Here is a 222,069-nt window from a genome sequence, read left to right as displayed (position 1 = left end):
CAGATCCTCGGCGCGGTCGGCGCGGCGGGCAGCAGCTACGGCCTGAGCTTCCGTGACTTCCGCCTCGTGCAGAACCCCTGATACGGACTCCGATTGAATGGGCTGTAAAGACCGTTCAATCCGAGCGAAGCGAGTAGGAGCAAAACGGGATCCTGACGTGGAGCCGGCAATCCGGTGAAGTTCCGGATTGTTGGCGAAACAAACGGAATCCGTATGACCTGACCGTCGTCTCCCCCACCCCGACTGCGCGCCGGGGTGGGGGACGTTCGTTGCGGGGTCAGCCCGTGACGCGCTCGCGGCCCAGCGCGGCGTGCGCCTCGAGCAGCAGCGATTCGGTCTCGTCCCAGCCGACGCAGGCGTCCGTGACGCTCAGGCCGGGGATCAGGGTGCTCAGGTCGCTGGGAATGCCCTGCTTGCCGGGGCGGAGGTTGCTCTCGATCATCAGGCCGCGCACGGCGTCCTGCCCGGCGGCGCGCTGGTGCAGCACGTCGCGCCACACGAGGCTCTGGCGGGTGTGATCCGAGCCGCTGTTGGCGTGCGAGCAGTCCACCATGACGGCCGGGGTCAGGCCCGCGGCGGTCATGAGCCCCGCGGCTTCCTTCACGAACTGCGGGGCGTAGTTGGGACCGCCGCGGCCGCCGCGCAGGATGACGTGCCCGTCGGGGTTCCCCAGGGTGTGCACGATGCAGGCCTGGCCGTCGTCGTCGATGGTGAAGAACGCGTGCGAGGCGCGCGCGGCGACGATGGCGTCCACGGCGAGTTTGATGCCGCCGCCCGTGCCGTTCTTGAAGCCCATCGGGGCGGACACGGCGCTGCTCATGACGCGGTGCGTCTGGCTTTCGGTGGTGCGCGCACCCAGGCAGGCCCAGGCGACCGCGTCGAACACGTACTGCGGCGCGAACGGGTCGAGGAGTTCCGTGGCGACCGGCAGGCCCAGTTCGCTGACCTGCACCATGAGCTTGCGGGTCAGTTCCAGGCCCTTGTTGATGTCGTTCGTGCCGTTCATGTCCGGGTCGAGCAGGTAGCCGCGCCAGCCGACGGTGGTGCGGGGCTTGTCCACGTACACCCGCATGTGCACTTCCAGGCGGTCGTTCACGCGTTCGCGCAGCCCCGCGAGGCGGCGGGCGTAGTCGAGCGCCTGCTCGTGGTCGTGGATGGAGCAGGGGCCCACCACGACCAGCAGCCGGTCGTCGCGGCCGTGCAGGATGTCCTGCGCGGCGCGGCGGCCCGCGAGCACGGTCGCCTCGGCCTGTGGGGTCAGGGGGTGCCGGGCCTTCAGGGCGCGGGGGGTGATCAGGGGCGTGAAGCCGCTGACGTTCAGGTTCTCGGTGCGGCCAGCGTGGATGGTGGGTTCGGGGTGCGTCATGGCGGGGCTCCTGGGGTGTACGGCAGCGCCCGGTGGCTTGTGGGCTCACCGGGCGTCGGGGGGTGGAATGCAAGCGCGACTAGGCCCGGTGGGAACCGAACCAATAAAAGGAGCCGCGCGTCGTCATGGGCCGCAGTGTAGGCCCCGGCAGCGTGCGCGCGCCGGCAGGCGGTCTAGGGCACATGCAGACAGGTCGTATGGATCGCCGGGGCGCGCCTCACGACAGGTAGGGACGCAGCGCCTCGTGAATGGCGGCCGCGTCGGGCAGCAGGTTGGGGTTGAGGTGCAGCACCGTCACGATGGCGCGCTGCGCCCCGGCGTCCTCGGTCGTGGGGGTGGGCGGGCGGCGGCGGTCCCGGCCGTACGCGCGGGAGGACAGGATCAGACCCGCGAACGGCACCCGGGTGCGCGGATTGATGAGCGCGAAGTCCACCTTCACCTGCGACAGCTGTTCCAACGCGCCCTTGGGCCGGTCGGGGGTGATCGTGAAGGCCAGCACGTCGCGCAGCACGACCGGACCCAGCACCTCGACCTTCTGGCCGCGCAGCGCCTCGCGCAGGTCCTGCTCGAAGCGGTCCTCGCGGCGGGAGCGCTCGGTGCGGGGTGCTTTCACGTCTTGGACGTCGGGCTCTCCTCGTTTCAGGAATCGCAGCGGCATGCGTCATGGTACGCGCTGCCTGCCGGGTTTCGCCGGACCCGCCCGTCAGGGGCAGTGCCCCCCACGCGCTCACCTCACCGCTGGGTCACTGCTGGGTCACCGCTGGGTCACTGCGGCGTTCAGGCCTCGGCGATCTGGCGGAGTTTCTCCACGCGGGCGGCCAGGTCGGGCAGGTCCAGGGCGCGCAGGGCCTTGGTGGTGCGGGTCAGTCCGGCGTCGTCCACGCGGCCCTGGTTCCACCCGGCGATCAGCATGGCGCAGCCCTGCAGGGCGTCACTGACGGTCTCCCGGTGGAACATGGCGGCCAGGGTGCCGCCCTGGGCGGGCGCGGTCTGCTGCGCCTGGGCCTGGACGTCCAGGACGACCTGCATGAACACCTGGTCCAGGCGGGCGCGGTCGTCGGGGGAAACGGGGGTTCCGGTCATGGGGGGCAGTGTAGCCCGGGTGCGGCTTTCTTCATGTCGCCTCTCATGACTCGCGGGCGCGGCGCGCGGCTGCGTATCTTGGTGCATCTCTAGGAACGCGGGGGGCTGGATAAGCAATGAGGTACGAGCCGGGCAGCAGGTTCTACGATGAGATGTTCACGGCACTCGGCGCGGCGCGCGCCCACTACCAGGGGGTCGAGACGTACCTGGACGCGCTGGGCGTGGATGAATTCCGGCGGCGGCATCAGCTGCTGGATCTGGCCTTCCGCAATCAGGGCATCACGTTCACGGTGTACGGGGACGCGCAGGGCACCGAGCGGACGTTCCCGTTCGATCCGGTGCCGCGCATCATCCCGGCGAGCGAGTGGTCGCACATCGAGTCGGGCCTGACGCAGCGGGTGCGGGCGCTGAACGCGTTTCTGACCGACATCTACAGCGGCGCGCAGATCCTGGGGGACGGCGTGATCCCGGCGGAACTGGTGTACACCTCGGCGCACTTCCGGCGCGAGGTGCACGGCGTGCTGCCGCCCGGCGGGATCTTCACGCACGTGGTGGGCACGGACCTGATCCGCAACGAGCAGGGCGAGTACCTCGTGCTGGAGGACAACCTGCGCTCGCCGAGCGGCGTGTCGTACCTGCTGGCCAACCGGCAGGCGATGACCCGCGTGTACCCCGGCATGTTCGAGGGCCAGGGCGTGCGGCCCGTGCAGCACTACGCGTCGGCGCTGCTGAAACTGCTGCTGGCCAGCAGCCCGCGCGAGAACGGCACCGTGGTCGTGCTGACGCCCGGCATGTACAACAGCGCGTACTTCGAGCACGCGTACCTCGCGCAGCAGATGGGCGTGGAACTCGTCGAGGGCCGTGACCTGTTCGTGGACGGCGGGCGGGTGTGGATGCGCACGACCGGTGGGCGGCGGCAGGTGGACGTGATCTACCGCCGCATCGACGACGATTTCCTCGATCCGCTGGCGTTCCGCCGGGACAGCGCGCTGGGCGTGGCGGGACTGGTGGACGTGTACCGGCAGGGGCGCGTGGCGATCGCCAACGCCATCGGGACGGGCGTCGCGGACGACAAGGCGGTGTACGCGTACGTGCCGGACATGATCCGCTACTACCTGAACGAGACGCCGATCCTGAACAACGTGCCCACGTACCTGGGCTGGAACGCCGAGCAGCTGGAGTTCATGCTGGCGAACGCGCAGGATCTGGTGTTCAAGTCGGTGGGCGAGGCCGGTGGGTACGGCATGCTGATCGGTCCGGCCGCCACGCGCGACGAGATCCAGACGTACCTGGAGAAGGTGCGGCGTGATCCGCGCGACTTCATCGCGCAGCCGGTGGTGGGCCTGTCGCGGCACCCGACCTTCTACCCGGACAGCGGCGGCTTCGAGGCGGCGCACGTGGACCTGCGGCCGTACGTGCTGTTCGGTGAGGACGTGACGATCGTGCCGGGCGGCCTCACGCGGGTGGCGCTGCGCCGGGGCAGTCTGGTCGTGAACAGCTCGCAGGGTGGGGGCAGCAAGGACACCTGGGTGCTCGATCATGACGGTCCGGCGGCGCCGCTGGGCATGACGCAGCTGCTGCACGGCGATACGTCGCCCGGGCAGGCGCAGGGTCAGAGCCAGTCGCAGAGCCAGTCCCAGTCGGGGGGCGGTCAGTCCCAGACGCAATCCCAGTCCCAGTCTCAGTCTCAGTCGCAGTGGCAGGGGGGCTTCGGCGCGGTCCCGCTGGGCGGCGAGGTCTCGGCGCAGTCGCTGGCGCAGCTGGCGGACCACGCGGCGATGCACCGCGCGCAGGCGGCGGACGAGGCGCAGGTGGCCGCGTACGGCGAGAGTCAGCGCGCGCCGGTCCCGCCGCCCCCGGCGCTGGCCCCGTCGGACAGTCCGGGCCTGCACTCGTTCCAGCAGCAGCTGGAGAAGGATCAGCTGGCCGCTGACGGGGAGGAGCGCTGATGCTGCTGCTGTCGCGACTGGCCGAGAACCTGTTCTGGATGGGCCGCTACATGGAACGCGCGGAGAACACCGCGCGGCTCCTGAGCGTGAACTACTACGCCACGCTGGAATCCGCGGGCAGCGCCCGGGAGCACTGGCGGCCCCTGCTGGACCTCACGGGCGGCGAGGAGGCCCTGCGCGCCCGCTACGGGCGGGTGGACACCCGCAGCGTGGGCTCGTGGCTGGCCTTCGACCGGGAGAACCCGTCGAGTATCGCCAGCAGCCTCGCGTACGCCCGGTCGAACGCGCGGGGGCTGCGGGACCGGATTCCCAGCGAGATGTGGGAGGCCGTGAACCGCGCGTACCTGAACCTGTGCTTCGAGACCGGGGATGTCCTCGACCGGGACGGACTGTTCGAGTTCTGCGTGGCGGCGCGCGAGGCGTCGCAGTTCTTCTTCGGGATCGCGTTCGCCACCCTGCCGCGCGACGAGGGCTGGTCGTTCATGCGGGCCGGGCAGATGCTCGAACGGGCCGACAACACCCTGCGGGTCCTGCAGGGGCGCCTCACGCCCGGGGTGCTGGGCGGCGCGCTGGACCCGGCGGCGGCCATGCAGCTCGAGCAGCGCTGGGTGCAGGTCCTCAAGGGAGCCAGCGCCTACGAGGCGTACCGCAAGCGGGTGCACGCCGGGATCGACCCGCGCCTGATCGCGGGCTTCCTGCTGCTCGACGAGTACTTCCCGCGCAGCGTGCGCTACAGCGCGCAGAACCTGCACGACGCGCTGGAGCAGATCGACCGCTGCCACCCGGGCGAGCATCCCGGGGTGATGCGCCTGTCGCGCTGGCTGGTGGCGCGGCTGGAATTCGCGCAGGTGGACGACATCCTGCTGGGTGGGCAGCCGGGCCTGCCGGACCTGCTGGTGGACGTGAACGGCGTGGGCGCGGCGATCACCGCGGCGTACTTCGAGCAGGAATGAGCGGCGCGCCTGCATGGAGGGGTCGCGGTGCGGTGTGAGATCCGGCACGTGACCGAGTACCGGTACCCGCAGCCCGCCTGGGATTCGTTCAATCAGGTGCGGCTGCACCCCACGCACGAGGCGCGGCAGTCGGTGCGGTCCTTTCACCTGCACGTGGTGCCCCAGGCGGAGGTGACCTCACACAAGGATTACTTCGGGGCGATCGTGCATCACGTGCACGTGCACGATCAGCACACGCAGCTGCGGATCGAGGCGCAGGCGATGGTGGACACGCACGCGCTGCCCGACCCCGGGCCGACGCCGGTCGCGGCGCTGCGGGGCGCCCGGGGGCCTCTGACGGAGTTCCTGGTGCCGTGCCCGCGCGTCCCGGCCGGGGCGTGGCCGGAGGTGTTCGGCGTGACGCGTCCCGACGACCGCGACGACCTGGGCGAGTACCTGCTGAACCTGAATGCGTTCCTGTACTCGCAGTTCACGTACGACACGGCCGCCACGACGGTCAGCACGCCCCTGGCGGAGTTCGCGCAGCACGGGCGGGGCGTGTGTCAGGACTTCACGCACGCCATGCTGGGCATCACGCGGCAGCTGGGCATCCCGTCACGGTACGTGAGCGGCTACCTGTACAGCGGCGGCGAGATGCGCGGCGCCGAGGCCACGCACGCCTGGGTGGAATGCTTCGTGCCGGACTACGGGTGGCTGGGCCTGGACCCCACGAACAACTGCGTGGCGCGCGAGAAACACATCAAGATCGGGCACGGCCGCGAGTACAGCGACGTCTCCCCGGTGCGGGGCACGTACTACGGGGGCGGCAGGGGCAGCATGTCGGTCGCGGTGTACGTGTACGGCGAGGCCTAGCGGGACAGGGGCAGGGGCGGGCCGACCGGCGACCGGTGGCCCGCCCCTGTTCGGTGAAGAGAAGATCAGTTCCCGGTGACGGCGCGGCCCGCGACGAAGATCCCGGCAATTACGCTGCCGATCACGCCCGCCACGACCATCTGCGCGATCCAGGCGAGGACCAGCGTGACGACCGCCTGGGTCTGGTCGCGCAGGTTCATGCTGCTCTGCACGGCCAGGAAGCCGAAGTAGATCATGGCCAGCCCGATTACGAACATGGCCAGCCAGCCCAGGATGGGAATGATGCCGATCAGGGTGCTGACGATGCTCAGGGGCACGTAGAACAGCGCGAAGGAGTACGCGACCTCCGGGTAGGTGCCGGTGCCCCGGAAGAGGGTGCGGCCGATCAGGTACACGCCGCCGGTGAAGGCCAGGAAGCCCAGGGGAATGGTGATCAGGCGGCCGAACAGCTGCCCGAAGAAGGTCACGTCGCTGTGCAGGAACGAGAACAGCGCGGCGATCACGCCCGAGACGACGGCGGCGATCATGACGTAGATCAGGGCGCCGGTCAGCCTGCCGCGCCGCTCGAAGCGTTCGAAGGTGGCGGGGCTGGGGCGGCTCAGGACGGCGACGCTCTGGGCGAACATGTCCTGCACGCTGCTTTCGGGACCGCTGGTCACGGGGCTTCTCATGGCACGGAGTACGCCCGTCACGCCAGCGGAGTTGCCCGCGCCTCCGTTCATGCTTCCTTCATGGTCGGGCGGGGGCGCGGCACCTTTGTCTGCGCCCCGGCGTGTCACAATGCTCCGCGATGACGGAATCTTCCATGACCTCCGGCGAGCAGACCCACTCCGGCTTCGTGGCCATCGTGGGCAAGCCCAACGTCGGCAAAAGCACCCTCCTGAACGCCTTCCTGGGCACCAAGGTCGCCCCGACCAGCCCCCGGCCGCAGACCACCCGCCGCGGCGTGCGCGGCATCCACACCAGCGGCGACCGCCAGATCGTGTTCGTGGACACCCCGGGCCTGCACAAGCCCAAGGACGCACTGGGCAAGTACATGAACCACGAGGTGCACAGCGCCCTGGCCGACGTGGACGCCGTCGTGTGGGTCGTGGACCTGCGCCACCCGCCCACCGACGAAGACCAGCTGGTCGCGCGGCAGGTGCGCGAGCTGCCCAAGCCGCTGTTCCTGGTGGGCAACAAGACCGACGCCGCCAAGTACCCCGACGAGGCCATGAAGCTGTACCGCGCGCTGCTGGAAGGCCGCGACGCCGACCTGAGCGACACGATGCTCAGCGCGCAGAACAACCCGAATGCCGTGGCGACCCTGCGCGAGCAGCTGCTGGAGATCCTGCCCGAGAGCCCCTTCTTCTTTCCGGTCGGTCCTGCCAGTGACCAGAGCCGCGAGCAGTGGGCCGCCGAGATCATCCGCGAGGAAGCCATGAAGAAGCTGCGCGACGAGCTGCCCTACGCGGTGGCGACGCGCGTGAACCGCTGGACGGAACGCGAGGACGGCCTGCAGCGCATCGAGGGCGAGATCGTCGTAGAGAAGAACGCGCACAAGGGCATGGTGATCGGCTCGGGCGGCAAGCAGCTGCGCGAGATCGGTCAGGCAGCCCGCAAGCAGCTGGAGGTCTTCCTGGACCGCAAGGTGTACCTGGGGCTGGAGGTCATCGTGATTCCCGGCTGGCGCGAGGACGTCGAGGCCCTGCGCGAACTCGGCTACGAGTAAACCCGAGCAGAAGAGCCGCCGCCCGGATCAACCTGGGCGGCGGCTTTTGCGACCGGGCTGGTTCAGCTGGCCTGCGCGCACTGCGGGCACTGCCCGTACAGCGTGACCTCGTGTGCCTCGACGATGAAGCCGCCGGGGTAGACGGTGCCGCTGGGCAGCGCGACCGGGCAGGTGTGCAGCGTGAACACGCGCTGGCAACGGGTGCAGGCGAAGTGGTGGTGATGGCCCTTACCGCTGGATTCGTAGAGGGTCTCGCCATCCAGCGTGACGGGGTGGATGCGGCCCTGGTCGGTCAGGAGCTTCAGGGTGCGGTACACCGTGGCGACGCCCAGCGCCGGCAGGTCCGTACGGGCCCGTTCGAGCACGTCACCGACGCCCAGGGGTCCCTCGGCGTCGTGCAGGACGCGGGTGATCACGTCACGCTGTCGGGTGCTGCGGGAGGCGGTCATACCCAGCAGTCTACCACTTCTTGAGAGAACGCGATCAATAACGGAGGTGGGCCGGGAGCCGCCCGGCCGACTGCCGAGTCACCTGACACACTGACGCGCCGCGCGCACCGGTACACTGACCGCAGCTCCCCCACACGCCCTGAACGTCGACCACGTTCCTCCCGCCGCCCTGCCGAGGCTGTCATGTTGCGTGAACTGTTCTTCAACCTCTGCCTGCTGATCAGCCTGCACTACCTGCTGCGCTTCACGTTCCGGTCGTGGCCGGTCCCGCGCCGGGGCTGGCGGCACGCGCTGCGCCTGTCGGCCCTGGCCGCCGCCGGGCTGATCCTGATGCTGTTTCCCGCGCCCATCGCGCCGGGCGTGCAGGTGGACCTGCGGGCGGTACCCGTGGCGTTCGCGACCCTCCAGTTCGGACCGCTGGCGGGCGTGCTGGTCGCTCTGCCCATCATGCTCTACCGGGCGCTGCTGGGCGGCGTGGGGCTGTACGCGGCGCTGCCCAGCCTGCTGAGCGTGATCGTGGCGACGGCCCTGATGCGGCGCGTCGTGCCGGCGGTCGGGCCGCTGTTCTGGCGGCACTGGCCCGGCGTGATCGTCATGTTCGCGTTCAACGGCGTGCCGCTGCTGTTCCTGCCGGACGGCCCGCAGCTGTTCACGCAGGTGTACCCGCTGCTGCTGGTCATGAACGTCCTGGGCGCCCTGGCCGCGTGGGGCGTCCTCAGCGAACGCTTTCACGTGCTGCGCCTGACCCGCCAGTGGCAGTCGGCGGCCCTGACGGACGCCCTGACCGGCCTGGGCAACCGCCGTCAGTTCGACCTGGACCTGGAGGCGATGGGGCCGGGCGACGCGCTGCTGCTGCTGGACGTCGATCACTTCAAACGCGTGAACGACACGCACGGGCATCACGCGGGAGACGAGGTGCTGCAGGAGATCGCGCGGCTGCTGGAACGCGAGGCGCGCGGCCGGGACCGCGCCTACCGCTACGGCGGGGAGGAATTCGCCGTGATCCTGCGGGACGTCAAGGGCGACGGCCTGAACCGCGTCGCCGAGCGGCTGCGCGCCGCGGTCGAACGGCACCCCATGCGCGCCACCGGCGGCACCGTGACCGTCTCGGTCGGCGGGGCCAGCTGGGCGTCCGTACCGCTGCGGCAGCTCGTGCAGCGCGCCGACGAGGCGCTGTACGCCGCGAAGCACGGTGGCCGCAACCAGGCGCGCGTGTGGGGCATCTGGTCCCCCGCCCAGGGAAGCGACCCGGCGCCCCGGACCGTGCTCCGTCGGCCCCAACCCTGACCAGAACGGCCTCCCCTGCCATGAGCAACAGGGCCACCCGCGTCGAACGGGTGGCCCCTCTGCCCATCACCTGTGGTCCCCGCAGCATTCGGCGGGACTGATACGGATTCCGTTTGTTTCGTTGACAGATCGGAAAATCACCGATCTGCCAACTCCACGCCCGGAACCCGTTTTTCTCCTACTCGCTCTGCTGCGCAGCTCTCCGAGTCCGCTCGGGTTGAAAGTTTTTGCAAACCTTTCAACCGGAGTCCTTATCAGTCCTTGTCGCCCATGTTGGTGCTGGGCGGGTCGCTGGCGTCCATGGTCTGGGTCATGGCGACGTCCTGCTTGTCCAGGCCTTCCTTGCGGTAGTCGCTGGGGGCCTTGTTCTCGGCGTCCACGGCGGCGTCGATTTCCGCTTCGGGGTTGCTGCGGCCCATGAACTGCAGGTCCACGTTGCTGATCTCGTCCTCGGTCTTGATCTCGCGCTTGTCGTCGGTCATGGGGTCACGCTACCGCCCGGGCGTGGGGCGCGCCTGAACGCGCCCTTCATGTCGGCTGGAGGTTCACCCCATGGGGTTCAGATGCTCAGGGTCTTGGCGCAGCGGTACAGGTCGCGGCTGACGTCCTTGCGTTTCTCCCAGGTGTCGGCCAGGGGCGTGAAGCTGGTCTCGTGGTTCTGGCGGCCCACCATGACGTCGCTCTTGCCTTCCATCAGGGCGTACACGGCGGCCTCGCCGAGGCGGCTGGCCAGGATGCGGTCCGAGGACACCGGGCTGCCGCCGCGCTGGATATGGCCCAGGATGCTCACGCGGGTTTCCATGCCGGTGCCGTCCTGGATGGCCTGCGCGACGCCCGTGGCGCCGCCGGGGTAGCCCTCGGCGACGATGATGATGCTGCCCATCTTGCCCTTCTTCACCGAGGCCCTGACGATGTCCAGCACGCCCGCGACCTCCTTGGCGTCCTCGGGGATGAAGACCTCCTCGGCGCCGCCGGCGACCGCGACGTCCAGGGCGATGTGCCCGGCGTGGCGGCCCATGACCTCGATCACGAAGATGCGTTCGTGGCTCGCGCCGGTGTCGCGCAGTTTGTCCACGGCGTCCAGCGCGGTCTCCACGGCCGTGAAGTAGCCGATGGTGTGGTCGGTGCCGTACAGGTCGTTGTCGATGGTGCCGGGCAGGCCGATGACGGGAATGCCGTGTTCCTCCTGCAGGAAGTGCGCGCCGTGGAAGCTGCCGTCGCCGCCGATGACGATCAGGGCGTCCACGTCGTGGGCGCGCAGGTGCCGGGCGCCGCGGGCGCGGCCTTCGGGGGTGCGCCAGGTGTGGCTGCGGGCCGAGAGCAGGATGGTGCCGCCGCGCTGGAGGGTGTTGGCGACGTCGCGCGGCCCGAGGGTGATGAAGTCGCCGCGGTGCAGGCCGGAGAAGCCGCGCCGGACGCCGATGACCTCGATGCCCTGGGAGGTGGCGGTGCGCACGACGGCGCGGATGGCGGCGTTCATGCCGGGGGCGTCGCCGCCGCTGGTGAGGACGGCCACGCGTTTGATGCCGGTGGGGTTGGGGTGGGGGTCGCAGTGGGGTTCGGTCATGCTGGGCCTCGCTGTCAGTGGGGGTGGGGATGGCACCGTGGAAGCATTTCCAGGCGGCCGCGCCGCCCCGCCGGGGGGGGCGTAGGCCGCGCGCCGGGGTCAGGCGTCCGAGGTCGCCTGGAGTGCCAGTGCATAAGCGTCATTCTTACGCAAACCCTCCCGGATGAGAAGGTCACGTATATCCCGAGTGCTCAGGCCCTGCCCCGCCAGCTCCCGCGCGCGCGCCGCGTGATCCACCTCCGCGCCCACCGACTCGCCCTCGGGTCGGCCCGCGACGACCACCACGATCTCCCCGCGCACGCCCGACTCGAAGTGCGCGGCCAGTTCGGCCAGCGTGCCGCGCACCGTCTCCTCGAAGCGCTTGGTCAGCTCGCGGGTCACGCTCGCGGCCCGCTCCGGCCCGCAGGCGCCACCCAGGTCGGTCAGGGTCGCGTGCAGGCGGTGCGGACTCTCGTACAGCACGCTCGTCTCGGCACGGGCTGCCACCGCCGAGAGCCTCTCTTTGCGGTCGCGGCCCGAGCGGGGCAGGAAGCCCTCGAAGGTGAAACGCCCGGTCGGCAGGGCCGACAGCACCAGCGCCGGCACGAACGCCGTCGCGCCCGGCAGCGCCTCGACCGGCACGTCGGCCGCCAGCGCCGCCGCGACCAGTTCCGCACCCGGGTCGCTGATGCCGGGCGTGCCCGCGTCGCTCACGTACGCCAGCCGCGCGTACCGTTCGAGCACCTGCGGCGCGCGGCCCATCGTGTGCGCGTCCAGCCGCACGAGCGGCTTCCTGATGCCCAGGTGCGTCAGGAGCGCCCCGGTCCGGCGGGTGTCCTCGCAGGCGACCGCGTCGGCAGCCCGCAGGACCTCCAGCGCCCGCAGCGTGATGTCCCCCAGGTTCCCGACCGGGGTGGGCACCAGCCACACCCGCGCGCCGTCCGGGATGCTCACAGGCGTCACGTCCGGCAGGTCCGCCATCAGGTCAGGCAGGTCGAGTTCAGTGGTATCGGGAAACTCCGGCTCAGTCATCGCTGCCGAGTATGCCGCCCGGACCGGACTGCACCAGTCCCTCCATCGCCAGGCCCTGCATCGCCAGGCCCGGCGTGGGCTTGAGCCGCACCCGGACCTTGCGGGGACGCTTGAGGACGTTCGTGATGCGCGCGCGCAGCAGTTCACCCTCACCGACCGTCACGGTCACCACCGTGCCCTCCGGCAGGCGACCACCCACGATCACCACGACGCCATTTTCGACCACGCCCTTGTAGGCCTTCATGCTTCCCTCCCCTGCGCGCGGTGACGCCGCCGCTCCGCCGCCGACAGCGCCTCGCGCAGCGCCACGATCTCGGACTCCCGCGCCCCGCCCAGCCGCGCGTACCGGTCGATGACCTCCGCCGCCTCGCGCCGCCGGTCCAGGCGCAGCAGCAGCGTGCCCAGGTGCTCGCCGCCCACGAAGTACGCCCGGGGGTTCTGCGGATCGGCCGCCACCTGCGCCCGCGCCGCTTCCAGCAGCGACAGCCGCGCCCGGTGCCGGTTCACCTGCCACCGGACCGTGAACGTCGCCAGCCCGAAGGTCCCCAGCGCGCCCAGCAGCGACAGCGCGACCGCCTCCGGCACGCCGACCTGCGCGGCCAGCTGCACCGTCAGCGGGAAGCAGAACGCCAGCACGACCAGCACCGCCAGGGTCGCCGCGTAGTTCACGCCGCCCCCCTGGCCCGCCGGACCTTCACGCCACTCATGCGCCACAGTCTAGCGGCACGGGCGCCCGCCGGACCGTTCATCCGGTCATGAAGTCCGCTGCGGGCCGTCCTGGCGCGCGCGGTGGTAGGGTGCGGGGCGTGCGACTGCACCTGATCACCGTGGGGGAACCGAAACTGGCGTACGCGCGCGCCGGGTGGGACGAGTACGAGAAAAGACTGCGCCGGTACCACAAGGTGCAGGTGACGCGCGTGAGCGGCAAGACCCAGGCGCTGGAGAGCGAGGCGGTCCGCCGCGCCGCCGGGCGGGCGCCGCTGGTGCTGCTCGATCCGCGTGGGCGGCAGTTCACGTCCGAGGGCCTCAGCGCGTACCTGGACGCGCAGGGCGTGGCGGGTGTGGGCGAACTGGCCTTTGCGATCGGCGGGCCGGACGGGCACACCGACGAGCTGCGGGCCGGGGCGCACCTGCTGTGGGGGCTGGGGCAGCTGACCCTGCCGCACGACCTGGCGATGGTGGTGCTCGCGGAGGCGCTGTACCGGGCGAGCACGATCAGCGCGGGCGAACCGTACCACCGGGGCTGAGGGGTAGGGTGAGGGCATGAGCGAGACGACGCCCGCCCCGGCCGAGCAGTGGTTCGAGACGCCCCGGTTGAGTGGGCGACTGGTGACGCTGGAGGCCCTGCTCACCGAACACGGCGCGGACCTGAGTGCCGGGGCGACGGAAGACACCATCCGGTTCCTGGCGCGCGGTGGCCCCGCCGAGAACACCCCGCAGGCGTGGGCGGCGTACGTGGAGCGCCTGAACGCCCTGCCGCGCCGCGTGAACTTCGCGGTGCGGTCGCGGGCGTCGGGGCGGGTGGTGGGGCGGATCAGTTACAGCGAGGTGAACGTCGCCGACCGCTGGGTGGAGGTCGGGACGATGCTGCTGCCCGGGGCGCAGGGGACCGGTGTGAACGCGGACGCGAAGGTGCTCGTCATGGACCGGGCGTTCGGGGTGCTGGGCGCCAACCGCGTGCATTTCAAGGTGGACGCCCTGAACGAGCGCAGCCTGCGGGCCATGCGCCGCCTGGGCGCTGCCGAGGAGGGCGTGCTGCGGGCGTATCAGGTGCGCCCGGACGGGTCGTCGCGGGACTCGGTGATGTTCAGCGTGCTGCGCCGCGAGTGGCCGCGGGTGCGCGCGGGGCTGCTGGCGCGGCTGCCGGGGGACTCCACCCGTTCGGGGGAGGCACGCACTTCATGAGAAATTCGGCAAGCTTGCCATAAAGCCCCGGGTAGACTGCCGGGCGTGACCCGCCGACCAGTTGCCCATCTCGTTGCCGCGCTGGCCGCGCTGCTGAGCCCGGCGCAGGCCCTGATCGTCCCCCTGACCGGCTGGACGCCCGTGAACGGCGACGCGAACTTCTGGACGGACGCCAGCGGCGCCTGCCTGATGCGCGAGGAACGCTCGGGGCAGGCCTTCCCGACCTTCACGAGTGCCGAGGACGCGCGCGCGTTCGCGCTGAAACTGCAGGGCAGCCTGGGCCGCAGCGTCCGGTCGGTCGTGACGCAGCCCGTGGACCGCGCCGGCGCGTGGGGCGTCCTGGCGGCGTACGACTACCACGAGGCCGGGACGACGTACCGCATCAGCCAGCTGTACCTCAGTGACCGGGGTGTGCTGCGGACCGTGACGGGCAGCGCCGCCGCGAAGCACGCGGGCGCCTGCGTGAACGAGATGCGCGACTTCATCCGCTTCCTGGCGAACTGATACGGATTCCGTTTATTTCGCCAACAATCCGGAACTTCACCGGATTGCCGACTCCACGTCCGGAACCCGTGCTGCTCCTTCTCGCGTCCGCTCGGATTGAATGGTCTTTGCAGTCCATTCAATCGGAGTCCGTATGACCGTCCCCGCGGGCGCCCGCCGCGCCTGCGGTACAACGGGGCATGACCGCACCCGGATCCGCGCCGCACCTGCTGGCCCGCCTGGACCTCGTCGCCGCTGGCCTGGAGGCCTCGGGGCGGGCGCTGGCGCTGCTGGGCCTGGGGTCTGTGGGAGCGGAACTGGACCGCGCGGACCGCTTCTCGGACCTGGATTTCTTCGTGGTGGCCCGCCCCGGTCAGGTGGAGGCGCTGCTGGACGACCTGTCGTGGCTGGGGAGCGGGCTGGTCCACGCGTTCCGGAACACGCCGGACGGCTTCAAGGTTCTGTTCGCAGGCGGCGTGTTCGGCGAGTTCGCGGTGTTCGACGAGACGGCCCTGCGCGGCGCGGCGTTCGTGAACGCGCGGGTGGTGTGGCGCGCACCGGACGCCCCGACGGACCTGCCGCTGCACCCCCGCCCGCAGGAAGCCCGCGCGGAGCCCCTGAGCGCGGCGCAGCGGGCGCATCACCTGGGTGAGGCCCTGACGAACCTGCTGATCGGCGTGCGCCGCTTCCGGCGGGGCGAGCGGCTCTCGGCGTGGCAGTTCACGCAGGTGTACGCGCTGGGGCACGCGCTGGCGCTGGCCGCCGACGCCACGACCCCGCAGCCGGGCTGGGCGGACGCGTTCGGTCTTGAACGCCGCTTCGAGGTGCGCTTCCCGGCGCTGGCGGCGGGGCTGGCCGCGCAGGTGCGGCAGGAGGCCTGGGAGGCGCTGGCGGACCGGACGCCCTGAGCCGTGCGTGGTAGGCTCCGCGGTTGAGATGAGACTGAGTGCGTTCCGGGCGGTGCGGCCATGATGGTCGTCACGGCGCTGCTGTCATGGTTCCTGGTGGGCCTGTTCGTCCGTATGAGCAGGGCGCGTGGCTGGGGCCAGCGGGTGCGGCAGGACGGCCCGCAGACGCATCTGGTCAAGGAGGGCACGCCCACGGCGGGCGGCGTGCCGTTCGTGCTGGCCCTCAGCGTGGTGTTCCTGCCGCTGTACCTGACCGGGAATGCCGGGGGGCCGCGCGAGCTGGTCGTCTGGCTGACGGCGCTGGCGATGGGCGTGATCGGCGGCGTGGACGACCTGCTGAAGATCCGCTCGCGCATGACCGGAAAGGGCCGGTCAGAGCTGCTGGCCCGCGAGAAGTTCCCGCTGCAGTTCCTGGTGGGGCTGGTCTTCGCGTACTTCGCGGCGCCGCTGGCCTCGCATGAACTCGTGCCGGGGTTCGGGCCGGTCGGGGACGTGATCCTGCTGACGCTGGTCATGGTGGGCAGCGTGAACGCCTTCAACTTCACCGACGGCCTGGACGGCCTGCTGGGCGGCGTGGCGATCATCGTGCTGCTGCCGCTGCTGGCGCTGTCCCCGGTCAGTGCGCTGCTGGTCGCGGCGCTGCTGGGGTTCCTGTGGTTCAACGCGCACCCGGCGCGGGTGTTCATGGGCGACATGGGCAGTCACGCCATCGGGGCGATCGCAGCCGGCGCGTACGTGCTGTACGCGGACGTGTGGCTGCTGCCCATCGCGGCGATCATTCCGGTCGCGGCGGTGCTCAGTGTGGTCATTCAGGTGGCGTCGTTCAAACTGCGGGGCAAGCGGGTGTTCAAGATGTCCCCGATCCAGCATCACTTCGAGCACAAGGACATCGGCTGGCCCGAGACGCACGTCACCATGCGGTTCTGGATGGTGTCGGCGGTGGCGACGGCGCTGGTGTGGTGGCTGCTCGGCGGCAGACCCTAAGGCGGAACAGGCGGGCGGGGTGAGGGGGCGACCTCTCCCCCGCCTGCGCCGTTTGTGGACATGGGCAGCGATGGCGACCGGCACAGGTCTGCACGAATCAGGCGGGTATCAGAGGGTCCAAGCGTCCAAGCGTCTGAGAGACTAAGGGAAAAAGATGTGTGACACGCTGTTCTGAGCCCTTTTGACCTTGTGCCCCTTGGACCTTCAGCCCCTCACTCCCCGGACCGCTCTCGTGCCAACCCAGACCAAAGTCACTACACTCGGGTGTGACCGAGTTCCACCCCCTGCACCTGCCTGATCTGCCTCGCCTGTTTGCGGCGCGCGCCGCGCTGCCCGCGTCGGGCACGACTGTGTACCGCGCCGCGCACCTGACCGAGACGGGCGGGCAGTTCACGCTGGACGTCGCCGGGGACGCCGGGGTGCTCAGCCTGTACGTGCCGCTGGCCCCGCCGGACGAGTCGGCGCTGGCGGCGGCCTGCGGTAAGGCGGCGGGGCTGGCGGGGGTGTACCTGAAGCGGCGGCCCGTGGAGGCCCGGCACGCGGCGAACGTGGCCCGTGAGGACCTGGCCCCGCCGGACCCGGTGTGGGGCGAGGCGCGGCCTGAACTGACGGCGCTGGAGGCCGGGGTGCCGCTGCTGATCCGCCCCGGCGCGGACCTGAGCGTGGGGGTGTTCACGGACGCCCGCCCGGCACGCGCGTGGGTGCGGGAGCACGCGGCGGGGCGGCGGGTGCTGAACACCTTCGCGTACACCTGCGGCTTCGGTCTGAGTGCGGCGCTGGGTGGGGCGGCGGTCGTGAAGAACGTGGACCTGTCGCGCAAGGTGCTGGCGTGGGGGCAGGAGAACTACGCCCTGAGCGGGCTGGCCGCGCCGGACACGGATTTCCTGTTCGGGGACGTGTTCGAGTGGCTCTCGCGCCTGGAGCGGCGCGGGGACGTGTTCGATCTGGTGGTGCTCGACCCGCCCAGTTTCGCGCGGGGCAAGGCGGGCGTGTGGCGCTCCGAGCGGGACTACGCGCGGCTGATGACGCTGGCGGCGCGGGTGACGGCGCCGGGCGGGCGGGTCCTGGCGCTGCTGAACCACGCGGGTGTGAACGCGGCGGCCTTCGAGCGGATGGCGGCGGCCGGACTGGACGCGGCCGGTCGGCGCGGCGCGGTGCAGGAGCGCCTCGGTGCGGGCGAGGACTACCCGGGGGCGCGGCACCTGAAGGTGCACGCCTGGCAGCTGGACTGACGTGGGGGGCGCCGGGCTGGAGGGAGGGGGGCCTTGTGCCCTGCCTCACTTCGTTTTCTAAAGCGGGCGCTATGCTGGAGCCATGACGCAAGCCGCTCAGAACGAAGCGCAGGTGCTCGTGCCCCTGACCACCCCCGAGGAAGTGGACCAGTTCCTCACCGAGTACCCGCTGGCCGCCGTGTTCAAGGCCGGGACCTGCCACAAGACCATGCAGGGCTTCGGCGTGCTGGAGACCTTCCTGCAGCGCCACGACCTGCCCGTGGGCTTCATCCGCGTGGTGGACTGGCGCCCCGCGAGCAACCACGTCGCGCAGCTCACCGGCATTCAGCACCACAGCCCGCAGCTGATCCTCTTCCAGGATGGGCAGCCGCAGTTCGAGGTGAACAACTGGGACATCACCCCGCAGGCGCTGGGCCCGGTGTTCGAGGCGCACGTGCCCGTCCGTGAGGGCGTGGCGAGCGTCGCCACCGACGACAACGTGGAACCCTACCGCCGCCTGATGCGCGCCTTCCTGGACGGGCAGCTGAGCGACTGGGCCTTCCAGGACCAGTACGTGAACATGTTCCGCGACGACGCCAGCCTGCGCAGCCAGCGCGAGTTCGAGCTGCTCTCGCGCCTGTTCGGCGATCCCGACGCGTACCACGGCGGGCTGCACCAGCTGGGCGCGCCGCAGGGCCGCGGGGACCTGAAGGCCCGCGTGCAGGAACTCCTGACCGAACTGGGCTGATCTCCTGCCGGCCCGGCCGGGTCCGTGGCGCCGCACCCTTCATGCTCGGGGGTGCGGCGTGAGGTTTTTTACAGGTGTAAGCGGCACGTAAGAGCCGCCGGGGTGCCATGATGCGGTATCCCTTAAGGAGTCCTGCCGGAGCCCAGATCGCCACCTCATCCTGACCTCACCCGGAAGTCGAATGTCTGACCCAACCCTGCCTGCCTCGCTCCCGAAACTGACGCATCCTGTCGCCGTGCCGCTCGACGCGGCGGTGTACAGCGCCATCAGCACCGACCACTACCCCTGGACCGACGTCACCGCCGATCTCGCCGCGCGCCAGAGCCAGGGCTTCACCGGCGTCTTCGACGCGTGGCAGGGCAACCGCTGGGCGCGGTTCCTGCTCAGTCAGGGCGCGCTGCTGGGCGGCTACACGCACGCCGGTCAGCCCGTCGGCTGGACGACCGTCATGCAGGGCCTCCCGCGCGCCCGCGTGAGCCTCACGGAACTCTCGGCGCGGCTGGTGGACCTGCTGTGGACCACCCGTGACGTCGAGGGCCGCGCCGCGCCCGCCGCGTGGCCGCACGCGCAGGCCGAACTGGAACGCAGCCAGTACCACGGCCTGGTCGTCAGCGGCGCGGCGTGCAGCTACTGGCTGTCCGGCCGCGTCCTGACCGGCAGCCTGCCCGAGACCGGCGCCGGCGCGTGGCTGTTCACGCCGAACTCCGAGGCGAACCGCGCGGGCCTGCTGAGCTTCTGGCAGGACCTGCTGGCCGCCACGCACCGCGCGCAGCCGCTCGACGCGGCCTGGCAGGAGGTCACGATGCGCCTCGCGGACGACCACCCTTGCCTGGATCCCTTCGCGCAGGACGTCCGGCTGCACCAGGGCCAGCTGAGTATCGAGGACGAGGTCCCGGTCGACGAGTTCCTGCCCGCCCTGAGTGCCGCGCTGCGCGGCGTGCTGGCGCGGCTGGGCCTGCGCCTCGTGGACCTGCCCATCACGAACCTGCGTGACCGGCCCGAGTGGGCCGCGTCGGGCCTGGAGCAGCGGTGAGCGCCCCGGTCTGGCCCGACGGGCTGCAGGACGGCACGCCGCTGCCGTTCAGCGTGTGGCGCGTCATGCATCACGTGGACGGCACCCGCGACGTCACCGAGGTCGCCCGACTGGCGGGCGTGACCGTCCCGGACGTGCAGGAACGCCTGAACGCCGCCGCGGCGTGGGTGGCGCGCGCCGCGCAGCGCGACCTGCCGGTCAGTGACGACCTGGCCGAGCGGATCATCCAGTGCCTGACCGGCGTGGTCGGCCCGGTGGCCGCCGTGATGGTCGACGAGGTGCTCGACGACCTGGGCGAGCAGGCCACCCTGAACGCCACGCTGTCCACACTCGCCAAACAGCTCACGCCGGAACGGGTGCAGCTGTTCGCCCGACTGCTGCGCGAACGGGGCGTGACATGAACGTCCCGACGCCCCCCTGCCCGTCCCTCACCGACCCCACCGGCGCGCCGATCCCTGGAGCACACCCATGAAGTACACGGTCCTCATCCGACAGCCCGTCCACAGCGAACGCAAACCGGAACTGGAGCAGCAGCTCCGCGAACGGTTCGGCCTGAACGGCGAGCAGGCGCAGCGCCTCAGCGACCGCCGCACCGGCCGCCTGATGAAACCCACCGGGCGCGCCCGCGCGGAACTGCTGCTCGCGATGTTCCAGTCGGTCGGCGCCGACGTGACCCTCGAGGAGGTCCGCGAGGAGACCAGCGTCATCAGCGAACCCTTCCAGACGCTCGCGTCGCCCGCCCGGCCCGCCGCGCCCGCCCGCCCGGACGACGCGCCGCTCGCCCCGGACCGCGCCGAGGCGCCCCTGTCCGTGTCGGGCATCTGGCCGGACGTGGACCTCACGCCGCCCGGCGACGCCCTGCCCGACCCGTTCGCCCCGCCGGGCCAGTCCGCCGGGCCCTTCGGCCCCGAGAGCGGCCCGGGCAGCGCCCTGCCGAACGAGTTCATGCCGGCCGTCGCGTGGAACGCCCCCGCACCCGGCCTGACGCCGCCCGCGCCGGGTGCCGGCAGCGCCAACCCCTTCGCGGGAGACGCCGCCACCGCCCTGATGCCGCCCCCTGCGCCCACCGGGCTGCCCGAACCGGACCCCGATCCGTTCGCGACGGCGTTCGGCGCGCCCCTCGTCCCGAGCGCACCCGCCCGGGCGGCCGATCCGGCGGCGGACGTCTGGTCGGACTTCACGGGCGCCCTGACCCTGACCGACGCGACGCCCGCCCCCGGCGCGCCCGAGGTGGCGGCCGTGCCCAGCGCCGCCGGGATGGACCCCATCGTGACGGGCCTGCCGGACAGCGACGCCGCCCCGAAACTGCGCCGCAGCAGCCTGCGCAACCGCATGACCGTCGGCGCGCTGGTGCCGCTGGGCGTGTCCAGCCTGCTGACGCTGGGCGTGCTGGCCGTGACCCTGCCTGGCCTGCAGCAGAACCTCGTGCAGCGCAACGCGCAGGCGGTGGCGGTGGCCGTGGCGAGCAACATCGACCCGACACGCGGCGCGCAGAGCATCACCCCGCAGCTCGAGGCGCTCGTGAAGAACTCCAGCGTGGGCTTCGTGCAGGTCGAACTGCGCGACGGGTCACGCTACTTCTCCAGTCAGGTGCCCAAGGTCAGCGACCTGCTGAACGCGCAGGTCAGCAACTGGCTGATCGAGAATCCCAACAGCGCCGTGTTCCGCGACCGGATCTCGCCCGCGAAACTGTACCGCGATCAGGCGAACGAGATGCGCGCCATGGGCGGCACCGCCAACGACGTCGAGAAGCTGGAAAAACAGGCTGCCGACCCGGCCAACCAGTCGGTCACGAACGTGAACTACATCGTGCAGCAGATCACGGTCAAGCAGGAGAACGGCCAGCGCACCGTGAGCAGCGAGCGCGCCAGCGAGGCCGGCGCCGAGAACGTGCTGTACACCGTCGCGGTGGGCGTGGAGAACGGGCAGCCGCAGGCCGCGCTGCGCCGCACGCTGTTCCTGGTGATGTTCGTGTCCCTGCTGGCCCTGGCCATCGCCGCGTACCTCGCGCTGCGCGCCGCGCGCGCCGTCGTGCAGCCCATCGAGGACCTCGTGCGGGTGGCCGACGCGATCAGCATGGGTGACCTGAGCCGCCCGGTGCGTGCCGAACGCAACGACGAGATCGGTGACCTCGCGCAGGCGCTGGAACGCATGCGCCTGAGCCTGGACTCCGCGATGGACCGCCTGCGCCGCCGCCGCCGCAGCTGAATCGTCCATGGACCCGGTCGGGTCACGAGTACGCCCCCCGCAGACGATCTGCGGGGGGCGTACTCGTGGGGGTTCAGGGCCGCTGGATCAGCGGGCTTCCATGCTGTGCTTCAGGTCACGGATCTGGTCGTGGCTGGCCTTGACCTTCGCGTACTGCCCTTCGACGAAGCTGCGCACGTCGGCGGGCAGTTCGGTTTCCTTCAGCACGTCCTGGTAGTTCTCGACGGCGACGTCCTCGCCACGCTCGGCCTCGGCGACCACGGCGGTGTCGTCGCGGCCGGTCAGGGCGTCACGGACGTTCAGCCAGGTGCGGTGCAGGGCCGCGCCGACGCTGCCGCCCTCGCGGGGCTTGTCGCCCAGGCGGCCGATGTGGGCCTCAACCTCGCTGGCCATCTGGGCGCGCTGGGCGCTCCGCTCGGAGAACAGGCTCTTGAGGCTGGGGTCGGTGGCGTGCTCGGCAGCGTCGGCGAAGCCCTTCTGGCCGTCGCGCAGGGTCCCGAGGAGGTACTGGAGCTTGTCGAGAACGTTCTCGTTGGTCATGGTCATGGTGGTGCCTCCTGTGGATGGGGTCTGCCCGCGCCGCCACCCCGGACGGGGCCTGCTGGGCGGGCTGAAAGTCAGACGCCGTCAGGTTAGAAGCTCAGCGGGGCCTGAACCTGATAACTGCACCAAGGGGGCGTTCACGCAGGGTTGGGCGGCCCTTGGCCGAGTTCACATGCGGGCCTCGCGCCCCTGGCGAGTGCGGGCGCGGGTGTGCTGCACTGGACGGGATGACGCCCCGGGTGCTGCGGATGCAATGGCTGGACCTCTGTTTCATGCACTGGCCGGTGCCGCCCGCCGCCGTGCAGGCGACGCTGCCCAGGGGAGTGGAGGTCGATACCCGGGACGGTCAGGCGTATGTCGGGGTTGTGCCGTTCCGCATGGCGGACGTGGCCCCGCGCTTCGTGCCTGCCGTGCCGGGCCTGAGTGCCTTCCCGGAGCTGAACCTGCGCACCTACGTGACTGTGAACGGCGAACGCGGGGTGTGGTTCTACTCGCTGGACGTGACGCAGCCTCTGGCGGCGGCGCTGGCCCGCACGTTCTTCCACCTGCCCTACCGGCAGGCACACATGTGGGTGGACCGGCAGGGGGACGTCACGCGGTACGCCAGTGTCCGCACCGACCTGCGTGCCGGGCCCGGCGCGTTCGCGGGTGCCTACCGCCCGAGCGGGCCGCTCCTGTCCCCCGCACCGGACAGTCTGGAGGCATGGCTGACCGACCGGCTGCGGCTGTTCAGCGCGTCGCCGGACGGGCGGATCTTCCGGGGCCGCATCCACCACGCCGCGTGGCCGCTGCGGCGCGCGCAGGCCGAGGTGCGGGTCAACACCCTGGGCGAGCGGTACGGCTTTGACCTGAGCAGAGGGCCGCACCTGCTGCACGCCGGGCGGCTGGACGTGACCGCGAGGTGGCTGGACCGCGTCCGGTGACGCGCCCAGACGGCGCCGTCCAGCGACCGAGGCCGGGCGGGAGCGTCCCCCATGCCCCCGCGGTCAGGTCCGGCCCGCCGCCTTCCATGTGGGGGAAGGCCCCCGCTGAGGCGGACCGGGGGAAGAGGTTGAGCAGGCCCGCATCCGGGCCATCCCTGATCCCACCTGCCGGGCTCCGGCTCAGTCCAGGTGCAGGGCGAAGGCCTCACGCAGGCCGTCCTCGGCGGCGGTCCGGGCCACCTGCGGCGCGTGGTTCAGGGCGAGCACGGCGCGGTAGGTGCGCTGCGCGAGTTCCCGGTCGCCCAGCGCGTCGCGCACCTGCCCCAGCCGGGCCAGGACCAGTCCGGCGAGGCTGCGGGGCTGCCCGTCGGCCAGCGCGTGCGCGGCGCGTTCCAGTCGCCCGCGCGCGCCGGGCAGGTCACCCACCGCGAGGTGAATGCTGGCCGCCGCGGCGTCCAGTTCCGCGCGGGGCGTGACCCGGTCGCCTGCCTCGCGGTCCAGGGCGGCCAGCAGGGCGTTCAGGTCGTCCTCGTCGCGCAGCTGCCACGCGCGGTCGGCCAGGGCGCGCAGGCGACTGGTCTCGCCGGGCTGGAAGCCCGCCGGGTCGGGTAGGGCCGCGCCGGGTAGGCGCTCCAGCAGCGCGGGCAGGTCATCCAGCGGGACCAGCGTCACGCCGCTCTGCCCGTCCAGGCGCGCGGCGAGGTCATCCAGGCGGCGCTGGCGCCAGCGGGTGCCGGGCCCCTCGTCCAGCGCGGCGCGGACCTCCGCGCGGGTGGCCTCCACCTCGGCCAGGAACGCCCGGGACAGCAGCCGGGCCGGGTCCAGCGGCGCGGTGACCAGGGTCGCCAGCGTCTGCTCGGCCGCCTGCGCCCGGCGCAGCCGATCGCGGCTCTGCGGGTACTGGTTCAGGAAGCCCAGCAGCTGCTCGTGCTCGGCGTCCGCCCAGGCCCAGTCGGGCAGCGGGAGGTCGCCGATGGTGATCCCGGCGGCAGGCAGCGCGTCCCGCAGCGGGTGGTCCGCGTCCGCGCCGGACGCCCAGCGCACCTCGCGGGCGCCCAGGTGCGCGAGGAGTTCCGTGACGGTGCCCGCGTTGAACTGCGGGTGCAGCCGCAGCAGGTCGCCCAGGTCCGGCAGGAGCAGCAGCGGGGCCGGGCGCGGGCCGGGCGTGGGTTGAGGCATGCGCGCAGTCTAGAGCAGCAGGGTCTAGAGCAGCAGCTCAGGGCGTGGTACACCGGGCCCCCGGTCGTGTCGGGAGGCCCGGCGGGGACAGCGGCGGGTTACGCGTTGGCGCCGTTGCGTTTGCGTCCACCCACGCGGATGACGTCCTGCACGCCCTTCACCGTGAGAATCGCGCGGCGGATGCCCTCCAGGTCGCCGTGCCCGGCGACGTTCAGGCGCAGGTGGATCACGGCGATCTCCTCCTGGCCGACCACGGCCTCCACCTTGGTGGGGCTGCGTTTCTCGCGCGCCAGGACGCCCAGCACGTCCGCGAGCAGCCCGGCGCGGTCGGGCGCGATGACGTCCACGTCCACCAGGACGCTGCCCGGCGTCCCGGCCTCCCAGGAGGCGGCCACGCAGCGTTCCGGTTCGTCCTTCAGCAGGCGGATCATGTTCGGGCAGTCGATGCGGTGCACGCTCACGCCGCGGCCACGCGTCAGGTACCCCATGACCTGATCGCCGCGGATGGGGGTGCAGCACTGGCTGAGCTTGGTGTTCGTGCTGAAGCCCTCGACGTACACGCCGCCCGGTTCCGGGGCTTTCGGGACGGGGGCGCGGCGGACGGGGCCGGACGCCTGCTCCTGCGCCAGCTGCGGGGACAGGACCTTGCCCACGGCGCTGGGCGTGAGCTTCCCGGCGTGCAGCGCCAGGTATAGGTCGTCCGGGTTGCGCGAGCCCATGAGTTTCTGCGCGGCGTCCTCCAGCAGCTTGGTCCGCATGAGCTGCCGCACGGGCAGCTGCCGCTTGCGCAGGTAGCGTTCGAGCAGGTCGTGCCCGTGCTGGAGCGCCTCGCTGCGTTCCTGCGCGCGGAAGTGATGCCGGATCTTCGTGCGGGCCGAGCGGGTCACGGCGAAGTTCAGCCAGTCCTTGCTGGGGTGGCCGTTCTTGCTGGTCACGATCTCGACCATGTCGCCGTTGCCCAGCCGGTGCGACAGCGGCACGATGGAGCCGTTCACGCGCGCGCCCACGGTCGTCTCGCCGATGCGGGTGTGGATGTGGTACGCGAAGTCGATCGGGGTGCTGCCCGCCGGGAGGCTGATCGCCAGCCCCTTGGGCGTGAACACCCGCACCCGCTGCGACAGGATGTCCACCTTCACGGCGTCCATGTAGTCCGAGGCGTCGTTGATCTCGTTCTGCAACTCGCGCAGCTGCGAGATCCAGTTCTCCCGGTCACGCTGCGCGAGCTGGCTGCCCTGCTTGTACATCCAGTGCGCGGCGATGCCGAACTCCGCGACCTCGTGCATGCGCCGGGAGCGGATCTGCACCTCGATGGGCTGCCCGCTGGGGCTGATCACGGTCGTGTGCAGCGACTGGTACCCGTTGGGCTTGGGCACCGCGATGTAGTCCTTGAAGCGGCCCGGCAGCGGCGTCCAGACGCTGTGCACGATGCTCACCGTGTGGTAGCAGATGCGTTTCTCGCGGGTCTCCTCGGCGCGCTCGCGGCGCTTCTCGTCCGTGCCGGGCGGCACCACCAGATCACGCGGCGTGAGGATCACGCGGATCGCCAGCAGGTCGAAGATCTGCTCCAGGCCCTTGCCCTCACGCTGCATCTTGTTGTGGATGCTCCACAGGTGCTTGCTGCGCCCCGCGATGTCGATGTCACTGATCCACTCCGGGAGTTCCAGATCGTCGGTCAGGGCGTCGTGCAGCTGCTTCACGGCGTTCTCGATCAGCGTCTGCCGTTCGTCCTGCCGGGTCCGCAGCCGCGACTGCAGGTACGCGTACTCGTCGGGGTAGAGGTACTGGAAGCTCAGGTCCTCCAGTTCCCACTTGATCTGCCCGATCCCCAGCCGGTGCGCGAGCGGCGCGAAGATGTCCATGGTCTCCCGCGCGATCCGCTGCTGCTTCTCGGGTTTCATGGAGCCCAGCGTGCGCATGTTGTGCAGCCGGTCGGCGAGCTTCACCACGATGATGCGGATGTCGCCCGTCATGGCGATCAGCATCTGCCGCAGGTTCTCCGCCTGCACGTCCCGGCCGGACTCGCGCACCTCGGCCGCCTGCGAGCCCTGCTTGCTGAGCTTGCTGACCTTCGTCTCGCCTTCCACGATGCGGCGCACGTCCGGACCGAACTGCTCCTCGATCAGCTCGAAGGTCACGCCGTCCACGTCCTCGACCGTGTCGTGCAGCAGCCCCGCCATCAGGCTGTCGGTGTCCATGCCCAGCTGCGCCAGGATCACCGACACCGCCACCGGATGCGTGATGTACGGCTCGCCACTCTTGCGGTTCACGCCCGCGTGCGCGTCGCGCGCGAACACGAAGGCCGCCTCCACCCGCTCCCGGTCCCCTGCGGGGCGGGACGCGATCAGCGCCCGGAGTTCCCCCATTCCATAGTCGCTCTCTGCGCCTGACTGCACGCCCCGCAGCATAGCGCCCCCCACCGGCATGAACCTGACGCGGGGCAGACACGCCCCCATCACGGCGCCGGGCAGCGACCAGCATGGAAACGCCCACCACGCGGGTGGGCGGGAGAGTCAGGATGGAGAAGGAGGACGCTTACTGCCCGTCAGCGGCGCTCACGCACGCGCACGGGAACCGGAACCGGCTGAGGTTGAGGGCCGCCAGTCAGCACCTCGCGCAGCCAGTCGACGAATTCACGCAGGCCTTTCATGCCCCCAGTGTACTGACCTGACCCTGACAGTTATGGCACGGGCCTTACCATGACTTCACGCGCGGGACGCGCAACGGGTGCCCCCGCGGGGGACAGGCACACTCACGGACCTCATGGACGCCCGGGCCCGACTGGGACAGCCTCACCGCCCGGACCGGCCCACCCGCCCGACCGGCCGACACGCCCCGTCCGCGCCCACCCCCCGCCCACCGCCCGCCCACCGCCACAGGGCGACCCGCGTGAACTCTGATACGGATTCCGTCTGTTTCGTTGACAGATCGGAACACAACCGATCTGCCAACTCCACGCCCGGAACCCGCTTTGCTCCTTCTCGCATCCGCTCGGGTTGAACGGTTTTTGCAAACCATTCAACCGGAGTCCGTATGACAGGAGCATGCAGCAGTATCGACGGGTTCGCCCGCTGCCCCTGAAACGAGCGGACCCGCACAGCGGGCACCCGAGCAGGGCAGAACTGGACACCGCAGTGACACGCCCGCTGCCGCCTGCGCCGGGCGCATACTGACCCGCATGAGCGCGCCCCGACCCGTCATCCTGGATCTCGACCCCGGTCACGACGACGCCGTGAACATCCTGCTGGCGCTGGCCAGCCCGGAACTGCGCGTGCTGGGCCTGACCACCGTGTTCGGGAACGTGGGCCTGGACCGCACCACCCGCAACGCCCTGATCACCCGCCAGATCGCCCGGTCCGACGTGCCCGTGTACGCCGGAGCGGACCGCCCGCTGGTGCAGGCCAGGATCAGCGCGGAAGCCGTGCACGGCGAGAGCGGCCTGGACGGCCCGCACCTGCCCATCCCCACGCGCGGCACCGAAGACGAACACGCCGCCGCGTTCATCATCCGTACCGTCCGCGCCCACCCCGGCGAGATCACGCTGATCCCCACCGGACCCCTCACCAATGTCGCGCTGGCCTTCCGCCTTGCGCCGGACATCGTTCCACTGGTGCGGGAAGTCGTGTGGATGGGCGGCAGTACCGACACCGGCAACTGGACACCCGCCGCCGAATTCAACGCCCTGGCCGACCCGCACGCCGCGCACGTCGTCTTCGGGAGCGGCGTGCCGCTGACCATGATCGGCCTGAACGCCAGTCATCAGGCCATCGCCCACCCCGCCCGCGTGCAGCTGTTCCGCGACCTGGGCACCTCCACCGGCGCGTTCGTCGCGGACCTGCTGGCGTTCTTCGCCGAACACCACCGTGACCGCTACGGCTGGGACGGCGGCGCGCTGCACGACCCGCTGACCGTCGCGTACCTGCTGCGCCCCGACCTGTTCGCCGTGCAACCCATGCACGTCCAGATCGACCTGAGCGGCGGCCCCAGCCACGGCCGCACCGTCGCCGACCTCTGGCACGTCACCGGGAACGCCCCCAACGCGCAGGTCATGACCCACGTGAACGCCGACGGCTTCTTTGAACTGCTGCGCGACCGGATCGCGACGTACCCGGCGTAACCCAGCGCTCTACCCCGCCGTGACGTGCTGCCAGCCGCGCACCCACGCGACCTCCACCGTCTTCGGCCATGGGCCTCGCCGCTCGCCGCCGGGCAGCAGGTGCGGGAGTTCGTAGATGTTCAGCATGAACTGCATGGGGTACGTGGGCGACTGGGGCACGCGGCCCACCACCTCGCCGTCCACGCGGAAGGTGACGTCGTGCGGGGTCCACTCGGCGCTGTAGACGTGCAGGTCGGCGGGACTGCCGGAAATCCGGGCCGAACGCATGTCCAGGGTGAGGGCCGGATCGTGGATGGGTTTCACGCCGAAGTGCACCTGGAAGGCGTCGGGGTCGCGTTCGTGGCCGAACACCTCGCAGATGCAGATCTCGCCGGATTGCCCCGGTTCCCGCTCGACGCCGATCATCCAGAACGCGCCCAGGTACCCGGGGGGCAGGTCGGCGCGCAGGGCGACCTCGAACCGGCCGTACTGCGGGGTGTACAGCCACGTCTCGGGTTGCGCCTCCGTGACGCGCAGGTCCGGGTGGAAACGGTGCTGGCCCACCGGACTGCCGACCGGCCCGGCGTGGCACCCGGTCTGGAGGCTGGACACGCGCAGCGCTCCGTCGAAGGCGGGATTCCACGGGGGTTGATCCCCGGTGATCTGGAGGTGCAGGCCCGTGCCCGGCAGGGCGTAGCGGGCGGCGGACGCCTCGCGGGTGGCCCACTGCGGCAGGTAGTGCGGCAGCCAGCGCCCGGAGTGCAGTTCGGGGCCGCTGAAGTCGTCCTCGAAGGTCAGGACGTATTTTGCCACGGTCACGTCAGTCCCAGCCCGCGCCGCAGGGCGTCCAGGGCGGAGTTCGTGAAGTCACGCGAGACCGCGGAGTCCGGCGCGAAGCGTTCGAAGGCGTGGTACGCGCCGGGCACCTCCACGTACTCGCAGGGCACCCCGGCGGCCTGAAGTCGCCGGGCGTACTCGCGGTCTTCCTCGTGGAAGAGGTCGAGGGTGCCCACGCCGATCCACGCGGGCGGCAGACCTGTGAGGTCGGCGCGGCGGGCGGGCGCGGCGTACTCCGCGGCGCGGTCCGGGTGGGGTGGGCGGCCCAGGTACGACGTCCAGCCCAGCACGTTCGACGCGGGCCGCCAGATGAACTCACCCCGCCCGGCGTGATCGGCGTTCAGGGCCGTGCGGTCGTCCAGCATCGGGTAGTACAGCAGCTGGAAGGCGGGTGTCACCTCGCCTTGGTCATGCGCGAGTTGCGCCAGCGCGGCGGCCAGTCCGCCCCCGGCGCTGTCGCCGACGAGGGCGATGCGGGCCGGGTCGAGGCCCAGGGCCTCTGCTTCCCGCGCCATCCAGGTCAGGGCGGCGTAACAGTCCTCCAGCGGGCCGGGGAACGGCGTGCCCGGCGCGAGACGGTACTCGACGCCCACGACCAGCACGCCCAGTTCCCGCACGTACGCGGCACTCTGCGGGTGGTACGCCGCCGCCGAGCCGGTCACATACCCACCCCCGTGAATGTTCAGGATCGCCGCCGCGTTCGCCGGGAGGTTCGGGGGCCGGTACACGAACACCGTCACGTCCGGCGCACCGGGCGGACCGGGAATGCGCCGCTCCTCCACCGTCACCCCGTCCGGCAGCGCTGGAGCCTTCGCGCGGGCCTGCATCGCCCCCATGACCGCCACGACACCCGGCGTGAACGGCGGCGAGCGGAAGCGCACGAAAGGAGAGCGCAACTCCGGGTGCAGCCGGGCATACGAGGCGGCGCGTCTGGTCGAGAGGACCCACGCGCCCAGCGCCAGCGCCGCCCCCACCCCCCACAGTCTTCCGGCTTTCATGGCTGATTGTCGCACCCGCCAGCCGGTACGCTGACGGCATGGCCCTCACCCTCACGCAACTCCGCCAGACGCTCGGCGACATGGACGCCCCGGAACTCCGCGAGGTGATCGTCACGCTGTACCGCGCCAGCGCCGACAACAAACGCCAGCTGGCCGCGCTGCTCGAAGGTGACCACAGCGGCCTCCTCGACCGGCTGGACACCGAACTGGAGAAGGCGTTCCGCACCTCCGGCCGCCTGCCCAGCATGAAGGTCGGCGCGGCGAAGAAGGCCCTGACCGCGTACCTGAAAGTCGCCGCGCCCGCCGACGCGCTCGACGCGGAACTGCGCTACGTCGAAGCCGGCGTGCTGTGCCTGCACGCGTACGGCGACTGGCCGGAGAACAACTACAGCAGCATGGAGGGCGTCTTCGAAGCGGCCCTGAAACGCGCCGCGACCCTCGACCTGAAAGACATTCCCTTCAAGCGCCTGGAACGGCTGGTGTCGAACGCCGACGGGTTCGGGTACGGCTTCTCGGACCAGATCGCGTTCCTGTACGACGAATTCCTGGAGAAACTGGAAGAGCCGGAGCAATGACCCCCCGGCCCCTCCCCTGCCCTTCGCTTCAGTCCGCGAAGCGCTTCAGCACGTCGCGGCTGATGACGAGGCGTTGCACCTCGTCGGTGCCCTCGCCGATGCGGGTGAGGCGGTTGTCGCGCCACATGCGTTCCACGGGGTATTCCTTGATGTACCCGTACCCGCCGAGCATCTGGATGGCCTCGTCACACGCTTCGACGCCGACGGTGGTGGCGAAGAGTTTGGCGCGGGCGACCGGGACGGTGAAGTTCATGCCGGCGTCCTTGAGGTCGGCGGCCTTGCGGATCAGCAGGCGCGCGGCTTCGAGTCTGGTGTCCATGTCGGCGAGGCGGAAGGCGAGGTTCTGGTTGTGCCCAATGGGTTTGCCGAACTGTTCGCGCTGGTTGACGTAGCGGGCGGCGTACTCGAACGCGGCGCGGCCCAGACCGAGGCCCATGGCGGCGATGCCGACGCGGCCCCCGTCGAGGACTTTCATGACGTCCTTGAATGCGTTGCCCCGCTCGCCGAGAAGCGCGTCTGCGGGCAGGTGGATGTCCTCGAAGATCAGTTGCGCGGTGTCGCTGCTGCGCAGGCCCAGCTTGTCTTCCTTGCGGCCGATGGAGAAGCCCGTGACCTCGTCGCGGTTGAACACGAACGCGCTGATGCCGTCGTTCTTGCCCTTGCCAGGGCGGGCGGCGTCGGTGCGGGCCAGGACGACGTACGTGCCGCCCACGCTGCCCTGCGTGATGAAGTTCTTGCTGCCGTTCAGGATCCAGCTGCCGTCCGGCTGCTCCCTGGCGTTGCTCTGCATGCCGCCGCTGTCGCTGCCGCTGCCGGGCTCGGTGAGGCCCCACGCGCCCAGCTTCTCGGCACTGGCCAGGGCCGGGAGGAACTTCTGCTTCTGCGCCTCGGTCCCGCCGATCAGGATGTGCCCCTGACACAGGCTGTTGTGCGAGGCGACGGTCAGGCACAGGCTGCCGTCCACCGCCGCGACCTCCTCGATGATCATCGCGAACGTCGCCGTGTCCAGCCCGGCCCCGCCGTACTCCTCGGGCGTCTGCGCGCCCATGATGCCCATCTCGCCCAGTTCACGGACGATCTGCATGGGGAATTCGCTCGTCTGGTCCCGCTCAGCCGCGCCGGGCTCGACCTTGTTCTTCAGGAAGCTGCGCAGCGCGCTGATGATCGTGCGCTGGTCGTCATTCATGGGCTGCGTGTTCGGGTTCATGGCATCGGGGCGGTTCAGGGTGCTGGTCATGGGGGGCTCCTTCGGAGGGTGGGAAGTCTGAGTGTCGAAGAGTCTGAGTGTCGAAGGGGAAAGCTGGACAATGCGGCGTAGTCGGAAATGATCTGGAGCCAGGAACAGTGACCTTCAGACCCTTTGACCCTTCGACCCCCGCTGCGGGCGGGTCTACACCTGGAAGACGCCGACGCGGAATTCGTCCTGGTGGGGGTTCTGGGCGCAGGCTTCGAGGGCGCGGATGAGGCGGTCGCGCGTGTCGTTGGGGGGGATGATCTCGTCGACCCAGAGGCGGGCGGCGGCGTAGCGGGGGTCGAGTTCGGTGTCGTACTTGCTCTTGACCTCGTCGTAGAGGCGCTGGAGTTCCTCGTCGTCCGGCTGGTGGCCGCCCCGCTTCAGGGCAGCGAGCTGGATGTCGAGGAGGGTCTTGGCGGCGGCGTTGCCGCTCATGACGGCGTACTTGGCGCTGGGCCACGCGAACAGGAAGCGGGGGGCGTAGGCCTTGCCGTTCATGGCGTAGTTCCCGGCGCCGAAGGACCCGCCGGTGATGATGGTGATCTTGGGCACGACGGTGTTGCTCACGGCGTTCACGAGTTTCGCGCCGCGCCGGATGATGCCTTCCTGTTCGCTGTCGCGGCCGACCATGAAGCCGGTCACGTCGCTCAGGAACACGAGGGGCACGCCCGCCTGGTTGGCGTCCATGATGAAGCGGGCGGCCTTGTCAGCGCTGTCGCCGTAGATGACGCCGCCGACCTCGATGCGGGTGCGCAGGCCGGGCTCGCCGCCGCTCTTGAGTTTCTTCTTGATGACCGTGCGCTGGTTCGCCACGAACGCGACGGGGTAACCACCGGCGCGGGCGAAGCCGCACACGAGGGTCTCGCCGTACTCGGGTTTGAACTCGTGGAACTCGCCACTGTCGACCAGGGCGGTGATGAGGTCGCGCACGTCGTAGGTTTTGCTGCCGTCGAAACCGACGAGGTCGGTGAGGTCGCGTTCCGGGGCGGGCAGCGTCTCGCGGCGGCGTTTGGCGAACGGGGCGCTTTCGCCCTGCGCGTACAGGTCGGCCAGCGCGCGGATGCGTTTCAGTGCGGCGGCGTCGTCGGGTTCCTTGTAGTCCACGGTGCCCGCAATGGAGGCGTGCATGCTGGCCCCGCCGAGGTCTTCCGAGTCCACGACCTGTCCGATGGCGGCCTTGACCAGCGCGGGTCCGGCAAGGTAAAGCCCGGAGCCTTCGGTCATGATCAGGGTGTCGCACATGACGGGCAGGTACGCGCCACCCGCGACGCAGTTGCCCATGATCGCGGCGATCTGCGGGATGCCGCGTGCGCTCATGCGGGCGTTGAGGTAGAACACGCGGCCGAAGTCGTCCTGATCAGGGAAGATCTCGTCCTGCATGGGCAGGTACACGCCCGCACTGTCCACGAGGTACACGACCGGCAGGTGGTTTTCCAGCGCGATGGTCTGCGCCCGGATGACCTTCTTGGCGGTGATCGGGAAGAACGCCCCGGCCTTCACGGTGGCGTCGTTGGCGATGATCATCCACGGGCGGCCCTGGATCTGGCCGATGCCGGTGACGGTGCCGCCGCTGGGGCAGCCGCCGACGTCCTGATACATCTCCCACCCGGCGAAGGTCATGAGTTCGTCGAAGGGGGTGCCGTCGTCGATCAGCTGACGGATGCGTTCGCGGGCGGTGAGGCGCCCTCGGTCGTGCTGGCGCTGCTGGGCCTTGGCGCCGCCCCCAGCGTGGACGGTCAGGCGGTCGGTGGCGAGGCGTTCCAGGGCGTCCTGCCACGTGCTACGGGTCGGGGGCGCCGGGGGGGCGCTGGTGTCAGGCTGGGTCATTGTTGCCCCCAGTCTAACAAACGCTCGTTAGGGTGTGGTGGGATTCATGACAGGCCCCCCGCATCCACCGGGACACGAGGGGCACCAAAGCGGGGACGGTTCAGGCGTGGATGGCCGCGCCGGTCTTCGCCTGCAACTCGTCCAGCGTCACGCCGGGCGCGAGTTCCACCAGTTTCAGGCCGTCCGGGGTGACGTCCAGCACGCCCAGATCCGTGATGATGCGGTTCACGACCGCCTGCCCGGTCAGCGGCAGGGTGCAGTCGGGCAGGATCTTGTGCGCGTCTCCCTTCGCGACGTGCTCCATGAGCACCACGACGCGCTGCACGCCCGCCACGAGGTCCATCGCGCCGCCCATGCCCTTGACCATCTTGCCGGGAATCATCCAGTTGGCCAGGTCGCCCTTCTCGCTGACCTGCATGGCGCCCAGGATGGCGAGGTTCACGTGCCCGCCGCGGATCATGGCGAAACTGTCCGCGCTGGAGAAGAAACTCGCGCCGGGCAGCGCCGTGACGGTCTGCTTCCCGGCGTTGATCAGGTCGGGGTCCACCTGCTCCTCGGTGGGGAACGGGCCGATGCCCAGCAGGCCGTTTTCGGATTGCAGCATGACGCTGACGCCTTCGGGGATGTGGTTGGCGACCAGGGTGGGCAGGCCGATGCCCAGGTTCACGTAGTAGCCGTCCTGCAGTTCTCGGGCCGCGCGGGCGGCCATCTCGTCTCGGGTCCAGGGCATGGGTGACCTCCTTGAAGTCGGTTGGGGGTGGGATTGTGAAAGTCAGGGGCAGCTTGCGGCGCGGGTTGCCGGGGTGTCAAGCCGCCGGGCCCGCTGGAATGGACACCCGTATCATGCCCGGCGCCCGTCACAGGCCCGTTTCAGACAGGCGGATGGCCGATGGAGGATGGCTGATGGAGGATGGCTGATGGACAGCCTCTGCCTGTCACGCGCGACTGCGGCCCGCCCCAACCTCCAGCATCCGCCGGAGGATGACGTGGTGGTCCTCGAAGAACTGCCGGGGCCGCGCCAGGGCGAGCGGCAGGGGCACGGGGCGCGTGCCGGGCGGCGGGGAGTCGGTCAGGACGACGTGTGCGGTTGTGGGCACGCCCAGCGAACGGGCCGGGTGGGCGAACACGGCGGCCCCGGCGGGCAGCGCCTCCGGGGACAGGAGCGTGGCGGGAAGCGTCCACAATCCCGCACCGACCGGACCGGGGCGGCGGGCCAGCCACACGTGTTCCGGTGTGACGTGCAGGTCGAGGTGCTCGTGGCGGGGCGTGCCGTCCCAGGCGGCCCGTTCGGCCTCCAGCGCGGCCCACTCGGCGCGCAGGCGGGCGGAGGTGCGGGTGTCCAGGAAGCGGGTCAGGAACGCCGCGACCGCCGGGGGCAGGTGGGCGGGCACCTCGCCCCGTTCCAGCAGGGCGCGGCGTACCGCCGTGGCGTTCAGCACGCCGTCCTGCGCCATCACCGGTGGGCTGGGGTCGAGGGTCCAGTCGGGGAACCAGTGCAGGTAGCTGCTGCTGGCGTCCTTCTCGAAGCCGGTCAGGACGACCGGGGCGTTCCCGGCGACGGCGTGCGCGGCGCGGCGGACGTGCGCCGCCCAGCGGGTCGCGTCGAACTCGTCCGGGAGGGGCCGCAGGATCACGCGGCCCGGCGGGACTCCCGACTCGCGCAGCGCGGCGCGGATCATCCCGGCCCGTTCGCGCGGCGTGAACGGGTTGCGGGCGCTGCGGGCGAGGTTCGCGCTGCCCAGCAGCACCAGCAGCCGACCGTGCCGGTCCAGGGCCGCGTGCATGGTGTGCAGGTGCCCGGCGTGCGGCGGCTGAAATCGCCCCACGTACATGGTCAGCGGGTCGGTCATACGGGCTCCGGTTGAATGGGCTGCAAAGCCCATGCAATCCGAGCGGATGCGAGTGGGAGCGGGGCGGGTTCCGGACGTGCAGCCGGCAATCCGGTGACGTTCCGGATGGTTGGCGAAACAGACGGAATCCGTCTCACAGCCCGTGGCGGTCGCGCAGGCTGGCGATCAGCGCGTCACGCCGCGCCTGCAGGGGGGCACCCAGACTGACGTGGTAGCGGTGCGGGTTCAGGAGGCGGCGGGTCCCTTCGGGCAGCGCGGCGATCTCCGCGCGGGCGCGGGCCTGAAGGTCGATCAGCGGTTCGGGCGGCTGACGGCGCACGCCGCCGTCCATGACGACCACGCGCGGGTCGGTCCAGGTCAGTCCGGCGGGCACACGGCGCGACCCGAGGGGGTTGGTAGGGTCGCTGACACGCTCGCCGGGCTGCGGCGCGGGGTCGTCCAGGCCCGTGATGACGTCCATGACCAGTCCGCCCTGCCCGGTGTGGGCGCGCCAGACGCGTTTGTCGCCCGGCACGCTGGCCTTGGCGGGGTCCCCGGTGAGTTTCATGCGGTCCTGCCCGTCCAGCGCGACCAGTTTGAACACGCCGCCCAGCGCGCCGCCGCCTTCACCGCCGCCTGTGGCGAGCTGCGTGCCGACCCCGTACACGTTTACCCGACCGCCCCCCTTGATGACGCTCTCGATCACGAATTCGGACAGGTCGTTGCTGGCGACGATCTGCACGTCCGGGAACCCAGCCCCGTCCAGCTCGGCGCGCACCTGCGCGGACAGATACGCGAGGTCCCCGCTGTCCAGGCGCACGCCGCGCAGCTCGTGCCCGGCCCCGCGCAGTTCCCGCGCGACGGTCAGGGCGTTCGGCAGGCCGCTGCGCAGCGTGTCGAAGGTGTCCAGCAGCAGCGTGGTGGCGTCCGGGTACAGCCGGGCGTACGCGCGGAAGGCGTCCAGTTCGGTGGGGAACGCCTCGACCCAGGCGTGCGCGTGCGTGCCGGTGGCGCGCAGGCCGTAGCGGGCGGCGGCCTCGACGTTGCTCGTGCCGGTCGCCCCGCCGATCACGGCGGCGCGCGTGGCGCCCAGCGCGCCGTCCGGGCCCTGCGCGCGGCGCGCGCCGAACTCCACGACCTCGCCCCCGTGCGGGCTGGCCTGCGCGGCGGACACCAGCCGCGCGGCCTTCGTGGCGATCAGGGTCTGGAAGTTCAGGACGTTCAGCAGCGCCGTCTCGATGAGCTGCGCCTCCCACAGCGCGCCGCGCACGGTCAGCAGCGGTTCGTGCGGGAAGACCACGCGGCCCTCCGGGAAGGCCGTGACCTGCCCCGTGAACCGCCAGCCGCGCAGGGCGCTCAGGAAGGCCGGGCGGAACAGCCCGGTGCCCGCCAGGTACGCGAGGTCCCGGTCCGTGAAGCGCAGGCCCTCCAGCGCGCTCAGGGCCGGGTTCAGTCCGGCCCACACCGCGTACCCGCCCTGGAACGGCGCGCGGCGGAAGTACAGGTCGAAGGTGGCGGTCTGGGTGTGCAGGCCGGCCTCGTGGTACCCCTGCAGCATGGTCAGCTGGTACAGGTCCGTGAACAGCGCCGACCCGAGCGGGGACGCGCCCATCATCCGTGTTCGCCTTCCGGGACGGCCTGCCCGCGCGGTTCCAGGCCGGTCGCCCACACGCACCCCGCCGAGAGGATGAACGACGCAGCGAACACCGTCAGCGCCTGCCCGAGATTCCCGCTGAGCAGCAGCCCACCCGCGACCGGCGAGATCAGGCTGCCCAGCCGCGCGGCGGCACTGACGGTGCCCATGCCGGTGGCGCGCAGGGTGGTGGGGAACACCTCGGCGGCGAAGGCGTACAGCGCGCCCCAGGTGCCCAGCAGCGAGAACGACAGCAGGCCCGACGCCAGCAGCGTCCAGGCGGGTTCACTGGACAGCATGAACAGGTACGCGCCCGCCGCGCTGGCCAGCATGAAGCCCACCAGGGTCGCGCGGCGGCCCACCCACTCGACGAGCAGGCTGGACAGCAGGTACCCGGGAATCTGCGCCAGGGCCAGGATCATGGTCACGCGGTACGCCTCGGGCAGGTCCACGCCCTGCGTGCGCAGGTACGTGGGCAGCCACGAGAAGATCCCGTAGTAGCCCAGGCTCATGCCGAACCACGCCAGTGCCAGCAGCAGCGTCCGGTCGCGCAGCTGCGGGGACAGCAGCGCCGCCCAGCGGGGCGGGCGGGCCGGAACGCGCCGGGGCGGGGCCAGCGCCAGGAGGGGCGGGTCCTGGCCGTTCAGCTGCGCCACGCGGATCAGTGCGGCGTGCGCCTCCTCCACCCGGCCGCGGGAGAGCAGCCAGCGCGGCGAGTCCGGCACGCCGGTCCGCACGAGCAGGCCCACCACGCCGGGCAGCGCGGCGATCAGCACCAGCATCCGCCAGCCCTCCTGCGGGGGCAGCAGCTGCCCGATCAGGTACGCCAGCGCGGCGATCATGACCGTCCCGATCGCCCAGAATCCCTCGGTGAGGACCAGGAAGCGGCCCCGGACGCGCCGGGGGACGAACTCGGCCATCAGGGCGTAGTCGACGGCCATGGTCCCGCCGATCGCGAAGCCCGCCAGGACCCGCGCGGCCACCAGCACCCCGATGTTCGGCGCCATGGCGCCCACCAGCCCGAAGATCACGCCCGCCAGGACCGTGATCAGGAACACCGGGCGGCGCCCGTACACGTCCGCCTGACGGCCCCAGAAGGGCGCGCCGACCAGCATGCCCGCGAACGTCGCCGAGAGCAGCATGGTGGCGCCCAGCGCGCCGGGCGGCAGGCCGAAGGTGGCGTTCACGCCGGGCAGCGCGAAGCCCATCAGCAGGACCTCCATGGCGTCCGCGGCGAAGGTCAGGCCGCAGATGAGCAGCAGCCGGATCTGGAACGCCCCGACCCCCAGGCTCTCGATGACGGCGTCCACGGTGGTGGTGCCGGGCAGCGGCGCGGCGGGCACGTCGTCCGGGAGGTACAGTCGGGTGGGCCGCTCGGTCACCCGTTCAGTGTAGGGCGTTCCTGCGCGCGCGCCTGCGCCACCTGAGCGCATCTGGGATACTGCGCGGCATGAGCATGCAGCAGGTCATCATCAGGGAACTGGAGGTCCGCCCGGTCATCGACCCGGCGCAGGAGGTCGAGCGGCGCGTGGCGTTCCTGTGCGCGTACCTGCGGGCGTCGGGCACGCGGGGCTTCGTGCTGGGTATCAGCGGCGGGCAGGACAGCACCCTGGCGGGGCGGCTGTGCCAGCTGGCCGCCGAGCGCCTGCGCGCCGACGGCACCGAGGCGACGTTCGTGGCGGCGCGCCTGCCGTACGGGGTGCAGGCCGACGAGGCGGACGCGCAGCGCGCCCTGGCGTTCATCCGCCCCGACCGGAGCGTGACCGTGAACGTGAAGGGCGCCGTGGACGCCGCCTCGGGCGCCGCCGCCGCCGCGCTGGCAGAGGCTGGGGCGGGCGGCGAACTGCGGGACTTCGTGCGGGGGAACATCAAGGCCCGCGAACGGATGGTCGCGCAGTACGCGCTGGCCGGGCAGCTGAACCTTCTGGTGGTGGGCACCGATCACGCCGCCGAGGCGATCACGGGCTTCTTCACGAAGTACGGGGACGGCGGCGTGGACCTGACCCCCCTGACCGGCCTGAGCAAACGCCAGGGCGCGCAGCTCCTCGCGCACCTGGGAGCACCCGAGGAAACGTGGCGCAAGGTCCCCACCGCCGACCTGGAAGACGACCGCCCAGGCCTCCCGGACGAGGTCGCGCTGGGCCTGACGTACACCCAGATCGACGACTTCCTGGAAGGCCAGCCGGTCGCGCCGGAGGTGGCCGGGAAACTGGAGCGCCTGTACCGCGTCACCCGCCACAAGCGCGCCGTGCCGGTCACGCCCTTCGACGGGTGGTGGCAGGAGGCGTAGACGGACCGGAGGTCACGCGGGAACGTCCACCCCGCGTGACCTCCCAGGCGGCCGGACCTACCCGGCGCGGACGGTGCGCTGCTCGATGCGCTTCTCGGGCGTGGCGTTCAGCACGACGCGCTGCACGAAGATGCCGGGGGTGTCCACGTCGTCCGGGTCGATCTGACCGATCTCGACGATCTCCTCGACCTCCGCCACCGTCACCCGGCCGCAGGTGGCGGCCATCGGGTTGAAGTTGCGGGCGGTCTTGCGGTACACGAGGTTCCCGGCGCGGTCGGCCTTCCAGGCCTTCACGAGCGCCACGTCGGCCACGATGCCGCGTTCGAGGATGAACGTCTGACCGCCGAAGTCCTTGTGTTCCTTGCCCTCGGCGACGGTGGTGCCCACGCCGGTCTTGGTATAGAAGCCGGGGATGCCCGCGCCCCCGGCGCGCATGCGCTCGGCCAGGGTGCCCTGCGGCGTGAATTCCAGTTCGAGTTCCCCGGCAAGGTACTGGCGTTCGAATTCCTTGTTCTCGCCGACGTAGGAGCTGATCATCTTGCGGATCTGGCGGGTCTGGAGCAGCAGCCCCAGGCCCCAGCCGTCCACGCCCGCGTTGTTGCTGACGGCGGTCAGGCCAGTCGCGCCGCTGTCGCGCAGCGCGAGGATGAGCTGTTCGGGGATGCCGCACAGGCCGAAGCCGCCCACGGCGATGGTCTGGCCGTCGGCGACGATGTCGTGAAGCGCCGCGTGGGCGTCGGGGTACACCTTGTTCATGTTGGCTCCAGTGTAGAACGAACGGTCGTTAGGACGCGGGGAGGGTGTCCAGGAATCCCTCCAGCAGCGCGCGGAAGGCCGCCGGGTCCTCCTGCGGGAAGCCGTGCCCCCGCCCGGGCAGGACGGTGGCGGCCGTCCCCAGCGCCTCCGCCTGCACCCGCACGAGGTCGGGGGTGATCAGGGCGTCCAGTTCGCCGCCCAGGACCAGGGTCGGCAGTCCGGCCAGCCGCGCGGCCTCCACCTGCCACCCGGCGAGCGCGCGGGCGTTTCCGCTGTAGTGCGAGGCGACCATGTTCGCCCCGTCGGTCAGCAGGTCCGCGAAGTTCGCGGGGCGCCCGGAGGGGAACAGTGCGCCCAGGCTGGCCTCCAGCAGGGCGGGCGTGGTGCGCAGCAGCTCCAGCACCGGGTAGTGCTCCTCGGGCGTGACCAGCCCACCCAGGGGCGCACTCGCCGCCAGGACCAGACCCGCGAGGGCCTGCGGGTCACGCGCCGCGACCTCCAGCGCCACCGCGCCGCCCAGCGAGTGGCCCAGCAGTGCGGGCCGCGTGACGCCCTGCGCGCGCAGCCAGTCCTGCACCCAGTCCGCGTACGATCCAATCGAGACCTCGCCCGCGTGCGGCATGCCCGCGAAGCCCGGCAGGTCCGGCGCGAGGACCCGCCACCCGGCCGGCGGATCGGCCAGCAGGTCCACCCACCAGCGGGACGAGGCGAAATTGCCGTGCAGGGCCACCAGCGCATGGGTCACGCCCCCATCAGACATGACGCACCTCCGCCGCGTCCAGGACGGGCGGCATCGGCGCCGTGCCCAGCAGCTCCCGCAGGGCGTCCTCGAAGGCGGCGGTGTCGGCCAGTCCGCCCAGGTGCCCGCGCGGCGAGTCGAATTCCAGGTGGGTGTGCGCCACGCCCGCCGCCTGCGTCTGCGCGGCGAAATCACGCATCTCGGCGGCCGGGAAGAACTGGTCGCCGCGCACGTTCACGCTCAGCAGCCGCGTGCCCTGTTCGCGCCAGCGGCGGCACAAGTCGTCCAGCGGGGCCACCTCCAGCAGATCGTGCGTCTGCACGGCCCGGCCGATGTCCAGCACGTGCCGCAGGTCGGCGGTCGCGGTGCGGGTGCGCAGGTAGGCGTCCACGTCCGTGTCCCGGAACAGCAGGTCCACGCCGTCCGCGCCCAGCCCGAAGAAGGTGATCAGGCGCAGCGTCTCGTGCAGCGCCGCGTCCGGTTCGCCCTGCGCCGCCGCGTGCAGGAGCGGCCCGAACACGCCGCGCAGCACGGGTCCCGCGACCGGGCTGCTCACGACCGCCGCCACGCGCGGCGCCAGCGCCGGGGTGCGCGCCGCCCACTGCAGGGCCTGCATCCCGCCGAAGCTGGGACCGACCACCGCGTGCCAGCGGGGAGCGTGCAGGGCACGCAGCAGACCGCACTGCGCCGCGTGCAGGTCCGCCATCGTCCACGCCGGGAACCGCTCGCCCCAGGGGTGCCCGTCCGGGTGAATCGTGGCGGGGCCGGTCGTGACGACCTCCGGGTCGCGCACCTGCACGTTTCCGGGCGTGTTCAGGCACGCCACGTAGAACCGGTCGGTGTCCAGCGCGCGGCCCGGGCCGATCAGGGCGTCCCACCAGCCGGGCGTCCCGTCGGGCTGCTCGCCAGCGGCGCGCATGGTGCCGGTGTAGTGATGGCAGACCAGCACGGCGTTGTCCCGCGCGGCGTTCAGTTCACCCCAGGCCCGGCCGCCCAGGCGCAGCGGCACCGTCTGGCCCGCCACGGTCAGGTCACCTCTCAGTTCAAAGGCGCCAGGGGATTCTCCTGGCATCCACGTCCACGGACTGTCTCGCATCGCGGTTCAGGCTAGGCGCGGGGCGTCACGGGCCGGTTACACGCCCGGTCAGCGGCGGGTGTAACGCGCGTGTGACGGCCCGACCCTACACTGCGCAGCGAACATGAAAACACTCCTGATGACGGGCGTTCTGCTCGCGCTGTCTGGCGCGGGCGCAGTGAAGGTCGGCGTGCTGCTTCCCCTGAGCGGGGCGGGCAGCGTGTCCGGCCAGGCCGCAAAGAACGGGTACCAGCTGGCCCTCGACGAGATCAACCGGGCGGGCGGCGTGCTCGGCAAGCCCCTGGAACTGGAATTCGCCGATGACGGCAGCGCCCCCGCCAAGGCCGTGCCGGAATTCGTGAAGCTCGTGACGGTCGAGAAGGTGGACTTCATGGCGGGCGGCGTGAGCAGCGCCACCAGCATCGCCATCAGCGGGCCCGCCAAGCAGTACAACACCTTCATGGCCTGGATCGGCGCGGCCGCCGTGCCCGTCGAGGACGCCTTCGCGGACCACCCGTACTTCTTCCACTACCACCCCTGGTCGTACTACAACTTCGAGGCGATCATCGGGTACTTCAAGTACCTCAAGACGTACAAGAAAGCCAAGAACATCGCCATCGCGTACGAGGACGGCCCCTTCGGCAGCGCGGGCATCGACGCGACCGTGGACGCCTTCAAGAAGGCCGGGTTCAACGTCGTCATGACCGAGAAGTTCAAGACCGGCAGCGGCAACTTCGGCCCGCTGGTCAGCAAGGCCAAGGCCGCCAAGCCCGACATCCTGTACTGGGTCGGGTACGACACCGACGCCCTGCCCCTGGCGACCGAGATCAAGCAGCAGAACCTGCAGCTGGGCCTGCTGTACGGCACGCCCCCCAGCTGGCCCGTGGGCTTCGAGAAGAACAAACTGGCCGACAACGTGGCGGGCCTGAGCCTGTGGCTGTCCACCAGCCCCAACAAGGACAGCCGCACCTTCGTCGCCGCGTACAGGAAGAAGTACGGCACGGTCACCGACGAGTACTTCGCGCCGCTGGCGTACGTGAACCTCAAGACCCTGGCCGCCGCGATCAACCGCGCGGGCACGACCGACAAGGCCAAGGTCGCCGCCGAGATGGCCAGGACGAACGTGTCCACGCCGTTCGGGCAGCTGACCTTCAGCCCCAGTCTGAAAACCAAGTACCAGGGCTTCAAGGCCGGGAACTGGCTGCACTTCCAGTACCTCGGGGACGCGCGCGTGCCGGTCTTCCCGATCAAGTTCGCGCAGAAGCCCATGGTGTACGGCAAGTAACGAGGTCACTCGCCCGGACGTCCGGGTTCTGAGCGGGGGTCGTCCTGTGTCGCCTTGGACGACTCCCGACCTGTTGGAGGAACGAGATGGACTTATTTGTGCAGACGCTGGTCAACGGCCTGCTCCAGAGTGGCCTGTACGCGCTCGTCGCGTCGGGGCTGGCGCTGGCGGTGGGCGTGGTCGGCATCGTGAATTTCGCGCACGGGGAATACCTGATGATCGGGGCATTCCTGGCGTGGGCGGGCAGCGCCTTCCTGGGCGTGGATCCGCTGCTGAGCCTGCCGGTGATCGCCGTCGCCGTGTTCGCCATCGGGGCGCTGACGTACCGCGTGAGCATCCGGCACGTGCTGCTCGCGCCGGAACTGAACCAGATGCTGCTGACCTTCGGGCTGGGCATCCTGCTGCAGAACCTCGCACTGATGCTGCTGGGCGGCAACACCCGCACGGTCACCACGCCGTACCAGGCGAGCAGCCTGCAACTGGGTGACCTGAGCGTGGGCGGCCCGAAGGCACTGGCGTTCGGACTGGCGGCGCTGCTGCTGGGCGCGCTGTACGTGGTGCTGTACCGCACGACGCTGGGCCGCCAGATGCGGGCCGTGGCGCAGAACCGCCGGGGCGCGCAGCTGATCGGCATCGACGTGGACCGCGTGTACCTGATCGCGTTCGGCGTGAGCTGCGCCCTGGCGGCGGTGGCGGGCGTGCTCGTCAGCGTGCTGCTGTTCGCGTCCCCGACCGTGGGGCTGGTGTTCGCGCTGAAGGCCTTCGCAATCATCGTGATGGCGGGCCTGGGGAACCTGACGGGCGTGCTATGGGCGTCGGTGCTGCTGGGGGTCAGCGAGGCGCTGGTGCAGACGTACGTGCCGGGCGGCGGCGGCTGGAGTGACGCGGTGTTCTTCCTGATGATCTTCGGGACGCTGGTGCTGCGCTCCTTCCGGGGTGCGCGATGAGTGCCCGTCAGGCCGAGGCGGGCGCACCCGTGCGCGGGGCGCCGCGCCGTGAGATCACGCCGGGCGCGGTCCTGCCGCTGCTGGGGTTCCTGCTGCTGGCGGCGCTGTTCCCCTTCCTGCCGCTGGGCAGTCGCGCGGAGTTCCTGCTGCAGATCGCGTTCTTCACGCTGGTGGCGGGCATCATGGCGCTGTCGTGGGACATCCTGGCGCGCAGCGGGCAGGTGAGCCTCGCGCATGCGGCGTTCTACGGGCTGGGCGCGTACGGGTACGCGCTGCTGCTGAAAGCGGGGCTGCCCTGGCTGCTGGCCATGCCGGTCGCGGCGCTGCTGGCAGGCAGCGTGAGCCTGATCCTGGGCGCGGTCACCATGCGCCTGAGCGGCATGTACTTCGCGATCGCCACGCTGGCCTTCACGGAGGTGGTCCGCACGATCATCCAGAACCTCCCCGAGAGCGTCGCGGGCGGCGCGACCGGCCTGCTCGTGCCCGCGCTGCTGGGCGGGAACAGCCGCGCGCAGTACTTCCTCGCGTGGGGCCTGCTGGCGTTCACGGTGCTCGTCAGTCTGGCGGTGCGCCTGACGCGGCTGCACTTCGCGTTCGCCGCGATCCGGCAGGGCGAGGAAACAGCGCGGGTGCTGGGCGTGAGCATCGTGCGCTTCAAGCTGCTGGCGTTCTTCATCAGCTCGTCGCTGGCCGCGCTGGCGGGCGTGCTGTACGCCGGGAAGACGTTCTTCATCAACCCGCTGGAGACCTTCAGCCTCGCGAACTCCATCGCGCCGCTGACCACCTCGATCTTCGGGGGGCTGTACACGACGCTGGGGCCCGTGCTGGGCGCGACCGTGCTGCGCGTCGCCGAGGAACTGCTGCACAACAGCGTGAAGAACGGGTACCTCGTCGTGTACGGGCTGGTGCTGATGCTGAGCATCCTGTGGCTCCCACGCGGCCTGATGGGCCTGCGCCGCAACAAGAAACATGGAGGTGACCTGTGACTGCCACTGCAACCGGGGGCACACTCTCCCCCGCCCCGCAGGGCGTGGAGGTGCTGCGCGCCGAGGGCCTCTCGAAGCGCTTCGGGGGTCTGAAGGCCGTGCAGGACGTGTCGTTCACGCACAAGCAGGGTGAGATCCTGGCGGTGATCGGGCCGAACGGGGCGGGCAAGACGACGCTGCTGAACCTGCTGTCCGGCGTGTACCGCCCGTCGGCGGGACGGCTGCACCTGATGGGCCACGACGTGACCGATCAGCCGATGGAGGCCCGCTGTCACGCCGGGCTGGGCCGCGCGTTCCAGATCGTGCGGCCCTTCCCGGAGATGACCGTGCACGAGAACGTCACGGTGGGCGCGCTGTTCGGCAAGCCCGGTCAGCGCCTGCCGGAGGCGCGCGAGCGGGCCTGGGCGCTGCTGGAACGCACCGGGATGACCGCGCACGCCGACAAGGCCGCGCATGAACTGACGCTGCTGCAGGACAAGCGGCTGGAGGTGGCGCGCGCCCTGGCGACGAACCCCAGCGTGCTGCTGCTGGACGAGGTGATGGCGGGCCTGCGTCCCGGCGAGGCGCAGGAGGCCGTGGCGCTCGTGCGCGGCGTGCGCGAGAGCGGCGTGAGCGTGCTGTTCATCGAGCACATCATGCCGGTCGTGCGGGATCTGGCCGACCGGGTGGTCGTGATGGATCAGGGGCAGGTGCTCGCGCAGGGCACCTACCGCGAGGTGACGGCCGACCCGCGCGTGGTCAGCGCGTACCTGGGCACGGAAGAAGGACTGCAAGCATGACCGACACACTGAATCGGACGTCCCCTACAGCGAATGACGTGGGGCAGGAACTGAGGATCGAGGGGCTGGCCGCCGGGTACGGGAAGGTGCAGGTGCTGTGGGACGTCTCGCTGCACGCCGCGCCGGGCGAGTTCGTGGCGGTGATCGGCGCGAACGGGGCGGGCAAGACGACCACGCTGCGCGCCGTGAGTGGCGTCGTGAAGCCCAGCGCGGGCCGCATCACGCTGGGTGGCGTGGACATCACGCGGGCCGAACCGAGCCGCGTGGTGGCGCTGGGCCTGGGGCACGTCCCGGAGGGCCGCGAGCTGTTCCCGCACATGACGGTGCGTGAGAACCTGGAGCTGGGCGCGGCCATGAGTGCCGCCGCCCGCGCGCGCGCCGCCGAGACGCTGGGCGAGGTGTACGCACTGTTCCCCCGCCTTCAGGAACGCGCGGGGCAGCTGGCGGGCACGCTGTCGGGCGGGGAGCAGCAGATGGTCGCGGTGGGCCGCGCGCTGATGGCCCGCCCCAGCGTGCTGGTCGTGGACGAACCCAGCCTGGGCCTGTCGCCGCTGATGACACAGACGGTGTTCGAGGCGCTGAAGGCCGTGAACGCGCAGGGCGTGACGGTCGTGCTCGTCGAGCAGAACGTGAACCTCAGCCTGAAGCTGGCGCACCGGGCGTACGTGCTGGAGAACGGGCAGGTCGTGGGGGAGGGCACGGGCGCGGCGCTGCTGGCCGACCCGGCGGTGCGTGAGGCGTATCTGGCGCTGTGAGCTGGCCCACTGGCGGGGAGGGTCGGGGCGAGGCAGGCTCCGCCCCTCCCCTGCCCCTTGTGGGGTTTCTGTCGCGCCAGGACGGCACTTCGCGCTAGATTGCCGGGCGTGACCCTTCCCTGGCGGGACCTGACGTCCGTGCGGCGCACGCGGCTGCCGGCGGTGCGCGGCGCGGTGGCGCGCGAGCGGCTGCTCGCGGCGCTGGACGCCCGCGTGCTGCTCGTGACCGCACCTGCCGGGTACGGCAAGACGACGGCGCTGGCGGGCGCGGCCACGGGTCGGCCCGGCCCGGTCGCGTGGCTGACGCTGGATGGCGACGACGCCGATCCGCTGGTGCTGGCGGCCAGCCTGTCGCTGGCGGTGCAGGCGCTGCCGGGGGGCGCGCGGCCCGGGGACGCGCTGGGCGCGGGGGCGTCGCCGCGCCGGGTGGCGGGACTGGTGGCGGACGTGCTCGACGACTGCGGAGCGCTGCTGGTGCTGGACGAGGCGCAGAGCCTGTCCGGGACGCCAGGGGCGGACCTGCTCGCCGAACTGCTCGCGCCCGGCGAGGGCCGCGTGGCGCTGCTGTCGCGCACGGCGCTGGACCTGCCGGACCTGACGCGGCTGGAGGTGTCGGGGGACGGGGCGCGCCTGTCGGCGGCGGAACTGGCGTTCACCCCAGCCGAGATCGCGGCGCTGTTCGCGGCGCAGGGCCTGACGCTGTCGGGCGCGGAGGTCCGCACGGCACACGCGGTGACCGAGGGCTGGCCGATCGCGGCGCGCTTCCTGGCGCAGGCGGCGGCGCAGGGCCGCGTGACTCTGGGGGACCTGGCGGACCTGGAAGGCGGGGACGCGCCGCTGGGGACGCTGTTCACGTACCTCGCGCAGGAGGTGCTGGGACCGCTCGATCCGGCGCTGCGGGACCTCCTGACGCGCAGCAGTGTGTTCGAGGAGCTGATCCCGGCGCTGCTGGAGGACGCGCTGAACGAGCCGCGCTCGCGGACGCTGCTGGAGACGCTGGCGGGCAGCGGGACGTTCCTGACCCGGGCGGGCGAGGACACGTACCGGGCGCATCCGCTGCTGCGCGCGCACCTGCGGGGCCTGCTGCCGCCGGAGGAGGCGCGGGCGGTGGCGGCGCGCGGCGCGGCGTTCTTCGAGCGGACGGGGCGGCTGCGGCGGGCGCTGGCGGCGCACCTGCTGGCCGGGAACGCGGCGCGCGCAGCGACGCTGCTGGCCGGGCGGGGTGGGGTGTGGCTGGCGCAGGGGCGGGTGACGCTGGTGGACCGCAGCCTGTCGCGCCTGCCGCGCGCGGTGTGGACTCCGGCGCTGCACGCCCTGGCCGGGGACGCCCTGCGGCTGGCGAGCCGATACGACGAGGCCCGCGCCGAGTACGCCCTCGCGGAACCGCTGGAGCGCGCGCTGGGCGAGGTCCGGCTGGCGCTGGATACCGTGCAGCCCGAGCAGGCCTGGGGACCGCTGGACATGGCAGCCGCGCTGATCGGCGAGGACCGGCAGGCCGAACTGCGTCGCCTGCGGGCCGAGAACCTGCTGAACGCCGGACAGCTGGCGGAGGCCGTGGCGCTGGAACCCGAGCTGCGCGGCGGGGCGCGTTACGCGCTGCGCTCCGGGGATCTGGACGCCGCGCTGGCGCGCGCGCAGGCGCTGGCGGACGGCGAGACGGGCGGCGCGCGGGCCGCGCAGAACCACCGCGAGGGCCTGCTGCTGGCGAGTTTCATTCACGCGGCGCGCGGCGAGGTGCACGACGCCGGGGCGTGTGCCCGCCGGGGCCTGAGCGAGGGCGAGCGGCTGGAGAGCCCGTTCGTGCAGTCGCTGGCGCTGGCGCGGCTGGGGCACGCGCAGCAGGCGGCGGGGGACTTCGCGGCGGCCCGCGAGAGTTACGACGCGGCGCTGCGGCAGGCGCAGCCGGTCACGGGTCGCCTGCGGGTCGAGCCGCTGATGGGCCTCGCGGCGCTGGCGGGCCGGGCGGGGGACGGGGCGCGCGCGCAGGCCCTGACCGCCGAGGCACGTGGGCAGACCGGCGGGGACAGCTACATGGCGGGGCTGCTGATCCTGACGTCCGCGCTGGGACTGGCGCAGGGCCCGCAGGCGGCGCAGGCCGTCCCGGGATTGCAGGAGGCCGCCGCGCTGTTCGGGGCGTGCGGGGACGCCTTCGGGCAGGCGGCGGCGGCGCTGGCGCTGTTCGCGCTGGACGCCGGGCCAGCCGAGGGGGCCGCGCAGGCTGCCACGGCGTACCCGTTCCTGCTGGGCCGCCCGTCCCTGTTCGCCCCGGCCGCCACCCGCGCGGGCCGCGCGGCGCTGCTGGCCCACCTGGGCGACGCGCAGCCCGGCGCGCGCGGCCCGCTGACCGGCGCGGCCCGCCTACTGGGGTACCCGGCGGTGCCGGACCCGGCCGACACGCCGGGCTTCGAGGTGCGCGTGCAGGTGCTGGGCCGCGTGGCCGTCACCCGCGAGGACGGCCGGGTGCGCGAGTGGGGCCGCGCGAAGGCCCGGGACCTGCTGGCCCTGCTGGCCGTCCACCCGGCGGGCCTGCCGCGCGAGGCCGCGCAGGAGGCGCTGTTCCCCGACGCCGACCCGGGCGTGGGCGAACGGAATTTCCGCGTGACCCTGCACGCCCTGGGGCAGGTGCTGGAGGAGGGCGCGCGCAGCGGCGTGTTCGTGGAACGCGGCGACTGGCTGCGCCTGCGCCCCGGCGCGGATCTGCACGTCGATCTGGCCGCCGCCTGGGCGCAGCTGGGGCAGGCGGCAGGCACCCCGGGCCGCCTGGACGCCCTGCTGGCGTTGCCCCCCGCGCTGGCGGACGTGGATCTGGAGGACGTGGCCCGCGAGGCCGAGCGGTACGCGGCGGCGCTCCCCGAAGCCCTTGCGGCGGAAGCCGACGTGGCGCTGGCGCTGGCCCGCCCGGACCGGGCCGCACTGGCCGCTGCGCGCGCCCTGAGCCTCGACCCGGCGCACGAACCGGCGGCGCGGGCCCTGATGCGCGCGCAGCACGCGCTGGGGCGCGGCGCGGCGGCCGGGCGGGTGCACGCGGCCCTGTCGGCGGCGCTGGCGGACCTGGGCCTGAAGCCCCTGCCGGAGACGCAGGCGCTGTGGCAGGCGCTGTCCGGCGCGCGGGCCTGACGCGAACTCTGTCGGGCGTAACCGCCACGTGACGCCTGCGGCCTACACTCCGCGCATGACGCAGGACACGCACAAGCAGGGCATGGAAGGCAGGGCCGCGCTCGTCACGGGCGGCACGAGTGGCATCGGGCTGGCGATCGCGCAGCGGCTCGCGCAGGATGGATTGCGGGTGGCGGTGCTGGATCTGGACCGCCCGCAGGCGCGCGAGGTGGCTCAGGCGCACGGCCTCACGTTCGTCGGGGCGGACCTGTCGCGCCGGGCGGACTGCCGCCGCGCGGTGGACGAGACGGTGGCGGCGCTGGATGGCCTGGACGTGCTGGTGAACAACGCGGGCTTCCAGCACATCGATCCGATCGCGGAGTTCCCGGAGGACACCTGGGACGCGATGCTGCACGTGATGCTCACCGCGCCGTTCCTGCTGAGCCGGTACGCGTGGCCGCACCTGACCCGCTCCGGGCAGGGGCGGATCGTGAACGTGGCGAGCATCCACGGGCACGTGGCCAGCCCCTTCAAGAGTGCGTACGTCAGCGCGAAGCACGGCCTGATCGGCCTGACCCGCACGGCGGCGCTGGAGGCCGGGGAGCAGGGTCTGACCGTGAACGCCATCTGCCCGGGGTACGTGCGCACGCCGCTGGTCGAGGGTCAGATTGCCGATCAGGCCCGTACGCGCGGCCTGACCGAGCAGGAGGTCGAGCAGAAGGTCATGCTGGAACCCGCCGCGATCAAGCGCCTCCTGAACCCGGAGGACGTGGCGGCGCTGGCGAGTTACGTGGTCAGTCCGACGGCGTGGGGCATGACGGGCGCGGTGCTGGACCTGGACCTGGGCTGGACCGCCCGGTAAGCGTGGGGGGCGGGGCGCCCGTTCAGGCTCTCCGAACCGTCCAGCCAAAGCGAATGGAGGACGGTTCCATCAACCATCCTCCATCACCCATCGACCTTTAGCGGGGTTGGCTGCTGAGGACCATCACGTACGCGGTGCCGCGGGCGCCCTGCACGACGGCGGCGCCGACGTGGGTGTAGCGGCGTTCGTTCATCCAGAAGCAGTGCACGGGGCTTTGCAGCCACCAGCGGATCGCGCTTTCCGGGTTCTGGCTGCCGCCCATGAAGACGATCTCGGTGACGCTGACGGCGTTCACGCCGGTGCTGGCGGCGCGCACGCGGGGGGTGCTGCCGCCAGCGCCGGTGTGGGTGATACGACCGGTGGCGCTCATGTATCCGGCCTGCTGGCGGGCGGCGGCGGCCAGGGCGGGCGTGAAGGTCATGCTGCCCGCGACGGGCCGCTGGCCGCTGCCGGGGCAGGTGACGCCCTGGGCACGCACCTGGTTCAGGCGCGCGACGAGTTGCCCCTCTGCGGAGGACTGGGCCGTGGCGGGAAGTCCCAGGGCCACGAGGGCCGCCAGGGCTCCCAGCGTGCGCTGGGCGGTCTGCATGAGCATCGTGAACCGATCTTAACCTGAATGGCAGATGAAGGAGATGGGAAAATCGGCATCGGCTCTCATGCGACTGAGCAGTGGTCGGGAAGTTGGTCGAAGAGTTCAAGGGTCGAAGGGTCTAAGAGCAAGTGCCTTAGACCCTTCGACCCTCAGACACTTGACCCGTTACTCCAGCAGGCCGCTGCGGCGCAGCAGGGCGTCCGCGTCGGGGTCGCGGCCCATGAACTCGCGGTACAGCTCGGCGGGGTCGGCGCTGTTGCCGCGGCTCAGGACGCTGTCCACGAAGGCGCGGCCCGTGTCGCGGTTGAAGATGCCTTCCTGCGCGAAACGGCTGAACGCGTCGGCGTCGAGCACCTCGGCCCACTTGTAGCTGTAGTAGCCGGCGCCGTAGCCGACGGGGCTGCTGAACAGGTGGTTGAACGCGGCGATCATCGCGTAGTGCTCGGGCAGCGGGGTGGGGTTGAAGGTGGCCATCAGGTCGCGGGCGTACGTGACGTGGTCCGCGTCGCCTTCGGGGTCGAATTCGACGTGCAGGCTCAGGTCGGTCAGGCCGAAGGAGTACTGGCGCATGGCGGCGTTCGCGGCGCGGTAGTTGCGCGCGGCGATCATGCGGCCAAACAGGTCCTCGGGGATGGTCTCGCCGGTCTGGTAGTGGCGGGCGAACAGGTCGAGCGCGCCGCGTTCCATGACCCAGTTCTCCATGATCTGGCTGGGCAGTTCCACGAAGTCCCACGGGACGCTGGTGCCGCTCAGGCTGCGGACCTCCACGCGGCTCAGGGCGTGGTGCAGCAGGTGCCCGAACTCGTGGAAGACGGTCTCGACTTCACGGATGGACAGCAGGGCGGGGGTGTCGCCGTCGGGGGGGGTCATGTTGCCGCACATCAGGCCCAGGTGCGGCTCGACGCCGTGCTCGCGGGGGCCGCCGGTGATGAAGGCGTTCATCCACGCCCCGGCGCGTTTGCTGTCGCGGGGGAACCAGTCGGTGTAGAAGCTCGCGACGTGCGTGCCGGCCTCGTCGTGGATGGTGTAGTAGCGCACCTCGGGGTGCCAACCGGGCGCCTCACTCTGGGCGACGGTGATACCGAACACGTGGCGGGTGATCTCGAACAGGCCCGCCAGGACGCCGTTCATGGGGAAGTAGGGGCGCAGGGCTTCCTCGTCGAAGTCGTACTTGGCCTGCCGCTGCTTCTCGGCCCAGTACGAGACGTCCCACGCTTCCAGTTCGGGGGCTTCGGCACCGACCTGCTCGCGGTGGAAGGCGCGCAGTTCGTCGTTCTCGCGTTCGAAGGCGGGGCGGGTGCGGGCGTCCAGGTCGCGTTCGAAGGCCAGGGCTCGGGTGCCGCTGCCCGCCATGCGGTCCTGCAGCACGTAGTCGGCGAAGTCCCTGAAGCCCAGGAGCTGGGCCTTCTCGCGGCGGAGCCCAAGGATCTCGCGGATCAGGGGGCGGTTGTCGCGGCCCTCCTGCTGGCCCACGCGGCTGTTCGCGAGCCACAGGTCGCGGCGCAGCTCGCGGTCGTCGGCGTACGTCAGGACGGGCACGAGGACCGGGGCGTGCAGGGTCAGACGGTGGCCGTCCTTGCCCTTGCTTTCCGCGTCGCGGCGGGTGGCGTCCTGCACGCGCTGCGGCACGCCCGCCAGTCGCCCCTCGGGCACGTACAGCTCGAAGGCGGCCGTCTCATCCAGGACGTTCTTGCTGAACTGGCTGGTCACCTCGGCGAGGCGGGTGTTCAGGGCCAGCAGGCGCGCCTGCTCCTCGCCCTGCAGGTCGGCGCCCTCGCGGCGGAACTCGTCGATGGTGAGCTTCAGGTGCCGGGCGCGCACCGGGTCCAGCGCGGCGGCCTCGGGCGTCTCGGCGAAGGCCTTCAGCGCCGCCCACAGGCCGGGGTGCAGGCTGAGCTTGGTGTAGAACTCGCTGGTCTTGGGCAGGATCGCCATCTTCGCGGCGTGCCACTCGGGGCTGCTGTTCACGCTGTCGAGGTGGTGCACGATGGTGTTCACCGTGTCGAGCTGCTCGGTCAGGGTGTCCAGGTCCGCCATGAAGTGGGCGAAGCCGCGCTCGCCGCTGCGGGCGAGGTCCTCGAGTTTCGCCTGCGTCTGCGCCAGGAGGGTGTCCACGGCGGCCTCGGCGTGCTCGGGGCGGATCTGGTCGAAGGGGATGCGGAAGCCGACGTTCAGCAGCGGGTTGCTGACGCCGGTCGCCTCGGGCTGGGTTGCAGTCATCACCCCGGAGTATAGAGAGGGGCGCTGAGGGCACCGTAAGCCATTTGACGTGCCCGGCCCGGATGGGCGCGTGCTGTAATCACGCATGGACGCGATCCTCCCCCACCTGCACGCCATCGCGGACGCCGATCTGGCCGCGCTGCGCACCCTGGCCCACCCGGACAGCCCCGTCAGCGTGGACGACCTGACCCGGCAGGCGGCCATCCGCCGCCCGGGCGAGCACCACACCCAGCAGGCCGTCTTCGAACGCGGCGAGGCAAGGGGCGCCGTGACGACGGGCGTGCCGCGCATGGACGCGCACGACGGCTGGCTGGACCTGACCCTCACCCTCCACCCGCAGGAGGCCGGGGGGCCGCTGGCGGACGAGCTGCTGGGCGCCGGGCTGGGCATGCTGCGTGCGGCGGGCGCGACCACCGCCGTGACCCGCGTGCGTGAGGACTGGTGGGAGCACGACTTCCTGCGGGCGCGCGGCTGGCAGGAGGCGGACCGCATGTGGCTCAGCACCCTCGACCTGCGCAGCCTGGACTTCGGCGCGTTCGCCGCCGACGAGGCCCGCGCCCGCGCGAGCGGCGTGCGGATCGTCCCGCTGAGCGACCTGGGCGGCTGGGACGCGCATCAGCGCGAACATTACGACCTGATCCACGCGCTGCTGACCGACGTGCCCAGCGCCCGCCCCGTGCAGGTCTGGCCGTTCGAGGTGTGGCTGGAGCGGATGCCCACCCTGCTGCCCGACACGAGCGGCATCATGATCGCCCTCGCACCGGACGGCACATGGGTGGGCACCAGTCAGCTGTCGCAACCCATCGCGACGCGCCCAGGCTTCGTCCACAACGGCCTGACCGGCGTCCGGTCGGGGTGGCGCGGGCACAGCCTGGGCCTCGCGCTGAAACTCGCCGCCGCCCGCGCCGCCCTGGCGCGGGGCTTCACGCACTCCCGCACCGGCAACCACGTCACCAACCGCCCCATGCTCGCCATCAACGAACGCATGGGCTTCGTGCGCGAGGCAGCGACGGTCACGCTGACGGTTGGGGTGTAGGTCGTGGGCTGTGGGTTGTGGGAAAGTCCTGCCTACTTCCTACAACCCACGACCCACAGCCTGATTCGTGAGCAGCATCGCGTCGCCCAGCGAGTAGAAGCGGTAGTCGCCGTTCAGGGCGGCGTCGTACGCGGCGCGGATGCGGTCCTCTCCGGCGAACGCGGCGACGAGCAGGAGGAGGGTACTGCCCGGCAGGTGCAGGTTCGTGATGAGCAGGTCCGGCACGTTGACCGGACGGCCGGGCGTGATGAAGATCTGCGTGTCGCCCTCGCCGGGCTGGACCTGCGTGCCGTCCCAGGCGCTTTCCAGCGTGCGGACGGTGGTCGTCCCAACGGCGATGATGCGGCGGCCTTCGGCGCGGGCGGCGTTGATGGCCTGCGCGGTGTCGGGGGTGACGTGCCAGCGTTCGGCGTGCATGACGTGGTCGGCGACGCTGCCGCTGATGGGCCGGAACGTTCCGGCGCCGACGTGCAGGGTGACGTGCGCGGTCTGCACGCCCAGTCCGGCCAGCCGGGCCAGCAGGTCGGGCGTGAAGTGCAGTCCGGCGGTGGGCGCGGCGACGCTGCCGGGTTCGCGGGCGTACACGGTCTGGTAGCGGTCGCGCCACGTCTCGTCACTGTCGCCCGCGTCGATGTACGGCGGGAGGGGCAGGCGGCCGATGTCGTCCAGGTGCGGCAGGATGTCGTGGTCGAAGCGCAGCAGGCGCGCGCCGTCCTCCAGTTCCCCGACGATCTGGGCGCGGTGCCCGCCCTCGTGCTCCAGGCCGCCCAGCCACAGCTCAAACCCGGCGCGGCGGGCGGGTTTCAGGTACGCGCTCCAGACGTGTCGGCCCAGTTCGGGGCGCTCCTCGGCGCGCAGCAGCATGACCTCCACGCTGCCGCCACCGTGCCCGTGGGCGTCCACGGGTTTGCGGGCCATGACGCGCGCGGGGATGACCTTGCTCTGGTTGAACACCAGCAGGTCACCCGCGCGCAGCTCGTCTGGCAGGTCGCGGAACACGCGGTGCTCGATCGCTTCGCCCACGATCATCAACCGTGAGGCGTCACGGGGTTCCGCACCCGTCTGCGCGACGCGGTCCTCGGGCAGATGGAAGTTCAGGCGGTGCAGGACGGCGTCCGCCCCGGCGTGCGGCGTGGCGTCGGTCACGGGGCTTACTCCTCGGTCTTGGGCGTGGCGGCGCGGGTCTGGCGGGCGGGCATCAGGCCGCCGTCGATGTCGGGCAGGTGCGTGAAGCGGTCAGCGGCGTCCACGAGTTTCTGCGCGGTGTGCTCCCGGAACGCGATGACCTCCACGCGCTTGCCGCGCTCCTGCAGCACCTCCACGATGTCGGTGAAGTCCCCGTCGCCGCTGCCGAGCACCACGATGTCGAGGTGGTCCATCAGGCGGACCATGTCAGCCACGATGCCCATGTCCCAGTTGCCCTCGTAGATGGCCTTGCCGCCGTCGGTGACGTGGTGCAGCGTGAGGTTCATGCGCCGCACCTTGAAGCCCAGCGTGGACAGCTTGTAGATGAACGGGCGAGCGGTGGCCTCGTTCTCGCGTTCCACGGTGTAGCTGATGGCGTGCACGAGTTCGCGGTCCTCGGTGGCGGTCTTCAGGATCGTCTCGAAGTTCACGGTGCGTTCCATCAGGTCGCGGGCCGAGTGGTAGAGGTTCTGCGTGTCGATGAACACCCCGACGCGGGGGCGGTGCACTACGTATTGCATGTGGATTCTCCTGTTGTGGTCGAAGCTGGGTGGGAAAAGGCGGAAGGGGAAAGGAACGAAAGGGAGGCAAAAGCTGGCCCGGCGGGCGCAGCGCTGGCAGTGTAACACCCCCCGCCCCGTCCTCCGCTTCCCGGTGTCCCGTCAGGGGTAGACACGTCCCTGCCCTGCCCGGCTGGGGGCGGGTACGCTGGGCGCATGACGAGTGACGTGCAGAGTGAGGCCCTGGCGCAGGCGCGCGCAGCGTACGACGCGGTGAAGGCGAAGGGCTTGAAGCTGAACATGCAGCGCGGCCAGCCCGCCGACGCGGACTTCGACCTGAGTAACGGCCTGCTGACCGCGCTGGGTGAAACGGACACGCACATGGACGGCCTGGACCTGCGCAACTACCCCGGGGGCGTGGCGGGCCTGCCGTCCGCGCGGGCGATGTTCGGCGCGTACCTGGACCTGAAACCCGAGAACGTGATCGTGTGGAACAACGCCAGCCTGGAACTCCAGGGCTACGTCCTGACGTTCGCGCTGCTGCACGGCCCGCGTGGCTGGCAGCCCTGGGCGGGGCAGAACCCGAAGATGATCGTCACGACGCCCGGGTACGACCGGCACTTCCTGCTGCTGCAGACGCTGGGCTTCGAGCTGCTGACCGTGGACATGCAGCCCGACGGCCCGGACGTCGAGGCCATCGAGCGACTGGCCGCGGCGGACGCGAGCGTGAAGGGCGTGCTGTTCGTCCCCACGTACTCGAACCCCGGCGGGGAGACGATCAGCGCCGGGAAGGCCCGCCGACTGGCCGGGGTGAAGGCGGCCGCGCCGGACTTCACGATCTTCGCGGACGACGCGTACCGCGCCCACCACCTCTCCCCCGACCCGGCGGGGCAGGACACGCCGGTGAACCTCGTGACGCTGTCGCGCGACGCCGGGTACCCGGACCGGACGTTCGTGTTCGCCAGCACCAGCAAGATCACCTTCGCGGGCGCCGGGCTGGGCTTCGTGGGCAGCAGCGAGGACAACGTCAGGTGGCTGTCGAAGTTCCTGAACGCGCAGAGCATCGGCCCGAACAAGGTCGAGCAGGCCCGCCACGTGAAGTTCCTCCAGGCGTACCCCGGCGGGCTGGAGGGCCTGATGAAGGATCACGCGGCGCTGATCGCCCCGAAGTTCCGCGCGGTGGACGAGGTGCTGCGCGCGGAACTGGGGGACGGCGGCGAGTTCGCCAGCTGGGGCAGTCCGCGCGGCGGGTACTTCATCAGCCTGGACACGACCGCGCCGGTCGCGTCGCGCGTGGTGCAGCTGGCGGACGAGGCCGGTGTGAGCCTCACCCCGGCGGGCGCCACGTACCCGGGCGGGCGGGACCCGCATGACCGCAACATCCGCCTCGCGCCGACCCGCCCGCCGGTCGAGGAGGTCTACGAGGCGATGCGCGCCGTGGCGACCTGCGTGCGGCTGGCCACCGAGGAGTACCGCGCGCAGCAGGGCTGACGCCCCCCGGCCCCGGGGCGTCACCTGCTGACGCGACTGACCGGACGATCAGCTTGACTTCATGAGGCTGCCCCCCGACCATGAGGGTAATGCCGAACCGTTACGCTGGTTCACCCGACGACCGCGCCGCGCTGGACGCCTACGTGAAGTTATGGCGCGCCGCGCACGCGGTCGAGGTGAACGCCAACCGTCATCTCTCCGACCACAACCTCACCATCAGTCAGTTCGGCGTGCTCGAAGCCCTGTATCACCTGGGGTCCCTCAGCCAGCGGCAGCTGGCCGACAAGATCCTGCGCTCCAGCGGGAACCTGACCATGGTCATCGACAACCTCGAACGCGACGGGCTGGTGCGCCGCGACCGCGACGAACTGGACCGCCGGATCATGCGGGTGTCCCTGACCGACGCGGGCCGTGACCTGATCGGGCGGGTGCTGCCCCGGCACGTGCAGGGCATCCGGGAGGTGTTCAGCGCCATGAGTCCGGAGGAACTGGCGCAGCTCAGCGCGCTGACGCGCAAGCTGGGTCTGGCCGTGAACGAGGCGCCCGCGGCCGACCCCGCCGACCGGCGCTCCCGGCGTGCCCGCCCGGGCAGCCGGTAACGGGCGCACCCGGGTCAGCTGACCTGGGTGCGGCGCAGGTCAGCGAGGTGCACGTCGTTGCGGCCCTGCTCCTTGACGCGGTACATGGCCAGGTCGGCGCGCTGCACCACGTCGGTGGGGTCCTCGCCCGCGCTGGCGGTGGCCACGCCGAAGCACGCGGTGACGCCGTTCACGGTGCCGTAGCGGTGGTGGCGCAGGTCGGCGCGCAGCCGGTCCAGCATGGGCCGCAGGTGCTTGTCGCGCTGCTCGGGGAGGATCAGCAGGAATTCCTCGCCGCCCCAGCGGGCCGCGAGACTCCCCTCGGGCAGGTGACGGCGGGTGATCTCGGCGACGCCGCGGAGCACGAGGTCGCCCATGGCGTGACCGTGCATGTCGTTCACGCGTTTGAAGTGATCGATGTCGAACAGGATCAGGGTGTACGTGTCGTCCGTGCGGGTCAGGACGGACAGGCGTTCCTCCGCCGCGCGGCGGTTGGCGAGACCGGTCAGCGGGTCGGTGAGCGCGGCGGCCCGCGCGGCCTGGAACTGGCTGCGCTGCACGCCCAGCGTGGCCTGCATGAGGGTCAGCACGGCGCCCATCAGCAGGAACTGCGCGCACGGGCCGATCAGGTGGGCGCGCATGGGGGCGGTCATCAGGGCCAGGTTCGCGGCGCACACCAGCGTGGCGATCAGCAGGATCACCACGGCGGCGCGGGCGGCCTGTTTCGGTTCGTACACCAGGAACGCGGACACGTAGACCACCGCGAACCAGTAGGTGTTCTCCATGAGTGCCTGCGACTGCCCGGTCAGGACCGAGAACTGGTGGTTCAGGGCCAGCAGCACGTACGACGCGGTCCCCAGGAACGTCACCTGCACGGCGGTCCCGACGGAGATCATGCCGTTCGTGAGCAGGAGTTGCAGGGCGAGCAGCACGACGACCAGGGTGGGCAGCGCCCAGACGTCCAGTGGGTCGAACTGCGGGTACTGCGAGCCGAGTGCGGCGGCGCAGGCCAGCGCGCTCAGCACGACGAGCCCGGTGAACATGCGCCGCTGGTTGAGCAGCCACGGGAACGTTTCGGTGGTGGATGCGGGTTTCTGCAAGGGTCAACCCCGGAATCAGGACAGGCAGGCGGATCAGGCAGTCAGGCTGGGACGCTTCGGGTGGGCTGCGTTGCGGTCGCGTCTGCCCAGTCTACCCCGAGCGGCTCACGGGACGCACACACTCGGGGGCGCGGGCGGCCTTCACGGGACAGGGGGGGTCAGCCGCGCAGTTCGTGATGTACGCGGCAGCGGGCCTCGTAGCTCTCCTCGGCGCCCACCAGGACGACCGGATCGTCGAAGCGGGCGGGATGACCGCCGATCAGGCGTTGCGAGCGGGTGGCGGGCGCGCCGCACACCGTGCAGATCGCCGTGAGTTTCTCGACGCTCTCGGCACGGGCCAGGAGTTCCGGCATGAACCCGAACGGCTCGGCGCGGAAGTCCTGATCCAGTCCGGCGAGGATCACGCGCACGCCCGCATCGGCCAGTTCCAGCGCGAGCGGGATGATCGCGGCGTCCAGGAACTGCACCTCGTCGATGCCGACCACGTCGGGCAGCGTGTCCCCCTGGGCGTGCAGCAGGGTGCCCTCGCCGCTCAGGTGCGCGCGGATGTCGGCGGCGTCCCGCACGGCCACGGCGTTCACGGTCCGCCCGGCGTGACTGGCGACGGCCGTGTCGTGGTAGCGGTCGTCCAGGGCGGGTTTGAACACGGAGACCCGCTGCCGGGCGATCACGGCGCGGGTCACGCGGCGGATGAGTTCCTCGCTCTTGCCGCTGAACATCGGGCCGACGATGACTTCCAGGTGACCGCCATGGTAGGGGGACTTCAGCACGCCCGCGAGTATCGCAGATCGCGTGAGGACGTGAAGGCCCGCAGCGGGCCACACGAAGAACCGCCCCGGCCGGTGGCGGCGGGGGCGGTTGCAGGCGCGGGGCGCTTACTTCTTCTTGTTGCGGTAGCTGTCGCCGAAGCGCTTGTTGAACTTGTCGACGCGGCCTTCGGTGTCCACGAAGCGCTCTTCGCCGGTCCAGAAGGGGTGCACGCCACTCCAGACGTCCACGTGGATTTCGGGCTTGGTGCTCAGGGTTTCCATCACGACTTTACCCTGGTAGATGATCTTGGTGGGAACGACTTTGGGGTGGATGTCTTTCTTCATGGGTGCCTCCTCCGCCACGTCTGCGCCCCGGTCTCCGGTGCATGTGCGTAGCGGGCAACCCTGACAGTGTACCACGCCCAGCCCCTTCAGGGTGAGGCGCCCCCAGTCCCGGTCACGCCACCGCGTGGGCCAGGACGGCGGGTAGGTGCTCGGTGGCGGTCCACCCGCGCTCCCAGCCGGGCCAGGAGTGACCCAGGCGCAGGTCCGGCAGGAGTTCGGGCGGGGTGCTCAGGCCACGTGCGCCCACGAGGGCGCCGACCACGCACGCGACCGTGTCGCTGTCGTCACCGCCCAGCACGGCGGGCTCCACGCACGCCCACCAGTCCGCGCGGCGGGCGTGGGCGACGGCGGCCTCCAGTGTGTCCAGCACGTACCCGCTCTGCGAGGTGACCGTGCCGTCCAGGCCCGAGCGGACGCGGGCGCGGACCTGCGCGCGGGCCTCACGCTCGCGGCCCCGGAAGGCGCGGTGGGCGTCCTGGGTGTGCAGGCCCAGCACCCCGGCGTCCACGAGGGCGTCCCGCGCGTCCAGGCCGTCCATGACGGCCAGGGCCGCCTGCGCCGCCGCCGCGTACGCCTGACCGGCGGCCAGGGCCTCCATGAACGCCGTCAGGAACACCGAGGCGTACACGCAGCGCGGATCGGCGTGCGTCAGGGCCGTCAGCACCGCCGCCTCGCGCGCCAGGGCCGCGCCCCGGTGCCCGAGCAGCCACGCGGCCGCCACGCGCATCAGCCCGCCGTTCCCGGCGCCGTCGAAGCCGCCGCGTTCCCAGGCCAGGGCGCCCCCGTCGAGCCGCTCCGGCTGCGTGAAGGTCAGTCTCAGGGCCTGCCGGGTCAGGCCGCCCACGTCGGGCGGCGCGGCGGCCAGCCACTCCCGGAACGCCGCGAGGACACCCGCGTGGCCCTCGCGCCGCGCCGCGCCGAGCAGGGTAGCGACGACCATCTGGCTGTCGTCGGTGGCCTCGCCGGGCGCGAAACCGAACACGCTGCCCGGCTGGTACGCGCGGAAGGCGGCGCCGTAGCGCGCGTGGATCACGTCGGGGGACTTGAATTCCGTGGCGGCGCCCAGCGCGTCCGCCGCGCACAGGGACAGCAGCACGTCCAGAGGTTCAGGCATGTGACGATCTTCGCACGCGTCCGCCCCCGGCGGGGGTGACCTCTCGCGCCGGGGGCGGCGCGCCCCTACACTGAGGGTCACCTATGGTACGCGGCGATCTGGCAGTCTTCCCCTTCCTGTCCGTCATGCAGATGTTCCTGACCAGCGGACGCGCCGGGCGGCTCAGCGTGGATCATGTCCGCGGCGGGCAGCTGTGGCTGGAACGCGGCGAGATCACGCACGCCGAGGCCGGACGCCTGCGCGGCGATCACGCCCTGCAGTTCATGGCCAGCCTGGACGCCGGGGTGTTCACCTTCGAGGTGGACCAGCCGCCCCCCACCCGCAGCATGAGCCTGCGCCGCGACCCGGCCCTGCGCCGACTGCTGGAGGACAACGCCGCGTGGGAACCGCTGCTGCGCACCTTCCCCGACTGGAACAGACGCCTGCGCTTCACCGCCAAGTGGACCGAGGCGCAGCCGGTCACACGCACCCAGTACCGCGTGCTGAACCTGATCGCCGACAGCGGCAACATCCGCACCCTGCTGGAACGCACCGCCGCGCCGCCCCGGCTTGTCCTGGAAACCCTCAAGCCGTTCCTGCTGGCCGAACTGATCGAGATCAGCTGAGCCGGAAGCCGCGCCGCCGGGCTGGGGGGTGATCCCCCCGGCGCGGCGTTTTTTCACATTCAGCCGGTCATTTGAGGCATGATGGGCTCACCGGAGGACCCATGAGCGCCATCTCTCGCAGCACCAGCCGAACCAGTGACGCCCTGTCCCCCCGCGACGAACCAGCGCGTGAGTCCGCGCGGCCCGCGCAGCAGGCGCATCCGTCCTGGCAGTTCCACGATCAGTTCGACCTGTGGATCGAGTGGATGGAACGCGACTCCAGTGGCGTGTGGCACGCCGCGCAGCCCGTCACCCACCGCACGTTCCGCACGCGCGAGGACACCCTGAAGCACGCCGAACGCGTGATCCAGCGGGGCGAGTTCCCCATGGAGCGCGCCATGCCCGTCACGCTGGTCCGCAACCGCCGCGAGGCCCTGCTCGCCGCGTTCCGCGAGGCCGAGGGCGACGGCGTGACCCTGATCCGCGACCTGACCTTCCCGGTCGGCGAGTACGGCCTGAGCGTCCGCGTGACCCGCGAGCGGCAGGCGCAACCCGTGCGCGCCGCGTTCGCCAGCGCCGCGAATCCCCTGCGCAGCCTGATCGGGCAGCCCGTGAAACTGACCGTGCTGATCGAACACCCCTACGACGTCCTGAGCCGCGCGCAGGGCACGCTGGACCTCAGTGACCGCGCCGCCCGCATCGGCGAGGACACGCAGCTGTTCAGCGCGTCCGCGCAGGTCAGCGGTCTCCCCTACCAGAGCGCCACCGTGACCGTCCCGCGCGGCCTGCTGAAAAAACCCCTGCTGTACCGCTTCGAGCGCGTCACCGAGGGCGACGAGAGCTAGAAGCGCGCCTCGCCGAGCGCACCCAGGGGAACCTCGCCGCGGTAGAGGACGTGTGGGACGTCCATCCACAGGATGAGGGGCGCTTCTTCCGGTAGGGCGCGCAGGCGGTCCAGGGTCGCCGGGGGCGCGGCCGAGTGCTCCCGCAGCGTCTGCGGCGTGAAGGGCAGCTCGTCCGCCGGGTCCGGCGCGGGCTTCACACCTCCCAGCCAGGGGCGCACCAGCCGGACGCACGCCCGCGCCGGGTCGAGGTGCGCGGCGTCCAGCGTCCAGAACCGCACCGGGGGAATCGCCCGCCCGCTCTGCCGCGCGGCGTCCAACAGCGGGCCCGGATTCACCGGGGAGAAGAACAGCACGTCCGTCCACAGGCAGTCGAGCCGACTGACCCGCTCCCCCATCAGGGCCTCGCGGCCCACGTACTTCGCCGCCTCGCGGGCGTACACGTCCGGGTGCCGCTCACGCAGGGTGCTCAGGGGCAACAGGTGATCGCCGCGCACGTCCCGCACGGCGCGGTGATACAGGGTCATTCCAGTCAGGGGCACGCCCCGCAGGATGCCCGGCCCGCCCCCACCGCGCCAATGCGCCAGCGTGCGGATTGAAATGCCCGCCCCCCGGCGCGTACACTCCCGAGTGCAGTGACCGGGAGGAGTACCCGGGTCAGGCCCCCACAGGAAACCCGCCCCGCGACTGAGAGGGCAGGTGGACGGGCCCCCGGCGAACGTCACCCGCGAGCACGACGGCAGAAACCCCCCGCGCGGGGGGCGTAGAGCCTCCGGGTGCGCCCGATACAGCGCGCAGCGAGTGCCCCCCATGCAGGCGGGGAAACGCGGTGGTACCACGGGACACCCTCGTCTCGTCCGCATCCGGAAGTTCTTCCGGCGGACGGGACGTTTTGCGTTTCCCTCCCCGGTCAGGAGGTGGGAAGGATAGTCACGTTCTACGACACGCCACAGGAGGCCCGGCGGGACGCGGCGACACGTGGACTGCGCGAGAAGGTCGTGTGCTTCGTCACGCGCGCCGGTTCCAGCGGGCCCGAGTTGCTGGTGTTCGATCACGTCCCGGACGGCGGGGCGGGCGTGCAGGTCGTGGCGGGCGGGGTCGAGCCGGGGGAAACCCCGGAGCGGGCCGCCACGCGCGAACTGCACGAGGAGTCCGGTCTGAGCCTGACCAATCTCACCTTCCTGGCCTCGTACCTGTGGGAAGCGCAACTGCCCGAGCGGTTCACGCGGCAGGTCTGCCACGCGTACGCCCTGACCGCCCCGGCGGGCACGCCGGACACCTGGGATCACCTCGCCGAAGGGCGGTACACCTTCCGGTTCCGCTGGGCGCCGCTGCACGCGCCCGGCCTGGACTGGGAGATGGACGCCGCCCTCCCCCACCTCGATCAACTGCTGCACAAGGAGCTTCAAGCATGACTGACCCCCACACCCCCGACCAGATTGCCACCCCTGATCAGACGCCGGAGAACGACGCGTCCGTCCTCGCCAAGCAGTTCGACCCGAAGGCCGTCGAGCCGGGCTGGGCCGCGAAGTGGCGCAACGAGCCGTTCCGCGCGGACGCGACGAGCGGGAAGGAGCCGTTCACGATCGTGATTCCGCCGCCGAACGTGACGGGGAACCTGCACCTGGGGCACGCGCTGGACAACACGCTGATCGACACGCTGATCCGCTACAAGCGCATGGCGGGCTTCGAGGCGCTGTACCTGCCGGGCATGGATCACGCGGGCATCTCGACGCAGGTGGTCGTGGAGCGGCAGCTGCGCGAGCAGGGCGTCAGCCGTCACGACCTGGGCCGCGAGCGGTTCCTGGATCAGGTGTGGGAGTGGAAGGCCGAGTCGGGCGGGATGATCCTGGAGCAGCTGTCGCGCCTGGGTGTCAGTGCCGACTGGACGCGCGAGCGCTTCACGATGGACGAGGGCCTGTCGCGCGCGGTGCGGCATCAGTTCGTGAAGCTGTACCACGAGGGCTTCGCGTACCGCGGCGAGCGGATCGTGAACTGGGATCCGGCGAGTCAGACGACCCTGTCGGAACTGGAGATCGACCGCGAGGTGCGCAAGGGCAAGATGTACACCCTGTCGTACAAGCTGCGTGACCCGAACGCGGCGGCCAGCAACGGGGAGGCGGGCGAGATCCGCATCGCGACCGTGCGGCCCGAGACGATCTTCGCGGATCAGGCGATCGCGGTGCACCCCGAGGACCCGCGTTTCGCGCATCTGGTCGGGCAGGAGGCCCGCATTCCCCTGACGGACCGCTGGGTGCCGATCATCGCGGACGAGGCGGTCGAGATGGCGTTCGGGGTGGGCGCGCTGAAGATCACGCCCGCACACGACCCGACCGACTTCGAGGTGGGCGAGCGTCATGGTCTGGCGCGGCCCAGCGTGATCGACCTGCACGGCAACCTGACCCGCGACGAGCTGGTGCCCGCCGAGTTCCAGGGCCTGGAACGCTTCGCGGCCCGCAAGGCGGTCGTGAAGGCCCTGACCGAGGGCGGCGACCTGCTGGAGGAGAAGGACCACGACACCGCCATCGGCCTGTCGGAGCGGACGAAGGTGCCGGTCGAGCCGATCATCAGCGAGCAGTGGTACGTGAAGATGAAACCCTTCGCGGAGCAGGTTCTCGCGGGGCTGGAGCGGGGCGACATGCAGCTGGTGCCCGAGCGGTACGCGAAGGTGAACCGCGACTGGCTGGAGAACATCCGCGACTGGAACATCAGCCGTCAGCTGTGGTGGGGGCACCAGATTCCCGCGTGGTACGACGAGCAGGGCAACCTGTACGTGCCGGACCCCGAGAATCCGGACCTTGACTGCGATCAGGACCCCCGCTACGCGCACCTGAACCTGCGCCGCGACCCGGACGTGTTCGACACGTGGTTCAGCTCCAACCTCTGGCCGTTCAGCACGCTGGGCTGGCCCGACACGGACAGTGAGGATTTCCGGAAGTTCTACCCCACGCAGGTGCTCGTGACCGGGTACGACATCCTGTTCTTCTGGGTGGCGCGCATGCAGATGGCCGGGTACGGCCTGACCGGTCAGGCCCCCTTCAGCACGGTCATGCTGCACGGCCTGTACCTCGACGCGAAGGGTCAGAAGATGTCCAAGAGCAAGGGCAACGGCATCGATCCGCTGGAACTGTTCGACCAGTACGGTGTGGATGCCAGCCGCTTCGCGTTCAGCTTCCTGTCCACCGGCGGGCAGGACATCAAGCACGACCCGCGGCGCTTCGAGCAGGGCCGCAACTTCGCGAACAAACTGTGGAACGCCGCGCGCTTCGCGATGCTGCGACTGGGCGAGGCCCTCCCGAACCTCCAGACGACCGGCAGCGACGCCGACGAGGCCCTGATCCAGTACGTGCAGGGCGCGCTGGACGACAGCGTGGGCGAGACCCTGCGCAGCCGCGACGCGCTGAGCGCCGTGCGCGCCCGCGCCGACCTGACGCTGGCGGACCGCTGGATCCTGTCGCGCCTGAACGCCGTGACCGCCGAGGCCACCGCGCAGCTCGACGCGTTCGACATCGGCGCGGCCATCCGCACGCTGTACACCTTCACCTGGGACGAGTTCTGCGACTGGTACATCGAGGCCGCCAAACCCGCCCTGAGCGAGGGCAAACTGTCCACACTGGTGACGCTGAAGGCCACGCTGGAACACATCCTGAAGCTGCTGCACCCCTTCATGCCGTTCGTGACGAGCGAACTGTACGCCGCGCTCGGGCACCGCCGCCAGCTGGCCGTGCACTCCTGGCCCGCAGCGGACGATGCGCTGCACGACGCGGACGCCACCCGCGCCTTCGACGCCCTGCGCGCCGCCGTGGCCGCCGCCCGCAGCCTCAAGAGCGAACTGGGCCTCAGCCCGCAGGACCGCCTGAACGTCGCCGTGGAGGGCGACCTCGCGCCCACCGTGCACGAGAACGCCCGCGTGGTCGAGAGCATCGCCCGCGTGAACCTGTCCGGCGACCTGGAGGGCCGCACCCTGAGCCTCGTCGAGCAGGGCGTGACCGTCCGCGCGCCGCTGGAAGGCACCGTCGATATTGCCGACTGGGTCGGCAAGCAGAAGAAACGCCTCGCGGAATTCGACAAGCAGATCAAGCAGGCGCAGGGCAAACTGAGCAACGAGGGCTTCGTCGCCCGCGCCCCCGCCGAAGTCATCGAGGAGGAGAAACGCCGCGTGGCCGACTTCGGCGCGCAGCGGGAACGCCTCACGCAGGTGCTCGCACAGTTCGAGTAAGTCGGGACGCAGGGGGGGCGCGCTGGGAAACCACGGCGCCCCGCCTCTGCCTGCCGTCCGGCGGGCGTCGCGAGAGGCCGGGTGCCCGGCGCCGGGCCGACTGGCGTGCCCCTGATGTGGACTCCGGTCGAGCGGTGTGCGACAACGGTCAACCCGGGCGGGTGCGACTCAACGAGCTGCCCACCCGTGTGATACGGATTCCGTTTGTTTCGTTGACAGATCGGAACACCACCAATCTGTCAACTACACGTCCGGAACCCGTTCTGCTCCTACTCGCTCCGCTCGGATTGAACGGCTTTGCAAGCCATTCAACCGGAGTCCGTGTGAGCCGCGCGGCGCCGGGTGGGCGGAACCCGTGCGGGCGCTCCTCGACTGCGTGTGGGTGCCGCCGGGCGCGCCGTGCAGATGGGGCAGCAGGTCACGGCGCGTGTCCCGCTGCCCTGCTCTATGATGGGCGGCATGGCGTATACCATTCTCGTCGCGGACGACGAACCGGCCATCCGGACCATGTTGGAGGTCATTCTGTCCGCAGACGGGCACGACATCGTGGCAGTGCCGGACGGCAAGACAGCCCTGGAGTTTCTCAAGGAGCACACGCCGGACGCGATGCTGCTGGACGTGAAGATGCCGTTCATGGACGGGTTCGAGATCTGCTCGCGGGTGAAGCGCATCAAGCGCCTGCGGGACACGCCGGTGCTGCTCCTGACCGGTTTCGATGACGATCAGACGCGTGATCACGCGAAGCTGGTGGGTGCCGACGACATCGTGTACAAGCCGTTGTCGGGGAAGAACCTGCGGGGCCGCGTGAATCAGCTCATCGAGGCGCGACGGCGTTGACGGGCGCAATCAAGTCGGTGGGCGCTGGCAAGTCGGTGGGTGCAGGCGGCGGGGGGCGGGCGTGATCGTCCTGCGGTTCCTGAAGTTCCTGACGTCGTTCGTGCTGGCGGCGCTCGTGGCGGCGCTGGGCGTGGCGGCCATGTACGGCCTGAAGTGGGCCCGTGAACTCCCGGACTACCGGGAGCTGGACAACCTGACGCGGTCGCTGGGTTCGGAAACGCGGATCTACGCGCGGGACGGGGCGCCGCTGGGCAGCCTGATTCCGAAGGTGGGGGATCAGGCGATCAGCCGCACGATCGTCACGCTGAACGAGATCAGTCCGTTCATGGTGGGCGCCCTGATCAGCAACGAGGACCGGCGGTTCTTCGAGCATTACGGCCTGGACCCGTACGGGCTGGGGCGGCAGGTGCAGCGCGTGGCGCGTGGGGACAGCGTGCAGGGCGGCAGTACCCTGACGAACCAGCTGGTGAAGAACACGCTGCTGCTCGACGAGTACCAGCAGGCCCGCACGCCGGACCGCAAGTTCAAGGAGTGGATCCTGAGCGTGCAGGTCGAGCGGTCCTTCACGAAGTCGGAGATCCTGCAGACGTACCTGAACACCATCTACTGGGGGGACGGCGGGCCGGTGGAACTGTACGGGATCTACTCGGCGGCGCAGGCGTACTTCCGCACGACGCCGAAGGACCTGACGCTGGGGCAGGCGGCGTACCTGACGGTGCTCGTGCCGAATGCCGGGCGGTACTTCCGGTACGAGGAGGTCCGGCCGCTGATGCGGGTGCTGCTGTCCCGCATGGTCGAGGACGGCTGGATCACGCAGGCGCAGATGGACGCCGCGTGGCGGGAGAAGGTGCAGCCGCGCGGGTGGCAGGTCACGTACGACGACGCCGGGAACGTGAAGGCCGCGAAACTGGTGGACCGCACCGCGAAGGAACTCAAGGCGGTCGTCACGACGCGCGCGCCGCACTTCACGCAGCAGGTCGAGCAGGAGCTCGTGCGGCGCTTCGGGCGGGACGTGGTGTACGGCTCGGGTGGCCTGCGGGTGTACACGACGCTGGACCCGAAGGTGCAGTCGGCGGCGGAGACCGCGAGTCGGGAGGCGACGGGCCTGCCGCCGGGCGCGACGCTGGCCGCGACGGTCATCAACCCGTACAACGGGGAGGTGCTGGGCATGATCGGTCAGAAGCTGCGCGGCACCGAGCCGCCCGCCGCGTGGAACAACGCCGCGCAGGGGCAGCGGCAGATCGGGTCGACCATCAAGCCGCTGCTGTACACGACGGCGCTGTCCACCGGCCTGAGCCAGTCGCACCGGGAGGAGGACCGCCCGGTGTCGTTCCCCTGCACGGGCTGCAAGAACGGCGTGTACGAACCGAAGAACTTCGAGGGCGCCACGACCTACCGCGACATGACGATCCGCGAGGCGCTGGACCGCTCGTTGAACCTCGTGACGGTGCGGCTCGCGGACCGGATCGGCCTGCAGACGTTCTTCGGGAAGATCCGCGAACTGGGCCTGCAGACGAACGACGGGACGGGGCTGGCGGCGGCGCTGGGCGCGGTCGAGACGACCCCGGTGAAGATGGCGGCCGCGTACGCGCCGTTCGTGAACGGCGGCCTGTACCGCGCGCCCCGCTACATCACGCGCGTGACGGACGCGCGTGGCGCGGTGCTGTTCGACGTGAACAGTCAGCCCGCGCAGGGCAAGCGCGTGTGGACGCCGCAGGTGGCGTGGCTGGGCCTGGACATGATCCGCGGGGTCGTGAACGACCTGAACGAGGCGCAGGGTGGCCTGGCGGGCCGCGCGAAGTTCGGGGAGTGGCCGGTGGCCGGGAAGACCGGCACGAGTAACGGCCCGAAGGACTTCTGGTTCGTGGGCACCACGCCGCTGTACACCGGGGCGGTGTGGGTGGGGCGGCAGCAGGGCGGCGACATGCCGATCTACTACTACTCCGGGTACGTGAACGCCCCGATCTGGCGGCGCATGATGGAACTCGCGCATCAGGGGCAGGCGCTGCGGCAGTTCAGTGAACCGCCCGGCATCCAGTACGTGGACGCGCCGGATCAGCAGTTCCTGCCGAACGTGAAACTGGCGGTGCTGGACCCGAACTACCGCGACGCGGCGAACACCGAGGTGCAGGCGGACGCGCCGCCCCCCACGCTGTACCGCGAGACGACGTACCGCCCGGGGAACGATCCGGACTCGCTGCTGGTCAGCCTGGACCGCACCACCAACCGACTGGCGACCGAATTCACGCCGCCGCAGAACATCGTGCAGCGCCGCGTGCAGCTGGAGGACCTGCCCGGGTACGCCCCGGACGAGAGCCCGGCGCCCCTGCAGGACGAACAGGCGGACCCGGAGGCCGTGAAGGCCGCCAGGGGCGTGACGGGCACCACGCAGTCGGTGCCGCCGGTCAGCGCACCGTAACGCCCCCTCCTGACGCGCCTCCAGTTGCTGGGGGCGCGTTCGTCATTGAGGTGCCCCTCACCACTCCGTCATGCATTCGCCGGACCGCCGGGGCATGATGTCGGGCATGAGGTTGCGCCGCGCTCCCCTGCTGACCCTGCTGCTGACCCTGGGCATCTCGACCGCCGAGGCGCGCGTGCGCCTGGGGGAACCCCTGCCGCAGCACCCGTGGACGGCAGCCGCGCAGGAGGTCGTGGTGGTGTACAGCCACGACTGCGGGGATCTGGGTGACCTGTGGTCGGCGGTGCTGGCGGCGGGACTGCCGGTGCGGGCCGTGAACGCCGAGGGGTTCCCCTCCCCCGCCCCGGCGGGCGTGCAGGCCTGGACGGGCGAGGCGGCGACGACCTTCGCGCGGCAGCTGCGGGTGGGGGCGTACCCGACGGTGCTGCTCGTGCAGGACGGCCGGATCATGAACGCCTGGGAGGGCACGTTCAGCGGCAAGCTGGAATAAGGCGGCGGGACAGGCGGCCTGAGCGTGTGCCGTTAGACTGCCGGGCATGACGAGTGCTTCCCCGACCCTGACTGTCGCGTTCCTGGCGGGGCTGGTGTCGTTCCTGAGTCCGTGCGTGCTGCCGCTGGTACCCAGTTACCTGGGTGTGCTGGGCGGTGAGCGGCAGCCGTGGTCGCGGGCGCTGGGGTTCATTCTGGGGTTCGGGCTGGTGTTCATCGCGCTGGGCGCGACGGCCAGCAGCCTGGGGGCGCTGATCGCGCCGCACAAGGCGCTGCTGGGGCAGGTGTCGGCGGCGCTGATCATCTTCTTCGGGCTGGTGATGCTGGGCCTGATCCGGCTGCCGTTCCTGATGCGGGACACGCGCGCTCTGGCGAATGCCGGGGGGTACGGGCCGGTGGCGCTGGGCGCGGCGTTCGCGTTCGGCTGGAGTCCGTGCCTGGGGCCGACGCTGGGCAGCGTCCTGAGCCTCGCGGCGAGCAGCGCCAGCCTGGGCAGCGGCGTGACGCTGCTGGCGGCGTACACGCTGGGCCTGAGCGTGCCCTTTCTGCTGGCGGCGGCGCTGTGGCACCGCGTGAACCTGCGGAGCCTGAACCGCTTCGCGGGGGTGTTCGAGAAGGTCGGGGGCGCGCTGCTGGTCGTGGTGGGCCTGATGATGCTGACGGGTCAGTTCACGCGGCTGGCGACGTTCTTCTTCTCGGTCATGCCCGAGTGGCTGCGCCTGTGAAGGAATCCGATCCGGGCGCGGCGTTCGCGGTGCAGCTGCGGGACGTGTGGCTGCGGCTGGGCCGCGAGGTGATCCTGCGTGGCGTGACGCTGGATGTCCCGGCCGGGCAGGGAGTGACGCTGCTGGGCGAGAACGGCGCCGGGAAGACCACGCTGCTGCGCCTGCTGAGCGCCGGGCTGCGGCCCACGCGTGGCGAGGGGCGGGTGCTGGGCTTCGACCTGCGCGACAGCCGCGCGGTGCGGGACGCGATTCACCTGATGCCGGTGGACGGGGGGCTGTACCCGGACCTGACGGCGGCGGAGAACCTGGCGTTCGCGCTGCGGATGCACGCGCGGGCCGGGGACGTGCCGGGCACGCTGCGCCGCGTGGGGCTGGAGGGCGCGGCCACCCGCCGGGCGCGCTTCCTGTCGGCGGGGATGCGCAAGCGGCTGGCGCTGGCCCGCGCGCACCTGCTGGCCCGTCCGGTGACGCTGGTGGACGAACCCTTCGCGAACCTGGACGACGCGGGGCGGGCGCTGGTGCAGGAGCTGCTGCTGGAGTTGCGCGGGCAGGGCTGCTCGCTGCTGATCGCCGCACACGAGCCTGCGCTGGCGCAGGTGGTCGCGCCGCGCACGCTGCGCCTCGCGGGCGGCCTGCTGCGCGAGGAGGTGCCCGCTTGAAGGGCGCGCTGAGGCAGGCGTTGACGGTCGCCGCGAAGGATCTGCGCGTGGCGGGTCGCACGCGCGACACCTTGCTGGCCACGGCGTTCTTCGCGGGGATCGTGCTGCTGGTGCTGGGCTTCGCCCTGAGCGGCGGCGTGGTGTCCCGCGACGCCCGCCTGAGCGCGCCGCTGGCTGCCGGGGCGATCTGGACGGCGCTGGCTCTCGCGGCGGCGGTGGGCGCGCAGCGGGCTTTCGCGCAGGAGCAGGAGGCCGGGGCGCTGGAGCAGCTGCTGGCGTACCCGGGTCCGCACGGGGCGCTGTACCTGGGCAAGCTGCTGGGCGTGCTGCCGCCCCTGCTGCTGGTCGCGGCGGTGACCGTGCCGACGGGTCTGGTGCTGTTCGGCGCGTCCGAGGCGGTCACGGCGGCGGGCCGCGCACTCCCGTGGGCGGCGCTGGCCCTGACAACCACGCTGGGCGTGCTGGGCTTCGCGGCCGCCACGACCTTCTACGGCAGCATCACCGTGAACCTCCGCGCGCGTGAGGCGCTGCTGCCCGCGCTGGCCTTCCCCATCCTGGTCCCGGCGGTCCTGGCGACCGTGCAGGCCACCCGCCTGCTCCTGGAGGGCGGCTGGAGTCCCGAGGTCGGCACCTGGCTGACGTTCCTGACCGCGTTTGACCTGGGCACGATCATCCTGGCGACCCTGCTGTTCCCGGCGGCGGTCGAGGGCTGAGCTCACGTGTGCCCACAAGACAGGAGAGGCCCCGGGGACTGTTCGCCGCGGCCTCTGCCCGCTCTCGTCAGGGGGTGGTGAGCAGCGCGGCCTGTCCGTCGTGGTCGCCGGTGGTCTCCTGGGGGGTGTCGAGGCGGTTGCCGAGGTCCACGTTCGCGGCGCGGCGGTACAGGCCGGTGGCACTCAGGCGCTTGGCGAGGTCCTCGCGGGTCGCCTTGAAGCTGTTGTAGGTGTGGCCGGGTTTGGGGAGCCAGCGCATGTCTTCCAGGCTGAACGCGGCGCTGAACAGGTAACCGCCCTGGACGGGGGCGGGGCCGAACACGCGGCCGTGGTGGTTGCTGACGTACCAGGGGCCGTCACTGAACGCGAGGCCCTTCCCGCTGGGGGGCAGCTGCGGGTAGAGGCGCTCGCCGAGCTGGCCGTTGTAGCCGTCGCTGTGCATGTTCTTCGGGTCGTACCCGGCGGCGGTCATGGCGGCGTTCAGGCGGGCGGTGGCGGCCTCGGGCGTGGTGGAGGTCCGGTCGAGGATCAGGACGTTGATGGGTTCGCGCAGGGTGCGGCCACCGACCCGCTCGCCCAGCCAGGTGGCGGGTTCCAGCGTCTTGGTGATCATCCAGCGGCCGACCGGGCCGAGGTCGGGCAGGGTGGCGACGTCGGCGGGGCCGGGGCGGTACGTGGCGGGGTCGGGGAGAGGGCCGGTCTGGGCGGGGGCGCAGGCGGGCAGCAGGGCGCTGAGCGCGAGCAGCGCGGCGGGCAGGATTCTCGGCATGGGTGCGTGCAGGATAGCGTGGCGGGGACACTCGCACTTGCCTGTTTCAGGCGTGGGGCGCGATGCTGCGGGCCGGAAATGACCGCTGCGCGGCGGCCCTCACGGTTCCCCGCCCGGCGTTGACGGCACAATAGGAGCGATATGAAAAGAGACGTCACGACGACTGTGCTGGGCGCGGCCAGCCTCCTGGGCCTGGCCGTGGTGCTGGGCCTGAGCCTGACCTCTCCGCTGGACGTGAATCAGGGTTCGCTGGTGCGGCTGATGTTCGTGCACGTGCCCGAGGCGTGGCTGAGTTACCTCGCGTACGGCGGCACGGGCCTGTTCGGGCTGCTGTACCTGATCCAGCGCCGCCGTCACTGGGACCGGCTGGCGATGGCCAGTGGCGAGATCGGGCTGCTGTTCACGCTGGCGACCATCGTGGGCGGGATGCTGTGGGCCAAGCCGACCTGGGGCACGTACTGGGTCTGGGACGCGCGCCTGACGACCACGGCGCTCAGTCTGGTGGTGTACGGCGGGTACCTGCTGATCCGGTCGCTGATCGACGACCCGGAGCGCCGGGCGCGCGTGTCGGCGGTCGTGGGGATCGTGGGGACGCTGTACGTGCCCGTGAACTACATGGCGGTGGAGTGGTGGCGCGGCGTGCACCAGACGCAGACGCTGAAGCTGCTGGGGGGCGTGCGCTGGGACGCCGCGCCGATCTACCTGCCGACGCTGCTGCTCAGCGTGGCGTCGTTCACGCTGCTGTACTTCTTCCTGCTGCGCCTGCGCGGCACCCTGGCCGCCCGTGAGGAGGCGCGTGAGGAACGCGAACTGACCGGCGTGACCGGCCGGGTGGAGGTGGCCCGTGGATAAGTACTTCTGGTACGTGCTGTTGTCCTACCTGGCGACGTTCAGCGTCCTGATCGGGTATCTGGTGTGGATGTGGCTGCGGCTGCGGGCCGTGCGCGGTGAGGACGTCAGCGAGGCCCCCCGGTGAGTGCGCCCGGCCCTGACGCCCCCACGCCCCTGACGCCGCTGCCGCAGGCGCGGCGGCGTAAGCGCAGTCCGCTGCCGGTCGTACTGGGCGTGGCGGCGCTGGTGGGCCTGACGGCGACGATCGCGTTCGGGAACCTGAACAGGTCGCTGGAGTACTTCGTGACGCCCAGCGAGTACCAGCAGCAGGAGGCCGAGTTGCAGGGCCGCCCGGTGCGGATCGGTGGACTGGTGAAGGCCGCGAAGTACGACCCGCAGACGCTGAACCTGCGCTTCACGGTCACGGATGGCAGCGCGAGCTTCCCGGTGCAGTACCACGGGGCAGTCACGGATCTCTTCAAGGAGAACCAGGGCGTCGTGGTGCGCGGCGAGTTCCAGGGCGAGACGTTCCACGCGACGGACCTCGTGGTGAAGCACAGCGAGGAATACAACGTCCCGAAGACGCAGGCCGAGCTGAAGGACATGATCAAGTCGGCCGATTGAGGCCGGGGGTGGACCGCGCCCGCGCGGCGCGGTGGGAGTGAATGTGCTGAACCTGATCTCGTTTTCGTCCAGTGCGTCCGGGGCGCTGGGGCAGCTGAGCCTGCTGGGCGCGCTGCTGTTCAGCGTGGCGGGACTGTTGCTGGCGCTGCTGGGCGGCGCGCGGCGCGATCCGCGCGTCACCGAGGCCGCGCGCCGGGCCACCTGGGCGGTCTTCGCGCTCGTCAGTCTGGGCACGCTGGTGCTGCTCGCGGCGCTGCTGCGGGACGATTTCACGGTGCGCTTCGTCGCGGAGCACTCCATGCGGGCCTCGCCGACCTGGGTGAAGGTCACGGGCCTGTGGGGCGCGCTGGAGGGCAGCATCCTGCTGTGGGCGTGGCTGCTGGCCGGGTACGCGTTCATCCTGAGTGTCACGCTGCGCCGCGACGCGCTGCGGCCCTGGGCCTTATCGGCGATGTTCGCCAGTCTGGTGTTCTTCGTGGGCGTGTGCGCGACGGTCGCCTCGCCGTTCACGCCGGTGGCGACGCTGGTCGCGGACGGGCGCGGCCCGAACCCGGCGCTGCAGAACCACTGGATGATGGCGGTGCACCCGGTCCTGCTGTACCTGGGCTTCGTGGGCCTGAGCGTGCCGTTCGCGTACGCGGTGGCGGCGCTGGTGACGGGTCGCCTGTCGGATCACTGGGTGGTCGTCACGCGCCGCTGGACGCTGGTCGCCTGGGCGCTGCTGACGGCGGCGATCGTGGCGGGCGGCTGGTGGAGTTACGAGACGCTCGGCTGGGGCGGCTACTGGGCCTGGGACCCGGTAGAGAACGCCAGTTTCATCCCGTGGTTGCTGACGACCGCGTTCCTGCATTCCATCCAGATTCAGGAACGCCGGGGCCTGATGCGCTCGTGGAACGTGTGGCTGATCGTGCTGGCGTACGCGAGCACCGTGCTGGGCACCTTCCTGAACCGCAGCGGCATCGTGCAGAGCGTGCATGCCTTCGCGGGCGGCCCGGTCGGGCCGGTGTTCCTGGGGTTCCTGGCTTTGGTGCTGCTGGCGGGGACGCTGCTGGCCGCGTGGCGCGCGCCGCACCTGCGGGACGACAACGACCCGCCCGCCGCGCTGAGCCGCGAGGGCGCGTTCCTGGCGGGAAACTGGCTGTTCGTGGTGTTCGCGGTGATGGTCCTGGTGGGGACGCTGTTCCCGACCATCGTGGAGGCCGTGCAGGGCCGCCGGGACGCCAGCGTGGGCCCGGCCTTCTACAACGCGTTCGCCATTCCGCTGGGCCTGGGCCTGCTGCTGCTGATGGGCGTGGGACCGCTGCTGCCGTGGCGGCGCGCGGACGGGCAGGGCCTGTGGCGGGCGCTGCGGCCCCTGCTGATCGCGGGGGCAGGCGCGGCGCTGCTGGCGCTGGCGCTGGGCGTGCGTCATCCCGGCGTGCTGGCGACGGTGGCCCTGAGTGCGTACAACCTGCTGGGCCTGGGCCTGCTGACGGCCCGCGCGGCCCGGCAGGCGGGCGGGCTGGGCCGCACGCTGCGCGCGCAGCCGCGCCGCTACGGAGCGTACCTGTCGCACGCGGGCCTGATCGTGCTGGCGCTGGGGCTGGCGTTCAGCGGCACGTACCGCCGCGACGCGCAGGTCACGCTGAACCTGAACAAACCCGCGCACCTGCTGAACGAGGACCTGACCCTGACTGCCCTGGAGACCGTGACCCGCCCCGACGGGAAGTCGGTGGTGGCGCGCGTGCTGATCGACGGGCGGCCCTTCGGGGCGCGGCTGAACACCTACGTGCAGGGCGGCGACACGGCCTTCCCCGCCCCCGCAGTGCGCTACGGCCTGACTGGTGATACCTACCTCGTCCTGACGAACGTGGACGCCCAGAAGGGCCAGTGGGCCAGCGTGCGCCTGATCGAGTCGCCGCTGGTGTCGTGGATCTGGTGGGGCACGCTGCTCGTGTGCGTGGGGGCCGCGTTCACGCTGGTCACCCCGCGCCGCGCTGCCCAGGCCGCCCCGGCGCGACTGGCGCCCGCCACCGACTGAGCCCCTCCTCCCCTTCCTGCCTGACCTTCCCGGAGCTGTGATGACCGAATCCACCCCCTCTGCCCCGAAGTCCCCTGCATCCCCAACCCCCGCGCCCCCCGCACCACTGTGGCGCCGCCTGCTGCCCCCGGCCATCGCGTTCGCGCTGGTGGCGGTCCTGGCGGTCGCGCTGCGCACCCCGGCCAGCAACGACCAGACCGGCGGGCCGCTGGTCGGCAAACCCGCCCCGGCGTTCACGCTGACCAGCCTGGACGACACGCCGCTGTCCCTGGCGAGCCTCAGGGGCCGCCCGGTCGTCGTGAACTTCTGGGCGTCGTGGTGCGGTCCGTGCCGCGAGGAGGCGCCGATGTTCCGCGAGCTGAGTGCCCGCCAGAGCGGCGGGGACGGGCTGGCGGTCGTGGGCATCCTGTTCAACGAGACGAACGAGGGGAACGCCCGGCAGTTCATTCAGGAGTACGCGCTGGCGTACCCGAACCTGCGCGACCCCGGCATCAACACGGGGCTGGAGTACGGCGTGAGCGGCATTCCCGAGACGGTCTTCATCGACAGAGGCGGCGTGGTGCAGCACATGGACCGCGGCGGCCTGACCCGCGAGCGCCTGAACGTGGGTCTGGCGAAGATCGGCGTTCCCGGCCTATGAGGCGCGTGCTGCTGACGGGCGCCCTGCTGGGTGCAACTGCTGTGGCCCAGACGGCGCCCACGCCGTCCCTGACTCCGGCGCAGGAGGCGCGGGCGCTGGCGATCGAGAAGAACCTGCGCTGCCCGCTGTGCGACACCGGGGAGTCCATCGCGGACTCGCGCAGCACCATCGCCGTGAAGATGCGCGAATCGGTCCGCGAGCAGGTCGCGCAGGGGCGCGGCGACACGGACATCTACGTGTACTTCTCGCAGCGGTACGGGAATTTCGTGCTGCTCGACCCGCCCAAGTCGGGCCGGAACCTGCTGCTGTGGGGCGCGCCCCTGGCGGCGCTGGCAGCCGGAGGCGGCGTGCTGTGGGCGTTCCTGCGCCGCAGCCGCCCGGCGGCGACCCTGCCGGACGAACCGCTGAACGACGCGGGCGGCTTCGACCCGTACCTCGCGCAGGTGCAGCGCGACACCCGCCGGGATGGTGACTCGTGACCGGCGCGGTCCTGCTGAACGTGCTGCTGCTGGCGCTCGTGGCGCTGGCCTGCGTGTGGCTGGTGACCGAGCCGCTACGGGCGCGCACGCCGGACGATCCGGACGCGCCGGAACGCGCGCGCCTGGGGGCCGAACGGGACCGGCTGTACGCCGAGCTCGCGGCCCTGACCGACGAGTCGCGCCGCCCGGACCTGGAGCGGCGCGCGGCGCTGGCCCTGCGCGGCCTGGACGCCCTGCCGCCCGCCCCGCAGGCCCGCCCCGGCACGCGCACGCTGGCGCTGGGCCTGCTGGGCGGCGCGGCGCTGCTGACCGTGGTGGGCGCCGTGACGTTCGTGCCCCGCTGGCAGCTGGCCAGCCTGACCCCCAACGAGGCCGGGAACGTGCAGGCGGTGCTGAAACTGCCGGGCCTGAAGGCGCAGGCGGAGCGCAGCGGCACGAAGGAAGCGTACCTGGCGTGGGGCAAGGCGGCGTTCGATTCGAACACCTTCGATCAGGCGGTCACGGCGTACGGCAGCGCCCTGAAACTCGATCCGCGTCAGCCGGAGGCGCTGCGCCGCCTGGGCATCCTGCTCCTGACGCGCGGCGAGCAGACCGGGCAGGCCATCAGCGCCGAGGACGCCCAGCGGGCCGCGCTGCTGATCCGCACCGGCGCGCAGCTGGCCCCGCAGGAGCCGGAATCGCAGCTGCTGCTGGGCTTCGCGCTGGCCCGCTTCGGGGAGGATCAGGCGGCGCTGGCGGCGCTGGAACGCTACCGGACGCTGGACCCGAAGGGCCGCGACGCGGACGACCTGATCACGGCGCTGCGCGCCCGCCTGAACACCAGCGACCCGGCCCTGCGCGTGTACGCCGCGAGCTGCGCGTCCTGCCACGGGCCGGGCGGGGGTGGCGGCACCGGCCCCAGCCTGCGGGCGTCCACCCTGACCCGCGCGGCGCTGGCGCAGGTGATCACGCAGGGCAAGGGGGCCATGCCCGCCTACCCGGACCTGAAAGCGGACGAACTGGCCGCGCTGCTGACCCTGCTGGAAGGCTGGCAGCGGGAGGGCCAGTGAGCGACCCCGCGCCCACCCCCCAACGGGCGCGCCGCGTGACGCGCCGGGCGCTGCTGGAACGCTGGTGGCTGCTGCCGGTGGCGGGCACGGTGGGGACCTTCGGGTACATGGGCTGGTACGCAAGCCGCGTGACCCTGGGCAAACGCACGCCCGGCGAGCCCGCCTTCGAGGCGGCGCCGCCGCAGCGCGTGGCGGCCCTGGCCGACCTGGGCGCCGACTGGGCCGAGGTGACCTTCACGTACGCCGGGCGGCCCTGCACGCTGCTGCGCCTTCCCTCGCCCACGCGGGGGTCGCTGGGGGTGCCGGGGGGGCATCTGGCGGGCTTCTCGCGGGTGTGCACGCACCTGGGGTGCAGCGTGAACCTCGTGCGGGACGCCGAGGTGCTGGCCTTCGCGTTCAACTACCGCGCGCCCGGCGGGCAGGAGCACCCGCAGCTGGGCTGCCGCTGTCACTACTCGGTGTTCGATCCCCTGAAGGCGGGCGAGGCGGTGTTCGGCAAGGCCCTGGCGCCGCTGCCCCGCGTTCGGCTGGAGCGGCGCGGCGCGGACGTCTGGGCGACCGGGATCGAACCCGCGCCCGAGTACACCGGATAATGCGCGGCATGACCGGACCGCTGACGTTCACACAAGGGGACCTCCAGGCCGCCGCGACGGTGGTGGGGGCCACGGCGCGGCATCAGGAGGCGCTGGGCCGCACCCTCTGGCCGCCCGCGAGCGTCACGCCCGAGCGGCTGGCACCGCACTACCCGGCCCCGACCTGGCACGTCGCATGGCGGGGCGGCGCGGCGGTCGGGGCATTCAGCCTGCTGGAAGTCGATCCACCCTGCTGGCCGGACGACCCGCCCGGCGAGGCGCTGTACCTGCACAAACTGGCCGTTCACCCCACCTGCCAGGGGCAGGGGCTGGCGCACACGCTGCTGGAGCAAGCCGTGCAGGTCACGCGCGACTCGGGTCGGCCCTGGCTGAAGCTGGACACGGCCGCCAGCCGCCCCGCCCTGCGGCGCCTGTACGAGACGTTCGGATTCGAGCCGGTGGACGAACGGGACGTGTTCGACTTCCGGGTGGTGCGCTACCGCCTGCCGGTGAACCGGGCCTGATAAGAACTCCAGTTGAATGGTTTGCAAAAACTTTCAACCCGAGCGGATGCGAGAAGGAGCGAAGCGGGTTCCGGGCGTGGAGTTGGCAGATCGGTGATGTTCCGATCTGTTAACGAAACAGACGGAATCCGTATGACAGTCCACGACAGATCGGCGGGTCCGGACCTTCAACTCCCCCCCGGAAGTGGTCCGAACCCCGCCTGATCACAGGGTGCCACCGGGGGCATGATCGGGCCATGATCGGCGCGGCGGGCTTGCGGCCCTGCCTCCCCCACCGGGCAGGTCAGACAGGCGCGGGGCCGCCCGGGAGTGGTCTCGTGACCATCACGCTAGGATGACAGGGTCATGTCCCTCCCCCAGAACGACCTGCCCCTGATTGTCAGCGCCGGTGAGGCCCTGACCGACCTCGTGACCGCCGGTGGGAACGCCTGGCACGCCCACCCCGGCGGGGCCGGGTGGAACGTCGCGCGGGCCTGCGCGTCGCTGGGGGTGCCCAGTGCCTTCGCGGGCGCGGTCGGGGGGGACAACTTCGGGGACGACCTGCAGCGCGCCTCGCAGGACGCCGGGCTGGACCCGCGCTTCCTGCAACGCGTCCCGGCGCCCACCCTGATGGCCGTCGTGTACTCCGCGAATCCACCCGCCTACCGCTTCCTGGGTGAGAACAGCGCCGACCTGCACTTCGACCCCACCCGCCTCCCGGACGGCTGGCTGCGCGCGGCCCGCTGGCTGCACGTGGGCGGCATCAGCCTGAGCCGCTGGCCGCTGGCGGACACCCTCCTGGGCCTGATCGAATCGGCCCGCGCGGCCGGCGTGCGCATCAGCTTCGACCCGAACGCCCGCATCACGCACCGCCACCCGGACTACCCGGCGGTGTTCGAGCAGGTCGCCCGCCGCGCCGACCTGATGAAGTTCAGCGACGAGGACCTCGCGTTCTTCTTCCCCGGTCAGTCCGAGGCCGACGTCATGCGCCGCCTGCGCGGCCTGAACGCGAAGGCCCCGATCGTGATCACGCGCGGCGCGCAGGGCGCGAGCCTGTACCACAGCGCGGGCCGCGCCGACCTCCCGGCCGCGCCCGTGCAGGTCGTGGACACCGTCGGTGCCGGGGACGCCCTGTGCGCCGGGCTGCTCGTCAGCGCCACCGAGCACCCGGACGCCCTGTGGACCGAGCACCTGCGCGTGGGCCTGCGGGCCGCCGCCGCCGCCTGCGCGCACGCCGGGGCGTACGCCCCCACCCGCGCGGACCTCGACCTCGACTGAACCCGGGCAGGAGGGAGGGGCCGCTGTCCAGCACGCGGCCCCTCATGTCGCCGTGAATCCCGGATCACACCACGAGGTGCGCCTCGTCGTGCTCGGCCATCATGCGCAGGAACGCCTCGACGTACTGCGGGTCGAACTGCCGCCCGGCCTGCAGGCGGATCTCGCTGACGGCCCGGTCGCGGGTCCAGGCGGGCTTGTACGGGCGGGCGTTCGTCAGGGCGTCGAACACGTCCACGATCGTGAACAGCCGCGCCGTGTCGGGAATGTTCTGCCCGCGCAGGCCGCTGGGGTACCCGGTGCCGTCCCAGCGTTCGTGGTGGTACCGCACGAGATCCAGCGTCTCGGCCGGCAGGAAGTGCAGGTCCTGCAGCATGTCGTACCCGATGGTGGTGTGCGTCTGGATCACGCGCCGCTCGTCGGGGTCCAGCGCGCCGCGTTTGTGCAGCACCGCGTCGGGGATGGCCAGTTTGCCCAGGTCGTGCAGGTACGCGCCCCAGCGCAGCGCCTTGACCTGATCCTCGTCCCAGCCCAGGCGCCGCGCGAGGCGCACGCTGAGGTTCACGACGCGGCTGGTGTGCCCGCCGGTGTCGTCGTCACGGTGCTCCAGCGCGGCGCCCAGCGAGCGCAGGGTCAGGTCGTTCGCGTCGCGCAGGTCGCGGATGGCGTTCCACTGGCCCAGCTGCGCGCCCAGCAGCCGCGCGAAGGACGCCACGACGCTCTTCTCGGCGTCGTCGAAGGGTTCGGTGGTGCTCCGGGTGATGATCAGCACGCCCAGGTGGTTCGACGCGCGGCCGTATACCGGGGCGACGTGGTAGTGGCGCCGCTGGGGTTTTTTCAGCAGCGTCAGTGCCTCCTCGGCCACCCAGTGGTCCGCCTGGACGCTGCGGCTGTTGTTGTCGCTGGGATGGATGGGCCGCTCCAGGAACGGCTCGAAGGCGCCCTTGGCGGCCAGGATGTGCGGGGTGCCCTGCCGGTACGCGACGAACGCCAGGTTCGGGGCGACCTGCAGGCGGTCCAGGATGCCGATCCCGGCGCGGATGATCGCGTCGGCGTCGCGGGCGTCCGCGAGCCGTTCGCTGCCCGCGTGCAGCGCGGCGATGGTGTTGCGCTGCCACGCCAGCTGCCGGGCGGTGACCTGCTCCCGCACGATCCGGAAGCCCAGGCCGCCCAGCACGAGCAGCGCGGCGAGCAGGTCCAGCGGGTCCAGGCGCGGGCCGCGCAACACGAGGGACGTCAGGAAGGCGGCAGCGAACGCACCCAGCGGCAGCAGTCGCGTCAGGCCGGACGCGCCGACGGTCGCGGCGACCATCAGCAGGGCGGCGCCGGCCATCAGGGCGGTGTGGTGCTGCCAGGCGGCGTAGCCCAGCAGGGCGGCAGCACCGATCAGCACCAGGGTGGACCAGATGGGCGAGCGGGGCACCGGGTCAGCATAGCACCGCGATGAAGAAGTGTTAAAGATTTTACGGTCCCCCCTGATGCGGGGCGTCCAGCTCTCGGCGCCCACTGGGACGACAGAACCCGCCAGCCCTGGACCGGGTGGCGGCGTGACCGCAGCATTCAGACAGCGGTTTCCAGTTCCATTGAGGGGCCAACAGCACGCCCCTCAACTCCACCTCCAACCGCTGTCCTTCCCAGGTGCTCGCTCCGCTCGATTCATCGGGATTGAGAAAGACCTTCAATCCCTCTGAATTCTGCTGAGAGAACGCGAAGAGCTCCCTCAAGACCTCCGAATCAGGCAGGGCGGGCGCCCGAGAACGACAGCGGTGTTCACAGCGGTGTCCAGTGGCATCGAAGGGCCAGCACCCCGCCCGTCACCTCTGCTGCCGACCGCTGTCAGGCGGGTTGCAGCTGGATCTGGCGGTTGCGGGCGTCCACGTGCACGACGTGCGGTTCGAGCGTGCGGGCTTCCTCGTCGCTGTAGTTGCCGTACGCGGCGATGATCACGAGGTCGCCGGGGTTCACGAGGTGCGCGGCGGCGCCGTTGATGCCGATCACGCCGCTGCCGCGCGGGCCGCTCAGGGCGTAGGTGCTCAGGCGGTTGCCGTTGGTGATGTTGTAGATGTCCACCCGTTCGTTCACGAGGATGTCCGCCGCGTCGAGCAGGTCCTGGTCGATGGTGATGCTCCCGACGTAGTCGAGGTCGGCCTGGGTGACGGTGGCGCGGTGAATCTTGGCCCTGAACATGATGCGTTCCACGACCGGCCATTGTACGCCGCGCCGCGCCGCGCACCGGGCGGCGGGACACGGTCGCGTGGCCGCGGGGCCTATTCGGGCAGGGTGCCGTCCACGAACACGGTCTTCTGGTCGGTGTAGTGCACCTGTCCGGCGGGCGCCCCGCGTGGTTTCCAGACGTGCTTGATGCGGGTGTAGTCCACGGGCACGTTGCTGCTGCCGCGCGCCTTGCTGTTCGCGGCGGCCAGCCGGGCGGCGTACAGGATGTCCGGCAGGTCCAGGTCGCGCCCGCCGCCGCGGACCAGCACGTGACTGCCAGGGTAGCCCTGCGCGTGGAACCACCAGTCCATGCTGCGGCCGACGCGGTGGGTCAGGGTGGCGTTCTCCTTGTTGTTGCGGCCCACCAGCGCCTCCAGGCCGCCCGGCGTGGTGAAGCGCGTGCCGTAGGGGCTCTTCTCGGGCCGTTCCTGCTGCACGCGGGTGTTCAGGGCCTCGAGGTCGGGCAGATCGGCGGTGTCGAGCGCCTGCACGCGGGCCTCGGCCTCGGCGAGTTCGGCCCGCAGGGCGCCTTCCCGTTCGGCGAGGCGCAGGTAGACGTCCTCGCGGCGGCGGGCGCGGGCGTAGCGTTTCTCGGCGTTCTGCACGGCGCTGAGCATGGGTTCCAGCGCGACGGGCTGCTCGCCGCTCCCGTCGAAGGCGGGTAAGGTGACGGTGCTGGCCCCGGCAGGCACGGTGTGGGCGTAGGCCATGAGCAGGTCGGCCTCGGCCCGGTCGCGGGCGGCGTCGGTGAGGCCCGCCTCGGCGCGGGTGACATCCGTGAGCTGGTTACGCAACAGCGTGACGCGCTTGTCGAGCGGTTCTCGCAGGGCCTTGCGGAGGGTGGCGGCCTTCTCTCCGCGCGCGGCCTCGCGCGCGCCGTCCTGCAGCGCGCCCTCGCTGACGGTCGGGTCGGCCACCAGGGACTGCACGGCCGTCAGGACGCGCGGCCACGCCTCGCCGGGCGGGCGGTCGGGGGTGAGGTCGGCCCGGCGCGCGAGTTCGGCGCCCAGCAGCGGGCCCATACCGTCGAGCTGCTCACGCCAGCGCCCGACGGGCACGTGCCGCAGCGCCTGCGCCTGTTCGGGGCTCAGGGTGCGCGGGTCGAGTTTCTCGTAGGGCGGCGGCGGCGTGTAGCGTCCCCCGGTGCGGATGGTGCGGAAGCGGTTGCGGCTCCCAGTGATTTCACGGGCGGCCATGACGATACGGCCCTCGAAGCCCTCGCCCTCATCCAGCACGAGAAGGTTGGCGTTGCGGCCCGTCACCTCGAACAGCAGGCGGGTGGGCGGCTGGTCCACGAACCCAGTCTCGCCCGCAAAATGCAGGGCGATCACCCGGTCGAGTTTCAGCTGCTCGGCGCGCAGCAGGTCACCCCGGACCCGCGCCGCCAGGAAGCGCTGGAAGGGACTGCGGGGCTCGCCGCGCAGCCGCTCGCGCGACAGGTACACCACGGGCTGCGGGGGGCGGTACGCGAGCACCAGGTTCGTCTGCCCGCCCAGGCGCGGCCCGTCGAGGAGCAGCGCGGCGGTCGTCTCGTCCGGGAAGGCCCAGCCCAGGGTACGCAGCGGCAGCTGGCCGCTCAGGTCGCGCAGCACGCGCGCGAGCATCAGGCCTTCCACGGGCGGCCTCCGGGGTGGGGATGAGCAGTCATCCGGACATGCTAGCGCGCGGGCCGCCCCCGACCATGATGCCGGGGACGGCCCGCGCGGGGCAGGTCATACGGATTCCGTTTGTTTCGTGAACAGATCGGCACACCACCGATCTGTTCACTGCACGTCCGGAGGGGCGTTTTTCTCCCACTCGCTCCACTCGGATTTGAACGGCTTTGTCAGCCGTTCAATCGGAGTCCGGATCAGGGGCTTACCAGAAGTTCCCGATGCGGAAGTAGAACTTCCCGGTGCCGGTCTGGGGGCTGAAGCCGTAGTCGAAGCGCAGGCTGGGCAGCAGCGCCCCGCCGATCCCGAGGTTCAGCTGCGCGCCGGCCCCGAAGCCGTACTTCAGGCTGGGGTCGGTGTTCGTGGCGCTGCCGCCCCAGGCGGTCCCGGCGTCGGCGAACAGCACGCCGTACAGGCCCTGCGCGATCCCGGCTTTCAGGCCGAAGTCGTAGCGGTACTCGGCGCTGGTGGTGACGTAGTTCGTGCCGAACAGCTCGCCGTCCTTCAGGCCACGCAGCTGGAAGGGCGTGGCGACGCTGCCGCCGCCGATGGCGTAGCCGGTGCCTGCGGGCGCGGTGTCAATGCCCAGGACGGTCCCGGCGTTGGCGCGCACGGCGAAGACCTGCTGCTTGTTGCTGACGCCCAGGTCCTTCTCGATGGTGCGCCCGAAGCCGTAGTAGGTGCTGGCGCCGCCGTTCAGGGTGGTCCAGTTCAGGGGCGCGTCGCCCTGACGGCCGAAGGAGTACGCGGCGCCGACGCTGGCGCGCACGCCACTGTCGGGGAATTCGCCGCTGGTGGTGCTGTCGTAGCTCAGGCCGGTGGACAGCCGGGTCGTGAGGTTCGTCTCGGGCACCAGGGCCCGGGCCTCGGCTTCGGTGAAGGTGCGGGTCTGGTCGGTCCCGGCGGCGTCCTTGTACGTGACGGTGTTCTTGTCGCCGCTCTGGAGGGCCTCCAGGTAGTACGTCTTGTAGCTGACGCCCACGCCGACGTTCGCGGTGAGGTTCTTCGCGAGGCTCCGCCCGGCGCTGACGCTGAAGCTGGTGTCGCGGGTCGTGTAGTCCCAGCCGGTGTCGGTCTTGGCGGGCGTGTCGGTGTCCTTGGTGAACAGGGCGTTGTTCCCGCCGACGCTGCTTCCGGCATTGAAGCTGAGGCTGGTGGGCGTCTTGCGGAAGTCCAGGAAGTCCACGTCCAGCCAGGGGATGGTGTAGCTGACGCCGCCGACGAGGTTCTGCCCGGCTTCGTTCTGCTGTCCGCCGAGGCTGGCGGTCAGGTTGTGGCCCAGACCGAACACGTTGCTGTTCGTGTACCCGGCGTCGCCGGCGAAGCCACCGTTGAACTGATCGTAGGTCAGGCCCAGCGTGACCGGAATGCCGGTCTTGGTCTCGGCGACGCCGAGGACGTAGGTGATGCTCTCGGGGTTCTGCGGGTCGGCGCGGACGCTCTCGGTGGTGACGCGCACGAAGCCCAGGCGGGCGATGCGGCCGATGGCGGCGTTCAGTTCGTTGCGGTTGAACGCGCTGCCGGGGGCGGGGAGTTCGCGGGTGATGACGCGGTCCTTGGTGGTGTGCGCGCCCTGCCACTGCAGTTCGTACGCGGCGACCTTCACCTCGCGCACCGCGAAGGTCAGGGTGCCGTCCTTGAAGCTGATCGCGTCGCGGGTGCTGATCTCGTAGCCCTGCTTGCGGTAGGCGTCGCGCAGGGCCAGGAAGTCCTGCTGGGCCAGCTGCGGGGAGTACACGTCGCCGACCCTGGTCTTCAGCGCGGCCTGCAGGGTGGCGGTGGGGATCAGGGTGTTGCCCTGGATGGCGACCGCCTTGACCGGGCCGGTCTCGACGCCGGCGGAGCCGAACAGCACGGTGACCTGCGCGGGGTTCTGCGGATTGGGCTGGATGGCGAAGCCCACGGGTTTGCCGGTCTGGTTGGAGAGGGTGCGGACGTCCGCCTGGAGCCTGGTCAGGTTGACCGGCTGGCCGGGCTGGGTCTGCAGGGTCACCTGGGGGTTGCCGAGGTCGTCGAGGTTCACGGTGCTCACGCGGCCCTCGATGACCTTGACTTTCAGCACGCCGCCTTCGAGGGTGCTGCTGCCGACGTCCACGCCGGCCTGGAGGTACCCGGCGTCGTCGTAGGCCTGCTGGAGCTGCTGCACGGCGCCGTAGTACGCGTCGGGCGTGAAGCGTCTGGCGTCGTACAGCGGTTTGAAGATGGTGGTGACCTGCGTGGCGGGCAGCAGGGTGACGCCGTCGACTTCCACGCGGGTGACGGGGGCGGTCTCGTCCACGACGAAGTTGATGGTGACGGTGCCGTCGGCGGCGGTCTTCACGTCGGCGCTGATGCTGGGCGCGAAGGGGTAGCCTTCCTGCTGGAAGTTCTGCGCCAGGGCGGTCTTGGCTTCCTCAATGCGCTGGTTGTTCAGCGTGGCGCCGGGGGCGATGTTCAGGAGGTCGGCGACGCTCTTCTTGAAGCCTTCGGCGGGCAGGAAGGTCAGGCCGGTGATGGTGACGTCCTTAATGGTGGGGTTGGGGACGACGGTGATGACCAGGGTGTCCTTGCCGCCCACGCTGCGCAGTTCGGCGACGGCGCTCTTGAAGTAGCCGCTGGCCACGACTTCCTGCTCGACCTGGCGGAGGTTCACGCCGCTCAGGGGGGTGCCGGTCTGGGTGGTGAGGGTGGCGCGGATAAAGTTGGCCAGCAGGTCGCTGGTGCCGACCACGGTCACGTCCTGCACGGTGCCTGCGGTCTGGGCGACGGCGGGCGCGGCAAGAAGGACGGTCACGGCGAGCGTCAGGGGGTGTCGCATGCTTCTCCTAGTGTGGCACACCCGTGGACCTCGTCTCCGGGCGGCTGGTGCTGCCGGGAGACGGTGGGTGCGCGCATCCGCTCACAGTTGCGGCGCTCAGCCTGAGAAGGGTGAAGATTGGGTGCGGACGGCTTGCGGGGAGGCCGACGCGTGCTGCGCGCCGCGCGTGGGCAGGCGGGGGCGTTCATGAGTGTTCCGTGGCGGCGTCTGGCGCGGGGTGCACTTTCCGCTTGAGCCGGGGGGGGGCGGCGGGTGAGAATGCGCGGGTGAAAGCATCATGCAAGCGGGTGAGGCGCGGCCGCGCCGGGGTTCACCCATGAGTCTGCCGGAGGTCCTGGCGGGCATCCGCGCCGCGGAGGCGGCCGCCGGGCGGCCGGTGGGCAGCGCGCGTCTGGTGGCCGTCACCAAGGGCCAGGATCTGGACGCCATCGACCGCTGCGTCCTGGCGCACGGGGCGTTCCCGCTGGGTGAGGGCCGCGCGCAGGAACTGCGGGACAAGTCGGCGCTGCGGCCGGACCTGGAGTGGCATTTCATCGGGGCGCTGCAGCGGAACAAGGTGAAGTACCTGCGGCACGTGTCGCTGGTGCATTCCGTCGAGGTGGCGTGGCAGGCCGAGGCGCTCGCGCAGGCGGCGCAGGGCTGGGGGCGCGCGCCGGACGTGCTGCTGCAACTCCACAACGGGGAGGCGCAGAAGCATGGGATTGAGGCGCAGGCGTTGCCGGGCGCGCTGCGCGAGGTCCGGGCGACCGGCCTGGACGTGCGGGGGCTGATGGTCATGGCACCTGACCTGGACGACCTGCTCCCCCCAGAGCGGGACGCGCGGCTCGCGGCGCTGTTTACGGACGTGGCGCGGCGGGCGCATGATCTGGGTCTGTCAGAGTTGAGCATGGGCATGAGCGGGGATTACCCGCACGCCGTCGCGGCTGGAGCCACCCTGGTCAGGGTGGGAAGGAGTCTGTTCACGTGAAATTCACCCCTCTTGATGTGCGCCACCAGGAATTCCCGAACCGCATGGGCGGCTACGAGCGCAGCAGCGTGCGCGCCTTCCTGAACGACCTGGCCGACGATCTGGAAACGCAGCTGCAGCAGCATCAGCTGACGCTGGAACGCGTGACGCTGCTGGAGAAGGAACTGGAGGCCCAGCGGCAGAACGAGGACGAGATCCGCCGCGCGGTGATCGCCGCGGAGCGCATCTCGCACGAGTTGCGGGAGAACGCGGCGCGGGAGGCGGAACTGATGGTCGCGCAGGCCACCACCGAGCGCGACGGGCTGCTGCGCGAGTCCGAGTCGCGCCGCGCGGAACTGGAGTCCGGGCATCAGGCGCGCCTGTCGGCGATGGAGGCGGCGTTCCGGGGCCGTTTCGCGGATCTGGAACGCGACCATCACACCCTGACCCTGGAGCGCGAGCGGGCGCAGGCCGAGCGGCTGGCGGAACTGGAGCGGACCTTCAGCGAGCGGCACGCGGACCTGAACGCGCGGCTGACGGCGGCGCGGCAGGAGTACGCGCAGTTCCTGAGCGGGTACCGGGCGCTGGTGGCGTCGTTCGCGGAACTCTCGGCGCGCCACGCGCCGCCTGAGGACGCGGTCCTGAGGGCGCCGCGTCTGGATCAGCCGCGGTCCGCTCCGGCCGGGGTGATCCCGGCGCTCGCGGACACTGCCGCCCAGGCGACGACCCCGGCGGCACAGGCGGCCCTGCCTGCCGAGCCGACCGCGCACGTGGCCGCTCCGCTGACCGGGCACGCCCTGGTCACCCCGGTGGCGAAGGCTGACCCGGAGGACCGACCCGTGCGGCTGGAGGCGCAGCAGTTCCTGTGAGCGCCCTGACCTCTGTCCTGCCGACGTTCGCGCTGCCGGTGGCGGACCCGGCGTTCGTGCGGGACCCGTACCCGCTGCTGGCGCGGCTGCGCGCCGAGACGCCGGTGTTCTTCGATCCGGGCATGAACCGGGTGGTCCTGACCCGGCACGCGGACATCAGCGCGGTGCTGCGCGACCGGCGGTTCGGGCGCAGCGCCCTGCACCGCTTCTCGCGCGACGAGCTGGGGTGGCCGCTGCCGGACCCCCGGCAGGCGAACTTCGATGCGTTCAACAGCAATCACCTGCTGGACAGCGAGCCGCCCAAGCACACGCGTCTGCGGTCGCTGGTGGGGCTGGCGTTCACGCCCCGCCGCGTGGAGGCCCTGTCGGAGCGGATCGAGGTGATCCTGGAGGCGCAGCTGCGCGACCTGGGGCGCCAGGGGCCGTTCGATCTGGTCGAGGAGTACGCCGAGCCGCTGCCCGTGACGGTCATCGCGGAGCTGCTGGGCGTGCCGCACGAGCACCGCGCGCGGCTGCGCCCGTGGTCGGCGTCGATCGTGAAGCTGTACGAACCGGCCCCCACGCCCGCCGATCAGGACGAGGCCGAGCAGGCGGTGCTGGACTTCAGCGCGCTGCTGCGGGAGCTGGTCGCGCAGCGCCGCGCGCAGCCGCAGGACGACCTGATCACGGCGCTCGTGCAGGCCGAGGAAGGCGGGGACCGCCTGACCGAGCAGGAACTGATCGACACCTGCATCCTGCTGCTGAACGCCGGGCACGAGGCCAGCGTGAACGGCCTGACGGCGGGTGTGCTGGCCCTGCAACGCGACCGGCGGCACTGGGAGGCGCTGGTCGCGCAGGCGCATGCGCCGGACAGCCTGGGCGTGTTCCGCCGGGCCGTCGAGGAACTGCTGCGCTTCGACACACCCCTGCCGATGTTCGAGCGGATCGTGCTCGAACCCCTGACACTGCACGGCGCGGACCTGAAGCCCGGCGACCGCGTGAGCCTGCTGTACGCCAGCGGGAACCGCGACCCGGGTCGCTTCGACGCGCCGGACGAGCTGCGGCTGGACCGCGACCCGAACCCGCACCTGACGTTCGGGCTGGGCATCCACTACTGCCTGGGCGCGCCGCTGGCCCGGCTGGAACTCGCGCTGAGCCTGCGGGCGCTGTGCCGCGCCCTGCCGGACCTGCGCCTCGTGGACCCGCAGGAGCCGGGGCAGTACACCGGGGGCTTCGTGATCCGGGGGCTGGCGCGACTGGACGTGCAGGCCGGGTGACCCCCACCGGCCCGCTCGCGGCGGAGGTCGCGGCGCGCTGGCCGGTCGGGCCGGTGGGGGCGCTGACCCCGCTGGGCGGCGGGAGCATCAACGCCGCCTGGCGCGTGCAGGCGGCGTCGGGGGCGTTCCACCTGCGGGTGTACCGTGATCCCCGCCGCGAGCGGGCGGAGGTCGAACACCACGCCGTGCGGCTGGCCCGCACCTGCGGGGTGCCCACGCCGGACGTGCTCGTCACGCGTGCGGGCAGCACGCTGGCCCGACTGGGCGACCGCTGGGCGGCGCTGTTCGACATGGCGCCCGGCACCCCGGTGCCGCGTCCCGCGTTGACCCCGGAGCACGCGGCGGGCCTGGGGGCGCTGCTGGCGGACCTGCACGCGCGCCTGCCGGACACGGTGCCGTTCGAGGTGCCACCCCTCTCCCCTCCGGCAGGCGTGGCGGCGACGCTGGAGCGCCTGCAGGTCATCGAGACGGCGATCCTGGCTCTCCCCCACCCGGACGCTGCGGACGGCTGGGCGCTGGACCGCACCCGGCAGCGCCTCGCGCACCTGCGGGCCAGTCCACTGCCGGACGACCTGCCCGCGCTGCCCCTACGCTTCGTGCACGGTGACTTCCACGACGGAAACGTCTTCTTCCAGGGCGACGTGCCCGCGTCGGTGATCGACTGGGAACAGCCGCGCCTCGCGCCCCGCGCGTGGGAGGTCGTGCGATGCCTGCACCTGAGCCTGCGGCTCGACCCGACCCTGGGCGGGGCGTTCCTGCGCGCCTACCGGGAGCACCTGCCCCTCCCGCCCGAGGAACTGCGGCTGGGCGCCGACCTGTACGCCGCCCTGCAGGAGCGGAACGTGTGGGTCTACGAGAGCGTGTACCGGCGCAGCAATCCCGGCCCACGCGCGTTCATCCGTCCGCCCCCGTACGTGCCGTTCCCGCAGACGTGGACGGCGTCGGGGCTGCGGTGAACGCCCACCAGCCGGGGTGCAGGTCACCCGCCTGAGCCTCGGCGTGGGCATCGTCGGGGCGGGCCAGGGCCAGCAGGGCCAGCACCCGCGCGGGGCTGCGCGGCGCGCTGCGCTCCAGGGCTTTCGCGGCGGTCGCCTGCCCCTTGCGGGCGTTCAGGCGCGCCTGGGTGTGGGCCAGCACGGCCAGCAGGTGCGGGTCCGCGCCCTGCCCGGCGATCTCGGCGACCTTCAGGCCCTCGGCGAGGGTCCGCAGGGCCGCGTACGGGTCCGCCTGCTGCCCCTCGGCGAGGAGGGTCACGGCGGCGATCAGGGCGGCGCTGTCGCCCTCCTGGCGGGCCAGGGTTCTCGCGGCCTCGGCCTGCTGTCCTGCGCCGGGGTGACTGTCCAGCGCGGCGGCGCGGGCGCGCAGGAGCGCCACGCGGGCGCCGTCCGCCTCGGCTGACAGTTCGGCGCGTGCGGCGGTCGGGTCGCCCAGGCGCAGGTGCGCGGCGGCGCGACGCAGCGGCTCGCGACTCCAGGCGAGCGCCGCGCGGGGCGCGCCCCAGTGCAGGGCCAGCGCGGCGGCCTCCTCGGTCTGCGCGGCGGTCAGGCCCGCCGGGAGGGGCAGGTCCGCCGCGCGGAAGGTGGGGGTGGGCAGGCTCAGGGCGGCGCGCAGGGCGTCAAGCCGGTGGTCTGGCAGCGGGGCGATCACGCCCGCCATTGTGCCAGTCGCCGCCGGATTACGCGCTCAGGGCGAGGTCCAGGCCCAGGAAGCGCCACAGGGAGCGTCTGGGCACGCGCAGGCCACTGGGGTGCTCGACGGCGCTCAGGCGGCCGTCGCGGATCCAGCGGCGCACGGTGCGTTCGTGCGTGCCGGTGAAGTCGGCGACCTCGCTGACTTTCAGGAGTTTGGGCATGTTCTGGTACTGGTCGTTCAGGGTCATGGTCGGACCTCCTTCAACGCAGCGGGGCCGCCCGCAGGCAGCCCCGTAACAGATTCGGTGTCGATGTCAGGACGCACGCAGCGCGCCGCACGGTGGTCGGGCGCGCCGCCCGGCCCGCCGCGCAGAAGCGGCTGAGGCAGGAGGATGTGCAGCGGACGGTTCAACTTGCGTAGAACGTACCACACCGCCTGTCAGCGGGGCGTCACAGATCTTGCGGGCTTCTTGAACTCCCCTGAAGGGGGCGTTGAGGCGGCACTCACCGCGCCGCGCCCGGCATGCGGCGGGCGCGCGGGCCGCCCGTGGGGCGCGCGACCGGCTGGACAGTCCCGGCACGTGGGTCGCGCGCGGTGCTCTACAGTCAGCGGCGATGAGCGTCCTGTCACAGCTGTCCGGCACCCTGGTCAACGTCGTCACGGTCCTGCTGGGTACCGCCGTGGGCCTCGCGGTGGGCGGGCGCCTCCCCGAGCGCACGCAGCGCACGCTGTTGCAGACGCTCAGTCTGGTGACGCTGTTCATCGGGCTGGACATGGCGGGCAGCCTGAACCGCGTGCAGGGCGGCGCGGTGCCGGGCGTGATCCTGGCGCTGGTCAGTCTGGCGCTGGGCGCCGTGATCGGCGAGGCGCTGGGCATCGAGGAGGCACTGGAACGCCTGGGCGAGACCCTGAAACGCCGCTTCCGGGGTGGGGGCCGCTTCACGGAGGGGTTCGTGGCGGCCAGCCTGCTGTTCTGCATCGGGCCGATGACCGTGATCGGCGGCCTGCAGAACGGCCTGACGGGCGACAGCGCCACGTACGTCCTGAAGGCCACGCTGGACGGCATCGCGGCGCTGGCCCTGGCGGGCGCGTACGGGATCGGGGTGGGGTTCAGCGCGCTGACGGTGCTGGCCGTGCAGGGCGGGATCAGCCTGCTGGCGGGCACCTTCGCCGCCGGACTGCTGGGTGGCGCGGACCCTCAGATTCTCAAGACCAACCCGTACGTGCTGCTGATCACGGGGGCGGGCGGCCTGACCATCATCGGGATCAGCTGGAACCTCATGCTGGCCGGACTGGGCTTCGAGGACCGCCGCGTGCGGGTCGGGAGCCTGCTGCCCGCGCTGCTCATCGCCCCGCTGGCGCTGTGGCTCGCCACCCGCGTGGGCTGATACGGACTCGGCGTGAATGGGCGGCAGAGCCCGCCGGGTCCGAGCGGCTGTGAGTCAGAGAACAACCGGTTCCGGGCCTCTATCTGTCAGATCGGTGGTGTTCTGACAGCAGAATTCAGGAGTATTGAAGGACACCTTCAATACTCCTGAACGAGCGGAGCGAGCACCTGACAACGGCAGCGGTTGGAAGTGGAATTGAAGGGCGTGGTGTTGGCCCTTCAATGGAACTGGAAACCGCTGTGAGCGGTCAGCGAAACAGCTGATTCGCATGTGCGGTCAGCGCCCAGCGGCGCGGCGCACCTGGGCCTGCCACCACGCGCGCACCCACGCGCGGAACAGCGTGTAGTCGGCGCCCAGCAGGCGGCGCACCTTGCGGTCCTTCTCGGCGTTCATGGCGGCCAGTTTCACGTTCAGGGCCTGCGCGCCCGCCCGGTCGAGTGTCCGGGCGGCCTGCGCGTAGGCGCGTTCGCTGCCCGCGAGGCGTTCCAGTTCCCGCACCTGCGCGACCGTCAGGTCCAGCGTGCGGATCAGCCGGTCACGGTCGGCCCGGCCGGACGGCAGCACGAACAGCCGCGTCAGGACGGGCGAGCCGGGCCAGGGGTCCGAAGCGGCCTGCACGTGCACGGGCAGCAGCGCCAGAAGAAGCAGGAGGGGGCCGCGCATGCCCGCAGGCTAGGCGATGCGCACCGCCCGTTCACCCCCCGCACGCTCACGCTGTCCGCAACCGGCCCTCATGTTCGGGCGCCGCGCGTCAGGTGGGCTTGAGCGGGTCTTCAGCGTGCCTTGCAGGACGCGGTTTTATCAGCAACCGGTCAGAGAGGCGGGGTACGGTGCCCCTCACCACAAGGAGGCACCATGCTGAAACGAACCCTGATCCTGAGTACCCTGCTGCTCGGCGCCGCGGGCGCCAGCCCCGCCAAGATCACCGCGCAGAGCATCATCGTGAACCCCGTCGAGACGAAACTGAACGTGGAAGTCTGGGTGAACAAGGACGCGACCGGCAAGGCGAACCCCACCTACCGCAAGGGCGAGCCGATCAAGATCGCCGTGAAGACCAACCAGGACGCGTACGTGTACCTGTTCAACATCAACGCGAACGGCGTGGTGGACCTGTTCTTCCCGAACAACTTCGAGGAGAGCAACTTCGTGCAGGGCGGCGTGACCCGCGTGTTCCCGCAGCAGAACGCCAGGTACGGCCTGAACGTCGGCGGCCCCAACGGTCAGGACCGCCTGCTGGCGCTGGCCAGCACCAGGGAACTGGACCTGACGGACATCGCGAAGTTCGCGAAGGACCAGGGTTTCGCGCAGGTGAGCGTCAAGGGGCAGGAGAACCTCGCCCGCGCCCTGAGCATCGTCGTGAACCCGCTGCCCGCCGACGGCTGGACGACCGACGTCGTGACCTTCAAGGTGGGCGGCACCCCGGTCGCCAACCCCGCGCCCGCCATGCCGGGCAGCACGACCGGCACCGTGACCATCACGCCCGGCCAGGGCCAGCAGCCCGCCCCTGCACAACCTGCTCCGGCCCAGCCCACTCCTGCGCAGCCCACTCCTGCTCAGCCGACGCAGCCCGCCCAGCCCACGGGCACCATCCAACCCGGCGAGCGGCAGAACGGCACGCGCGATCAGGCCATGGTGGACGCCTACGCCCGCCTGAAGGGCGACGAGAGCCTCGGTCAGGCCACCACCTACGCCAGCGGCTGGGGTGACGGTCTGTGGCAGAAGTTCAGGGGCGTCGGGGCGTACGGTGACGCCGTCCTGCTGCACGCGAACGGCAGCAGCCGCTCGTACGCTGTGCACGGCATGCTGCTCGAACGGTACCTGGCGCTCGCCAAGGCCGAGAACAGGGGCACGCGTCCCCCCAGCCGCCTGGGCTGGGCCGCCGGTGACGAGAAGGTCATCCCGCAGAACAGCCTGGGCACGAGCGGCCTGTACGGTTTCTTCCAGAACGGCGCGCTGTACGGCACCGAGAAGTACGGCACCTTCTGGCTCAGCGGGAACGTCCTGAAGACCTACCAGGGTCTGGGCGGCAGCGGCTCGTTCCTGGGGTTCCCCACCCGCGACCAGTACACCATCAGCGGCGCGTGGGCGGCGGACTTCGAGGGCGGCACCATCCGCACCGTGAACGGCGTGACGAAGGTCTACCGCAAGTAATCCAGCGGTTCAGTGGAGGGACGTCCCGTGTGGGCGTCCCTTTCACTGGCTGCCCCTGGCGGCGGGTTCAGGTGAGGGGCAGGCCGAAGGTCACGCTGCCGGGCGCGCGGCCCAGTTCCTGGAAGCCCAGGTGGCGGTAGAAGCCCTGCGCGCGGGTGTTGCCCTCCCCCACGCCCAGGTGGACGCCCGCCACCCCGGCCTCACGTAGCGCGTCCAGCAGGGTGGTCATCAGCGCCCGCCCCCGCCCGCCTCCCTGCGCGTCGGGCAGCAGGTCGATGTGGAGGTGCGCCGGGTAGACGCTCAGCAGGTCCTGCGGCGCGCGGGGCGGGTGGTGGATCAGGTGCGCGATCCGCTGGTCGGGCGTGCGCTCGGCGTGGGGAATGCCCGCTGGATCGGGGTACAGTTCCCGCAGGGGCGGCCACCACTCGCGGTCCAGAGTCGCCTCGAAGGCCGCCGTGTCGGGGACGCCCAGGACATACCCCGCGACCTCTCCCCCGGCCTGTTCGAGCACGAACGCGAACTCCGGCGCGTACGTCAGGTACGGCCCGGCGTACACGTGCCCCAGGATCAGAGGGTCGGCGTACAGGTGGGTGGCGTCCTGGCCACTAGCGCCCGTTTCCAGGCAGATGCGGTACAGCGCGGCGCGGTCGGTCTCGCGGGCGGGGCGCAGGGTGAACATGCCCCACAGTGCAGCACACCGGGCACCTGCGGGGCCTGCCGGGTGGTGTGAACCTGCCCCGGCGCAGCATTCTGTTCACAGCGGAATGTAGAATGGAGGCAATGATCGCCTACCTGTCCGGCACCGTCCGGGAAATCCGAGAGCACAGCGCCGTGGTCGTCGCGGGCGGCGTCGGTTATGAGGTTCAGTGCCCCGTCAGCACCCTGGGCAAGCTGACCGTCGGCGAGACCGCCGAACTGAACACCCGCTTCGTCGTCCGCGAGGACGCCCAGCTGCTGTTCGGCTTCCACGACGCCGACAGCGTCCGCGTGTTCGACCTGCTGACCAGCGTCAGCGGCGTGGGGCCCAAGCTGGCGCTGGCGCTGCTGTCCGCCATGCCCGTCAGCGCCCTGGCCGCCGGACTGCTCGGCGGGGACGTGAAACTGCTGTCCAGCGTCAGCGGTGTCGGGAAGAAGACCGCCGAACGGCTCGTGCTGGAACTCCAGGGCAAGATTCCCGAGCACCTCGCCGCGCCCGCCACGGGGGGCGGCGCGAAGGCCGCGCGGGTCACGAGTACCGCCGGACGCGACGCCGTGGACGCCCTGCTCGCCCTGGGCTTCCGCGAGGCGCAGGTGCGCGGCGTCGTCGCCGAACTTCTCGCCAGTGATCCTGATCTGAGTGCCGACAGCCTGATCCGCAAGAGCCTGGGCAAGCTGCGGTAGCACGCTGGCAGACAGCCTCCTCTCAGGGGTCGGCGCATGGGCCGCTCACCTGCGACCTGATGCAGCCCCGGCCGAGTCAGCCTGGCTGCGGCGTGGACGGTGCCGTCAGCGTCTGGATCAGCCGCGTCCCGAGTTCCGGGGGGAGCAGGCCCGGCAGGGTCAGGTCCTCGAACACGAAGCCGCTGAGGAGCAGGTACCCGGTCAGGAACTCCTCGTCGCCCTGCGTGAAGCCGTGCGCTTCACTGAACTGGCGGCTGAGGATCAGGTTCTCCTGAACGGTGGTGCGGAAGGTGGCCTGGAGGTCCGGGTATCGCCGGGCCAGCAGCCGCAGTTCCAGCAGCGCCAGGGTCGCGTCACGTTCCCGCTGCATGCGGTCCAGCAGGTGCTGGAGGACGGCGGCGTGCCGCGTCGGCTGCGGGTGCTCCAGCGCAGCCGCCAGGGTCTGCGGGTCCGGGCCCAGACGGTTCAGGACGTGGCGGGTGACCTCAAGAAGCAGGTCCGCCCGCGTACGGAAGTAGTTCGCGGCGGTGCCGACGGGCAGGGCAGCCGCCTCGTCCAGGTTGCGGTAGCTCAGCGCGGCTGAGCCCCGCTCGGCCAGGAGGGTGATGGCGGCGTCCAACAGGGCCGTGCGGCGGGCAGGATTCTGTCGCATAATCCATATGCTACACTTGTACCGGTATAACTGTTATTCACAGGAGGTGTATATGTCACTGACCGCCCTGAGCATCACTGTCCTCAGCGCCGACCCGGTCGGCAGCGCCCGCTTCTACCGCCGTCACTTCGGGTTCACCCCCACCGCCGAACTGGACTGGTTCGTCAGCCTGCAACATCCGGACCTGCCAGGCCTGCACCTCGACCTGCTACGCCAGGGGCACCCGGCGGCCGGACCGCTCCTCAGTCGACAGCAGACCTCCGGGATCATGCTGGCCCTGATCGTCCCGGAGGTAGAAGCCGAAGCCCGTCGTCTGGAACGGGCCGGGCTGAGCTTCGTCCTGCCGGTCACCACCGAACCGTGGGGGCAGAAACGAGTGCAGTTTCAGGCGCCCGACGGCGTCACAGTCGAACTGCTGGAATTCGTGGCACCGGACCCGGAGTGGCTGGCGCGACAGACCGCCCCTCACACCTGATCCCACACGGATCAAGACGGGAGTATCCGGTCAAGCGGACCTCCGTGAGCCCGTTCATTTACTTCCCGACGCAGAAGTTGCGGAACACGGCGTCCACGACGTCCTCCTGCACGTCCCGGCCGGTCAGTTCGGCCAGGGCGCGCAGGGCTTCTTCCAGTTCGTACCCGGCCAGGTCGTCCGGGAGGGTCTGCGCCGCCTGGATGTGCGCCAGGGCGCGTCGGGCGGCGTCGGCTTGCCGTTCGGTGGTCAGCCACGCCTCGCCGCGTGCGGTGTCGCCCAGCAGCGCCGCCTGGATCGCGTCCCGCAGCGCGGGGAGGCCGGACCCGGTCACGGCGCTGACGTCCAGCGCGGTCGGGTCGGTCCACGCGCCCGGCAGGTCGGCTTTCGTCCGGACGTGGATGACGCGGGCGCCGCTCAGGTCGGCGGGCAGGGCCTCGCGGGGGGTGCTGCCGTCCTCCAGCGCCAGGACCAGATCGGCGGCGCCCGCGAGACTCAGGGCCTGCCGGACCCCGGCGGCCTCGATGGCGTCCCCGGTCTCGCGGATGCCCGCCGTGTCCACCAGCGTGACGGGCACCCCGGCGAGTTCGACGGCGGCCTCCAGGTAGTCGCGGGTGGTCCCGGCGATGGGCGTGACGATGCTGCGCTCATAGCCCAGCAGGGCGTTCAGGAGGCTGCTCTTGCCCGCGTTGGGCCGCCCGATCAGCGCCAGCCGCGCGCCTCGCGTGGCGAACTGCCCGGCCCGCGCGGACGCCAGCAGGTCACGCAGGTCCGACTCGGCCTGCGCCAGGGGGAGGGTGCGGTCCTCGTCGGGCACGCCCTCCTCGGGGTAGTCGAGCAGGGCCTGGATGGCGGCCAGGGTGCGGGTCACGCCGCGCGCGACGCCGTCCACGCGGTCGCCCAGCGCGCCGCTGAGGCCCAGGGTCGCCTGCCGCCGGGCGGTGTCGGTCTGCGCCTCGATGAGGTTCAGGACCGCCTCGGCCTGCGCGAGGTCCAGGCGGCCGCTCAGGTACGCGCGCAGCGTGAACTCGCCGGGTCGGGCGGGGCGCGCGCCGCAGTCCAGCGTGGCCTGGAGGACGCGGGCCAGGACGGCGGGGCTGCCGTGCGTCTGGAGTTCGGCGACGTCCTCGCCGGTGTAGCTGCGCGGTCCCTTGAAGATCAGGCACAGGCCCTCGTCGAGCACCTCGCCGCTGGCGCCTTGCAGGTGCCCGAACAGGAAGCGGCCGCCGGGCGTGCGCGAGGGGGCGCGCCTGCCCCGGAACACCCGGTCGGCGACGGTCAGGGCGTGGGGGCCGCTGACGCGCACGATCCCTACGCCCGCGCTGCCGGGAGCGGTGGCGATGGCGGCGATGGTGTCTTGCAGGCCGGAGCGGGTCACGCGGGCAGGGTAGCGCACCGCAGCCTCCGGTCACCGTGCCCGGCGTTATCGAGGGAGGTGATGCCCCGGCCTCCCCGACCCGCTCCCATCGGCCGGGCGGATACCATGCGGGCGTGAGGATCAACCCGGAGCATCTCGTCACGTTCAGTGTCGTCGCGGAACTGGGCAGTGTCAGCCGCGCCGGGCAGGCCCTGAACCTCAGCCAGCCTGCCGTGAGCGGGCAGCTGCGCGCCCTGCAGGACCAGTTCGGGCAGCCGCTGTACACCCGCCAGGGTCGCGGCGTGGCCCTGACCGAGGCCGGGGAACGGCTCCTCCCGCACGCGCAGGCGATCGCGCGGAACCTCGCGGAGGTCGCCGGGCAGATCAGCGGCGCCCGGCAGCGCCCGGCGGCGGCCCTGCGGGTGGGTCTGTCGTTCGCGCTGAGCGAGCGCTCAAGCGCCCTGGTCCGCCGGGCCCGCACGGCGGGGCTGCACCTGCGGGTCGTGGCGCGACCCGCCGGGACGCTGATCGAGGAGGTCCGCGCCGGACGGCTGGGCGCGGCGCTGATCGTCACGTCGCCGCAGCGGGCCGCAGAGGACCTGGACCTGCACCGCGTCGGCGAGGACCAGTTGCGGCTGGTCACGCCGCCGGGCCATCCGCTGGCGGGCCTGGGGTACGTGGCGCCGCACGCGCTGCGCGGCGAGACGCTGCTGTGGTCCGCGCGGGGCAGCGGCGTGCGCCGTCAGGCCGAGCGGCTGCTGGACGGCGTGGGTCTTTCAGCGGCGCAGGGCCTGGAACTGGGAAGCCTGTGGGGGGTCCTGGCGGGCGTGCGGGCCGGGGACGGCGTGGCGATCATGCCCGCGGGGTTCGTCGCGCGGGACGTGCAGCTGGGCGCGGTCGCCAGCGTGGGCCTGGAGGCCCCGGCGGTGACGGTCGCGCACACGCTGGTCACGGCGCCCGCCGCGCTGCTGTCCGCGGAGGTCCGCGCGCTCGTGGCGCTGCTGCGGACCTCATGAGGCGCCGCCTTCATGGGGCGGCCGGGTTTCTCATGCGGGCGCTCTAGCATGCCCGGTATGCGTCTTTCCCTGCCTGTCACCCTGGGTCTCGCCCTGCTCGGCCCGGCGTCCCTGGCCCAGACCGCCCCCACACAGACCCCCCCGGCCCAGTCCACTCCGGCCCAGTCCGCTCCGGCGGCGCCCGCCAAGGCCCCGGCGGCCTCCGCCACCACGAACCGGGCGGTCAGCGCCCTGGCGGTCGAGGTGGGTGCGGTCGTCAAGGGCCGCCTGCTGGACTGCCCGGCCAGCCTGAAGCTCAGCGGGAACGCGGTGTGCCTGTACGTGCAGACGCCCGCCGCGACCCTGCGCCCCCTAGTGAAGGGCAGACTGGCCGCGCGTGCCGGGGACTGGAAGACCACCGGGAAGGCCAGCGTGCTGCTGGTGAAGGACACCCCGGCGAACTTCGTGATGCTCAGCGCCCTGAACGACAAGGAAACGCTGGTCGTCGTGGACGCCGCGCCCACCGCGAAGGCCGCCGCACCTGCCAGGGTCGCCGTGCCCGCCGGGGTGGTCAAGGGTCAGCCGTACGTGCTGGGCAGCGATCTGGTGGGCGTCGTGAAGGTCACGGCGCTGGGCGGCGGGAAGTACCGCCTGTCGAACGCCGACCAGGGCACCCTGACGGTCACGGTGGGCGCGCGCGCCGCGCAGACCGACGCGGGCGCGGTGGAACTGCCCCTGGCGCCCGCCACGGACGGCAAGAACCTGATCTTCCCGCTGGCGGGCCTGCGCGCGCTGGGCTGCACGACCACCCCGAACGGCGGCGTGCTGACGGTCGCGTGCGGGTCGGACAGCGTGGGCCTGAAACCCATCGTGTTCTGAGGGACCGCGGCGCGAAAGGGGGGAGGCCAGCGGGTCTCCCCCCTTTCGCGCCGTGGTCCTGACCTTCACGTGTTCTTAGGGCTGGAACCCTGCGGGGTGCCCGCGCGTCCTGGTGGGGGGTAAGCTTCGGCTCAAGCCCCACTTTCCCCAGGAGGAACCACCATGAGCATCCTTGACCGCCTGTCGCGCCTGCTGCGCGCGAACGTGAACGACCTGATCAGCAAGGCCGAGGACCCCGGCAAGATCATCGAGCAGGCCCTGCGCGACATGCGCGCCGCGTACGCCGAGGCCCGCAGTGAAGTCGCCGACGCGATGAGCCAGAACGCCAAGCTGGAACGCGAGGCCAGCAGCAACCGCCGCATGGCCGCCGAGTACGAGAAGAAGGCCGAGGAGGCCCTGCGCGGCGGCAGCGAGGAGCTGGCGCGCGAGGCGCTGCGCCGCTCGCAGAACGCCAAGGATCTCGCGGCAGGCTTCGAGGAGCAGCTGCAGGTGCAGTCCAGTACCGTCGAGCAGCTGAAGACCCAGCTGCGGGCGCTGGAAGCGAAGATCGACGAGATGGAAAGCAAGAAGAGCCTGCTGGCCGCCCGGCAGAAGACCGCGCAGGCCGGGGCGACTCTGGACCGCGTGTCGGGCTTCGACAAGGCGGGCGGCGCGATGGACGCCTTCGAGGAGATGGAACAGAAGGTCTCCGGCATGGAAGACCGCAACCGCGCCATGCAGGACCTGCGCAAGGAGAACGACTTCGACGCGCAGCTCAAGGACCTGGGGCGCACCCAGGCGCTCGACGACGCCATGGCGGCCCTGAAGGCCAAGGTGCAGGGCGAAGGCGGCGGCACTGGCGGCAGCTGACAGCGGTGTTCAGAGGGGCACCCGGCGGCGTGGCTGCGGGTGCTCCTCCCTCTTTGGGGGGACGTTCGTCAGGGGAACTTCATGTTTGCTGACAGAATGAGGGCGATGAGGCGTTCTAAGCTTGGTGCCATGCCCGCCCCCCGTTTCCCGCTTGCTGCCGTCCTGGCCGGTGCGCTGTGCGCCGCGCTGGCGTCGTGTGTGCCGCAGGCGGCTGCTCCCGGCACGGTGCAGAGCAGCACGCCGCTGACGCGCGCGTCGTTCTACCCGCAGGAGACGGGGCTGGCGTGGGCGTACCTTCCGGAGGGCGAGGTGGCGGGCGGCGCGCCGTACGTGGTGCAGAACCTCGGCCCGACGCTGTTCGGTGGTGAGGCGGTGAGTGCCACGCGCATGACCGGGCGCGGCGCGGACCAGACGTGGTACCGCGTGACCGACGCGCAGGGCGTGAAACTGCTCGGCATCCGCAAACCGGGCGTGACGGTGCGGCTGCAACCGGCGTGGCTGGAGTACCCCGCGCCGGACGCGTGGCGGGCGGGCCTGACGTGGCAGGGGCAGAGTCAGGTGTCGCTCGTCGCGGACGACGGGGCCGTGAAGGGCAGCGGCACGCTGTCGTACTCTTACCTGGTGCAGGAACGCCGCACGGTGAGTACGCCGGGCGGGCGTTTCGACGTGTGGGTGGTGACGCGGCAGATCAGCGACACGGTGGGCGGGCTGTTCCCGGCCACCCAGCAGCTGTGGTTCGCGCCGTTCGTGGGCGAGGTGCGCACGCCCGAGGGGCTGCTGCTGACCGAGCGGAACTTCGCCCCGCGTTCAGGAGGACAACCATGACCGACATCAGACAGACGTCCGGCACGCCGCTGCTGGACCGCGTGAACACGCCCGACGACCTCAAGAAACTCTCCCGTGAGCAGCTGCCCGCGCTGGCGCAGGAACTGCGGGACGAGATCACGCGGGTGTGCTCGGTCGGGGGGTTGCACCTCGCATCTTCGCTGGGCGCGACCGACCTGATCGTGGCGCTGCACTACGTCCTGAACTCGCCGCGCGACCGGATCCTGTTCGACGTGGGGCATCAGGCGTACGCGCACAAGATCCTCACCGGGCGGCGCGACCAGATGGCGACCGTGAAGAAGGAGGGGGGCCTGTCGGGCTTCACGAAGGTCAGCGAGTCCCCGCACGACGCGATCACGGTCGGGCACGCCAGCACCAGTCTGGCGAACGCGCTGGGCATGGCGATGGCCCGCGACGCGCTGGGCCAGGACTACAAGGTCGCCGCCGTGATCGGGGACGGCAGCCTGACGGGCGGCATGGCGCTGGCGGCGCTGAACACCATCGGCGACATGAACCGCCGGATGCTGCTCGTCCTGAACGACAACGAGATGAGCATCAGCGAGAACGTCGGCGCGATGAACAAGTTCATGCGCGGCCTGCAGGTGCAGAAGTGGTTCCAGGAGGGCGAGGGCGCGGGCAAGAAGGCCATGGAGGCCGTCAGCAAGCCCCTGGCGAGCTTCATGAGCCGCGCCAAGAGCTCCACGCGGCACTTCTTCGACCCGGCCAGCGTGAATCCCTTCGCGGCGATGGGCGTGCGCTATGTCGGCCCGGTGGACGGCCACAACGTGCAGGAACTCGTGTGGCTGATGGAACGCCTCGTGGACCTGGACGGGCCGACCATCCTGCACGTCGTCACGAAGAAGGGCAAGGGCCTCAGCTACGCGGAAGCCGACCCCATCTACTGGCACGGGCCGGGCAAGTTCGACCCGAGCACCGGGGCGTTCAGCGCCAGCAAGGCGTACTCGTGGAGCAACGCCTTCGGGGACGCCATGACCGAACTGGCCGCGCAGGATCCGCGCACGTTCGTGATCACGCCCGCCATGCGCGAGGGCAGCGGGCTGGTCGGGTACTCAAAGGCGCACCCGAACCGCTACCTGGACGTGGGCATCGCCGAGGAGGTCGCGGTGACCGCCGCCGCCGGGATGGCCCTGCAGGGCCTGCGCCCCGTCGTGGCGATCTACTCGTCGTTCCTGCAGCGCGCGTACGATCAGGTGCTGCACGACGTGGCCATCGAGCACCTGAACGTCACGTTCGCCATCGACCGCGCCGGGATCGTCGGCGCGGACGGCGCGACGCACAACGGCGTGTTCGACCTGAGCTTCCTGCGCTCCATTCCCGGCGTGCGCATCGGCCTGCCGAGGGACGCGGCGGAACTGCGCGGCATGCTGAAGTACGCGCAGACGCACGACGGTCCCTTCGCGGTCCGCTACCCGCGCGGCAACACCACGCCCGTTCCCGAGGGCACCTGGCCCACTCTGGAGTGGGGCACGTGGGAGCGCGTCAAGGACGGTGCGGACGTGGTCATCCTGGCGGGCGGCAAGGGCCTGGAGTACGCGCAGAAGGCCGCCGCCGGACTGGACGGCGTGGGCGTCGTGAACGCCCGCTTCGTGAAACCCCTGGATGAAGCGATGCTGCGCGACGTGGCCCGCAGCGCCCGCGCGATCATCACCGTCGAGGACAATACCGTCGTCGGCGGCTTCGGCAGCGCCGTGCTGGAATTCCTGAACGCCGAGGGGATCAAGACCCCCGTGCGCGTCCTGGGCATCCCCGACGAATTCCAGGAGCACGCCACCGTCGAGAGCGTCCACGCCCGCACCGGCATCGACGCGCAGGCCATCCGCACCGTCCTGGCCGAACTCGGCGTGGACGTCCCGCTCGGGGTGTAGCAGGTTGATAGTCAAAAGTTGATGGTTGATAGAGGGTCGGCTCCCTTCTATCAACCATCAACTTTTGACCATCTACATCCTTACTTCGCCGTTGCCTTCCACGACCCATTTGGTGGTGGTCAGTTCGCGCAGGCCCATGGGGCCGCGGGCGTGGAGTTTCTGGGTGCTGATGGCGACCTCGGCGCCCAGGCCGAGCTGTCCGCCGTCGTTGAAGCGGGGGCTGGCGTTCACGACGACGGCCGCCGAGTCGACGTCCTCGATGAACCGCCCCGCCTGCGCGTCGTCGCGGGTGAGGATCACGTCGGTGTGGTTCCCGCGCGCGGCGATGAAGTCCAGTGCGTCCTCGAAGGAGGGGACGGTCTTCACGCTGGCGGTCAGGGCCAGGAATTCCGTGCCGTAGTCGGCGTCCGTGGCGGGATCGGTGGTGATCCCGGCGGCACTCAGGGCGGCGTGGGCGGCCGGGTCGGTGCGCAGGGTCACGCCGTGCGCCTGGAGGTCGCGGGCGATGTCCGGCAGGGCGTCCAGCGCGTGCTCGTGAATCAGGAGGGTGTCGAGGGCGTTGCAGGCGCTGGGTTTCTGCACCTTCGCGTTCCGGACGATCTCCAGGGCACGCGCGCGGTCGGCGGGGTCGCGGGTGAAGCTGGGGTCGAGGTACACGTGGACCACGCCGATGCCGCCCACGATGACGGGCACGGTGGCGTTCTCCACGCAGTAGCGGTGCAGGCCGGCCCCGCCGCGCGGGATGATCGCGTCGACCAGATCGTCCAGTTTCAGGAGGTCGAGCATGCGCTCGCGGGCCGGGTCGCGGATGACCTGCACCCCGTGCGCCGGGAGGTTCTGTTCGCGCAGCGCGGCGTGGATGACGGCTTCCAGCGCGGCGTTGCTGCGCACGGTCTCCTTGCCGCCGCGCAGGATCACGGCGTTCCCGCTCATCAGGGCCAGCGCGGCGACGTCCACGGTCACGTTCGGGCGGCTCTCGTAGATGACACCCAGCACGCCCAGCGGGACGCGCCGGGTGCTCACGCGGATGCCGCTCGGCTGCTCCCGCGCGGGGGTGGTCTCCCCCACCGGGTCGGGCAGGCGCGACACGGCCTCCACGTCCGCCGCGATGCCGTCCAGCATGCGGGCGTCCAGGCGCAGGCGGGCCACCATCGGCTCGGGCAGCCCGGCCTCCAGCGCGGCCTGCACGTCCTGCGCGTTCGCGGCCAGGATGCCGTCAGCGTTGGCGCGCAGTCCGGCGGCGATCGCGTGCAGCGCGGCCACCTTGCGCGCGGTGGGCAGCGACCGCAGCACGCGCGCGGCGGCGCGGGCCCGCACGCCCATCGCCCGGATGGTCAGGTTGGGGGACGACTCACTCATCCCGCCAGCGTAGCGCGCCCCTCCTGTCCGGCCCGGCGCGCGGTGCAGACCTCCCGCGCCCTGCTGAGGTCAGTGTGCGCTGGGTTGCCCACGGCCCTCACGGGCCTCCGGTAAGGTGGGGGGCATGACCACCGAGTTGCAAGCTGTTCCTACGCCCGCGCCCACGGCGCATTCGGAGGCGCTGTTCGCGCGCGCGCGGGCCGTCACGCCGGGCGGGGTGAACAGTCCGGTGCGGGCCTTCCGCAGCGTGGGCGGCACGCCGCGCTTCATCGCCCGCGCGGACGGCGCGTACCTGACCGACGCGGACGGCACGCGCCTGCTGGATTACATCGGGTCGTGGGGGCCGATGATCCTGGGGCACAACCACCCGGCGGTGCGGGGGGCGATCGCGGACGCCCTGCAGTACGGCACGAGTTTCGGCGCGCCCGGCGAGCGGGAGGTGCTGCTGGCAGAACTCGTGACGCGCCTGACGGGCGTGGACCGCGTGCGCTTCGTGAGCAGCGGCACCGAGGCCACCATGAGTGCGCTGCGGCTGGCGCGTGGCGTGACGGGCCGGAAGTTCATCGTGAAATTCCGCGGGAACTACCACGGGCACGCGGACGGCCTGCTCGTGGAGGCCGGGAGTGGCCTGATGACGAACGCGGACGGGGCGCTGGGCGCGGCCGCCCCGAGCAGCGCGGGTGTGCCCGAGGAGTACGCGGGCCTGACGCTGGTCAGCGAGTACAACGATCCGGCGGCGCTGGACGCCCTGATGGCCGCGCGCGGGTCGGAGGTCGCGGCGGTGATCTTCGAGCCGGTGGTGGGGAACGCCGGGGTGCTCATTCCCACGCCGGAGTTCCTGGCGGCGCTGCACCGCGTGAAGACCCACGGGGCGCTGCTGATCGCGGACGAGGTCATGACCGGCTTCCGCCTGTCGCTGGGCGGCGCGACGGGCCTGCTGGGTCTGCGTCCGGACCTGATCTGCTGGGGCAAGATCATCGGCGGTGGCCTGCCGGTGGGCGCGTACGGGGGCCGCGCTTCAGTGATGGACTTCGTGTCCCCGCAGGGCCCGGTGTATCAGGCCGGGACGCTCAGCGGAAACCCACTGGCGATGGCGGCGGGCCTCGCGACCCTGAGTGCGCTGGAGGCCGACCCGGACCTGTACGCGCGACTCGGGGCGTACACGACGGCACTGGCGGACGGCCTGCGCGACGCGGCGTCGGCGGCGGGCGTGCCGATCAGCATCAACCACATCGGCAGCATGCTGACCGCCTTCCACCTGAACGCGCCGGACGGCAGCGTGCGCACGTACACGGACGCCGCCGCGAGTGACACGAAGGCCTTCGCCCGCTGGTTCCAGGGCATGCTGGGCCGGGGCGTGTACTGGGCGCCCAGCCAGTTCGAGAGCATCTTCGTCAGTGGCGTTCACGGCGACGCGGAACTGAACGCCACGCTGGACGCCGCGCGCGCCGCTTACCAGGACCTGGGCCGGGAGCTGGGCGCGTGACCCTGGTCACCCAGACGGCGCAGGTGCGGCAGATCCTCACCGAGCACCGAGTGATTGCCGTGGTGGGCTTCCATCATGACGCGATGAAACCCGCGTACTACGTGCCGGAGTACATGCACCGCCAGGGGTACACGATCATCCCGGTGAACCCGGCGCTGGCGGCGCGCGGCGAGAGCTTCTTCGGGCACCGGGCGGTGGCGACCCTGGCGGAGATCACGACCCCGGTGGACATCGTGGACGTGTTCCGCCGCAGCGACAAGGTGCGCGGGCACCTGCCGGACATCCTGGCCATGCCGACCCCGCCGAAGGTGGTGTGGTTGCAGCTCGGCATTCGTGACGACGCGACCGCCCGCGAACTCGCGGCCCATGGCATCGACGTCGTGCAGGACCGCTGCCTGCTCGCCGATCACCGGGCGCTGCTGTAACGCATGCAAGGCGTGCTGATGGTGGGTGCGGGCCTGGGTGGGCTGGCCGCGGCGCGTGACCTGGGGGCGGCGGGGCAGCAGGTCACGCTGCTGGACAAGGCGCGGGGCGTGTCGGGCCGCGCCGCCACCCGCCGCGTGACCCTCCCCGACGGGCGCGAGGCGCGACTGGATCACGGGGCGCGGTTCTTCACTGCCCGCCACGACCGCACCCGCGCGCTGGCCGAGGCGGGCATCCGGGAAGGCTGGAACGCCGAGTGGACGCGCGGCGTCTCCCGCTGGCAGGCCGGACAGATCAGCGGAGGCGGCGACGGGCACCCCCGCTACGCGCCCCCGCAGGGCCTCAGCACCCTGGGCCGCACCCTCGCACGCGGGCTGGAGGTCACCACCGGCGTGACCGTCACCAGCCTGGAACGCCGCCCCGGCGGCTGGCGCGTCCACACCCGCGACGGTGCCACCTGGGAGGCCGGGACGCTCCTCCTGAACCTGCCCGCGCCGCAACTGGCCCCGCTGCTGGCAGACCTCGACCTGCGCGGCAGCGACTCCGAGGGCACCGCCGAACGGGTCGCCGCCGTCGAGTACGCGCCGTGCTGGGCGGCAGGCGTCGTGCTGGAACGCGATCTGGACGTCAGCTGGCCCGCCCTGCGCACCGACCACCCCGTCCTGGAATGGCTGGCGCGCGAGCACACCAAACGCCCCGCTGGGCACCCGCCCGCGCTGACGCTGCACGCCACGCCCGACTGGAGCCGCGCGAACCTGGAGCGCACCCCCGAAGAGGTCCTGCCCGACCTGCTGCGCGCCGCCGCCGAGATCACGGGCGACCTCCCCCCCGCCCTGCACGCCTTCGCGCACCGCTGGCGTTACGCCATCCCCAACCGCCCCGCGCCCGGCCCCTGCCACTGGGACCCCGAACTACGCCTCGGCTGGTGCGGCGACTGGTTCACCCCCGACGAGCACGGCCCCCGCGTGGAAACCGCACTCCTCAGCGGCTGGACCCTCGCCCGCCGCGTCACGGGAACGTGAAGGGCTGAAAGTCAAAAGGTCTGAGGGTCCAAGCGTCGAAGCCTTGGACCCTCAGACCTTCAGACCCTTTGACCCTGCTCAGTCGGCACTGACTGCTTCCCGTTCCTGTACGGGTTCGCCGAGCATGGCGTGGACGCTGGCGGTCCAGCCGTCGTCGCTGAGGGTGCGCCAGTGGTGCGCCCACTGCCAGCGGCGGTAGGCGTCGGCGGCGGCTTCCAGGGTGCCGGGGTTCAGCAGGGGGTTGGCGGGCGGGGCGCTGAGGTGGTGGCGGCTGAGGCTGCCTTCGAGTTCCGCGAGGGTCTTGGGGCCGAACGCGAAGGCGAGACTGGCGGTGGGGCGGGCCTGGGTGGCGTGCAGCCAGCCGCGCAGGGTGTCCTCGGGCGGGAGGGCGTACAGGATGAGTTCCCCGCCGGGGTGCGCGTCGGCGGGGGTGACGAGGGTGAGGCCGGGGACATTGTCGCGCAGGTACGCGGCGACGGGCCCCTCGGCGTAGGCGCTGGCTCCGGCGCGCAGGTGTTCCATGGCGGCTTTGGGGTTCAGGCGCGGGGTGGGCCGCCCGGGGGTGGGGGCGTCGAGGTCGATGGGGGCGGGGGGACGCAGGGCCTGTCCGTGGAATTCCAGGCGGGTCTGGCCGCGCCATTCGCTGCTGACGAGGTGCGCGCCCAGGTCGCGTTCTCCGGGGGCGTCGTCGGTCTCGTCGAATTTGATGCCGCGCAGGCCCGCGACCTTGAACTGGAGGCTGTTGCCTTTCTTGCCGACCAGTCGGGTCTCGGTGAGGGCTTCGCGCAGGTGCCACAGTGGCAGGGCGTGTCCCTCGCCGAAGGGTTCGAAGGTGTGTGTTTCCTGAAGCAGGTCGAGGCTGGCGGCCAGCGCGGGCAGCGGCGCGTCCAGCCGCACCCGCGGGGCGGGGGTGGGGAACTGCCGGGCGTACGCGTGGATGCGGTCGCGGAAGGCGTTCATGTTGGTGGGGTCGATGGCGAATCCGGCGGCGCCGGGGTGCCCGCCGTAGCGTTTCAGGAGGTCGTGGCTGTAACGCAGGCCCTCGACCGCGCTGATGCCGGGCGTGGACCGCACCGAGCCCTTGCCCTGCGCGACGATGAACACGGGTTTGTGGTACGCGTCGACGAGTTTGCTGGCGACGATGCCCATGACGCCCGCGTGCCAGTCGGGGTGCGTGACGACCAGCGCGGGCTCGCCCGGGTCGGCGAGGGTCAGGGCGTGCTGGAACATGTCGTCCTGGAGTTTGCGGCGTTCCTGGTTACGGATCTCCAGGTATTCCGCGAGGCGGCTGGCGTCGTGCGCGCTGGGGGTCGTCAGCAGGTCCAGCGCGACGTCGGCCTCGCCGAGGCGTCCGGCGGCGTTGATGCGCGGCGCGAGGATGAAGGCCACGTCCCGCGCGGTGGGGCGCTTGACGCGGCCCGAGTCGAGCAGGGCGCGCAGGCCCGGCAGGGTCGTGTCCCGCAGGGCGTCCAGTCCGGCGCGGACCAGCGCGCGGTTCTCCCCGATGAGAGGCGCGACGTCCGCGACGGTGCCCAGGGTGGCCAGCGCCGTCAGGGCGCGTGGTTCCGGCAGCCCGAGTTCCTCATGAACGGCCCAGAGGAGGTGGTATGCGACGCCCGCCCCGGTCAGGTTGTGCAGGTCATGGTCGTAACCGTCGGTCAGGCGCGGGTGGACGACCAGCGCGTCGGGGAAGTCGTCGCCGGGCGCGTGGTGGTCGGTCACGATGACCTGCACGCCCCGCGCGATCAGGGCGGCGACCTCCTCGATGTTCGTCACGCCGCAGTCCACGGTCACGAGCAGGTCGCAGGCGGCGGCGTGCTCCTCGACCTTGTCCGGGTGGACGCCGTAGCCCTCGTTCAGGCGGTGCGGGATGAAGCCGTGCACGTCTGCGCCCAGGTCGCGCAGGCCCAGGACCAGGGTGGCGGTGGCGCTCACGCCGTCCGCGTCGTAGTCCCCGTGAATGCGGACGCGCTGCTTCGCTCTGATCGCGGTCACGATGCGCCGGGCAGCCTCGCGCAGCGCCGGGTTCGGCGTCAGAGTCAGCGGTGGGTCCAGCAGTGCGGGGGTGAGGTGCCGCCCGGTGAGGACCTGCGCCAGTGGGGGCGACACCCGCCACTCCCGCATGACGCGCAGCAGCTCCTCGCGGCTGGCGGGCGGCGCGAGCACCCAGCGGGGCGCGGTCACGGGGTCACCGGTCATGGGGTCACCTCACTGTCGGCGATGACCTCGGTGGACACCACCGACCCGAGGCGCGCCTGGAGGGTCGCGGTCAGGCGGTCCTCGGCCTGACGTCGCAGCCTGGCCTCGCGCCCACGGCGTACGCGTTCCCGCCACAGGCCCGGCAGCAGCAGCAGCGTCGCGAACAGCACCCCCAGCGCCAGGAAGATCGCCACGCCCGCCCCGACCGGCACGGTCAGTTCGCCACTCCCGGTGGGCAGGGGCAGGCGGACCACGCCCGGATTCTCCAGCGTGACCAGCGCGAGGTAAGCGGCGATGCCCAGCAGCAGCAGCACCTGAATGAACGAAACGAGCCGCATCACCGCGCAGTGTAGCCCGCACGGGTGAGGGACACCGTGCCACGCCCGCCATGAGACAACCCCCGGCCGAGTGGCCGGGGGTCGCAACCCTGGTGGGGTGTGGGGCTTAGAAGTAGAACTTCACGCCGGTCTTGATGCCGTTGCTCAGGCCATTGCTGGCGCTGCTGTCAAGTCCGGTCGCGTACCCCTTGTTGCTGGTGTAGTAGCGTCCGTTGTACTCGGCGAAGACGGCGATGCTGTCGGTCACGTTGAAGTCCACGCCAGCGATGGCGTTCACGTACACGTCGCTGGTGTTCTGGGCAGTGTTGCCACGCTGCTGGCCGCTGGTCAGACCCAGGCCCGCGCCAACGTACGGCGTGATACGGCTGCCGGTGTTCAGTGAGTAGGTGGCGTTGGCGTCCACGCTCACAGCGTTCCAGCCAGCCTGGTAGTCCACACCGATTCGTGCGCCGACCGGGCCGAGCACGTTGTTCTTACCGACCATGGCGCTGCCGTTCAGGCAGTAGTTCACGTTGCTGGTCTTGTTGCCCAGGTCCTTGCACTCGGAGCCGCTGCCGGCCATCTTGGCGCCCACGCCGACGCCAGCGTAGATATCGCGAGTGGGGGCCGTGGCGGTGGGGGTGGGTTCACCGATGACGACGGTGGTGCCGGTGCTGGGGGCGGGGGTGGTGACGGTGCCCGTGGTGCTGGTGCTGGCGCCTGCGGGGCCCTGGGGGCCGGTGGGGCCTGCGGGGCCCTGGGGGCCGGTGGGGCCCGCGGGACCCTGGGGACCGGCGGGGATGTTGCGGATGGCGGCTTCCAGCGCGTCGATGCGGGCGTTCAGCGCGGCGACGTCGGTGCTGGCGGCGCCGCTGTCCATGCCGTTGATCTTCGCCTCGAGGGCGTCGATGCGGGCCTGCTGGTCGGCGGTGAGTTTCTCGAGGTCGGTGACGCGGCTGGCGATGGCGGCCAGTTCGGTGCTGACTTCCTGCATGCCGTTGGCAATGGTGGTCATGTCACCGGCGCTGAAGCCGCAGTTGCTCAGGCTGCCGGTCTGCAGGGCGCGGTAGAAGATCAGGGCGGCCTGGTAGCGGGTGAGGTTCTCGTTGCCGCGGAAGGTGCCGTCGGGGAAGCCCTGGATCAGGCCGCACTGGACGATCTTGTCCACGGCGTCTTTGGCCCAGTGACCGGCGGGAACGTCGCTCAGGGTGACCTGGGCGGGGGCGGCGGTCGTGGTGGTGGTCTGGGCGCTGGCTGCGCCGAGGCTGAGGGCCAGGGTGGACGCGATGATCAGTGATTTGCGCATGTTGAGTTCTCCTTCGGTCTGAATCGGAAACGACAGCACAATGTGACGCGTTCCTCTGGGCTTCACGGTAGGCAGGGGGAGTGAGGTCTTTGTGAACACCGCCCGGCGATTGCGTCGACGTGGAGGGGTTTTATGAGTCGAATCTGACATTCCTCTTGATCGTGAGCGTCGCGTGACAGATTGGCCCTTTCGTATGAGGAGCGCGGAGTGTGTGCAGAGCGGGCTCAGGGGCCTGCCTCGTGAGAAAACTGTCGGGGCCGTCATGCCCGGCGTTCATGAGCTTTCGCTCATGGTCCGGCGGGGCCTGCGGGCAGTAGGCGGCACCCGGCGCGCCACCTATACTCCGGCGCATGAGCCAGATTCACGTTCGAGCCCAGCCCGGCGACGTCGCCCCGTATGTCCTGCTGCCCGGTGATCCCAACCGCGCGCGTCACATTGCCGAGACGTACCTGGAGGGCGCCCGCGAGTACACCAGTCACCGGCAGCTGCTGGGCTTCACGGGCACGTATCAGGGCGTGCCGGTCAGCGTGCAGACGACCGGGATGGGCTGCCCGAGCGCGGCGATCGTCGCGGAGGAACTCGCGCGACTGGGCGCGCGGACGCTGATCCGCGTGGGCACGCTGGGCGGCGCGACCCCCAGCGTGGCGCCGGGTGATCTGGTGATCGCCACGGCGGCCGTGCCGAACGACGGGACCACCCGGCAGATGCTGGGCGGCGCGCCGTACGCGCCCGCCGCGAGCTTCGAGGTCGTGGAGGCCAGCGTGCAGGCGGCCCGCGCCAGCGGCGCCCCGCACCACGTGGGGCTGGTCATGACCGAGGACGCCTTCTACGCCAGCACGCCCGAGCATGCGCGGCTGTGGGCGGGCCGGGGCGTGCTGGGTTTCGAGATGGAGGCCAGCGCGATCTTCCTGGTCGCGGCGCAGCGGGGCCTGCGCGCGGCGTGTCTGACGGCGTGCAGCAACGACATCGGCGATCCGCAGCTGGTGCCGGACGACGTGCTGGCCGCCGGGGTGGACCGCATGGTGCGCGTGGCGCTGGACGCCATCGTGACGCTGGCCGCGCGCGACTGAGCGACCGTGCCGGGGAGGGCCGTCCAGCCGGGCGGTCCTCCTTTTGTGTCGTGATCGCCGTTGTGCGCCCTTTGTGCGCGGGGCGGGCTGTGGCAGGATACTCGCATGACCCAACTGGATGAATTCGAGTTCAACAACGTGCAGATTGACCAGCATGGCCCCATCGCGGTCCTGACCATCAACCGCCCCCGCGCGCTGAACGCCCTGAGTGCCGATACCCTGTCGGAGATCGCGCAGGCCGTGAACCTGATCGTGGAGGACGCCGAGGTCGGCGCGCTGATCATCACGGGCGCCGGGGACAAGGCGTTCGTGGCGGGCGCCGACATCAGCGAGTTCGAGAATCTGGAGGGCGTGTACGACGGCCGCGAGCTGTCGCTGGCCGGGCAGGACGTCATGCACCAGATCTCCTCGCTGCCGATTCCGGTGATCGCGGCCGTGAACGGCTTCGCGCTGGGCGGCGGGCTGGAACTGGCGCTGGCGTGCGACGTGCGCGTGGCCGCGACAACCGCCCGCCTGGGCCTGCCGGAGGTGTCCCTGGGCCTGATTCCCGGTTTCGGCGGTACGCAGCGTCTGGCGCGGCTGGTCGGTGCGGGCCGCGCGCTGGACCTGATGCTCACGGCCCGTCAGGTGAAGGCCGACGAGGCGCTGGGCATGGGCCTCGTGAACTACGTCGCGGACGACGCCCTGACCAAGGCGCGCGAGGTGGCCGAACTGATGCTGAAGAACGCCCCGATCGCGCTGTCCCTCGTCAAGGAGGCGGTGCGCCGCGGCATGGACACCACGCTGGAGGCGGGCCTGGAGGTCGAGGCGGACCTGTTCGGGATGACGGTCGCCACGAAGGATTTCCGTGAGGGGGTGGACGCCTTCCTGAACAAGCGCCGCGCGGAGTTCCAGGGTGAATGAGGACGGCATGGGGGGCGGCGAGCAGAAGTTCCGCCTGCAGGTCGAGGGCGGCAAGGTCAGCGACGTCGCGGGCCGTGAGGACAGCGCCGCACCCGCCGCGAAGACCCGCGTGGTCGAGTTCACCACCCCCCGCTCGAAACTGATCGAGGAGGCCAATCAGGCGATCCGCAGCGACCTGCGCGACTACCCGCGTGCGCTGGCCGCGTACGACGCGCTGCGGGGCGACCCGGAGGCCCTGGCGCACTGGGACATGGCGAACTACATCACCATGCGCAAGCTGGGCTACAACGACCACGGGCGCGTGCATGCGTTCATCACGGGCGCGGCGGGCATGGCGATCACCGAACTCCTGCTCGAGGGCGGGGTGCGGACCGACATCATGGAGAGTGGCGTCGGGGACGCGGACGACGTGTTCCTGACCGTCATCCTGGGCACCATGCTGCACGACATCGGCAATCAGATTCACCGCGTGGGGCACGAGGCGCACGGCGTGGCACTGGCCCTGCCGATCCTCGACCGGATCATGACGCCGCTGTACCCCGACCCGTTCAAGCGCGTGAAGGTGCGCTCGTTCATCCTGGGCGCCATCAACTGCCACGACCTGAGCCCCGCGCCGCTGACCATGGAGGGCGGCATCGTCGCCGTGGCGGACGGCACGGACATCACCAAGGGCCGGGGCCGCAAGGCGTTCAGTCTGGGCAGCGTGGACATCCACTCGATCAGCGCGCTGGCGGTGGATCAGGTGGTCATCGAGCGCGGGCGGGACAAGCCGGTGCTGATCAGCGTCACCATGAACAACTCCGGCGGGATCTTCCAGGTGGAGGAGATCCTGGCGCCCAAGGTGATCCGCACGCCCATGCGCCGCTTCGTGGACCTGCGCGCCACCACCCGCCCCGAGGGCGAGGAGCAGATCCTCTCGCGCGTGCGGCTGGACGGCGACCACTTCGTGATGGACCTGGGGGGCGGCGAGCAGGTGGCCGTCGAGGTCATGGACTCGCAGAAGCAGGCGCAGCAGGCCGTGGTGGACAACCTGGGTATCGGCACCGACAGCCGCTGAGCGACGCAGCAAGAGGAGGGGACCCTGACCGTCTGGCCGGGGTCCCCTCGTCTGCTGTGTCTTATACGGATTCCGTTTGTTTCGCTGACAATCCGGAACTTCACCGGATTGCCAGCTCCACGTCCGGAACCCGTTTCTCTCCTGCTCGCTCCGCTCGGGTTGAAAGTTTTTGCAAACCTTTCAACCGGAGTAACTGCTCAGCAGGGTGATTTTCCGGAGTCGATTGGGTAAGGTGGACCATCAGCGAGGTCCCCTGCCCAAACTGCAAACGACTCGAGGCACGCGTCCGTGAACTCGAAGCCCAGCTCGCTGAGGTGCTGACTGAACTTCGCACCATCAAAGCTCAACTGGCCCGAAACAGCACCACATCCAGTCAGCCTCCCAGTCAGGACAAGCCCTGGCAGCCCAAGAGTGAGCGCCAGAAGACCGGCCGGTCTTCTGGCGCTCAACCCGATCACCCCGGCAAGACCCTCAAGATGTCCGCGCATCCCGACGTCATCGTCGATCTCCCGGTGACGGGACACTGCACCTGCGGGCAGGCCTGGGATGACGTTCCAGTCGACACCCAGGTCGCTCGACAGGTTCATGACCTCCCCGACCTCCACCTTCAGGTCACCGAATACCGCGCCGACGTCAAGATCTGCCCTGGATGTCGTTCCCGGCAGCGAGCACCCTTCCCCACGCACGTCACGGCTCAGGTGCAATACGGTCCACGGGTCCACGCCTTGACGGTGTATCTGAACGTGGCGCACTTCGTGCCCCTCGAACGCACCAGTGAAATCCTGCACGCGGTCTGCGGAGCACGCCCGAGTGATGGCACCATCGCGCTGAACCTGAATCTGGCAGCGGAGCGACTGCAGGACTTTGAAGGGCGACTCAGGACAGCCCTGACACATCAACCGGTGCTGCATGCAGATGAGACCGGCAGCCCGGTGAACGGGAAGCTGCACTGGATGCATGTCGTGAGCTGCGCGCAGCTCACGTTCTACGGCCAGCATGCCCGGCGCGGCCTCGCGGCACTGGAGCACATGAAGGTCCTGCCGAAGTACACCGGCATCCTGGTCCACGACGCCTGGAGCTCGTACTTCAAACTTCCGGCACAGCATGCCCTGTGCGGAGCTCATCTGTTGCGGGAGCTGCGGGGATTGGCCGAACACCATGGGCAGGTGTGGGCTGGCGCACTTCGGGAATCGCTGAGGACGGTGTATCACGACCTGAACGCCGGGACGCTGAGCCCAGAGGCCCGCACGGCGTTTGAACGGCGATTTGATGAACTGCTTGAGGAGGGCTTGCTGGCCAACCCAGCCGCGCCGCCCGTTCCAGGGCGACGCGGTCCGACGAAGCAGTCACATGGGCGGAATCTGGCGTTGCGGTGCCAGCAGCACCGCGCAGCGGTGCTGCTGTTCCTACATGACTGCCGAGTGCCGTTTGATAACAATCAGGCGGAGCGGGACGTGCGGGCATGGTGCGTGAAACGCAAGGTATCTGGAGGATTCCGGTCCGAGGAGGGTGGGTGCAATTTCGCTCGGATCAGGAGTTACATTTCCACGTTGCAGAAGCAAGGTCTCAGCGTCTGGGAGGGCTTGGTCAGCGTGTTCACGGGTGACGTGCTCATGCCTAACTTCAACCCCTGAGCTTGCCCTGCTGAGCAGTTACCAACCGGAGTCCGTATTACTTCTTCGCGCCGGGCAGGGGCGTCGTGCGGGCCGGGCCGCCGTCGATGCCCCCGCTGCGGTGCGTGCCCTCGCCGCCCGCCGCGCGGCCCTCCAGGTCGCTGTCCCCGTCGTTGTTCGGGGTGCCCTGGCGGTCCTCGAAGTCACTGCCGCCCAGCACGCCGTCCTGGAAGCCCGGCTGGTCGTTCGGGTTGCTGCTCTCGGCGCTGGCGGCGCCGCGCAGCAGGTCCTCGGCGGCCATCTTGTCGTTCAGCAGTTCGCCGGTGGTGCCGTCGTCCCGGATCTCGCCCTCGGGGGCGTATTCGCGCGTGTCGTCTCGTGTCATGTCCCGGAGGGTACGGGCTGCGGGCCCCCGCGCGGGTGGGGAAAGCGGGGGGATGACCTTCATGATCCCGCCCTGCGCGACAGCCGGTCAGCTGCGCGCGCCGCGACCATCCGAAACCGCCTATACTTGACTGTCTATGACGAAGGATCGCATCACCATGACCCAGCGCGGGTACGACAAACTGGTCGAAACCCTGCACTTCCTGAAAACCACCAAACGCGAGGAGATCTCCGAGAACATGGGCCGCGCCATCGAGGACGGCGACCTGCGCGAAAGCGCCGCGTACGACGAGGCCCGCATGCAGCAGAGCGAGAACGAGGCCCGCATCTCGGAACTCGAACGGCAGCTGGAACGCGCGATGATCATCGAGGAGGACACCACCGGCGGCGCCGGACTGGGCGCCAAGGTCCGCGTGCGCGACGCCAAGGGCAAGGAGCACCACTTCGAACTGGTCGGCACGTACGAGGTGGACGTCCTGAAAGGCAAGATCAGCGACGCCAGCCCCATCGGCAAGGCCCTCGCCGGACGCCGCGCCGGGGAGAAGGTCACCGTGCAGCTCCCCAAGGGCAGCGCCGAGTTCGAGATCCTCAGCGTCGACTACCAGTAAGCGGCGCGCCCGGCCACGCCTCCCCCCCTACCGGGTGAAGGGAGGCGTCCGCGTTTGTGGGTACACTGACCGCACCGCATGCACCGCCTGATCCGCCCCCTGCTGCCGCTGCTCCTGTGCGGCGCGGCCCACGCCACGCCCGCCTGGGTGATGCCCGTCACGAAACTGTACCCGGTGCCCAACCAGACCAGCGCGCCGGTCCGCACCCTGAACGCCCGCACGGCCCTGAACCTGAACCGCTGCTACGCCCTGTGGTGCGACGTGCAGTTCGGCGCGACGCGCGGGTGGATCCTGCGGGCCGCCGTGAACACCACCGGCGACTGCCGCCGCCTCGTCCCGCTGGGCCTGAAGGACCTGCGCCGCACCGAGGCCGCGTACCACACCAGCCGCGACCCCAACCGCAACGGCGTCGCGTGCGAACCGATGGACCGCCCCCTGCTGGGCCGCTGACGGTCATCCGGGCGGCATCTGGACTTGAGGGACCGTTCAGATGCGTCCCACACTGCCGGGAGCGCTACAAACCGCGCGCCGCGTCGCGAGGACACTGGGCGCGTTGCACCTGCTCCAATGACGCCCGGCGCGGCACTGACCCCGGACCTCTGGCGGACCGTGCAACCTACTCCACCCACCCACACCCCCGCTCCGGCCGGGGTGTTCTGCTGTCCATCAGCGCGCCGGTTACTGGAACAGGGCGCTCAGCTCGGGCTCCGGGAAATCCTCCACGCCGACGGCCTGCCCCCGGAAATCGGTCGTCAACCAACCCGGCACCGTGACGATCCCGATGACGTCGTACCCGCCCACGGGAGAGGGCCGCTCCGGGGTACTGGACAGCAGACTGATGATCCCGAACTCGATCCGATCAGGATGGTCCGCGAACAGCTCACGGAGATACGCGAGGGTGCGGTCCAGACCCGACAGGTACGCGGCGCGTTCGGGCGACGTGAAGGTGCCCAGAATCTCCTCCCGTTCAGGGACCAAGATCAGGTGATACGGGGTTCTGACCCCTGTCTGTCCGGTGCCGTTGCGGGCGCGGCCCTGTACACTGTCAGGGTTGCCGCACCGTGCCAAGTGGCGCGTGGAAGGAGTCTGTATGGGTCTTGCTATTGGTATCGTCGGTCTGCCCAACGTGGGCAAAAGCACGCTGTTCAACGCCATCACGCGCGCCGGGGCGCTCGCGGCGAACTACCCGTTCGCGACGATCGAGCCGAACGTGGGTCGCGTGACCGTCCCGGACGAGCGTCTCGCCGCGCTGAGCCGCGTGTTCACGAAGGGTGAGCGCGTCCCGCCGATCATCCCGACGTTCGTGGAGTTCGTGGACATCGCGGGCCTCGTGAAGGGTGCCAGCAAGGGCGAGGGCCTGGGAAACCAGTTCCTGGCGAACATCCGCGAGGTGGACGCCATCGCGCACGTCGTCCGCTGCTTCGAGGACGGGAACGTCATTCACGTCGCGGGCCGCGTGGACCCCATCGACGACATCGAGACGATCAACACCGAACTGATCCTCGCGGACCTGGGCGGCCTGGAAAAACGCCTCCAGAACCTCCAGAAGAAAGCCAAAGGGAACGACAAGGACGCCAAGGAGCAGGCGGAACTGGCCGAGCAGATCATCGCCGTGCTGTCCGAGGGCAAACCCGCCCGCGCCGGGACGTACGACGCGCCCATCCCCAAGGAGTTCGGGCTGATCACCACCAAACCCGTGATCTACGTCGCGAACGTCGGCGAGGACAACCTGACCGAGGACAACGAGTACGTGCAGCGGGTGCGCGAGTACGCCGCCGCCGAGGGCGCGCAGGTCGTGAAGATCAGCGCGCAGATCGAGGGTGAACTGGCCGAGATGCCCGAGGACGAGGCCCGCGCGTTCCTGGAGGAACTGGGCGTGCAGGAGAGCGGCCTGGATCAGCTGGTCACGGTCGGGTACGACACGCTGGGCCTGATCACGTTCATCACGAGCGGCGAGAAGGAAGTGCGTGCCTGGACGATCCGCCGCGGCGAGAAGGCCCCGGAGGCCGCCGGTGAGATCCACAGCGACCTGGAACGCGGCTTCATCCGCGCCGAGGTCATCGAGTGGGACAAGATGGTCGAGGCCGGCGGCTGGGCGAACGCCAAGAGCAAGGGCTGGGTTCGGACCGAAGGCAAGGAGTACGTCATGAAGGACGGCGACATCATGAACGTGCTGCACAACATGTAAACCCTCCGGTGGAGCGGTCTGCGAGGCCCGTTTCACCCGAGCGGATGCGAGCAGGAGTCGGGCGGGTTCCGGGCGTGGAGTGGGCAGATCGGTGGTGTTCCGATCTGGCGACGCAACAGACGGGATCCGCTTTCAGGCTGGGTAGAGGGGTGCCGGAGATCGAACCTCCGGTCCTCTCCTGTTACTGTCCTGGGGTGAGGCGGTCGGCTTCGCGGACGGTGACGTAGGGGATGAGGCCCTGGGCGCGGGCCTGGGCGTACGTGCGGGTGGTCAGGTCGGGCTGGTCGGCGTAGTCCACGGTAAAGACGGGTTTCCCGGCGGCCTTCCACAGGGCGTAGTCGGCGAGCAGGGCGTCGCGGCGGGCGGCCTCGGTAGGCCGGTTCATGGCGTACACGTAGGTTTCCTCGCTGCCCAGGGCGTCCACGCAGGGGGCGTAGCGGGGGTCGCGGATGAGTTCGGCGGCGTTCTGCGGGACGATCAGGAACCCGGCGCGGCGGGCGCGGGCGTGCGTGGCGAGGCGGCACACCCAGTCGATCATCTCGGCGCGGGCGGCCGGGCGGTCCGGGTGCTGTTCATAGGCGTCGATCAGGTCCAGGTACGCGCCGTGGAAGCCCTGGTCGATCACGCGGTCCAGTTCCCGCAGCGTCAGCGCCTGCCAGTCGGCGTCCCAGTAGGCCACGTCGTAGTTGCCGGGCCAGTCGGGCTGTTCCGCCAGGAGCCACGCGGGGGTGCCGGGGCGCCAGTCGGGCTGCCAGTACGGGCGGTACGCCTCGGCCGCGCCGACGCTCAGGTAGCCCAGCAGGACGTGCGTGCGGGCGGCCTGCGCGACCTCCGGGGCGGGCCAGGGGCGGGCGTCGTCGTCCAGGGTGTCCACGACGATCACGTCGAACGTGGAGGCCGCCACGCGGGTTAGGCGGTCCGCGCCGTACCCGGTGAGCTGGTAGCCCCAGGTGCGGGCGTCCTTGAGCGCGCGTGGGGCCGGGCTGGGCAGCGGGGTGGGAGGCGGGGTGGCGGGCGGGTCCTGTCCGGCCTGTGCGGGCGGGGAGGCGCAGGCGGCCAGCAGCAGCAGCGCGGGCCAGGGGGCGCGGGCCATGCGGGCCTGTCTCATGCGGTCACCGGGCCGAGGAGGGCGCGCAGGGCGTCCGCGAAGGTGTGGCGCAACTGGAAGCCGCTGGCGTGCAGGCGCTCCAGGCTGGCCTGCTGCCACGGCACGTCGCCGCTGCGGGGGCTGCCGGGGGCGTCCTCCAGTATTTCGCCGTCGTAGTCGAGCTGCGTGGCGAGGCCGGTCACGATGTCACGCACAGGCCGGGCCTCGCCGCTGCCGACGTTCACGGCGCCGCCCAGCGCCCCCTGCGGGAGAGCTGTCAGGGTATGGGTGACGGCGCGGGCGACGTCGCGGGCGGCCACGAAGTCCCGGTACGCGCCCAGCGGCCCGAAGCGCACGCTGCGCTGCCCGGCGGCCCGCGCGGCGCGCAGGGTGGCGGCGGCGCGGCCCGGCAGGGTTCCCTCGCCCAGCCCGGCGCCCAGCGGGTTCGTGAGGCGCAGCGCGGCCGCCTGCACCCGCCCGGACCGCACGGCCTCCTCGATCAGGGCGGTGCCCGCCAGTTTGCTCGCCCCGTACGGGCTGAGGGGCCGGGCGGGGTCGTCCTCGCGGCTGGCGTGCTCGTGTGGGGTGCGGCCGTACTCGGCGGCGGAGGACAGGTGCACCAGGGGCAGTCCGGCGCGTGCGGCGGCCCCCAGCGCCTGCGCGACAAGCAGCACGTTCGCGCGGGTCAGGTCCGGGAGCGTCCCGGCGGTGAGGCCCGCCGCGTTCACGATGGCGTGCGCGCCGCGCGTGAGATCGTGCCAGGTGGACTCCGGGGCGTCCGTCAGCGCCGCGCCGGACGCCGCACGGACGGTCCAGCCCTCGGCGCGCAGTTGCGCCGCGACGTGACGGCCCAGGAAGCCGCTCGCTCCGATCAGGAGGGCGGTGCGGGGGGCGGGGGATTCGGTCATGCACAACCTCCGAACTGGGAGAGGCGGGCCGGGCGGGGGTGTGAAAAATCATACACCACCTCGCCTGCCCGGCCCCGCCCCGCTCAGCAGCGCAGGTCGTCCAGGGCCGCGTACCCCCCCACGAACAGCGCCACCCGCAGCTCGTGGATGAAGTTCGCCAGCCACGCCTCGGCCGCGTCGGCACTGTGCAGGGCGGGTTCCAGCAGCGGGCGGGCCACCGCGACCACCCCGGCCCCCAGGCACAGGGCGCGCGCGGCGTCCAGGCCGGTGCGGATGCCGCCCGACGCGATCAGCGGCACGCCCGGCGCGGCCAGTCGCGCGTCCCGCAGCGCCTGCGCGGTCGGCACGCCCAGGTCGCACAGGTCCGGCGTGCGGACCTCCCCGTGATGCACGAGCTGCTCCACCCGCGCCCAGCTCGTGCCGCCCGCGCCCGCCACGTCCAGCGCCGCGAACCCCAGCGGGGCCGCCAGCGCCGCCGACGCGGCGTCCAGTCCGTGCCCGACCTCCTTGAGGATCACCGGGAAGTCCAGGTCCGGGATCACCTCGGCCAGGCGGTCACGCAGCCCCGCCCAGTGCGTATCGCCGCCCGGTTGCAGCGCCTCCTGAAGCGGGTTGACGTGGATGGCCAGCGCGTCCGCCCCGACCTCCTGCACCGCGCGCCGGGCCTGTTCGGGACCGTAGCCGAGCAGGAACTGCGCGCCGCCCAGATTTCCCACGAGCAGGATGTCCGGCGCGACGTCCCGCACCTGAAAGGACGCGGCGGCCTCCGGGCGTTCCAGCATCACGCGCTGCGAGCCCAGCATCATCCCGATCCCCAACCGCTGCGCCGCCAGCGCGAGGTTGCGGTTGATGCGACCCGCCGCCTCGGCCCCGCCGGTCATCGCGCCGATCAGGACCGGCGCGGCCAGCGGGCGGCCCAGGAAGGTCACGCTCGGGTCCACGTCCTCCAGGTTGCGCTCGGGCAGCGCCCGGTACGGCCACGGCACGTCCTCCAGCCCAGTCGTCTGCCGCGCGTACTGACTGTCAGGCCGCAGGCACGCCTCGATGTGCCGCAGTTTGCGGGTCTGGATGGCGGTCGGTTCGGGCACGCTCACGCCGCCCAGCGTACCCGGCGCCCGGCGTGCGGGACTGTCGCGCGGCACGCCGAGCGCACAGGTGTTGACAGATCCGGAAACGGGAGATACTATTCCTGAGCACTGAACGCGGCAACGCGAAGAAAGAGCGAACAGAAGAACCAGAGTAACGCAGGGTAGAGCAGTCTGGTAGCTCGTCGGGCTCATAACCCGGAGGTCGCAGGTTCAAATCCTGTCCCTGCAACCAAACACCCCCACTTCGGTAGGGGGTTTCTTCTGTTGTGCCCACCACGCGGGACGGCCGCCCCGGGAACGAACGCGCCGCGTGTGGCGTACTGGGGCGCGTGAGTCTCGCGTTCCTGATCTTCCTCGTCGCGTGGGTGATCGGCATGATCGGCACCTTCGTGCCCGCCCTGCCCGCCACCGCCATCATCTTCATCGGCAGCGTCGCCGCCACCCTGGTCGACGGCTTCCAGCCCTGGCCGGACCTGCCGTTCCTGATCACCTTCGGGGTCATCACGGTCCTGATCGGCATGATCGACAACGTCGCCTCCGCCTGGGGCGCCCGCAAGTACGGCGGCAGCAAACAGGCCGTGTGGGGCGCCATCATCGGCGGGATCGTGGGCATCCTGCCGGTCATTCCGTTCGGCCTGATCGTGGGGCCACTGGCCGGGGCCCTGATCGCCGAACTGCTGATCGTGCGCAAGGCACCCATGGACGCGCTGCGCAGCGCCTGGGGCACCCTGATCGGCCTGCTCGCCGGGATCGCCGCGAAGGTCGTCCTGCACCTCCTGATCGGCCTGTACGAACTGTGGCGCCTGTGGGACCCCGCCAAGAGCGTGTTCTGACCGCACCCGGCCTCTTCCCCGCCCCGCCTCACTGCGGGGCGGTTCGCGTTCAGCGGGCCAGGAGCACGGGCGCCAGCGCGATGAACCCCACCGTCAACGCGGGCAGCAGTGGCAGCAGCGCGCCCAGCGCCGCGCGGCCCGAGCGGCCCGTCAGTTCCCGGAACGCCACGAACGCCAGCCCGGACTGCACCAGCGGCGCCACCAGCGTGACCACGAGCAGCAGGAACGCCGCCGAGGTCGTCTTCAGGCCCGCCAGCCCCAGCCGCTGCGCCGCGTTCGGGTCCTTCCCCACCGCCGCCAGCGCGTCCGCCGCCGGGCGCCACGCCCCGTCGGGGATCAGGAAGCTCAGGACGATCACGAGCACGTACAGGGGCGGCAGCAGCGCGAAGGTCGTGCCGAACACCTCCGCCGGGCGACCCGCGCGGCCCGCACCCAGCAGACCCAGGCCCCACATCAGCCCGAACGTGAACATCGACAGGAACGCCCCGCCGATCACGTTCAGCGCGTGCGACGCGAGCGGGGACGCGCCGCCCGCCACCTCGGCCGCGAGATTCACCGCCGGGCGCACCAGCGCCGCGTACGCCCCGCCGGACAGCACCGCCGCGACCGCCACCACACCCAGGTACCGCCACGCGAGCGGCTCGGTCGGCGCCAGCGCGCGGGCGAACAGGCGCGGCCCGGCCAGGATCGAGGCGGGCAGCGGCGCCTCGGGAACAGGGGCGGGAGGGGCGGTCGGGCGGGAACGGGCCATCCGGAGCATGCTACCCGCTCACCGGGACGGGAACCGGAGTCGGATGCCCTGCCGGTCCGCCCGTCAGACCCCGCCTGTCGTACGGATTCCGTCTGTTTCGTTCACAACCCGGAACATCACCGGGTTGTGAACTCCACGCCCGGAACCCGTGTTTCTCCTGCTCGCTCCGCTCGGGTTGAACGTTTTTGCAAACCTTTCAACCGGAGTCCGTATCAGCCGCTGCGGGCGCGCCACCACGCCCACGCCAGCACGACCAGCGCGGCGTACACCAGCACGATCAGCGCCGCGCCCACCGCGCTGCGGGCCAGTTTCGCCGGGTGCGCCGCCGCCTCCCGCCGGGCGTCCGCGAGCACCCCGGGCGGGATCAATCGCAGCGCCACCCACAGCCCCGCCGGGACGAGCAGCAGGTCGTCCAGCTGCCCCAGCACCGGGATGAAGTCCGGGATCAGGTCGATGGGGCTCAGCGCGTACGCGAGGACCAGCAGCGCCCACGCCCGCGCGTACCAGGGCGTGCGCGGGTCGCGCGCCGCGAGGCTCAGGGCGAGCAGTTCCGCCTTCAGGTGCCGCGCGAACGCCCGCAGCCGCGCCCACAGGCCAGCGCGGGCCGGGTCGGTCATCGCAGTGCGCCGCGCAGGTCCGTGAGCCACTGCGCCACGCCTGGCAGGGTCAGCGCCCCCGCACTCAGGCCGAACAGCAGCATGATCACGAACGCGCCGCTCAGCCAGGGGCCGGGCGCGCTGCGTTCCTGCGGGTCCGCCTTCGGGGTCAGCCACAGGTGCAGCACGACCAGCACCACCGTCCCGAACAGCGCCGCACCGACCGCCAGCGGCACCTTCAGGGCCGGGTTCGACAGCAGTTCGGTCGCCCGCTCCGGATCGGACGGAAGGCGACCGGCGAGCAGGGTGCCCAGCCCCACCGCGATGGTGTTGTTCAGCGCGTGCACGATCACGCCGTTCCACAGGCTGCCCGTGTGCTGCACCACCCTCGCCAGCACGTACGCCAGCGGAATGATGCCCACCACGCTGGCCGGAACGCCGTGCGCCAGCGAGAACACCAGCGTGCTCGTGACCGCCGCGACCATGAAGCCCGCCGCCCGCTCGTGCCCGCGCATCAACAGGCCCCGGAACGCGACCTCCTCGGCGAAGGGAATCAGGAGGCCCGCCGCGAGCAGCAGCACCCACACGTCCGCCCCCTGACTCAGGAACTGCGGCACCGCGTTCGCGGACGACGGCACCAATGTCACGAACGCCAGCACGAACGCCCGCGACGCCAGGAACGCCAGCGCGAACGCCGCCAGCGCCACGCCCCACGCGGGCGGCGTCCGCCAGCGCGAATCCCGCAGCAGCGCACTCATGGTGTCCCGGAACGCCGTGAACGCCACGAGGACCACCACCGCGAACGCCCCCAGCAGCGCCAGCCCCAGCGGCGCCCCCACCCCCATCAGCACCGCCGACACCACGTTCTGCACCAGCAGCAGCGTCAGCGCCGCGCGGTTCCCACTGACCGCCCGCACCCCGGCAGGTTCGGCAGGCGGAACGGGCGGCACACTGGGCGCGACAGGCTCTGGAACGGTCATGCCCCCGAGCCTACCGCGCCCACCCCGCACAGCGCGTCAACGGAAAGTTGAGAGGTGGGGAGTGGGAACAGCGTGTCCGCGAACCACGCCCCCGTGTCGAGCCCACACCGCGCCCCGCCACCCGCCCCGCTTACGCCGTCAGGACTCGGATCGCGCCCGCCAGGGCCTCGTCGTCCACCTGATGGTGCAGCACGAAGCGGACGCTGTCCGGCCCGAGCGCGTTGCACAGGACGCCCCCCTCACTCCAGCGGGCCGCGTGCGCGGCGGCGTCGGGCACGGTGGCGTAGATGATGTTCGTCTGCACGGCACTCAGGTTCACGTCGAAACCCGCGTTGACAAGGGCGTGGGCCAGTTCACGGGTGCGGCGGTGATCCTCCGCCAGCCGCGCGGGTCCCTCCCGCAGGGCCACCAGCGCCGCCGCGGCCAGCACGCCCGCCTGCCGCATGCCGCCGCCCATCATTTTGCGGTAGCGGTGCGCCTGCCGCATCTGGGCCGCGCTGCCGACGAGCACGCTGCCCACCGGCGCCCCCAGGCCCTTGCTGAGGCACACGCTGACCGTGTCGAACATCCCCGTCACGTCCCGCAGCGGCACCCCCAGCGCCACCGCCGCGTTCACCACGCGCGCACCGTCCAGGTGCAGCGGCAGACCCTCCTCGGTCGCCACCGCGCGGATACCCGCCAGCACGTCCAGCGGGATCACCGTCCCGCCCGCCTTGTTGTGCGTGTTCTCCAGACTGATCAACCCGCTCGGGGACTGGTGGATGCTGCGGCGGATCGCGGCGCGCACGTCCTCCGGGGCGGGTACGCCCAGCGGCGCCGGCACGAAGCGCGGCACCACGCCACTGAACGTCGCCATCATGCCCAGTTCCCACTCGTAGATGTGCGAGCCCTCCGCGCAGATGACCTCCTCGCCCCGGCGGGTGTGCAGCGCGATCGCCACCTGATTCGTCATCGTGCCCGACGGCATGAACAGCCCCGCCTCGTGCCCGGTCAGGCGCGCCACCTCCGCCTGCAACTCGTTCACGGTCGGGTCCTCGCCGTACACGTCGTCGCCCACCGGCGCCTGCGCCATCGCCTCGCGCATGGCGGGCGTGGGGGTGGTGACGGTATCGGAACGCAGATCGGCAATCGGGCGGGACGCAGTCATGCCCCGGATGCTACGCCGCGCCGCACCCGAAGTGGGACGCGCCCCAGGACACGAGGTGGTATGCCTGGACGATGCGCCCCTGGCCTGCCCTGCTCCTGCTGGTCGCCTGCCACACCCCGCCCCCGACGCTCCCGCCGGAACTGGCGCGGCTGGCCGGGCGGGACGCCTGGGTGTACGGCGGCGGCCCGCTGCGCTGCGTCCGGGGGAACGGCACCATCGAATACGCCGTGCCGCTGAGCACCCCGGTCCGGGTCACGCAGGTCGAGCAGACCGGCCCGCGCCTCGTGGAGATCGGCGTGGACGGCCACCGCCCCGCCCAGTCCGTGCCGCAGGCGATCATCCTGACGCTGGAACCGCGCGGCCCGGTCCGGTGGATGTCGAGCAGCGTCGGCAGCGGCCCCGTCGCCCGCTGGTGGCAGGGACTGGAGGTGAAGTCCTGCACGACGTTCCGTGTCGCTTTCGTGGACGAGGCTCACCTGAACCGGACGCTGAGCTTCACGCCCCCGCCCGTCAGCGTGCAACGCCTCGTCGGCCATCCCCGGGACTCCAGCGTCGGCCTGAGCGCCACGCAACTCCTGTGGCTGCGCGGCCCGCCCGACGAACCCTTCACCGACGTGGAAACCCTGCTGCGCGCGCCCACCTGGACGGTCATCGGCGCGCCGGGCCGGGGCGATCAGGTCACCACCTTCCGCAGTGGCCGCGTCATCCGGGAAACCCTCCCGCGCATGGGCCCCTGAACGGCCACGGGTCAGTCACCGCGGTTCCAGTTCCAGCCCGGGCCCAACAGCACGCCCCAGGGTTCCACTGCCAACCGCTGTCGTGTTCAAGTACTCGCTCTGCGGCGCAACTCTTCGAGTCCGCTCGATCCAGAGGTCTTGAGCTATTCCTTCGATCCATGTGACAGCAGAATTCAGGAGTATTGAAGGGCACCTTCAATCTCCTGAACGAGCGGAGCGAGCACCTGACAACACCGGCGGTTGGAAGTGGAGTTGAAGGGCGTGGTGTTGGCCCTTCAATGGAACTGGAAACCGCTGTGACATCTGCTGAACGTGGTCACGGGTGGGTCACGGGGCGGTCACGGGGATAGGGGCACCCTGGGGGCCGGTGACGGTCACGCCACGCAGATTGTGCGTCGGCGGTCCGGTCCGGCCACGTGCGCCCAGGTCAGGGGGTGCCGCTGGCGACGCCCGCTGCCTGACCGGAACCCTGTGGAGGTTCTGCCATGCGTACCCTGTCTGCTGTCCGTTTCGTTGCCGCGTCCCTGCTGCTGACCGGTCTGTCCTCGTGTGGGCATCTGGCAGACGTGGCGTCCCGACTCCTGCCGGCGGAACTACCGCTGACCGAGGCGACCCTGCCGGTCGAGACGGTGGGCGACGCGGCGCGCGTCGTGTACTTCCGCGCGCAGCCGACCAGCAGCCTGCCGCCCGAGGCGGGGTCTCTCCTGCCGGAACTGAAACTGGGCGGGCGGGCCTCGCTCAGCGCCGGACCGGACCTGACGGTGGACTGGTACGCGCGCACGACCGTGGATGGCTGCACCCCCCTGCCGGGCACGCCCGGCTGGACATGTCCGGCGGCGGGCGAAGACGCGGGGTTCCTGGGCCGCGCGCCTGTCGGCACGGCGGTCCAGTCCTTCGGGCCGTGGGCGCACCCGCGTTTGAAGCAGGGGCTGCTGAGCAACCTGTTCATCGGGCTGCGCGTGTCGGACGGGGTCGTGACGCCCGGCACGACGATGAACGTCAACCTGAGTCTCCTGACCCGCTGAGTGGCGCTGACGGTGTCATAACGGTTTTCAGGTGTGTTGAGGGGTTTTTCGCAGCACACCTGAGTCGCGGTCACGCCCCGGCCAGTTCCCCCTGCCGCGCCTCGATGATTTTTCTGGCGAGGGGTTCCGGGACCGCCTGGTACCCGTGGGGTTTGATGCTGAACGCGCCGCGGTCGCCGGTCAGGGAGCGCAGGTCGGCGCTGTACGTCTGGAGTTCGGCCTGGGGGACGAGGGCGGTGACGGTGATGACGGTCCCTTCGGGGTCCATGCCCTGCACGCGGGCGCGGCGGGTCTGCAGGTCGCTGATGAGGTCCCCGGTGAAGGAGGCCGGGGCGCGGACGCGCAGTTGCATGACGGGTTCGAGGAGGCCGGGGCGGGCGCCCGTGACGGCGTTTTTCAGGGCGAGGCTGCCGGCGGTGCGGAAGGCGATGTCGCTGCTGTCCACGTCGTGGTAGCTGCCGTCGAGGACGGTGACGTGCACGTCCTGCATGGGGTACCCGGCCAGGGCGCCGCGTTGCATGGCGTCCTGAACGCCTTTCTCGATGCTGGGGATGTATTTGCCGGGGATGGCGCCGCCCACCACGGCGGACCGGAACGCGAAGCCTTCGCCGGGTTCGATGCGGATGCGGCAGTCGCCGTACTGGCCGTGCCCGCCGCTCTGTTTCCGGTGTTTGCCCTGCGCCTCGGCGGGCGCGTGGATGGTCTCGCGGTACGGGATGCGGGGCGGGGTGGTGGTCACGGTGACGCCCTGCGCGGCCAGTTTCTCCACGGCGATGCCCAGGTGCATGTCGCCCATGCCGGACAGCAGCTGCTCGCCGGTCTGGGGTTCGCGGGCGTAGTGGAGGGTGGAGTCCTCCTCACGCAGCTTGGCGAGGGCCGCGCCGAGCTTGTCCTCGTCCTGGCGGGTGGCGGGGTGAATGGCGACGGTGTGCACGGGGTCCGGCAGCCACAGCGGGTCGTACGTGATGGGCTGGGCCGGGTCGGCCAGGGTGTCCCCGGCGTGCAGGTCCGGGAGTTTCGTCAGGACGCCGATGCTCCCGGCGGGCAGTTCGGGCACCTCGGTGAGGTCCTTGCCGTTCGGGACGTACAGGTGCATGGGGCGCACGTCCAGGTCCTGCGAGGTGTTGCGCAGCGTGTCGCCGGGGCGCAGCGTGCCGCTCCACACGCGGACGTACGCGACCTTACCCACGAACGGGTCAATGGACACCCGCCACACCCGCGCGCTCAGGGGGGCGTCCGGGGTGGGTTCGCGGGTCTGGCCATCCACGCCGGTCAGCGGGCCGCGCTCGCGGGCGCTGCGCAGCCCCCGCACCATCAGGTGCAGCAGCGCGTCCAGGCCCACGCCGGTCACGGCACTGACGGGCAGCACCGGGTAGAGGGTGCCCGCGTGGACCGCCCGCAGGTACGCGGCCTCCAGTTCGTCGTCCCCGATGGGTTCGCCCTCCAGGTAGCGGCCCATCAGGTCGTCATCCGTCTCGACGATGGCGTCCAGCAGCGCGTCCCGCGCCTCGCGCAGCGCGCCGGTCAGGGTGGGGGGCAGCTCCTGTGGGGGGCTGACCTCGCCGGTGAGGACGTTCACCACGCCCCGGAAGTCCGGTCCCTCGCCCACCGGCAGGCACGCCGCCGCGACCGGCCCCTTCAGGCTGGCCCGCACGTCCGCAAGGACGGTGAAGAAGTCTGCCCGCTCACGGTCCATCCTGTTCACGACCACCACGCGCGGCATGCCGAAACGGTCGGCGGTCGCCCAGGCGCGCTCGGTGCCGACCTCCACGCCGCCCACCGCGCTGACGAGCACGAGCACGCTGTCCGCCGCGCGGATGCCGCCCCGGATCTCCCGCACGAAATCCGCGAAGCCCGGCGTGTCCAGCACCGTCACGTCCGTGCCCTCGTGCGTCAGGCGCAGCACCCCGGTCTGGATCGAGAACCCGTGCGCCTTCTCCGCGTCCGTGTGGTCGCTGCGGGTCGTGCCGTCCTCCACGCGGCCCATGCGCGAAATGACCCCGCTGCGGTGCAGCAGGGCCTCGGCCAGTGTCGTCTTTCCGGTGCCGCTGTGCGCGGCCAGACTCACGATGCGGTGAGGCACGAAAGATCACCATTCCTTCCCCGGAGACCCCGGGACGGGCAGCAGCGACCGGCGAACGCACGCGGGCAACAGGGAGTGTGGTGCGGCCAGTGTACACCCGGTCAGCGGGCCACCCCCGGCCTCCCCTGCCGCGCCGCCGGGTATCCTGCGCCCCATGAGTGAGGGTTCCGCTGAGGCGCAGGGTGACGTGCTGGTCACGCCGGACGGGTCACGTACCGCCCTGAACGCCCGGTTCGGCGAGGCGTACGGGTCGCGGCACGGCGCGGCGTCGCAGGCGCGCCATGTGTTCGTGGAGGGCACCGGCACGCACGAGCACCCCGCCCCGCGCGTGCTGGAGGTGGGGTTCGGGGTGGGCGTGAACGCCCGCGCGACCCTGGCCCGCTGCGCGGCGCGCGGCGTTCCGCTGGAGTACCACGCGTTCGAGTTCGACCCGGCGCCCCGTGAACTGCTGCGCGACGTGGCGCGCGGCGGGGCGGCCGAGGATCACCCCGCGTGGCGGGCGCTGCTGGACGCCTGGCCCGAAGCGGGCGGCGGCGGTGAGGTGGAGGTCACGGCGGGCGGCGCGACCCTGCGCGTCACGTTCGCGGACGTCCTGACCGCCAACCTGCCCGAAAGCTGGGCGACGGCGCTGTACCTGGACGGCTTCTCGCCCAGCCGCAATCCGGACGTGTGGACGCCGGAGTTCACGGCGCGGCTGGCCCGCACTCTGGCGCCGGGGGGTGTGCTGGGCACGTACAGCGCCGCCGGGCACGTGCGCCGCTCGCTGGAGGCCGCCGGGCTGCGCGTGGAGCGCCGACCCGGCGCGCCCGGCAAACGCGAGTGCCTGCGCGCGGTGCGGGAAGTGGGCAGTGGGGAGTGGGGAGTGGAGGAAGGCACACCTTGAACGTCATCGTGATCGGGGCGGGCATCGCGGGGGCATCGGTCGCCTATTTCCTGGCCCGCGCGGGCGCCCAGGTGACGGTCGTGGATGCGGGCGCGCACCGCGCGAGCGACGTGCCCAGCGCCCTGATCAACCCGGTGCGCGGCCAGTCGGGCGGCGTGGACGCCCGCGCGCTGGACGGCATGCGCTTCACGTGGACGCTCCTGCGCGACCTCGGGGCGGCGGGATTCGCGGTCCCGCACGCGCAGTCGGGCGTGCTGCGGCCCATCCCGGACGACCGCGCCCGCGCCCGCTTCGAACGGAACCTCCCCGCCGCGCTGAATCACGCGTGGCTGAGCCCGGCAGACGCGCCGGAACGCCTGGCGCCCGGCTGGGGGCACGTCCTGCACCTCCCGGACGGCGGATGGGTGGACGGCCCGGCCTTCACCCGCGCGCTCGTGCAGGCGTCCGGCGCGCAGGTCGTCACCGGACGCGCGCAGGACTGGACGGCCCGCACGGTCACCCTGGCAGGCGGCGAGACCCTGAGCGGGGAGGCCGTGGTGTTCTGCGGCGGCTCGGTCGGCGTCACGTGGCGCGGCGAGGCCGCCACGCACCGGCGCGGCACCCTCCTGACCCTCGACCGGGCCGTGACGCGCGTGCCGCTCAGCTTCGGCGCGTACCTCGCCCCGGACGCACGCGGCGGGGTGCTCGGCGCGACCTTCGAGACCCCCACTGCCCACTGGACCCCGAACGGGCTGCCGCTGGCCTCGCTGGGGTGGCTGCTCGGCAAGGGCGCGGCCCTCACCGACCTGCGCGGCGCGCGCGTCACCGGGCACTGGACCGGCACGCGCCTCTCCGGCCTGAACGCCGGACCTCAGGAGGGCGGCACGTGGCGCCTGACCGGCCTGAGCAGCAAGGGCTTCCTGCTCGGACCCCTGCTGGCCGCAGAACTGGCCAGCGACCTGATGAGCGCGGCCCGGCCCGGCTGACGCTCAGGGCCCGAGGGGAGCCGGTGGATAGATTGCGCCGTTCCCCTCAGTGGGTTTGCAGCTCCCGCTCACAGCGGTTTCCAGTTCCGTTGATACGGGATTAAATTGACTTGCTTCCGAATTGAACACATTCCGTTTTCCCCTCTCCCCCTGTGGGAGAGGGAGGGAGGCGCGAAGCGACGGAAGGGTGAGGGGGCCACCGGGCGACTCCGAATGATGTGGAATCACTTGAATCCCGTATGAGGGGCCAGGAGCACGCCCCAGGGCTCCACGTTTACCCCCTGTCCTTCTCAGAGGCTCGCTCCGCTCGATTCAGAGGTCTTGGAGGGGGTTCCCAAGACCTCTGAACGCTGCCGTCAGTTCTCCAGGACGTTGCGGCGGAACCGTTCGAGGATGGCGAGGCCCACCGCGCCGCTCTTTTCCGGGTGGAACTGCGTGGCGTGCAGGTTGCCGTGGCTGAACGCGGCCCAGAACGGCACGCCGTACTCGGTGATGGCGCCTGCGTCCACGTCCACGGTCAGCGGGACGTAGTAGGAGTGTACGAAGTAGGCGTACGCGGGGCACGCGAGGTCGTTCAGCAGGGGGCTGTCGCCGACCTTGTCGAGGCTGTTCCAGCCCATCTGCGGCACTTTGCGCTGCGCGTCACCCTGGAAGCGCAGGACGGTGCCGGGGATCAGGCCGAGGCCCTGCACGCCGGGCGCTTCCTCGCTGCCTTCCAGGAGCATCTGCATGCCGACGCAGATGCCCAGGATGGGCGTGCCGCCCCGCGCGGCGTCGAGGACGGGCTGGCGGAAGCCGCTGGTGTCGAAGGCGTCCATGACCTGTCGGAAGTGTCCCTGCCCGGGCACGACCAGCGCGCGGGCGCCGGGGACATCGGCGGGGTCGCTGCTGACGCGGACGGTCATGCCCGCGCGTTCGAGGGCCTTGGCGGCGCTGCGGACGTTCCCGGCGCCGTAGTCGAGCAGCAGGACCTCGGGGCGGTCGGTGGAGGGGGCGGTCATAAGACCTCCGGTTGAATGGTTTGCTCAAACCGTTCAACCCGAGCGGATGCGAGAAGGAGAAGGAAGTGTGCCGGGCGTGGCGTGAGCAACCCGGCGCATTTCCGGGTTGTGAACGGAACAGACGGCATCCTTCTCACAGGCTGCCCTTGGTGCTGGGCATGGTCTGGGAGGTGACCTGCACGGCGTCCCGCAGGGCGCGCGCGACGGCTTTCACGATGGCCTCGATGACGTGGTGCGCCTCGCGGCCCGCGAGGAGGCGGACGTGCAGGGTGATGCCCGCGTGGTTGCACAGGCCGCGCAGGAATTCCCGCAGGTGGTAGTGGGTCATGCCGCCCGCGTCGCCCCACACGTTCAGCGTCTCGGGTTCGAAGGCGAGGTGCGCGCGGCCCGACAGGTCCAGCACCACGTGCGCCAGCGTTTCGTCCATGGGCACGAAGGCACTGCCGTACCGTTCGATGCCCTTGCGGTCCCCGAGGGCCTGCGTGAGTGCCTGACCGAGGGTGATGCCGGTGTCCTCGATCAGGTGGTGCGGTTCGATGTGCAGGTCGCCGGTCGCGCGGACGGTCAGGCCGATGCGGGCGTGGCGGGCCAGCGCGTCGAGCATGTGGTCCAGGAAGCCGTGCCCGGTCTGGGGGTGCTCGTAGCTGCTGGTGTCGAGGTCGAGCTGGACGGTGATGTCCGTTTCGCTGGTGGTTCGGGTGACGGTGGCCGTGCGGCTCATGCCCAGCATGCTAGGGGACGAGGGGGGGGGAGGTGTGTGGCCTTGTCGATGGAAGGGGGGTTCGGTACGCGGGAAGTGGGGAATAGGAAGTGGCCCGTGGGGAGGTGGCACTCCCTCTCAGCGCCCAGAGCTCCCAACTCAGTGCTCAGAGCCGCGCCGGATGGGCTTGCCTGCCGATTCGCTCCTGCCTCCGACCGGCGGGTCATTCTGTCTTGACCGTAATTCCATTCTGTTATAAACTAAACGCATGAAACTGAGCGATGTTCAGAAACGACTTCAGGCCCCGTTTCCCGCTCACATGGTGGCGTGGAAACCAGCCGCCTTCAGTCGGGACCGCAGCCGCGCGCTGATGCTCGCGCACATCGACGCCCGCGCGGTGCAGGACCGCCTGGACGCCATCTGCCCGGATGGGTGGAGCTTCGAGATCGAGGTCATCCCCGGCACCCGCCAGCCCACCGTGAAGGGCCGACTGACCGTCCTGGGCGTCACCCGCGAGGACATCGGCGAGGCCCCCGAGGGCGACCTGGGCACCCTGAAGGCCGCCTCCTCGGACGCCCTGAAACGCTGCGCGGTACACTTCGGGATCGGCCGGTACCTGTACGACCTGCCCAGGACCTGGGCCGACTGGGACGACGCCAAGCGCGCGCCCACGCAGACGCCCGAACTGCCCGACTGGGCCCGCCCGGACCACGAACGCACACCCGGCGGCGCGCACCTGATGCAAGCCATGGAGCAGCTGCGCTACGAACTGCCCGAGGATCTGGACCTGCAACGCGAGGTGTACAAGCACCTGAAGGCCGCGCTGGGCAGCCTCCACCCCGCCCCGCCGCAGCCCACGCCCCAGCACCCCACCCCGCAGCACCCCGGACGGGCCGCGTGACACGAATGCCGTCTGCTTCGTGGACAGATCGGGACCACACCGATCTGCCCACTGCACGTCCGGCATCCGCCCTGGTGGACCGGCATGCGCACACCGTCCCACCGGAGGTCTTATGATCCGCCGCGACCGGGACGAGCCCGCCCACGCGCAGCCCGGTCGTCTGCTGACCGCGATCCTCAGCGTGCTGCTGCTGATGCTGCTGGGCGGCACCCTCGCCCGCCTGCTGTAACTTCACCGGATCTCACCCGCCCGCGCACCTGACGCCGGGCGGGCTATTCAGTCACGCCTCGCCCTCTGTCACCACTGAGGTACGCACACATAACCCAGTGCCCCGCCTACGCTGAGCGCATGACGTGGAACCCCGACCAGTACCACCTCTTCCGCGAAGCCCGCAGCGCCCCCGTCCGCGACCTGCACGCCCTGATTCCCGATCAGGCGTACGCCAGCGTCATCGACCTGGGCTGCGGCACGGGCGAACACACCCTGACGCTCGCGCGGCGCTTCCCGCAGGCGCAGGTCACCGGCCTCGACCAGAGCGCCGAGATGCTGGAGCGGGCGCAGGCGCAGCAGGCCCCCAACCTCCGCTTCCGGCAGGGCGACCTGGGCCGCCTGGACGACACGTACGACCTGATCCACGCAAACGCCTCGCTGCACTGGGTGCCGGACCACCCCACGCTGCTCGCGCACCTGTGGACGCACCTGCACCCCGGCGGTGTGCTGGCCGCGCAGGTCCCCGCCAACCACGACCACCCCAGCCACCGCCTCCTGACCGACACTGCCCTGGACTTCCAGGACGAACTGGGCGGGTACGCCCGCTTCGGCACCGCGCACGGCGCGTCCCCGGTCCTGCCCCCCGCCCGCTACGCGGAACTGCTCGACGAACTGGGCGGCGTGGACATCACTGCCCTGAGCAAGGTCTACCCGGTCGTACTGAACGGCGCGGACGGCCTGATCGACTGGACGAAAGGCACCGCCCTCGTCCCGTACCTCAGCCACCTGACCGACCACGGGCAGCAGCGCTTCCTGACCGCCTACCGCGAACGCCTCCACGCCGCCTACCCCGGCGAGCGCGTGTACTACGCTTTCACCCGCACGCTGTTCACCGCACGCCGCCCCGCCTGAACGTCACTTCACGAACATGGCAGGGTCGAGTTCCTCTTGCACCATCTGCGGGGTGAGCAGCATCAGGATGTGCATGAACTTTCCCGATCTGTTCTTGACCTGACCGTCCATCAGGTACAGGCCCTTGAACATGCCGTCCCCGAGCGTGTACAGCTGGACTGTCTGACCGTCCTTTTTCACTGTCCTGATGAAATTGAGGGTACGAACGCCGAAGAATTCACCCGGCTGCCCCCTGGGTTCGAGCAGTGTCAGGGCCCAGTGATTGGTGCTCCGTTTCGGCATGTAGATGAACGACAGCGTTTTGACTGGCACACCCGGCGGTAATGCCCAGATGCGCATGACCATCTCGCCCATCACGTTCGTGTCCATCAGGGGCGTCTGCCCCGACTGCCCCGAGGCGACGCTCCAGACCGCCTTCGAGCAGTCGGCGGCCTGGGACGCTCCGGTCAGGGTGAGCAGGCTCAGGGCAAAGGTGAGAACGGCGCGGCGCATGAGGGGCAGCATGGCAGCGCGCCTCGCCGGGCGTTGCCTCAGGTGGGGGCGCGTCGGGGGCAGGACACCCCCGTCATACGCCGCGTTTCTTGGTGCCTTTCATGGGGGCGTGCGTCCAGGGGTCGTCGGGCCAGGGGTGTTTGGGGTAGCGGCCGCGCAGGTCCTTGCGGACCTCGAAGTAAGAGGAGTTCCAGAACGACCGGAGGTCCTGCGTGACCTGCACGGGCCGCCCGGCGGGTGAGAGCAGGTGCAGCAGCACGGGCGTGCGGCCCTCGTTCACGGCGGGCGTGTCGGCCAGCCCGAACAGTTCCTGCAACTTCACCGCCAGGATGGGCGCCTCGCCGGGGCGGTAGGTGAGGCGGATGCGGCTGCCGGTGGGGACGGTCAGGTGCGTGGGGGCCAGGTCGTCCAGGCGGGCCGGGAGGGGCCAGGGCAGCTGCGCCTGGAGGGCCGGGAGGAGGTTCACGCGCCCCAGGTCGTCGCGACTGCGCACGCCGTCCAGGTGCGGGCCCAGCCAGTCTTCCAGGGTGCCGAGCAACGCGGCGTCGCTCAGGTCCGGCCAGTCTTCCTCCGGCCTCCAGAACCGCACGGACTCCACGCGGTCCCGCAGCGCCTGCGCGTCCGGGCTGAAGGTCAGGAGATGCAGGCCCTCGTCGCGGATCGCAGCGGCCAGGGCGTCCACGCGGGCGGCGGCGGGCAGGTCCCGCAGGGGCCGGGTTTCGAGGACGAGCGCGCCGAAGCGCCGTTCCCACTGCGCGACGAGGGTGCCGGTACGGGCGTCCCAGCGCACGGCGTCCGCCCACGCAGCCCCGGCGTCCAGCGCAGCCGGGTCGAGCGGCGCGGCCAGGAAGATGCGGCCCTCGGCCTGCGCGGCGTCGAGGTGCGCGACGGCCAGCGCGCGCGCTCCGGCCAGGGCGTCCCCCTCGGGCAGCGCGGCCCCCTGACCGCCCGCGAGCAGGAAGCGGCCCCGGCGCAGGCCACTGGTTTCCTCGCGGGCCAGCGCAGCGCGTTCCGGGTACGCACGGGCCACCAGGGCCCCCACCGCGAACGGGTCGGGGTCACGGTCGTCGGCACGGACCTTCAGGAGGGTGCGCCACTGGCAGGACAGCCGCTCGATCCTCTCCAGCACGGCGACGTCTCCCCTACTGCCTTCCTTGCGCCGCCAGGAGCGCAGGGCGCGCACGCGGTCGGTCAGGTCCGCGCCGGACCCGACGGACAGAGGGTCGCGTTCCTCCAGCAGCGCCGCCACGTCCGCCGCCAGCGCGGGGTCACCCGGCGCGGTCAGCAGGTGCGCGACGCGCGGGTGCGTGGGGAAGTCCAGCAGGCGCGCGCCCTCCAGCGTCACGCGGCCCGCGTCGTCCAGCGCGCCCAGGTCCCGCAACACGCCCCGCGCGGTCTGCACGCGGCGCTCGGGCGGCACGTCCAGCCAGTGGAGGGTCGCGGGGTCGGTCACGCCCCACTGCGCGAGTTCCAGCGTCAGCGGCGCGAGGTCCGAGTCCAGCACCTCCGGCGGGCGCGCGGCGGGCAGCAGCGGCTGCGTCCGTTCACTCCAGAGGCGGTACGCGACCCCGGGCGCGGTGCGGCCCGCGCGGCCCGCGCGCTGCGTGGCGGCGTCGCGCGTGACGCGGCCCGTGACCATGCGGGTCAGGCCGGTCGCCGGATCGAACGCCTGCGTGCGGCTCAGTCCGCCGTCCACCACGACGCGCACGCCGTCGATGGTCAGGGACGTCTCGGCGATGCTGGTCGCCAGGACCACCTTGCGCCGCCCGTCCGGGTCGGGCCGCAGCGCGCGCGCCTGCTCGCGCACCGGGAGGTCGCCGTACAGGGGCAGCACCACGGCGTCCACGTCAGGCAGCAGCGCGGCGGCCGCGCGGATCTCACGCACGCCCGGCAGGAACGCCAGCACGTCCCCCGGCTCGGCGTCCAGCGCGGCACGCACCTGCCGCGCCACCAGATCCTCCACGCGGCCCACCGGGTCGGTCGGCAGGTACCGGACGTCCACCGGGTACGCCCGGCCCGCGCTCTCGACGAGGGGCGCGTCCAGCCGTCCGGGCAGCGCCGGGTCCAGCGTGGCACTCATGACCAGCACCCGCAGGTCGTCCCGCAGCGCCCCCTGCACCTCGCGCAGCAGCGCCAGCGCCAGATCGGCGTTCAGGCTGCGCTCGTGGAACTCGTCCAGGATCACCAGCCCCACGCCGGACAGTTCCGGGTCGCGTTGCAGGCGGCGGGTCAGGATGCCCTCGGTGACGACCTCCAGCCGCGTCGCGGCCGACACGCGCGAATCGAAACGCACGCGGTACCCGACCGTGCCGCCGACCTCCTCGCCCAGACCTTCCGCCAGCCGCGCCGCCACCGCGCGGGCCGCGACCCGGCGGGGCTGGAGCATCACGACGCCCTGCCCGGCCAGCCACGGCTCGTCCAGCAGCGCCAGCGGCAACCCCGTACTCTTGCCCGCGCCCGGCGGGGCCTGCACGACCACCAGGGGATGCGCCGCGAGCGCCGCGCGCACCTCCCCCGTGACCTCCTCGATCGGCAACTTCACGCCCCGCATGGTAAGGGCGCGGTGCGCCGGAAGTGGGCAGTGGGCAGGAGGGAGTGGGAAGGAGGTGGGGCGGGTGCTCCCTCCCACCTGGAGGAGGGGGGTGGGTCAGCGACCGGTGATGCGGTCCACCTCGGCCAGTTCCTCTGGCGTGAGGGTCCACGCGGCGGCGGCCACGTTCGCGTCGATCTGCTCGGGTTTCGTGGCCCCGGCGATCACGCTGCTCGTCACGTCGAAGGACAGCAGCCAGCTGAAGGCGAGGTCCAGCAGGGAGTGCCCCCGGCTCTCGGCAAAGGCACGCAGGTCCTCGACGACCGCCCAGTTCCGTTCGGTCAGGTAGCGGTCCTGGGCGCCCCTGCTGCCGGTGATGCGTGCACCCTCGGGCAGGTCGGCCCCGGCGCGGTACTTGCCGGTCAGGAGGCCACTGGCGAGCGGGAAGTACGGCAGCAGCCCCAGGTTCAGGTCGTGCATGGCGGGAATCAGGTCAGTTTCGACGTCCCGCACGAGCAGGCTGTGTTCGTCCTGGCAGGACGTGAAGCGCGCCCAGCCGTGCTGCCGGGCCAGGGCATCGGCGGCGCGCACGTCGGCGGCGGGCATGTTGCTCACGCCGACGGCGCGCACCAGGCCCTCCTGCACCAGGTCGTTCAGGGTGCCCAGCGTGTCCTCGATGGGCGTTTCCGGGTCGGGGGTGTGCAGCTGGTACAGGTCCAGGTGATCGGTCCTGAGGCGACGCAGGCTGGCGTGCAGCGCCTCGCGGATGTACGCGGGCCGCGCGCCCCCCTTGCCGTCACCCATGTCCATCCCGAACTTGCTCGCCAGGACGATGTTCGCCCGCTCGGCGCCCAGCGCGCGGCCCAGCATCTCCTCGCTGCCGCCCCGGTTGCCGTAGATGTCGGCCGTGTCGAACAGCGTGATGCCCGCGTCCAGCGCGCGGCGCACCACGGCGGTCGTGCCCGCCTGATCCAGCCGTCCCCCGAAGTTGTTGCAGCCCAGCCCGACGACCGACACGGTCAGGCCGCTGTGTCCCAGCGTTCGCGTTTGCATGCGGGCAGCCTACGCCGACCCGACATGAGCTGCACCCAACAGCGGTGTTCAGAGGTGTTGAGGGATTTGCTCAATGCCTCTGAACCGAGCAGAGCGAGAAGCCGTCAACATCAGCGGTTGGAAGTGGAGCCCAGGGGCGTGCCGTTGGCCCTTCAATGGAACTGGAAACCGCTGAAAGATGGACGCGCGCCCCGGCCCGCGTGAGGCATGCTGGGGCATGCGCGCCCCACCCCGCCAGACCTTCACGCGCTCCACCGGCGCCCCACGACCGGGGGTCAGCCTGGGCCGCGCCGCGACCGTCACCGCCGCCCTGATCGCGGGCCTGTGGGTGCAGGAGGGCGCCGATCAGCTGGTGTTCCAGGGGCAGCTGGATCAGTTCGGCATCGAGCCGCGCGCACCCGGCACGTTCTGGCACGTGCTGACCGCGCCGTTCCTGCACGCAGGCTTCGGGCACCTGATCGCGAACACCGTGCCGCTGGCCGTCCTGACGTTCATGAGCGCCCTGCGCGGCGTGGCGCGCTTCCTGGCGGCGCTGCTGCTGATCGTCCTGATCGGCGGCGGACTGGTGTGGCTGCTCGGTCGGGGCGGCAGCGTGCACCTGGGCGCCAGTGAACTGGTGTTCGGGCTGCTCGCGTACCTGCTGGGCGTCGGCTGGTGGGAACGCACCCCGCTGGCGGTCGGCGTGGCGGTCGCGGCGTTCCTGCTGTACGGCGGCATCCTGTGGGGCGTGCTCCCGGCGAACCCGGCCGTGTCGTGGGAGGCGCACCTGTTCGGCTTCGTGGGCGGCCTGATCGCGGCGGCGATCCTGCACCGGAAGCGTCCCCCGACTGGCTTGCCCCGCTGACCGGCAGGACATTCTCACCTGGGGGTCGGGCTATGCTCGGCGCGATGCGAGTATCAGCCCATCACCTGCGACCTGCCCCGACCCGGGCGGGCCGCTGGGTGCTGGCGCTGCTCGCGGTGCTGGCGTCGCTGGCGCACCTGACCCGCAGCCCCGGCGCGGGTGGGCTGGGCCTGACCCTGGGAACGCTCACCCAGACCGTCGCCGGGGGGCACGAGGCTCCGACCGAGGCCGCTGCCCACGTGCATGTGGCGGGCGTCCCCTGCGACCCACCCACCCCCCGCACGGCGCAGGCGGGAGCCGCGCACGCGGACAGGCACGCCCTGACGGACGCCGCGCCGAACGCCCCGCCGCAGCACGCGCACGGCGATCCTCACTGCCCGTTCTGCCTCACGACCGGCTTCGCGCTGGCCGCCGCCGACGGGCCTCGCGTCGGCCCACGGGCCCAGCGCGCCCTCCACGTGACCACCCGCACCGCCGGGCCGGTCACGTTCACGCTGCGTCACGCGGACGCCCGCGCGCCACCGCTGGCCTGACCTGCGCCAAAGCCGGAGCTGCCGCTGCCCGACTGACGGGGCACCCAGCCCGGCACCCCCGCGCGCCCCATGCCCCGCGCACCCTGCTTCCCCGCACCTTCCGACGACCGCGCCTGCGTGGCCTGCGGCGTCCCCTGATTCACCCTGGAGTCCACCCATGTTCAACCTGAAAACCGTTCTGCCCCTGGCCGCTGCCCTGTTCCTGTCCGTCGCGGGGGCGCACGCCACCGTCCGCACCGAGACCGGCCTGACCGAATCCGCCGCTGGCAAGAGCGAGACGTACCGCCTGAACGTTCCCACCGAGAAGGAGATCGCCACCACCCAGATCCGCCTCGTGGTGCCCGCCGGGGTCGTGATCAGCCGCTTCCAGGTCACGCCCGGGTTCACGCGCACCGTGAAGAGGGACGCCGCTGGCCTCGTGACCGAGGTCGTCTGGAAGGGCCGCGTGGCGCCCATGGAGTACGCCCGCTTTTTCTTCCAGGCGAAGAACCCGGCGGCGGCGGGTGAGGTCGTGTGGAAGATCTACCAGACGTACAGCGACGGCAGCGTCGTCGCGTGGGACGACACCAACCCCGCCGAGGGCCCAGCCAGCAAGACCACCGTCAAGTAACCGCTCCGCTGGGGGGAGGTCCGCTTCCCCCCATTGCCCCTTCCCTACCCTGGAGGTTGTCCCGTGAAGAAGATCCTGCCCCTGCTGGCTGCCCTGACCCTGTCCGTGGCTGCGGCCCACACCGCCGTGTCGGGCGTGACCCCCGCGCCGAACGCCACCGTGACCGCCCCGAAGACCGTGACCCTGGCGTTCAGCGAACCTGTCGAACTGCGTTTCTCGACGTTCCGCGTGATGGCGGTCCCGGCGGGCGTGACGGTGGCCGAGGCCGCGCGGCGCGCTCTGGTCGAGAAGGCCGACTCGGCGGCGCTGGCGAACCAGCCGGTCAAGCTGAGTGGCGCGGCGGCCCGGCTGGCCCTGACCCTGAAGCCCAGGCTGAAGTCCGGTCAGTACGTGATCGCCTGGAAGATCCTCTCGGAGGACGGGCATCCCGTGACGGGCAGCAGCTCCTTCCGGGTCCGCTGAGCCCCGCCATCCCGGCGTTCGGGGGTGATTCCGTGCAGCCCGTCCAGCACGGAATCGCTTCCAGTTCGGTGGTCGGGCGTGCAGTCCGTCACGCTGCGGGTGACGCCCACGCAGCCCGTCACCTGCATCACATTGACCTGACTGGCCTTACACTGAACAGGTTATGGCGAAATATCGCATCTGCTTGATTGAAGGCGACGGGATCGGCCACGAAGTGATCCCCGCGACCCGCCGCGTGCTCGACGCCGCCGGCTTCGACGCCGAATACGTCCACGCCGAGGCCGGGTACGAGTACTACCTCGACCACGGCACCAGCGTCCCCCAGGCGACGTACGACGCCGTCGAGAACACCCACGCGACCCTGTTCGGCGCGGCCACCAGCCCCAGCGGCGAGAAACCCGCCGGGTTCTTCGGCGCGATCCGCCACCTGCGCCAGAAGTACGGCCTGTACGCCAACGTGCGCCCCACCAAGACCCGCCCCGTGCCCGGCGCGTACGAGAACGTCGACCTGGTGATCGTCCGCGAGAACACCCAGGGTCTGTACGTCGAGCAGGAACGCCGCTACGGCGACACCGCCATCGCCGACACGGTCATCACGAAGGACGCCAGCGACCGCATCGGCAAGTTCGCCGCGGACCTCGCCATGAAGCGTGGCAAGCGCCTGACGGTCGTGCACAAGGCCAACGTGCTGCCCGTCACGCAGGGCCTGTTCCTGAACACCATCCTCGACCACGCCAAGACCGTGGACGGCCTGAACACCAGCACCATGATCGTGGACAACGCCGCCATGCAGCTCGTGCGTAACCCCCAGCAGTTCGACGTGATGGTCATGACGAACATGTTCGGTGACATCCTCTCCGACCTCGCCGCCGGTCTGGTCGGCGGCCTGGGCATCGCCGCGAGCGGCAACGTCGGCGACAAGTTCGGCATCTTCGAGTCCGTGCACGGCTCGGCGCCCGACATCGCCGGTCAGGGCATCAGCAACCCCACCGCGACCATCCTCGCCGCCGTCCTGATGCTCGACCACATCGGCGACCATGAAACGGCCCGCCGCCTCGACAACGCCGTGAACAAGGTCCTCGTCGAGGGCCCCCGCACCCGCGACCTCGGCGGCACCGCCGGGACCGAGGAGTTCACGAACGCCGTCATCGCCGCCCTGGCGTAAGCAGACACCAGCAGGAGAGGGCCGGACGCTCAGCGTGTCCGGCCCTCTCTCCTGTGTTCGGAGTGAACAGTGTTCGCACACCATTCCACCGGAGTCTTACAGCTTGACGATCATCTTGCCGGTGTTCTGGCCCTGCAGCAGGCCCATGAACGCGGCGGGCGTCTGGTCGATGCCCTCGACGACGGTCTCGTCGAATTTCAGTTCGCCGCTGGCGATCCAGCCGCCGACTTCCTGCGCGAAGGTGTCGAACAGGTCGTAGTGCGGCCCGACGAGGAAGCCGCGCAGCGTGAGCTGCTTGCCGATGATCTGCACGAGGTTGCGGGGCGCGGGCGTGGGTTCGGTGGCGTTGTACTGGCTGATCATGCCGCAGATGGCGGCGCGGCCGTGCGGGCGCATGCTGCCGATGGCGGCTTCCAGGTGCTCGCCGCCCACGTTGTCGAAGTACACGTCGATCCCGTCGGGCGCGGCGGCTTTGAGCTGTTCGGCGACCGGACCGTCCTTGTAGTTGAACGCTGCGTCGAAGCGCAGGGTGTCGATCAGGTGACGGACCTTGTCGGCGCTGCCCGCGCTGCCGATCACGCGCGCGGCGCCCTTCAGGCGGGCGATCTGTCCGACGGCGCTGCCGACGGCTCCGGCGGCGCCGGACACGAACACCACGTCGCCGGGCTTGAATTCGGCGGTGCGCAGCAGGCCCGCGTAGGCGGTCAGGCCGGGCATGCCGAGCACGCCCAGGTACGCGCTGAGGGGCACGCCGGGCAGTTCGGGCAGCACCTTCACGCGCTTCGCGTCGATGTTGGCATGGGTGCGCCAGCCCTGGTCGTGCAGGACGTGCGCGCCGACGGGCACGCTGGCGTCCTCGCTGTGCGTGACGACGCCGACGGCGCCGCCGGTCATGGTCTCGCCCAGCGCGAAGGGCGCGGCGTAGCTCTTGGCGTCGTTCATGCGGCCGCGCATGTATGGGTCGACCGTCAGGTAGAGGTTGCGGACCTGAATCTGCCCGGCGGCGGGCTGGGGCAGGGTCAGGTCCACGAGGTTGAAGTCGCTGTCCCTGGGGGCGCCGACGGGACGGGCAGCGAGTTGCACTTCGCGTGAGGTCGTCATGCGGGCCACTGTGCGCCTTCATGAGAGGCGCGGATGGTGAGCGGGGTGACGTTCAAACTGCTACGCCCTGCCGGACACTCCCGCCCACCCCGGGGAATTACTCGTCCAGCGCGCGTTCGAAGTCGCCGAGCAGGTCGCCGATGTCCTCGATGCCGATGCTCAGGCGCAGCAGGTTCGGGGTGATGCCCAGGCGGCGGCGTTCGCCTTCGGGCAGGGGGCGGTGCGAGGTGCCCCACGGCCAGGACAGCGTGGTGACGACGTCCGCCAGGGACGGGGCGAGCGGAATCCGCCCGGCGAGGGCCTTCACGAAGCGGGGGGCATCCTCGATGTCGGCGCTGAGCATCCCGCCGAAACCGTTCGGGTAGAGGTCCATGGCGAGGTGGAACTGCGGGTGGTCGCTGAGGCCCGGGTGGTACACGGCCTTCACGCGCGGGTGGTTCACGAGGACGTCCGCGATGGCCTGCGCGTTGCCGCTGTGGGCACGCATGCGCAGGCCCAGCGTCTTGAGGCCCTGCATGGTCATCCACGCGTCGAACGCGCTGATGGTGCCGCCCAGGCGCAGCAGGCGCGTGCGGGCCAGGGCGACGAGTTCCGCCGAGGCGCACAGCACGCCGCCGAACGCCGTGGAGTGCCCGCTGAGGTACTTGCTGACCGAGTGCGTCACGAGGTCCGCACCGTGCTCGGCGGGGCGGAACATGGCGGGGCTGGCGAAGGTGTTGTCCACGCTCAGCAGCGCGCCGCGCCCGTGAGCGAGGCGGGCCAGGGCGGGCACGTCCGGCACGGTCAGCAGCGGGTTGGTGAGGCTCTCGACGTGCACGACACGGGTGTTCTCACGGAAGGCGGCCTCGACCTCGTTCAGGTCGCAGGCGTCCACGAAGGACACCTCGATGCCCAGGCGGGGGAATTCCTCGGCCAGCAGCGCGTACGTCACGCCGTACACCCGCGCGTCCGTGATGACGTGATCCCCGGCCTTCAGCACGCCCAGCAGCGCGGCGCTGATCGCCGCCATGCCGCTCCCGGCGACGAGCGCCGCCTCGGTGCCCTCCAGGGTCGACAGGGCGCGTTCCAGCGTCGCGGCGTTCGGGGTGCCGTTGCGGTAGTAGAACGCGGCGGGTTCCTGACCGCTCATGGCCCGGTCGAGGTCGTCCAGGTCCGCGAAGGCGTACACGGTGCTCTGGTAGATCGGCTCGACCAGCGCGGGCGCGCGGTTCGGGCGCGCTTCCTCGCCCGCGCGGGCGGCCAGGGTGGTCAGGTCGTAGGTGGGGGCGGACTTGGGGTCGCTCACCCGCTCATTCTAGGGAGGTGAGCCGCCCCTCCCCTGCGGGTGCTTACTCCCCGCCGGCCCAGAGGCCCTGTTGTTTCAGCGCGGCCACGAGGCCGGGTTCGCGTTTTTCCATGCCGCCGCCCTGTCCGAAGTACGCGGTCAGCAGGCGCGCCCAGTCGCCGGGTTTCCCGTTGCGGGCGGCGATGGGGTTCATGATCTCGGTGGCGTGGCGGATCTCCTCGTCGGTGGCCTCGTGGTACGTGTCGGTGTGGATGACCAGCGGGCGGGGCACGCGCGGGCGATACGGGGCGTCCTCGGCGGGGCGGCCGATCGTCAGCGCGGCGAACGGCAGGACCCCCTGTGGGAGCTTCAGTTCCTCGATGATGCCATCCAGGCCGTTCAGCACGCCGCCGATCCAGCAGCCCTGGTAGCCGAGCATCTCGGCGGCGGTCAGGAGGTTGGTGCCGGCCATGACGGCGTCCCCGATGCCGAAGTGCACGGCGATGGCGGGCCACGTGCCCGACTCCTGCCCGGCGACCTGCAGCACACGTTCCACACGGCGCACGTCGGCGCACACGACGAACGCCTCGCTGGCGGTGGCGATGTGCGCGTTCGTGGTGAGTTCGGCCATGCGGGCGCGCCGTTCGGGGCGGGTGATGCGGATCAGGGAGTACAGCTGCGCGGTCGCGTCGGTCGGGGCGCGCTGCGCGGCGTGCAGGATGACGTCCAGGTGCGCTGCGGGCATGGGCAGGGGCGTGCCGTCCTCGTGGGTCTGGTACTGGCGGACGGTGCGGTGCGCGTCGTAGAAGGCGCGGACATCCTCGGGGCGGCGGTGGCGGTCATCGGTCACGCGGGGCAGCATACCCGCCGCCCCGCCGGGGCAAGTGCGGGAGGCGCGACAGAACGCCACCCTCCCCGCGCGAGGCGGCAGAGGATGGCAACAGGATTCGGGTGAAGCTAGCGGCTGGCCTGCCACGCGAGCAGCACGGTCAGGACCGCCCCGATGCCCATCACGGTCAGGGCCTGTACGCGGGTCTTTTTCAGGTACAGCAGGATACCCAGGCCGGTCAGGGAGATCACGGTCAGGAACACGCCGCTCAGGTCGATGACCCACTTCCAGGCGGGGCTGGCGTCGCGGCCCTTGTGCAGATCGTTCATGACCGCCACCGCGCCCTGCTCCAGGATGGTGGTCTCGTACGTGCCGGTCTTCACGTCGATGACGGTGTCGGCGCTGTAGCCGGGGGCCAGGAACGAGATATCCGCCTGCTGGTCGTCCGCGCGCGGGTCGCTGGCGCGGCCCCTGAGTCCCTGCTGGGCGCGCAGTTCCTCCGCGACGGTCAGCCAGTCCGGCTGGCCGTTCCTGAGCCACCCGCCCGGAAGGGTGCCCGACACGGTGCGCGTGACGTCCTTCGTGCCGAACACCCAGTCCGGGTGGTTCAGGGTAATGCCGGTCAGGCTGAAGAACAGCACGACGAGCAGGCTGATCATGCTGGTGTACGTGTGCGCCCAGCGCAGCCAGACGTTCGTGCGGGCCTTCAGCGTGCGGGGGCGCGGGGCGGGGCGGGCGGCCCGCCCCCCCGCCCCCTGCTCCTCAGGCTTTGCCGAGAGCGACACTGGCCGCCTCGATGTCGTTGTCGGCGGTCAGGGTCTTCTTGAACGCCGCCGTACCTACCGTGATCTTCTCGCGCACCAGCGAGTACGGGCCGTGCTCGCGGGCGGCTTCCACGCACACGTAGTACGTGCCCTGATTGGCCAGGGCGCCCTTGTCGGTCCTGCCGTCCCACGCCACGGCGTACGTGCCGGGGTTGCGGGTGGCGCTGCTGACCGTGGTCAGGAGGTCGGCGTTGGTGCGGTACCAGCGGCGCAGTTCGCTCAGCCAGCGGGGGTTCATGCGCGACTGCTGCACCCACACGGTCAGGTTCCGGACGGTGTTCCCGGATTCGTCCTCGATCCACACGGCGACGTAGGGGCGTTTCACGCGGCCGCTGGCCTTCGTGGCGACCGTGAAGGTCACGTCGAGGCTCATGCCGGTCGGCCACTTCTTCGTGGTGGCGGCGGCGGCCTGGGCGGGCGTGAAGCGGGAGACGGTCAGGGCGGCGGCGGTCAGGCCGAGTCGGTGCAGGACGGTGCGGCGCGTGTGGGTCATGGGGTGGATCCTCCTGCGGGCAGGGTGCCGCCGCCCCGTTAGCGGGCGGTTAACAGGGGCCGGGGGCGACCGCCGGGCTCCGCGCGGAGGTTCACGCCGCGCCACCCGGGCGACGCGTGCCGCTGCCCATCGGCGGTGACGATCAACGCCTCGCACTCGGGCAGGCCCGAGAGGAGGTGCAGGCCCGCGCGGACGTCCAGCACGCTCAGGATGGTGGCCAGCGCGTCGGCCGTGACGCATTCGGGCGCGGTGACGGTCACGCCCGGCACGTCCTGCACCGGCTGCCCCGTGCGGGGGTCCATGACGTGCGAGTAGTGCGTGCCGTTCACCAGGAAGCCCCGGTGCGCCTGTCCGCTCGTGGCGAGCGCCCCGCCGCGCACCTGCACCCGCGCGATGGGCGGCGCGTCGTCCCGCGCGGTGAACGGGTCGGCGACCCCCACGTTCACGCGGGCGGGGCCGGTCACGCGCAGGTCCCCCCCGGCGTTGATCAGGACGCTGCGGACCCCCACGCAGCGGGAGGCGACGAGCGCCGCGCGGTCCACGACGTACCCCTTGGCCAGCGCGTTCAGGCCCAGCGGTCCCGCCGCGTGCAGGGTGGCACTGCCGTCGGCGTGCAGGGTCCACGGGGCGGCGCGCAGCGCACTCACCTGCCGTTCCAGGGTCGCCGCGCTGGGCTGCTGCCCGGTCGCCGCGGCCTGCTGCCACAGCTGCCCCATGGCGTCCGCACCCGGATGGAACGCCCCGCCGCTCAGCGTGCGCCAGTGATCGGCGAGGCGCAGCAGGTGCAGCAGTTCCAGGCTCAGCGGAACGTGGGCGTCGCCGGGCCGGGCCTGCCAGCGGCACAGTTCACTGCCCGGATCGAAGCGGTTGAAGATCCGCGTCAGGCGGTCGATCTCGGTCAGGGCGGCCTGTTCGGCGGCCTCGGCCTGCGCGGCCGTGCGGGCCACCACCTGCACCTCGACCTCGGTGCCCAGCAGGCGCTCGTAGGTGGAGTGCAGCCGGTAGGGGGGCCGCAGGACGTGGCGCAGGATTGTCGGGATCACGCCCCGCATAATGCACCGCTTTTCTGATGCCGGCGTTAAAATCTGCCGCGTCCAAGCAGGCAGTGGTAGGGACCAGAGAGGGAAAGACGCACCTCTCCGGCGGCCGGTCATCCAGATCTGTCCTGGCGTGTCCAGCACACTGCGGCCCAAATCGACGGCGCAGAGAGCCTCAGGCCCGGTCCTGAGGTTTCCCCCACTTGGCCTGTGGCACAGGCCGGAAATGGCCGGGCGTCGGTCAGGCGGGCTGGCGGCTGGCCACGTTGAAGATCAGCGCGATGATCAGCAGGTCCAGCGCCCAGCTGACCGGGCGGCGCAGCCGCGGGTCGCGGCGGGCACGCAGGAGCTGCACCCCCAGCCGCGCGAGCAGCAGCCCCCCGATCAGGTACGGACTGGGCGCCACGCCGCCCATCAGCAGGGGCCAGAGCAGCAGCGCGGCCAGCGCCGCCAGCAGCAGGAAACTCACGGCGGTCAGGGCGTCCGGGGTGGGGCGGCGGCCCGGCTGGTCAGGCGTGGGATCGGGCGGGGTCGTCGTCACGCGCTGCATTCAAGCACAGGCCACCCCACCCGACTGTCCCCCACGCACGGGCCAACGGGTCAGCGGTCGTCGCTGACGATCGTCTCTGCGGTGGGGGCGAGCACCAGCACGCTGTTCGGGGGCAGGTTCAGGCGCAGGTGATGGGTCTGCCCGTGCCAGCCTTCCTCCCTGGCGGTCAGGTCGGGCTGCTGCGTGCCGAAGCCGCCGAACTCGCCGTCGTCGGTGGAGAGCAGCAGGCGGTACGCGCCGCCCTGCGGCACCCCGACCGGGTACACGTCGCAGTACACCGGGGTCAGGTTCGCCACGACGACACTCCACGCGCCGCCCACCGGGTCGCGGCGGATGAAGGCGTACACGCTGTTCTCGACGTCGTCGGCGTTCACCCACAGCATGCCTTCTTCCTTCGTGTCGGCCACGTGCCAGTCGGGGCGGGTGCGGTACAGGCCGTTCAGGCGCCGCACGAGGTTCAGCACGCCCCGGTGGTCCGGGTGGTCCGCCAGGTGCCAGGGCAGGCTGACGTCGTGGTTCCACTCGGTGGGCTGCGCGAACTCCTGCCCCATGAACAGCAGTTTCTTGCCGGGCGTGGCCCACATCAGGGCCAGGAACGCGCGGTACCCGGCGCGCTGCGCGTACCAGTCGCCGGGCATCTTCATGACCATGCTCTTCTTCAGATGCACGACCTCGTCGTGGCTGATCGCCAGGACGTAGTTCTCGCTCGTGCGGTACACGTTGAAGAACGTCAGCGCGTGGTGGTGGTGCTTGCGCCACAGCGGGTCCTTCTCGAAGTACCCGAGGTTGTCGTTCATCCAGCCCATCGCCCACTTGTAGTCGAAGCCCAGCCCGAACGGGCTCGGGGTGGTCACGCCGGGGAACGAGGTGCTCTCCTCCGCGACGATCATGCAGCCCGGCGCCATGTGATGCACGACCTCGTTCAGGCGCTTGAGGAACGCGATGGCTTCCAGGTTCTCGCGGCCGCCGTGGATGTTCGGGATCCACTCGGTGCGGGAGAAGTCCAGGTACAGCATGCTGGCGACGGCGTCTACACGCAGGCCGTCCACGTGGAAATCCTGCAGCCACTTGAGGGCCGAGCCGATCAGGAACATCACGACCTCGTTACGGCCGTAGTCGAAGATGTACGTGTTCCAGTCCTGATGGAAGCCCTTGCGGGGGTCGGCGTACTCGAACAGGGGCGTGCCGTCGAACTTCGCGAGGCCCGCGCTGTCGGTCGGGAAGTGCCCCGGCACCCAGTCGAGGATCACGCCGATGCCCAGGCTGTGCAGGTGGTTCACGAGGTACTTGAAGTCCTCCGGGCTGCCCATGCGGCTGGTGGGCGCGTAGTACCCGGTCACCTGATAGCCCCACGACCCGTCGAAGGGGTGCTCCATGACGCCCAGCAGTTCCACGTGCGTGTACCCCATGAACTGCACGTACTCGCCCAGCCGGTGCGCGAGGTCGCGGTAGTTCATGAACCACCCGTCGTCCCGGCGCGCCCAGGACGGCAGGTGCACCTCGTAGATGCTGACGGGCTGCTCGAAGCCCTCGCTGCGGTGCGCCATCCAGCCGTCGTCGGACCACGTGAACGGCTGGTCCCAGACGATGCTGGCGGTCGCGGGGCGCACCTCGAAGAACGAGCCGTAGGGGTCCATCTTGTCCTCGGTGCGGCCGTCCGGGCCGGTCACGCGGAACTTGTAGCGCTGCCCGTTGCGGGCCGCCGGGACGAACACGCCCCAGAACCCGAAGTCGAGGCGCTGCATGGCGTTGTCGAAGCCGTTGTAGCCGTTGAAGTCCCCCACGACGCTGACGTGATGCGCGTTCGGGGCCCACACGCCGAAGCGCACGCCCTCCACGCCGCCCTGCGTCACGACGTGCGCGCCCAGCAGGTGATCGGGGCGTACCAGGTCCGCCGTGACCAGTTTCTGCAGGTGCCCGTGATCCAGCGGAAGCGCTTCACTCATGTGGGCCAGTCTAGCTGCGCCCCCCCGCCACCCGCCGAACCCGGCGCGGAACATGAAGGAAACGCTCAGGGCCACCCACGGCCGTCAGGTGAGGCGTGACCGGCGGTCCGCGCCGCCTATGCTGCCCCGGTGACTGCCGCCGCACCCACCCCGCCCGACCTGATCCTGCCTGCCCTGGCCGACCTGCTGGGCTGCGGCGCGGGCGACCTGCGCCCCCTACTGCCGCAGCTGATCGCCGCGTGGACGGCAGAGGACGGGTCGGGCGCGATTGCCCTGCGCCGCACCCCACGCGCGGACCTGGAAGTGCTGGGCGGCGCCCGCCCTGGCCCCCGGCAGACCCAGGTCGCCCTGACCCTCCTGCGGGCCGCCATGACGTCCGGCGCGACCCTGAGCGCCTACGCGGACGACGCCCTGCTGCCCGGCGAGGCCCTGCGCAGGCTCGGCTGGCGGCAGGCCGGGCAGTTCACCGACTGGCGCGGCCCACTGCCCACCCTGGACGCCCCGGTCCCGGAGGGGGTCCGAATCCTCCCGCTGGCCGCCGCGGAGGACCTGACCGTCCGGCGGGAGGCGCAGGCCACGTACGCCGACCGGCTGGGCCACACGCTCGTGGGCGACACTGACCTCATCCCCGGCGCGCACGGATCGGACGACACCGTGGGCCACGTCGCGGTGGACGCCTCCGGGCAGGGCGTCGGGATCTGCCGCGCGTGGCTGGACGGCGACACGCTGACCATCGGCAGTCCCGGCGTCCACCCGGCGTGGCGCCACACCACGCTGCGTCACGCCCTGCTGCGCGCCACTGGCGACGCCGCCCGCCAACGCGGCGCCCGGCACCTGATCATGCAGGCCTGGGGCGATACCCCCGCCGAAACCCAGGCCGACGCGGAACTGGGCCTGACCGCTGCGACCGTCACGCCCATCCACCTCTCGCGGTAACCACAAGAGGCGGCCCGCGCACCGCGAACCGCCTCCTGCGTCCTACGCCTTATGCGGATTCCGTTAGTTTCGTTAGCAACCCGGGACAGCGCCGGGTTGCCAACTCCACGTCCGGAACCCGTTTTTCTCCTCCTCTGCTGCGCAGCTCTACGAGTCGCGTCCGCTCGGATTGAACGGCTTTATGAGCCATTCAATCGGAGTCCGTATTACACCTTGACGATCCAGCCCTCGGGCGCCTCGCGGTCGCCGGACTGGATGCCGACCAGTTCGTCGTACAGGCGGCGGGTGACGGGGCCGACCTCGGTCTCGCTGTGGAACACGTGGAAGGTATCGCCGTGCTGGATGCCGCCGATGGGCGTGATGACGGCCGCCGTCCCGCAGGCGCCCGCCTCGGCGTACTCGTCCAGGCGGTCGATGTACACGTCCCCCTCGACGACGTTCAGGCCCAGGCGGTGCTCGGCCAGATGCAGCAGGCTGTACTTCGTGATGCTGGGCAGGATGCTGGGCGACTTCGGCGTGATGAACGTCTGCCCGCCTTTGGTGATGGCGAAGAAGTTCGCCGCGCCGACCTCCTCGACCTTCGTGTGGGTGGCCGGGTCGAGGTAGATCGCGTCCGCGAAGTGCCGCTCCTTGGCCTGCGCGCCGGGCATCAGGCTCGCGGCGTAGTTCCCGCCGACCTTCGCGGCGCCCGTGCCGTGCGGCGCGGCGCGGTCGTACTCGCTGGTCATGAAGTTGTGCGGCGTCAGGCCACCCTTGAAGTACGCGCCCACGGGAATGCAGAACACGCCGAAGATGAACTCCGGGGCGCTGCGCACGCCGATGTTGTCCCCGACGCCGATCACGTACGGGCGCAGGTACAGCGCGCCGCCACTGCCGTAGGGGGGCAGCCAGCGCTCGTTCGCCTGAACGACCTGACGGCACGCGTCGATGAACTGCTCGGTGCTGACCTCCGGCATCAGAAGACGGCGGCAGCTGGCCTGCATGCGCGCCGCGTTCTGATCCGGGCGGAAGAGGTTGATGCTGCCGTCCGCCGCGCGGTACGCCTTCAGGCCCTCGAAGCACTGCTGACCGTAGTGCAGCGCCGTACTGCCCTCGCTGATGTGCAGCACGTTGTCCAGCGTCAGCGTCCCGGCGTCCCACGCGCCGTCCCGCCAGTGCGACAGGTAGCGCTCGTCGGTGCGGACGTAACTGAATCCCAGCGTGTTCCAGTCGAGATCCACGGGCGGGCGGGCAGTCTGGGTGCTCATGACGCCCATTGTGGCGCACCCCGCACGGTGGGGGTCAAGACTCCCGGACGCGACCCCACGGCACCGCTACAGCTCCACTGGCCCGTGCGGCGTGTCCAGCGTGGCGCGCAATTCGACCTGCGGGGCCTCTACGACCTCCACCTCTCCGTGGAACCGCAGGGCGTCCAGCGCCGCGCGCAGCCCATCCGGTTCGGGCGAACCCAGCCGCAGGCCCGACAGGCGCACCCCCGAATCCGGCAGTCGCGTGGGCGGCGGCGGCGTCAACCAGTGAATCAGGGACGGCGCAGCCCCACCCCCCGGCAGTGAACCGTCCGGCGGGACGGTCAGCACCCAGCGGTTCTCCCCGCGCGACAGCGGCAGCGCGTCCGGCCCGGCTGGCACCTGCGGCACCTGCGCCACCCAGTGCACCAGCGCCGGACCGTGCGCCAGCCGCTCCTGCATGCCCGGCGTGTCCAGCGCGAACCAGCGCGCCCGCGCGGGTCTCGGCGCGTCCGGATTCACGGCGATCACCTCCAGGTACGCGTCCGGCCCCAGCGACAGCAGCAGGTTGTGCGTGCCGAACAGCTCATGCTCCCCGCCCGGCTGGAGCGGCACGCGCAGGCGACCCTCCAGCCACTCCCGCCCCTCCGGCAGCGAACGGGCCGCCACCACCAGATGATCCAGACGCGCCCCTATCCCCGCCACGGTCATCACGCCCCTCGTGGGCGGCTCATGCCGACCGGGTCGTTCAGGACGATCGCCGCGGCCTTCTCGCCGCTTTCCATCGCGCCCTGGATGCCGCTCATGGCGGTCGCCTCGCTGGCGATGATCACGCCCGGCAGGGGCGTCGCGTGGCCGGGCAGCACGGCGGCGTACTCGGGCGGCTGCGGGAACTGCGCGTGCCGGATGCGTTCCACGAGCAGGGTGCGCAGCGCCTGCACCTGCGTGGGCGGGTACCAGCGGCCCAGTTCGCCGCGCACGCGGGCGTCCAGCGCGTCGTCATCCAGGTCCGGTTCGCCCAGGACCGTCACGGTCAACAGGTGCCCGCCTGCCGGGGCGCGGCTCGGCACGGCGTTGCTGAGCCAGTGGGCGTTGTTGATGAACCCAGCCTCGGCGTTCAGCAGCAGCCGCGCCTCACGGTCGATCTGCCCGGCACTCGCGTAGTGCAGGTACGTGCTGCTCACGCTGCCGCGCGCCACATCCGCACCGGTCAGGCGGGCGGCGGTGCCCGGATCGGTCGCCACGATCACCTGCCGCGCCTCCAGCTCCCCCGCTGCCGAGTGCACCGTCACGTGCCCCGCGTGCGTGCTCAGCCGCTGTACCGGGACGTTCACGCTGACCTCCAGCCCCTCCGCCAGCTGCGCCGTCAACGCCCCCATGCCCGCGCGGGGCAGCGCCGCGCCGCCGTCCATCAGCATCCGGAAGTAGTACCGGAACAGCCGCGCACTCGTGCCCAGCGTCCGATCCAGGAAGATTCCGCCGAAGAACGGCCGGAAGAACGCATCCAGCGCCCCCTCACTGAACCCCTGCCGCCGCAGGTACGCTGACGTGGACTCGTCCGGCCCGCGCAGCAACTCGAACGGCGCAGGCGCCCGCAACCGCACCGCCAGCGCCGCCACCCGCGCCTTGTCCGCCACGCCCAGCGACCGCGCCGCCAGCGTCCCCGGCAGCGCCCCCAGATCCCCGAACGGACTGCCCAGCGTCTCCCGTTTCTCTCCCCGCACCACTACCGCACCCGGCGCAATCCCCACCAGATCCAGCGCCCCCACATTCACGTGCCGCCGCACCGCCGGGTACGCCGGGAACAACACCTGATACCCCGCGTCCAGCACGAACCCACCCACAGACCGCGACCGCACGCGCCCCCCCACCTCCGCCGCAGCCTCCAGCACCCGCACCCGCTCCCCCGCCCGCGACAGCACCCGCGCCGCCGTCAGACCCGCCAACCCCGCACCCACCACCACCACGTCATACATGCGCGCAGGCTAACAAGCCCCCACCCACCGCAACTGAATCAATGGACGGAAAGTGAAGGGAGCGGGGGTTGTGGGCAGTGGGAAGTGGGTTGTGGGGAGTGGGCTGGCTGGATTGGGGCGGGCACGCGGGGCACCGGGCTCTGGCTGTGAGAAACGAAGAGGGCGGGCGCGGCCCGCCACCCCCCACCCGGCCTCCCCCTCAAGGGGGGAGGAGAAAGGACAGAGTCGATCAGCCGCCCGCGCCGACCCACCCGGCCAGCCGCCGCAGATCACCCCGAGCCGTCGGACGCGCAGCGTCCGGGCCTTCCACCGTCCCGGCAGCATGGCGTCGAGGCCAGACCCGTCAGCGCCCGATACCCGCACAACGCACGAGTAGAACCTCTTGCCCAGTGCAACGTAGGCCCCCCCTGCCCTCTGGGTAGGGGGTTGGGGGGTGGGTCACGCCGTTCAGTTCTCAGCGTCCGGCGTCTCGACCGTGGGCCGCGCGGGTGGCATGCCCTGCGTTTCGGACAGTTTGATCAGCCACGCGAACAGCTGGATGAACGCGAGGGCGAGGGCGGGGAGGCCGGCGAGCATCATGATCCAGCCGCTGAGCTGCTGGTTCTGGAGGGGGGTGTAGTTCCAGAGGCACAGGGCGTTCACGTAGGGGGTGTAGAGGACGCGGGGGCTGTAGAGCCAGACGCTGGCGACGGCCATCATGGGGAGGGCGGCGAGGAGGCCGAACCAGCCGCGTGAGCCGATGTCGGCGGGTTGCACGGTGGGGAGGGGGCGGAGGATGACGCTCCAGACGAGCAGGCTGCTCAGGAGGTACAGGCCCGGCAGGAGGGAGGCGGCGGTGTTGCTGACGATGCTGGCGTTGAAGCCGGCGGGGACGTTCCAGTAGACGATGACGGCGGTCCAGAGGGCCAGGGCGACCCAGGGGTCGAGCAGGAGGTTGAGGACCCGCCCGGGGCCGCGCCGGGGGTCGGGGCGCAGGCGGGGCAGGCCGAGCACGAGGAGGGGTGGGACGACCTCGGCGAGCACCATGAGGCGGGTCATGTAGAGGGCCATGCTGCTCTGGGTGAGGGTCGCGGCGCGGCTCTGGGTGGTGATGAGCAGCAGGAGGACGCCGAGGGTGAACAGGGCGGCTTTCCAGGCGGGCCAGTCCTGGCCGCGTCCTTCGCGGTGCGCGCGAACGTATCCCCAGGCGTACGCGGCGGCGATGAGCAGGGTGGGGATCAGGAAGAGGGGATCTGGGCTGGGGCTGAGGAGGTCGGCCAGCGTGGGGTTGAGGGTGCTGGGCGGGGCGCTCATGGGGTCTCCATGACGTGTTGCAGGTCCGCCTGGACGCGGGCGACCTGGGGGAGCTGGGTGTAGTCCCACAGGACGCGCAGCTGGCCCTGGGCGTCGATGAGGTAGGTGGCGGTCGTGTGGTTCATCTGGTAGTCGGCGCCCTCCACGTCGGCCTTCTGGTAGCCCACGCCGTACGCCTGTGCAACCTTCGCCAGTTGCGGTTCGGGGATGTGCACGCCGACGCCTTCCTTCCCGAAGTAGGAGGCGTACTCGTTCAGGCGCCCCGGGGTGTCGCGGGCGGGGTCGACGCTGACGAGCAGGATGCGGAAGCGCGCCTTCTGGTCGTCGGGCAGGGCGTCGCGGACCTTGTTCAGGTACGAGAGGGTCAGGGGGCAGATGCTGGCGCAGTGCGTGAATCCGAAGAACACGGCGGTGACCTGTCCCTGCCCGGGGGTGAACGTGAACGCGCGGGGTGGGGCGGTGGGGGTGTCGCTGACGGTGCCGGTGAAGCCCGTCGCGGCGGTGCCCTGCGGGTACGCGGTGCCGAAGAACGGGTAGGGGCTGCGCAGTCGCGCGGCGGCCCAGGCGCCCAGCAGCAGCAGGGTCACGGCGGCGACGGCCAGGATGGCGGACACGTACCAGGGCCGCATGGGGGGCGCGCTGGTCGTGAGGTCCGGGCCGGGGGTGGGTTCGCTGGTCATCGGGGGGTCACCGTCATGGTTTCGTCACGGGCGCCTGGATGGTCAGGGTGCGGCCCTCGGCGTCGGTCAGGGTGACGGGGATGGTCTGCCCGGGCCGGAGGGATTCTTTCAGGTCCATGAGCATGAGGTGGTCGCCGGTGTCGCTCAGGGTCAGCGTGCCGCCCGCCGGGAGGGTGAGGGTGTCGGTCATGCTCATGCCGGTCATGGTGTCCTGGGTGCGGGTGACCATCAGCATGGCGTGTCCGGCGGCGGGGCTGCTCACGCCCGTGATGCGGACGTCCGCGTCCCAGGTGCTGCGGAGGGTGGCGAACACGCTCGTCTCGCGGATGCCGGGGGGCACGGCGACCACGCGGGCGTCCGTGACGGTCGCCGGGAGGGTGCCGCTGGCCTGACTGGCCTGGGCGGGGGTCTGGGTCGCGGTGTCGCGGGGGCGCAGCAGGGCGGCGGCCAGCGCGGCGGCGAGGATCAGCAGCGCGGCGATCAGGAGGGGCCGGGCGGGTCCGGCGCGGCGGGTTGAGGTCATGGTCGCTCCTTCATGGCGGGGCGTGCCCGGCGCGGGCAGCCGTCAGGGTGCAGTGTAGGCGCGTGCCCGGGGGGGCATTGTCCCCGCCGCACCGCTGCGGGGCCGGCGGCCCTCATGACGCGCGTGGAACCCGTTCCAAAAAAGGCGTATCCTGAGTGCCAAATCATGCGCAAACCCACCATTCAGGATGTAGCCCGGCACGCCGGGGTCGGGGTCGGCACCGTCTCGCGGGTGCTGAACAATCACGTGGCCGTCAAGGGCGCCACGCGCGAGAGCGTCCTCAAGGCCATCGCGGACCTGGAGTACACCCCCAACCCGCACGCCCGGCGCATCGCAGGGGGACGCAGTTACACCATCAGCGTCCTGCTGCCCGTCCTGACCACCGAATTCTACGTCCGCCTCCTCGACGGGCTGGAAACGGCGTTCCAGGAGGCGCGCTACGACGTGGCGATCTTCCCGCTGCTGGACCGCTCCCGCCTGGAACGCTACCTGGGCTCGCACACGCTGGCCTACCAGGCGGACGGGCTGGTCATGGCGACGTACAACCTCACGCAGATGTTCCACGAGCGGCGCCTGCGCACCCAGCAACCCACCGTGCTCGTGGACGCCTTCGCGGACAACGTGGACTCCGCGTTCATGGACAACGTCGCGGGCGGGCGCATGGCGGGCGAGTACGCCGCGCAGTTCAGCGGCGACCTGTACGCCGTGTGGGTCGAGACCGAACTGGACCAGCTGTTCACCACCCGCGTGTTCGAGGACCGCCGCAGCGGCTTCATGAGCGCACTGGACACCGCCGGGCGCACCATCCGCGCCGAGTACACCAGTTCCTTCGATTCCCTCGCGGCGCGCAACACCGCCGCCACCGTCCTCGATCAGGCGCAGGAGGCCGGGCTGCCCTGCACGGTGTTCGCCTCGGCGGACATGCTCGCGGGCGCGCTGCTGGACGAGGTCCGCCTGCGCGGCCTGAAGATCGGGCAGGACGTCCGCGTGATCGGCTTCGACGACCAGCCCTGGGCCGCCGAGCGCGGCCTGACCACCCTGCACCAGCCGGTCGAGAGCATGGGCTACGAGGCCGCGCAGCTGCTGCTGTCGCGCCTGAACGGCTACAAAGGGCCCGCCCGCGCCCGCCGCTTCGAGCCGCGCCTGATCATCCGGGGCAGCGCGTGAGGGGGTGTGGGAAGTAGGCAGTGGGGAGTGGGTCGTGGGCGGTCGCCTGCGGCCCACTCGCCCTGTTTGAGCCATCCGCCATTCGCCATCCACCATGATCTAGAATCTCCGGGTTATGCCGCGCGTCTTTTCAGGGATTCAGCCCACAGGTGAACCGCACATCGGGAACTACTTCGGGGCCATGCGCAACTACGTGCGGCTGGGCGAGGAGTTCGGGAAGAACAGCCTCTACTGCGTGGTGGATCTGCACGCCATCACCAACCCCGCCGCCTTCGACCCGAGAACGCTCGCGCAGCGCACCTTCGAGATGGCGGTCGCGAACTTCGCGGTGGGCCTCGACCCGAGCAAGGTGACGTTCTTCGTGCAGTCGCACGTGCCCGAGCATCAGGAACTGTCGTGGATCTTCACGACCCTCACGCCGGTCGGCGAGCTGGAACGCATGACGCAGTACAAGGACAAGTCCGCGCAGCTCGAGAGCGTCCCGGCGGGCCTGCTGATGTACCCGGCCCTGATGGCCGCCGACATCCTGCTGTACAAGGCCGACACCGTGCCCGTCGGGGAGGATCAGACGCAGCACATCGAACTGACCCGCGAGATCGCCCGGAAGTTCAACCACGCCTTCGGCGAGACGTTCCCCGAGCCCAGGGCCGTGTACAACAAGGACGCGCTGCGGATTCCCGGCGTGGACGGCAACGGCAAGATGGGCAAGAGCAAGGGCGAGACGAGCACCATCGGCATCCTGGAGCCCCTGGAGTCCATCTGGCAGAAGCTGCGCGTGGCCCCCACCGATCCGGCTCGCGTGCGCCGCACCGACCCCGGCGACCCCGCCAAGTGCCTGATCTTCGACTACCACAAGCTGTTCAGCGACCTGGACACCATCCAGACCGTGGACGCCGGGTGCCGCACCGCCGGGATCGGCTGCATCGACTGCAAGAAACAGCTCATGACCGGCATCACCGCGCACCTGACGCCCATCCAGGAGCGGGCCGAGACGCTGAAGGCCGACCCGGACTTCGTGCGTGACGCCCTGGCGCAGGGGGCGCGCGAGGCCCGCGCGATCGCGCAGCCGATCATGGCGGAAGTGCGCGAGAAAGTCGGCTTCCTGACCCTGTAAATCACTTGCCGTGACTGCCGCGCCCGCGCTGCCCACCCCCACCCCGCCGCCCCCGGCCGGGGTGGGCTTCAGCGTGGCGCTGCCCGCATTCAGCGGTACCCTGGCGGAACTGGCCTCCGCGCTGCGCGCCGGCCGCGTCCAGCCGGGTGAGGTGCCCCTGCTGACCCTCACGCGCGACGTGCTGGCCTGGGCGCAGGCGGTCACGGGCGGCCCGCTGGAGGGCGCGCACCCGGACCTGCTGCCTACTCTGGCCGCCGTCATCGCGCTGAAGGCCCGCCTTCTGCTGCCGCAACCCGAGCCCGAGGAGACAGAGGCGGGCGGCGACTGGTTCGAGCCGCTGGACGACGTGCTGGAGGGCGTGGAGGCCCTGGCGGAACTGGACGCGCTGGTGGGGTTCCTGGCCGCGCGCCGCCGCGAACGCGAGGGCCTGATCCCCGCCCGCGCCGTGCCCGTGACCCTCCCGCGCCGCGAACGGCCCCGCAACCCGCAGGGCAGCCTCGCGAAACTCGTGAAGGCCGCGCAGAACGCCGTGCGGCAGGTCGAGGTGCCCCTGCTGGCCCGCGACCGCCTCTCACTGGCCGACGCACTGGGCGCGCTGCGCGCCTTCGGCCGCCGCCTGCGCACCTTCACCTTCCGGGGCATCCCCACCCAGGACTGGGGCGAACAGACCACCTACTTCGCCGCCCTGCTCGAAGGCGTGAAGGAAGGGAACTTCAGCGTCGAGCAGACCGACACGTACGGCGACATTCAGGTGCAGTCCCACCTGCCGCAGGACTGACCGCCAACGACACAGGGGAGAGGTCGCACTGGCCTCTCCCCACGCTTTGAGGTCAGGTCCGTGCGAACTCGACGGCTGCCTGCACCTGCTCCTCGGATGGGCGGACACCGGTGTACAGCACGAACTGCTCCAGCGCCTGCAACGCCACGACCTCCAGCCCGGTCACGACGGGCCTGCCCTGCCGCCGGGCCTCCACGATCAGGGGCGTCTCGCCCGGCAGGGCGACCACGTCGAACACCGTGCCCGCACGGGCGATCTGCTCGGGCGTGAAGGCCAGCGTGTGTTCGTCCGGGCCGCCTGCCATGCCCAGCGGCGTGACGTTCACGAGCAGGTCGCCGTCCTGCACGTCAGGGGTGGTGGGGTGCCAGTCCCAGCCGCAGCGGTCCGCCAGTGCCCGCCCGGCCTCCGCGTTGCGGGCGACGATCACGCCGCGCGTGAAGCCCGCGTCCCGCAGGGCGCTCGCCACGGCCTTGCCCATGCCGCCGCTGCCGCGCAGCACCACCCGCGCATCCCGGTTCAGGGCGTGCCGTTCGATCAGCAGCTGAATGGCGGTGTAATCCGTGTTGAAGGCCTTCAGGAACCCGTCCGTGTTCACGATGGTGTTCACCGACCCGATGGCGGCCGCCGAGGCGTCCAGTTCGTCCAGCAGCGGAATCACCGCCTCCTTGAACGGCATGCTGACCGCGCAGCCCCGCACGCCCAGCGCCCGGAGGCCCGCCACGACCCCCGCGATGTCCTGCACGGCGAACGCCTTGTACACGAAATCCAGGCCCAGCGCCGCGTACAGGTGATTGTGAAAGCGCGTCCCGAAGTTGCTCGGGCGGGCCGACACGCTCATGCACAGGGTCGTGCCGCGGCCAATGTCCAGCTTGCTCGCGCCTGTCACGACCGCCCCGCTCCGGCGACTGCGCTGCGTGCCCTGCGCTCCGCTCCGGTCACTCCACTCCGTCTCCGTCGTCTCATTCCTGCTCCTTCCAGTCGGCTCCGGGTCCCCCGGAGCGGAATTACAGCCCAAGCATGAGGTTCAGATTCTGCACCGCCGCGCCGCCCGCGCCCTTCCCGAGATTGTCCAGCCGAGCGACCAGCAGCGCCCGCTCGCCGTCCGCGGACGGGTACACGAACAGCTCCAGGTCGTTCGTGCCGTTCAGGGTCTGCGGGTCCAGCACCTCCGGGTTGCCCTGCATGTCGAACACGCGCACGAACCGCTGCCCGGCGTAGTGCTCCTGCAATGCGGCGTGCAGGGCGTCCGGCGTGGTGCCCAGTTCGCGCAGGTGCAGGGGGATGGTCACGGTCATGCCCTGCGCCCACGCGCCCACGTTCGGCGTGAAGATCGGCGTGCGGCTCAGGCCCCCGTACCGCATCGTCTCGGGAATGTGCTTGTGCCCCAGCCCCAGCGCGTAACTCAGGAACGCGCCCTTCATCGGATGATCCTCGCCCTTCTCGTGCGCGTCCACCAGCGCCCGGCCCCCACCCGTGTACCCGCTGTACCCCTGAATGCTGACCGGGAAGTCCGCCGGGATCAGGCCCGCGCCCGTCAACGGCGCCAGCAGCGAGATCGCCCCGGTGCTGTAACAGCCGGGGTTCGCCACGAACCGCGCCGCGCGGATCGCGTCCGCCTGCCCCGCGTTCAACTCCGGGAAACCGAACACCCACGCCGGATTCACCCGGTGCGCCGTACTCGCATCCAGCAGGCGCGCGGCCGGGTTCGTGGTCAGCGTGACCGCCTCGCGCGCCGCGTCGTCATGCAGGCACAGGATCGACACGTCCGCCGCGTTCAGCAACTCCGCCCGCGCCGCGCTGTCCTTGCGCCGCGCCGGGTCGATGCTCAGCAACTCGATATCCGCCCGGCCCTCCAGCCGGGAGCGGATCTGCAGGCCGGTCGTTCCGGCCTCACCGTCGATAAATACCTTGGGGACTGTCATGCTTGATTCTCCATCAGGGACTGAGTGACCTGCGCGTGCAGGCGTTCATGAGTCATAGTCAGGGACGTTCCGGGTTTCAGGTGCGTCCAGAGGTCCGGGGTCATGGGCACGATCCGGATCACGCCGTGCCCGCCTCGCCCGATCACCTCCGGGTCATGGTTCTCCCACCACGCGTACGCGTTCACCGGCTCTCCGGCCCGCTGGAAGCTGAAGACGCTGCCGTCCATGGGTCCCACGTTGTCTCCGAATCGCCGGTAGATGAATGACGTGGTCCGGTCCTCCGGCAGGTGAACGCGGGCGAGCAGGAAGGGGGCGTCAGGCATGGCCAACCCCGTAGCACAGCTGCACAAGGCGGTTCAGGTCGCCCTTGGCGGGGGCGCCCTGTTCGATGCGCCGGATGAGTTCGGTGGGTGTGAGCCACTGCGCGCTGCTGAAGTCGTCCGGGGTTGAAGGTGGGCGGGTCGTCGCGGCGCAGTTCGTACACGTGCATGAAAGCGCTCAGGCCGTCCCGTGGTCCGAGCGTGGCGATCTGCCGCCAGGGGAGGTCGTCCACGTTCAGGTTCAGTTCCTCCTGCGTCTCGCGGCGGAACGCCTGCTCGTAGGTTTCGCCGCGCTCGACGTGCCCGCCGACGCTCATGTCGAGGCAGCCGGGGAACAGGCGTTTGTGCGCGGTGCGGCGCGGAATCCACAGCTGGCCCGCGCGGTTGATCAGGAAGGCGTTGATGACGCGGACGGTCAGGCCGCGCGCGTAGGCGTCCTCGCGGGTGGCCTGACCGATGACCTCGTCGTGCCCGTTCACGACGTCCAGCCACTCCGTGACCTGCGTCACGCGGTCCACTCGGCGGCCAGAACGGCGTACAGGGCGTCGTCCGTCCATTCGCCCCGGTGCCGGTAGCTCTGGAGGCTGGTGCCCTCGTGCCGGAAGCCCAGGCGGGTCAGCAGTCCGGCAACGATGGTGTTGCGCGGGTCGATGCTGGCGTGCACGCGGTGTAGGCCCAGGTCCGCGAACGCGTGGGTGACGAGGGCGTGCAGGGCCTCGCGGGCGTACCCGTGCCCCTGCGCGCGGCGGGCGAGCGTCACGCCGAGTTCCGCCTGCGACCCCTGCGTGTTCAGGCCCACGTCCCCCACGAGTTCACCGCCCGTCAGCGTGACGGCGCGCTGCACCCAGCCGGGCGCTCCCAGCGGCGCGTCCGATACGAGCCCCGCCACACTGTCCGGCGTGGCGGGCAGCGGCCAGCCCTGATACCGCGCGACCTCCGGATCGTTCCGGTATGCCAGGACGTGCGGCAGGTCGTCCGGCGTCAATGGTCGGAGGATCAGGCGGGAGGTGTGCAGTGTGGTCATGCGGTCAGCGTGGCAGAGAAACGGGCGGGCGCGCATCCGCGTGACGGCAGATGCGCGCCGCGACGGAAGTTCACCAGCGCGGCTTGAGGTCGCCCATGAGGTGGTACATCAGAGCTTTCTGCGCGTGCAGGCGGTTTTCGGCCTGGTCGAACACGCGGCTCTTGGGGTGTTCGGTGGCTTCGGGGACGGTTTCCTCGCCGTAGTGGGCGGGCAGGCAGTGCAGGAAGATGCCGTCCGGGGCGATGGTGTCGAGCATCTCGGGCGTGACCTGATAGCCCTGGAAGGCGCGGCGGCGGATGTCGGCTTCGGCTTCCTGGCCCATGCTGATCCATACGTCGGTGTACAGGACGTCGGCGCCCTGCACGGCGGCGAGGTCGTTGGTGAGGGTGATGTTGACTCCGGCGCGGACGGCGTCCATGAGGACTCCGGCGTTGGGTTCGTAGCCGACGGGGGTGACGACGGTGACGTCGGTGCCGGTCAGGATGCCCATGTGGATGTGGCTGTTGGCGAGGTTGTTTCCGTCGCCGATGTACACGACGCGGCGGCCGGTGAGGTCGGTGCCGAATTCTTCCTCGATGGTCTGGTAGTCGGCGAGGAGCTGCGCGGGGTGCAGCATGTCCGAGAGGCCGTTGATGACGGGGATGCTGGCGTGCTGGGCGAGTTCCTGGAGGGTCTGCTGGAGGTACACGCGACCCATGACGGCGTCCACCCAGCGTTCCAGGTTGCGGGCGACGTCGCTGACGCGTTCGCGGGTGCCGAGCCCGATCTCGGTGTTGCTGAGGGTAATGGCGTGCCCGCCGAGCTGGTACATGCCGACGTCGAAGGTGGTGCGGGTGCGCAGGCTGGCCTTCTCGAACACCAGCGCGATGCTGAGGCCCGCCAGGGGTTTCACCGCGCGCCACTCGCCGCGCTTCATGCTGTGGGCGGTGTCCATGACGGCGCGCAGTTCGGCGGCGGTCATGTCGAGGTTGCTCAGGAAGTCCCGCCCGGCCATGACGGGTTTCGGGAGGGTGTCCGGGGTGAGCAGCACGGGCGCGGCGACCGGTGCGGGGGTTGCATCTTTTTTCGTGGCAGCCTTGCGCGCCGCCCCCGTGTTCTTCTGGGCGGCGCTGGCCTGGACCTGGGTTTTCTTCGGGCGGGCGACTTTCGTCATAGGCGAGGAGTATACCCGCTTCCGGTCAACGCGGGATCACCCCACACGGGTCACGCATGAATATGCATTCCGGATGACTGGACATGCAGGAGGGGGATGTGGGGTGTCGGTTGTGGGCAAACAGCGCTGTTCCTACAGCCCACACCCCACAACCTCATTTCGTTTCCGTCAGGGTGTAGCTGCCGCTGCCGCTGTAGGCGTACACGCGCCAGCGGTACGTGCCGCTCGCGGCGGCGTAGTTGATGGCCTCGGTGCTGGTGCTGCCCTCGCTGGCGGCGACCTGCGTCCAGGTGGTGCCGGAGAGTTTCTGCAGGTACAGGTCGAAGTCGGTGCCGGTGGGGCCGGTCAGGTTGCCTTTCAGGGTGCCGCCCGCGTACGTGAAGCCGCTGGCAGACGTCTGGTAGGCGTTCCCGGCGGCGGCGACCGTACCGGTGTACGTGGTGGTCGTGCCGGTGGTCGCGCCGACCGTGACGAACAGCGCGGACACGGGACCGTACGTGCCGCCACTGTTCTTCGCGCGGACGTACACGGTGTGCTTCCCGGCACTGAGTCCGCTGGTGGACACCGTGGCCTGCACGCTCTCGGTGGCGGCGTTGAACGCCCCGTCCGTGGCGGTCATGGCGCGTGCGGTCCCGCCGGCCCAGGGGGGCGTGTCGATGAAGTACTCGGCGCTGATAATCGTGCGGGTGGGTTCGGCGCCGTTGCTGGTGTTGAAGCGGGTGTTCGTGGCGCTGGCGCTCAGGGTGAAGCTGGCGCCCGTGGCGACGCTGGCGGGCGCGTTCAGCGTGACGCTGTCCGGGCCGCTGCCCATGGTGTACGGCTGGCGGGCGACGCGCAGCGCGTACAGCAGCGCCGCCTGGTTCTTGGGCAGGGTGGTGCCGGTGAAGGTGCTGCACGGCTCGAAGAACGCGCTGCCCAGTTCGATGGTGTAGGCGGGCACGCCCAGTTCGCCGTACGCGAAGTCGTCGGTGGTGCCGCTGGTGGGATACAGGCCGACGCTCTGCTCGGGCGTGTAGCCGTTGAAGTACGCGAACTTGCGGCCCAGGCTCTGCATCTGCGTGCCGTTCGGGGCGACGGTGGTGGTGTCCCCCCAGGGCCACAGGACCAGTTGGGAGTAGCTGTGGATGTCCATGTAGATGCCGCTGGTGGTGTCGGGCGCGGCGTCGGTGCGGGCCGGGCCGCGGTTGTCCGCGAACGCCGTCTTGATCAGGTTCTGGAGGTTCTGCGTTTCGATTTCACTGGCGGCGGCCGCGCCCTTGTACGTCTCGTTGCAGGGGTCGGCGCTGGATCCACCGGTGCCCCAGGCGTAGTTGAAGTTGCGGTTCAGGTCCACGCCGTACAGGCCGTTGCTGCACGCCTGCGTGTCGTTCACGTTCTTGCGCCACGACGCGCCGGCCTCGGCTTTCTTGCGGCCGTCCGGGTTGCTCTGGAGGACCAGCCAGACTTCCTGGCTGTCGAGCATCCAGGTGACGTCGGCGTCCTTGCCGTAGTTGGCGAGCAGGTACTCCGCGAAGCGCGTGGCGAGTTCGGCGGGCGTGTACTCGCGCGCGTGGATGGACGCCGTGATGAGCAGGCGGGGTTTCGTACCCGCAGTGCTCTTGTTGGTCAGTTTCAGGACGTTCATGTCGTACCCGCCGCGTCCCTTGCTCTTCAGCCACGAGGACCCGAAGCTGCTCCAGCTGGCGAGGTTCGGGTACTGCGTGACCAGATTCTGCGCGCTGGCGTAGGTCTCCTCGACCGTGCGGTAGCAGGAGTAGCCGCTGATGCTCAGGGCGCCCAGCGGGGCTTTCAGGGAGGCGCTGTGGCGTTCGGTCTGGGCGCGGTCGATCTTCACGGTCCAGCCGCGGGTCATGCCGGTCACGCGCAGCCGCTCGAAGTCCGCCTGCCCCACGTCCAGCAGCACGTAGCCGTCTTCGAGGCTGCCGCCGACGGGTTCGAAGGTCTTGACGATGTCCAGCCAGTCGCGCTGCGTCCTGAAGTCGATGCGGGACACGACGACCGGGTACTGCTGGAAGGTGCTGCACTCGTCGGCGGTGGCGACCAGGGTACCGGTGCCGGGGCTGGCCTGGGGGGCGGTGGGGGTCTGGATGGATGGGGTCTGCGAGCAGGACGCGAGCAGCAGGGCGGCGCTGAGCAGGGAGACGGACAGACCTTTATGCATGGAGCCTCCATCGGCGGGCGTCCCGTCCGGGGAGACCGGCAGGACGTCGCCTGGGTTGTGTGGTGCTGCGCTACTGTAACACCCCCCTGGCGCGCAAGCGAAAGTTCCACTGTCCACCATCGAGGAACGCCACGGGAGGACCGGGCGTACACTCCCGCGCAATGAGCGCCCCCGCGACCCTGCCGCCCCTGAACGCCCGCGCGCTGCTGCTGGCGCTGCTCATCACGGGCATCTGGGGCGTGAACTTCATCGTGATCAAGTGGAGTGTCGCGGGCGCGCCGCCGCTGCTGGTCGCCGCGCTGCGCTTCGCGGTGGCCGCCCTGCCCGCCGTGTTCCTCGTGCCGCGCCCGCAGATCCCCGCCCGGCTGCTGTGGGGCTACGGGCTGCTCGTGGGCGTCGTGCAGTTCGGCCTGCTGTACCTCGCCATCCAGCTGGGCATGAGCGCGGGCCTGGGTTCGCTGCTCATGCAGATGCAGGCGTTCTTCACGGCGATCCTCGCCGCGCGGCTGCTCGGGGAACGCATCCAACCCTGGCAGGCCGCCGGGATGACCGCCGCGTTCGGCGGCATGGCGCTGATCGGCGCGCTGTCCGGCGGGGACCTCCCCCCCGTCAGTCTGGGCCTGACGCTGCTGGCCGCGCTGGGCTGGGCGGGCAGCAACCTCGTGGTGCGGGCGTCGGGCGGCGCGAACATGCTGTCCCTGGTCGTCTGGAGCGCCCTGATTCCCCCCGTTCCCCTGACGCTGCTGGCAGGCCTGACCGGTGGCTGGGACGCCGTGGGGCACACCCTGACGCACAGCGGGTGGGGGTTCTGGGCGGCCATCGTGTTCATGGGCCTGGGCAACACCGTGCTGGGCTTCGGGCTGTGGTCCGTGCTGATCCAGCGGCACGGCGCGGCCCGTGTGGCCCCGCTGTCGCTGCTGGTCCCGGTGTTCGGCCTGATCGCCAGCGCCCTGGCCTACCACGAGGCGTTCCCGCCCGGCAAGGCCGTCGGCGCGCTGCTGGTCTTCGCGGGCCTGACCCTGCACGTGTTCGGCGGCCGCTGGTGGCCCCGGGCCGGACAGCGCACCCCGGCCTGACCACGGCTGGCTGCACGGGGAGAACGCGTCTGCCCAGCTGACCGCGCCCTGCCGTACCCTGTAGGGCATGACTGCCCCGCTGTTCGATTCGCACATGCACACGCCCCTGTGCGGGCACGCCACGGGGTCGCCGCGCGAGTACGCGCGCTCGGCCCTGGACGCCGGACTGGCGGGCATCTGCTTCACGGATCACATGCCGATGCCCGCGTGGTACGACGCGCCGTGGCGGATGCGCCGCGATCAGCTGGCGCAGTACGTGCAGGACGTGCAGGAGGCGCAGGCGGAGTTCGCGGGGCGGCTGGAGGTCCGGCTGGGCCTGGAAGCGGACTTCCACCCCGGCACCGAGCAGTACGTGGAGGAGGTGCTGGGCGCGCACCCGTGGGATTACGTGATCGGCAGCGTCCATTACATCGGCGCGTGGGGCTTCGACAACCCGGAATTCATCGCGGAGTACGACAGCCGCGACCTCACGGGTCTGTACCGTGACTACTACGCGCTGGCCGAGGGCGCCGCGAAATCGGGCCTGTTCGACAGTATCGGGCACCTGGACCTGCCCAAGAAGTTCGGGCACCGCGACCCCGACGGGTACGCCGCGCTGCACGCGCTGGACGTCATCGCCGAACGCGGCCTGAGTCTGGACTTCAACACCGCCGGATGGCGCAAGCCCGTCGCGGAAGCCTACCCCGCCCCGGACCTGACCCGCGCCGCCGCCGAACGCGGCATCCCCTTCGTGCTGGGCAGCGACGCCCACAAGCCGGGGGAGGTCGGGCACCGCTTCACGGACGCCATCAAGCAGATTCACGACGTCAGCGGGCGCATCGTCACCTACCAGGGACGCGTCCGGCACGGATAAAGCGTTGCCTTCCTGGCTCCCCCTGGGGGGAGCTGGCCGCGCAGCGGACTGAGGGGTCACCCACCAGCGCCGGTCTACTCAGCCCCCGGCACCCCACGCCCACACGTCCCCCTGCACCCGCGCGTAACTCGCGTCCAGGTCCGGCCCCAGCAACACCAGTTCCGCCAGTCGCCGCGCCATGCGACTCACCTCCCGCGCCTCATCCAGCGTCAGGGCGCGGCCCAGCACCCCGAACTCGCGGTAACTCAGCCACTTCTTCATCACCTGATACCCGCCAATCGTGTACGCCCACACGCCAAGCGGCACGTTCTCCCACACCCACGCGTCATTCAGCGCCACGTCCAGCACCCGGTCCCCCAACCCCGCCGGCAACCCCTCCGCCGCCCGCTCGGTCGTCCGGCCCCGCCCGGGCATCACCACGTTCCCCCGCTGCACAGCACCCCACCCCGCCCGGACCTCGAACCCCGGATCGTCCCCGCCCACGCGCTTCAGGCGACCCACCGCACCCAACTCCGCACGGGTCGGCACCTGCGGATCATCCAGCAGCGCCGCCACCCGCGCCCCCAGCGCCGCCGACGCCGTCAGGGCCGCCAGCGACCCCGGCAGCGGAATGCGCGGCCAGTCGCCCGCGATGCCGCCCGCGTGTTCACTCAGGTACGCGCCGCTGAAACCCACCGCCAGCGCGTGATGCCACAGCAGCGCCGCCCCGGCAGGCGAGGCGTCCGGATCGGGCGCACCGACAGCGGCGAGGTACGCGCGTGCCCCCGCCGAGAGATTCGCCCGGAGAGAAGGTTCAGTAGAGGCGAACAGCCCGTCGGAAGCGGGCGCGGCAGAGACCAGCATGACCGGGAAATGCCGCGCATGACCACCAAGTGCGTCGTAATCTACCGCAACTGTCGAAAAGTAAAATGGTCGCCCCTCGTCCGCATTGGCAGCAGAATCACGCGTTATGAAAAAGCTGTTGCCGTTTTCGACCTGTTGCAAAAGCTCGGGCGCAGGACGAGAGAACAATGGAGCGATGTCCGCACTTAGGTAGGCTTTTCGGATGTCAAATGGCTTGAATGGATAAATCACAATGTGCGAGGCATCGAATTTCGGCTTTTGCTTCCTTTCTTTAAGAATCGTATTTCGCGCCTTCTGAGCCTTAAACTCACCAGCCGATTGCATAAATCTCGGTTCGATTTCAGCTATCTCGTCGTCGGTTATGGATGGATCGAGATAGGCTTTCACGCGATCAAAGTTGTCGCTCTGGTCAATTGAAATCAGTGCGAGTCCGCGTCGTTCGATGGGGCCGTTGAAGGGGGCAACCTCGGCCAGTTCGGTTACTTTCGGCCAGCTCTGGTAGTCGGCGCTGCTGGTTTCGGGGCGGAAGGTGTGGCGGTTGGCGGGGGTGGGCGCGGCGGGCTGGTACGCGGGGCCGCCGCCGTGCAGGGCGTGCAGCAGTTGGGTGCCTTTGCCTGCGCCCCAGAATTCGCGGTACTGCACGGTGGGGTGGCCGCCCTGTCCGGTCTTGACCAGCAGGGACACGGCGGTGCCGCTGCGGATGCCGGCGCGGTTGCTGGGCGTGCTGAAGATGCTGGGGTCGGGTTGACCGTCGGGGGTGCGTTTGCCGGTTTCGCGGCTGTCGCCGTTCAGGTTGTCGAACGTCAGGTGGTCGAATTCGGTCAGGAGTTTGCGGCGCATGACGACGAAACTGGGGTCGTTCAGGTACGAGGACGGGCTGATGAAGGACACGATGCCGCGTCCGCCCTGCGCGACCTTGCGTTCGGCGATGCGGTAGAAGCGGACGTACAGGTCGTCCAAGTTGAATTTGCGGATGCCCCACTCGGTGACCAGGCCGTGTTTGTAGTCGGCGATCAGGTCGCCTTCCTCGGTCTGGCTGGTGCCGTTGAAGGCGCTGTAGGGGGGGTTGCCCAGGATGACGAGGATGGGGGCGCTTTTCTTGACGTGTTGCGCGGCGTCCTGTTCCGCCTGGAGTTCCGGCATGGACAGCGGTTCGGGGATGGTGTGCCAGTTGGTCAGGGCGTTCGTGAGGTACACGGCGGCGCGTTCGGGGCGGGTGGGGTGGTTGGGGTCGGTGGGGCGCAGGGTGACGCCGTACTGCGCGAGCTGCTGGCTGAGGCGCAGGTGCGCGATGACGTACGGGGCGGGCATGATCTCGAAGCCGATCAGGCGTTCCCTGACGGCGGCGCGCAGGTCGTCCAGGGTGGCGTCGTCGAAGTCCGGCTGGGCCTTTAGGGTGCGCCAGATGCGGTCCAGGGTGGCGGTCAGGTAACTGCCGGTGCCGGTGGCGGGGTCCAGGACGTACACGCTGGGGTCGGCGAGGCCCAGGGGCAGGTTCAGCTCCTCGCGCAGGGCGGTGTCCACGCGTTCGACCATGTACTGCACGACTTCGGTGGGGGTGTACCACACGCCGAACTGCTTGCGGAGTTCCGGGTCGTACGCGGCGAGGAACGGTTCGTAGAAGTACTGGACGGCGTCGCCCTGGAATTTCTGCGTGAAGCTGTCCACGTCCACGCGGGCCAGGGTGGCGGCGGTCCGGTCGAGCAGGTCCGTGAGGTTCAGGCTGTGCTGCGCGGACGGACTGGCGAGTTCCCCGAACAGGCGTTGCATGACGGGCAGGTGCAGTTCCCACGCGGCGGCCCGCCAGTTGAACGGCACGCCGGGCTGCTGCGCGGTGTGCAGCACCCACGCGCTGAACAGGCCGTACCAGAGGGTCTGGATGAGGGTGGAGCGGAAGAAGCGTTCGCCCTGTTCGTCCCGGAATTGCAGGTCGAGTGCTTCGCTGAGCGCGCGTTTCAGTGGGGCGAGGGCTTCCAGTGGGGTGTGGCTCAGTCGGTGTTTGGCTTCGCGGGCGTAACTGGCGAGGAACCACGCGACGCTCTCGGGGGTGCGCAGGGACGCGCCGGTCTGAAGGGCGCGGGTCAGGAATTCCGCGAGGGGCGCGGCGTGCTGCGCCTGGGCGCCCTGGTCGCGCAGCAGCGTCCAGAACGTGGCGGCGTTCGGGGCGAGCTCCAGGTGTTCCAGCAGTTTCGGCTGGCCGTTCTCACGCGTGTACAGCGCGAACGCGCGCAGGTTCGTGACGAGCACCAGTCCGTACAGGTCGAGGTACCTGGCGACCTGCGTGCCGGTGGCGATGTCCGCGACCTGCTCGGCGGGCGATTTGACTTCCAGCGCGCCCCGGCTGGGCAGCTGCCCGCGCAGGACGTCCTGTTCCTGCCCGCGCTGAAGCTGCCCGGCGTCGAAGAACCCACCGTCGGGGATGCCTGCGCCCAGGTTGCTCAGGTGGTTCACGGCGTGCACGCGGGGTTTCAGGGTGGCGCCGATGCCGCCCAGCAGGCCGAACAGCGCGGGGTAGTAACTGGTTTCGGCGACGCCCGCGCCGGTGGCGTGCACGGCCCGGACCTCTGCGAAGTACGTCTGGACGGCGGTTTCGGCGCTGGGCGTGCTGGCGGGCATGCCGTCACCGTATCAACTGACCGCGCCCCGGGTGTGCCGGGTTGCGCGTGCGGCACGAATAACGCGTGTCCTCCTGGCTCCCCCTGGGGGGAGCTGGCCGCGAAGCGGACTGAGGGGTCGCTCACCGGCCCGGCTGGTCAGGCGTTCGGCGCGCCCGTCGACTCCCGCTTCCCCCTTACTCTGGGTCCATGGAAGTCACGAAGAAGTCCCTGGTGGGCGCGCTGAAGACGACGGCGGATCTGCTGGATCTGCTGGGGGTGGGGGATGATGGGTTCCGGGCGCAGGCGTTCCGGAGTGCGGCACGGAGTCTGGAGGGCGTGCAGGATGAGGTGGACGCGCTGGTGGCGCGTGGGTTCGCGGGCGTGCCGAAGGTGGGGAAGGCGATTGCGCTGGATCTGGTGGGGTTCGTGGAGTCGGGGGTGTTCGGGCCGCTGGAGGACGCCGCGAGTCTGATTCCGGCGGGCGTGCTGAGCCTGTTCCGGGTGCGGGGGCTGGGGCCGAAGAAGATCCGGGCGTTGTGGGACGCGGGGATCGATTCGCTGGAGGGCCTGCGGGAGGCGTGCCGGGACGGGCGGGTGGCGGCCCTGAAGGGCTTCGGGGCGAAGAGTGCGGCGTCGTTCCTGGCGGCGGTGGAGTTCGCCCTGAGCGCGCAGGAGCGGCAGCACCTGAGTACGGCCACCGAGGTCGCGGAGGGGTTATGCAGGGTGCTGGATGGGCTGGAGGCGCGCGTGGCGGGGGATGTGCGCCGGGGCCTGGACACGGTGCGGGTGGCGCGCGTGACCGTGACCGCCGAGCCCGAGGTCGTGACGGCGCGGCTGGCGGGCGTGGTGGAGGGCCTGGAACGCGTCGGGAAGAAACCTCTGTTCGCCGGGCGCGTGGACGGCGTGCCGGTCGAGGTGGCGTACGCGCCCACGCCGGGCGTCCGGGGCGCGCTGGACCTGATGATGGGGGGCAGCACGGCGTATCGCGAGGCGTTGCGTGCCGAGGCGGCGGCGCGGGGCTTCGACCTGAGCGGGCACGGCCTGAAGCGCGGCGGTGAGGTGCTGGACACGCCCACCGAGGCGGACGTGATGCAGGCGCTGGACCTGCCCCTGCGGCCCGCCGAGTACCGCGAGCCCGAGCATGACGGCGTGTGGGAGGCCCTCCCCCACCCGGATGCGCTGGTGACGGTCGCGGACCTGCGCGGCATGCTGCACACGCACTCGACGTGGTCGGACGGCGCGGCCAGCATTGCCGACATGGCCGCCGCGACGGTGCGGCTGGGCCACGAATTCCTGGGGACAGGGGATCACTCGCGCGCCGCGCACTACGCGAACGGCCTGAGCATCGAACGCCTGCGGGCGCAACTGAAGGAAATCCGCGAGTTGCAATCGGCGGGCGTGCCCCTCGTGGCGGGCGCCGAGGTGGACATCCTCGAGGACGGCAGCCTCGACTACCCGGACGACATCCTCGCGGAACTGGATTACGTGGTCGCCAGCGTCCACAGCCTCTTCACGCTGCCCGCCGAACGGCAGACCGAGCGGCTGGTGCAGGCCGCCCGGCACCCCCTCGTGACGATCCTGGGGCACCCCACGGGCTGCCTGCTGCTGCGCCGCCCCGGCTACGCGCTGGACCTGGACGCCGTGATGGTCGCCTGCGCCGAGCGGGGTACCGTCGTCGAGATCAACGCGAACGCGTACCGCCTGGACCTCGACTGGCGCGTGGCGCTGGCGTGGCGGGACCGCGTGCGGTTCGCCATCAACACGGACGCGCACGTCCCCGCCGGACTCGCCGACGCCCGCTACGGCGTCATGGTCGCCCGCAAGGCTGGCCTGACCCCCACCCACGTCATCAACACCCTGGACCGCGACGCATTCCTGGCCTTCGTGCGTCAGCAGCGGGCGGGGCGGTAGAGCGGCAGGCGAACCCCTCCGGGGCACCTCTACGGCGCATCTCTGCGAGTCCCCTTGAGGGGAGGCAATGATGTGCTCGCTGGCTCCCCTTGAGGGGAGCTGGCCGCGCAGCGGACTGAGGGGTTTACGCGGCGTTACCCGTATCTCTTTTCCAGCAGGCTGCTGAGGGCGGTCCATTCGGCCTGTTTACCGTCGGGGAGTTGCCGGGCGAGGTTGCCGAGGTAGCGGGTGAGGTGGGTGCGGGTGAGCGCGTCGGGGTCGAGGCCGAGTTCGCTGGCGGCTTCGGGGATGAGGACGTCGGCCATGGGGCCGATGAGGCGGGTGAGGTTCCAGTGGAGGTCCTCGAGGAAGTCCGGGCCGAGGGGGGGGTCGGGCCGTTCGGGGTGGCCGAGGGCGCGTTCCAGGGTGCCGCCTTCGGTGGTCTGGTCGAGCATGTGGTCGAAGGCGGCGGTGGCGGCGTGGGGGTCGCGGCGGATGATGCCGTGGATGATCTGTTCGTGGGTGGTGTACAGGTGCGGGAAGCGTCCGGCAAGCATCAGGTCGGTGCTGATGGCGCGCAGCAGGTTGGCCAGCGGCATGTGGATGGCGCGCAGGAGGCGCAGGACGACGGGGTTTCCGGCGGCGTGGGCGATGGCCATGTGCAGGGCGAGGTCGGCCTGGATGAACGCTTCGGGTTCGCCCTGCGCGTCGCGCATGCGGTGCAGGTGCTCCAGGAGGTCGGTGTGCTGTTCGGGGGTGGCGTGCCGGGCGGCCTGGGCAATCGTGTAGTGTTCGAGCGCCTGGCGGGTGTCGAGGAACGCGCGGGCTTCGTGTTCGTCGTGGACGGCGCCGAGCCAGAGGTTGATGCTGGGTGCCTGCTGCGTGACGGGGAGGATGATGGTGCCGCGTCCGGGTCGGGCGTCGAGGACGCCGCTGGCGGAGAGGATGCTGATGGCCTCGCGGACGGCGGCGACGCTCGTGCCGTAACGCTGGGCGAGGTCGCGCTGGCTGGGCAGGGTGTCGCCGGGTTTCAGGCGGCCGTCGAGGAGGAGTTCCTGCAGGTGCGCGGCGATGTGTTCGCCCAGGGAGCGTTTTTCCAGGGGGTCGGCGGCGAAGCCGGGGTCGGGGCCGGTCATGGGCGGCCGCCGGGGCGCAGGCGGGTCAGGGCGAGGTGCAGGCTGACGCGCAGGCGTTCGATGGCGCCGATCAGGTCGCTGAGTTCGTCGGGTCGGCCCCGCCGGGGGATGTGGATGGGGTCGCGCAGTTGCCCGAGGCTGGCCTGCTGGGCGGCGTGCGTGATGGCCAGCAGGAGGGTGACGACGCGCCGCGCGGCAAGCCACGCGAGCAGCGCGGCGGTGGCGGCGGTGATCGCGCAGGCGAGCAGCAGCGTGAGCAGCTGGCGCTGGAGGGCGCCGGTCAGGTCGGTCAGGGTGACGCCGATGGTCAGGCGGAACAGGCGCTCGCCGGGCGGGGCGGCCTGTCCGGGGAGGCGCAGGGCGCGGGTGCCGCCGGGCGTGTCGTACACGTCGAGTTGCGTGACCTCGTACGTCTGGGGCTGGCCGCGCGTGGCGTCCAGGGTGGCCTGCGCGGCCTGGAGGTGATCGCGGACGCTCTGGGGGGCGTCTGGGCTGAGGGTGTCCTGGGCGGCGCGGTAGGCGTCGGCGCGGGTGTCGGGCCAGCTGAAGTGGGTTTCCTGGGGGTGGGCCTGCAGGGCGGCGTCGAGCTGGGGGCGCAGCAGCCAGTCGGTCTGCGGTTCGTCGCTGATGAACGCGCGGGGGGCGTCACCGGCGGGTTGCACGTCGATGAACGCCACGTTCGGCGCGGCGACGGCGGCGCGCAGCTGGGTGCTGACCTGCGTGAGGTCGGTGACGTCCAGGGTGGTGCCGAGCAGGCTGGCGACGGCGTAGCTGACGCTGGCGGAGATGCGGCTCAGTTCGGCGCGGTTGTGCGCGGTCAGGTACGCGGCGATCAGGACGCCGAGCGTCAGGATGGGCAGCGCGGTGATCAGGACGGCCTTGGTGCGCAGGCTCAGGGGGCGGGGGGCGGGTGGGGCGGTGGGGTGGGGCGCGGCGGTCATGGACACTCCGGGGGCAGGGTCTGCAGGAGCGGGGCACTCCGAGATAGTTGAACTGAGTTCATTGATCTGATCATTCGACCAGTTGACTTGAGGTGTGCTCCAGCCTACAGTGACCGTGTTCCACAACTCAAGCCCGGTCTGCGCCCGTGCACACGGCACGCGCACCGGTTCAACGCGCCTGCCCGGAGACACCGGAGACAGGTGGACTGGAGGTTTTGCCATGATCAGGACCCGCATCCCTGCCGTGCTCGGCGCCGCCCTGACCCTCTCGCTGGGCCTGACCCACGCGCAGAAGGTCGACACCATCGTGATCGGCGTGGCCGTCGCGCAGACCAGCAACACCGCCCTGCTGGGCCAGGAACAGGTCATCGGCGCCCGCTTCGCCGAGAAGTTCCTCAACGGCCGCGGCGGCATCAACGGCACGCCCTTCAAACTGGCCCTGCAGGATACCGGCGGCGACGAGGCCGGGGCCATCAACGCCTTCCAGAACCTGATCACCAAGGACCGCGTGGTGGGCATCGTCGGCCCGACCCTGTCCCAGCAGGCCTTCGCGTCCGACCCCATCGCCGAGCGCGCCAAGGTGCCGGTCCTGGGCCCCAGCAACACCGCCAAGGGCATTCCGCAGATCGGGGATTTCATCGCCCGCGTGTCCGCCCCGGTCGCCGTGGTCGCCCCGAACGCCGTGCGTCAGGCGCTGAAACTCGACCCGAAAATCAAGGAGGTCGCCGTGCTGTACGCGCAGAACGACGCGTTCTCCACCAGCGAGACCGGCACCTTCCAGCAGACCGTGAAGGACCAGGGCCTCACCCTCTCCACCGTGCAGCGCTTCCAGACGACCGACACGGACTTCACCACGCAGGTCCAGGCCGTCCTGAACGCCAGGGTGGACCTCGTGATCATCTCCGGTCTCGCCGCGGACGGCGGGAACCTCGTCAAGCAGCTGCGCCAGCTGGGCTACAAGGGCCTGATCATCGGCGGGAACGGCCTGAACACCAGCAACATGTTCCCCGTCTGCCAGAAACTCTGTGATGGCGTGATCATCGCGCAGGCGTACAGCCCCGCGCAGGCCAGCGCCGCCAACCAGGTGTTCGTCAAGGAATACCGCGCGCAGTACAAGAAAGACCCGCCCCAGTTCGCCGCGCAGGCCTACGCCGGGGTGCAGGTCATGGTCGAGGCCCTCAAGGCCCTGGACCGCAAGAAGAAACTCAGCACCTACGACCTGGACGACCTGCGCGTCGCGCTGAACAAGCAGATCCTCGCCGGGAAGTACAACACGCCGCTGGGCACCATCTCCTTCGACAAGGAAGGCGAACTGATCCAGAAGGAGTTCTACGTCGCGCAGATCAGGATGAAGGACGCGAAGAACGGCTCGTTCGTGTACCTGAAGTAACCACCCCCTACCCCACCCTGCCGTCAGCCCCCCACGGACGCTGACGGCGGTTCTCTGAAAGGAGTCCCGCATGGAGTTCAGTCAGTTCGTGCAGAGCCTGCTCAACGGCCTGGCGATCGGGAGCGTGTACGCGATCTTCGCGCTGGGGTACACGCTGGTGTTCTCGATCCTGGGCATCATCAATTTCGCGCACGGCGCGGTGTTCACGCTGGGCGCGTACTTCACGTACACGCTGGTCGTCGGGGAGTTCAGCAACAACGGCCTCCTGAAGGGCGTGGCGCTGTTCCCGGGCGGCTCGCCACTGTCAGGTAACCCCCTGACGTTCGCGCTGGCGACGCTGCTGGGCGCGGCAGGTGCGGGCCTGATCGCCGTGCTGATCGAGCGGCTGGCGTTCCGGCCGATGCGGTCGCGCGGCGCGGACCCGCTGCTGGCGCTGGTCAGTTCGCTGGGCGTGGCGCTGGTCATCGTGAACCTGATCCAGCTGCTGGTCGGCGCGGAGATCTACAACTTCCCGTCCGACGCGTACGGCGAGACGCCCCCGGCCCTGTCGTTCACGCTGGGCGGCAAGATCGTGATCATCCGGACCGTGCAGGTCATCATCTTCGCGGTCAGTCTGGTGATGCTGGCGGTGCTGGGGTACGTGATCGGCCGCACGAAGATCGGCAAGGCGCTGCGGGCCGTGGCGGAGAACCCCACGACCGCCAGCCTGCTGGGCATCAGCGTGGACCGCTTCATCGTGATCACGTTCTTCCTGTCGGGTTTCGTGGGCGGACTGGCGGGCACGCTGGTCGGCACGGCGTTCGGGGTGGCCGGACCGTACTTCGGCGTGACGTACGGCCTCAAGGGCCTCGCGGTGATCGTGCTGGGCGGCCTGGGCAGCATTCCGGGCGCGGTGCTGGGCGGCCTGGTGATCGGGCTGGCCGAGGCGTTCGTGCCCGCCGAGTACTCGGCGTACAAGGACGCCGTGGCGTTCGCGCTGCTGTTCGTGATCCTGCTCGTGCGGCCCCAGGGCCTGCTGGGCCGCGCGGCCATTCAGAAAGTCTAGGACCGATTCCGGTTGACGGTGCTTCCCGTCGACCCGAGCGGATGCGAGCAGGAATTGACCGGATGCCGGGCGTGCAGTTCACTCTTCGGGACAGCACCGAAGAGTGAACGGAACAGACGGAATCCGTGTAGGGGGCGACACATGGACGATTTTCTTCAGACGTACGGCTTCCTGATCGCCACCATGCTTCAGGCGGGCCTGCTGGGCCTGAGCCTGTACTTCCCGCTGCAGGCGGGGCAGCTGAGCCTCGCCAGTCCGGGGTTCTACGCGGTGGGCGGGTACGCGGCGGCGATCCTGCTGACCAACCCGGCCTTCGCGGGCCTGCGCGACACGCTCGGGAACGGCATGTTCCCGCTGACGTGGCTGGCGGGCGCCGTGCTGGGCGGGCTGCTGGGGGTCGTCGTGGGCGTCCCGGCGCTGCGGCTGCGTGGCATCTACCTGGCGCTGGCGACCATCGCGTTCGTGGAGATCCTGCGCGTGGTGGCGCTGAACCTGACGGTGACGGGCGGCGCGGTGGGCATCTTCGGGATTCCGCAGGCGTTCGGCTTCCAGGACCGCTGGCAGTACATCTTCCTGTTCCTGCCGCTGCTGCTGCTGACGCTGCTGTTCGCGCGGCAGCTGGAACGCTCGCGGGTGGGCCGGGCGCTGCGCGCCATCCGCGAGGATGAACTGGCGGCCGACGCGATGGGCGTGCCGCCCACGCAGTACAAGGTGCTGGCGTTCGTGATCGGCGCGGTGCTGGCCGGACTGGTGGGCGCCATGAGCGCGCCGTTCCTGAACACCTGGAACGCCAAGCAGGGTACGTTCGACGCGAGCATCACGATCCTCGCGGCGGTGCTGATCGGCGGCTCGCGGAACATCTGGGGGCCGGTGGTGGGCGGCGCGCTGCTCGCGGCGGTGCCCGAGGTGCTGCGCTTCCTGGCCGACTGGCGACTCGTGATCAACGGGCTGGTGCTCGTCGTGGCGAGCCTGTACCTCCCGCAGGGCATCGTGGGCGCGCTGGAGCGCCTGGGGCGGCCCCGTCCGCCACAGCGGCCGACCCCGGCGCCCGTCAGCGCGGCGGAGGTGAAGTCATGACCGGGGCACGCATGACCGCGTCCGTTCCTGTCCAGGCGGACCGGAACGTGGTGCTCGAAGCGCGCAACATGACCCGCCGCTTCGGGGGACTGATCGCCGTGAACGACGTGTCCTTCGACGTGCGCGAGGGTGAAATCTTCGGATTGATCGGCCCGAACGGCGCGGGCAAGACCACGCTGTTCAACCTGATGACCGGCCTCACCCCGCCCAGTAGCGGCACGCTGACGTACCGCGGGCAGACCGTGACGGGCCTGCAACCGAACCGCGTGGCGGCACTCGGGATGAGCCGCACCTTCCAGAACATCCGCCTGTTCCGCGGCCTGACCGCGCTGGAGAACGTGAAGATCGCGCAGCACGCCCGCACCCGCGCCGGACTGTGGCAGGGCGTGCTGGGCGCCGCCCGCGCCGAGGAGGCGCAGGTGGAACGCCGCGCCTGGGAACTGCTGGATCTCGTGGGCATGGGGGACCGCGCGGGGGAACTCGCGGCGAACTTCAGTTACGGCGATCAGCGCCGCCTGGAGATCGCCCGCGCCCTGGCGACCGAACCGCGCGTGCTGCTGCTCGACGAACCCGCCGCCGGGATGAACACGTCCGAGAAGGGGCAGCTGACCGCGTTCATCCGCGAGGTCCGCGACCGCTTCGACCTGACCGTGCTGGTCATCGAGCATCACGTGCCGCTGGTCATGAACCTGTGTGACCGCGTGGCGGTGCTGAACTTCGGGCAGCTGATCGCCATGGGTAACCCGGCCGAGGTGCAGCGCGACCCGAAAGTCATCGAAGCGTACCTGGGAGGCGAATGATGCGAATTCCGTCCATTGCGTGGGCCTGCGGTACAGCGCCGCACCCCCACTCCATTTCCGGAATTCACAACCTGTTCCCACTCGCATCCGCTTGTCGGGCTGCCCCGCAGGCGCAGCAGCCCTCGGAAGGAGGTCGATGATGGCCCTGCTGGAGATCGAGAACCTCAGCGTGAACTACGGCGCGATCCAGGCGGTGCGCGGCCTGTCCCTGACCGTCGAGGAGGGCGAGGTCGTCACGCTGATCGGCGCGAACGGCGCGGGCAAGACGACCACGCTGCGAGCCGTGTCGCGCCTGCTGCGCCCGGTCGCCGGGACCATCCGCTTCGCGGGGCGGGACATCACGCGGCTGCCCGCCGACGAGGCCGTGAAGCTCGGCATCGCGCAGAGTCCCGAGGGGCGGCAGGTGCTGGCGCGGCAGAGCGTGCAGGACAACCTGGAACTCGGCGCGTACACCAGAAAAGGCAGTGTCCGCGCGGACCTGTACGAGATGTACGAACGCTTCCCCCGCCTGGGCGAGCGGCGCGACCAGCTCGCGGGGACGCTGTCGGGCGGCGAGCAGCAGATGCTCGCCATCGCGCGGGCCATGATGAGCCGCCCGAAACTGCTGCTGCTGGACGAACCCAGCCTGGGTCTGGCGCCGATCATCGTGCGGGAGATCTTCAGCATCATCCGCGACCTGAACGCGCAGGGGGTGACCATCCTGCTCGTCGAGCAGAACGCACGCCTCGCCATGAACGCCTCGCACCGCACGTACGTCCTCGAGGCCGGGCAGCTGACCTTCAGCGGGAACAGCGCCGAACTCGTGAATGACGAGCGCGTGCTGCAGGCCTACCTGGGCGGCTGAACCGGGCCGCGGCCTCTGCGTGCGGCGCCCCCTTCCCCGGGTGTGCCGCGCGGAGCACGTTCGCCGCTTCGGGCGGCCGGTGCACCGCGTCACCCGAGGCCAGCCGGGCGCGGGTTACGCGGTGCGCTGGCGGGAGCGGGGCAGGTAGCCGGGGGGCGTGTCGCCCTCGCCCGCGAAGAGGCTGGTGGTCAGGTAGCGGGCGCCGGTGTCGCAGGCGATGGTGGCGACGCGTTTGCCGGGGCCCAGGCGACGGGCGACCTCCAGGGTGGCCCAGGCCATGGCGCCGCTGCTCATGCCGACGAACACGCCTTCCTCCTGCGCCAGGCGGCGGGCCAGGGGGTAGGCGTCTTCCTCCCAGACGTCGATGACGTCGTCGATGACGCTGCGGTCGAGGTTGTCCGGGATGAAACCGGGGCCCATGCCCTGGAAGCCGTGGGTGCCCATCTCGCCGCCGGTGAGGACGTTGCTGCGGGCGGGTTCGCAGGCGATGATCTGCACGGCGGGGTTCATGCGTTTGAGGTACCGGCCGACGCCGCTGATGGTGCCGCCGGTGCCGCTGCCGTACACGAAGGCATCGATGCGGCCCTGCATCTGCTCCCACAGTTCGGGGCCGGTGGTGCGTTCGTGCACGGCAGGATTGGCGGGGTTCCCGAACTGGTTCATCATGACCGCGCCGCGCTCGTGCACGAGCTTCTCGGCTTCCTCGATGGCAGCCAGCATGCGGCGGGTGGGGTCGGTGAGGATCAGTTCGGCGCCGTACGCGACGAGGGTGCGTTTGCGTTCCTCGCTCATGCTGGCGGGCATGCACAGGATGAGTTTGTAGCCCTTGGCGGCGGCGACCTGCGCCAGTCCGATGCCGGTGTTGCCGCTGGTGGGTTCCACGATGGTGCCGCCGGGTTGCAGGACGCCGCGCCGTTCGGCGTCCTCGATGAGGCCCAGGGCGGTGCGGTCCTTGATGCTGCCGCCGGGGTTCTGACCTTCGAGTTTCACGAACACGTCGGCCATGCCGGGCTCGACGACGCGCGTCAGTTGCAGGAGGGGGGTGTGCCCGATGAGGGACTCGATCATGGCGTTCAGGATAGGCGCTGCCGGGCCGGGCGGTGGTGGCGGCGCAGACAGGTCGCGCACCTGTCACTGTCAGAACGCGTCCGCCCGCGCCTGGGCTGGCGGGGCGGACGCGGCCGGGGATGAAGGCTCATACGGATTCCGTCTGTTTCGTTAACAACCCGGAAGGACACCGGGTTGCCAACTCCACGCCCGGAACCCGTTTCTCTCCTGCTCGCTCCGCTCGGGTTGAACGGTTTTGCAAACCGTTTAACCGGAGTCCGTATCAGCTCAGGCGGTCGTCGGGCGCGGCGGGCAGGGTCGCGGGACGGCGCTCGTCGGTGGCGCCGGTCGTGGCCTGTGCACTGGGCTGGCCGCTGCCCTGGGCGGGGTGAACGGGGTCGGGCTGGCTGTCCAGCGCGGCCTCACCGGTCGCGTCGGGGCGGCTGGCCAGCGGGTCTAGGTCCGGGGTGTCCTTGTTCACGCTCTCCACCAGGATGTCCAGCACGTCGCCGTCGCGGGCGGCCTGCACGGCCTTGTGCGTGACGATCTCGCCGACGTTCAGGATGATGCTGTCGTCGGGTGCGAGGATCACGCGGGTGACGGGGCGGCCCAGCGCGTCGCGGACCTTCTGCTCCTGCGCGTCCTGCTGGCGCTGGTCGATGACCTGTTCGGCCTGTTCGCGCTTGTCGCCCAGCCAGCTCTTGGCGCGGTCGAGGAGGTTCCCGGCGCTCTCGCTGACGTTACCCAGCCCCTGGCTGACGGCGCTGGTGGCGGTCACGCCGGGGCGGGCGCCGCCGGTCGTGGCGTCGATCAGGGCCTGTTGCGCCCCCACGTGCTTGGCGCGGTCCAGGATGGCGGGCGTGACGATCTGGCCCTGCGCGGCCACGAGGCTGCCGCCGGGGGCGCGCACGTCGGTCTTCACGCGGCGGCCGATGGTCGCCTCGGGGCTGTTCGGGTCGAGCTGCTGGCGCTGGCGCAGGCCCTCGACGCCGTCCTGGATGGCGCCACCGGTCGCGGCGGCGGTCAGGGCGGCGAGGCGGCCGGTCTGCTCGGCGCGGTCGGCCTGGAAGCTGGTGATGGTCGCTCCGGCAGGCACGATGACTTCACCCGCGTCGGTGGTGATCTCGCTGCGGGCGGTCTTGCCGGTCACGTAGGCCTTCTGGCGTTCGGCGGTGGCGTCCTTGACGTCCTCGTAGGAGTCCTGCACGCGGTCGCGGGCGCTGCCGTAGGCGCCTACGATCACGCCGCCGGTCGCGGCGGTGGCGAGCGCGGCGAGCTTCCCGGCGGCCTCGGCGTCGTCGGCGTGCGCGGCGGTGATGGTCTCGCCCCTGGCGACGATCAGGTGGCCGTCCACGGCGGTGATGTCGCCCCCGGCGGTCTTGCCGACCACGTATTCCTTCTGGCGTTCGCGGGTGGCGTCGGCGATGTTCTCGTAGGCGCCCTTCACGCCCTCGGCGGCGTTCTGGTACGCGCCGCTGAGGCTTTCACCGGCGCTGCTCAGGGCGCCCTTGATGCCGCCGTCCTCCTGCTCCTGCATGGCCTGCGCGACGCTGATGGGCACGATGGCGGTGTCGGTGCCGATCTGCACGCTCTCGGGCGCGGGCACGAAGGTGCGGCCGCTGCTCAGGTCGGCGAACAGGCCGCCGGTGGCCTCGTAGCCCTCGACGCGGCCGGTGTGCTCGTCGAAGAACACGTCGGCGATGCGGCCCAGGTTCTGCCCGTCGGTGGTCAGGAGGGTCAGGCCGATCAGGCTGGCCTTGCTGTCCAGCGCCTCTTTCAGGCGGCCGTCCTCGCGGGTGGTGGTGATGTCGTCGGCGCTGCCGATCATGATGGCGTCCTCACCGACGCTGCGGATGCGCTCGAAGGGCACGACCTTCGCGGCGCTGAACCAGCCGCCCTCGTCGACGAGCAGGCCCAGGACCTGGTTGGCCTGGTGGTCGAAGATCACGTCGTGCACGCGGTCGATCTTCTCGCCGGTGCTGACCGCGACGATGCTGCGGTTCAGGATGTCTTTGCCTTTGATCATGGGGTCTCCAGGGGTGGGCGTCAGAAGCCCAGGTTGAGCAGGCCCTGCGGCTTGAGGTACAGGAAGTACGCCAGCAGGAACAGGATGATGAGCACGGCGAGGATGAGCAGGATGCGGCCTCCGCTGCCTCCGGGTTTGCCTTTCAGTCGGGTCATGGTGCCTCCACGGGCGAGTCTAGGGAGGGGAGTGGGGGCAGCCGGTGCGGCGACCCTGACCGGGGCTTGACTGAACCTTGCGGCCCTCTTTAGGCGGCAGGGGGGCTAGCCTGGGCGGCATGAGTGCCTCCTCCCCTGCCCTGCCGTTCCTGCGTGCGCCCGGCGCGCCGCCCGCCTCCCGTGAACGCGCCCTGGCGGAGTTGCCGCTGACCGTGCTGGTGGGCGTGACCGGGGTGGGCAAGAGCACGGCGCTGGCAGCGCTGACCGGCGCGGACGCGGGCATGCGGGTCCTGCCGGACCGGCGTGAGGTGACGGACGCCGTGATGATCCTGCCCGCGACCGGCGGCGTGCCCGTGCGCGACCGCGAGGCACGCTTCCGGCTGACGGCGGCGTACCGGCAGAGCCATCCGGGGGGAATGGCGCAGGCGCTGGGCTCCCTGCTGGCGGACGTGAGCCACTGGGGCGAGGCGCCGGTGTTCGACGGCCTGCGCGGCCTGGAGGAGGTGAGGTACGCGGCGCAGGCGTTCCGCGCGTGGCGGTTCGTGGCGCTGGGCGCGCCGGACGCGGTGCGGGTGCGGCGGCTGCTGGGCCGCGCGGACACCTTCGATCAGGTGGGGGCGGGTGGGGGCGGCGCGCTGCGCGAGGAACTGGCGGCACTGACCGGCGTGGACGCGGTGTTCAGCCCGGCCGAACTGGATGACCTGGCGGCGCTGGCGCAGGCGGGGTTCGCCCCGGCGGACGTGCTGGCGAAGGTGAAGATCGTGGTGTCCGAACGCCGCAACTACGACCCGGCGGCGGCCGAGGCGTTCCTGCGGACCCTGCCGCCCGCGCGGGCACTGGTGCTGGACACCGTGGCGCTGGACCCGGCGGGCGTCGCGGCGGCGGTGCGGGCCTGGGTGGGGGGGGCGGTGTGAGCGCCCCGACGGTCGCGCGGGTGGAGGGCATTCCCTTCCGGCTGCCGCTGACGTCCGCGCTGGCGTGGGGGGCGCACTCGGCCCTGAGTGCCGCCGAGCACGTGCTGGTGCGCGTGACGCTCTCGGATGGGACGGTGGGGCAGGCGGAGGCCACGCCGCGCCCGACCATCTACGGCGAGACGACCGCGAGCGTGCTGGGCATCCTCGCGCAGCTGGAGGCCGGTCTGACGGGCGTGGCGATCACGGACGAGGTCGGCCTGAACCGGGTGCGGAACAGCGTGGTGAACAACCACACGGCGCGCGGCGCGCTGGACATGGCGCTGCACGACGCCCGCGCCCGCGCGCAGGGAGTCACCCTGTTCGACACGCTGCTGGGCCCGAACACGCGGGTGCGGCCCAGTTTCATCCTGGGGATCGCCCCCCCGGAGGAGATGCTGGCCGAGGCGCGGCGCGTGGTGGCCGCAGGCGTGCGCTGCCTGAAGGTGAAGGTGGGCCGCGAGCACGAGCGGGACCTGCGCGTGATCCGGGAACTGCGCGCCGAGTTCGGCCCTGACGTGCTGCTGTACGCCGACAGCAACGAGACCCTGTCGCCGCAGTCGGCCCCGGCGGCACTGGACGCGATGCGCGAGGCGGGCCTGATGTACGTCGAGGAACCGCTCCCCGCCCGGAACCTGCGGGCGCGGGCCGAGCTGCACGCGCAGGGGCGGCTGCCGGTCGTGGCGGACGACTCGTGCTTCACGCCCGCCGACCTGGAACGCGAACTGGACTTCGACACCTTCGACGTGCTGAACGTCAAGACCGCCCGCAACGGCTTCACGGACGGCCTGCAGATGCTGCGGCGGGCCGCGGCGGCCGGGAAGCGCGGCATGGTGGGTTCGCAGGCCAGCACGGGGCTGGGGACCGTTCACGCGGCGCTGCTGTCCACGCAGGCGGAGGTCACCGAGCCGTGCGAACTGAGTTTCGTGCTGAAACTGAGGGACGATCTGCTGGACGCCCCGATCGTGTTCAGGGACGGCTGGCTGGACGTTCCTTCCATGAGAGAACGGTGCGTCGATGAAGCGAAACTGAGCCGGTACCGCCTTGCATGAAGAACCTGTTCAGGCAGTTCCAGCCGCGAAATCCCCGGGGTCTCACCTGAAGGGACCGCCGGGTCATATGCCTGTCATGGTTGCCCCTCAATAATGAGGTATGCCTCAAGAGATGCTTAACGCGCTGCTGCTCCCGCTGCTCTTCAGCATGGCGGGCGGGACCTTCGTGTTTCTGCGCCGCCCGGACCAGCGCGCCCGCGGCCTGCTGGTCATGATCCTCTTCCAGCTCGTCGGCGCCGCCGGGAACGTCATGCAGTCCAGCCCGGAACTGTACGCGCTGCTGTGCGTGCACGCACTGGTCGTGCTGGTCCTGATGACGCGGCACCTGCAGGCGCCGAAGGCGTCCACCCAGCCCAGCGGCGACTGATCCACCCCACGTGAACGGTGCAGGGCGGCCCACCCACAAGAGGGATCGCCCTGCCCCGTTCAGGCGCCGCCCCGGGCCGCACCGTGAGGGCCGCCGCAGCCGGGGCGGGCGCGGGCGGGTACACTCGGGCGCATGACGCGCCGCGACCTTGACTCGCGCACCCAGACGCTGGAACGCACGCATACGCAGCGGCCCCGCCTGTTCCGGGTGCTGCTGCTGAACGACGACTATACGCCCATGGAATTCGTGGTGATGGTGCTGCAGCGCTACTTCCGCAAGGCGGAGCAGGAGGCGGAACTGATCATGCTGGCCGTGCATCACAAGGGGCAGGGCGTGGCGGGCGTGTACACGCGTGACGTGGCGGAGACGAAGGTCGCGCAGGTCATGAATCACGCGCGGCGCGACGGGCACCCCCTGCGGGTCGTGGCGGAACCGGAGCCGGACGCATGATCGGCGATCACCTGCAGGTCACGATCGGCCGCGCGGCGGACTACGCGCGCGAGGCGGGGCATGAACTGGTCACGCTGGAGCACCTGCTGCTGGCCCTGACGCACGACCCGGAGGCGCGCGAGGCGCTGCTGGCCGTGGGCGTGGACGTCGAGCGGCTGCGCGAGGATCTCCAGGCGCTGCTGGCGGAGTTCGAGGCCGTGCCGGACGCCGAGCCGGATTTCACGCTGGGCGTGCACCGGGTCGTGGAGGGCGCGGTGCTGCAGCTGCACGCCAGTGGCAAGGGGCACGAGGTCGCGGACGGCGCGCGGGTGCTCGTGGAGCTGCTGGAGGAGCCGGACAGTCCAGCCCGCGCGGCGCTGGAGGCACGGGGGGCGTCGCGGCTGGACGTGCTGAGTTTCGTGTCGCACGGCGCGGCGAAGGTGCCGGGTCGCGAGCGGGAGCGGCGCGTGGCGGGCGTGGACGGCCCGGCCCCCGAGGCGCCGGAGGCGGAGGTGGACCCGCTGGAGGCGTACGCGGCGGACCTGACGGCGCAGGCGCGCGCCGGGGCGTTCGATCCGGTGATCGGGCGCGTGACGGAACTGGAGCGGGTGGTGCATGTGCTGGCGCGGCGCGGGAAGAACAACCCGGTGCTGGTGGGCGAGCCGGGGGTGGGCAAGACCGCGCTGGCCGAGGGCCTCGCGCAGCGGATCGTGGACGGGCAGGCCCCGGGCTTCCTGCGAGGAGCGTCGGTGTATGCGCTGGATCTGGGAGCGCTGCTCGCGGGCACCCGCTACCGGGGTGATTTCGAGGCGCGGCTCAAGGGCGTGCTGGCAGCGCTGGACGGGCAGAACGCGGTGCTGTTCATCGACGAACTGCACACCCTGGTGGGTGCCGGGGCGACCGAGGGCGGCAGCGTGGACGCCGCGAACCTCCTCAAGCCGGCCCTCGCGCGGGGCAAGCTGCGGGTGCTGGGGGCGACCACCCCGGCGGAACTGCGGCACCTGGAGAAGGACCGGGCGCTGTGGCGCCGCTTCCAGACGGTCGAGGTGCCCGAGCCGTCCGAGGAGGACGCCCTGAAGATCGTGCAGGGGCTGGCCGGGCGCTACGAGGCGCATCACGGGGTGACGTTCACGCCGGGCGCGCTGGACGCGGCGGTGCGCCTGTCGGTGCGGCACCTGCGCGACCGCTTCCTGCCGGACAAGGCCATCGACGTGCTGGACGAGGCGGGCGCGGCGCGCAGCAGCGCCGGGAAGGGCGGCACCATCGACGTGCCGGACATTGAGGGCATGGTGGCCCGCATGGCCCGCGTGCCGCTGGGCGCTGTGAAGGCCGAGGAGGTCACGTCCCTGGCAACGCTGGAGGTGGATCTGAAAGCGCGGGTGTTCGGGCAGGACGCGGCGGTGGGCGCCGTGGCGAGCGCCGTGAAACTGGCCCGCGCGGGGCTGCGGGACCCGCAGAAGCCGCAGGGGGCGTTCCTGTTCGCCGGGCCGACCGGGGTGGGCAAGACCGAACTGGCCCGCGCGCTGGCCGAGCGGCTGGGCATTCACCTGGCGCGGTTCGACATGAGCGAGTACCAGGAGGCGCACACGGTCGCGCGGCTGATCGGCGCGCCCCCCGGGTACGTGGGCTTCGATCAGGGCGGCCTGCTCACCGACGCGGTGGCGAGGCATCCGCACGCGGTGCTGCTCCTCGACGAGATCGAGAAGGCCCACCCGGACGTGTACAACGTGTTCCTGCAGCTCATGGATCACGGGACGCTGACCGACCACACCGGGAAGAAGGTGGACGGGCGCGGCCTGATCCTGGTGTTCACCACGAACGCCGGCGCCGCCGACGCCTCGCGGCCCGCGCTGGGGTTCGGCCGCACGGGCCGCGCGGGCGAGGAGGCGGAGGCCGTGAAGCGCACGTTCACGCCGGAGTTCCGTAACCGCCTGGACGGCGTGCTGCACTTCTCGCCGCTGCCCCCGGACGTGATGGGCGGCGTGGTGGACAAGTTCGTGCGGGAGTTGCAGGGGCAGCTGGAGGAACGCGGCGTGACCCTGACCGTGACCCCGGCGGCGCGCGCGCGGCTGGCGGCGCTGGGCTACGACCCGCTGATGGGCGCGCGGCCCCTGGCACGCGTGATCGAGGCGCAGCTGAAGCGCCCGCTGGCGGACCTGATGCTGTTCGGCCGCCTGAAGGGTGGGGGGCGCGTGCGGGTGGGTGTCAAGGACGGCAGCTTTACCTTCACTTAATTTCGCGTGCTGGACGTAAAGATTCCCTGGGTTTGCACTCACATGAGAAGCTGGGGGAACCGGGAAGATGACAGGCATGAAACCCACCCTGCTGGCCCTCCTGACCGCTGCCCTCCTCGCCTCCTGCGCGCCCAAGACGGAGTCCACCGAGACCTCCACCGACGGCACCACGACCACCACCACCACCGACACCGGCGTGGCCGCTGACAGCACCATGAACAACGACGACAGCGCCAACACCAGCGAAGAGATGGACATGGCGGCCGGCGACGGGCTCGAAGGCATGGTCATGAACTTCGACGGCACCGCCAAGACCTTCGGTCTGAACGAGAACGACAAGAACTACAACGTCAGCGTGACCGAGAGCACCACCTACGAAGGCAACGCGACGACCAGCGACGAGTTCTTCGGCACCGACCGCAACGACGCCAACGTCGCCGTGGAAGGCGAGATCGAAGGCGAGAACCTCGTCGCCAGCAAGATCACCCTCAACTAAACCACCCCACACGCCGGGCCGGGTTCCTTCGGGAGCCCGGTTTGTGCTGTGCCGTTACCCTGGGGAGGTGACCGACGTCCTCATCCGCCCGGCCCGTCCGTTCGACGCAGCATTTGCCGTCCCCCTGATCCAGGCGACCATCGGCCGGATCGGGTATGCGCTGACCGGCGTGACGGACGACGTGGCCGCCGAGCGGACCCTGCTGGGCTTCTACCCGCTGCGCGGCAATCGCCTGAGTTTCGAGCATCAGTTCATCGCGCAGTCGCCTACAGGGGAGCCATTGGGCCTGATCCTCGCGTACCCGGGTGAGCACGCCGAGGCGCTGGATGATCCGTTCCGCGAACGGCTGCACGCCCTGGGCCTGCCGGGCCGCATCGAGTCCGAGGGCACGCCCGGCGAGCTGTACGTGGATACCCTGGCGGTCACGGAGGCCGCGCGTGGGCAGGGAATCGGGGCGCGACTGCTGGACGCCGCTGTCGAGCGGGCGGCGACGCTGGGCCTGCACCAGGTGGGCCTGCTCGTCGAGGACGGCAATCCGGCCGCGCGGCTGTACGCCCGGAAGGGTTTCCGACCAGCGGGTACGCGGGCACTGGCGGGCGGGACGTACACGCATCTGGTGCGGGACGTGGGCTGAAGGTCCCCCTTAGGGTTGATCCCTTTCGGGTGTGCCGGGCGGTATGCTCCGCGCGTGCGCACTCCGGTTGTGGTTGGTCTGGTCGTCCTGGCGGGCGTGGTGGCGGTCGTGTCGCCCGCCGCGCCGTTTCTCGCGCGGTACGGCACGCTGCCGCGCAAGGCCGACGGGCCGGTGAACCTGGTGCTGGCCGGTGTGGACGTGGAATACAACGAGACCGCGCCGGTGTGGCCGTACCCGGCCCAGCCGGAATCGTACCGGGGGCGGACGGACACGATCATGCTGGCGCAGGCGTGGCCGGACGGACGGGTGAACCTGCTCAGCATTCCCCGGGACTCGTGGGTGAACGTCCCGCAGGCCGGGTGGGGCAAGGTCAACGGCGCGAACCGCAGCGGCGGCCCCGAGGGCCTGATGCGCGCCGTGCAGGACCTGACGGGCCTGCCGGTGGACGGCTACGCGCTGCTCAGCCTGAACGCCGTGCCCGCCCTGACGGACGCGGCGGGCGGCGTCACGGTGGACGTGGGGCAGGCCATGAAGTACGACGACAACGCCGGGAACCTCCACATCGACCTGAAGCCCGGGCGGCAGCGCCTGAACGGCGAGCAGATGGTGGGCTTCCTGCGCTTCCGGCACGACAACCTGGGCGATATCGGGCGGATCGGGCGTCAGCAGCAGTTCGTGGGGGCGCTGGGCGCGCAGGTGCGGAGCCCGCTGAACATGTGGCGGCTCCCACTGATGGTCGCGGCCATCGACCGCAACATGAAGTCGAACCTGACCCGCGCGCAGGTGGCGGCGCTGATGGGCGCGGGCCTGAGTGGCGTGAAGATCGAGACGCATCAGGTGCCCGGTAACTTCGGGTACCGGGGCGCGGCGAGCGTCTGGGAGGTAGACCGCGCCGCGTTGAATGCGCTGATCGCCAGGGAGTTCCGTGACCCGAACGATCCGCGGTCGCTGGGCGTGGCGGTCGTGAACACCGACGCCCCGGACGGCAGCGCCCGGCGATTGAAGGAGAGGCTGGAGGGCCTGGGGTACGCGAACGTCTGGATCGTGACCGAGGCGCGCGGTCCCGCGAAGACCACGGCGTCGGGCGCGGCGGCGGCGCGGGTGCTGCGCGACGTGGGCTTCGGGATGGTCACGGAGCAGCCACTGGCCTCCGGTGCGGACGTGACCGTGCGGCTGGGTTCGGATACACCCGCGCCCTGAAGGGCAGTGGGGAGTGGATCGGGTACACCCTGTCCCACTTCCTACTGCCCACTACCCACTTCCCCTCTTGATCTGAAACGATTCAGACCGTACTGTGCTGAGCATGACCTCCTCCCTGAAGTGGTGGCAGAGCGGCATCATCTACCAGATCTACCCGCGTTCCTTCCAGGACGACAGCGGCGACGGCGTGGGCGACCTGCGCGGCATCACCCGCCGCCTGCCGTACGTGGCCAGCCTGGGCGTGAAGGCCGTGTGGCTCTCCCCCATCTTCAAGAGTCCCATGCGCGACTTCGGGTACGACGTCGCCGACTACTGCGACATCGACCCGCTGTTCGGCACGCTGGAGGACTTCGACGCCTTCGTGGCCGAGGCGCACCGCCTGGACCTGAAGGTCATGCTGGACTACGTGCCCAACCACTCCTCGTCCGACCACGCGTGGTTCCAGGAGGCACTGACGGGCAAGGACAGTGCGAAACGCGACTGGTACGTGTGGCGCGACCCCGCCCCCGGTGGCGGCATACCGAACAACTGGAAATCCTTCTTCGGCGGCCCCGCCTGGACGCTGGACGAGGCCAGCGGACAGTACTACCTGCACCAGTTCCTGCCCAGCCAGCCGGACCTGAACTGGCGCAACCCGGCCGTGCGGCAGGCGATGTTCGACGCGCTGCGCTTCTGGATGCGCCGCGGCGTGGACGGCTTCCGCGTGGACGTCATCTGGCTGCTGGCCGAGGACGACCGCTACCTGGACGAACCCGAGAACCCCGACTGGCAGCCCGGGCAGCCCGAACACTGGAGCCTCCTGCACCCGTACACGCAGGACCAGCCGGAGACGCACGGGTACATCCGCGAGATGCGCGCCGTGCTGGACGAGTTCGACGACCGCATGATGGTCGGCGAGATCTATCTGCCGGTCGAGCAGCTCCTGCCGTACTCCGGCACGGAGGACGCGCGGATGGTGCACCTGCCGTTCAACTTCCACCTGATCCTGATGCCCTGGCAGGCGCAGGACGTGCGGCGCTTCGCGGACAGCTACGACGCGGCGAGCCTCGCGGCGGGCGCGTGGCCGAACTGGGTGCTCGGCAACCACGACCAGCACCGCTTCCGCAGCCGCCTGGGCGACGCGCAGTACCGCGTGGCGCAGACCCTGCTGCTGACCCTGCGCGGCACCCCCACCGTGTACTACGGCGACGAGATCGGCATGCGCGACGTCGAGATTCCCGCTGACCGCATCGTGGACCCCGCCGCGCTGCAACAGCCCGACAGCCCCGAGGCGGGCCGCGACCCGGAACGCACCCCCATGCAGTGGGACGCTGGCGTCAACGCGGGCTTCAGCGCCGACGGCACGAGCCCCTGGCTGCCCATCGCGGACGACTTCGCCACCCTGAACGTCGCCGCGCAGGAGAGCGACCCGGCCAGCGACCTGAACTACTTCCGCGCCCTGACCCGCCTGCGCCAGGAACATCCCGCGCTGATCGGTGGCACGTACCGCAGTGTGCACGCCCCGGACGACGTGTTCGCCTTCGTCCGCGAGGAGCATGGCGAGACCCTGACCGTCCTGCTGAACTTCGGCGCGCAGACCCACGACCTGGGCGCCCTGGCGGGCGGCGAGACCCTCCTGAGCAGCGTCGGCGACCAGCCCGTGAGCGGCGCGGCCCTGCGCCCGAACGAGGCCCGCATCCTGCGGGGTAAGGGGACGTAAGGAGCGGGGACAACAGGGAGAGGGGGAGGTTGTCCGGTGACAGCCTCCCCCCTCCTCTTCCGCTACGGCATGCGGGGGTGGATGTTCACGCTGATCGCGTCGGCGCTGTACAGGCACTCGTAGGGATACACCGTGACGCGACCGCCATCGTGACTCGTCAGTTCACCCCGCACCTGCCACAGCCCCGGGGTGAGGGCCTTCACGCCGGTCAGCCGGTTGGACTGTCCATCTGCCCCGTGATACTGCTTGGCCAGGACGAGGCGCGCGAAGCTCACGCACCGCTGCGTGATCGACTGCGGCTCCGGCAGCGGGTCGTCCGGAGGGAGGGTCACCGCAGGGGGCGGCGCCGTCCTCGCGTCACGCTTCGCCCGCAGTCCAGCCCCGAACGTCACGGCCAGTAGGATGCACGCCAGCATCAGTCCAGTCCTCTGCATCGTCGTCATCCCCGCCTCCTCTACTCAGGAGGGGGTGGGGTCCGTCACCGGACGAAGCCCACCCCTCCAGTGCCCACGTCCGCCGTCAGGTCGCGCGGCGGACCTGCATGACCTTCAGCAGCACGGGCACGATGCTGATCACGACGACGCCCCCCACGATGAGCAGGATGTACCGGTCGAGGTGGGGGATGCGGTCGCCCAGGAAGTACCCCAGCGCGGGGACGCTGACGCCCCACAGGATGGCGCCGAGGATGTTGTACAGCGTGAACGGCGCCAGGGGCATGCGGCTCACGCCCGCCATGGTGGGCACCAGGGTCCGCACGACCGGTACGAAGCGCGCGAGGACGACGGCCAGCCAGCCGTACCGCGCGAAGAACAGTTCGGCGCGGGTCACGTACTCGGGTTTGAAGTACCGGGCGTCCTGACTGGCGAACACGCGCGGTCCGAACTTCCCGCCGATGAAGTACCCGGCGACGCAGCCCAGGACCGCACCCGCGACGATGGCCGCCATGACGCCGCCCAGGCTCAGGGCGCCCCCGGCGGCGAGCACCCCGGCGGCCAAGAGCAGGGTGTCGCCGGGCAGGAAGAAGCCCAGCAGCAGGCCCGTCTCGGCGAAGACGATGGCGAACAGGCCCACGTAGGACGCGGAGAGGATCAGGCTGGTCAGGTCGTGCATACCCGCGCAGGCTACCGTGCCGCCCGGCACGGGCGCGTCACTCACAGGATGGAGGGCGCCCTTCATGAAGGCGGCCGCGCTGGTACGGGGCGGCCCTCAGCGGGCGCGGAGGTTGGTGGTGTTCCCGGCGGTGTCGGTCACGACGATGTCGGCCCAGATGCCGGTCGTCTCGGCGTAGAACTCGACCTCCCTGCCGGGGGTGATGTTCAGGCGGTTGCCGTCCACGCTGACCTGCGCCACGCGGACGTTGTCGCTGGCGACGCCCGAGACGCGGATGACGTTCCCGCTGCGTTCGAAACGGGTGACCTTCACGGCGGGCCGGGCGGGGTCCACGCTGACGGGCAGCACGAATTTCGCCTCGTTCCCGGCGGCGTCGCGGGCGGTGATGGTGTACTGCCCGGTGGGCGTGGACAGCACCGCCTGGAACTGGAAGCGGGCGATCTTGCGGCTGCCGGGCTGGATGGGGACGCTCTTGCCGTCCACCTGGATGTCGGTGACGCCCGTGTCGTCCAGGACGTAGCCCTGCACCAGGAAGCCGTTGGCGGTGCGGGTGGCGCCGGTGTCGGTGACGCTGATGCGCGGCGTGAAGTTGTCGGCGGTGCGGGCGCAGCTGCCCAGCATGAGGATCAGGCTGGCTCCCAGCAGGGCGAGGAGGGGGGCTCGGCGCATAGTGCGGGCAGTATACGCGCCGCGCACGGGGCGTTCAGACCGGGGTGACGGTGGGCGGCGCGGGTGGCGCTTAGAATGCCGGGCGTGAATTCGTCCGCCTCATCATCCGCTGCCGCTGCCGGCCCCGCGCCGCGCGTGTCGGCGTTCATTCCGGAGGGCACGCGCGACGTGCTGCCGCCCGAGTGGGCGCAGCGTGAAGCGATCCGCGCGCAGCTGTCCGGCCTGTTTTCCCGCTGGGGCTACCGGGGCGTGGAGGTTCCCGCCCTGGAGTACGCCAGCGCGCACCATCCGCAGGACGCCGTGGCGTTCAAACTGATCGACTCGGGCGGGCAGGTGCTGTCGCTGCGCAGCGAGTTCACGACCGCCGTGGGCCGCCTGGTCCGCACCCGGTACCCGCAGGGGCCATTCCCGCTGCGCTTGCAGTACTCGGGGCGGCTGTGGCTGCGCGCGCAGAACAGCGAACTGGGGCGCCTGCGGGAGTTCAATCAGCTGGGCGTGGAACTGATCGGCGTGGAGTCCGCCCGGTCGGACGCGGAACTGCTGCACCTGGCGGCGGCGGCGCTGCGTGAGGTCGGTCTGGGCGAGGTGGGGGTGGGTGCGGCGCTGGAGGTCGGGTACCCGGGCTTCGTGGACGCCGTGCTGGAGGACGCCGGGCTGCACGGCGCGGCGCGGGCGGCGCTGCATGACGCGATCGACCGCAAGAGTGGCGCGGACGTGGACCTGCTGTGCGGCCAGTTCGGGCTGGGCGGCGACACGCGCCGCACGCTGCACGCCCTGACGGACCTGTACGGCGGCCCCGAGGTACTGGACGCCGCGCAGGGGCTGGCGCAGGGCACGCGCGCGCACGAGGCGGTGGCGCACCTGCGCCGCGTGGCCGCGCTGTACGCGGGGCCGCTGCTGTTCGACCTGGGCGTCAGCCGCCGCTACGACTACTACACCGGGCTGACGTTCCGCGCGTACGCGCCGGGCCTGAACCAGCCGGTGCTGGGCGGGGGCCGCTACGCGCTGGAGGGCGGCCTGCCGGGCGCGGGCTTCGCGCTGGGCCTGGAACGCCTGATGCGCGCCCTGGCCGGCGACCTGCCCCCCGAGCCGGAACTGGTGCTGGCGCTGGACCTCGCGGCGGCCGAGGCGGCGCGCGCGCAGGGCCTGCACGCGGAACTCGCCTGGACGGACGACCGGGCCGACTTGCAGGCGTTCAGCGCGGCGCGCGGCATCCGACGCTGGGCCTACACCGACGGCAGCACGCTGACCTTCCAGCCCGCCACGGAGGTGACGCTGTGACCCCCGCCCCCACCCGGGACCCCGGGCACCTGACCCTGGCGCTGCCCAAGGGCCGCATCCTGGAAGACGCCATCGCGCTGCTCTCGCAGGCGGGCCTGCCGCTGGCTATGCCCGAGAAATCCCGCGCGCTGCGCCACGAGTTCCCCGGCGTGACGGTGCTGGAACTGCGCAACCAGGACGTGCCGGTGTACGTGGACCTGGGCGTCGCGGACGCCGGGATCGTCGGGAAGGACGTGCTGATCGAGTCGGGGCGCACCGTGTACGAACCGGTGGACCTGCGCTTTGCCGGGTGCCGCCTCTCCCTGATCCGCGAGGTCGGCGCGGACGGGGACATCGCGCGGGTCGGCACGAAGTACCCCCGCGCGGCCCGCGCGTACCTGAACGCGCGCGGCATTCCCGCCGAGATCGTCAAGCTCAGTGGGAACATCGAACTGGCGTGCCTGACGGGCCTCGCGGACGCCGTGGTGGACCTCGTGCAGACGGGCAGCACCCTGCGCGCGAACAACCTGGAGGAGGTGGACGTGCTGTTCCACTCGACCGCGCGGCTGGTCGTGAACCGCGCGGCCCTCAAGACCCGCCGCGAGCGCCTGCGGCCCCTGATCGAGCGCCTGCGCGAACTCACCTCGGCCTAGGTGAACCAGAAGAGGTGGGAGGTGGGCGTGCTGGCGTCCCACCTCCCACCTCCGTTGTCGCCCTTCAGGGCATCGCGGCGTTCAGGGCGCGTTCCATGCGGGTCAGCGCCTCGGTCAGCAGTTCGCGGCTGGTGGCGAAGTTCAGGCGGATGAAGCCCTGGTACTGCGGCTTGTGGCCCTCGTGCGCGAAGACCGGGCCGTCGTGGATGGCGACCCGCGCGTCCTCCAGCAGGAACGCCTGGATGTCCCCGGCACGCGGGTGGGCGCGCAGGTCCAGCCACGCGAGGTACGTCGCCTCGGGAACGTGGAAACGCACCCAGGGGAGACGCTCGCGCAGGAACGCCGCCATGAAGTCGCGGTTGCCCCGCAGGTACTGGACGGTCTCGGCCAGCCAGGGGCCACCCTCGGCGAGCGCGGCGCGCCACATGGTGACGCTCAGGGCGCTCTCGTGACCCATCAGGCCGCCCGCCGCGCCGCGCACGCGGGTCAGCAGCTGGGCGTTGTGGCTGATCATCGCGCCGATGCCCAGCCCGGCCGTGTTGAAGGCCTTGCACGGCCCGGTCAGGGTGATGGTGCGGCTCTGCACGCGCGGGTCGGCGGCGAACGCCTCGAACGGCTGACCCGTGAAGCGCAGATCGGCGTGCAGTTCGTCGCTCATGACGAACAGGTCCCGCGCCAGGACGAGATCGCGCAGTTTCTGCAGTTCCTCGGCGGTCCACACGCGCCCGGTGGGGTTGTGCGGGTGACACAGCAGCAGCAGACGCGACCCGCGCGACGCGGCGTCCATCGCCGCCCAGTTGATCTCGAAGCCGTTCTCGCCGTCGCGCAGGGGCACGCCCGCCACGCGGCGGCCCAGATCCGTGATCGCCAGATGGAACGGGTGGTAGATGGGCGTCATGGTCACGACCGGTTCACCCGGCGTGGTCAGGGCGTGCACGGCGGCGTAGATACCCGGCACGACGCCCGGCAGGAACGTCACGTTCTCGTGCGTCAGGCCGTCCAGGCCCTGCGCGGCCAGCTTAGGCAACAGCGCGTCCTTCAGGCGGGTGTCGCCGCGCAGCTGCGCGTAGCCCAGCCCGGCGTCCAGCCGCTCGTGCAGCGCCCGCATGATGGGCGGCGCGACCGGGAAGTCCATGTCCGCCACCCACATGGGAATGACGTCTTCCGGGTACAGCGTCCACTTCAGGGAATCGGGGTGACGCAGGGCCGTGACGTCCAGCGTGTCGCGCGGATTGAGGGTGTCCGTCATGTCCGCGAGCATACGCCCCGCCCATGAGGCGGCGGGAAGGAGGGAGTGGGGAGTAGGCAGTGGGAGGCGAACGCCTGGGCATCCGCCCCTGCCCGTCCGCAGTCACAGCCCCCCAGACTCCTGGGACGCGGACCACCGACCCACTCCCCACTTCCCACTCCCCACAGCCCTCCCCCGCTAGACTGCGCCTCATGCTGGCGATCATTGGCGCGATGGATGAAGAGATCGAGTTGCTTCTGGCGGACCTGATGGCCCGCGAGGACCTGTCGTTCCCCGGCGTGACGCTGCACCGGGGCGCGCTGGACGGCGTGCCGGTGCTGCTGACGCGCGGCGGGATCGGGAAGGTGAACGCCGCGATGACCACGACGTACCTGCTGATGCAGGGCGCGACCCGCGTGATCTTCACGGGCGTGGCGGGCGGCGTGCACCCCGAACTGCGTGTCGGGGACATCGTGGTGAGTACGGACTGCGTGCAGCACGACGTGGACGTGACGGCGCTGGGCTACGCGGCGGGGACCGTGCCGGGTGAACTGCCGGCGTGGCCTGCCGACGACACGTTGCGGCTGGTGGCGCTGGAGGCCGCGCGGGACGTGGAGGGCATCCGCGTGCTGGACGGCCGCGTGGCGAGCGGGGATCAGTTCATCGCGTCGAAGGAGGGCGTGACGCGCCTGTGGACGGGTTTCGGCGCGGCCTGCGCGGAGATGGAGGGCGCGGCGGTCGCGCAGGTGTGCGCGAAGGCCGGGGTGCCGTTCGTGGTGATCCGCTCGGTCAGCGACACTGCCGACCATGACGCGAAGGTGGATTACCGGGAGTTCATGCCGCTGGTGGCCCGCCACGCCAAGCAGGTCGTGCGCGGCATGCTCGCGCGCCTGAGCGCCCAGGCGGGCTGAGCCTGTGACGTCCGGGTCGGTCACGGCGCGCCTGCCGGCCCCGGCTCGCTTCGTGCTGGGGCTGGGGCTGCTGCTGGCGTTCGCGGCGGCCGGTCAGGCCCTGACGGGCGCGCTGGGGCTGCCGCTGCCGGGGTCGGTGGTGGGGCTGGTGCTGCTGTGGGCGGCGCTGGGATTGAAAGTGGTTCGGCTGCACTGGATCACGGACGCCGCCGACGGGCTGCTGGGCATCCTGGGCCTGCTGTTCATTCCGGCCACCGTGGGCTTCCTGCAGTTCCTCAGCGCGGGGGCCGCGTGGGGCCTGTGGCTGCTGGTGATGACGGCGGGCCTGCTGGTGGGCGCGGGCGCGGCGGGTCTGCTCGCGTCGCGCCTGCTGCGCCCGGAGGACTCTTGATCTGGGTCATGGTCACGCTGCTGGCCTTCGCGGCGGGCGTGCTGACGCAGCTGCGGCTGCGGTCCCCACTGGCGAACCCGACCCTGATCGGCACGCTGCTCGTCGCCTCTGCCCTGCTGCTCACGCGGGTGCCGTACGACACGTACCTGCATGACGTGCAGCCGCTCTCGGCGCTGCTCACGCCCGCCGTGGTCGCGCTCGCCGTGCCGCTGTACCGCCTGCGGGCACTCCTCGCCCGGCAGTGGCGCGCCCTGCTGATCGGCGGACTGACCGGGACCACGCTGGGCGTCACGGTGGACACGCTGCTCGCCCGCGCGCTGCACCTCTCCCCCGACGCGCAGCGGGCCCTGCACACCGCGCCCGCCACCAGCCCCGTCGCGCTGCAGCTCGCGCCGTTCACGCACGCGCCCCCTGCACTGGCCGCCACGCTCGCCGTGCTGTCCGGCCTGATCGGCGCGCTGATCCTCCCCGCCCTCCTGACCGCCCTGCGCGTCCGGCACCCCCTGGCGCGCGGCATCGCCATCGGGTCCGTCTCGCACGGCGTCGGCACCGCCCGCGCCCGCGAGGAAGGCGAACAGGCGGGCGCCGCCTCCTCCATCGGCATGGGGCTCGCGGCGCTGACCGTCACGCTGATCGTGGCCGTCGTCGGGGGGAGTGGGCAGTAGGAAGTGGGTCGGACGCTCGCGTCCCAACCGCCGGAGGGCCGCTCCACCACAGGTCAGTGACCGAACGGGCACCGCCTACCCCTCCACTTCCCACTCACCACTCCCCACTGCCCCGCACCGCCTTGACCTTCGCCCACGCAGCCGGGATGCTGGGGGGGATGGCGCGCAAGGTGAATCCCATTCAGGACCGGGCGCGGCGGGCGGCGCTGGAGAAGGCGGCGTACCTCGCGATCTACGAGCGGGGGTACGCGGGCGTGACGCTGGCGGACATCGCCGCGCACGCCGGGGTCAGCCGGGGGACGCTGGTGTACCACTTCGGGAGCCGCGCGGGGTTGCTCGCGGCGGTCATGCGGCGATTCTCGCGGACGATCGCGGTGGCGACGCGGCGCGCGGTGCGCCTGTCGGGCACGCCCGAGGGGAAGCTGCGGGCGTACGTGGACAACCAGTTCTACGGTCTGGTGAACACCCGGCGGTTCTACACGGTGTCCCTGGACTTCCTGGCGGCCGCCACACGCGACGCGGAACTGATGACCATGCAGCGGGCGTTCCTGGCAGAGTCCCTGGCGGTGGATCTGGAACTGGCGCGACTGGCGGGGTCGGCGGGCGCGGAGGGCCGGGCGCGGCTGCTGCGCGCCATCGTCGAGGGCCTCAGCGTGCGCTTCCTGGCCGACCCGGACCCGGACCTCGCGCTGTACCGCGCGGACTGCATGACGGGCCTGCGCGCCGTGCTGGGCTGGCCGCCTGAGAACGCCGATGTACGGGAGCAAGGTTCACCGGAGCTCGCGTGAACGCTTTCCATATTGCCCTCTCCCCTTGTGGGAGAGGGAGGGACTCGGAGAGCTGCGCAGCTGAGGAGCGGAGCGACGGAAGGGTGAGGGGGCAATCAGGTGACTGCGCTGGTATTGACTCCACTTGAGTCTCTGATCAGACGTTCACGCCGTCCAGGGTGGCGATGCCGTGTTTCAGGGCGTACAGGGCGGCCTGGGTGCGGCTGTCCAGGCCGAGTTTGCTGAGCAGGCGCGACACGTGGGTCTTGACGGTGGCTTCGCTGACGCCCTGGTCGGTGGCGATATCGCGGTTGCTGTACCCGTGGGCGAGGAGTTGCAGGACGATGGTTTCCTTGGGGGTGAGGCTCTCGCGCATCTCGCCGCCGCGGAAGTCCCGGACGAGGCGTTTGGCGGCTTCGGGGTGCAGGCGGACCTCGCCGCGGGCGGCGGCGTGGATGGCGTCGGCCAGCGTGTCTGAACTGGCGTCCTTGAGCATGTAGCTGATCGCGCCCGCCTCGATGGCGCCGTTCACCTTGTGTTCTTCGAGGGTGCTGGTCAGGGCGATGACCTCGGTGTCGGGGTGCTGGCGTTTGAGGGTGCGGGTGGCGGTGATGCCGTCCATGACGGGCATCATCAGGTCCATGATGACCACGTCGGGGTGCAGGGTGGCGGCGGCCTGGAGGGCTTCCTCGCCGTTGGCGGCCTCGCCGATCACGTCGATCAGCGGGTCGAGGCCGAGGAAGAGGCGCAGGCCCTGGCGGACGACGGCGTGGTCGTCGACGAGCAGCACGCGGACGGTGGCGGGCGAGGCGGTGGGTTCGGGAGTAGGGTCGTGGGTCATGTGGGGTCTCCGGGTGGGGGGCTATCGGCGGGTCAGGGAGCGGCTGGAACTGGCGGGCGGGTCGGGCGGATCGGGGGCGCGGGCGGGGTCGCGGGTGATGGTGACGCTGCGGCTTCCGGCGTCCACGAACACGTCCAGCGCGGGCGTGGGGCTGGGGGGACGGTCCGGGGGGAAGTTCAGCGTGTCGCGGTCGGGGTAGCGGACGCGGGCGGTCAGGGTGGGCGGGAGGATCAGGGTGACGTGGCCGCTCTGGCTGCGGATGTCGAGGTTCCCGCGCGTGCGGGCGGTGGCGGTGATGCGGATGTCGCCGCTGCCGGTGGTGACGGTGCCGCGCCCGGTGAGGACCGGGAGGGTCAGGCGGACGCGGCCGCTGTCGGTACCGACGCCCAGGGTCTGGGTGGTCAGGCCGCCCAGGTCGAGGCGCTGGTCGCCGCTGCCGGTGTTGACGCGCAGCGCGTCGGTGAGGCTGCTGCGCGGGGCGGTCAGGGTGACGGCGCCGCTGCGGCTGACGGCGCTGATCGCTCCGGCCTCGCGGGCGGGGAGGGTTAGGGTCTGGTCGCCGCTGTCGCTGCGGACGGTCAGGGCGCGCAGGCGCAGCGGCGTGAGGGTCAGGGTCTGGTCGCCGCTGGCGGTGCTCGTGCTGAGCGTGACGGGCAGGTCGCGGCTGACCCCGACCTCCAGGCGGTGCTGCACGCCTTCGGGGCCGCTGATGATCACGCCGCGTTCGCGCAGGGGCTGCACGTTCAGGGTCAGGGCGGCGGTGATGGCGCGGCCCTGGCGGGTCACGTCGGCCTGTACGGGGTTACGGGCGCGGTGGTGCGCGCGGCCGCGCAGGGCGTAGGGACTCCCGGCGTTCAGCGCGGTGATGGTCAGGTCGGTGCGGTCCCCGCCGACGGTCAGGGCGGCGCTGCTGGCGAGGTCCAGCGGGAGCGGACCGTCGAGCTGCACGCTGATGGGCGTGTCCTGCACGCTCATACCGGGCGTCAGGGTGCGGCCGCTGCCCTGCCACACGAGCAGGCCGCCCACACCGGCCAGCAGCAGTCCGGCGGCCATGCGGCGCAGGGTGGGCGCCAGGGGGCGAGAGGCGGGCAGGCTGGTCACGCGCTCACCTCCGGCCGGGTGGCGGGGAGGGTCAGGGTGACGCGGGTGCCCTGGCCGGGGTCGCTGAGGACTTCCAGGGTGCCGCCCGCCCCGGCGGCGCGTTCGCGCATGCTGCGCTGCCCGAGGGTGCCGCGGCCCTGGGCGGTCACGTCGAAGCCGCGCCCGTCGTCGCGGACGCTCAGGGTGACGTGCCCCTCGTCCTGGGTGACGCTCAGCCACACCTGACCCGCGCGGGCGTGCTTGACGGTGTTGTGCAGGGCCTCCTGCGCCACGCGGTACGCGGCGGCCTGCGCGTCGGGGCTCAGGGCGGGTTCCTCGCGCAGGTCCGCGTGGACGGTCAGGCCGTGGCGGGCTTCGAGCGCGTGGGCGTGCTGGGTCAGCGCGGCGATCAGGCCGCCTTCCTCCAGCGCGTCGGGGCGCAGGCTGAACAGCAGCGCCTTCATCTCCGACACGCCGCCCTCGGCGAGGCGGATGGTGTACTCCAGGCTCTGGCGGGTGCGGTCCGGGTCGCGTTCCAGGGTGGCGCGGGCGGTCTTGGCGCCCAGCGTGATGCCGTACAGCGCCTGCGCGACGCTGTCGTGCAGTTCACGGGCCAGCCGGGCGCGTTCCTGCTCCCCGGCACGCGCGCCCGCCCGTTCGATCAGCTGCGTGGCGTGCAGCGCGGTCCCGGCGTGGTCGGCGATGGACAGCAGGAACGCCAGTTCGTCCGCGCCGGGCCGGGTGCCCGGGGCGTACAGGGCGCGCAGGGTGCCGCCGTCCGCGCCGGCGCTGGCGGGCAGCGTGACGGGCAGCGCCGCCAGCGCCGCCCCGCCGCTCAGGGGCGTCAGGCTGGCCTCGCCGGGCGCCGGGGGGCGGGTCAGCGGGCCGCTCAGCGCCGCGAGGTCCGGCGGGCCGAAACCGGCGTCCAGGGCGCGCAGCGTGCCGTCCGGGGCGACCAGCGCGACCGCGTCGGCGGTGCTGGCCGCCCGCGCCTGGGTGGTCAGGTCGCGCAACGTGGCGGGCAGGTCGTCGCCCAGCGCGACCCGCCCGGCGGCGCGGCGCAGGGCGATCACCTCGCGCCGCGCCGCCTCGGCCGGGTCGCGGGCGAGCAGCGCGGCGCCCAGTCGGGTCCACATGCGGCCCATCAGGTTCACGACACCCGCCGTGACGATCAGCGCGCCCGCCCCGGTCAGCATCAGGCCCGCCACGGCGACCGGACCGGGTTCCAGCGTCCACTCGTTCCACACCAGCGGGACGCTCTTGTCCATCAGCCACACCGGGGCGCCCAGGCCCAGCACGACCGCCGCGAGCAGCGCCGCGAGCACCACCCAGCAGATCAACCCCAGCGGCAGCTGGATCACGTGGAACAGCAGCGTGCGGTACGTGGCGGGGTCGCCCAGCGTGGCGCCCAGCCACCCGAGCAACCCACCGGGCCGCAGCGCCGCCCCCGGCCGCGCGAACCGCACGCCCAGGACGCCCATCAGGGCGCGCTGCGCGTCCCCGAGCCCCACGACCAGCCACAGCGCCCCGATCAGGAACAGCGCCCCGATCAGGACCGGCAGGCTCAACACGCCCACGAGCACGGCGGCCGTCAGCAGCGCCGCCACGAGCGTCCCGGCAGGCACGCTGAGCAGCACGTACGCGGCGGCGCGGTACGTGGCCGGGTCCAGCAGTTCCGCCAGCGCGTGCCGGGGGGCGGGGCGGGCGGGTCGGGTCGGGCCTCCCTGATCCATCACCCTTATCATGCCGCGCAGCGTAGCGGTCCGCAGCGGCGCGTGACGTCCCCCGAAAGACGCACGGTCACGCGGGAGACCCTGTGGATCCCGCCGGTCTACGCCTGGGCGGTCAGGGCGGCGTGCTGGGCGGGCCAGTCGCGCCGCCACGCCTCGAAGGCCGCCGGGGGCAGGGGCGGCGCGAACAGGTAGCCCTGCATGGCGGCGCAGCCCAGGTCCAGCAGGGCCCGGACCTGGGCGGGCTGCTCGACGCCCTCGGCGATCACCTGCAGGTTCAGGGCGCGGCCCAGCCCGATGATGGCGGTGATCAGCGCGGTCGCCTGCGGGCCGCTGCGGCCGGGCGCGAGGAACGACCGGTCGATCTTCAGGGTGGTCACGGGGAACTCGTGCAGGTAGCTGAGGCTGGAGTACCCGGTGCCGAAGTCGTCGATGCTGACCTGCACGCCCAGCGCCCGCAGCGCCGCGAGGTTGCGCTGGACGTGCTCGACGTGCCGCATCAGGATGGTCTCGGTGACCTCCAGTTCCAGCAGGTGCGCGCTCAGGCCGCTGGCACGCAGTTCCTCCTGCACGGTTTCCAGGAAGCCGGTCTCGCCGAACTGCGCCGCCGAGATGTTCACCGACACCGGCAGGGCGTGCCCGTCGTCCGACCAGCGGCGCGCCTGCGCGCAGGCCTCGCGCAGCACCCAGCGGCCCAGCGGGACGATCAGTCCGGTCTCCTCGGCGACCGGGATGAACATGGCGGGGGACACCGGGCCGTCCGGGCCGTTCCAGCGCAGCAGGGCCTCGGCGCCGAGCAGTTCGCCACTGGCGGGATTCACCTTCGGCTGGTACGCCAGCCAGAACTGCCCGGCGTCCAGCGCGGCGCGCAGGTCGTGCCGCAGCTGCTGCTGCCGCTGGATCTCGCCGTGCAGCGCGCGGGAGTAGAAATGGTGGCGGTTGCGCCCGTCCGCCTTGGCGCGGTACATGGCGGCGTCGGCGTGCTTGAGCAGCTCGTCGGGGTCCGCGCCGTCCTGCGGGTACAGGGCCGCGCCCAGGCTGAGCGTGACGTGCACCGCCTGCCCGTCCAGGTCGTACGGCGCGGTGACGGCCGCCATGAGTTTGCCGATCACGGTCTGCACGTGCGCGGCACTGCTCACCTCGGGCAGCAGGATGATGAACTCGTCCCCACCCTGGCGGCTGACGGTGTCCGAGGCGCGCAGGCTGCCGGTCAGGCGGCGGGCCACCTCGCGCAGCAGCTGATCCCCGGCGTGGTGCCCCAGGCTGTCGTTGACGTCCTTGAAGTGGTCGAGGTCCAGGAACAGCACCGCGAACGGCGTGCCCCGGCGCCGGGCCAGGGTGGTCGCCTGCGCGATCCGGTCGCGCAGCAGCACGCGGTTGGGCAGGTCGGTCAGCGTGTCGTGCTGCGCGAGGTGACTCATGCGCAGCGCCATGGTGCGGGCCTCGGTGACGTCATGGAAGACGATCACGGCGCCCAGCAGCTCGCCGGACTCGCTGAGGATCGGCGCGGCGGAATCCTCCACGCTGAACAGCGCGCCGCTGCGCGACCGCAGCGCGGTGCCGCCCACCATGCCCATGATCTCGCGGCGGCGCAGCGCGGCCCGCAGGGGGTTCGGGGCGGCCCCCAGGGTCGTCTCGTCCAGCAGGGGCATGACCGTCTCGATGGGCTGCCCGGCGGCGTCCTCGTTGGTCCAGCCGGTCATGCGCTGCGCGACCGGGTTCAGGAACGTGACGTTCCCGTGCGGGTCGGTGGTGATCACGCTGTCCCCGATGCTGGCCAGGGTCACGCGCGCCAGTTCCCGCTGCTCACGCAGCGCCTGCTCGGCGCGGCGGCGGGCCGTCACGTCGGTGCCCAGCGCGAAGAACCCGCGGATCTCACCGCCCTGCACGTCCGGCACGTACCGCAGCTCGGTGTGCCGCTCGCGGCCCGCCGCGTCCGTGATGGTCCGGTCGAACACCTGCGCCTCGCCGCGCAGCACAGCGTCCATGAACGGCCGGTTCAGGCGGTACGCGTCCGCGCCGATCACGTCCCGGATGTGCCGCCCGCGCATCTGCCGCGGGGTCTTCCCGAACCAGTCCAGGTACGCGCGGTTCCCGAAACGGTTGCGCAGCCCGGCGTCCCAGTAGCCGATCATGGCGGGCAGGTTGTCCAGCAGCACCTGCATGTCCCGCTGCGCCTGCACCCGCGTGGTCACGTCCGACAGCGTGCCGGTCACGCGCGTGACGACGCTCCCGTCACGGGCCGTGACGCGGCCCCGCAGCGCCAGCCAGCGGTCCACGCCGTCCGCGCCACGCTGCCGGAACTCCAGGTCGATCACGTCCGCCTTGCCCTGCGCGTGCCGCCGGTAGGCGCGCAGCAGCCGGGGCCGCTCGCCGGGCGGCAGGGCCCGCCACCACGCGCGCAGGGTCCGCCCGCCCAGCGGCACGCCGCCCAGCAGCACGCAGCGGTCGGTGCAGTCCAGGGTCCCCAGCGGCGGCCGCCAGTCCCAGATGCCGTCCTGCGTGGCGTCCACCGCCAGGTGCAGCCGCTCGGTCAGGTCCTGCACGGCCGTGACGTCCTGCACCTGCAGCAGCAGCGCGCCCGGTTCGCCCGACGTGCCCGCCAGCAGCGAGACCCTGACCTGCGCCTGCACGACACTGCCGTCCCGCCGCAGGTACCGGCGGCGCCGCTCGAACCCGTCCTGCGCGCCGTCCAGGGTCCGCCGCACCTGCGTGTCGTCATCGGGCCGGTCGTCGGGGTGCGTCACGTCCCGCGCGGCGCGGCCCAGCAGGTCGGCGCGCGAAACGTCCAGCAGGTCGCACAGCGCGTCGTTGACGTCCAGGAACGCGCCGTCGGTGCCCAGCAGCGCCATCCCGATGGATGCGCGGCGGAACGCGGCGGCCAGCAGCTGCGCGCGCTGCTCAGGCATGATCGGACGGGGCGGACATGAATGGCAACATGTGGGGAACGCCCGGAGTGTACCGCACGCCGCGCCGCGCGGTCAGCAGGCTCACGCGGCGGGCCCACATGGACAAAACCCCGCCGAAGCGAGGCTTTTTCTGTCTGGTGGGCGGTATAGGATTTGAACCTACGACCCTTCGCGTGTGAAGCGAATGCTCTACCGCTGAGCTAACCGCCCGGTGTTGTGGTGGGCCCTGCCGGATTTGAACCGGCAACCAATCGGTTATGAGCCGACTGCTCTGACCGTTGAGCTAAGAGCCCGCAGAGCTTTTCTTGGCTGCCCTCGTTCAGGGCGAGGGGAAGTGTACCAACGGGCCGGGGGCTTGTCAAACCCCCGCCCCGGCCCTGCCTGAGTGACGCGCGTGTGGGGGCGTGGCGGGCGGGTAGAGTGCGGGGCATGCGTGTCGTGCATGTGGCGTCCGAGGTGTTCCCGTTCTCGCGGTCCGGTGGGCTGGGCGACGTGCTGGGCGCGCTGCCGGCGCAGCAGGCGCGGCTGGGCGCGGCGGTGACGGTGGTCTCGCCGTGGTACGCGGATATCGCGCAGCCCGTGCGGGAGGTCTGGCGCGGGGCGCTGGACGCGCCGGGGTCGGTGCCGCTGGCGGACGTGCGGGTGGGGGAACTCGTGCAGGGTGGCGTGCAGTTCCTGTTCGTGGGGCTGGGGGCGTTCGATCGTCCTGGGTTGTACTTCCCGGATGACGTGTGGCGGTTCACGCAGTTCGCGCGGGCGGTGCTGCCGGCGCTGGAGCGCGTGGGTGTGGTGCCGGACGTGGTGCACGCGCATGACTGGCAGGCGGGTCTGGTGGTGGCCCTGGCGCGCCTGGCGGGGGTGCGGGCGGTGTTCAGCGTGCATAACCTGCAGTACCAGGGGCGCTGGAACCTGCTGGACGGCATGGGCTGGACGGGGCTGCCGGAGTGGGCGTTCACGCATGAGGGCCTGGAGTTCCACGGGGACGTGAACCTGATGAAGGCGGGGCTGGTGTTCGCGTCGCAGGTGACGACGGTCAGTCCGACGTACGCGCAGGAGATCACCACGCCCGAGTACGGGGAGGGCCTGGAGGGGCTGCTGGTGCGTCTGACGCACGAGGGGCGCCTGAGTGGCATCCTGAACGGGCTGGATCAGGACCGCTGGGACCCGCGCACGGACGTGGACGTGACGCCGTTCGCGGACGTGGCGGGCAAGGCGGCGTGCGGGGCGGCGCTGCGCGCGGAGTTCGGCCTGGACGACGCGCCGGTCCTGGCGGCGGTCAGTCGACTGGCCGAGCAGAAGGGCATGGACCTGCTGATCGAGGCACTGCCCATCCTGACGCGGGACTGGAACGTGGTGGTGCTGGGCGGCGGGGATCCGCGCCTGGAGTCGGGGCTGCGCGAGTGGGCGGCGCATCCGCGCGTGGCGTTCGCGCAGGGCATGAACGAGCCGCTGGCGCACCGCATCTACGCGGGCGCCGACGCGTTCGTGATGCCCAGCCGCTTCGAGCCGTGCGGGCTGTCGCAGATGATCGCCATGCGGTACGGGACGCTGCCCGTGGTGCGTGAGACGGGCGGGCTGGTGGACACCGTCCCGCACGAGGTGGGGTTCCGTTTCGTGGGGGCGACGCCGCAGGCGCTGGTGGACGCGTGCGCCGAGGCCCGGCTGACCTTCGACGACCGCGCGGAGTGGACGGCCCGCGCGCAGGAGGCCATGAGTCTGGATTTCAGCTGGGACGGCCCGACCCGTGAGTACCTGGGACTGTACGCGCGGGTGCTGAGCAGTCCGCTGCGCCCCCTGCCCGGTCCGGTGGACGCGTGACCGTTCAGGTCGAGCGGCTGTCCGGGGATGGCCTGACGACCGTCCTGGCCGCGCTGTACGACGCGCCGCAGGAGGCGGTCGCGTGGATGGCCGAGGCCTGCACGGCGGCGTGGGTGGCGTTCGAGGTGCAGCCCGGCGAGGACGGCCCGCGCGAGGTGGTCCTGGGCGCGGCCGGGACGCGGCCCAGCCCGGCGCACGGGTCGGAACTGCTGGGCGGCGTGTTCAGCGGCCCGCTGCGGGACGCGGCGGCGCTGGCCCTGGCGGACGCCGCGCGTGCCGAGGTGGGCCGCGCTTACGTGTTCGCCGACGGGCACCTGTTCCCGCCTGAACCGTTCCTGGACCTGGGCTGGCGCGAGACGGGTGCGTACCGCCGCCTGGAGGGCCGCGTGCCCTACCGGCACGTCACGCCGCCGGACGGCGTGACCCTGCGCGCCCTGGCGGACACGCCGCACGCGGCGCGGCTGGAGGCGCTGCGCACTTACGAGGACCGCATCGGGCACCACGCGGTGCACGAGGACGCCGCGCGGGACGGCGCGGGGGATTTCGACGCGCACGTCAGCGTGGTCGCGCTGGACGACCAGGGGCGCGGGGTGGGCGTGTGCCGCGCCGCGATCGAGGACGGGCAGGGCCGCGTGGACGCGCCGGGCGTGCACCCGCTGTGGCGGCACACGGCGCTGCGTTCGGCGCTGCTGAACGAGGTGAACACCCACCTGCGCGCGCGCGGCGTCACGCAGCTGAGCATGGACTCGTGGGGCGACACGCCCGAGGACCTCGCGCACGACCTGAAGTGGGGCCTGCACGTCGTGGACGAGACGCCGCTGCTCAGCTCGCCCTGACCTGCGCGCTGAACGTGGGCGGCGGCGCGGTCGAATTGCGCCGCTGCGGTACCATCGGGGGTGTGAATCTCGCGGTGGTGCTCGTTTCTCCTAAAACTCCTGGCAATATCGGTTCGGCGGCGCGCGCCATGCTGAACATGGGGGCGCGGGACCTGCGGCTGGTCGCGCCGCGCTGCGACCACCTGGATTCCGGCGCGGTGGCGATGGCCGTGCACGCGGCGGACCTGCTGCGCGAGGCGAAGATCTACCCGACGCTGCGCGAGGCGCTGGCGGACCGGGACCTCAGCGTGGGCACGACGGCGCGCCTGCGGGCGGATCTGGCGCCGCCGCAGCACCCGGCGTACGTGCGTCCGCTGGTGCGCGCGGCGGCCGCGCCCGCACTGGTGTTCGGCCCGGAGGAGACCGGGCTGATCAACAGCGACCTGGAGCAGTGCCAGCTGGCGGTGCGCATCCCGACCGGGGATTACGCGAGCCTGAACCTGGCGCAGGCGGTGCTGCTGGTGTGTTACGAGTTCCTGCAGGGGCAGGACGAACTGCCGGAGCGGCAGCGCAAGACCGCCACGCGTGAGGAGATGGAGGCGCTGTACGGGCACCTGCGCGAGACGATGACCCTGATCGGGTACACGGACGCGGTGCGGGCGCGGCACACGCTGCGGCTGTGGCGGGCGACGCTGGACCGCGCGCTGATGAGCAGCGCCGAGAGCCGCCTGTTCCGCGGGCTGCTGCGGCAGGTGCAGTGGAAGGTGGAGGACGCCGCCGCGCGCGGCACGACCGCCCCCCGGCAGGCTCCGGCGCCGGACGCCCCCGAGCTGGATCTCCCGGCCACCGACGACCAGCCCGGGTACTGAAGGGGGACGCCGGGACGGCCCGCCCGGCGCGGCGGGCCTAGACTGGGGGCATGACGGACGCTCCTGCGCCGCGCCAGCCTGCTCCTGACGCCCTGACCCCCGACCTCTCGCCCCTGCCGGACGGGCTGCCGGACGCCCTGCCGGAGACGCTGGACGGCGCGCCGGTGCGGGGGCCGCGGGGGTTCCGGCTGTCGGACCGCGTGCGGGTGGTGCGTAACGTCCTGCCGCCGCTGATCGTGCTGGTGGTGGGCGTGGTGGAGTTCCTGATCTCGCTGCTGCCCGGCGCGGCGCTGGAGCTGTGGGCGCACCTGCTGTTCTACGGGCTGGTGGGTCCGGCGGTGACGTACTTCAGCGTGGAGTGGATCGCGGAGGGCACCCGCGCGCGCGAGCGGGCCGAGCGGCAGCTGCTGGACCTGTACGGCGAGCTGCGGGTGTCGCACGCGCGGCTGGGCGCGGTGCAGGAACTCATGCGCGACCTGTCGGACGCGGCGGACATGGGCGCGGTGCTGGACGTCGCGGCGCGCGGCGCGGTGCGCGTGACCGGGGCGCAGCGGGCGACGCTGACGGTGCCGGGCGGCCTGAGCGGCACGGCCCGCGCCGAGGGCGCCAGCGGGGCGGCGGGGCCGCTGCATCCGCTGAAGGTGCCGGTGCCGGGCGGCGGGGCGCTGGCCCTGCACTTCCAGGAGCCGCCCCCGGCGGACGCCGAGGCGCTGGCGCAGGCGCTGGCCTCGGAGGTCGCGCGGGGTGTGGAGGCGGTGCGGCAGCGGACGCTGGACCTGATGACGCTGTACTCGGTGGATCAGAGCATCCGCGCCGAGCGCAACATGCGCCGCCTGCTGGGCCGCGTGACGCACGCCATGGCGGGCCGCGTGGGGGCCGGGGCGCGCGCGGTGGTCCTGAGCGATCAGGACGGGGTGCTGCGGCTGGAGTACGCGCAGGACGCGCACGGCGAGCGGCGCGGCGGGGTGGCTCCGGCCTTCGCGCAGCGCGTCGCGCACGCCGAGGCGGCCCTGAAGGCCACCGACGAGGAGGCCAGCGAGGTGTTCCCGGAGGCCCGCAGCGTGCTGGGCCTGCCCATGCGGGACGAGGAAGGCCTGGTGGGCGTGCTGCTGCTGGGCGACCCGGACCCGAACGCCTTCGACGACGCGCGGGTGTCGCTGCTGGCGCTGATGGCGGGGCAGGCGACGCTGGCGGTCCGCAACGCGCGGGCGTACCTGTACTCGGAGGAACTGGCGATCAGCGACGAACGCGCCCGCATTGCCCGCGAGATTCACGACGGGGTGGCGCAGTCGCTGGCGTTCGCGGCGCTGAAGCTGGACGTGGTGGCCCGGCAGATCCACACGGACCCCCCGAAGGCGGAGGCCGAGGTGCGCGCGGCGACGACGCTGCTGCGCGAGCAGATCCGCGAGGTGCGCCGCTCGATCTTCGCGCTGCGGCCCATCGACCTGGAACGCTACGGGCTGCTGGAGACCGTGCGCCGCTACGTGCTGGATTTCGGCGAGCAGAACAATCTGCGGGTGCACCTGAACGTCAGCGGGGACGTGCACCTGTCGCCCGGGGACGAGGCGGTCGTGTTCCGGATCCTACAGGAGAGCCTGAACAACGTCGCCAAGCACGCCCGCGCGCAGGAGGTCAAGGTGACGCTGCACGGCGCGGAGGGCGTGACGCTGCGCGTGCAGGACGACGGCGCGGGGTTCGATCCGGACTCGATCTCGGGTCGCGTGAGCAGCGCGGGCGGTCTGGGCCTGCTACAGATGCGCGAGCGGATCGAGGCGCGCGGCGGGCTGTACCGCGTGCTGTCCAGCCCCGGGCACGGCACCCTGGTCGAGGCGGAACTCCCGCAGGGGTGAGGTCCGCGCCTTCCCGCATGGCGGGCCGGGGTGGTCCGGACCTGTGGCGCGGCGGGTGAAGTACCTCACGCTTAGGGCGCGGACTGGCAGGCTCCTGTGACGGCGTCCCCCCTACCCTGGCGCATGACCTTCGCGGATACTTCCTTCGAGGCGCGCACCTGGGCGCTGATGGGCCTGCTGTCCCGCGCGGACGGCAGCGTCATGACCCTCGCCGAGTACGAGGACGTCTGGGACGAACTGATGAGTGCCGTCGAGGCGCGCGGGCTGCGCTTCTCGGGCCGGGCGATGCCTCTGGACCTGGACGCCCTGTCCCCACAGGCGGTCCGCGCCGCGCTGCACCCCCAGGACCGCGGCGTGAACGAACCCCTGTAATACGGACTCCGGTTGAAAGGTTTGCAAAATCTTTCAACCCGAGCGGAGCGAGTAGGAGAAAAACGGGTTCCGGACGTGGAGTTAACGGATCGGTGGTGTTCCGATCTGTCAACGAAACAGACGGAATCCGTATAACCAGAGCCGGTCAGCCGGAGGCCGGATCAGCCGGGCAGCTGGATGAATTCCAGGATGGTGCCGTCCGCGTTGTGCAGGTAGGCCAGCTGCGCGCCGACCGGGCCTGGGCCCTCGGTGACGGTCGCCACCTGTCCGCGCACCTGCCAGCCCCAGGGTTCGCTGTCGCGGATCAGGGCGGCCAGGTCCGCCACGCGGAACGCGAGGTGCCAGGAGCCGATGTCGGCCGGGCTGGGCCGGTACGTGGCGTGGCCTTCGGGGGCGAGGGGCTGGTACAGTTCGACGGTCTGCCCGTGCAGGGCGAGCAGGGCGAGGTGGCTGCGCAGGCCGGGCACGCCGGTTTCCTGTTCGGGGAGGGGACCGCCGACCTCGGTCTGGCCGAGCAGGGTGAAGCCCAGGACTTCCTGCCAGTAGCCGAGCTGATGGGTCAGGTCGCTGACGGCGATGGCGGTGTGGACGGTGCCGAGGACGTGGCCGCTCATGGTCGGGGCAGCGCGGCGCGGATCTTGGCTTCCATGCCTTTCAGGACGCTGGGGTGGCGCAGCGCGGCGACCAGGGCGCGGGTGGCGTGGTGTTCGCTGCCGCTCAGGGCGTCCTGGAGGTGCTCGCGGATGGCGGGGTGCAGGGTGCCGTGGGGCCACAGCAGGTCGCGCAGCAGGTCGGCGGCGGGCAGGTCGCGTGAGGACGGGCCGGCGCGGGTCAGGTGCAGGGTGGCGTGCCCATGGGCATCGCAGGTCAGCTGGGCGTGGACGGGGTGCCCGGCGTGGCGGGTGACGTGTTCGATGGTCTGCTGGAAGGCGCGGGTCAGGTTCAGGGCGAGGCTGCGGCCCAGCAGGGTCAGGCGGGGGGGGTCGTGCGCAGTGACGTGCAGGGTCTGCGTGAGTTGCCGGGCGAGGCGGTCGCCTTCGGTCATCAGGGCGGCGTGGGGGTCTGGGGTCATGGGGGTCTCGGGGTGGGAAGAGAGGCCGGACGCTGTCTGGACAGCTGGGCGTCCGGGGTGGGGGCATCGGGGAGCGGGCGGCGCGGCGGGGGGGCCTGAGCGGTCGGGGAACGGGGCGGCGCAGGACGCGCCCAGGCACAGCAGGGACAGGATGTTCACCCGGTTCGGGGGGCGGTGGTGGGCCAGTCGGGATCTCTGGTGGGTCGGGGGCGGCGCTCAGCAGATAAAGAGAGGCTTAGTGTAAGCTCATCGGGTATGAACGTCATTGGCAAGGTCACTGTGCTGCCCCAGCTGCCGCCCGGCATCGCGCGGTTGTCTGAACTGGCTTACAACCTCTACTGGTCGTGGACGCCTCAAGCTCAGGCGCTGTACGAGGAACTCGACGCCCCAAATTGGGAGCGCTTCCAACACAACCCGGTCCGCCAGCTGCTCGAGGTGCCCCAGGCCCGCCTAGAGCAGGCGGCCGCCGACCCCGCGTACCTCGCGCGCTACGCGAAGGTCATGGCCGACTTCGACGCCTACATGGGCAAGAAGGACACCTGGGCCGCGAAGAACGCCGCGGGCATGAAACCGGTCGCGTACTTCAGCATGGAGTACGCCTTCCACGAGTCCCTGCCCATCTACTCCGGCGGTCTGGGCGTCCTCGCGGGCGACCACTGCAAGAGTGCCTCGGACCTCGGGATTCCCTTCACGGCGGTGGGCATGCTGTTCCACCAGGGCTACTTCCGGCAGCTGTTCGACAAGGACGGCTGGCAGAACGAGGCGTACGACGAACTCGACCTGACCACCCTGCCCATCACGCCCGCCCTGACCGAAGGCGGCGAGGAGGCGCGCGTGAAGGTCCGCATCGGCGAACGTGACGTGCACGTCCGCATCTGGAACCTGAACGTGGGCCGCATCAGGGTGCTGCTGCTCGACACGAACGTCCCCGAGAACAGCGAGGACGACCGGAAGCTCACGGCCCGCCTGTACGGCGGCAACCAGGAACTGCGCGTGCAGCAGTACGTCCTGCTGGGCGTGGCGGGTATCCGCGCGCTGCGCGTCCTGAACGTCCCCGGCGACGTGTACCACATGAACGAGGGCCACGCCGCGCTGCTGGGCCTGGAACGCACCCGCGAGTACGTGGCGCGTGGCCTGGACTTCAAGACCGCCCTGGAAACGGTGGCCAGTTCGACGCTGTTCACCACGCACACGCCGGTCGCCGCCGGGAACGACGCCTTCGCGTACGACCTGATGGACCGTTACATCGGCGCATGGCCCGCACAGCTGGCCGCCAGCCGCGACGAACTGTACAAGCTCGCCGAGCACGAGCAGATGTGGGACGGCCACCCGGTCCCGACCTTCTCCATGACGGTGTTCGCGCTGAACATGAGCCGCGCGGCGAACGGCGTGTCCGAACTGCACGGCGAGGTCAGCCGCGACATGTGGAAGTTCCTGTACCCCGGCGCCGAGACCGAGGAGGTGCCGATCGGGCACGTCACGAACGGCGCGCACAACCTCACGTTCACCAGCCAGGCCATGCGTGACCTGCTGGGCACCGTGCTGCCCGCCGACTGGACCGAGCGGCTGGAAGACGAGCAGATGTGGGCAGCCGTCGAGAAACTGACCGACCAGCAGCTGCAGGACGTGCAGCGCGACATGAAACGCGACATGATCACCTTCGTGCGCGGCCGCATGCGTGAGCAGATGCTCCGCAACGGCGCGTCCGCCGCCGACGTGGCCGCCACCGACACCCTGCTCGACGAGAACACCCTGACCATCGGCTTCGCGCGCAGATTTGCGACGTACAAGCGCGCCACGCTGCTGTTCCGCGACAAGGCCCGCCTGAGCCGCATCGTGAACCACCCCGAGCGGCCCGTGCAGTTCGTGTTCGCCGGGAAGGCCCACCCCGCCGACAACCCCGGCAAGTCCTTCATCCAGGAGATCTACAAGATCAGCCAGGAACCCGAGTTCCGCGGCAAGATCGTCATCCTGGAGAACTACGACATGCACGTCGCGCGTCACCTCGTGCAGGGCGTGGACATCTGGCTGAACAACCCCCGCCGCCCCCTGGAGGCCTCCGGCACCAGCGGCATGAAGGCCAGCTTCAACGGCAGCCCCAACCTGTCCATCCTGGACGGCTGGTGGCGTGAAGGCTTTGATGGCACGAACGGCTGGCCGATCGGCGAGGAACGAGAGTACGCCGACCTGAACGTCCAGGACGACGCGGACGCCTTCAGCATGTACCACACGCTGGAAACCGACATCACGCCCCGCTACTACGGCGGCCTGAGTGGCCAGCCCACCTGGGCGTCCACGGTGCGCCGCGCCATCCAGACGGTCAGCCCGCGCTTCTCCATGCAGCGTCAGGTGATCGACTACGTGGAGAAGTACTACCGGCCCATCGCCGAACGCGGCGCGACACTCGCCAGTGGCAACAGCACCCGCGCGCGCGAGCTCGCCGCGTGGAAGGGCTGGGTGCGCCAGCAGTGGCCCTACACCACCCTGACCGCGACCGCGCAGCTGCCCGCCACCGCCCGCCCCGGCCAGAGCGTCCCCGTGACCGCGCAGGTGAACCCCGCCGGGATCAACCTGGACGAACTGCGCGTCGAGGCCGTCCTGAACCGCGGCGGTCACCTGACCCGCGTGCCCCTGGTCAGCCGCGGCGGCGGCACGTACAGCGCCGAGATCCCCCTGCAGGACAGCGGCCTGTACTCGGTCGGCGTGCGGATGCTCCCCGTCATCGACGGCCTGAGCAACGACCTGGAAGCCGGACTGATCAAGTGGGCCTGACCGGCGGTCGGGTCACCACGACCTGACCCGAGTGGAACGAGCAGCCGATCCGAGCGGCGGTCTGCAGTGGAGGTGGTGGGGTGCGTTCCCCCATCACCGGAACGGAAGACCGCTGCCTGAGCCCCTCCTGAACCCTGCCCCCTCCCCCGACCGGGAGGGGTTTTTCTCTGTCTGCACGCTCCCTGGCGCGGTGACAGACCCGCCCCGCTCGCGCCGGGTACGCTCAGGCATGAGCGAGCAACTGGAACGCGGGAAACGTAAACGCGCGCAGGTCATGGGGCAGGAGTACGTGGACCGGGCGTTCAGTGGGAACCCCGAGGCGTTCGGCGCGGACTACCAGCGCTTCCTGACCGAGTACGCCTGGGGCGCGGCGTGGGGCCGCGGCAACCTGACCGACCGCGAGCGGCACATGGTCACGCTGGGCATCCTGGCGGCGCTGGGCCGCGAGCG

The 222,069-nt window shown here is 71.1% G+C and carries 219 protein-coding genes and 3 tRNA genes (2 of these 222 running past the window's edge); 120 read left to right on the top strand and 102 right to left on the bottom strand.

The features are described 5' to 3' along the window. Positions 1 to 81: the 3' end of a carbohydrate binding domain-containing protein gene (locus DEIGR_RS06260; RefSeq protein ID WP_058976196.1), read on the top strand. Its footprint begins 1,890 nt before the window's first position; only the last 81 of its 1,971 coding nucleotides appear in the window; its start codon lies beyond the left edge, outside the window; its stop codon occupies positions 79 to 81. 196 nt (positions 82 to 277) lie between these two features. On the opposite strand, the gene DEIGR_RS06255 is transcribed toward DEIGR_RS06260, so the two are convergent. The 3 genes from DEIGR_RS06255 to DEIGR_RS06245 form a co-directional block, all read right to left on the bottom strand. Continuing rightward, entirely contained in the window at positions 278 to 1,366 is a 1,089-nt protein-coding gene (locus tag DEIGR_RS06255; protein ID WP_058976195.1) for a 3-deoxy-7-phosphoheptulonate synthase, read from the bottom strand. Between the two features lie 217 nt (positions 1,367 to 1,583). After that, a complete protein-coding gene (locus DEIGR_RS06250) occupies positions 1,584 to 2,024 on the bottom strand; it encodes a hypothetical protein (protein WP_058976194.1) in 441 nt (146 codons plus the stop codon). Positions 2,025 to 2,143: 119 nt separating this feature from the next. Next, a complete protein-coding gene (locus DEIGR_RS06245) occupies positions 2,144 to 2,449 on the bottom strand; it encodes a hypothetical protein (RefSeq protein WP_058976193.1) in 306 nt (101 codons plus the stop codon). Positions 2,450 to 2,601: 152 nt separating this feature from the next. Here DEIGR_RS06245 and DEIGR_RS06240 point away from each other — a divergent pair, with 152 nt between their 5' ends. The 3 genes from DEIGR_RS06240 to DEIGR_RS06230 are packed head-to-tail and all read left to right on the top strand — an operon-like array spanning position 2,602 to position 6,203. After that, positions 2,602 to 4,398: a circularly permuted type 2 ATP-grasp protein gene (locus DEIGR_RS06240; RefSeq protein ID WP_407638311.1), complete on the top strand. Its 1,797-nt coding sequence runs from the start codon at positions 2,602 to 2,604 to the stop codon at positions 4,396 to 4,398. Beyond that, positions 4,398 to 5,351 (top strand): alpha-E domain-containing protein, encoded by a 954-nt coding sequence (locus DEIGR_RS06235; RefSeq protein WP_058976191.1) that lies wholly within the window; start codon positions 4,398 to 4,400, stop codon positions 5,349 to 5,351. Before DEIGR_RS06240 ends, DEIGR_RS06235 begins: the two co-directional genes overlap by 1 nt. Positions 5,352 to 5,399: 48 nt before the next feature. Then, a complete protein-coding gene (locus DEIGR_RS06230; RefSeq protein WP_236704674.1) occupies positions 5,400 to 6,203 on the top strand; it encodes a transglutaminase family protein in 804 nt (267 codons plus the stop codon). Positions 6,204 to 6,268: 65 nt separating this feature from the next. On the opposite strand, the gene DEIGR_RS06225 is transcribed toward DEIGR_RS06230, so the two are convergent. Further along, a complete protein-coding gene (locus DEIGR_RS06225; RefSeq protein WP_322787155.1) occupies positions 6,269 to 6,862 on the bottom strand; it encodes a YIP1 family protein in 594 nt (197 codons plus the stop codon). A gap of 131 nt (positions 6,863 to 6,993) precedes the next feature. On the opposite strand from DEIGR_RS06225, the gene era reads away from it, so the two are divergent. Then, a complete protein-coding gene (gene era / locus DEIGR_RS06220; protein WP_058976188.1) occupies positions 6,994 to 7,914 on the top strand; it encodes a GTPase Era in 921 nt (306 codons plus the stop codon). A gap of 62 nt (positions 7,915 to 7,976) precedes the next feature. On the opposite strand, the gene DEIGR_RS06215 is transcribed toward era, so the two are convergent. Next, the gene (locus DEIGR_RS06215; protein ID WP_058976187.1) at positions 7,977 to 8,363 is read right to left on the bottom strand and encodes a Fur family transcriptional regulator; all 387 of its coding nucleotides are present in this window, start codon (positions 8,361 to 8,363) and stop codon (positions 7,977 to 7,979) included. 183 nt (positions 8,364 to 8,546) lie between these two features. Here DEIGR_RS06215 and DEIGR_RS06210 point away from each other — a divergent pair, with 183 nt between their 5' ends. Then, a complete protein-coding gene (locus DEIGR_RS06210; protein WP_083523947.1) occupies positions 8,547 to 9,650 on the top strand; it encodes a GGDEF domain-containing protein in 1,104 nt (367 codons plus the stop codon). Positions 9,651 to 9,904: 254 nt separating this feature from the next. On the opposite strand, the gene DEIGR_RS06205 is transcribed toward DEIGR_RS06210, so the two are convergent. The 5 genes from DEIGR_RS06205 to DEIGR_RS06185 all read right to left on the bottom strand — a co-directional run bounded on the left by DEIGR_RS06205 (position 9,905) and on the right by DEIGR_RS06185 (position 12,897). Next, positions 9,905 to 10,132, bottom strand: coding sequence for a hypothetical protein (locus tag DEIGR_RS06205; protein ID WP_058976185.1), 228 nt, complete (start codon positions 10,130 to 10,132; stop codon positions 9,905 to 9,907). Positions 10,133 to 10,209: 77 nt separating this feature from the next. Further along, complete coding sequence (pfkA, locus tag DEIGR_RS06200; protein ID WP_058976184.1) at positions 10,210 to 11,217, bottom strand: 6-phosphofructokinase; 1,008 nt, start codon at positions 11,215 to 11,217, stop codon at positions 10,210 to 10,212. Positions 11,218 to 11,316: 99 nt separating this feature from the next. Then, complete coding sequence (gene rsmI, locus DEIGR_RS06195; RefSeq protein ID WP_058978568.1) at positions 11,317 to 12,177, bottom strand: 16S rRNA (cytidine(1402)-2'-O)-methyltransferase; 861 nt, start codon at positions 12,175 to 12,177, stop codon at positions 11,317 to 11,319. Positions 12,178 to 12,220: 43 nt separating this feature from the next. After that, on the bottom strand, positions 12,221 to 12,472 hold the full coding sequence (locus DEIGR_RS06190) for a hypothetical protein (RefSeq protein ID WP_058976183.1): 252 nt from the start codon (positions 12,470 to 12,472) through the stop codon (positions 12,221 to 12,223). Continuing rightward, on the bottom strand, positions 12,469 to 12,897 hold the full coding sequence (locus DEIGR_RS06185) for a hypothetical protein (protein ID WP_046844901.1): 429 nt from the start codon (positions 12,895 to 12,897) through the stop codon (positions 12,469 to 12,471). The genes DEIGR_RS06190 and DEIGR_RS06185 overlap by 4 nt, the downstream gene beginning before the upstream one ends. A gap of 137 nt (positions 12,898 to 13,034) precedes the next feature. Between DEIGR_RS06185 and DEIGR_RS06180 the strand changes: the two genes are divergently transcribed. From DEIGR_RS06180 to DEIGR_RS06135, 10 genes are all read left to right on the top strand, one after another. Continuing rightward, a complete protein-coding gene (locus DEIGR_RS06180) occupies positions 13,035 to 13,475 on the top strand; it encodes a 23S rRNA (pseudouridine(1915)-N(3))-methyltransferase RlmH (protein ID WP_058976182.1) in 441 nt (146 codons plus the stop codon). A 16-nt stretch (positions 13,476 to 13,491) separates the two neighbouring features. Then, positions 13,492 to 14,133 (top strand): GNAT family N-acetyltransferase, encoded by a 642-nt coding sequence (locus DEIGR_RS06175; RefSeq protein WP_058976181.1) that lies wholly within the window; start codon positions 13,492 to 13,494, stop codon positions 14,131 to 14,133. 45 nt (positions 14,134 to 14,178) lie between these two features. Beyond that, positions 14,179 to 14,637, top strand: a complete 459-nt coding sequence (locus DEIGR_RS06170) for a hypothetical protein (protein WP_058976180.1) — start codon at positions 14,179 to 14,181, stop codon at positions 14,635 to 14,637. 179 nt (positions 14,638 to 14,816) lie between these two features. Continuing rightward, positions 14,817 to 15,524 carry a hypothetical protein gene (locus DEIGR_RS06165; RefSeq protein WP_058976179.1) on the top strand — a complete coding sequence of 236 codons (708 nt, stop codon included), beginning with the start codon at positions 14,817 to 14,819 and terminating at the stop codon, positions 15,522 to 15,524. 60 nt (positions 15,525 to 15,584) lie between these two features. Continuing rightward, a complete protein-coding gene (locus DEIGR_RS06160; protein ID WP_058976177.1) occupies positions 15,585 to 16,508 on the top strand; it encodes a phospho-N-acetylmuramoyl-pentapeptide-transferase in 924 nt (307 codons plus the stop codon). 266 nt (positions 16,509 to 16,774) lie between these two features. Beyond that, a complete protein-coding gene (locus tag DEIGR_RS06155) occupies positions 16,775 to 17,740 on the top strand; it encodes a class I SAM-dependent methyltransferase (RefSeq protein ID WP_236704673.1) in 966 nt (321 codons plus the stop codon). Between the two features lie 82 nt (positions 17,741 to 17,822). Further along, on the top strand, positions 17,823 to 18,467 hold the full coding sequence (locus tag DEIGR_RS06150) for a monothiol bacilliredoxin BrxC family protein (RefSeq protein WP_058976175.1): 645 nt from the start codon (positions 17,823 to 17,825) through the stop codon (positions 18,465 to 18,467). A 181-nt stretch (positions 18,468 to 18,648) separates the two neighbouring features. Further along, positions 18,649 to 19,500, top strand: coding sequence for a hypothetical protein (locus tag DEIGR_RS06145; protein ID WP_058976173.1), 852 nt, complete (start codon positions 18,649 to 18,651; stop codon positions 19,498 to 19,500). Then, the gene (locus DEIGR_RS06140; RefSeq protein WP_169796848.1) at positions 19,497 to 19,901 is read left to right on the top strand and encodes a hypothetical protein; all 405 of its coding nucleotides are present in this window, start codon (positions 19,497 to 19,499) and stop codon (positions 19,899 to 19,901) included. Before DEIGR_RS06145 ends, DEIGR_RS06140 begins: the two co-directional genes overlap by 4 nt. 67 nt (positions 19,902 to 19,968) lie before the next feature. Further along, positions 19,969 to 21,708 carry a HAMP domain-containing protein gene (locus tag DEIGR_RS06135; RefSeq protein ID WP_058976169.1) on the top strand — a complete coding sequence of 580 codons (1,740 nt, stop codon included), beginning with the start codon at positions 19,969 to 19,971 and terminating at the stop codon, positions 21,706 to 21,708. An 87-nt stretch (positions 21,709 to 21,795) separates the two neighbouring features. Here DEIGR_RS06135 and DEIGR_RS06130 read toward each other — a convergent pair whose 3' ends face one another. Next, on the bottom strand, positions 21,796 to 22,254 hold the full coding sequence (locus DEIGR_RS06130; protein WP_052751028.1) for a PA2169 family four-helix-bundle protein: 459 nt from the start codon (positions 22,252 to 22,254) through the stop codon (positions 21,796 to 21,798). Between the two features lie 224 nt (positions 22,255 to 22,478). Here DEIGR_RS06130 and DEIGR_RS06125 point away from each other — a divergent pair, with 224 nt between their 5' ends. Then, positions 22,479 to 23,174, top strand: a complete 696-nt coding sequence (locus tag DEIGR_RS06125; protein ID WP_058976167.1) for a YqjF family protein — start codon at positions 22,479 to 22,481, stop codon at positions 23,172 to 23,174. A gap of 180 nt (positions 23,175 to 23,354) precedes the next feature. Here DEIGR_RS06125 and DEIGR_RS06120 read toward each other — a convergent pair whose 3' ends face one another. Together DEIGR_RS06120 and DEIGR_RS06115 are read right to left on the bottom strand one after the other, a co-directional pair. After that, entirely contained in the window at positions 23,355 to 24,353 is a 999-nt protein-coding gene (locus DEIGR_RS06120) for a serine/threonine-protein kinase (protein WP_058976165.1), read from the bottom strand. A gap of 98 nt (positions 24,354 to 24,451) precedes the next feature. Continuing rightward, positions 24,452 to 26,716 (bottom strand): RelA/SpoT family protein, encoded by a 2,265-nt coding sequence (locus tag DEIGR_RS06115; protein WP_058976163.1) that lies wholly within the window; start codon positions 26,714 to 26,716, stop codon positions 24,452 to 24,454. A gap of 812 nt (positions 26,717 to 27,528) precedes the next feature. Here DEIGR_RS06115 and DEIGR_RS06110 point away from each other — a divergent pair. Beyond that, a complete protein-coding gene (locus DEIGR_RS06110) occupies positions 27,529 to 28,467 on the top strand; it encodes a nucleoside hydrolase (protein ID WP_058976160.1) in 939 nt (312 codons plus the stop codon). A 9-nt stretch (positions 28,468 to 28,476) separates the two neighbouring features. Here the strand turns inward: DEIGR_RS06110 and DEIGR_RS06105 are convergent, their stop codons facing one another. After that, positions 28,477 to 29,265 carry a glycoside hydrolase family 16 protein gene (locus tag DEIGR_RS06105; protein WP_058976159.1) on the bottom strand — a complete coding sequence of 263 codons (789 nt, stop codon included), beginning with the start codon at positions 29,263 to 29,265 and terminating at the stop codon, positions 28,477 to 28,479. Beyond that, positions 29,262 to 30,281, bottom strand: a complete 1,020-nt coding sequence (locus DEIGR_RS06100; protein WP_083523946.1) for an alpha/beta hydrolase — start codon at positions 30,279 to 30,281, stop codon at positions 29,262 to 29,264. The genes DEIGR_RS06105 and DEIGR_RS06100 overlap by 4 nt, the downstream gene beginning before the upstream one ends. A 38-nt stretch (positions 30,282 to 30,319) precedes the next feature. Here DEIGR_RS06100 and DEIGR_RS06095 point away from each other — a divergent pair, with 38 nt between their 5' ends. Further along, on the top strand, positions 30,320 to 30,856 hold the full coding sequence (locus DEIGR_RS06095; RefSeq protein ID WP_058976155.1) for a hypothetical protein: 537 nt from the start codon (positions 30,320 to 30,322) through the stop codon (positions 30,854 to 30,856). 28 nt (positions 30,857 to 30,884) lie between these two features. Here the strand turns inward: DEIGR_RS06095 and DEIGR_RS06090 are convergent, their stop codons facing one another. The 6 genes from DEIGR_RS06090 to DEIGR_RS06065 form a co-directional block, all read right to left on the bottom strand. Then, positions 30,885 to 32,093, bottom strand: coding sequence for an acyl-CoA dehydrogenase family protein (locus DEIGR_RS06090; RefSeq protein WP_058976152.1), 1,209 nt, complete (start codon positions 32,091 to 32,093; stop codon positions 30,885 to 30,887). A gap of 153 nt (positions 32,094 to 32,246) precedes the next feature. Beyond that, a complete protein-coding gene (locus tag DEIGR_RS06085; RefSeq protein ID WP_058976150.1) occupies positions 32,247 to 33,917 on the bottom strand; it encodes an acyl-CoA carboxylase subunit beta in 1,671 nt (556 codons plus the stop codon). A 100-nt stretch (positions 33,918 to 34,017) separates the two neighbouring features. Next, positions 34,018 to 34,647: a CoA transferase subunit B gene (locus tag DEIGR_RS06080; protein WP_058976148.1), complete on the bottom strand. Its 630-nt coding sequence runs from the start codon at positions 34,645 to 34,647 to the stop codon at positions 34,018 to 34,020. Between the two features lie 205 nt (positions 34,648 to 34,852). Next, positions 34,853 to 35,767 (bottom strand): adenylyltransferase/cytidyltransferase family protein, encoded by a 915-nt coding sequence (locus DEIGR_RS06075; RefSeq protein ID WP_058976146.1) that lies wholly within the window; start codon positions 35,765 to 35,767, stop codon positions 34,853 to 34,855. Positions 35,768 to 35,900: 133 nt separating this feature from the next. Further along, positions 35,901 to 37,361, bottom strand: coding sequence for a nicotinate phosphoribosyltransferase (locus tag DEIGR_RS06070; protein ID WP_058976144.1), 1,461 nt, complete (start codon positions 37,359 to 37,361; stop codon positions 35,901 to 35,903). Continuing rightward, positions 37,358 to 38,761 carry an MFS transporter gene (locus tag DEIGR_RS06065; protein WP_322787154.1) on the bottom strand — a complete coding sequence of 468 codons (1,404 nt, stop codon included), beginning with the start codon at positions 38,759 to 38,761 and terminating at the stop codon, positions 37,358 to 37,360. The genes DEIGR_RS06070 and DEIGR_RS06065 overlap by 4 nt, the downstream gene beginning before the upstream one ends. A 68-nt stretch (positions 38,762 to 38,829) precedes the next feature. Here DEIGR_RS06065 and nadE point away from each other — a divergent pair, with 68 nt between their 5' ends. Then, entirely contained in the window at positions 38,830 to 39,669 is an 840-nt protein-coding gene (gene nadE, locus DEIGR_RS06060; RefSeq protein WP_058976142.1) for an ammonia-dependent NAD(+) synthetase, read from the top strand. Between the two features lie 57 nt (positions 39,670 to 39,726). Here nadE and DEIGR_RS06055 read toward each other — a convergent pair whose 3' ends face one another. From DEIGR_RS06055 to DEIGR_RS06045, 3 genes are read right to left on the bottom strand one after another with little or no spacing between them, the layout of a single operon-like run. Continuing rightward, positions 39,727 to 40,425 (bottom strand): CoA transferase subunit A, encoded by a 699-nt coding sequence (locus tag DEIGR_RS06055; protein WP_058976140.1) that lies wholly within the window; start codon positions 40,423 to 40,425, stop codon positions 39,727 to 39,729. Between the two features lie 28 nt (positions 40,426 to 40,453). Then, complete coding sequence (locus DEIGR_RS06050) at positions 40,454 to 41,170, bottom strand: alpha/beta fold hydrolase (RefSeq protein ID WP_058976139.1); 717 nt, start codon at positions 41,168 to 41,170, stop codon at positions 40,454 to 40,456. A gap of 7 nt (positions 41,171 to 41,177) precedes the next feature. Next, positions 41,178 to 42,260: an alpha/beta fold hydrolase gene (locus tag DEIGR_RS06045; RefSeq protein WP_058976137.1), complete on the bottom strand. Its 1,083-nt coding sequence runs from the start codon at positions 42,258 to 42,260 to the stop codon at positions 41,178 to 41,180. A 103-nt stretch (positions 42,261 to 42,363) separates the two neighbouring features. On the opposite strand from DEIGR_RS06045, the gene DEIGR_RS06040 reads away from it, so the two are divergent. The 7 genes from DEIGR_RS06040 (at position 42,364) to DEIGR_RS06010 (ending at position 50,949) form a co-directional block, all read left to right on the top strand. Beyond that, positions 42,364 to 43,524 (top strand): ABC transporter substrate-binding protein, encoded by a 1,161-nt coding sequence (locus DEIGR_RS06040; protein WP_058976135.1) that lies wholly within the window; start codon positions 42,364 to 42,366, stop codon positions 43,522 to 43,524. An 86-nt stretch (positions 43,525 to 43,610) separates the two neighbouring features. Beyond that, entirely contained in the window at positions 43,611 to 44,471 is an 861-nt protein-coding gene (locus tag DEIGR_RS06035) for a branched-chain amino acid ABC transporter permease (protein ID WP_058976133.1), read from the top strand. Beyond that, positions 44,468 to 45,457, top strand: a complete 990-nt coding sequence (locus DEIGR_RS06030; RefSeq protein WP_083523943.1) for a branched-chain amino acid ABC transporter permease — start codon at positions 44,468 to 44,470, stop codon at positions 45,455 to 45,457. The genes DEIGR_RS06035 and DEIGR_RS06030 overlap by 4 nt, the downstream gene beginning before the upstream one ends. Further along, positions 45,454 to 46,236 (top strand): ABC transporter ATP-binding protein, encoded by a 783-nt coding sequence (locus tag DEIGR_RS06025; protein WP_236704672.1) that lies wholly within the window; start codon positions 45,454 to 45,456, stop codon positions 46,234 to 46,236. The genes DEIGR_RS06030 and DEIGR_RS06025 overlap by 4 nt, the downstream gene beginning before the upstream one ends. Continuing rightward, on the top strand, positions 46,233 to 46,991 hold the full coding sequence (locus tag DEIGR_RS06020; RefSeq protein WP_058976131.1) for an ABC transporter ATP-binding protein: 759 nt from the start codon (positions 46,233 to 46,235) through the stop codon (positions 46,989 to 46,991). Before DEIGR_RS06025 ends, DEIGR_RS06020 begins: the two co-directional genes overlap by 4 nt. Positions 46,992 to 47,099: 108 nt before the next feature. Next, positions 47,100 to 50,108, top strand: a complete 3,009-nt coding sequence (locus DEIGR_RS06015; protein ID WP_083523942.1) for a BTAD domain-containing putative transcriptional regulator — start codon at positions 47,100 to 47,102, stop codon at positions 50,106 to 50,108. Between the two features lie 55 nt (positions 50,109 to 50,163). After that, on the top strand, positions 50,164 to 50,949 hold the full coding sequence (locus DEIGR_RS06010) for a 3-hydroxybutyrate dehydrogenase (RefSeq protein WP_058976130.1): 786 nt from the start codon (positions 50,164 to 50,166) through the stop codon (positions 50,947 to 50,949). Positions 50,950 to 51,046: 97 nt separating this feature from the next. Here DEIGR_RS06010 and DEIGR_RS06005 read toward each other — a convergent pair whose 3' ends face one another. Next, complete coding sequence (locus DEIGR_RS06005) at positions 51,047 to 51,538, bottom strand: CAP domain-containing protein (protein WP_058978562.1); 492 nt, start codon at positions 51,536 to 51,538, stop codon at positions 51,047 to 51,049. 168 nt (positions 51,539 to 51,706) lie between these two features. Beyond that, positions 51,707 to 53,761 carry a M3 family metallopeptidase gene (locus tag DEIGR_RS06000; RefSeq protein WP_058976128.1) on the bottom strand — a complete coding sequence of 685 codons (2,055 nt, stop codon included), beginning with the start codon at positions 53,759 to 53,761 and terminating at the stop codon, positions 51,707 to 51,709. A gap of 85 nt (positions 53,762 to 53,846) precedes the next feature. On the opposite strand from DEIGR_RS06000, the gene DEIGR_RS05995 reads away from it, so the two are divergent. Beyond that, complete coding sequence (locus DEIGR_RS05995; RefSeq protein ID WP_058976126.1) at positions 53,847 to 54,797, top strand: hypothetical protein; 951 nt, start codon at positions 53,847 to 53,849, stop codon at positions 54,795 to 54,797. A gap of 39 nt (positions 54,798 to 54,836) precedes the next feature. On the opposite strand, the gene queA is transcribed toward DEIGR_RS05995, so the two are convergent. Then, positions 54,837 to 55,943, bottom strand: coding sequence for a tRNA preQ1(34) S-adenosylmethionine ribosyltransferase-isomerase QueA (queA, locus tag DEIGR_RS05990; RefSeq protein WP_058976124.1), 1,107 nt, complete (start codon positions 55,941 to 55,943; stop codon positions 54,837 to 54,839). A gap of 5 nt (positions 55,944 to 55,948) precedes the next feature. Continuing rightward, entirely contained in the window at positions 55,949 to 56,503 is a 555-nt protein-coding gene (locus DEIGR_RS05985) for a LabA-like NYN domain-containing protein (protein WP_058976122.1), read from the bottom strand. 195 nt (positions 56,504 to 56,698) lie between these two features. Between DEIGR_RS05985 and DEIGR_RS05980 the strand changes: the two genes are divergently transcribed. Both DEIGR_RS05980 and DEIGR_RS05975 read left to right on the top strand, forming a co-directional pair. Next, entirely contained in the window at positions 56,699 to 57,973 is a 1,275-nt protein-coding gene (locus DEIGR_RS05980) for a PLP-dependent aminotransferase family protein (protein ID WP_058976120.1), read from the top strand. Between the two features lie 89 nt (positions 57,974 to 58,062). Further along, positions 58,063 to 58,572 (top strand): MarR family winged helix-turn-helix transcriptional regulator, encoded by a 510-nt coding sequence (locus DEIGR_RS05975; RefSeq protein ID WP_058976118.1) that lies wholly within the window; start codon positions 58,063 to 58,065, stop codon positions 58,570 to 58,572. A gap of 14 nt (positions 58,573 to 58,586) precedes the next feature. Here DEIGR_RS05975 and DEIGR_RS05970 read toward each other — a convergent pair whose 3' ends face one another. From DEIGR_RS05970 to DEIGR_RS05955, 4 genes are all read right to left on the bottom strand, one after another. Beyond that, a complete protein-coding gene (locus DEIGR_RS05970; protein WP_058976117.1) occupies positions 58,587 to 59,651 on the bottom strand; it encodes a GGDEF domain-containing protein in 1,065 nt (354 codons plus the stop codon). 158 nt (positions 59,652 to 59,809) lie between these two features. Next, positions 59,810 to 60,421 carry a thymidine kinase gene (locus tag DEIGR_RS05965; RefSeq protein ID WP_058976115.1) on the bottom strand — a complete coding sequence of 204 codons (612 nt, stop codon included), beginning with the start codon at positions 60,419 to 60,421 and terminating at the stop codon, positions 59,810 to 59,812. A gap of 105 nt (positions 60,422 to 60,526) precedes the next feature. Further along, positions 60,527 to 60,745 (bottom strand): 50S ribosomal protein L31, encoded by a 219-nt coding sequence (rpmE, locus tag DEIGR_RS05960; protein ID WP_046844910.1) that lies wholly within the window; start codon positions 60,743 to 60,745, stop codon positions 60,527 to 60,529. Positions 60,746 to 60,857: 112 nt separating this feature from the next. Next, positions 60,858 to 61,859, bottom strand: coding sequence for an ADP-ribosylglycohydrolase family protein (locus tag DEIGR_RS05955; protein ID WP_058976113.1), 1,002 nt, complete (start codon positions 61,857 to 61,859; stop codon positions 60,858 to 60,860). 83 nt (positions 61,860 to 61,942) lie between these two features. Here DEIGR_RS05955 and DEIGR_RS05950 point away from each other — a divergent pair, with 83 nt between their 5' ends. Continuing rightward, on the top strand, positions 61,943 to 62,464 hold the full coding sequence (locus DEIGR_RS05950; protein WP_058976111.1) for a DUF4388 domain-containing protein: 522 nt from the start codon (positions 61,943 to 61,945) through the stop codon (positions 62,462 to 62,464). Between the two features lie 101 nt (positions 62,465 to 62,565). Next, complete coding sequence (locus DEIGR_RS05945) at positions 62,566 to 63,288, top strand: hypothetical protein (RefSeq protein WP_236704671.1); 723 nt, start codon at positions 62,566 to 62,568, stop codon at positions 63,286 to 63,288. Here the strand turns inward: DEIGR_RS05945 and DEIGR_RS05940 are convergent. Further along, positions 63,285 to 63,827: a hypothetical protein gene (locus DEIGR_RS05940; RefSeq protein WP_153013652.1), complete on the bottom strand. Its 543-nt coding sequence runs from the start codon at positions 63,825 to 63,827 to the stop codon at positions 63,285 to 63,287. The two genes, DEIGR_RS05945 and DEIGR_RS05940, sit on opposite strands and share 4 nt — an antisense overlap. Before the next feature lie 375 nt (positions 63,828 to 64,202). On the opposite strand from DEIGR_RS05940, the gene DEIGR_RS05935 reads away from it, so the two are divergent. From DEIGR_RS05935 to DEIGR_RS05900, 8 genes are all read left to right on the top strand, one after another. Further along, complete coding sequence (locus tag DEIGR_RS05935; protein ID WP_236704670.1) at positions 64,203 to 64,700, top strand: NUDIX hydrolase; 498 nt, start codon at positions 64,203 to 64,205, stop codon at positions 64,698 to 64,700. Further along, complete coding sequence (locus DEIGR_RS05930; RefSeq protein ID WP_058976107.1) at positions 64,697 to 67,504, top strand: valine--tRNA ligase; 2,808 nt, start codon at positions 64,697 to 64,699, stop codon at positions 67,502 to 67,504. Before DEIGR_RS05935 ends, DEIGR_RS05930 begins: the two co-directional genes overlap by 4 nt. Before the next feature lie 450 nt (positions 67,505 to 67,954). Further along, positions 67,955 to 68,341: a response regulator gene (locus DEIGR_RS05925; RefSeq protein WP_058978559.1), complete on the top strand. Its 387-nt coding sequence runs from the start codon at positions 67,955 to 67,957 to the stop codon at positions 68,339 to 68,341. A 64-nt stretch (positions 68,342 to 68,405) separates the two neighbouring features. Further along, positions 68,406 to 70,760: a transglycosylase domain-containing protein gene (locus DEIGR_RS05920; RefSeq protein WP_058978558.1), complete on the top strand. Its 2,355-nt coding sequence runs from the start codon at positions 68,406 to 68,408 to the stop codon at positions 70,758 to 70,760. A gap of 106 nt (positions 70,761 to 70,866) precedes the next feature. Continuing rightward, on the top strand, positions 70,867 to 71,250 hold the full coding sequence (locus DEIGR_RS05915; protein WP_407638309.1) for a penicillin-binding protein: 384 nt from the start codon (positions 70,867 to 70,869) through the stop codon (positions 71,248 to 71,250). Positions 71,251 to 71,296: 46 nt separating this feature from the next. Beyond that, the gene (locus tag DEIGR_RS05910) at positions 71,297 to 71,974 is read left to right on the top strand and encodes a cytochrome c biogenesis CcdA family protein (RefSeq protein ID WP_058976105.1); all 678 of its coding nucleotides are present in this window, start codon (positions 71,297 to 71,299) and stop codon (positions 71,972 to 71,974) included. Then, positions 71,971 to 72,633: an ABC transporter ATP-binding protein gene (locus DEIGR_RS05905; RefSeq protein ID WP_153013651.1), complete on the top strand. Its 663-nt coding sequence runs from the start codon at positions 71,971 to 71,973 to the stop codon at positions 72,631 to 72,633. Before DEIGR_RS05910 ends, DEIGR_RS05905 begins: the two co-directional genes overlap by 4 nt. Continuing rightward, positions 72,630 to 73,346 carry a heme exporter protein CcmB gene (locus DEIGR_RS05900; RefSeq protein ID WP_236704669.1) on the top strand — a complete coding sequence of 239 codons (717 nt, stop codon included), beginning with the start codon at positions 72,630 to 72,632 and terminating at the stop codon, positions 73,344 to 73,346. The genes DEIGR_RS05905 and DEIGR_RS05900 overlap by 4 nt, the downstream gene beginning before the upstream one ends. A gap of 67 nt (positions 73,347 to 73,413) precedes the next feature. On the opposite strand, the gene DEIGR_RS05895 is transcribed toward DEIGR_RS05900, so the two are convergent. Continuing rightward, on the bottom strand, positions 73,414 to 74,115 hold the full coding sequence (locus tag DEIGR_RS05895) for a hypothetical protein (protein WP_058976101.1): 702 nt from the start codon (positions 74,113 to 74,115) through the stop codon (positions 73,414 to 73,416). Between the two features lie 141 nt (positions 74,116 to 74,256). On the opposite strand from DEIGR_RS05895, the gene ccsA reads away from it, so the two are divergent. From ccsA to DEIGR_RS05850, 10 genes are all read left to right on the top strand, one after another. Next, on the top strand, positions 74,257 to 74,967 hold the full coding sequence (gene ccsA, locus DEIGR_RS05890; RefSeq protein WP_058976099.1) for a cytochrome c biogenesis protein CcsA: 711 nt from the start codon (positions 74,257 to 74,259) through the stop codon (positions 74,965 to 74,967). After that, positions 74,960 to 75,091, top strand: coding sequence for a hypothetical protein (locus DEIGR_RS21445; RefSeq protein ID WP_255416014.1), 132 nt, complete (start codon positions 74,960 to 74,962; stop codon positions 75,089 to 75,091). Before ccsA ends, DEIGR_RS21445 begins: the two co-directional genes overlap by 8 nt. Next, positions 75,088 to 75,570, top strand: a complete 483-nt coding sequence (ccmE, locus tag DEIGR_RS05885) for a cytochrome c maturation protein CcmE (RefSeq protein WP_058976098.1) — start codon at positions 75,088 to 75,090, stop codon at positions 75,568 to 75,570. Before DEIGR_RS21445 ends, ccmE begins: the two co-directional genes overlap by 4 nt. A gap of 43 nt (positions 75,571 to 75,613) precedes the next feature. After that, complete coding sequence (locus tag DEIGR_RS05880) at positions 75,614 to 77,590, top strand: heme lyase CcmF/NrfE family subunit (protein WP_058976096.1); 1,977 nt, start codon at positions 75,614 to 75,616, stop codon at positions 77,588 to 77,590. A gap of 40 nt (positions 77,591 to 77,630) precedes the next feature. Next, positions 77,631 to 78,230, top strand: a complete 600-nt coding sequence (locus DEIGR_RS05875; RefSeq protein WP_058976094.1) for a TlpA family protein disulfide reductase — start codon at positions 77,631 to 77,633, stop codon at positions 78,228 to 78,230. Further along, complete coding sequence (locus DEIGR_RS05870) at positions 78,227 to 78,709, top strand: cytochrome c-type biogenesis protein (protein ID WP_058976092.1); 483 nt, start codon at positions 78,227 to 78,229, stop codon at positions 78,707 to 78,709. The genes DEIGR_RS05875 and DEIGR_RS05870 overlap by 4 nt, the downstream gene beginning before the upstream one ends. Beyond that, positions 78,706 to 79,758 (top strand): c-type cytochrome, encoded by a 1,053-nt coding sequence (locus tag DEIGR_RS05865; RefSeq protein ID WP_083523941.1) that lies wholly within the window; start codon positions 78,706 to 78,708, stop codon positions 79,756 to 79,758. The genes DEIGR_RS05870 and DEIGR_RS05865 overlap by 4 nt, the downstream gene beginning before the upstream one ends. Beyond that, a complete protein-coding gene (locus DEIGR_RS05860) occupies positions 79,755 to 80,351 on the top strand; it encodes a Rieske (2Fe-2S) protein (protein ID WP_058976090.1) in 597 nt (198 codons plus the stop codon). Before DEIGR_RS05865 ends, DEIGR_RS05860 begins: the two co-directional genes overlap by 4 nt. Positions 80,352 to 80,359: 8 nt before the next feature. Then, on the top strand, positions 80,360 to 80,854 hold the full coding sequence (locus DEIGR_RS05855; RefSeq protein ID WP_058978554.1) for a GNAT family N-acetyltransferase: 495 nt from the start codon (positions 80,360 to 80,362) through the stop codon (positions 80,852 to 80,854). 345 nt (positions 80,855 to 81,199) lie between these two features. After that, the gene (locus tag DEIGR_RS05850) at positions 81,200 to 82,111 is read left to right on the top strand and encodes a carbohydrate kinase family protein (protein WP_058976089.1); all 912 of its coding nucleotides are present in this window, start codon (positions 81,200 to 81,202) and stop codon (positions 82,109 to 82,111) included. Positions 82,112 to 82,175: 64 nt separating this feature from the next. Here DEIGR_RS05850 and DEIGR_RS05845 read toward each other — a convergent pair whose 3' ends face one another. The 4 genes from DEIGR_RS05845 to DEIGR_RS05830 form a co-directional block, all read right to left on the bottom strand. Then, positions 82,176 to 83,531, bottom strand: a complete 1,356-nt coding sequence (locus DEIGR_RS05845; protein ID WP_322787153.1) for an HD-GYP domain-containing protein — start codon at positions 83,529 to 83,531, stop codon at positions 82,176 to 82,178. A 413-nt stretch (positions 83,532 to 83,944) separates the two neighbouring features. After that, complete coding sequence (gene panD / locus DEIGR_RS05840; protein ID WP_081424499.1) at positions 83,945 to 84,307, bottom strand: aspartate 1-decarboxylase; 363 nt, start codon at positions 84,305 to 84,307, stop codon at positions 83,945 to 83,947. Between the two features lie 68 nt (positions 84,308 to 84,375). Further along, positions 84,376 to 85,938 (bottom strand): Rqc2 family fibronectin-binding protein, encoded by a 1,563-nt coding sequence (locus DEIGR_RS05835; RefSeq protein WP_058976086.1) that lies wholly within the window; start codon positions 85,936 to 85,938, stop codon positions 84,376 to 84,378. A gap of 241 nt (positions 85,939 to 86,179) precedes the next feature. Continuing rightward, positions 86,180 to 88,771: a BamA/OMP85 family outer membrane protein gene (locus DEIGR_RS05830; RefSeq protein WP_058976084.1), complete on the bottom strand. Its 2,592-nt coding sequence runs from the start codon at positions 88,769 to 88,771 to the stop codon at positions 86,180 to 86,182. A 316-nt stretch (positions 88,772 to 89,087) separates the two neighbouring features. Here DEIGR_RS05830 and DEIGR_RS05825 point away from each other — a divergent pair, with 316 nt between their 5' ends. Genes DEIGR_RS05825 through DEIGR_RS05810 form a run of 4 tightly spaced genes read left to right on the top strand, consistent with a single transcriptional unit; the run spans position 89,088 to position 92,798 of the window. Then, positions 89,088 to 89,738: an alanine racemase gene (locus DEIGR_RS05825; protein ID WP_058976083.1), complete on the top strand. Its 651-nt coding sequence runs from the start codon at positions 89,088 to 89,090 to the stop codon at positions 89,736 to 89,738. Next, positions 89,735 to 90,586, top strand: a complete 852-nt coding sequence (locus DEIGR_RS05820; RefSeq protein ID WP_058976080.1) for a DivIVA domain-containing protein — start codon at positions 89,735 to 89,737, stop codon at positions 90,584 to 90,586. The genes DEIGR_RS05825 and DEIGR_RS05820 overlap by 4 nt, the downstream gene beginning before the upstream one ends. Next, entirely contained in the window at positions 90,583 to 91,842 is a 1,260-nt protein-coding gene (locus tag DEIGR_RS05815; RefSeq protein WP_236704668.1) for a cytochrome P450, read from the top strand. Before DEIGR_RS05820 ends, DEIGR_RS05815 begins: the two co-directional genes overlap by 4 nt. Beyond that, positions 91,839 to 92,798: a phosphotransferase enzyme family protein gene (locus DEIGR_RS05810; protein WP_058976078.1), complete on the top strand. Its 960-nt coding sequence runs from the start codon at positions 91,839 to 91,841 to the stop codon at positions 92,796 to 92,798. The genes DEIGR_RS05815 and DEIGR_RS05810 overlap by 4 nt, the downstream gene beginning before the upstream one ends. On the opposite strand, the gene DEIGR_RS05805 is transcribed toward DEIGR_RS05810, so the two are convergent. Both DEIGR_RS05805 and DEIGR_RS05800 read right to left on the bottom strand, forming a co-directional pair. Further along, the gene (locus DEIGR_RS05805) at positions 92,737 to 93,498 is read right to left on the bottom strand and encodes a hypothetical protein (protein ID WP_058976077.1); all 762 of its coding nucleotides are present in this window, start codon (positions 93,496 to 93,498) and stop codon (positions 92,737 to 92,739) included. The two genes, DEIGR_RS05810 and DEIGR_RS05805, sit on opposite strands and share 62 nt — an antisense overlap. 19 nt (positions 93,499 to 93,517) lie before the next feature. Next, positions 93,518 to 93,721 (bottom strand): helix-turn-helix domain-containing protein, encoded by a 204-nt coding sequence (locus DEIGR_RS05800; RefSeq protein ID WP_046842889.1) that lies wholly within the window; start codon positions 93,719 to 93,721, stop codon positions 93,518 to 93,520. Positions 93,722 to 94,088: 367 nt separating this feature from the next. Between DEIGR_RS05800 and DEIGR_RS05795 the strand changes: the two genes are divergently transcribed. Further along, positions 94,089 to 94,862 (top strand): DUF554 domain-containing protein, encoded by a 774-nt coding sequence (locus tag DEIGR_RS05795; protein ID WP_058976075.1) that lies wholly within the window; start codon positions 94,089 to 94,091, stop codon positions 94,860 to 94,862. A 276-nt stretch (positions 94,863 to 95,138) separates the two neighbouring features. On the opposite strand, the gene DEIGR_RS05790 is transcribed toward DEIGR_RS05795, so the two are convergent. Further along, positions 95,139 to 95,525: a hypothetical protein gene (locus DEIGR_RS05790; protein WP_058976073.1), complete on the bottom strand. Its 387-nt coding sequence runs from the start codon at positions 95,523 to 95,525 to the stop codon at positions 95,139 to 95,141. A 192-nt stretch (positions 95,526 to 95,717) separates the two neighbouring features. On the opposite strand from DEIGR_RS05790, the gene DEIGR_RS05785 reads away from it, so the two are divergent. Next, positions 95,718 to 97,013, top strand: coding sequence for a DUF4384 domain-containing protein (locus DEIGR_RS05785; RefSeq protein WP_058976071.1), 1,296 nt, complete (start codon positions 95,718 to 95,720; stop codon positions 97,011 to 97,013). A 67-nt stretch (positions 97,014 to 97,080) separates the two neighbouring features. Here the strand turns inward: DEIGR_RS05785 and DEIGR_RS05780 are convergent, their stop codons facing one another. Beyond that, entirely contained in the window at positions 97,081 to 97,692 is a 612-nt protein-coding gene (locus DEIGR_RS05780; RefSeq protein WP_058976068.1) for a GNAT family N-acetyltransferase, read from the bottom strand. Between the two features lie 101 nt (positions 97,693 to 97,793). Between DEIGR_RS05780 and ruvA the strand changes: the two genes are divergently transcribed. Continuing rightward, positions 97,794 to 98,393 (top strand): Holliday junction branch migration protein RuvA, encoded by a 600-nt coding sequence (gene ruvA / locus DEIGR_RS05775; RefSeq protein ID WP_058976066.1) that lies wholly within the window; start codon positions 97,794 to 97,796, stop codon positions 98,391 to 98,393. 76 nt (positions 98,394 to 98,469) lie between these two features. Here ruvA and DEIGR_RS05770 read toward each other — a convergent pair whose 3' ends face one another. Continuing rightward, the gene (locus DEIGR_RS05770) at positions 98,470 to 99,045 is read right to left on the bottom strand and encodes a TetR/AcrR family transcriptional regulator (RefSeq protein ID WP_058976064.1); all 576 of its coding nucleotides are present in this window, start codon (positions 99,043 to 99,045) and stop codon (positions 98,470 to 98,472) included. Positions 99,046 to 99,097: 52 nt separating this feature from the next. On the opposite strand from DEIGR_RS05770, the gene DEIGR_RS05765 reads away from it, so the two are divergent. Continuing rightward, on the top strand, positions 99,098 to 99,520 hold the full coding sequence (locus DEIGR_RS05765) for a VOC family protein (protein ID WP_058976062.1): 423 nt from the start codon (positions 99,098 to 99,100) through the stop codon (positions 99,518 to 99,520). 58 nt (positions 99,521 to 99,578) lie between these two features. On the opposite strand, the gene mnmE is transcribed toward DEIGR_RS05765, so the two are convergent. Next, on the bottom strand, positions 99,579 to 100,895 hold the full coding sequence (gene mnmE / locus DEIGR_RS05760) for a tRNA uridine-5-carboxymethylaminomethyl(34) synthesis GTPase MnmE (RefSeq protein ID WP_058976060.1): 1,317 nt from the start codon (positions 100,893 to 100,895) through the stop codon (positions 99,579 to 99,581). Positions 100,896 to 101,008: 113 nt separating this feature from the next. Here mnmE and DEIGR_RS05755 point away from each other — a divergent pair, with 113 nt between their 5' ends. The 5 genes from DEIGR_RS05755 to dxs all read left to right on the top strand — a co-directional run bounded on the left by DEIGR_RS05755 (position 101,009) and on the right by dxs (position 106,308). Then, positions 101,009 to 101,890 carry a LysR family transcriptional regulator gene (locus DEIGR_RS05755; RefSeq protein ID WP_058976058.1) on the top strand — a complete coding sequence of 294 codons (882 nt, stop codon included), beginning with the start codon at positions 101,009 to 101,011 and terminating at the stop codon, positions 101,888 to 101,890. Positions 101,891 to 101,947: 57 nt separating this feature from the next. Continuing rightward, on the top strand, positions 101,948 to 102,748 hold the full coding sequence (locus DEIGR_RS05750) for a hypothetical protein (RefSeq protein ID WP_058976056.1): 801 nt from the start codon (positions 101,948 to 101,950) through the stop codon (positions 102,746 to 102,748). 162 nt (positions 102,749 to 102,910) lie between these two features. Beyond that, entirely contained in the window at positions 102,911 to 103,597 is a 687-nt protein-coding gene (locus DEIGR_RS05745) for a PspA/IM30 family protein (RefSeq protein ID WP_058976054.1), read from the top strand. Positions 103,598 to 103,726: 129 nt separating this feature from the next. After that, on the top strand, positions 103,727 to 104,422 hold the full coding sequence (locus tag DEIGR_RS05740; RefSeq protein WP_058976052.1) for a hypothetical protein: 696 nt from the start codon (positions 103,727 to 103,729) through the stop codon (positions 104,420 to 104,422). Next, on the top strand, positions 104,419 to 106,308 hold the full coding sequence (gene dxs, locus DEIGR_RS05735) for a 1-deoxy-D-xylulose-5-phosphate synthase (protein ID WP_058976049.1): 1,890 nt from the start codon (positions 104,419 to 104,421) through the stop codon (positions 106,306 to 106,308). Before DEIGR_RS05740 ends, dxs begins: the two co-directional genes overlap by 4 nt. A gap of 72 nt (positions 106,309 to 106,380) precedes the next feature. Here the strand turns inward: dxs and DEIGR_RS05730 are convergent, their stop codons facing one another. After that, the gene (locus DEIGR_RS05730; RefSeq protein WP_153013648.1) at positions 106,381 to 107,667 is read right to left on the bottom strand and encodes a glutamate-5-semialdehyde dehydrogenase; all 1,287 of its coding nucleotides are present in this window, start codon (positions 107,665 to 107,667) and stop codon (positions 106,381 to 106,383) included. 124 nt (positions 107,668 to 107,791) lie between these two features. Here DEIGR_RS05730 and hemL point away from each other — a divergent pair, with 124 nt between their 5' ends. Genes hemL through DEIGR_RS05715 form a run of 3 tightly spaced genes read left to right on the top strand, consistent with a single transcriptional unit; the run spans position 107,792 to position 110,598 of the window. After that, entirely contained in the window at positions 107,792 to 109,153 is a 1,362-nt protein-coding gene (gene hemL / locus DEIGR_RS05725) for a glutamate-1-semialdehyde 2,1-aminomutase (protein ID WP_058976048.1), read from the top strand. Next, complete coding sequence (locus tag DEIGR_RS05720; protein ID WP_058976045.1) at positions 109,150 to 109,578, top strand: CoA-binding protein; 429 nt, start codon at positions 109,150 to 109,152, stop codon at positions 109,576 to 109,578. The genes hemL and DEIGR_RS05720 overlap by 4 nt, the downstream gene beginning before the upstream one ends. Positions 109,579 to 109,581: 3 nt before the next feature. Beyond that, positions 109,582 to 110,598 carry an NAD(P)/FAD-dependent oxidoreductase gene (locus DEIGR_RS05715; protein WP_058976043.1) on the top strand — a complete coding sequence of 339 codons (1,017 nt, stop codon included), beginning with the start codon at positions 109,582 to 109,584 and terminating at the stop codon, positions 110,596 to 110,598. A gap of 78 nt (positions 110,599 to 110,676) precedes the next feature. On the opposite strand, the gene recJ is transcribed toward DEIGR_RS05715, so the two are convergent. From recJ to DEIGR_RS05700, 3 genes are all read right to left on the bottom strand, one after another. Next, positions 110,677 to 112,797 (bottom strand): single-stranded-DNA-specific exonuclease RecJ, encoded by a 2,121-nt coding sequence (gene recJ / locus DEIGR_RS05710; RefSeq protein WP_058976040.1) that lies wholly within the window; start codon positions 112,795 to 112,797, stop codon positions 110,677 to 110,679. Further along, positions 112,794 to 113,135 carry a hypothetical protein gene (locus DEIGR_RS05705; protein ID WP_058976038.1) on the bottom strand — a complete coding sequence of 114 codons (342 nt, stop codon included), beginning with the start codon at positions 113,133 to 113,135 and terminating at the stop codon, positions 112,794 to 112,796. Before DEIGR_RS05705 ends, recJ begins: the two co-directional genes overlap by 4 nt. Positions 113,136 to 113,241: 106 nt before the next feature. Beyond that, the gene (locus DEIGR_RS05700; RefSeq protein WP_058978550.1) at positions 113,242 to 114,420 is read right to left on the bottom strand and encodes an S-layer homology domain-containing protein; all 1,179 of its coding nucleotides are present in this window, start codon (positions 114,418 to 114,420) and stop codon (positions 113,242 to 113,244) included. A 350-nt stretch (positions 114,421 to 114,770) separates the two neighbouring features. On the opposite strand from DEIGR_RS05700, the gene DEIGR_RS05695 reads away from it, so the two are divergent. The 4 genes from DEIGR_RS05695 (at position 114,771) to tnpC (ending at position 119,084) form a co-directional block, all read left to right on the top strand. Then, a complete protein-coding gene (locus DEIGR_RS05695; RefSeq protein WP_058976036.1) occupies positions 114,771 to 115,490 on the top strand; it encodes a phosphorylase family protein in 720 nt (239 codons plus the stop codon). A gap of 105 nt (positions 115,491 to 115,595) precedes the next feature. Then, on the top strand, positions 115,596 to 116,393 hold the full coding sequence (locus DEIGR_RS05690; protein WP_058976034.1) for an enoyl-CoA hydratase-related protein: 798 nt from the start codon (positions 115,596 to 115,598) through the stop codon (positions 116,391 to 116,393). A gap of 7 nt (positions 116,394 to 116,400) precedes the next feature. Then, entirely contained in the window at positions 116,401 to 117,450 is a 1,050-nt protein-coding gene (locus DEIGR_RS05685) for a hypothetical protein (protein WP_058978549.1), read from the top strand. A 239-nt stretch (positions 117,451 to 117,689) separates the two neighbouring features. Continuing rightward, positions 117,690 to 119,084 (top strand): IS66 family transposase, encoded by a 1,395-nt coding sequence (gene tnpC, locus DEIGR_RS19600; protein WP_083523938.1) that lies wholly within the window; start codon positions 117,690 to 117,692, stop codon positions 119,082 to 119,084. A gap of 37 nt (positions 119,085 to 119,121) precedes the next feature. Here tnpC and DEIGR_RS05675 read toward each other — a convergent pair whose 3' ends face one another. Then, positions 119,122 to 119,448: a hypothetical protein gene (locus DEIGR_RS05675; protein WP_058976032.1), complete on the bottom strand. Its 327-nt coding sequence runs from the start codon at positions 119,446 to 119,448 to the stop codon at positions 119,122 to 119,124. Between the two features lie 136 nt (positions 119,449 to 119,584). Here DEIGR_RS05675 and greA point away from each other — a divergent pair, with 136 nt between their 5' ends. Both greA and DEIGR_RS05665 read left to right on the top strand, forming a co-directional pair. Then, on the top strand, positions 119,585 to 120,055 hold the full coding sequence (greA, locus tag DEIGR_RS05670) for a transcription elongation factor GreA (protein ID WP_058976030.1): 471 nt from the start codon (positions 119,585 to 119,587) through the stop codon (positions 120,053 to 120,055). Positions 120,056 to 120,133: 78 nt separating this feature from the next. Beyond that, entirely contained in the window at positions 120,134 to 120,505 is a 372-nt protein-coding gene (locus DEIGR_RS05665; protein ID WP_058976027.1) for an SH3 domain-containing protein, read from the top strand. Positions 120,506 to 120,733: 228 nt separating this feature from the next. On the opposite strand, the gene DEIGR_RS05660 is transcribed toward DEIGR_RS05665, so the two are convergent. Beyond that, positions 120,734 to 121,033: a hypothetical protein gene (locus DEIGR_RS05660; protein ID WP_058976025.1), complete on the bottom strand. Its 300-nt coding sequence runs from the start codon at positions 121,031 to 121,033 to the stop codon at positions 120,734 to 120,736. Positions 121,034 to 121,145: 112 nt separating this feature from the next. Between DEIGR_RS05660 and ychF the strand changes: the two genes are divergently transcribed. Continuing rightward, positions 121,146 to 122,243, top strand: a complete 1,098-nt coding sequence (gene ychF / locus DEIGR_RS05655; RefSeq protein ID WP_058976023.1) for a redox-regulated ATPase YchF — start codon at positions 121,146 to 121,148, stop codon at positions 122,241 to 122,243. Between the two features lie 181 nt (positions 122,244 to 122,424). Here the strand turns inward: ychF and DEIGR_RS05650 are convergent, their stop codons facing one another. The 3 genes from DEIGR_RS05650 to fni all read right to left on the bottom strand — a co-directional run bounded on the left by DEIGR_RS05650 (position 122,425) and on the right by fni (position 125,332). Continuing rightward, entirely contained in the window at positions 122,425 to 123,351 is a 927-nt protein-coding gene (locus DEIGR_RS05650; protein ID WP_236704667.1) for an MJ1477/TM1410 family putative glycoside hydrolase, read from the bottom strand. After that, the gene (locus tag DEIGR_RS05645; RefSeq protein ID WP_058976019.1) at positions 123,348 to 124,238 is read right to left on the bottom strand and encodes an NAD-dependent epimerase/dehydratase family protein; all 891 of its coding nucleotides are present in this window, start codon (positions 124,236 to 124,238) and stop codon (positions 123,348 to 123,350) included. Before DEIGR_RS05645 ends, DEIGR_RS05650 begins: the two co-directional genes overlap by 4 nt. A gap of 83 nt (positions 124,239 to 124,321) precedes the next feature. Continuing rightward, a complete protein-coding gene (fni, locus tag DEIGR_RS05640) occupies positions 124,322 to 125,332 on the bottom strand; it encodes a type 2 isopentenyl-diphosphate Delta-isomerase (RefSeq protein ID WP_058976017.1) in 1,011 nt (336 codons plus the stop codon). Between the two features lie 149 nt (positions 125,333 to 125,481). Between fni and DEIGR_RS05635 the strand changes: the two genes are divergently transcribed. After that, positions 125,482 to 125,558: transfer RNA gene (locus DEIGR_RS05635), tRNA-Met, on the top strand. Positions 125,559 to 125,655: 97 nt separating this feature from the next. Beyond that, the gene (locus tag DEIGR_RS05630; RefSeq protein ID WP_058978547.1) at positions 125,656 to 126,159 is read left to right on the top strand and encodes a DUF456 domain-containing protein; all 504 of its coding nucleotides are present in this window, start codon (positions 125,656 to 125,658) and stop codon (positions 126,157 to 126,159) included. 49 nt (positions 126,160 to 126,208) lie between these two features. Here DEIGR_RS05630 and DEIGR_RS05625 read toward each other — a convergent pair whose 3' ends face one another. From DEIGR_RS05625 to DEIGR_RS05610, 4 genes are all read right to left on the bottom strand, one after another. After that, positions 126,209 to 126,910 carry a hypothetical protein gene (locus DEIGR_RS05625; protein WP_153013646.1) on the bottom strand — a complete coding sequence of 234 codons (702 nt, stop codon included), beginning with the start codon at positions 126,908 to 126,910 and terminating at the stop codon, positions 126,209 to 126,211. A gap of 212 nt (positions 126,911 to 127,122) precedes the next feature. Next, the gene (locus DEIGR_RS05620) at positions 127,123 to 127,527 is read right to left on the bottom strand and encodes a YkvA family protein (RefSeq protein WP_058976013.1); all 405 of its coding nucleotides are present in this window, start codon (positions 127,525 to 127,527) and stop codon (positions 127,123 to 127,125) included. Next, positions 127,524 to 128,486, bottom strand: a complete 963-nt coding sequence (locus DEIGR_RS05615; protein WP_058976011.1) for a CPBP family intramembrane glutamic endopeptidase — start codon at positions 128,484 to 128,486, stop codon at positions 127,524 to 127,526. The genes DEIGR_RS05620 and DEIGR_RS05615 overlap by 4 nt, the downstream gene beginning before the upstream one ends. Positions 128,487 to 128,616: 130 nt before the next feature. Continuing rightward, the gene (locus DEIGR_RS05610) at positions 128,617 to 129,633 is read right to left on the bottom strand and encodes a threonine aldolase family protein (RefSeq protein WP_058976009.1); all 1,017 of its coding nucleotides are present in this window, start codon (positions 129,631 to 129,633) and stop codon (positions 128,617 to 128,619) included. A 71-nt stretch (positions 129,634 to 129,704) separates the two neighbouring features. Here DEIGR_RS05610 and DEIGR_RS05605 point away from each other — a divergent pair, with 71 nt between their 5' ends. Together DEIGR_RS05605 and DEIGR_RS05600 are read left to right on the top strand one after the other, a co-directional pair. Next, positions 129,705 to 130,370 carry a hypothetical protein gene (locus DEIGR_RS05605; protein ID WP_058976007.1) on the top strand — a complete coding sequence of 222 codons (666 nt, stop codon included), beginning with the start codon at positions 129,705 to 129,707 and terminating at the stop codon, positions 130,368 to 130,370. Positions 130,371 to 130,855: 485 nt separating this feature from the next. Next, a complete protein-coding gene (locus DEIGR_RS05600) occupies positions 130,856 to 131,395 on the top strand; it encodes a hypothetical protein (protein ID WP_153013645.1) in 540 nt (179 codons plus the stop codon). 70 nt (positions 131,396 to 131,465) lie between these two features. Here the strand turns inward: DEIGR_RS05600 and DEIGR_RS05595 are convergent, their stop codons facing one another. After that, the gene (locus tag DEIGR_RS05595) at positions 131,466 to 133,478 is read right to left on the bottom strand and encodes an elongation factor G (RefSeq protein WP_058976003.1); all 2,013 of its coding nucleotides are present in this window, start codon (positions 133,476 to 133,478) and stop codon (positions 131,466 to 131,468) included. A 154-nt stretch (positions 133,479 to 133,632) separates the two neighbouring features. On the opposite strand from DEIGR_RS05595, the gene mnmD reads away from it, so the two are divergent. Both mnmD and DEIGR_RS05585 read left to right on the top strand, forming a co-directional pair. After that, complete coding sequence (gene mnmD, locus DEIGR_RS05590) at positions 133,633 to 134,361, top strand: tRNA (5-methylaminomethyl-2-thiouridine)(34)-methyltransferase MnmD (RefSeq protein ID WP_058976001.1); 729 nt, start codon at positions 133,633 to 133,635, stop codon at positions 134,359 to 134,361. Then, entirely contained in the window at positions 134,358 to 135,326 is a 969-nt protein-coding gene (locus DEIGR_RS05585) for an NAD(P)/FAD-dependent oxidoreductase (RefSeq protein WP_236704666.1), read from the top strand. The genes mnmD and DEIGR_RS05585 overlap by 4 nt, the downstream gene beginning before the upstream one ends. Before the next feature lie 356 nt (positions 135,327 to 135,682). Here the strand turns inward: DEIGR_RS05585 and hisH are convergent, their stop codons facing one another. Together hisH and hisB are read right to left on the bottom strand one after the other, a co-directional pair. After that, complete coding sequence (gene hisH, locus DEIGR_RS05580) at positions 135,683 to 136,327, bottom strand: imidazole glycerol phosphate synthase subunit HisH (protein WP_058975997.1); 645 nt, start codon at positions 136,325 to 136,327, stop codon at positions 135,683 to 135,685. A gap of 133 nt (positions 136,328 to 136,460) precedes the next feature. Further along, positions 136,461 to 137,048: an imidazoleglycerol-phosphate dehydratase HisB gene (gene hisB / locus DEIGR_RS05575; protein WP_058975995.1), complete on the bottom strand. Its 588-nt coding sequence runs from the start codon at positions 137,046 to 137,048 to the stop codon at positions 136,461 to 136,463. Positions 137,049 to 137,295: 247 nt separating this feature from the next. On the opposite strand from hisB, the gene DEIGR_RS05570 reads away from it, so the two are divergent. Further along, entirely contained in the window at positions 137,296 to 137,928 is a 633-nt protein-coding gene (locus DEIGR_RS05570) for a Rad52/Rad22 family DNA repair protein (protein ID WP_058975993.1), read from the top strand. Between the two features lie 348 nt (positions 137,929 to 138,276). Continuing rightward, entirely contained in the window at positions 138,277 to 139,050 is a 774-nt protein-coding gene (locus DEIGR_RS05565) for a methyltransferase domain-containing protein (protein WP_058975991.1), read from the top strand. A 3-nt stretch (positions 139,051 to 139,053) separates the two neighbouring features. Here DEIGR_RS05565 and DEIGR_RS05560 read toward each other — a convergent pair whose 3' ends face one another. From DEIGR_RS05560 to DEIGR_RS05550, 3 genes are all read right to left on the bottom strand, one after another. Beyond that, positions 139,054 to 139,542 carry a hypothetical protein gene (locus tag DEIGR_RS05560; RefSeq protein WP_058975990.1) on the bottom strand — a complete coding sequence of 163 codons (489 nt, stop codon included), beginning with the start codon at positions 139,540 to 139,542 and terminating at the stop codon, positions 139,054 to 139,056. Positions 139,543 to 139,615: 73 nt separating this feature from the next. After that, positions 139,616 to 142,093: an ATP-dependent helicase HrpB gene (hrpB, locus tag DEIGR_RS05555; protein WP_058975988.1), complete on the bottom strand. Its 2,478-nt coding sequence runs from the start codon at positions 142,091 to 142,093 to the stop codon at positions 139,616 to 139,618. A 96-nt stretch (positions 142,094 to 142,189) separates the two neighbouring features. Then, positions 142,190 to 143,125, bottom strand: a complete 936-nt coding sequence (locus DEIGR_RS05550) for an aldo/keto reductase (protein WP_058975986.1) — start codon at positions 143,123 to 143,125, stop codon at positions 142,190 to 142,192. Positions 143,126 to 143,342: 217 nt separating this feature from the next. On the opposite strand from DEIGR_RS05550, the gene DEIGR_RS05545 reads away from it, so the two are divergent. The 5 genes from DEIGR_RS05545 (at position 143,343) to DEIGR_RS05525 (ending at position 146,739) form a co-directional block, all read left to right on the top strand. Further along, positions 143,343 to 143,969, top strand: a complete 627-nt coding sequence (locus DEIGR_RS05545; protein ID WP_058975983.1) for a rhomboid family intramembrane serine protease — start codon at positions 143,343 to 143,345, stop codon at positions 143,967 to 143,969. Between the two features lie 44 nt (positions 143,970 to 144,013). Next, entirely contained in the window at positions 144,014 to 144,502 is a 489-nt protein-coding gene (locus tag DEIGR_RS05540) for a hypothetical protein (protein WP_153013642.1), read from the top strand. A 157-nt stretch (positions 144,503 to 144,659) separates the two neighbouring features. Beyond that, on the top strand, positions 144,660 to 145,112 hold the full coding sequence (locus DEIGR_RS05535; protein WP_058975979.1) for a DUF1775 domain-containing protein: 453 nt from the start codon (positions 144,660 to 144,662) through the stop codon (positions 145,110 to 145,112). Between the two features lie 63 nt (positions 145,113 to 145,175). Continuing rightward, a complete protein-coding gene (locus tag DEIGR_RS05530; RefSeq protein ID WP_058975977.1) occupies positions 145,176 to 145,574 on the top strand; it encodes a copper resistance CopC family protein in 399 nt (132 codons plus the stop codon). A gap of 163 nt (positions 145,575 to 145,737) precedes the next feature. Next, positions 145,738 to 146,739 (top strand): isocitrate/isopropylmalate dehydrogenase family protein, encoded by a 1,002-nt coding sequence (locus DEIGR_RS05525; protein ID WP_058975975.1) that lies wholly within the window; start codon positions 145,738 to 145,740, stop codon positions 146,737 to 146,739. A gap of 96 nt (positions 146,740 to 146,835) precedes the next feature. Here the strand turns inward: DEIGR_RS05525 and DEIGR_RS05520 are convergent, their stop codons facing one another. From DEIGR_RS05520 to DEIGR_RS05485, 8 genes are all read right to left on the bottom strand, one after another. Beyond that, on the bottom strand, positions 146,836 to 147,840 hold the full coding sequence (locus DEIGR_RS05520; protein WP_058975973.1) for an NADP-dependent oxidoreductase: 1,005 nt from the start codon (positions 147,838 to 147,840) through the stop codon (positions 146,836 to 146,838). Between the two features lie 97 nt (positions 147,841 to 147,937). Further along, positions 147,938 to 149,125, bottom strand: a complete 1,188-nt coding sequence (locus tag DEIGR_RS05515; protein ID WP_058975971.1) for a trans-sulfuration enzyme family protein — start codon at positions 149,123 to 149,125, stop codon at positions 147,938 to 147,940. 43 nt (positions 149,126 to 149,168) lie between these two features. Next, complete coding sequence (locus DEIGR_RS05510) at positions 149,169 to 149,966, bottom strand: nitroreductase family protein (RefSeq protein WP_058975969.1); 798 nt, start codon at positions 149,964 to 149,966, stop codon at positions 149,169 to 149,171. Positions 149,967 to 150,061: 95 nt separating this feature from the next. Beyond that, complete coding sequence (locus tag DEIGR_RS05505) at positions 150,062 to 150,718, bottom strand: PepSY-associated TM helix domain-containing protein (protein WP_236704664.1); 657 nt, start codon at positions 150,716 to 150,718, stop codon at positions 150,062 to 150,064. Continuing rightward, on the bottom strand, positions 150,696 to 151,250 hold the full coding sequence (locus tag DEIGR_RS05500; protein WP_058975967.1) for a DUF2271 domain-containing protein: 555 nt from the start codon (positions 151,248 to 151,250) through the stop codon (positions 150,696 to 150,698). Before DEIGR_RS05500 ends, DEIGR_RS05505 begins: the two co-directional genes overlap by 23 nt. Before the next feature lie 38 nt (positions 151,251 to 151,288). Beyond that, positions 151,289 to 152,302, bottom strand: coding sequence for an FAD:protein FMN transferase (locus tag DEIGR_RS05495; protein ID WP_083523936.1), 1,014 nt, complete (start codon positions 152,300 to 152,302; stop codon positions 151,289 to 151,291). A gap of 226 nt (positions 152,303 to 152,528) precedes the next feature. Further along, entirely contained in the window at positions 152,529 to 152,828 is a 300-nt protein-coding gene (locus DEIGR_RS05490) for a hypothetical protein (RefSeq protein WP_236704662.1), read from the bottom strand. A 59-nt stretch (positions 152,829 to 152,887) separates the two neighbouring features. Beyond that, on the bottom strand, positions 152,888 to 154,783 hold the full coding sequence (locus tag DEIGR_RS05485; protein WP_058975963.1) for a 1,4-alpha-glucan branching enzyme: 1,896 nt from the start codon (positions 154,781 to 154,783) through the stop codon (positions 152,888 to 152,890). Positions 154,784 to 154,912: 129 nt separating this feature from the next. Here DEIGR_RS05485 and DEIGR_RS05480 point away from each other — a divergent pair, with 129 nt between their 5' ends. After that, positions 154,913 to 155,719, top strand: a complete 807-nt coding sequence (locus DEIGR_RS05480) for a hypothetical protein (RefSeq protein WP_058975961.1) — start codon at positions 154,913 to 154,915, stop codon at positions 155,717 to 155,719. A 206-nt stretch (positions 155,720 to 155,925) separates the two neighbouring features. Here DEIGR_RS05480 and DEIGR_RS05475 read toward each other — a convergent pair whose 3' ends face one another. The 6 genes from DEIGR_RS05475 to DEIGR_RS05450 all read right to left on the bottom strand — a co-directional run bounded on the left by DEIGR_RS05475 (position 155,926) and on the right by DEIGR_RS05450 (position 161,417). Further along, on the bottom strand, positions 155,926 to 156,966 hold the full coding sequence (locus DEIGR_RS05475) for a branched-chain amino acid aminotransferase (protein ID WP_058975959.1): 1,041 nt from the start codon (positions 156,964 to 156,966) through the stop codon (positions 155,926 to 155,928). A 66-nt stretch (positions 156,967 to 157,032) separates the two neighbouring features. Then, positions 157,033 to 157,656, bottom strand: coding sequence for a VOC family protein (locus DEIGR_RS05470; protein ID WP_058975957.1), 624 nt, complete (start codon positions 157,654 to 157,656; stop codon positions 157,033 to 157,035). Next, positions 157,656 to 158,921 carry an NAD(P)/FAD-dependent oxidoreductase gene (locus tag DEIGR_RS05465; protein ID WP_058975955.1) on the bottom strand — a complete coding sequence of 422 codons (1,266 nt, stop codon included), beginning with the start codon at positions 158,919 to 158,921 and terminating at the stop codon, positions 157,656 to 157,658. The genes DEIGR_RS05470 and DEIGR_RS05465 overlap by 1 nt, the downstream gene beginning before the upstream one ends. 447 nt (positions 158,922 to 159,368) lie before the next feature. Continuing rightward, positions 159,369 to 160,214, bottom strand: coding sequence for a cytochrome c oxidase assembly protein (locus DEIGR_RS05460; protein WP_058975953.1), 846 nt, complete (start codon positions 160,212 to 160,214; stop codon positions 159,369 to 159,371). Beyond that, complete coding sequence (locus DEIGR_RS05455) at positions 160,211 to 160,894, bottom strand: SCO family protein (protein WP_058975951.1); 684 nt, start codon at positions 160,892 to 160,894, stop codon at positions 160,211 to 160,213. The genes DEIGR_RS05460 and DEIGR_RS05455 overlap by 4 nt, the downstream gene beginning before the upstream one ends. 13 nt (positions 160,895 to 160,907) lie before the next feature. Continuing rightward, positions 160,908 to 161,417 carry a copper chaperone PCu(A)C gene (locus tag DEIGR_RS05450; RefSeq protein ID WP_058975950.1) on the bottom strand — a complete coding sequence of 170 codons (510 nt, stop codon included), beginning with the start codon at positions 161,415 to 161,417 and terminating at the stop codon, positions 160,908 to 160,910. Between the two features lie 165 nt (positions 161,418 to 161,582). Between DEIGR_RS05450 and DEIGR_RS05445 the strand changes: the two genes are divergently transcribed. From DEIGR_RS05445 to DEIGR_RS05435, 3 genes are all read left to right on the top strand, one after another. Next, entirely contained in the window at positions 161,583 to 162,584 is a 1,002-nt protein-coding gene (locus DEIGR_RS05445) for a LacI family DNA-binding transcriptional regulator (RefSeq protein ID WP_058975948.1), read from the top strand. Between the two features lie 115 nt (positions 162,585 to 162,699). Then, on the top strand, positions 162,700 to 163,698 hold the full coding sequence (gene trpS / locus DEIGR_RS05440; protein ID WP_058975946.1) for a tryptophan--tRNA ligase: 999 nt from the start codon (positions 162,700 to 162,702) through the stop codon (positions 163,696 to 163,698). A 10-nt stretch (positions 163,699 to 163,708) separates the two neighbouring features. Continuing rightward, positions 163,709 to 164,476, top strand: a complete 768-nt coding sequence (locus DEIGR_RS05435; RefSeq protein WP_236704661.1) for a segregation and condensation protein A — start codon at positions 163,709 to 163,711, stop codon at positions 164,474 to 164,476. A 52-nt stretch (positions 164,477 to 164,528) separates the two neighbouring features. Here DEIGR_RS05435 and DEIGR_RS05430 read toward each other — a convergent pair whose 3' ends face one another. From DEIGR_RS05430 to DEIGR_RS05405, 7 genes are all read right to left on the bottom strand, one after another. Next, positions 164,529 to 165,362, bottom strand: coding sequence for a shikimate 5-dehydrogenase (locus tag DEIGR_RS05430; protein WP_236704660.1), 834 nt, complete (start codon positions 165,360 to 165,362; stop codon positions 164,529 to 164,531). Between the two features lie 118 nt (positions 165,363 to 165,480). After that, a complete protein-coding gene (argC, locus tag DEIGR_RS05425; protein WP_058975941.1) occupies positions 165,481 to 166,398 on the bottom strand; it encodes an N-acetyl-gamma-glutamyl-phosphate reductase in 918 nt (305 codons plus the stop codon). Continuing rightward, entirely contained in the window at positions 166,395 to 166,583 is a 189-nt protein-coding gene (locus DEIGR_RS21260) for a hypothetical protein (RefSeq protein WP_236704659.1), read from the bottom strand. The genes argC and DEIGR_RS21260 overlap by 4 nt, the downstream gene beginning before the upstream one ends. Continuing rightward, positions 166,580 to 167,227, bottom strand: a complete 648-nt coding sequence (locus DEIGR_RS19595; protein WP_236704658.1) for an NUDIX hydrolase — start codon at positions 167,225 to 167,227, stop codon at positions 166,580 to 166,582. Before DEIGR_RS19595 ends, DEIGR_RS21260 begins: the two co-directional genes overlap by 4 nt. Continuing rightward, on the bottom strand, positions 167,224 to 167,742 hold the full coding sequence (locus DEIGR_RS05415) for a GNAT family N-acetyltransferase (protein ID WP_058975937.1): 519 nt from the start codon (positions 167,740 to 167,742) through the stop codon (positions 167,224 to 167,226). Before DEIGR_RS05415 ends, DEIGR_RS19595 begins: the two co-directional genes overlap by 4 nt. A 70-nt stretch (positions 167,743 to 167,812) precedes the next feature. After that, entirely contained in the window at positions 167,813 to 168,736 is a 924-nt protein-coding gene (gene argF / locus DEIGR_RS05410) for an ornithine carbamoyltransferase (protein WP_058978544.1), read from the bottom strand. Between the two features lie 313 nt (positions 168,737 to 169,049). Further along, positions 169,050 to 171,056: a M14 family zinc carboxypeptidase gene (locus tag DEIGR_RS05405; RefSeq protein ID WP_058975935.1), complete on the bottom strand. Its 2,007-nt coding sequence runs from the start codon at positions 171,054 to 171,056 to the stop codon at positions 169,050 to 169,052. A gap of 188 nt (positions 171,057 to 171,244) precedes the next feature. Between DEIGR_RS05405 and DEIGR_RS05400 the strand changes: the two genes are divergently transcribed. Further along, positions 171,245 to 172,132 carry an EamA family transporter gene (locus DEIGR_RS05400; RefSeq protein ID WP_456151376.1) on the top strand — a complete coding sequence of 296 codons (888 nt, stop codon included), beginning with the start codon at positions 171,245 to 171,247 and terminating at the stop codon, positions 172,130 to 172,132. A 67-nt stretch (positions 172,133 to 172,199) separates the two neighbouring features. Then, complete coding sequence (locus tag DEIGR_RS05395) at positions 172,200 to 172,985, top strand: histidinol-phosphatase (RefSeq protein WP_058975932.1); 786 nt, start codon at positions 172,200 to 172,202, stop codon at positions 172,983 to 172,985. 78 nt (positions 172,986 to 173,063) lie between these two features. Here the strand turns inward: DEIGR_RS05395 and DEIGR_RS05390 are convergent, their stop codons facing one another. Then, a complete protein-coding gene (locus tag DEIGR_RS05390; protein WP_058975930.1) occupies positions 173,064 to 176,444 on the bottom strand; it encodes a type ISP restriction/modification enzyme in 3,381 nt (1,126 codons plus the stop codon). Between the two features lie 188 nt (positions 176,445 to 176,632). Here DEIGR_RS05390 and DEIGR_RS05385 point away from each other — a divergent pair, with 188 nt between their 5' ends. After that, positions 176,633 to 178,336, top strand: a complete 1,704-nt coding sequence (locus DEIGR_RS05385) for a helix-hairpin-helix domain-containing protein (RefSeq protein ID WP_058975928.1) — start codon at positions 176,633 to 176,635, stop codon at positions 178,334 to 178,336. A 134-nt stretch (positions 178,337 to 178,470) separates the two neighbouring features. On the opposite strand, the gene DEIGR_RS05380 is transcribed toward DEIGR_RS05385, so the two are convergent. Together DEIGR_RS05380 and DEIGR_RS05375 are read right to left on the bottom strand one after the other, a co-directional pair. After that, on the bottom strand, positions 178,471 to 179,451 hold the full coding sequence (locus tag DEIGR_RS05380) for a FadR/GntR family transcriptional regulator (protein ID WP_058975926.1): 981 nt from the start codon (positions 179,449 to 179,451) through the stop codon (positions 178,471 to 178,473). Next, the gene (locus DEIGR_RS05375) at positions 179,448 to 180,392 is read right to left on the bottom strand and encodes a HAMP domain-containing protein (protein ID WP_058975925.1); all 945 of its coding nucleotides are present in this window, start codon (positions 180,390 to 180,392) and stop codon (positions 179,448 to 179,450) included. Before DEIGR_RS05375 ends, DEIGR_RS05380 begins: the two co-directional genes overlap by 4 nt. Positions 180,393 to 180,612: 220 nt before the next feature. On the opposite strand from DEIGR_RS05375, the gene DEIGR_RS05370 reads away from it, so the two are divergent. From DEIGR_RS05370 to DEIGR_RS05350, 5 genes are all read left to right on the top strand, one after another. After that, positions 180,613 to 181,782: an ABC transporter substrate-binding protein gene (locus DEIGR_RS05370; protein WP_058975923.1), complete on the top strand. Its 1,170-nt coding sequence runs from the start codon at positions 180,613 to 180,615 to the stop codon at positions 181,780 to 181,782. A 70-nt stretch (positions 181,783 to 181,852) separates the two neighbouring features. Then, positions 181,853 to 182,827: a branched-chain amino acid ABC transporter permease gene (locus DEIGR_RS05365; protein WP_058975921.1), complete on the top strand. Its 975-nt coding sequence runs from the start codon at positions 181,853 to 181,855 to the stop codon at positions 182,825 to 182,827. Between the two features lie 141 nt (positions 182,828 to 182,968). After that, entirely contained in the window at positions 182,969 to 183,904 is a 936-nt protein-coding gene (locus DEIGR_RS05360) for a branched-chain amino acid ABC transporter permease (RefSeq protein WP_058975919.1), read from the top strand. A gap of 11 nt (positions 183,905 to 183,915) precedes the next feature. Continuing rightward, a complete protein-coding gene (locus tag DEIGR_RS05355) occupies positions 183,916 to 184,704 on the top strand; it encodes an ABC transporter ATP-binding protein (protein WP_058975918.1) in 789 nt (262 codons plus the stop codon). 139 nt (positions 184,705 to 184,843) lie between these two features. Beyond that, a complete protein-coding gene (locus DEIGR_RS05350) occupies positions 184,844 to 185,548 on the top strand; it encodes an ABC transporter ATP-binding protein (RefSeq protein WP_058975916.1) in 705 nt (234 codons plus the stop codon). A gap of 114 nt (positions 185,549 to 185,662) precedes the next feature. Here the strand turns inward: DEIGR_RS05350 and cysK are convergent, their stop codons facing one another. The 3 genes from cysK to DEIGR_RS21440 all read right to left on the bottom strand — a co-directional run bounded on the left by cysK (position 185,663) and on the right by DEIGR_RS21440 (position 188,776). Further along, a complete protein-coding gene (gene cysK, locus DEIGR_RS05345; protein WP_058975914.1) occupies positions 185,663 to 186,616 on the bottom strand; it encodes a cysteine synthase A in 954 nt (317 codons plus the stop codon). A gap of 262 nt (positions 186,617 to 186,878) precedes the next feature. Further along, entirely contained in the window at positions 186,879 to 188,621 is a 1,743-nt protein-coding gene (locus DEIGR_RS05340) for a PRC-barrel domain-containing protein (RefSeq protein ID WP_083523935.1), read from the bottom strand. Positions 188,622 to 188,641: 20 nt separating this feature from the next. Further along, positions 188,642 to 188,776 carry a hypothetical protein gene (locus DEIGR_RS21440; RefSeq protein WP_269083788.1) on the bottom strand — a complete coding sequence of 45 codons (135 nt, stop codon included), beginning with the start codon at positions 188,774 to 188,776 and terminating at the stop codon, positions 188,642 to 188,644. A 119-nt stretch (positions 188,777 to 188,895) separates the two neighbouring features. Here DEIGR_RS21440 and DEIGR_RS05335 point away from each other — a divergent pair, with 119 nt between their 5' ends. From DEIGR_RS05335 to DEIGR_RS05295, 9 genes are all read left to right on the top strand, one after another. After that, positions 188,896 to 189,690: a DEAD/DEAH box helicase family protein gene (locus tag DEIGR_RS05335; RefSeq protein WP_058975912.1), complete on the top strand. Its 795-nt coding sequence runs from the start codon at positions 188,896 to 188,898 to the stop codon at positions 189,688 to 189,690. Beyond that, the gene (locus tag DEIGR_RS05330; RefSeq protein WP_058975910.1) at positions 189,687 to 190,778 is read left to right on the top strand and encodes an enolase C-terminal domain-like protein; all 1,092 of its coding nucleotides are present in this window, start codon (positions 189,687 to 189,689) and stop codon (positions 190,776 to 190,778) included. The genes DEIGR_RS05335 and DEIGR_RS05330 overlap by 4 nt, the downstream gene beginning before the upstream one ends. 112 nt (positions 190,779 to 190,890) lie before the next feature. Next, the gene (locus DEIGR_RS05325; protein WP_229755641.1) at positions 190,891 to 191,145 is read left to right on the top strand and encodes a hypothetical protein; all 255 of its coding nucleotides are present in this window, start codon (positions 190,891 to 190,893) and stop codon (positions 191,143 to 191,145) included. A gap of 132 nt (positions 191,146 to 191,277) precedes the next feature. Beyond that, a complete protein-coding gene (gene clpS / locus DEIGR_RS05320; RefSeq protein WP_046842966.1) occupies positions 191,278 to 191,595 on the top strand; it encodes an ATP-dependent Clp protease adapter ClpS in 318 nt (105 codons plus the stop codon). After that, complete coding sequence (locus tag DEIGR_RS05315; protein WP_058975909.1) at positions 191,592 to 193,808, top strand: AAA family ATPase; 2,217 nt, start codon at positions 191,592 to 191,594, stop codon at positions 193,806 to 193,808. The genes clpS and DEIGR_RS05315 overlap by 4 nt, the downstream gene beginning before the upstream one ends. Positions 193,809 to 193,884: 76 nt before the next feature. After that, positions 193,885 to 194,304, top strand: coding sequence for a hypothetical protein (locus DEIGR_RS05310; RefSeq protein WP_058975906.1), 420 nt, complete (start codon positions 193,885 to 193,887; stop codon positions 194,302 to 194,304). Between the two features lie 67 nt (positions 194,305 to 194,371). Further along, the gene (locus DEIGR_RS05305; protein WP_058975905.1) at positions 194,372 to 194,938 is read left to right on the top strand and encodes a GNAT family N-acetyltransferase; all 567 of its coding nucleotides are present in this window, start codon (positions 194,372 to 194,374) and stop codon (positions 194,936 to 194,938) included. A 54-nt stretch (positions 194,939 to 194,992) separates the two neighbouring features. Further along, the gene (locus tag DEIGR_RS05300) at positions 194,993 to 196,138 is read left to right on the top strand and encodes an LCP family protein (protein ID WP_058975900.1); all 1,146 of its coding nucleotides are present in this window, start codon (positions 194,993 to 194,995) and stop codon (positions 196,136 to 196,138) included. 103 nt (positions 196,139 to 196,241) lie between these two features. Beyond that, the gene (locus DEIGR_RS05295; RefSeq protein WP_058978543.1) at positions 196,242 to 197,837 is read left to right on the top strand and encodes an alpha-amylase family glycosyl hydrolase; all 1,596 of its coding nucleotides are present in this window, start codon (positions 196,242 to 196,244) and stop codon (positions 197,835 to 197,837) included. A gap of 62 nt (positions 197,838 to 197,899) precedes the next feature. Here DEIGR_RS05295 and DEIGR_RS05290 read toward each other — a convergent pair whose 3' ends face one another. The 3 genes from DEIGR_RS05290 to DEIGR_RS05280 all read right to left on the bottom strand — a co-directional run bounded on the left by DEIGR_RS05290 (position 197,900) and on the right by DEIGR_RS05280 (position 199,616). Beyond that, a complete protein-coding gene (locus DEIGR_RS05290; RefSeq protein WP_153013638.1) occupies positions 197,900 to 198,280 on the bottom strand; it encodes a hypothetical protein in 381 nt (126 codons plus the stop codon). Positions 198,281 to 198,356: 76 nt separating this feature from the next. Beyond that, a complete protein-coding gene (locus DEIGR_RS05285) occupies positions 198,357 to 198,947 on the bottom strand; it encodes a DedA family protein (RefSeq protein ID WP_058975897.1) in 591 nt (196 codons plus the stop codon). A gap of 96 nt (positions 198,948 to 199,043) precedes the next feature. Then, positions 199,044 to 199,616: a hypothetical protein gene (locus DEIGR_RS05280; protein ID WP_058975896.1), complete on the bottom strand. Its 573-nt coding sequence runs from the start codon at positions 199,614 to 199,616 to the stop codon at positions 199,044 to 199,046. A gap of 84 nt (positions 199,617 to 199,700) precedes the next feature. Here DEIGR_RS05280 and DEIGR_RS05275 point away from each other — a divergent pair, with 84 nt between their 5' ends. Both DEIGR_RS05275 and hisG read left to right on the top strand, forming a co-directional pair. Continuing rightward, entirely contained in the window at positions 199,701 to 200,897 is a 1,197-nt protein-coding gene (locus DEIGR_RS05275) for an ATP phosphoribosyltransferase regulatory subunit (protein ID WP_407638304.1), read from the top strand. Beyond that, the gene (gene hisG, locus DEIGR_RS05270; protein ID WP_058975894.1) at positions 200,894 to 201,529 is read left to right on the top strand and encodes an ATP phosphoribosyltransferase; all 636 of its coding nucleotides are present in this window, start codon (positions 200,894 to 200,896) and stop codon (positions 201,527 to 201,529) included. Before DEIGR_RS05275 ends, hisG begins: the two co-directional genes overlap by 4 nt. A 64-nt stretch (positions 201,530 to 201,593) precedes the next feature. On the opposite strand, the gene DEIGR_RS05265 is transcribed toward hisG, so the two are convergent. Continuing rightward, on the bottom strand, positions 201,594 to 202,778 hold the full coding sequence (locus DEIGR_RS05265; RefSeq protein WP_058975892.1) for a MalY/PatB family protein: 1,185 nt from the start codon (positions 202,776 to 202,778) through the stop codon (positions 201,594 to 201,596). A 191-nt stretch (positions 202,779 to 202,969) separates the two neighbouring features. On the opposite strand from DEIGR_RS05265, the gene DEIGR_RS05260 reads away from it, so the two are divergent. The 4 genes from DEIGR_RS05260 (at position 202,970) to DEIGR_RS05245 (ending at position 205,512) form a co-directional block, all read left to right on the top strand. Continuing rightward, positions 202,970 to 203,668 (top strand): 5'-methylthioadenosine/adenosylhomocysteine nucleosidase, encoded by a 699-nt coding sequence (locus tag DEIGR_RS05260; protein ID WP_058975890.1) that lies wholly within the window; start codon positions 202,970 to 202,972, stop codon positions 203,666 to 203,668. 4 nt (positions 203,669 to 203,672) lie between these two features. Beyond that, positions 203,673 to 204,059 (top strand): CidA/LrgA family protein, encoded by a 387-nt coding sequence (locus tag DEIGR_RS05255; protein WP_058975888.1) that lies wholly within the window; start codon positions 203,673 to 203,675, stop codon positions 204,057 to 204,059. Beyond that, complete coding sequence (locus tag DEIGR_RS05250; RefSeq protein ID WP_058975886.1) at positions 204,056 to 204,724, top strand: LrgB family protein; 669 nt, start codon at positions 204,056 to 204,058, stop codon at positions 204,722 to 204,724. Before DEIGR_RS05255 ends, DEIGR_RS05250 begins: the two co-directional genes overlap by 4 nt. A gap of 158 nt (positions 204,725 to 204,882) precedes the next feature. After that, a complete protein-coding gene (locus tag DEIGR_RS05245) occupies positions 204,883 to 205,512 on the top strand; it encodes a TetR/AcrR family transcriptional regulator (RefSeq protein WP_058975884.1) in 630 nt (209 codons plus the stop codon). Between the two features lie 136 nt (positions 205,513 to 205,648). On the opposite strand, the gene DEIGR_RS05240 is transcribed toward DEIGR_RS05245, so the two are convergent. The 6 genes from DEIGR_RS05240 to DEIGR_RS05215 form a co-directional block, all read right to left on the bottom strand. Beyond that, complete coding sequence (locus DEIGR_RS05240) at positions 205,649 to 206,332, bottom strand: response regulator (RefSeq protein WP_058975882.1); 684 nt, start codon at positions 206,330 to 206,332, stop codon at positions 205,649 to 205,651. Positions 206,333 to 206,353: 21 nt separating this feature from the next. After that, complete coding sequence (locus tag DEIGR_RS05235) at positions 206,354 to 207,433, bottom strand: DUF4097 family beta strand repeat-containing protein (protein WP_236704657.1); 1,080 nt, start codon at positions 207,431 to 207,433, stop codon at positions 206,354 to 206,356. Continuing rightward, a complete protein-coding gene (locus DEIGR_RS05230; RefSeq protein ID WP_058975880.1) occupies positions 207,430 to 209,145 on the bottom strand; it encodes a sensor histidine kinase in 1,716 nt (571 codons plus the stop codon). Before DEIGR_RS05230 ends, DEIGR_RS05235 begins: the two co-directional genes overlap by 4 nt. Positions 209,146 to 209,243: 98 nt before the next feature. Next, the gene (locus DEIGR_RS21560; protein WP_058975879.1) at positions 209,244 to 212,051 is read right to left on the bottom strand and encodes a sensor domain-containing protein; all 2,808 of its coding nucleotides are present in this window, start codon (positions 212,049 to 212,051) and stop codon (positions 209,244 to 209,246) included. A 135-nt stretch (positions 212,052 to 212,186) separates the two neighbouring features. Then, positions 212,187 to 212,261: transfer RNA gene (locus tag DEIGR_RS05220), tRNA-Val, on the bottom strand. 7 nt (positions 212,262 to 212,268) lie between these two features. Continuing rightward, positions 212,269 to 212,344: transfer RNA gene (locus DEIGR_RS05215), tRNA-Ile, on the bottom strand. Positions 212,345 to 212,480: 136 nt separating this feature from the next. Here DEIGR_RS05215 and DEIGR_RS05210 point away from each other — a divergent pair. From DEIGR_RS05210 to DEIGR_RS05190, 5 genes are all read left to right on the top strand, one after another. Further along, positions 212,481 to 213,869 (top strand): glycogen synthase, encoded by a 1,389-nt coding sequence (locus DEIGR_RS05210; RefSeq protein ID WP_058975876.1) that lies wholly within the window; start codon positions 212,481 to 212,483, stop codon positions 213,867 to 213,869. After that, on the top strand, positions 213,866 to 214,705 hold the full coding sequence (locus DEIGR_RS05205; RefSeq protein WP_058975875.1) for a hypothetical protein: 840 nt from the start codon (positions 213,866 to 213,868) through the stop codon (positions 214,703 to 214,705). The genes DEIGR_RS05210 and DEIGR_RS05205 overlap by 4 nt, the downstream gene beginning before the upstream one ends. Positions 214,706 to 214,767: 62 nt before the next feature. Next, a complete protein-coding gene (locus DEIGR_RS05200; protein WP_058975873.1) occupies positions 214,768 to 215,553 on the top strand; it encodes an RNA methyltransferase in 786 nt (261 codons plus the stop codon). A gap of 50 nt (positions 215,554 to 215,603) precedes the next feature. Continuing rightward, positions 215,604 to 217,403 carry a GAF domain-containing sensor histidine kinase gene (locus DEIGR_RS05195; protein ID WP_083523933.1) on the top strand — a complete coding sequence of 600 codons (1,800 nt, stop codon included), beginning with the start codon at positions 215,604 to 215,606 and terminating at the stop codon, positions 217,401 to 217,403. Positions 217,404 to 217,526: 123 nt separating this feature from the next. Then, positions 217,527 to 217,775, top strand: a complete 249-nt coding sequence (locus tag DEIGR_RS05190) for a hypothetical protein (RefSeq protein WP_058975871.1) — start codon at positions 217,527 to 217,529, stop codon at positions 217,773 to 217,775. A 161-nt stretch (positions 217,776 to 217,936) separates the two neighbouring features. On the opposite strand, the gene DEIGR_RS05185 is transcribed toward DEIGR_RS05190, so the two are convergent. Both DEIGR_RS05185 and DEIGR_RS05180 read right to left on the bottom strand, forming a co-directional pair. Then, the gene (locus tag DEIGR_RS05185; RefSeq protein ID WP_058975869.1) at positions 217,937 to 218,389 is read right to left on the bottom strand and encodes a VOC family protein; all 453 of its coding nucleotides are present in this window, start codon (positions 218,387 to 218,389) and stop codon (positions 217,937 to 217,939) included. Further along, positions 218,386 to 218,847 (bottom strand): hypothetical protein, encoded by a 462-nt coding sequence (locus tag DEIGR_RS05180; protein WP_058975867.1) that lies wholly within the window; start codon positions 218,845 to 218,847, stop codon positions 218,386 to 218,388. Before DEIGR_RS05180 ends, DEIGR_RS05185 begins: the two co-directional genes overlap by 4 nt. A 255-nt stretch (positions 218,848 to 219,102) precedes the next feature. On the opposite strand from DEIGR_RS05180, the gene glgP reads away from it, so the two are divergent. Continuing rightward, positions 219,103 to 221,619, top strand: a complete 2,517-nt coding sequence (glgP, locus tag DEIGR_RS05175) for an alpha-glucan family phosphorylase (RefSeq protein ID WP_058975865.1) — start codon at positions 219,103 to 219,105, stop codon at positions 221,617 to 221,619. A 229-nt stretch (positions 221,620 to 221,848) separates the two neighbouring features. Further along, positions 221,849 to 222,069, top strand: the 5' portion of a protein-coding gene (locus tag DEIGR_RS05170) for a carboxymuconolactone decarboxylase family protein (protein WP_058975864.1). The gene runs 154 nt beyond the window's last position; the window shows 221 of its 375 coding nt (coding positions 1-221); the start codon lies at positions 221,849 to 221,851; the stop codon falls past the right edge of the window.

The organism is Deinococcus grandis (assembly GCF_001485435.1).
Taxonomy (GTDB): Bacteria; Deinococcota; Deinococci; order Deinococcales; family Deinococcaceae; genus Deinococcus; species Deinococcus grandis.
The sequence above is the reverse complement of the archived record's forward strand: the minus strand, read 5'-3'. Positions and strand labels throughout refer to the sequence as shown.

Bases quoted from the DNA above. Each gene is read 5' to 3' on its own strand.
- DEIGR_RS05465 (WP_058975955.1), bottom strand. From the start codon at position 158,921: ATGTATGACGTGGTGGTGGTGGGTGCGGGGTTGGCGGGTCTGACGGCG.
- DEIGR_RS06030 (WP_083523943.1), top strand. From the start codon at position 44,468: ATGAGTGCCCGTCAGGCCGAGGCGGGCGCACCCGTGCGCGGGGCGCCG.
- DEIGR_RS05875 (WP_058976094.1), top strand. From the start codon at position 77,631: ATGACCGAATCCACCCCCTCTGCCCCGAAGTCCCCTGCATCCCCAACC.
- DEIGR_RS05385 (WP_058975928.1), top strand. From the start codon at position 176,633: ATGGAAGTCACGAAGAAGTCCCTGGTGGGCGCGCTGAAGACGACGGCG.
- DEIGR_RS05380 (WP_058975926.1), bottom strand. From the start codon at position 179,451: ATGACCGGCCCCGACCCCGGCTTCGCCGCCGACCCCCTGGAAAAACGC.
- DEIGR_RS06160 (WP_058976177.1), top strand. From the start codon at position 15,585: ATGATGGTCGTCACGGCGCTGCTGTCATGGTTCCTGGTGGGCCTGTTC.
- DEIGR_RS05615 (WP_058976011.1), bottom strand. From the start codon at position 128,486: ATGACCGTTCCAGAGCCTGTCGCGCCCAGTGTGCCGCCCGTTCCGCCT.
- DEIGR_RS05645 (WP_058976019.1), bottom strand. From the start codon at position 124,238: ATGACCGAATCCCCCGCCCCCCGCACCGCCCTCCTGATCGGAGCGAGC.
- DEIGR_RS05925 (WP_058978559.1), top strand. From the start codon at position 67,955: ATGGGCGGCATGGCGTATACCATTCTCGTCGCGGACGACGAACCGGCC.
- DEIGR_RS06035 (WP_058976133.1), top strand. From the start codon at position 43,611: ATGGACTTATTTGTGCAGACGCTGGTCAACGGCCTGCTCCAGAGTGGC.
- dxs (WP_058976049.1), top strand. From the start codon at position 104,419: ATGACCGACATCAGACAGACGTCCGGCACGCCGCTGCTGGACCGCGTG.
- DEIGR_RS05500 (WP_058975967.1), bottom strand. From the start codon at position 151,250: ATGACCCACACGCGCCGCACCGTCCTGCACCGACTCGGCCTGACCGCC.
- DEIGR_RS06255 (WP_058976195.1), bottom strand. From the start codon at position 1,366: ATGACGCACCCCGAACCCACCATCCACGCTGGCCGCACCGAGAACCTG.
- DEIGR_RS05550 (WP_058975986.1), bottom strand. From the start codon at position 143,125: ATGCAAACGCGAACGCTGGGACACAGCGGCCTGACCGTGTCGGTCGTC.
- DEIGR_RS05610 (WP_058976009.1), bottom strand. From the start codon at position 129,633: ATGACTGCGTCCCGCCCGATTGCCGATCTGCGTTCCGATACCGTCACC.
- DEIGR_RS05230 (WP_058975880.1), bottom strand. From the start codon at position 209,145: ATGGATCAGGGAGGCCCGACCCGACCCGCCCGCCCCGCCCCCCGGCAC.
- DEIGR_RS05295 (WP_058978543.1), top strand. From the start codon at position 196,242: ATGACCTCCTCCCTGAAGTGGTGGCAGAGCGGCATCATCTACCAGATC.
- DEIGR_RS05625 (WP_153013646.1), bottom strand. From the start codon at position 126,910: ATGGCCCGTTCCCGCCCGACCGCCCCTCCCGCCCCTGTTCCCGAGGCG.
- ychF (WP_058976023.1), top strand. From the start codon at position 121,146: ATGGGTCTTGCTATTGGTATCGTCGGTCTGCCCAACGTGGGCAAAAGC.
- DEIGR_RS05190 (WP_058975871.1), top strand. From the start codon at position 217,527: ATGACCTTCGCGGATACTTCCTTCGAGGCGCGCACCTGGGCGCTGATG.
- DEIGR_RS06005 (WP_058978562.1), bottom strand. From the start codon at position 51,538: ATGCAGACCGCCCAGCGCACGCTGGGAGCCCTGGCGGCCCTCGTGGCC.
- DEIGR_RS05745 (WP_058976054.1), top strand. From the start codon at position 102,911: ATGAGCATCCTTGACCGCCTGTCGCGCCTGCTGCGCGCGAACGTGAAC.
- DEIGR_RS05545 (WP_058975983.1), top strand. From the start codon at position 143,343: ATGCGCGCCCCACCCCGCCAGACCTTCACGCGCTCCACCGGCGCCCCA.
- DEIGR_RS05475 (WP_058975959.1), bottom strand. From the start codon at position 156,966: ATGAGCACCCAGACTGCCCGCCCGCCCGTGGATCTCGACTGGAACACG.
- DEIGR_RS05315 (WP_058975909.1), top strand. From the start codon at position 191,592: ATGATCGGCGATCACCTGCAGGTCACGATCGGCCGCGCGGCGGACTAC.
- DEIGR_RS06235 (WP_058976191.1), top strand. From the start codon at position 4,398: ATGCTGCTGCTGTCGCGACTGGCCGAGAACCTGTTCTGGATGGGCCGC.
- DEIGR_RS05700 (WP_058978550.1), bottom strand. From the start codon at position 114,420: ATGCGCAAATCACTGATCATCGCGTCCACCCTGGCCCTCAGCCTCGGC.
- DEIGR_RS05325 (WP_229755641.1), top strand. From the start codon at position 190,891: ATGCTTAACGCGCTGCTGCTCCCGCTGCTCTTCAGCATGGCGGGCGGG.
- DEIGR_RS05805 (WP_058976077.1), bottom strand. From the start codon at position 93,498: ATGGCGGGCGTGATCGCCCCGCTGCCAGACCACCGGCTTGACGCCCTG.
- DEIGR_RS05780 (WP_058976068.1), bottom strand. From the start codon at position 97,692: ATGTTCACCCTGCGCCCCGCCCGCGAGACCGACCGCGCCGCGCTGTAC.
- DEIGR_RS05915 (WP_407638309.1), top strand. From the start codon at position 70,867: ATGAGGTTGCGCCGCGCTCCCCTGCTGACCCTGCTGCTGACCCTGGGC.
- trpS (WP_058975946.1), top strand. From the start codon at position 162,700: ATGCCGCGCGTCTTTTCAGGGATTCAGCCCACAGGTGAACCGCACATC.
- DEIGR_RS06075 (WP_058976146.1), bottom strand. From the start codon at position 35,767: ATGACCGACCCGCTGACCATGTACGTGGGGCGATTTCAGCCGCCGCAC.
- DEIGR_RS05695 (WP_058976036.1), top strand. From the start codon at position 114,771: ATGAGCCAGATTCACGTTCGAGCCCAGCCCGGCGACGTCGCCCCGTAT.
- DEIGR_RS05415 (WP_058975937.1), bottom strand. From the start codon at position 167,742: ATGACCACACTGCACACCTCCCGCCTGATCCTCCGACCATTGACGCCG.
- recJ (WP_058976040.1), bottom strand. From the start codon at position 112,797: ATGACCGGTGACCCCGTGACCGCGCCCCGCTGGGTGCTCGCGCCGCCC.
- DEIGR_RS05910 (WP_058976105.1), top strand. From the start codon at position 71,297: ATGACGAGTGCTTCCCCGACCCTGACTGTCGCGTTCCTGGCGGGGCTG.
- DEIGR_RS06020 (WP_058976131.1), top strand. From the start codon at position 46,233: ATGACCGACACACTGAATCGGACGTCCCCTACAGCGAATGACGTGGGG.
- DEIGR_RS06205 (WP_058976185.1), bottom strand. From the start codon at position 10,132: ATGACCGACGACAAGCGCGAGATCAAGACCGAGGACGAGATCAGCAAC.
- DEIGR_RS05685 (WP_058978549.1), top strand. From the start codon at position 116,401: ATGGGGGGCGGCGAGCAGAAGTTCCGCCTGCAGGTCGAGGGCGGCAAG.
- DEIGR_RS05765 (WP_058976062.1), top strand. From the start codon at position 99,098: ATGTCACTGACCGCCCTGAGCATCACTGTCCTCAGCGCCGACCCGGTC.
- DEIGR_RS05535 (WP_058975979.1), top strand. From the start codon at position 144,660: ATGTTCAACCTGAAAACCGTTCTGCCCCTGGCCGCTGCCCTGTTCCTG.
- DEIGR_RS05485 (WP_058975963.1), bottom strand. From the start codon at position 154,783: ATGAGTGAAGCGCTTCCGCTGGATCACGGGCACCTGCAGAAACTGGTC.
- rpmE (WP_046844910.1), bottom strand. From the start codon at position 60,745: ATGAAGAAAGACATCCACCCCAAAGTCGTTCCCACCAAGATCATCTAC.
- DEIGR_RS06175 (WP_058976181.1), top strand. From the start codon at position 13,492: ATGAGCGAGACGACGCCCGCCCCGGCCGAGCAGTGGTTCGAGACGCCC.
- DEIGR_RS05210 (WP_058975876.1), top strand. From the start codon at position 212,481: ATGCGTGTCGTGCATGTGGCGTCCGAGGTGTTCCCGTTCTCGCGGTCC.
- argF (WP_058978544.1), bottom strand. From the start codon at position 168,736: ATGGCCGGGCGGGACTTCCTGAGCAACCTCGACATGACCGCCGCCGAA.
- DEIGR_RS21440 (WP_269083788.1), bottom strand. From the start codon at position 188,776: ATGACCCGACTGAAAGGCAAACCCGGAGGCAGCGGAGGCCGCATCCTG.
- DEIGR_RS05260 (WP_058975890.1), top strand. From the start codon at position 202,970: ATGCTGGCGATCATTGGCGCGATGGATGAAGAGATCGAGTTGCTTCTG.
- DEIGR_RS05975 (WP_058976118.1), top strand. From the start codon at position 58,063: ATGCCGAACCGTTACGCTGGTTCACCCGACGACCGCGCCGCGCTGGAC.
- DEIGR_RS05690 (WP_058976034.1), top strand. From the start codon at position 115,596: ATGACCCAACTGGATGAATTCGAGTTCAACAACGTGCAGATTGACCAG.
- argC (WP_058975941.1), bottom strand. From the start codon at position 166,398: ATGACAGTCCCCAAGGTATTTATCGACGGTGAGGCCGGAACGACCGGC.
- DEIGR_RS06095 (WP_058976155.1), top strand. From the start codon at position 30,320: ATGGCCCTCACCCTCACGCAACTCCGCCAGACGCTCGGCGACATGGAC.
- hisH (WP_058975997.1), bottom strand. From the start codon at position 136,327: ATGACCGCCCCCTCCACCGACCGCCCCGAGGTCCTGCTGCTCGACTAC.
- DEIGR_RS06055 (WP_058976140.1), bottom strand. From the start codon at position 40,425: ATGAACAAGGTGTACCCCGACGCCCACGCGGCGCTTCACGACATCGTC.
- greA (WP_058976030.1), top strand. From the start codon at position 119,585: ATGACGAAGGATCGCATCACCATGACCCAGCGCGGGTACGACAAACTG.
- DEIGR_RS06110 (WP_058976160.1), top strand. From the start codon at position 27,529: ATGAGCGCGCCCCGACCCGTCATCCTGGATCTCGACCCCGGTCACGAC.
- DEIGR_RS05855 (WP_058978554.1), top strand. From the start codon at position 80,360: ATGACCGGACCGCTGACGTTCACACAAGGGGACCTCCAGGCCGCCGCG.
- DEIGR_RS05510 (WP_058975969.1), bottom strand. From the start codon at position 149,966: ATGCTGCCCCGCGTGACCGATGACCGCCACCGCCGCCCCGAGGATGTC.
- DEIGR_RS05445 (WP_058975948.1), top strand. From the start codon at position 161,583: ATGCGCAAACCCACCATTCAGGATGTAGCCCGGCACGCCGGGGTCGGG.
- DEIGR_RS05850 (WP_058976089.1), top strand. From the start codon at position 81,200: ATGTCCCTCCCCCAGAACGACCTGCCCCTGATTGTCAGCGCCGGTGAG.
- era (WP_058976188.1), top strand. From the start codon at position 6,994: ATGACGGAATCTTCCATGACCTCCGGCGAGCAGACCCACTCCGGCTTC.
- pfkA (WP_058976184.1), bottom strand. From the start codon at position 11,217: ATGACCGAACCCCACTGCGACCCCCACCCCAACCCCACCGGCATCAAA.
- DEIGR_RS05825 (WP_058976083.1), top strand. From the start codon at position 89,088: ATGAGTCTGCCGGAGGTCCTGGCGGGCATCCGCGCCGCGGAGGCGGCC.
- clpS (WP_046842966.1), top strand. From the start codon at position 191,278: ATGACGCGCCGCGACCTTGACTCGCGCACCCAGACGCTGGAACGCACG.
- DEIGR_RS05450 (WP_058975950.1), bottom strand. From the start codon at position 161,417: ATGACCTCAACCCGCCGCGCCGGACCCGCCCGGCCCCTCCTGATCGCC.
- DEIGR_RS05955 (WP_058976113.1), bottom strand. From the start codon at position 61,859: ATGCCTGAACCTCTGGACGTGCTGCTGTCCCTGTGCGCGGCGGACGCG.
- DEIGR_RS05605 (WP_058976007.1), top strand. From the start codon at position 129,705: ATGCGCCCCTGGCCTGCCCTGCTCCTGCTGGTCGCCTGCCACACCCCG.
- DEIGR_RS06165 (WP_058976179.1), top strand. From the start codon at position 14,817: ATGACCGCACCCGGATCCGCGCCGCACCTGCTGGCCCGCCTGGACCTC.
- DEIGR_RS05355 (WP_058975918.1), top strand. From the start codon at position 183,916: ATGACCGCGTCCGTTCCTGTCCAGGCGGACCGGAACGTGGTGCTCGAA.
- DEIGR_RS05570 (WP_058975993.1), top strand. From the start codon at position 137,296: ATGAAACTGAGCGATGTTCAGAAACGACTTCAGGCCCCGTTTCCCGCT.
- DEIGR_RS05265 (WP_058975892.1), bottom strand. From the start codon at position 202,778: ATGACGGACACCCTCAATCCGCGCGACACGCTGGACGTCACGGCCCTG.
- DEIGR_RS05740 (WP_058976052.1), top strand. From the start codon at position 103,727: ATGCCCGCCCCCCGTTTCCCGCTTGCTGCCGTCCTGGCCGGTGCGCTG.
- DEIGR_RS05370 (WP_058975923.1), top strand. From the start codon at position 180,613: ATGATCAGGACCCGCATCCCTGCCGTGCTCGGCGCCGCCCTGACCCTC.
- DEIGR_RS05240 (WP_058975882.1), bottom strand. From the start codon at position 206,332: ATGACCCACGACCCTACTCCCGAACCCACCGCCTCGCCCGCCACCGTC.
- DEIGR_RS06150 (WP_058976175.1), top strand. From the start codon at position 17,823: ATGACGCAAGCCGCTCAGAACGAAGCGCAGGTGCTCGTGCCCCTGACC.
- DEIGR_RS06040 (WP_058976135.1), top strand. From the start codon at position 42,364: ATGAAAACACTCCTGATGACGGGCGTTCTGCTCGCGCTGTCTGGCGCG.
- DEIGR_RS05675 (WP_058976032.1), bottom strand. From the start codon at position 119,448: ATGACACGAGACGACACGCGCGAATACGCCCCCGAGGGCGAGATCCGG.
- DEIGR_RS06145 (WP_058976173.1), top strand. From the start codon at position 18,649: ATGTCTGACCCAACCCTGCCTGCCTCGCTCCCGAAACTGACGCATCCT.
- DEIGR_RS06085 (WP_058976150.1), bottom strand. From the start codon at position 33,917: ATGACCCAGCCTGACACCAGCGCCCCCCCGGCGCCCCCGACCCGTAGC.
- DEIGR_RS05785 (WP_058976071.1), top strand. From the start codon at position 95,718: ATGCTGAAACGAACCCTGATCCTGAGTACCCTGCTGCTCGGCGCCGCG.
- DEIGR_RS05770 (WP_058976064.1), bottom strand. From the start codon at position 99,045: ATGCGACAGAATCCTGCCCGCCGCACGGCCCTGTTGGACGCCGCCATC.
- DEIGR_RS05620 (WP_058976013.1), bottom strand. From the start codon at position 127,527: ATGACCGACCCGGCCCGCGCTGGCCTGTGGGCGCGGCTGCGGGCGTTC.
- DEIGR_RS05600 (WP_153013645.1), top strand. From the start codon at position 130,856: ATGCGTACCCTGTCTGCTGTCCGTTTCGTTGCCGCGTCCCTGCTGCTG.
- DEIGR_RS05455 (WP_058975951.1), bottom strand. From the start codon at position 160,894: ATGACCAGCGAACCCACCCCCGGCCCGGACCTCACGACCAGCGCGCCC.
- DEIGR_RS05930 (WP_058976107.1), top strand. From the start codon at position 64,697: ATGACTGACCCCCACACCCCCGACCAGATTGCCACCCCTGATCAGACG.
- DEIGR_RS05405 (WP_058975935.1), bottom strand. From the start codon at position 171,056: ATGCATAAAGGTCTGTCCGTCTCCCTGCTCAGCGCCGCCCTGCTGCTC.
- DEIGR_RS05310 (WP_058975906.1), top strand. From the start codon at position 193,885: ATGAAACCCACCCTGCTGGCCCTCCTGACCGCTGCCCTCCTCGCCTCC.
- ccsA (WP_058976099.1), top strand. From the start codon at position 74,257: ATGAAAAGAGACGTCACGACGACTGTGCTGGGCGCGGCCAGCCTCCTG.
- DEIGR_RS05895 (WP_058976101.1), bottom strand. From the start codon at position 74,115: ATGCCGAGAATCCTGCCCGCCGCGCTGCTCGCGCTCAGCGCCCTGCTG.
- DEIGR_RS05180 (WP_058975867.1), bottom strand. From the start codon at position 218,847: ATGACCCCAGACCCCCACGCCGCCCTGATGACCGAAGGCGACCGCCTC.
- DEIGR_RS05945 (WP_236704671.1), top strand. From the start codon at position 62,566: ATGAGCGCCATCTCTCGCAGCACCAGCCGAACCAGTGACGCCCTGTCC.
- DEIGR_RS05795 (WP_058976075.1), top strand. From the start codon at position 94,089: ATGAGCGTCCTGTCACAGCTGTCCGGCACCCTGGTCAACGTCGTCACG.
- hrpB (WP_058975988.1), bottom strand. From the start codon at position 142,093: ATGCGGGGCGTGAAGTTGCCGATCGAGGAGGTCACGGGGGAGGTGCGC.
- DEIGR_RS06135 (WP_058976169.1), top strand. From the start codon at position 19,969: ATGAAGTACACGGTCCTCATCCGACAGCCCGTCCACAGCGAACGCAAA.
- DEIGR_RS05390 (WP_058975930.1), bottom strand. From the start codon at position 176,444: ATGCCCGCCAGCACGCCCAGCGCCGAAACCGCCGTCCAGACGTACTTC.
- DEIGR_RS05520 (WP_058975973.1), bottom strand. From the start codon at position 147,840: ATGACGACCTCACGCGAAGTGCAACTCGCTGCCCGTCCCGTCGGCGCC.
- DEIGR_RS06120 (WP_058976165.1), bottom strand. From the start codon at position 24,353: ATGCCTCAACCCACGCCCGGCCCGCGCCCGGCCCCGCTGCTGCTCCTG.
- DEIGR_RS05650 (WP_236704667.1), bottom strand. From the start codon at position 123,351: ATGAGACAGGCCCGCATGGCCCGCGCCCCCTGGCCCGCGCTGCTGCTG.
- DEIGR_RS05985 (WP_058976122.1), bottom strand. From the start codon at position 56,503: ATGCAATACGTAGTGCACCGCCCCCGCGTCGGGGTGTTCATCGACACG.
- DEIGR_RS05470 (WP_058975957.1), bottom strand. From the start codon at position 157,656: ATGACCGTGGCGGGGATAGGGGCGCGTCTGGATCATCTGGTGGTGGCG.
- DEIGR_RS05950 (WP_058976111.1), top strand. From the start codon at position 61,943: ATGGTACGCGGCGATCTGGCAGTCTTCCCCTTCCTGTCCGTCATGCAG.
- DEIGR_RS05365 (WP_058975921.1), top strand. From the start codon at position 181,853: ATGGAGTTCAGTCAGTTCGTGCAGAGCCTGCTCAACGGCCTGGCGATC.
- DEIGR_RS06090 (WP_058976152.1), bottom strand. From the start codon at position 32,093: ATGACCAGCACCCTGAACCGCCCCGATGCCATGAACCCGAACACGCAG.
- DEIGR_RS06000 (WP_058976128.1), bottom strand. From the start codon at position 53,761: ATGACTGCAACCCAGCCCGAGGCGACCGGCGTCAGCAACCCGCTGCTG.
- DEIGR_RS05290 (WP_153013638.1), bottom strand. From the start codon at position 198,280: ATGACGACGATGCAGAGGACTGGACTGATGCTGGCGTGCATCCTACTG.
- DEIGR_RS05185 (WP_058975869.1), bottom strand. From the start codon at position 218,389: ATGAGCGGCCACGTCCTCGGCACCGTCCACACCGCCATCGCCGTCAGC.
- DEIGR_RS05750 (WP_058976056.1), top strand. From the start codon at position 101,948: ATGCGTCTTTCCCTGCCTGTCACCCTGGGTCTCGCCCTGCTCGGCCCG.
- nadE (WP_058976142.1), top strand. From the start codon at position 38,830: ATGAGCATGCAGCAGGTCATCATCAGGGAACTGGAGGTCCGCCCGGTC.
- DEIGR_RS05395 (WP_058975932.1), top strand. From the start codon at position 172,200: ATGACTGCCCCGCTGTTCGATTCGCACATGCACACGCCCCTGTGCGGG.
- DEIGR_RS06215 (WP_058976187.1), bottom strand. From the start codon at position 8,363: ATGACCGCCTCCCGCAGCACCCGACAGCGTGACGTGATCACCCGCGTC.
- DEIGR_RS05705 (WP_058976038.1), bottom strand. From the start codon at position 113,135: ATGCGGCTCGTTTCGTTCATTCAGGTGCTGCTGCTGCTGGGCATCGCC.
- mnmD (WP_058976001.1), top strand. From the start codon at position 133,633: ATGAGTGAGGGTTCCGCTGAGGCGCAGGGTGACGTGCTGGTCACGCCG.
- DEIGR_RS05730 (WP_153013648.1), bottom strand. From the start codon at position 107,667: ATGAGTGAGTCGTCCCCCAACCTGACCATCCGGGCGATGGGCGTGCGG.
- DEIGR_RS21560 (WP_058975879.1), bottom strand. From the start codon at position 212,051: ATGCCTGAGCAGCGCGCGCAGCTGCTGGCCGCCGCGTTCCGCCGCGCA.
- DEIGR_RS05560 (WP_058975990.1), bottom strand. From the start codon at position 139,542: ATGCGCCGCGCCGTTCTCACCTTTGCCCTGAGCCTGCTCACCCTGACC.
- DEIGR_RS05195 (WP_083523933.1), top strand. From the start codon at position 215,604: ATGACGGACGCTCCTGCGCCGCGCCAGCCTGCTCCTGACGCCCTGACC.
- DEIGR_RS05280 (WP_058975896.1), bottom strand. From the start codon at position 199,616: ATGCGCCGAGCCCCCCTCCTCGCCCTGCTGGGAGCCAGCCTGATCCTC.
- DEIGR_RS05495 (WP_083523936.1), bottom strand. From the start codon at position 152,302: ATGCGGGGCGTGATCCCGACAATCCTGCGCCACGTCCTGCGGCCCCCC.
- DEIGR_RS06245 (WP_058976193.1), bottom strand. From the start codon at position 2,449: ATGACCGGAACCCCCGTTTCCCCCGACGACCGCGCCCGCCTGGACCAG.
- hemL (WP_058976048.1), top strand. From the start codon at position 107,792: ATGACCACCGAGTTGCAAGCTGTTCCTACGCCCGCGCCCACGGCGCAT.
- DEIGR_RS05995 (WP_058976126.1), top strand. From the start codon at position 53,847: ATGGACGCGATCCTCCCCCACCTGCACGCCATCGCGGACGCCGATCTG.
- DEIGR_RS05540 (WP_153013642.1), top strand. From the start codon at position 144,014: ATGCGAGTATCAGCCCATCACCTGCGACCTGCCCCGACCCGGGCGGGC.
- rsmI (WP_058978568.1), bottom strand. From the start codon at position 12,177: ATGGCGGACCTGCCGGACGTGACGCCTGTGAGCATCCCGGACGGCGCG.
- DEIGR_RS05715 (WP_058976043.1), top strand. From the start codon at position 109,582: ATGCAAGGCGTGCTGATGGTGGGTGCGGGCCTGGGTGGGCTGGCCGCG.
- DEIGR_RS06080 (WP_058976148.1), bottom strand. From the start codon at position 34,647: ATGCCCTGGACCCGAGACGAGATGGCCGCCCGCGCGGCCCGAGAACTG.
- DEIGR_RS06045 (WP_058976137.1), bottom strand. From the start codon at position 42,260: ATGCGAGACAGTCCGTGGACGTGGATGCCAGGAGAATCCCCTGGCGCC.
- DEIGR_RS06125 (WP_058976167.1), top strand. From the start codon at position 22,479: ATGACGCCCCGGGTGCTGCGGATGCAATGGCTGGACCTCTGTTTCATG.
- DEIGR_RS05335 (WP_058975912.1), top strand. From the start codon at position 188,896: ATGAGTGCCTCCTCCCCTGCCCTGCCGTTCCTGCGTGCGCCCGGCGCG.
- DEIGR_RS05285 (WP_058975897.1), bottom strand. From the start codon at position 198,947: ATGCACGACCTGACCAGCCTGATCCTCTCCGCGTCCTACGTGGGCCTG.
- DEIGR_RS05800 (WP_046842889.1), bottom strand. From the start codon at position 93,721: ATGACCCTGAACGACCAGTACCAGAACATGCCCAAACTCCTGAAAGTC.
- DEIGR_RS06190 (WP_058976183.1), bottom strand. From the start codon at position 12,472: ATGAAGGCCTACAAGGGCGTGGTCGAAAATGGCGTCGTGGTGATCGTG.
- DEIGR_RS05350 (WP_058975916.1), top strand. From the start codon at position 184,844: ATGGCCCTGCTGGAGATCGAGAACCTCAGCGTGAACTACGGCGCGATC.
- glgP (WP_058975865.1), top strand. From the start codon at position 219,103: ATGAACGTCATTGGCAAGGTCACTGTGCTGCCCCAGCTGCCGCCCGGC.
- DEIGR_RS05525 (WP_058975975.1), top strand. From the start codon at position 145,738: ATGGCGAAATATCGCATCTGCTTGATTGAAGGCGACGGGATCGGCCAC.
- DEIGR_RS05980 (WP_058976120.1), top strand. From the start codon at position 56,699: ATGACGAGTGACGTGCAGAGTGAGGCCCTGGCGCAGGCGCGCGCAGCG.
- DEIGR_RS05375 (WP_058975925.1), bottom strand. From the start codon at position 180,392: ATGACCGCCGCGCCCCACCCCACCGCCCCACCCGCCCCCCGCCCCCTG.
- DEIGR_RS06250 (WP_058976194.1), bottom strand. From the start codon at position 2,024: ATGCCGCTGCGATTCCTGAAACGAGGAGAGCCCGACGTCCAAGACGTG.
- DEIGR_RS05665 (WP_058976027.1), top strand. From the start codon at position 120,134: ATGCACCGCCTGATCCGCCCCCTGCTGCCGCTGCTCCTGTGCGGCGCG.
- hisB (WP_058975995.1), bottom strand. From the start codon at position 137,048: ATGAGCCGCACGGCCACCGTCACCCGAACCACCAGCGAAACGGACATC.
- DEIGR_RS05340 (WP_083523935.1), bottom strand. From the start codon at position 188,621: ATGATCAAAGGCAAAGACATCCTGAACCGCAGCATCGTCGCGGTCAGC.
- DEIGR_RS06115 (WP_058976163.1), bottom strand. From the start codon at position 26,716: ATGGGGGAACTCCGGGCGCTGATCGCGTCCCGCCCCGCAGGGGACCGG.
- DEIGR_RS05870 (WP_058976092.1), top strand. From the start codon at position 78,227: ATGAGGCGCGTGCTGCTGACGGGCGCCCTGCTGGGTGCAACTGCTGTG.
- DEIGR_RS06240 (WP_407638311.1), top strand. From the start codon at position 2,602: ATGTTCACGGCACTCGGCGCGGCGCGCGCCCACTACCAGGGGGTCGAG.
- DEIGR_RS05830 (WP_058976084.1), bottom strand. From the start codon at position 88,771: ATGCGACACCCCCTGACGCTCGCCGTGACCGTCCTTCTTGCCGCGCCC.
- cysK (WP_058975914.1), bottom strand. From the start codon at position 186,616: ATGATCGAGTCCCTCATCGGGCACACCCCCCTCCTGCAACTGACGCGC.
- ruvA (WP_058976066.1), top strand. From the start codon at position 97,794: ATGATCGCCTACCTGTCCGGCACCGTCCGGGAAATCCGAGAGCACAGC.
- DEIGR_RS05565 (WP_058975991.1), top strand. From the start codon at position 138,277: ATGACGTGGAACCCCGACCAGTACCACCTCTTCCGCGAAGCCCGCAGC.
- DEIGR_RS05790 (WP_058976073.1), bottom strand. From the start codon at position 95,525: ATGCGCGGCCCCCTCCTGCTTCTTCTGGCGCTGCTGCCCGTGCACGTG.
- DEIGR_RS06210 (WP_083523947.1), top strand. From the start codon at position 8,547: ATGTTGCGTGAACTGTTCTTCAACCTCTGCCTGCTGATCAGCCTGCAC.
- DEIGR_RS05460 (WP_058975953.1), bottom strand. From the start codon at position 160,214: ATGAGCGCCCCGCCCAGCACCCTCAACCCCACGCTGGCCGACCTCCTC.
- DEIGR_RS06130 (WP_052751028.1), bottom strand. From the start codon at position 22,254: ATGACCATGACCAACGAGAACGTTCTCGACAAGCTCCAGTACCTCCTC.
- DEIGR_RS06070 (WP_058976144.1), bottom strand. From the start codon at position 37,361: ATGATGGGCGCGTCCCCGCTCGGGTCGGCGCTGTTCACGGACCTGTAC.
- DEIGR_RS06100 (WP_083523946.1), bottom strand. From the start codon at position 30,281: ATGAAAGCCGGAAGACTGTGGGGGGTGGGGGCGGCGCTGGCGCTGGGC.
- DEIGR_RS06010 (WP_058976130.1), top strand. From the start codon at position 50,164: ATGACGCAGGACACGCACAAGCAGGGCATGGAAGGCAGGGCCGCGCTC.
- DEIGR_RS05360 (WP_058975919.1), top strand. From the start codon at position 182,969: ATGGACGATTTTCTTCAGACGTACGGCTTCCTGATCGCCACCATGCTT.
- DEIGR_RS05245 (WP_058975884.1), top strand. From the start codon at position 204,883: ATGGCGCGCAAGGTGAATCCCATTCAGGACCGGGCGCGGCGGGCGGCG.